205 protein-coding genes and 2 tRNA genes (2 of these 207 only partly in view) are annotated in these 228017 nt (G+C 66.1%); 90 read left to right on the plus strand and 117 right to left on the minus strand.

Going from position 1 to position 228017, the window contains the following annotated elements:
- From rpoE to J2X92_RS11750, 10 genes are all read right to left on the minus strand, one after another.
- Positions 1–2: a 2-nt sliver of an RNA polymerase sigma factor RpoE gene (rpoE, locus tag J2X92_RS11705; protein ID WP_307575866.1), read on the minus strand. Its footprint begins 673 nt before the window's first position; just 2 of its 675 coding nucleotides fall inside the window; the start codon is cut by the window's left edge — 2 of its three bases fall inside, at positions 1–2; the stop codon falls past the left edge of the window.
- A gap of 18 nt (positions 3–20) precedes the next feature.
- Positions 21–485 carry a hypothetical protein gene (locus J2X92_RS11710; protein WP_307575868.1) on the minus strand — a complete coding sequence of 155 codons (465 nt, stop codon included), beginning with the start codon at positions 483–485 and terminating at the stop codon, positions 21–23.
- A 31-nt stretch (positions 486–516) separates the two neighbouring features.
- Entirely contained in the window at positions 517–1761 is a 1245-nt protein-coding gene (gene fabF / locus J2X92_RS11715; RefSeq protein WP_307575869.1) for a beta-ketoacyl-ACP synthase II, read from the minus strand.
- A 96-nt stretch (positions 1762–1857) separates the two neighbouring features.
- Positions 1858–2097 carry an acyl carrier protein gene (gene acpP, locus J2X92_RS11720; protein ID WP_007830471.1) on the minus strand — a complete coding sequence of 80 codons (240 nt, stop codon included), beginning with the start codon at positions 2095–2097 and terminating at the stop codon, positions 1858–1860.
- A 102-nt stretch (positions 2098–2199) separates the two neighbouring features.
- Positions 2200–2943, minus strand: a complete 744-nt coding sequence (gene fabG, locus J2X92_RS11725; RefSeq protein ID WP_055804189.1) for a 3-oxoacyl-ACP reductase FabG — start codon at positions 2941–2943, stop codon at positions 2200–2202.
- Positions 2944–2968: 25 nt separating this feature from the next.
- A complete protein-coding gene (fabD, locus tag J2X92_RS11730; RefSeq protein ID WP_307575870.1) occupies positions 2969–3922 on the minus strand; it encodes an ACP S-malonyltransferase in 954 nt (317 codons plus the stop codon).
- Between the two features lie 52 nt (positions 3923–3974).
- Positions 3975–4952 (minus strand): beta-ketoacyl-ACP synthase III, encoded by a 978-nt coding sequence (locus J2X92_RS11735; protein ID WP_307575871.1) that lies wholly within the window; start codon positions 4950–4952, stop codon positions 3975–3977.
- A complete protein-coding gene (plsX, locus tag J2X92_RS11740; RefSeq protein ID WP_307575872.1) occupies positions 4952–6049 on the minus strand; it encodes a phosphate acyltransferase PlsX in 1098 nt (365 codons plus the stop codon). Before plsX ends, J2X92_RS11735 begins: the two co-directional genes overlap by 1 nt.
- Before the next feature lie 61 nt (positions 6050–6110).
- A complete protein-coding gene (rpmF, locus tag J2X92_RS11745) occupies positions 6111–6293 on the minus strand; it encodes a 50S ribosomal protein L32 (protein WP_007830466.1) in 183 nt (60 codons plus the stop codon).
- 146 nt (positions 6294–6439) lie between these two features.
- Positions 6440–6997 carry a YceD family protein gene (locus J2X92_RS11750; RefSeq protein WP_307575873.1) on the minus strand — a complete coding sequence of 186 codons (558 nt, stop codon included), beginning with the start codon at positions 6995–6997 and terminating at the stop codon, positions 6440–6442.
- An 83-nt stretch (positions 6998–7080) separates the two neighbouring features.
- Here J2X92_RS11750 and J2X92_RS11755 point away from each other — a divergent pair, with 83 nt between their 5' ends.
- Genes J2X92_RS11755 through J2X92_RS11765 form a run of 3 tightly spaced genes read left to right on the plus strand, consistent with a single transcriptional unit; the run spans position 7081 to position 9576 of the window.
- On the plus strand, positions 7081–7662 hold the full coding sequence (locus J2X92_RS11755; protein ID WP_307575875.1) for a Maf family protein: 582 nt from the start codon (positions 7081–7083) through the stop codon (positions 7660–7662).
- Complete coding sequence (locus tag J2X92_RS11760) at positions 7659–8420, plus strand: SAM-dependent methyltransferase (RefSeq protein ID WP_307575876.1); 762 nt, start codon at positions 7659–7661, stop codon at positions 8418–8420. The genes J2X92_RS11755 and J2X92_RS11760 overlap by 4 nt, the downstream gene beginning before the upstream one ends.
- Positions 8421–8424: 4 nt before the next feature.
- Complete coding sequence (locus J2X92_RS11765) at positions 8425–9576, plus strand: MFS transporter (RefSeq protein ID WP_307575878.1); 1152 nt, start codon at positions 8425–8427, stop codon at positions 9574–9576.
- Positions 9577–9590: 14 nt separating this feature from the next.
- On the opposite strand, the gene J2X92_RS11770 is transcribed toward J2X92_RS11765, so the two are convergent.
- Genes J2X92_RS11770 through J2X92_RS11785 form a run of 4 tightly spaced genes read right to left on the minus strand, consistent with a single transcriptional unit; the run spans position 9591 to position 12779 of the window.
- Entirely contained in the window at positions 9591–10634 is a 1044-nt protein-coding gene (locus J2X92_RS11770; RefSeq protein ID WP_093018806.1) for a S49 family peptidase, read from the minus strand.
- Between the two features lies 1 nt (position 10635).
- Complete coding sequence (locus tag J2X92_RS11775; RefSeq protein WP_307575881.1) at positions 10636–11007, minus strand: Rieske (2Fe-2S) protein; 372 nt, start codon at positions 11005–11007, stop codon at positions 10636–10638.
- Positions 11008–11017: 10 nt separating this feature from the next.
- Complete coding sequence (locus tag J2X92_RS11780) at positions 11018–11689, minus strand: HAD family hydrolase (RefSeq protein ID WP_307575883.1); 672 nt, start codon at positions 11687–11689, stop codon at positions 11018–11020.
- Positions 11682–12779 (minus strand): RluA family pseudouridine synthase, encoded by a 1098-nt coding sequence (locus J2X92_RS11785; RefSeq protein ID WP_307575885.1) that lies wholly within the window; start codon positions 12777–12779, stop codon positions 11682–11684. Before J2X92_RS11785 ends, J2X92_RS11780 begins: the two co-directional genes overlap by 8 nt.
- 559 nt (positions 12780–13338) lie before the next feature.
- Between J2X92_RS11785 and J2X92_RS11790 the strand changes: the two genes are divergently transcribed.
- A complete protein-coding gene (locus J2X92_RS11790) occupies positions 13339–16569 on the plus strand; it encodes an Rne/Rng family ribonuclease (RefSeq protein WP_307575886.1) in 3231 nt (1076 codons plus the stop codon).
- A 136-nt stretch (positions 16570–16705) separates the two neighbouring features.
- Here the strand turns inward: J2X92_RS11790 and J2X92_RS11795 are convergent, their stop codons facing one another.
- The 4 genes from J2X92_RS11795 to hemC form a co-directional block, all read right to left on the minus strand.
- Positions 16706–17989 carry a heme biosynthesis HemY N-terminal domain-containing protein gene (locus J2X92_RS11795; RefSeq protein ID WP_307575887.1) on the minus strand — a complete coding sequence of 428 codons (1284 nt, stop codon included), beginning with the start codon at positions 17987–17989 and terminating at the stop codon, positions 16706–16708.
- Positions 17990–18079: 90 nt separating this feature from the next.
- Positions 18080–19171, minus strand: a complete 1092-nt coding sequence (locus J2X92_RS11800; protein ID WP_307575889.1) for a uroporphyrinogen-III C-methyltransferase — start codon at positions 19169–19171, stop codon at positions 18080–18082.
- Positions 19168–19956, minus strand: coding sequence for a uroporphyrinogen-III synthase (locus tag J2X92_RS11805; protein WP_307575891.1), 789 nt, complete (start codon positions 19954–19956; stop codon positions 19168–19170). Before J2X92_RS11805 ends, J2X92_RS11800 begins: the two co-directional genes overlap by 4 nt.
- A gap of 19 nt (positions 19957–19975) precedes the next feature.
- On the minus strand, positions 19976–20902 hold the full coding sequence (hemC, locus tag J2X92_RS11810; RefSeq protein WP_307575893.1) for a hydroxymethylbilane synthase: 927 nt from the start codon (positions 20900–20902) through the stop codon (positions 19976–19978).
- A gap of 83 nt (positions 20903–20985) precedes the next feature.
- On the opposite strand from hemC, the gene ppc reads away from it, so the two are divergent.
- The 3 genes from ppc (at position 20986) to J2X92_RS11825 (ending at position 25820) form a co-directional block, all read left to right on the plus strand.
- Positions 20986–23832, plus strand: a complete 2847-nt coding sequence (gene ppc, locus J2X92_RS11815; RefSeq protein ID WP_307575895.1) for a phosphoenolpyruvate carboxylase — start codon at positions 20986–20988, stop codon at positions 23830–23832.
- A 31-nt stretch (positions 23833–23863) separates the two neighbouring features.
- Positions 23864–24394 (plus strand): hypothetical protein, encoded by a 531-nt coding sequence (locus J2X92_RS11820; RefSeq protein ID WP_307575896.1) that lies wholly within the window; start codon positions 23864–23866, stop codon positions 24392–24394.
- 172 nt (positions 24395–24566) lie between these two features.
- Positions 24567–25820 (plus strand): MFS transporter, encoded by a 1254-nt coding sequence (locus J2X92_RS11825; protein WP_307575897.1) that lies wholly within the window; start codon positions 24567–24569, stop codon positions 25818–25820.
- Positions 25821–25846: 26 nt separating this feature from the next.
- On the opposite strand, the gene J2X92_RS11830 is transcribed toward J2X92_RS11825, so the two are convergent.
- The 3 genes from J2X92_RS11830 to J2X92_RS11840 are packed head-to-tail and all read right to left on the minus strand — an operon-like array spanning position 25847 to position 28967.
- On the minus strand, positions 25847–27127 hold the full coding sequence (locus tag J2X92_RS11830) for an AI-2E family transporter (protein WP_307575898.1): 1281 nt from the start codon (positions 27125–27127) through the stop codon (positions 25847–25849).
- Positions 27124–27870, minus strand: a complete 747-nt coding sequence (locus tag J2X92_RS11835) for a LytR/AlgR family response regulator transcription factor (RefSeq protein ID WP_307575900.1) — start codon at positions 27868–27870, stop codon at positions 27124–27126. Before J2X92_RS11835 ends, J2X92_RS11830 begins: the two co-directional genes overlap by 4 nt.
- On the minus strand, positions 27867–28967 hold the full coding sequence (locus J2X92_RS11840) for a sensor histidine kinase (protein ID WP_307575902.1): 1101 nt from the start codon (positions 28965–28967) through the stop codon (positions 27867–27869). The genes J2X92_RS11835 and J2X92_RS11840 overlap by 4 nt, the downstream gene beginning before the upstream one ends.
- A 22-nt stretch (positions 28968–28989) precedes the next feature.
- On the opposite strand from J2X92_RS11840, the gene argH reads away from it, so the two are divergent.
- Together argH and J2X92_RS11850 are read left to right on the plus strand one after the other, a co-directional pair.
- Entirely contained in the window at positions 28990–30387 is a 1398-nt protein-coding gene (gene argH / locus J2X92_RS11845) for an argininosuccinate lyase (RefSeq protein WP_055804120.1), read from the plus strand.
- A 13-nt stretch (positions 30388–30400) separates the two neighbouring features.
- Positions 30401–31876: a rhomboid family intramembrane serine protease gene (locus J2X92_RS11850; RefSeq protein ID WP_307575904.1), complete on the plus strand. Its 1476-nt coding sequence runs from the start codon at positions 30401–30403 to the stop codon at positions 31874–31876.
- Positions 31877–31889: 13 nt separating this feature from the next.
- On the opposite strand, the gene J2X92_RS11855 is transcribed toward J2X92_RS11850, so the two are convergent.
- Entirely contained in the window at positions 31890–33191 is a 1302-nt protein-coding gene (locus tag J2X92_RS11855) for a tetratricopeptide repeat protein (protein ID WP_307575906.1), read from the minus strand.
- A 13-nt stretch (positions 33192–33204) separates the two neighbouring features.
- A complete protein-coding gene (locus J2X92_RS11860) occupies positions 33205–33741 on the minus strand; it encodes a hypothetical protein (RefSeq protein ID WP_307575907.1) in 537 nt (178 codons plus the stop codon).
- A gap of 355 nt (positions 33742–34096) precedes the next feature.
- Between J2X92_RS11860 and J2X92_RS11865 the strand changes: the two genes are divergently transcribed.
- Positions 34097–34897 (plus strand): SGNH/GDSL hydrolase family protein, encoded by an 801-nt coding sequence (locus J2X92_RS11865; RefSeq protein ID WP_307575909.1) that lies wholly within the window; start codon positions 34097–34099, stop codon positions 34895–34897.
- 9 nt (positions 34898–34906) lie between these two features.
- Here the strand turns inward: J2X92_RS11865 and opgC are convergent, their stop codons facing one another.
- The gene (gene opgC, locus J2X92_RS11870) at positions 34907–36049 is read right to left on the minus strand and encodes an OpgC domain-containing protein (RefSeq protein WP_307575911.1); all 1143 of its coding nucleotides are present in this window, start codon (positions 36047–36049) and stop codon (positions 34907–34909) included.
- Between the two features lie 151 nt (positions 36050–36200).
- Here opgC and J2X92_RS11875 point away from each other — a divergent pair, with 151 nt between their 5' ends.
- On the plus strand, positions 36201–42221 hold the full coding sequence (locus tag J2X92_RS11875) for an alpha-2-macroglobulin family protein (RefSeq protein ID WP_307575912.1): 6021 nt from the start codon (positions 36201–36203) through the stop codon (positions 42219–42221).
- A 21-nt stretch (positions 42222–42242) separates the two neighbouring features.
- On the opposite strand, the gene J2X92_RS11880 is transcribed toward J2X92_RS11875, so the two are convergent.
- From J2X92_RS11880 to selD, 6 genes are all read right to left on the minus strand, one after another.
- The gene (locus tag J2X92_RS11880; protein ID WP_307575914.1) at positions 42243–42764 is read right to left on the minus strand and encodes an O-acetyl-ADP-ribose deacetylase; all 522 of its coding nucleotides are present in this window, start codon (positions 42762–42764) and stop codon (positions 42243–42245) included.
- A 21-nt stretch (positions 42765–42785) separates the two neighbouring features.
- Positions 42786–44606 carry a pectate lyase gene (locus tag J2X92_RS11885; protein ID WP_307575915.1) on the minus strand — a complete coding sequence of 607 codons (1821 nt, stop codon included), beginning with the start codon at positions 44604–44606 and terminating at the stop codon, positions 42786–42788.
- Positions 44607–44819: 213 nt separating this feature from the next.
- Positions 44820–45068, minus strand: coding sequence for a DUF3297 family protein (locus tag J2X92_RS11890; protein ID WP_055804087.1), 249 nt, complete (start codon positions 45066–45068; stop codon positions 44820–44822).
- Between the two features lie 55 nt (positions 45069–45123).
- Positions 45124–45567: a ribonuclease HI family protein gene (locus tag J2X92_RS11895; RefSeq protein ID WP_307575917.1), complete on the minus strand. Its 444-nt coding sequence runs from the start codon at positions 45565–45567 to the stop codon at positions 45124–45126.
- 14 nt (positions 45568–45581) lie between these two features.
- Positions 45582–46085 (minus strand): hypothetical protein, encoded by a 504-nt coding sequence (locus J2X92_RS11900; protein WP_307575918.1) that lies wholly within the window; start codon positions 46083–46085, stop codon positions 45582–45584.
- 106 nt (positions 46086–46191) lie between these two features.
- On the minus strand, positions 46192–47280 hold the full coding sequence (selD, locus tag J2X92_RS11905; RefSeq protein WP_307575919.1) for a selenide, water dikinase SelD: 1089 nt from the start codon (positions 47278–47280) through the stop codon (positions 46192–46194).
- Positions 47281–47399: 119 nt separating this feature from the next.
- Here selD and J2X92_RS11910 point away from each other — a divergent pair, with 119 nt between their 5' ends.
- The 8 genes from J2X92_RS11910 to J2X92_RS11945 are packed head-to-tail and all read left to right on the plus strand — an operon-like array spanning position 47400 to position 53237.
- Positions 47400–48257: a putative selenate ABC transporter substrate-binding protein gene (locus tag J2X92_RS11910; RefSeq protein ID WP_307575920.1), complete on the plus strand. Its 858-nt coding sequence runs from the start codon at positions 47400–47402 to the stop codon at positions 48255–48257.
- Positions 48258–48288: 31 nt separating this feature from the next.
- Entirely contained in the window at positions 48289–49128 is an 840-nt protein-coding gene (locus tag J2X92_RS11915) for a phosphonate ABC transporter ATP-binding protein (RefSeq protein WP_307575922.1), read from the plus strand.
- Complete coding sequence (locus J2X92_RS11920) at positions 49125–49976, plus strand: PhnE/PtxC family ABC transporter permease (RefSeq protein ID WP_307575923.1); 852 nt, start codon at positions 49125–49127, stop codon at positions 49974–49976. The genes J2X92_RS11915 and J2X92_RS11920 overlap by 4 nt, the downstream gene beginning before the upstream one ends.
- Positions 49973–50776, plus strand: a complete 804-nt coding sequence (phnE, locus tag J2X92_RS11925) for a phosphonate ABC transporter, permease protein PhnE (RefSeq protein WP_373424829.1) — start codon at positions 49973–49975, stop codon at positions 50774–50776. The genes J2X92_RS11920 and phnE overlap by 4 nt, the downstream gene beginning before the upstream one ends.
- Positions 50769–51842, plus strand: coding sequence for a tRNA 2-selenouridine(34) synthase MnmH (gene mnmH / locus J2X92_RS11930; protein ID WP_307575925.1), 1074 nt, complete (start codon positions 50769–50771; stop codon positions 51840–51842). The genes phnE and mnmH overlap by 8 nt, the downstream gene beginning before the upstream one ends.
- 28 nt (positions 51843–51870) lie before the next feature.
- Positions 51871–52296: a GNAT family N-acetyltransferase gene (locus tag J2X92_RS11935; RefSeq protein ID WP_307575926.1), complete on the plus strand. Its 426-nt coding sequence runs from the start codon at positions 51871–51873 to the stop codon at positions 52294–52296.
- Positions 52297–52308: 12 nt separating this feature from the next.
- Positions 52309–52578 carry a DUF2277 domain-containing protein gene (locus tag J2X92_RS11940; protein ID WP_307575927.1) on the plus strand — a complete coding sequence of 90 codons (270 nt, stop codon included), beginning with the start codon at positions 52309–52311 and terminating at the stop codon, positions 52576–52578.
- Between the two features lie 32 nt (positions 52579–52610).
- Positions 52611–53237 carry a LysE family translocator gene (locus J2X92_RS11945; RefSeq protein ID WP_307575929.1) on the plus strand — a complete coding sequence of 209 codons (627 nt, stop codon included), beginning with the start codon at positions 52611–52613 and terminating at the stop codon, positions 53235–53237.
- A gap of 18 nt (positions 53238–53255) precedes the next feature.
- Here the strand turns inward: J2X92_RS11945 and J2X92_RS11950 are convergent, their stop codons facing one another.
- Positions 53256–53465 carry a hypothetical protein gene (locus tag J2X92_RS11950; RefSeq protein WP_175543292.1) on the minus strand — a complete coding sequence of 70 codons (210 nt, stop codon included), beginning with the start codon at positions 53463–53465 and terminating at the stop codon, positions 53256–53258.
- A gap of 277 nt (positions 53466–53742) precedes the next feature.
- Between J2X92_RS11950 and pbpC the strand changes: the two genes are divergently transcribed.
- Entirely contained in the window at positions 53743–56019 is a 2277-nt protein-coding gene (gene pbpC, locus J2X92_RS11955; protein WP_307575931.1) for a penicillin-binding protein 1C, read from the plus strand.
- A gap of 17 nt (positions 56020–56036) precedes the next feature.
- Here the strand turns inward: pbpC and J2X92_RS11960 are convergent, their stop codons facing one another.
- The 5 genes from J2X92_RS11960 to J2X92_RS11980 all read right to left on the minus strand — a co-directional run bounded on the left by J2X92_RS11960 (position 56037) and on the right by J2X92_RS11980 (position 73791).
- Positions 56037–61292, minus strand: a complete 5256-nt coding sequence (locus J2X92_RS11960; RefSeq protein WP_307575932.1) for a beta strand repeat-containing protein — start codon at positions 61290–61292, stop codon at positions 56037–56039.
- A 65-nt stretch (positions 61293–61357) separates the two neighbouring features.
- Entirely contained in the window at positions 61358–68548 is a 7191-nt protein-coding gene (locus J2X92_RS11965) for a hypothetical protein (RefSeq protein ID WP_307575934.1), read from the minus strand.
- A gap of 251 nt (positions 68549–68799) precedes the next feature.
- A complete protein-coding gene (locus J2X92_RS11970; protein ID WP_307575935.1) occupies positions 68800–71706 on the minus strand; it encodes a beta strand repeat-containing protein in 2907 nt (968 codons plus the stop codon).
- A 144-nt stretch (positions 71707–71850) separates the two neighbouring features.
- Positions 71851–72441, minus strand: coding sequence for a hypothetical protein (locus tag J2X92_RS11975; RefSeq protein WP_307575937.1), 591 nt, complete (start codon positions 72439–72441; stop codon positions 71851–71853).
- A 456-nt stretch (positions 72442–72897) separates the two neighbouring features.
- A complete protein-coding gene (locus J2X92_RS11980) occupies positions 72898–73791 on the minus strand; it encodes a LysR family transcriptional regulator (RefSeq protein ID WP_307575939.1) in 894 nt (297 codons plus the stop codon).
- Between the two features lie 319 nt (positions 73792–74110).
- On the opposite strand from J2X92_RS11980, the gene J2X92_RS11985 reads away from it, so the two are divergent.
- Positions 74111–74803, plus strand: a complete 693-nt coding sequence (locus J2X92_RS11985; protein ID WP_307575941.1) for a FadR/GntR family transcriptional regulator — start codon at positions 74111–74113, stop codon at positions 74801–74803.
- Complete coding sequence (locus tag J2X92_RS11990) at positions 74800–76083, plus strand: CynX/NimT family MFS transporter (protein ID WP_307575943.1); 1284 nt, start codon at positions 74800–74802, stop codon at positions 76081–76083. The genes J2X92_RS11985 and J2X92_RS11990 overlap by 4 nt, the downstream gene beginning before the upstream one ends.
- A 26-nt stretch (positions 76084–76109) precedes the next feature.
- Here the strand turns inward: J2X92_RS11990 and J2X92_RS11995 are convergent, their stop codons facing one another.
- On the minus strand, positions 76110–76865 hold the full coding sequence (locus J2X92_RS11995; RefSeq protein WP_307575945.1) for a hypothetical protein: 756 nt from the start codon (positions 76863–76865) through the stop codon (positions 76110–76112).
- Positions 76866–77023: 158 nt separating this feature from the next.
- Between J2X92_RS11995 and J2X92_RS12000 the strand changes: the two genes are divergently transcribed.
- Both J2X92_RS12000 and J2X92_RS12005 read left to right on the plus strand, forming a co-directional pair.
- Positions 77024–77614: an NADPH-dependent FMN reductase gene (locus tag J2X92_RS12000; RefSeq protein WP_307575946.1), complete on the plus strand. Its 591-nt coding sequence runs from the start codon at positions 77024–77026 to the stop codon at positions 77612–77614.
- 173 nt (positions 77615–77787) lie between these two features.
- Positions 77788–78537, plus strand: coding sequence for an SDR family oxidoreductase (locus tag J2X92_RS12005; protein WP_307575948.1), 750 nt, complete (start codon positions 77788–77790; stop codon positions 78535–78537).
- A 10-nt stretch (positions 78538–78547) separates the two neighbouring features.
- Here the strand turns inward: J2X92_RS12005 and cynS are convergent, their stop codons facing one another.
- Positions 78548–78991: a cyanase gene (cynS, locus tag J2X92_RS12010; RefSeq protein WP_215246153.1), complete on the minus strand. Its 444-nt coding sequence runs from the start codon at positions 78989–78991 to the stop codon at positions 78548–78550.
- 72 nt (positions 78992–79063) lie between these two features.
- Positions 79064–79486, minus strand: coding sequence for a nuclear transport factor 2 family protein (locus J2X92_RS12015; RefSeq protein WP_307575950.1), 423 nt, complete (start codon positions 79484–79486; stop codon positions 79064–79066).
- Between the two features lie 85 nt (positions 79487–79571).
- On the opposite strand from J2X92_RS12015, the gene J2X92_RS12020 reads away from it, so the two are divergent.
- From J2X92_RS12020 to J2X92_RS12030, 3 genes are all read left to right on the plus strand, one after another.
- Positions 79572–80153 (plus strand): TetR/AcrR family transcriptional regulator, encoded by a 582-nt coding sequence (locus J2X92_RS12020; protein WP_307575952.1) that lies wholly within the window; start codon positions 79572–79574, stop codon positions 80151–80153.
- Between the two features lie 47 nt (positions 80154–80200).
- Positions 80201–81085, plus strand: coding sequence for a LysR substrate-binding domain-containing protein (locus J2X92_RS12025; protein ID WP_307575954.1), 885 nt, complete (start codon positions 80201–80203; stop codon positions 81083–81085).
- A gap of 142 nt (positions 81086–81227) precedes the next feature.
- Complete coding sequence (locus tag J2X92_RS12030; RefSeq protein ID WP_307575956.1) at positions 81228–82385, plus strand: alpha-hydroxy acid oxidase; 1158 nt, start codon at positions 81228–81230, stop codon at positions 82383–82385.
- A gap of 26 nt (positions 82386–82411) precedes the next feature.
- On the opposite strand, the gene J2X92_RS12035 is transcribed toward J2X92_RS12030, so the two are convergent.
- Both J2X92_RS12035 and J2X92_RS12040 read right to left on the minus strand, forming a co-directional pair.
- Positions 82412–83767 (minus strand): hypothetical protein, encoded by a 1356-nt coding sequence (locus J2X92_RS12035; RefSeq protein WP_307575957.1) that lies wholly within the window; start codon positions 83765–83767, stop codon positions 82412–82414.
- A gap of 55 nt (positions 83768–83822) precedes the next feature.
- Positions 83823–84386: a putative glycolipid-binding domain-containing protein gene (locus J2X92_RS12040; RefSeq protein ID WP_307575959.1), complete on the minus strand. Its 564-nt coding sequence runs from the start codon at positions 84384–84386 to the stop codon at positions 83823–83825.
- 59 nt (positions 84387–84445) lie between these two features.
- On the opposite strand from J2X92_RS12040, the gene J2X92_RS12045 reads away from it, so the two are divergent.
- Both J2X92_RS12045 and J2X92_RS12050 read left to right on the plus strand, forming a co-directional pair.
- Entirely contained in the window at positions 84446–85063 is a 618-nt protein-coding gene (locus J2X92_RS12045) for a YiiX family permuted papain-like enzyme (RefSeq protein WP_307575961.1), read from the plus strand.
- Positions 85064–85167: 104 nt separating this feature from the next.
- Positions 85168–85797 carry a hypothetical protein gene (locus tag J2X92_RS12050; RefSeq protein WP_307575963.1) on the plus strand — a complete coding sequence of 210 codons (630 nt, stop codon included), beginning with the start codon at positions 85168–85170 and terminating at the stop codon, positions 85795–85797.
- Between the two features lie 21 nt (positions 85798–85818).
- Here J2X92_RS12050 and J2X92_RS12055 read toward each other — a convergent pair whose 3' ends face one another.
- Complete coding sequence (locus J2X92_RS12055) at positions 85819–86658, minus strand: RNase A-like domain-containing protein (RefSeq protein WP_307575965.1); 840 nt, start codon at positions 86656–86658, stop codon at positions 85819–85821.
- Positions 86659–86781: 123 nt separating this feature from the next.
- On the opposite strand from J2X92_RS12055, the gene J2X92_RS12060 reads away from it, so the two are divergent.
- Positions 86782–88032 carry a Y-family DNA polymerase gene (locus J2X92_RS12060; protein WP_307575967.1) on the plus strand — a complete coding sequence of 417 codons (1251 nt, stop codon included), beginning with the start codon at positions 86782–86784 and terminating at the stop codon, positions 88030–88032.
- Positions 88033–88042: 10 nt separating this feature from the next.
- Positions 88043–88723: a TIGR02117 family protein gene (locus tag J2X92_RS12065; RefSeq protein ID WP_307575968.1), complete on the plus strand. Its 681-nt coding sequence runs from the start codon at positions 88043–88045 to the stop codon at positions 88721–88723.
- A gap of 10 nt (positions 88724–88733) precedes the next feature.
- Here the strand turns inward: J2X92_RS12065 and J2X92_RS12070 are convergent, their stop codons facing one another.
- Positions 88734–90011 (minus strand): aspartate carbamoyltransferase, encoded by a 1278-nt coding sequence (locus J2X92_RS12070; RefSeq protein ID WP_307575969.1) that lies wholly within the window; start codon positions 90009–90011, stop codon positions 88734–88736.
- Between the two features lie 204 nt (positions 90012–90215).
- Here J2X92_RS12070 and J2X92_RS12075 point away from each other — a divergent pair, with 204 nt between their 5' ends.
- Entirely contained in the window at positions 90216–91490 is a 1275-nt protein-coding gene (locus J2X92_RS12075; protein WP_307575971.1) for a DNA topoisomerase IB, read from the plus strand.
- Here the strand turns inward: J2X92_RS12075 and J2X92_RS12080 are convergent.
- The 5 genes from J2X92_RS12080 to J2X92_RS12100 form a co-directional block, all read right to left on the minus strand.
- Positions 91436–92113, minus strand: coding sequence for a hypothetical protein (locus J2X92_RS12080; protein ID WP_307575972.1), 678 nt, complete (start codon positions 92111–92113; stop codon positions 91436–91438). The two genes, J2X92_RS12075 and J2X92_RS12080, sit on opposite strands and share 55 nt — an antisense overlap.
- A 233-nt stretch (positions 92114–92346) precedes the next feature.
- On the minus strand, positions 92347–92526 hold the full coding sequence (locus J2X92_RS12085; protein WP_055803992.1) for a DUF3606 domain-containing protein: 180 nt from the start codon (positions 92524–92526) through the stop codon (positions 92347–92349).
- Positions 92527–92651: 125 nt separating this feature from the next.
- Positions 92652–94148: a class I adenylate-forming enzyme family protein gene (locus J2X92_RS12090; protein WP_373424830.1), complete on the minus strand. Its 1497-nt coding sequence runs from the start codon at positions 94146–94148 to the stop codon at positions 92652–92654.
- A gap of 3 nt (positions 94149–94151) precedes the next feature.
- On the minus strand, positions 94152–95135 hold the full coding sequence (locus tag J2X92_RS12095) for a Bug family tripartite tricarboxylate transporter substrate binding protein (RefSeq protein ID WP_307575975.1): 984 nt from the start codon (positions 95133–95135) through the stop codon (positions 94152–94154).
- A 43-nt stretch (positions 95136–95178) separates the two neighbouring features.
- Positions 95179–97506: an acyl-CoA dehydrogenase gene (locus J2X92_RS12100; RefSeq protein ID WP_307575977.1), complete on the minus strand. Its 2328-nt coding sequence runs from the start codon at positions 97504–97506 to the stop codon at positions 95179–95181.
- A 106-nt stretch (positions 97507–97612) separates the two neighbouring features.
- Here J2X92_RS12100 and J2X92_RS12105 point away from each other — a divergent pair, with 106 nt between their 5' ends.
- From J2X92_RS12105 to J2X92_RS12115, 3 genes are read left to right on the plus strand one after another with little or no spacing between them, the layout of a single operon-like run.
- Positions 97613–98398, plus strand: a complete 786-nt coding sequence (locus J2X92_RS12105; protein WP_307575978.1) for a citryl-CoA lyase — start codon at positions 97613–97615, stop codon at positions 98396–98398.
- 5 nt (positions 98399–98403) lie between these two features.
- Positions 98404–99567 carry an acyl-CoA dehydrogenase family protein gene (locus tag J2X92_RS12110; RefSeq protein ID WP_055803976.1) on the plus strand — a complete coding sequence of 388 codons (1164 nt, stop codon included), beginning with the start codon at positions 98404–98406 and terminating at the stop codon, positions 99565–99567.
- A 9-nt stretch (positions 99568–99576) separates the two neighbouring features.
- Positions 99577–100938, plus strand: a complete 1362-nt coding sequence (locus J2X92_RS12115; RefSeq protein WP_307575980.1) for an MmgE/PrpD family protein — start codon at positions 99577–99579, stop codon at positions 100936–100938.
- A gap of 21 nt (positions 100939–100959) precedes the next feature.
- On the opposite strand, the gene J2X92_RS12120 is transcribed toward J2X92_RS12115, so the two are convergent.
- The 6 genes from J2X92_RS12120 to yaaA form a co-directional block, all read right to left on the minus strand.
- Positions 100960–101850 (minus strand): LysR substrate-binding domain-containing protein, encoded by an 891-nt coding sequence (locus J2X92_RS12120; RefSeq protein WP_307575981.1) that lies wholly within the window; start codon positions 101848–101850, stop codon positions 100960–100962.
- A 101-nt stretch (positions 101851–101951) separates the two neighbouring features.
- A complete protein-coding gene (locus tag J2X92_RS12125) occupies positions 101952–102857 on the minus strand; it encodes an SDR family NAD(P)-dependent oxidoreductase (RefSeq protein ID WP_307575983.1) in 906 nt (301 codons plus the stop codon).
- Positions 102858–102971: 114 nt separating this feature from the next.
- Positions 102972–103847: an NADPH-dependent 7-cyano-7-deazaguanine reductase QueF gene (queF, locus tag J2X92_RS12130; protein WP_307575985.1), complete on the minus strand. Its 876-nt coding sequence runs from the start codon at positions 103845–103847 to the stop codon at positions 102972–102974.
- Positions 103844–104743, minus strand: coding sequence for an alpha/beta fold hydrolase (locus J2X92_RS12135; protein ID WP_307575987.1), 900 nt, complete (start codon positions 104741–104743; stop codon positions 103844–103846). The genes queF and J2X92_RS12135 overlap by 4 nt, the downstream gene beginning before the upstream one ends.
- Positions 104744–104756: 13 nt before the next feature.
- Positions 104757–105599 carry a 2OG-Fe(II) oxygenase gene (locus J2X92_RS12140; protein ID WP_307575989.1) on the minus strand — a complete coding sequence of 281 codons (843 nt, stop codon included), beginning with the start codon at positions 105597–105599 and terminating at the stop codon, positions 104757–104759.
- A 1-nt stretch (position 105600) separates the two neighbouring features.
- Complete coding sequence (gene yaaA / locus J2X92_RS12145; protein WP_307575990.1) at positions 105601–106383, minus strand: peroxide stress protein YaaA; 783 nt, start codon at positions 106381–106383, stop codon at positions 105601–105603.
- 117 nt (positions 106384–106500) lie between these two features.
- On the opposite strand from yaaA, the gene J2X92_RS12150 reads away from it, so the two are divergent.
- Together J2X92_RS12150 and galU are read left to right on the plus strand one after the other, a co-directional pair.
- A complete protein-coding gene (locus J2X92_RS12150) occupies positions 106501–109398 on the plus strand; it encodes a valine--tRNA ligase (protein WP_307575991.1) in 2898 nt (965 codons plus the stop codon).
- A gap of 110 nt (positions 109399–109508) precedes the next feature.
- On the plus strand, positions 109509–110399 hold the full coding sequence (galU, locus tag J2X92_RS12155) for a UTP--glucose-1-phosphate uridylyltransferase GalU (protein ID WP_307575993.1): 891 nt from the start codon (positions 109509–109511) through the stop codon (positions 110397–110399).
- A 38-nt stretch (positions 110400–110437) separates the two neighbouring features.
- On the opposite strand, the gene J2X92_RS12160 is transcribed toward galU, so the two are convergent.
- Genes J2X92_RS12160 through cysM form a run of 3 tightly spaced genes read right to left on the minus strand, consistent with a single transcriptional unit; the run spans position 110438 to position 112151 of the window.
- Positions 110438–110665, minus strand: a complete 228-nt coding sequence (locus tag J2X92_RS12160) for a sulfurtransferase TusA family protein (protein ID WP_055803945.1) — start codon at positions 110663–110665, stop codon at positions 110438–110440.
- The gene (locus tag J2X92_RS12165; RefSeq protein ID WP_307575995.1) at positions 110655–111233 is read right to left on the minus strand and encodes an NUDIX hydrolase; all 579 of its coding nucleotides are present in this window, start codon (positions 111231–111233) and stop codon (positions 110655–110657) included. Before J2X92_RS12165 ends, J2X92_RS12160 begins: the two co-directional genes overlap by 11 nt.
- Before the next feature lie 15 nt (positions 111234–111248).
- The gene (gene cysM, locus J2X92_RS12170; protein ID WP_307575997.1) at positions 111249–112151 is read right to left on the minus strand and encodes a cysteine synthase CysM; all 903 of its coding nucleotides are present in this window, start codon (positions 112149–112151) and stop codon (positions 111249–111251) included.
- Between the two features lie 67 nt (positions 112152–112218).
- Between cysM and J2X92_RS12175 the strand changes: the two genes are divergently transcribed.
- A tRNA-Leu gene (locus J2X92_RS12175) sits at positions 112219–112303 on the plus strand.
- A gap of 128 nt (positions 112304–112431) precedes the next feature.
- On the opposite strand, the gene J2X92_RS12180 is transcribed toward J2X92_RS12175, so the two are convergent.
- The gene (locus tag J2X92_RS12180) at positions 112432–113361 is read right to left on the minus strand and encodes an SDR family oxidoreductase (protein ID WP_307575999.1); all 930 of its coding nucleotides are present in this window, start codon (positions 113359–113361) and stop codon (positions 112432–112434) included.
- 64 nt (positions 113362–113425) lie between these two features.
- On the opposite strand from J2X92_RS12180, the gene J2X92_RS12185 reads away from it, so the two are divergent.
- Positions 113426–114490, plus strand: coding sequence for a CDP-6-deoxy-delta-3,4-glucoseen reductase (locus tag J2X92_RS12185; protein WP_307576000.1), 1065 nt, complete (start codon positions 113426–113428; stop codon positions 114488–114490).
- Between the two features lie 41 nt (positions 114491–114531).
- Positions 114532–115512, plus strand: coding sequence for a Bug family tripartite tricarboxylate transporter substrate binding protein (locus tag J2X92_RS12190; protein ID WP_307576002.1), 981 nt, complete (start codon positions 114532–114534; stop codon positions 115510–115512).
- Positions 115513–115528: 16 nt separating this feature from the next.
- Here J2X92_RS12190 and J2X92_RS12195 read toward each other — a convergent pair whose 3' ends face one another.
- From J2X92_RS12195 to J2X92_RS12230, 8 genes are all read right to left on the minus strand, one after another.
- Positions 115529–116314, minus strand: a complete 786-nt coding sequence (locus J2X92_RS12195) for an ABC transporter ATP-binding protein (RefSeq protein ID WP_307576259.1) — start codon at positions 116312–116314, stop codon at positions 115529–115531.
- Positions 116315–116330: 16 nt separating this feature from the next.
- Entirely contained in the window at positions 116331–117104 is a 774-nt protein-coding gene (locus J2X92_RS12200) for an ABC transporter ATP-binding protein (RefSeq protein ID WP_307576003.1), read from the minus strand.
- 20 nt (positions 117105–117124) lie between these two features.
- A complete protein-coding gene (locus J2X92_RS12205; RefSeq protein ID WP_307576005.1) occupies positions 117125–118321 on the minus strand; it encodes an ABC transporter permease subunit in 1197 nt (398 codons plus the stop codon).
- Positions 118322–118332: 11 nt separating this feature from the next.
- Positions 118333–119262 (minus strand): branched-chain amino acid ABC transporter permease, encoded by a 930-nt coding sequence (locus tag J2X92_RS12210; RefSeq protein WP_307576007.1) that lies wholly within the window; start codon positions 119260–119262, stop codon positions 118333–118335.
- Between the two features lie 238 nt (positions 119263–119500).
- Positions 119501–120793, minus strand: coding sequence for a replication-associated recombination protein A (locus J2X92_RS12215; RefSeq protein WP_307576009.1), 1293 nt, complete (start codon positions 120791–120793; stop codon positions 119501–119503).
- A gap of 27 nt (positions 120794–120820) precedes the next feature.
- Positions 120821–121465, minus strand: coding sequence for an outer membrane lipoprotein chaperone LolA (gene lolA / locus J2X92_RS12220; protein ID WP_307576011.1), 645 nt, complete (start codon positions 121463–121465; stop codon positions 120821–120823).
- A 152-nt stretch (positions 121466–121617) separates the two neighbouring features.
- Positions 121618–124020, minus strand: coding sequence for a DNA translocase FtsK (locus tag J2X92_RS12225; protein WP_307576013.1), 2403 nt, complete (start codon positions 124018–124020; stop codon positions 121618–121620).
- Between the two features lie 89 nt (positions 124021–124109).
- Complete coding sequence (locus J2X92_RS12230; protein WP_307576015.1) at positions 124110–124784, minus strand: Crp/Fnr family transcriptional regulator; 675 nt, start codon at positions 124782–124784, stop codon at positions 124110–124112.
- A 186-nt stretch (positions 124785–124970) separates the two neighbouring features.
- On the opposite strand from J2X92_RS12230, the gene trxB reads away from it, so the two are divergent.
- The 3 genes from trxB to rpmG all read left to right on the plus strand — a co-directional run bounded on the left by trxB (position 124971) and on the right by rpmG (position 126520).
- Complete coding sequence (gene trxB, locus J2X92_RS12235; RefSeq protein ID WP_307576017.1) at positions 124971–125930, plus strand: thioredoxin-disulfide reductase; 960 nt, start codon at positions 124971–124973, stop codon at positions 125928–125930.
- Positions 125931–126101: 171 nt separating this feature from the next.
- Positions 126102–126335, plus strand: coding sequence for a 50S ribosomal protein L28 (rpmB, locus tag J2X92_RS12240; protein WP_007830293.1), 234 nt, complete (start codon positions 126102–126104; stop codon positions 126333–126335).
- An 11-nt stretch (positions 126336–126346) separates the two neighbouring features.
- A complete protein-coding gene (gene rpmG / locus J2X92_RS12245; RefSeq protein ID WP_007830291.1) occupies positions 126347–126520 on the plus strand; it encodes a 50S ribosomal protein L33 in 174 nt (57 codons plus the stop codon).
- A 210-nt stretch (positions 126521–126730) separates the two neighbouring features.
- On the opposite strand, the gene J2X92_RS12250 is transcribed toward rpmG, so the two are convergent.
- From J2X92_RS12250 to J2X92_RS12260, 3 genes are all read right to left on the minus strand, one after another.
- Positions 126731–127945, minus strand: a complete 1215-nt coding sequence (locus J2X92_RS12250; protein WP_307576019.1) for a DesA family fatty acid desaturase — start codon at positions 127943–127945, stop codon at positions 126731–126733.
- Between the two features lie 133 nt (positions 127946–128078).
- Complete coding sequence (locus tag J2X92_RS12255; protein ID WP_307576021.1) at positions 128079–129350, minus strand: RsmB/NOP family class I SAM-dependent RNA methyltransferase; 1272 nt, start codon at positions 129348–129350, stop codon at positions 128079–128081.
- Between the two features lie 28 nt (positions 129351–129378).
- Positions 129379–131232 (minus strand): M48 family metallopeptidase, encoded by a 1854-nt coding sequence (locus J2X92_RS12260; protein ID WP_307576023.1) that lies wholly within the window; start codon positions 131230–131232, stop codon positions 129379–129381.
- A 46-nt stretch (positions 131233–131278) separates the two neighbouring features.
- Between J2X92_RS12260 and J2X92_RS12265 the strand changes: the two genes are divergently transcribed.
- Positions 131279–131524, plus strand: coding sequence for a DUF1653 domain-containing protein (locus tag J2X92_RS12265; RefSeq protein WP_307576024.1), 246 nt, complete (start codon positions 131279–131281; stop codon positions 131522–131524).
- 2 nt (positions 131525–131526) lie between these two features.
- On the opposite strand, the gene J2X92_RS12270 is transcribed toward J2X92_RS12265, so the two are convergent.
- Positions 131527–131853: an I78 family peptidase inhibitor gene (locus tag J2X92_RS12270; RefSeq protein WP_307576025.1), complete on the minus strand. Its 327-nt coding sequence runs from the start codon at positions 131851–131853 to the stop codon at positions 131527–131529.
- A 34-nt stretch (positions 131854–131887) separates the two neighbouring features.
- The gene (purN, locus tag J2X92_RS12275) at positions 131888–132484 is read right to left on the minus strand and encodes a phosphoribosylglycinamide formyltransferase (RefSeq protein ID WP_307576027.1); all 597 of its coding nucleotides are present in this window, start codon (positions 132482–132484) and stop codon (positions 131888–131890) included.
- Positions 132485–132647: 163 nt separating this feature from the next.
- Here purN and J2X92_RS12280 point away from each other — a divergent pair, with 163 nt between their 5' ends.
- The 4 genes from J2X92_RS12280 to J2X92_RS12295 all read left to right on the plus strand — a co-directional run bounded on the left by J2X92_RS12280 (position 132648) and on the right by J2X92_RS12295 (position 137203).
- The gene (locus J2X92_RS12280) at positions 132648–133829 is read left to right on the plus strand and encodes an acyl-CoA dehydrogenase family protein (protein ID WP_307576028.1); all 1182 of its coding nucleotides are present in this window, start codon (positions 132648–132650) and stop codon (positions 133827–133829) included.
- Between the two features lie 12 nt (positions 133830–133841).
- Positions 133842–134957, plus strand: a complete 1116-nt coding sequence (locus J2X92_RS12285) for an acyl-CoA dehydrogenase family protein (RefSeq protein ID WP_307576030.1) — start codon at positions 133842–133844, stop codon at positions 134955–134957.
- Positions 134958–135040: 83 nt separating this feature from the next.
- Positions 135041–136393, plus strand: coding sequence for an alpha/beta fold hydrolase (locus J2X92_RS12290; RefSeq protein WP_307576031.1), 1353 nt, complete (start codon positions 135041–135043; stop codon positions 136391–136393).
- A gap of 21 nt (positions 136394–136414) precedes the next feature.
- Positions 136415–137203: an enoyl-CoA hydratase gene (locus J2X92_RS12295; RefSeq protein WP_307576032.1), complete on the plus strand. Its 789-nt coding sequence runs from the start codon at positions 136415–136417 to the stop codon at positions 137201–137203.
- A 10-nt stretch (positions 137204–137213) separates the two neighbouring features.
- Here the strand turns inward: J2X92_RS12295 and J2X92_RS12300 are convergent, their stop codons facing one another.
- On the minus strand, positions 137214–137774 hold the full coding sequence (locus J2X92_RS12300; RefSeq protein WP_258504542.1) for an HNH endonuclease: 561 nt from the start codon (positions 137772–137774) through the stop codon (positions 137214–137216).
- Between the two features lie 166 nt (positions 137775–137940).
- Here J2X92_RS12300 and J2X92_RS12305 point away from each other — a divergent pair, with 166 nt between their 5' ends.
- The 10 genes from J2X92_RS12305 (at position 137941) to J2X92_RS12350 (ending at position 150316) form a co-directional block, all read left to right on the plus strand.
- Positions 137941–138978 carry a bifunctional riboflavin kinase/FAD synthetase gene (locus J2X92_RS12305; RefSeq protein WP_307576033.1) on the plus strand — a complete coding sequence of 346 codons (1038 nt, stop codon included), beginning with the start codon at positions 137941–137943 and terminating at the stop codon, positions 138976–138978.
- Between the two features lie 121 nt (positions 138979–139099).
- The gene (ileS, locus tag J2X92_RS12310) at positions 139100–141949 is read left to right on the plus strand and encodes an isoleucine--tRNA ligase (RefSeq protein WP_307576034.1); all 2850 of its coding nucleotides are present in this window, start codon (positions 139100–139102) and stop codon (positions 141947–141949) included.
- Entirely contained in the window at positions 141949–142461 is a 513-nt protein-coding gene (gene lspA, locus J2X92_RS12315) for a signal peptidase II (protein WP_307576036.1), read from the plus strand. The genes ileS and lspA overlap by 1 nt, the downstream gene beginning before the upstream one ends.
- Positions 142462–142632: 171 nt before the next feature.
- Positions 142633–143631: a LacI family DNA-binding transcriptional regulator gene (locus tag J2X92_RS12320; protein ID WP_307576038.1), complete on the plus strand. Its 999-nt coding sequence runs from the start codon at positions 142633–142635 to the stop codon at positions 143629–143631.
- 44 nt (positions 143632–143675) lie between these two features.
- Positions 143676–144701 (plus strand): ABC transporter substrate-binding protein, encoded by a 1026-nt coding sequence (locus tag J2X92_RS12325; RefSeq protein WP_373424836.1) that lies wholly within the window; start codon positions 143676–143678, stop codon positions 144699–144701.
- Between the two features lie 345 nt (positions 144702–145046).
- Positions 145047–145868 (plus strand): ABC transporter permease, encoded by an 822-nt coding sequence (locus J2X92_RS12330; RefSeq protein ID WP_307576039.1) that lies wholly within the window; start codon positions 145047–145049, stop codon positions 145866–145868.
- A 16-nt stretch (positions 145869–145884) separates the two neighbouring features.
- On the plus strand, positions 145885–146685 hold the full coding sequence (locus J2X92_RS12335) for an ABC transporter permease (RefSeq protein ID WP_307576040.1): 801 nt from the start codon (positions 145885–145887) through the stop codon (positions 146683–146685).
- A complete protein-coding gene (locus tag J2X92_RS12340; RefSeq protein ID WP_307576041.1) occupies positions 146675–147736 on the plus strand; it encodes an ABC transporter ATP-binding protein in 1062 nt (353 codons plus the stop codon). Before J2X92_RS12335 ends, J2X92_RS12340 begins: the two co-directional genes overlap by 11 nt.
- Entirely contained in the window at positions 147733–148590 is an 858-nt protein-coding gene (locus tag J2X92_RS12345) for a phosphodiesterase (RefSeq protein WP_307576042.1), read from the plus strand. Before J2X92_RS12340 ends, J2X92_RS12345 begins: the two co-directional genes overlap by 4 nt.
- A 64-nt stretch (positions 148591–148654) precedes the next feature.
- Positions 148655–150316 carry a Na/Pi cotransporter family protein gene (locus tag J2X92_RS12350; protein WP_307576044.1) on the plus strand — a complete coding sequence of 554 codons (1662 nt, stop codon included), beginning with the start codon at positions 148655–148657 and terminating at the stop codon, positions 150314–150316.
- 45 nt (positions 150317–150361) lie between these two features.
- Here J2X92_RS12350 and J2X92_RS12355 read toward each other — a convergent pair whose 3' ends face one another.
- Together J2X92_RS12355 and J2X92_RS12360 are read right to left on the minus strand one after the other, a co-directional pair.
- Complete coding sequence (locus tag J2X92_RS12355) at positions 150362–150769, minus strand: response regulator (protein WP_307576046.1); 408 nt, start codon at positions 150767–150769, stop codon at positions 150362–150364.
- Positions 150770–150894: 125 nt separating this feature from the next.
- Entirely contained in the window at positions 150895–151878 is a 984-nt protein-coding gene (locus tag J2X92_RS12360) for a quinone oxidoreductase family protein (RefSeq protein WP_307576047.1), read from the minus strand.
- 103 nt (positions 151879–151981) lie between these two features.
- On the opposite strand from J2X92_RS12360, the gene J2X92_RS12365 reads away from it, so the two are divergent.
- A complete protein-coding gene (locus tag J2X92_RS12365; RefSeq protein ID WP_307576049.1) occupies positions 151982–152893 on the plus strand; it encodes a DMT family transporter in 912 nt (303 codons plus the stop codon).
- 38 nt (positions 152894–152931) lie between these two features.
- On the opposite strand, the gene J2X92_RS12370 is transcribed toward J2X92_RS12365, so the two are convergent.
- The 4 genes from J2X92_RS12370 to J2X92_RS12385 are packed head-to-tail and all read right to left on the minus strand — an operon-like array spanning position 152932 to position 157326.
- Complete coding sequence (locus J2X92_RS12370; protein ID WP_307576050.1) at positions 152932–153726, minus strand: SDR family oxidoreductase; 795 nt, start codon at positions 153724–153726, stop codon at positions 152932–152934.
- A gap of 27 nt (positions 153727–153753) precedes the next feature.
- Complete coding sequence (locus J2X92_RS12375) at positions 153754–154704, minus strand: DMT family transporter (RefSeq protein ID WP_307576052.1); 951 nt, start codon at positions 154702–154704, stop codon at positions 153754–153756.
- A 21-nt stretch (positions 154705–154725) separates the two neighbouring features.
- Positions 154726–156339, minus strand: a complete 1614-nt coding sequence (locus J2X92_RS12380) for a gamma-glutamyltransferase family protein (RefSeq protein WP_307576053.1) — start codon at positions 156337–156339, stop codon at positions 154726–154728.
- Positions 156340–156351: 12 nt separating this feature from the next.
- Positions 156352–157326, minus strand: coding sequence for a Bug family tripartite tricarboxylate transporter substrate binding protein (locus J2X92_RS12385; protein ID WP_307576055.1), 975 nt, complete (start codon positions 157324–157326; stop codon positions 156352–156354).
- Between the two features lie 98 nt (positions 157327–157424).
- Between J2X92_RS12385 and J2X92_RS12390 the strand changes: the two genes are divergently transcribed.
- Complete coding sequence (locus J2X92_RS12390) at positions 157425–158351, plus strand: LysR family transcriptional regulator (protein ID WP_307576057.1); 927 nt, start codon at positions 157425–157427, stop codon at positions 158349–158351.
- A 50-nt stretch (positions 158352–158401) separates the two neighbouring features.
- Here J2X92_RS12390 and J2X92_RS12395 read toward each other — a convergent pair whose 3' ends face one another.
- The 7 genes from J2X92_RS12395 to J2X92_RS12425 form a co-directional block, all read right to left on the minus strand.
- The gene (locus J2X92_RS12395; RefSeq protein ID WP_093020097.1) at positions 158402–159916 is read right to left on the minus strand and encodes a tripartite tricarboxylate transporter permease; all 1515 of its coding nucleotides are present in this window, start codon (positions 159914–159916) and stop codon (positions 158402–158404) included.
- 12 nt (positions 159917–159928) lie between these two features.
- Positions 159929–160417 (minus strand): tripartite tricarboxylate transporter TctB family protein, encoded by a 489-nt coding sequence (locus J2X92_RS12400; RefSeq protein WP_307576060.1) that lies wholly within the window; start codon positions 160415–160417, stop codon positions 159929–159931.
- 123 nt (positions 160418–160540) lie between these two features.
- The gene (locus J2X92_RS12405) at positions 160541–162337 is read right to left on the minus strand and encodes a GspE/PulE family protein (protein ID WP_307576062.1); all 1797 of its coding nucleotides are present in this window, start codon (positions 162335–162337) and stop codon (positions 160541–160543) included.
- Positions 162334–163113: a spermidine synthase gene (locus tag J2X92_RS12410; protein ID WP_307576063.1), complete on the minus strand. Its 780-nt coding sequence runs from the start codon at positions 163111–163113 to the stop codon at positions 162334–162336. The genes J2X92_RS12405 and J2X92_RS12410 overlap by 4 nt, the downstream gene beginning before the upstream one ends.
- Positions 163113–163640, minus strand: coding sequence for a DNA-deoxyinosine glycosylase (locus tag J2X92_RS12415; protein ID WP_307576064.1), 528 nt, complete (start codon positions 163638–163640; stop codon positions 163113–163115). Before J2X92_RS12415 ends, J2X92_RS12410 begins: the two co-directional genes overlap by 1 nt.
- 81 nt (positions 163641–163721) lie before the next feature.
- Positions 163722–164114, minus strand: coding sequence for a hypothetical protein (locus tag J2X92_RS12420; protein WP_307576066.1), 393 nt, complete (start codon positions 164112–164114; stop codon positions 163722–163724).
- A 131-nt stretch (positions 164115–164245) separates the two neighbouring features.
- On the minus strand, positions 164246–165106 hold the full coding sequence (locus J2X92_RS12425; protein ID WP_307576067.1) for a TatD family hydrolase: 861 nt from the start codon (positions 165104–165106) through the stop codon (positions 164246–164248).
- Positions 165107–165197: 91 nt separating this feature from the next.
- Here J2X92_RS12425 and J2X92_RS12430 point away from each other — a divergent pair, with 91 nt between their 5' ends.
- From J2X92_RS12430 to J2X92_RS12445, 4 genes are read left to right on the plus strand one after another with little or no spacing between them, the layout of a single operon-like run.
- Positions 165198–166214, plus strand: coding sequence for a S1C family serine protease (locus J2X92_RS12430; RefSeq protein WP_307576069.1), 1017 nt, complete (start codon positions 165198–165200; stop codon positions 166212–166214).
- Positions 166215–166255: 41 nt separating this feature from the next.
- Positions 166256–167269 carry an AAA family ATPase gene (locus J2X92_RS12435; RefSeq protein WP_307576070.1) on the plus strand — a complete coding sequence of 338 codons (1014 nt, stop codon included), beginning with the start codon at positions 166256–166258 and terminating at the stop codon, positions 167267–167269.
- Positions 167250–168239 carry a DUF58 domain-containing protein gene (locus tag J2X92_RS12440; RefSeq protein ID WP_307576072.1) on the plus strand — a complete coding sequence of 330 codons (990 nt, stop codon included), beginning with the start codon at positions 167250–167252 and terminating at the stop codon, positions 168237–168239. The genes J2X92_RS12435 and J2X92_RS12440 overlap by 20 nt, the downstream gene beginning before the upstream one ends.
- On the plus strand, positions 168236–169273 hold the full coding sequence (locus J2X92_RS12445; protein WP_307576074.1) for a VWA domain-containing protein: 1038 nt from the start codon (positions 168236–168238) through the stop codon (positions 169271–169273). The genes J2X92_RS12440 and J2X92_RS12445 overlap by 4 nt, the downstream gene beginning before the upstream one ends.
- Here the strand turns inward: J2X92_RS12445 and J2X92_RS12450 are convergent.
- Together J2X92_RS12450 and J2X92_RS12455 are read right to left on the minus strand one after the other, a co-directional pair.
- The gene (locus J2X92_RS12450) at positions 169257–169916 is read right to left on the minus strand and encodes a TetR/AcrR family transcriptional regulator (RefSeq protein WP_307576075.1); all 660 of its coding nucleotides are present in this window, start codon (positions 169914–169916) and stop codon (positions 169257–169259) included. The genes J2X92_RS12445 and J2X92_RS12450 overlap by 17 nt on opposite strands.
- 62 nt (positions 169917–169978) lie before the next feature.
- Complete coding sequence (locus J2X92_RS12455) at positions 169979–170581, minus strand: phenylacetic acid degradation protein PaaY (RefSeq protein WP_307576077.1); 603 nt, start codon at positions 170579–170581, stop codon at positions 169979–169981.
- A gap of 150 nt (positions 170582–170731) precedes the next feature.
- Here J2X92_RS12455 and J2X92_RS12460 point away from each other — a divergent pair, with 150 nt between their 5' ends.
- The 16 genes from J2X92_RS12460 to J2X92_RS12535 all read left to right on the plus strand — a co-directional run bounded on the left by J2X92_RS12460 (position 170732) and on the right by J2X92_RS12535 (position 186581).
- The gene (locus tag J2X92_RS12460) at positions 170732–171535 is read left to right on the plus strand and encodes an enoyl-CoA hydratase-related protein (protein ID WP_307576078.1); all 804 of its coding nucleotides are present in this window, start codon (positions 170732–170734) and stop codon (positions 171533–171535) included.
- 4 nt (positions 171536–171539) lie between these two features.
- Positions 171540–171983, plus strand: a complete 444-nt coding sequence (gene paaI, locus J2X92_RS12465) for a hydroxyphenylacetyl-CoA thioesterase PaaI (protein ID WP_307576079.1) — start codon at positions 171540–171542, stop codon at positions 171981–171983.
- Between the two features lie 13 nt (positions 171984–171996).
- The gene (gene paaK, locus J2X92_RS12470; RefSeq protein WP_307576080.1) at positions 171997–173313 is read left to right on the plus strand and encodes a phenylacetate--CoA ligase PaaK; all 1317 of its coding nucleotides are present in this window, start codon (positions 171997–171999) and stop codon (positions 173311–173313) included.
- A 43-nt stretch (positions 173314–173356) separates the two neighbouring features.
- Positions 173357–174370: a 1,2-phenylacetyl-CoA epoxidase subunit PaaA gene (gene paaA, locus J2X92_RS12475; protein WP_307576082.1), complete on the plus strand. Its 1014-nt coding sequence runs from the start codon at positions 173357–173359 to the stop codon at positions 174368–174370.
- Entirely contained in the window at positions 174367–174663 is a 297-nt protein-coding gene (gene paaB / locus J2X92_RS12480; RefSeq protein WP_307576084.1) for a 1,2-phenylacetyl-CoA epoxidase subunit PaaB, read from the plus strand. Before paaA ends, paaB begins: the two co-directional genes overlap by 4 nt.
- A 10-nt stretch (positions 174664–174673) precedes the next feature.
- Positions 174674–175453, plus strand: coding sequence for a 1,2-phenylacetyl-CoA epoxidase subunit PaaC (gene paaC / locus J2X92_RS12485; RefSeq protein ID WP_307576085.1), 780 nt, complete (start codon positions 174674–174676; stop codon positions 175451–175453).
- Positions 175450–175983, plus strand: coding sequence for a 1,2-phenylacetyl-CoA epoxidase subunit PaaD (gene paaD / locus J2X92_RS12490; RefSeq protein ID WP_307576086.1), 534 nt, complete (start codon positions 175450–175452; stop codon positions 175981–175983). Before paaC ends, paaD begins: the two co-directional genes overlap by 4 nt.
- 3 nt (positions 175984–175986) lie before the next feature.
- Positions 175987–177081, plus strand: coding sequence for a 1,2-phenylacetyl-CoA epoxidase subunit PaaE (paaE, locus tag J2X92_RS12495; protein ID WP_307576087.1), 1095 nt, complete (start codon positions 175987–175989; stop codon positions 177079–177081).
- A gap of 35 nt (positions 177082–177116) precedes the next feature.
- On the plus strand, positions 177117–178262 hold the full coding sequence (locus tag J2X92_RS12500) for an ABC transporter substrate-binding protein (protein WP_307576088.1): 1146 nt from the start codon (positions 177117–177119) through the stop codon (positions 178260–178262).
- A 199-nt stretch (positions 178263–178461) separates the two neighbouring features.
- The gene (locus J2X92_RS12505) at positions 178462–179490 is read left to right on the plus strand and encodes a branched-chain amino acid ABC transporter permease (protein ID WP_307576089.1); all 1029 of its coding nucleotides are present in this window, start codon (positions 178462–178464) and stop codon (positions 179488–179490) included.
- The gene (locus J2X92_RS12510) at positions 179487–181391 is read left to right on the plus strand and encodes a branched-chain amino acid ABC transporter ATP-binding protein/permease (protein ID WP_307576090.1); all 1905 of its coding nucleotides are present in this window, start codon (positions 179487–179489) and stop codon (positions 181389–181391) included. Before J2X92_RS12505 ends, J2X92_RS12510 begins: the two co-directional genes overlap by 4 nt.
- On the plus strand, positions 181388–182119 hold the full coding sequence (locus tag J2X92_RS12515) for an ABC transporter ATP-binding protein (protein ID WP_307576092.1): 732 nt from the start codon (positions 181388–181390) through the stop codon (positions 182117–182119). Before J2X92_RS12510 ends, J2X92_RS12515 begins: the two co-directional genes overlap by 4 nt.
- 155 nt (positions 182120–182274) lie before the next feature.
- The gene (gene paaZ / locus J2X92_RS12520) at positions 182275–184326 is read left to right on the plus strand and encodes a phenylacetic acid degradation bifunctional protein PaaZ (RefSeq protein WP_307576094.1); all 2052 of its coding nucleotides are present in this window, start codon (positions 182275–182277) and stop codon (positions 184324–184326) included.
- Positions 184326–185084: an SDR family NAD(P)-dependent oxidoreductase gene (locus J2X92_RS12525; protein ID WP_307576095.1), complete on the plus strand. Its 759-nt coding sequence runs from the start codon at positions 184326–184328 to the stop codon at positions 185082–185084. The genes paaZ and J2X92_RS12525 overlap by 1 nt, the downstream gene beginning before the upstream one ends.
- 30 nt (positions 185085–185114) lie before the next feature.
- On the plus strand, positions 185115–185675 hold the full coding sequence (locus tag J2X92_RS12530; protein WP_307576097.1) for a methyltransferase family protein: 561 nt from the start codon (positions 185115–185117) through the stop codon (positions 185673–185675).
- A 102-nt stretch (positions 185676–185777) separates the two neighbouring features.
- The gene (locus J2X92_RS12535; protein WP_307576099.1) at positions 185778–186581 is read left to right on the plus strand and encodes a CPBP family intramembrane glutamic endopeptidase; all 804 of its coding nucleotides are present in this window, start codon (positions 185778–185780) and stop codon (positions 186579–186581) included.
- A 28-nt stretch (positions 186582–186609) separates the two neighbouring features.
- Here the strand turns inward: J2X92_RS12535 and J2X92_RS12540 are convergent, their stop codons facing one another.
- The 8 genes from J2X92_RS12540 to J2X92_RS12575 all read right to left on the minus strand — a co-directional run bounded on the left by J2X92_RS12540 (position 186610) and on the right by J2X92_RS12575 (position 195881).
- Positions 186610–188085 (minus strand): N-acyl-D-amino-acid deacylase family protein, encoded by a 1476-nt coding sequence (locus J2X92_RS12540; protein ID WP_373424832.1) that lies wholly within the window; start codon positions 188083–188085, stop codon positions 186610–186612.
- Positions 188082–188993 carry a MurR/RpiR family transcriptional regulator gene (locus J2X92_RS12545; RefSeq protein ID WP_307576100.1) on the minus strand — a complete coding sequence of 304 codons (912 nt, stop codon included), beginning with the start codon at positions 188991–188993 and terminating at the stop codon, positions 188082–188084. The genes J2X92_RS12540 and J2X92_RS12545 overlap by 4 nt, the downstream gene beginning before the upstream one ends.
- Positions 188994–189003: 10 nt before the next feature.
- Positions 189004–190326: an amino acid deaminase gene (locus tag J2X92_RS12550; protein WP_373424833.1), complete on the minus strand. Its 1323-nt coding sequence runs from the start codon at positions 190324–190326 to the stop codon at positions 189004–189006.
- On the minus strand, positions 190323–191300 hold the full coding sequence (locus J2X92_RS12555) for an ABC transporter ATP-binding protein (protein WP_307576104.1): 978 nt from the start codon (positions 191298–191300) through the stop codon (positions 190323–190325). The genes J2X92_RS12550 and J2X92_RS12555 overlap by 4 nt, the downstream gene beginning before the upstream one ends.
- Before the next feature lie 148 nt (positions 191301–191448).
- Entirely contained in the window at positions 191449–192486 is a 1038-nt protein-coding gene (locus J2X92_RS12560; RefSeq protein WP_307576105.1) for an ABC transporter ATP-binding protein, read from the minus strand.
- Entirely contained in the window at positions 192486–193325 is an 840-nt protein-coding gene (locus J2X92_RS12565) for an ABC transporter permease (RefSeq protein WP_093020034.1), read from the minus strand. The genes J2X92_RS12560 and J2X92_RS12565 overlap by 1 nt, the downstream gene beginning before the upstream one ends.
- Positions 193326–193334: 9 nt before the next feature.
- Positions 193335–194276, minus strand: coding sequence for an ABC transporter permease (locus tag J2X92_RS12570; protein WP_307576109.1), 942 nt, complete (start codon positions 194274–194276; stop codon positions 193335–193337).
- A gap of 30 nt (positions 194277–194306) precedes the next feature.
- Positions 194307–195881 carry an ABC transporter substrate-binding protein gene (locus J2X92_RS12575; RefSeq protein ID WP_307576111.1) on the minus strand — a complete coding sequence of 525 codons (1575 nt, stop codon included), beginning with the start codon at positions 195879–195881 and terminating at the stop codon, positions 194307–194309.
- Positions 195882–196069: 188 nt separating this feature from the next.
- Between J2X92_RS12575 and J2X92_RS12580 the strand changes: the two genes are divergently transcribed.
- Complete coding sequence (locus tag J2X92_RS12580; protein ID WP_055803740.1) at positions 196070–196456, plus strand: RidA family protein; 387 nt, start codon at positions 196070–196072, stop codon at positions 196454–196456.
- Here J2X92_RS12580 and J2X92_RS12585 read toward each other — a convergent pair whose 3' ends face one another.
- The 3 genes from J2X92_RS12585 to J2X92_RS12595 form a co-directional block, all read right to left on the minus strand.
- On the minus strand, positions 196457–197050 hold the full coding sequence (locus tag J2X92_RS12585) for an ATP-dependent Clp protease proteolytic subunit (RefSeq protein ID WP_055804361.1): 594 nt from the start codon (positions 197048–197050) through the stop codon (positions 196457–196459).
- Positions 197051–197143: 93 nt separating this feature from the next.
- Complete coding sequence (gene lolD / locus J2X92_RS12590; protein ID WP_307576114.1) at positions 197144–197821, minus strand: lipoprotein-releasing ABC transporter ATP-binding protein LolD; 678 nt, start codon at positions 197819–197821, stop codon at positions 197144–197146.
- A complete protein-coding gene (locus J2X92_RS12595; protein WP_307576116.1) occupies positions 197814–199070 on the minus strand; it encodes a lipoprotein-releasing ABC transporter permease subunit in 1257 nt (418 codons plus the stop codon). Before J2X92_RS12595 ends, lolD begins: the two co-directional genes overlap by 8 nt.
- A gap of 134 nt (positions 199071–199204) precedes the next feature.
- On the opposite strand from J2X92_RS12595, the gene J2X92_RS12600 reads away from it, so the two are divergent.
- The gene (locus J2X92_RS12600; protein ID WP_307576118.1) at positions 199205–200173 is read left to right on the plus strand and encodes a hypothetical protein; all 969 of its coding nucleotides are present in this window, start codon (positions 199205–199207) and stop codon (positions 200171–200173) included.
- Positions 200170–201894 carry a single-stranded-DNA-specific exonuclease RecJ gene (recJ, locus tag J2X92_RS12605; RefSeq protein WP_307576120.1) on the plus strand — a complete coding sequence of 575 codons (1725 nt, stop codon included), beginning with the start codon at positions 200170–200172 and terminating at the stop codon, positions 201892–201894. The genes J2X92_RS12600 and recJ overlap by 4 nt, the downstream gene beginning before the upstream one ends.
- A 12-nt stretch (positions 201895–201906) precedes the next feature.
- On the opposite strand, the gene J2X92_RS12610 is transcribed toward recJ, so the two are convergent.
- Positions 201907–202512: a DUF1003 domain-containing protein gene (locus J2X92_RS12610; protein ID WP_307576123.1), complete on the minus strand. Its 606-nt coding sequence runs from the start codon at positions 202510–202512 to the stop codon at positions 201907–201909.
- A 192-nt stretch (positions 202513–202704) separates the two neighbouring features.
- Here J2X92_RS12610 and J2X92_RS12615 point away from each other — a divergent pair, with 192 nt between their 5' ends.
- Positions 202705–203721: an SDR family oxidoreductase gene (locus J2X92_RS12615; RefSeq protein WP_307576124.1), complete on the plus strand. Its 1017-nt coding sequence runs from the start codon at positions 202705–202707 to the stop codon at positions 203719–203721.
- Between the two features lie 42 nt (positions 203722–203763).
- On the opposite strand, the gene J2X92_RS12620 is transcribed toward J2X92_RS12615, so the two are convergent.
- Entirely contained in the window at positions 203764–204588 is an 825-nt protein-coding gene (locus J2X92_RS12620) for a YoaK family protein (protein ID WP_307576127.1), read from the minus strand.
- A 153-nt stretch (positions 204589–204741) separates the two neighbouring features.
- On the opposite strand from J2X92_RS12620, the gene J2X92_RS12625 reads away from it, so the two are divergent.
- Entirely contained in the window at positions 204742–205146 is a 405-nt protein-coding gene (locus J2X92_RS12625) for a hypothetical protein (RefSeq protein ID WP_307576128.1), read from the plus strand.
- A gap of 18 nt (positions 205147–205164) precedes the next feature.
- Here the strand turns inward: J2X92_RS12625 and J2X92_RS12630 are convergent.
- From J2X92_RS12630 to petA, 6 genes are all read right to left on the minus strand, one after another.
- Positions 205165–205240 (minus strand) — tRNA-Thr (locus J2X92_RS12630).
- 73 nt (positions 205241–205313) lie between these two features.
- Entirely contained in the window at positions 205314–205880 is a 567-nt protein-coding gene (locus tag J2X92_RS12635; protein WP_307576130.1) for a ClpXP protease specificity-enhancing factor, read from the minus strand.
- A gap of 30 nt (positions 205881–205910) precedes the next feature.
- Entirely contained in the window at positions 205911–206522 is a 612-nt protein-coding gene (locus J2X92_RS12640; RefSeq protein WP_028260168.1) for a glutathione S-transferase N-terminal domain-containing protein, read from the minus strand.
- Between the two features lie 95 nt (positions 206523–206617).
- Complete coding sequence (locus J2X92_RS12645) at positions 206618–207391, minus strand: cytochrome c1 (RefSeq protein ID WP_307576133.1); 774 nt, start codon at positions 207389–207391, stop codon at positions 206618–206620.
- Positions 207392–207420: 29 nt separating this feature from the next.
- Positions 207421–208857 carry a cytochrome b gene (locus J2X92_RS12650; RefSeq protein WP_307576135.1) on the minus strand — a complete coding sequence of 479 codons (1437 nt, stop codon included), beginning with the start codon at positions 208855–208857 and terminating at the stop codon, positions 207421–207423.
- Between the two features lie 14 nt (positions 208858–208871).
- The gene (gene petA, locus J2X92_RS12655; RefSeq protein WP_307576137.1) at positions 208872–209489 is read right to left on the minus strand and encodes a ubiquinol-cytochrome c reductase iron-sulfur subunit; all 618 of its coding nucleotides are present in this window, start codon (positions 209487–209489) and stop codon (positions 208872–208874) included.
- Between the two features lie 272 nt (positions 209490–209761).
- On the opposite strand from petA, the gene J2X92_RS12660 reads away from it, so the two are divergent.
- The 3 genes from J2X92_RS12660 to J2X92_RS12670 all read left to right on the plus strand — a co-directional run bounded on the left by J2X92_RS12660 (position 209762) and on the right by J2X92_RS12670 (position 213902).
- Complete coding sequence (locus tag J2X92_RS12660) at positions 209762–210073, plus strand: hypothetical protein (RefSeq protein ID WP_307576139.1); 312 nt, start codon at positions 209762–209764, stop codon at positions 210071–210073.
- A 134-nt stretch (positions 210074–210207) separates the two neighbouring features.
- A complete protein-coding gene (locus J2X92_RS12665) occupies positions 210208–210828 on the plus strand; it encodes a YjbF family lipoprotein (protein WP_307576141.1) in 621 nt (206 codons plus the stop codon).
- Positions 210825–213902, plus strand: coding sequence for a YjbH domain-containing protein (locus J2X92_RS12670; RefSeq protein WP_307576143.1), 3078 nt, complete (start codon positions 210825–210827; stop codon positions 213900–213902). Before J2X92_RS12665 ends, J2X92_RS12670 begins: the two co-directional genes overlap by 4 nt.
- Before the next feature lie 65 nt (positions 213903–213967).
- On the opposite strand, the gene J2X92_RS12675 is transcribed toward J2X92_RS12670, so the two are convergent.
- The 9 genes from J2X92_RS12675 to J2X92_RS12715 all read right to left on the minus strand — a co-directional run bounded on the left by J2X92_RS12675 (position 213968) and on the right by J2X92_RS12715 (position 224706).
- Complete coding sequence (locus tag J2X92_RS12675) at positions 213968–215197, minus strand: lipopolysaccharide biosynthesis protein (protein WP_307576145.1); 1230 nt, start codon at positions 215195–215197, stop codon at positions 213968–213970.
- 3 nt (positions 215198–215200) lie between these two features.
- A complete protein-coding gene (locus J2X92_RS12680; protein ID WP_307576148.1) occupies positions 215201–216478 on the minus strand; it encodes a hypothetical protein in 1278 nt (425 codons plus the stop codon).
- A 2-nt stretch (positions 216479–216480) separates the two neighbouring features.
- Positions 216481–217548: a glycosyltransferase gene (locus tag J2X92_RS12685; protein ID WP_307576150.1), complete on the minus strand. Its 1068-nt coding sequence runs from the start codon at positions 217546–217548 to the stop codon at positions 216481–216483.
- Positions 217549–217559: 11 nt separating this feature from the next.
- On the minus strand, positions 217560–218708 hold the full coding sequence (locus J2X92_RS12690; protein ID WP_307576152.1) for a polysaccharide pyruvyl transferase family protein: 1149 nt from the start codon (positions 218706–218708) through the stop codon (positions 217560–217562).
- Positions 218709–218721: 13 nt separating this feature from the next.
- Positions 218722–219435 (minus strand): sugar transferase, encoded by a 714-nt coding sequence (locus J2X92_RS12695; RefSeq protein ID WP_307576264.1) that lies wholly within the window; start codon positions 219433–219435, stop codon positions 218722–218724.
- Between the two features lie 340 nt (positions 219436–219775).
- Complete coding sequence (locus J2X92_RS12700) at positions 219776–222031, minus strand: polysaccharide biosynthesis tyrosine autokinase (RefSeq protein ID WP_307576154.1); 2256 nt, start codon at positions 222029–222031, stop codon at positions 219776–219778.
- Entirely contained in the window at positions 222028–222483 is a 456-nt protein-coding gene (locus J2X92_RS12705; RefSeq protein ID WP_307576156.1) for a low molecular weight protein-tyrosine-phosphatase, read from the minus strand. Before J2X92_RS12705 ends, J2X92_RS12700 begins: the two co-directional genes overlap by 4 nt.
- Complete coding sequence (locus J2X92_RS12710) at positions 222480–223643, minus strand: polysaccharide biosynthesis/export family protein (RefSeq protein WP_307576158.1); 1164 nt, start codon at positions 223641–223643, stop codon at positions 222480–222482. Before J2X92_RS12710 ends, J2X92_RS12705 begins: the two co-directional genes overlap by 4 nt.
- Before the next feature lie 418 nt (positions 223644–224061).
- Positions 224062–224706: a phosphatase PAP2 family protein gene (locus J2X92_RS12715; protein WP_307576159.1), complete on the minus strand. Its 645-nt coding sequence runs from the start codon at positions 224704–224706 to the stop codon at positions 224062–224064.
- A 189-nt stretch (positions 224707–224895) separates the two neighbouring features.
- On the opposite strand from J2X92_RS12715, the gene mscL reads away from it, so the two are divergent.
- Entirely contained in the window at positions 224896–225327 is a 432-nt protein-coding gene (mscL, locus tag J2X92_RS12720) for a large conductance mechanosensitive channel protein MscL (protein WP_307576160.1), read from the plus strand.
- Between the two features lie 12 nt (positions 225328–225339).
- On the opposite strand, the gene pdxA is transcribed toward mscL, so the two are convergent.
- Positions 225340–226404 (minus strand): 4-hydroxythreonine-4-phosphate dehydrogenase PdxA, encoded by a 1065-nt coding sequence (gene pdxA / locus J2X92_RS12725; protein WP_307576162.1) that lies wholly within the window; start codon positions 226402–226404, stop codon positions 225340–225342.
- The gene (locus tag J2X92_RS12730; protein WP_307576163.1) at positions 226401–227174 is read right to left on the minus strand and encodes a Nif3-like dinuclear metal center hexameric protein; all 774 of its coding nucleotides are present in this window, start codon (positions 227172–227174) and stop codon (positions 226401–226403) included. The genes pdxA and J2X92_RS12730 overlap by 4 nt, the downstream gene beginning before the upstream one ends.
- Positions 227175–227365: 191 nt before the next feature.
- On the opposite strand from J2X92_RS12730, the gene J2X92_RS12735 reads away from it, so the two are divergent.
- Positions 227366–228017: the 5' portion of a trypsin-like peptidase domain-containing protein gene (locus J2X92_RS12735; RefSeq protein ID WP_307576164.1), read on the plus strand. Its footprint extends 509 nt past the window's final position; 652 of the gene's 1161 nt are visible here — the first part of the coding sequence; its start codon is at positions 227366–227368; its stop codon lies off the right edge, out of view.

Below are 228017 nucleotides of genomic sequence, written 5' to 3' on the forward strand. Positions count from 1 at the left end.
ATTGAGTGAGTTGGGGGCGCTCAGGGCGCATCGGCAGGCGCGGTGGCTCGCCAAGGCTCGCCGGAGGGCGACGCCGACGGGGCGCGCGAATATACCGCGCGGCGCAGGTCGCGCCAGCGTTCCGGCATGGCGCGCTGCTCGATCCAGATCCAGCGGCTCGCACGGCCAGTCTGGGTCAGCCTGACCAGCAGCAGAGACTGCAGATCGAGCGCCACTGCGGCCCGCGCCGCATGGACGGCACGGCCCGGATGAGCGCCCGCGAGCGACCAGCCCAGTCCGTCGAAGTGCAGCTCACCCGCGCCGTCGCTGCGCAGCCCGAGCCCGGCCGCAAGACCAGACAACAGGACGCTCAGGATCAGCAGCAGCTGACGCCAGCCCGCACTATCGAACAGATAGCAAGAGAGACCGGCGCACCCGGCACCCAGGGCCCACGTGGCGATCAGGATCCGGGTGGCGCCGCGCGAGCGCCCCACCGGGTATGTCACCGACGGTGCGCTGTGCATGAAAGAGCAAGGCTCAAGCGCGCTTGAACACCAGCGTGCCGTTGGTGCCGCCGAAGCCGAAGTTGTTCTTGACCGCGACATCGATCTTGAGATCGCGCGCCACGTTGGCGCAGTAGTCGAGGTCGCACTCCGGATCCTGGTTGAAGATGTTGATGGTGGGCGGGCTCTTCTGGTGATGAAGTGCAAGCACCGTGAACACCGACTCGATGCCGCCGGCGCCGCCCAGCAAGTGGCCGGTCATCGACTTGGTCGAATTCACGACCAGCTTCTTCGCATGGTCGCCGAACGCCAGCTTGACCGCATTGGTCTCGTTGACGTCGCCGATCTGCGTGGAAGTGCCGTGTGCATTGAGGTACTGCACTTGGTCGGCGTTGACGCCCGCATTGGCCAGCGCCATGGCCATCGAGCGGCGGGGACCGTCGACGTCGGGTGCGGTCATGTGGTAGGCGTCGCCGGTCAGGCCGAAGCCCGCCACTTCCGCGTAGATCTTGGCACCGCGCGCCTTGGCGTGCTCGTATTCTTCGAGCACCAGCACGCCGGCGCCTTCGCCCAGCACGAAGCCGTCGCGGTCCTTGTCCCACGGGCGCGAGGCCGTGGCGGGATCGTCGTTGCGCGTGCTGAGTGCACGCGGCGCGGTGAAGCCGCCAATGCCGAGCGGAGAAATGGTCGACTCGGCGCCGCCCGCGATCATGACGTCGGCATCGCCGTACTCGATCATGCGTGCCGACGTGCCAATGGCATGCAGGCCCGTGGTGCAGGCGGTCACGACAGCGATGTTCGGGCCCTTGAAGCCGTACTTGATCGAGACGTGGCCCGAGATCATGTTGATGATGGAAGCCGGCACGAAGAACGGCGAAATGCGGCGCGGGCCGCGGCTCGCGTATTCGCCGTGCGTCTCCTCGATCATCGGCAGGCCGCCGATGCCGGAGCCGATGTTGCAGCCGATGCGCACGGCTTCTTCATAGGGCAGCGCTTCGCCGGTCGGCAGTCCGCTGTCCTGCACCGCCTGCATGGCGGCGGCAAGCCCCAGATGAATGAAGCGGTCCATGTGGCGCGCTTCCTTCTCCGAGATGTATTGGGTGATGTCGAAACCCTTCACCTCACCGGCGAACTTGCAGGCGAAGGCGCTTGCATCGAACGCGGTGATGTTCGCAATGCCCGACTTCCCGGCCAACAGGTTGGCCCAGGATTCGGTTGCGGTGTTTCCGACAGGAGCGATGCAACCGAGTCCGGTCACGACGACGCGGCGTTTGGTCATGCCGGCAAACCTTTCTGGATGCGCTGAACAACTGCGGGCGGCGCGTACGGGCTCGATGAAAAGCGCCGCCGGCCGTGGCAGTTCCAGCTGGCCCGATCAGGCCTTTTGATTCTTGGTGGCGTAGTCGACGGCGTTTTGCACCGTGGTGATCTTCTCGGCGTCTTCATCGGGAATCTCGATGCCGAATTCGTCTTCGAGTGCCATCACCAGTTCGACCGTGTCGAGCGAGTCCGCACCGAGGTCGGCCACGAAGGCCTTTTCGTTCGTTACTTGGGACTCTTCCACGCCGAGTTGCTCGGCGATGATTTTCTTGACACGTGCTTCGATATCGCTCATTTGGTTCCCTCTGAGGGTTGTAGGTAATCGGTGGATTTTAGCCGGGCGCATTGTGGCATTTGCCGTGCACCCGGTACGGGGAAAGTTTGCGCCTTGCGGCAATTACATGTGCATGCCGCCGTTGACGTGCAGTTCCTGGCCCGTCACGTACGACGCCTGGGGCGATGCAAGATACGACACGGCATGTGCGATGTCGGCCGGCTTGCCCAGGTGGCCGAGCGGAATCTGCTGGAGCAGCGCCTGCTGCTGGGCTTCGGGCAGGCTGGCCGTCATGTCGGTCTCGATGAAGCCCGGCGCAACGCAGTTGACCGTGATGTTGCGGCTGCCGAGTTCGCGGGCCAGCGCGCGGGTCATGCCCGCCACACCGGCCTTGGCCGCCGCGTAATTGGCCTGCCCGGCATTGCCGGAGGCGCCGACCACGCTCGTGATGCTGATGATGCGGCCATAGCGCTGCTTCATCATCGGGCGAATGACCGCGCGTGACAGGCGGAACACGGCCTTGAGATTGGTGTCCAGCACCGCGTCCCAGTCGTCGTCCTTCATGCGCATGGCGAGCGTGTCGCGCGTGATGCCGGCGTTGTTGACCAGCACATGGATGGCGCCGTAGGCCTGCACGATCTCGTCGATCAGCGCGTCGACGGCTGCAGCGTCGTTCACGTTGAGCGCGCGGCCGCGGCCGTCGAAGGCGCTCAGGGCCGAGGTGATCTTTGCCGCGCTGTCATCGGTGGTGCCGGTGCCGACCACCTTGAGGCCGCGCTGCGCCAGTTCGAGGGCAATGGCAGCGCCGATGCCGCGCGACGCGCCAGTGACCAGGGCGACTTGCCCTTCGAATTTGGGAATGCTCATAAAAAATATCGGGGGTCTTGGCCGTTCAGCCGGCGAGCAATTGTCGGGTGTCCGCGAGGGTTGCCGGGTCGTACACCGACGCGGCCTCGAGTTCGGGAGCGATGCGCTTGACCATGCCGGCCAGCACCTTGCCAGGCCCGCACTCGATGATGGCGGCTACACCGCGCAGTTTCAAGGCCTGCACGCTTTCAACCCAGCGAACCGGGCCGGCCGCCTGGCGCACCAGGGCGTCGCGGATGCGTTCCGGATCGGTTTCAACGGCCACGTCGATGTTGTTCAACACGGGGATCTGCGGTGCAGCGAAAGTGATCGTGGTCAGCTTCTCGCGCAGCGCCTCGGCCGCGGGCTTCATCAGGCTCGAATGGAAGGGTGCCGACACGGGCAGCAGCAGTGCGCGCTTGGCACCATTGGCCTTGAGCAGCTCGCAGGCCTTGTCGACGGCCGCCTTGCTGCCCGCGATCACGGTCTGCATCGGATCATTGAAATTCACTGCCTCGACGATCTCGGCACTGCCGGCGCCAAAGGACGCGGTCGCTTCGGCGCAGCCTGCAACCACCTTGGCGGAGTCCATGCCGAGGACGGCCGCCATGGCACCCACCCCGACCGGCACGGCCTGCTGCATGGCTCGCGCCCTGAACCGCACCAGCGGCGCGGCTTGAGCCAACGTGAGAACACCCGAGGCCACCAGCGCGGAGTATTCGCCGAGCGAATGTCCTGCGACGACGGCGGGGGCCGCACCACCTTCGGCCAACCATGCCCGCCAAGCGGCGACACCGGCCACCAGCATCACCGGCTGAGTGTTGGTGGTGAGCGCCAGTTCTTCCTTTGGGCCGTTCTTGATCAGCGCCGCGATGTCTTCGCTCAACGCCTCGGAGGCTTCGCGCAGGGTTTCGGCCACGGCCGGGTGGTCGCCCCAGGCGTCGAGCATGCCGACCGCCTGCGAGCCCTGGCCCGGAAAGACAAAAGCAAAGGATTTCATTGTTTCAAGCGTATGTCGCACTGCAGCCCCACCGCGAGGGGCATTGCAATGGCTACAGGTTCAATAGCACCGCGCCCCAGGTGAAGCCGCCGCCCACGCCTTCGAGCATGACGGTTTCGCCCTTCTTCACTTTGCCGGACCGCACGGCTTCGTCGAGCGCCAGCGGAATCGAGGCGGCCGAGGTGTTGCCGTGCTCGTTGACCGTGACGATGAGCTTCTCGCGCGGAAGCTTCAGCTTCTTGGCCGTGCCTTCCATGATGCGGATGTTGGCCTGGTGCGGAATCAGCCAGTCGATGTCGGCTTCGGTCTTGCCCGCCTTTGCAAGCGTGGCACGAGCCGCGTCTTCGAGCACGCGCACGGCCAGCTTGAACACGGCTTGGCCGTCCATGTGCAGCAGCGGCGTGCCCAGCACATTGCCGCCCGAGACGTGGCCGGGTACGCAAAGAATGCCGACGTGCTTGCCGTCCGCATGCAGGTCGCTCGCGAGGATGCCGGGCTCTTCGCTGGCCTCGAGCACCACGGCACCTGCACCGTCGCCGAACAGCACGCAGGTGGTGCGATCGTTGAAATCAAGGATGCGCGAGAACACTTCGGCGCCAATCACCAGCGCGCATCGCGCGCTGCCGGTGCGAATCATCGCGTCGGCCACGGTCAGCGCATAGACAAAGCCGCTGCAGACCGCCTGTACATCGAAGGCCGGGCAGCCGGCAATGCCGAGCTTGTTCTGAAGAATGGCGGCCGACGACGGAAACACCATGTCAGGCGTCGACGTGGCGACGATGATCAGGTCGACATCTTCGGCCTTGCGGCCCGCGGCTTCCAGCGCGTGCCGGGCGGCCTCGAGGCCGAGATCACTGCTCGTGACTTCAGGCGCCGCGAAGTGCCGCGCGTGGATGCCGGTACGTTCGACAATCCACTGGTTCGAAGTCTCGATGCCGCGTGTTGCCAATTCCTTGGCAAGATCGTCGTTGGTCACCCGGCGCGGAGGCAGATAGCTGCCTGTGCCGGTGATGCGTGAATAAGAGCTCATCAAACGTGAAGGGCCGCCGCGTCGGAAGGCACCGCCGACTCCTGCCGCGCGAGCAATGGCGCGGCGTGAGCAATACGGGCCCGCACGCGATCGAGCAGGTTGTTGCGAGCGGCATCATAAGCGCGATCCAGTGCATGGCCGAAAGCCACTTCGTCAGCCGAGCCATGGCTCTTGAAAACCAAGCCGCGCAGGCCAAGCAGGGCCGCACCGTTGTACCGACGATGGTCCAGCCGGTTTTTAAAAGCTTTTAGCACCGGATACGCAACGATCGCGGCTGCCTTAGTCAAAATGCTGCGCGAAAACTCGATTCGGATGAAGTCGCCGATCATCGAGGCAACCCCTTCGCTGGCTTTCAGCGCGACGTTACCCACGAAGCCGTCGCACACCACGATGTCGGTCGTTCCCTTGAAGATATCGTTGCCCTCCACGTTGCCGTAGAAGTTCAAATCTTTCGAGTTCGCGGCTGTACGCAGCAGTTGGCTGGCTTTTTTGATCGTTTCGCTGCCCTTGATGGCCTCTTCGCCAATGTTGAGCAAACCGACCGAAGGCGTCTCATTGCCGGTCAGCGCGGAAACGAGGGCCGATCCTAGGACGGCAAACTGGAGCAGGTCTTCCGCATCGCAATCGACATTGGCACCCAGGTCCAGCACCGTTGTCGCGCCCCCTTTGGCATTGGGGAGTTGCGGCGCGATGGCGGGACGGTCGATGCCGTCGAGTGTTTTCAGCAGATAGCGCGCAATGGCCATCAGGGCACCAGTGTTGCCGGCGGAAATAGCCGCCTGAGCCGAACCGTCCTTGACCTGCTGGATGGCAATGCGCATCGAAGAGTCTTTCTTCTTGCGCAGGGCAATTTCGATCGGATCGTCCATGCCCACCACTTCACTGGCCGCAACGATGCGAGCACGCGGATGCGCGGCAAATCCGGCCAATGCGGCGGGCGCACCAACCAGCAGCAGCGAGGCTTCGCTGTGCCGCTCGAGAAACGCGCGGCAGGCCGCGAGCGTGACGCGCGGCCCATGGTCACCTCCCATGCAATCGACGGCGAGCGTGATTGCAGAAGGCGCAGCTGTGAATTCGGGGGAAGAAGGCGTAGCCATCAAAACAAAGGCCCGACGCTACAGCAAAAGTAGCTTCGGGCCTTGGCCTTGGGATGCGAAATCAGGCTTCGGACTTGTTCTTGAGCACCTGGCGGCCACGGTAGAAACCGTTGGGGCTGATGTGGTGACGCAGATGCGTTTCGCCGGTGGTCGGTTCCACGGCGATGCCGGGCACGACCAGCGCATTGTGGGAACGGTGCATGCCGCGCTTGGAAGGCGACTTCTTGTTTTGCTGGACGGCCATGATGGCTCCTGGACTGTTAGGTGAGTGATTGGATGCGCTCTCTGGCGGTGGCAATACAGGGGCATGTATGGAATGCCTTGGTCTGTCTTGCTGCTCACGGCGGCGCGCGCGAAGCCCATGATTATAGCCTAGCCTGAGGAAAAGGGCTACTTGCCCCCGTCCGGCTTGCGCGAACGCAACGCGCCGAGCACCGCGAACGGGTTGGGCTTGGCCTCTTCAGCCGCCTGGAAGTCGTCGTCGCTCGACGAAAGCTGGATCGGCGTGGGGCAGACCTCGTGCACCGGCATGACAGGAATTTCCATCAATAGCTCGTCCTCGATCAGGGCGCGAAGGTCGAAGTCTCGGCTCACGACAAGCAGGTCTTCTTCCGATTCGTCGTCTTCGGCGTCTGCGGTGGCTTCGTCGGCCACGAAACGGAACCAGCGGTCGGATGCAACAAGCGTATCCACTGGTGCCAAGCAGCGCTGGCACACCAGCGGCACGGTCGTCTCAGCCGTCAGATGCAGCCAGGGCTCGACCTTGCCCAAGGCGCCGGTGCGCTGCTCGCCCACGGCTTCCCAGCTGACCACGGCATCGGGCGCCGGCAAAGCGAGTTCCTGCACCAGCCGGGGATAGTTGGGGACCGGGTCGTCGGCTGAAAGCGCCGCGGCTTCGGCGGCAAAGGCGGCCACGTCGAGCCGTTCGGGGACAAATTCTCTCTTCATTCCCACCAGTCTAGCGCGCCGGGCCGCGGGAATCAGCAGAGCGCTGCCAAAGGCTTTTGCGCGGCTCACGCACAATCGGCGCCATGCAACGCACCTTGATCCTTGCCTCGACATCGCGCTATCGCCGCGAGCTTTTGGCGCGCCTTCACCTGCCTTTCGACGTGCAGCCCCCGGAAGTCGACGAGACCGCCCAGATCGGAGAAACGCCGCGCGAGCTGGCCGAGCGCCTGGCGCTCGAAAAAGCTCAGGCGGTCGCCGCCCGGTTCCCCGAGGCCGTGGTGATCGGCTCCGACCAGGTGGCCGACCTCGCCGGTGAGGCGCTCGGCAAGCCAGGCGACCACGCGCGCGCCACGGCCCAGCTGCGCCGGATGCGCGGCCAGACGCTGGTGTTCCAGACCGCCGTTGCCGTCGTCTGCCAGGCCACGGGTTTCGTCCAGCGCGACCTGGCGCCGGTCCGGGTGGTGTTTCGCGAACTCAGCGATGCGGCCATCGAACACTATCTGCAAGCCGATCAACCCTACGACTGCGCGGGCAGTGCCAAGAGCGAAGGCCTCGGCATCGCGTTGCTGAGCGCGATCGACAGCGACGACCCCACCGCCCTTGTCGGCCTGCCGCTGATCCGCACCTGCCGGATGCTGCGTTCCGCCGGGGTCGATCTGCTGTGACCCGCGGCAAGCTCTACCTGGTGCCTGCGCCGCTCGACTTCGGCTGCGATATACAAGCGCCGCTGCAGGACGCCTTGCCCCTCGGTACGCTGCAGGCGGCCGCCGGTATCACCCATTGGATCTGCGAGAACGCCAAGTCGGCACGCGCCTACCTGAAGCGCATCGATGCAGTCGTTCCGCTGGCCGCACCACTTCAGGCACAAGACATTCGCGAACTGCCGCGCGAGGTGCACAAGAAAGGCGACCATGCCGGCCAGTTCGATGCGAAGCCGTTGCTGGCCTCCGCACTCGAAGGCCACGACATCGGGCTGCTCAGCGAAGCCGGCATGCCGGCGGTGGCCGACCCGGGGTCCTCGGTGGCGCGCGCCGCGCACGAGCTCGGAATTGCCGTGGTGCCGCTCACCGGGCCTGTCTCGCTGCTGCTTGCACTGGCGGCCAGCGGCCTCAACGGACAGAACTTTGCCTTCGTGGGCTACCTGCCGCAGGATTCGGGCGAGCGCCAGGTCCGCATCCGGGAGCTCGAGGCGTTGGCCCTCAAGACCGGCCAGACGCAGCTGTTCATCGAAACGCCTTACCGCAATGCCGCGCTGCTTCAGGCGCTGGTGCAAACGCTGCAGCACAACACACGGCTCGCAGTGGCGCGCGGGCTGACGCTCGCAACGGCCCAGGTGCGCAGCGAAACGGTGAAGACTTGGCGCTCCAAGGCGCAAAGCCCGGCGGACGAACGCCTGCCCGCGGTGTTCGCGATCGGGCGCTGACGCGATGGTGGTGACCGCTGGCACCCGATGGGCCTCACGCGCGCAGTTCTTTTCTTCCGGGTTCATCTTCGCTACCTGGGGCGTGCACGTTCCCACGGTCAAGGCGCACTACGGCATCGATGAGGCCGAGTTGGGGCTGGCCCTGCTCGCAGCGGGTGCCGGCGCGATGTTCGGCCTGACCAGCGCCGGGCGATGGATCGGCGGCCACGGCCCGCGGCGCATGGCCGCCCTCTGCGGCTGTATCTACGCACTGCTGCTGGCGGGGCTGATCGCGATGCCGGGCTATCTCTTCCTCTTGGCGCTGCTGGCGGCCTTCGGCCTTGTCACCAGCGTGTTCGACGTGGCCATCAACGCCGAAGCGGCGCAACTCGAGCGGTTTGGCGGAAAGCCTTTGATGAGCGGCATGCACGGCATGTTCAGCCTGGGCGGCATGGCCGGCGCGGCAAGCGGTAGCGCGGCATTGGCCGCGGGGGTAGGCGCGCAGGCGCATCTGTTGTGGGTCGCAGCCGCCATGGTGCTGATGGTGGCCGTGTCTGCGTGGCACATGCTCCCCAAGCCGCCTGCCGCCAGCGATGCATCTCCGGCCGACCACGCATTCCGGCTACCTCGCGGCGTGCTCGCGGTGCTGGGATTGCTCGCCGCGCTGGGCCTGATTGCCGAAGGCGCGATCTACGACTGGAGCGTGCTCTACATGCAGCAGGAACTTGGCAGCCCGCAAAAGCAGGCCGCTCTGGCGTATGCAAGTTTTTCGGCCGCCATGGCAGCCGCGCGTTTCGGTGGCGATGCGATGCGTGCGCGCTTCTCGCCGGCTGCACTGCTGCTCGGCAGCGGCGTGCTCGCGGCGGCGGCCATGACCCTGGTTCTGCTGACCGACCTGCCCTGGCTCGCGCTGATCGGCTTCGCGGGGGTGGGCGTGGGCTTCGCGAACGTGGTGCCGATCTTGTTCGGTGCGTCGGCCCGCGTGCCCGGCGTCGAAGCCGCAACGGGCATCGCGGCCGTCTCGGCCATCGCCTACCTGGGCTTCATGGCCGGACCCGCCGTCATCGGGCTGCTGGCCCGGGCCACTTCGCTGACGGCCGCGCTCTATGTGGTCGTGGTTTTTGCCGCGGCGCTGGCCGCATCGGCCCGTTTCACGGACAGCGGCAGCCCAAGCTGAGCCGGCCGCCGACCTCAGCGCAGCGCCGGCGTAGCGAACTGCAGCGAGCGCACGGTGGCGTCGCCCATCGCGGCGCCGAATTTCTTGGCCAGCTTTTCAGCCACGTTGTCGCGCCGCGTGTAGTCGGTCACCTCTTCCGCCTTGATCACCTCGCGTGCGACGTAGTCGACATTGCCGAGCTGGTCAGCCAGGCCGAACGCAACGGCTTGTTCGCCGCTCCAGAACAGGCCGCTGAAAAGCCCCGGGGTGTCGAGCTTGAGCCGGTCGCCGCGCCCTGCCTTCACCACGTTGATGAACTGCGTGTGGATCTGGTTCAGCATGGTCTGGGCATGGGCGCGCTGCGCGTCGCTCATCGGGCTGAACGGATCGAGGAAGCCCTTGTTCTCGCCGGCGGTGAGCAAGCGGCGTTCGACGCCGACCTTGTCCATGACGCCGGTGAAGCCGAAGCCATCCATCAGCACGCCGATGCTGCCGACGATGCTGGCCTTGTCGACGAAGATCTTGTCGGTGGCGGCGGCGATGTAATAGGCGGCCGAAGCGCAGGTTTCTTCGACCACCGCGTAGACCGGCTTCTTGTGCTTGGCCTTCAGGCGCTTGATCTCGTCGCTGATGATGCCGGCCTGCACGGGGCTGCCGCCGGGCGAGTTGATCAGCAGCACGATGCCCTTGGCGCCCTCGTCCTCGAAAGCGGTCTTCATTGCGGCCACGACGAATTCCGCGCTCGCGTCGCCGCCGTTGGCGATTTCGCCCTTGATTTCGACCACCGCGGTGTGGGCCGTGGTCTTGGCGGCGCTCGGCGCGTTGCGCGACATCGCGAGCCAAACCAGAAAGATGAAGAACGCGAGCCACGAAAGGCGCGTGAAGGTCTTCCAGCGGCGCGCGGCCCTCTGCTCGTTCAGCGAGGCGAAGGCAAGCTTCTCGAGCGTTGCGCGCTCCCACCCTGGACGTTGCGTCGGATCTTTGGCCATGTTTCTTGGTGCGCCCTGCGAGGACGCAATGGGAGTGGCCGGCTCAAAAGGATCAAAACCTTCGGGTTCCGTGCGGTTCGGGTCGGTCATTTCAAAAAGTCAAGGGATGGAGGTTCCAGGCAGTATGCCAGTGCACCACGCCGTCACGTTCGCTGAGGGCGATCTTCACGAGCCCACCGCGGCATGGGCCGCCGGCACACTCGCCGGTGTCCGGCTTGTAGACCGCGCCATGCGTGGCGCAGAGCAGCCACTGGCCGCTGTCGTCGAAGAAGCGGTCGGGCTGGAAATCGAGTTCCATCGCCACGTGGCTGCATCGGTTCAGGTAGGCATGCGGCTGACCTTCGAAGCGCACTGCAAAGGCGCGGCAGGTTTCGCCGCCGTAGACCACATCGAAAGGCACGGCGCGCCCGCCTTCAACCAGGTCCGAGGCGTTGCAAAGGGGAATTGGCTCTTCTTCGCTCATCGACCGATTTTCAGGCGTTGTCGAGAAGCCATGCCTCGAGGCTGGCCACCGAGTGGGCCACGAACAGCGGCTTCAGCACGTCGAAGCTCTCGGGCTCATGCGCGCCGTAGCTCACGCCCACGCTGGCGCAGCCGGCATTGAGCGCCAATTGCAGGTCGTGCGTGGTGTCACCGACCATCAGCGTGCGCTCGGCTGGAATGTCGAGCTCTTCCATCAACTCCAGCAGCATGCGCGGATGGGGCTTGCCGAAAGTCTCGTCGGCGGTACGCGATGCATCGAAGCGGTCGCGCAGCGCCATCGACTTCAGTGCCTCGTTGAGGCCACGGCGCGATTTGCCCGTGGCCACCGCCAGCTTGTGGCCACGCGCGCGCAAGGCATCGAGCATCTGCAGCACGCCGTCGAACAGCACGAGGTCGTCCTGGTGCTGCAGGTAGTGATAGCGGTAGCGTGCGCCGAGCTCGGCGTATTTTTCCTTCGGCACGTCGGGGGCGGCGCGCGCCAGGGCCTCGGCAAGGCCCAGGCCGATGACCCATGCGGCATCGTTCTCGCTGGGCTTGGCACCGCCCACGTCGATCACGGCCGCCTGGATGCAGCGCACGATGAGCCGCGTGGAGTCGTAGAGGGTGCCGTCCCAATCGAAGGCGATCAGGTCGAAACGCAGGGGTCTGGAGGATTCAGTCATTGGCCGTAGGAGTCGGATGTTGGGCAAGCGCCTCGAGCGCCTGGGGCGGCATCAACGCATGCAGTTCGGGCGGCAGGCCGGCCTGCAGCGCCACGCGCTCGCCGGTCGAGGGATGGTTGAACTGCAACCGCCAGGCATGCAGGAACATGCGCCGGAGGCCGAGTTTATGGAGCACACGCTGGCGTTCGAAGTCGCCGTACTTGTCGTCGCCCGCAATCGCATGGCCTGCCGATGCAAGGTGCACGCGGATCTGGTGCGTGCGGCCGGTCTTGATGGTGACCGCCAGCAGAGACAACGGCGCAGCATCGCCCGGCAGCGTGAGTCGCGCCAGCACGCGCACCAGCGTCACGGCGCGCATGGCATCGGGATGGTCCTTGGCGACCACGCGCACCCGGCGCTCGCCGGCGCCGGCACCGTCGCCAGGCAGCAGATATTTCGCGAGCGGCGCGTCGAGCACCTTCTTGTTGGCGGGCCAGGCACCTTCGACGAGTGCGAGGTAGGTCTTGCCGGTTTCGCGCTCGCGGAACTGGTCCTGCAGCGCCACCAGCGCGCTGCGCTTCTTGGCCACCAGCAGGATGCCCGACGTCTCGCGGTCGAGCCGGTGCACGAGTTCCAGGAATTTGGCGCCCGGCCGCGCTGTTCGCAGCTGCTCGATCACGCCAAAGCTAACCCCGCTGCCGCCATGCACCGCCACACCGGCGGGCTTGTCGATGGCCATCAGCGCGTCGTCTTCCAGCAGCACCGGAAATTCGCGCGCCGGCGCCGGCGCCGTGGCGCCCTCTTCGGCACGCGGCGAAATCCGTACCGGCGGCAGCCGCAGCACGTCGCCAGTCTCGATGCGGGAGTCGGCCTGCGCCCGCCCCTTGTTGATGCGCACCTCGCCCGACCGGATGATCCGGTAGACATGCGTCTTGGGCACGCCCTTCAGGTGGCGGAACAGGAAGTTGTCCAGGCGCTGCCCGGCGGACTCGGCGTCCACAGTAATGAATTTGATTGACGCATGCGGCGCTCCGGCATCCGCCGCAGCTTTTTGATCTGCGGGATTTGGAGCGGCCGCAGGGCTTTGCTTCGCACCTATAATGTTTTTCACCAGCGCGGTCGTGTAAGTGCTTGATTAGACAGAAGTTTAGATCACTGCAGTCAAACGCCCAGGACAACGCTGCGAGGTCGATGCCGCTTTGGCGCCGAGACTGCAAACCCCGCGCAATCGCGCAAAGTGGCAGACCCTGCACCCAAGTCAAGCCGACACCCACGAAACACCGATACGGAATACCCAGCCTGCAGCTTCCAAGCTGCCGGCGGATCGAAGCGAGTCCCTTGTGTTGATGCTGCTGATTCAAATGTGCCTGCGCTGGCCCACCTGGCTTCTGCCAGCGGCCTCAGGCATCGAGTCATCCGCACCGCGCGCCACCATTGCGCAACCAGCTATCAATAAGATAGCTGCTCAACACCGAATCTGGCTCGCGCCCATCCACGCGCCCCCACCCCGGCTGTCTTCTTGAGCTGACGCTCAAGAGGCCTGTTCGCGCTTGCCGCGGCAGTGACAGCAACCGGGGCCAAGCGGCAATTCCCCTCGTTTCGCGGGCGTCGTCCGTGCATCGTTGGCCCGTCATGGGCCGGTAGAACGATACATATAAGGACAACGCATCATGAAGCGGATGCTGATCAATGCCACGCAGGCCGAAGAACGCCGCCTGGCCATCGTCGACGGGCAAAAGCTCCTCGACTACGAAATCGAGATCGAAGGGCGCGAACAGCGCAAGGGCAACATCTACAAGGCCGTCGTGACTCGCGTCGAGCCTTCGCTCGAAGCCTGTTTCGTCGACTACGGTGAAGACCGCCACGGCTTCCTGCCGTTCAAGGAAATCTCCAAGCAATACTTCGCCGAAGGCGTCTCCGCCAACCAGGCACGCATCCAGGACGTCATCCGCGAAGGCCAGGAACTCGTCGTCCAGGTCGAAAAGGAAGAACGCGGCAACAAGGGCGCGGCCCTCACCACCTTCATCTCGCTGGCCGGCCGCTACGTCGTGCTGATGCCCAACAACCCGCGCGGCGGCGGCGTGAGCCGGCGCATCGAGGGCGACGACCGCGCCGAGCTCAAAGAGGCGATGGACCAGCTCGAGTACCCCAAGGGCATGAGCATCATCGCGCGCACCGCCGGCATCGGCCGCTCGGCGCCCGAACTCCAGTGGGACCTGAACTACCTGCTCAAGCTCTGGGGCGCCATCGACGGCGCCGCCAAGGGCGGCAAGGGCGCCTTCCTGATCTATCAGGAATCGTCGCTCGTCATTCGCGCCATCCGTGACTATTTCAATCACGACATCGGCGACATCCTGATCGACACCGACGACATCTACGACCAGGCGCAGCAGTTCATGGCGCACGTCATGCCCGAGCATGCCGCCCGCGTGAAGCGCTACCGCGACGACGCCGCGCTGTTCAGCCGCTTCCAGATCGAGCACCAGATCGAGTCGGCCTACGCACGCACCGTGCAGCTGCCATCGGGCGGCGCCATCGTGATCGACCACACCGAAGCACTGGTTTCGGTCGACGTGAACTCGGCCCGCGCCATCAAGGGCGGCGACATCGAAGAAACCGCCACCCGCACCAACCTCGAAGCCGCCGACGAAGTCGCCCGCCAGATGCGCCTGCGCGACCTGGGCGGCCTGATCGTCATCGACTTCATCGACATGGACGAGTCGAAGAACCGCCGCGAAGTCGAAAGCCGCCTGCGCGACGCGCTGCGCCAAGACCGCGCCCGCGTGCAGTTCGGCTCGATCAGCAAGTTCGGCCTGATGGAAATGAGCCGCCAGCGCCTGAAGCCGGCGCTGTCGGAAGGCTCGTCGATCCCCTGCCCCCGTTGCGGCGGGTCGGGCCACATCCGCGACACCGAATCGAGCGCGCTGCAGATCCTGCGCATCATTCAGGAAGAGTGCCTGAAGGACAACACGGCCGCCGTGCACGTGCAGGTGCCGGTCGAAGTGGCGTCGTTCCTGCTGAACGAAAAGCGCCCCGAGATCGCCAAGATCGAACTCAAGCAGCGCGTCACCGTGCTGATGGTGCCCAACAAGACGCTCGAAACGCCGAACTACAAGCTCGAGCGCCTGAAGCACGACGATCCGCGCCTCGACCACATCGAAGCCAGCTACAAGATGGCCGACGAGATCGAAGACCCGACCGCCGTCACCCGCCGTTCGCAGGAACCCACCAACAAGCAGACGCCGGTCATCAAGGGTGTGCTGCCCGACGCACCGGCGCCTGTGGTGCCGCCCAAGCCTGAAGCCGTGCGCGCCCCTGCGGCCACGGCTCCGGCACCGGTCGCAGCGCCCGTGGCAAGTGCCCCGGCACCGGCTGAAATGGGCTTCTTCGCCCGCCTCAAGAGCTGGTTCGGCGGCACGCCGGCACCGGCGCCCGCACCGGCCGTGATTCCCGTCGAGGCTCCGAAGCCTGCACGCCGCGATGGTGGCCGTACCGGCCGCGACGGCGAAGCACGCGGTGCACGCGATGGCGAACAGCGCCGTGGTGGCCGCGGCGGCGAAGGCCGCAGCGAAACCGGTGGCCGCTCGGGTGGACGCGACGGCGAACGCCGCGGCGGACGTGGTGGCGAGCGCCGTGGTGAAGGCCGTGGCGAAGGCCGCAGCAGCGAACTGCGCAACGAGGCCGGCCAGCCGCCTCGCGAGCAGCGCGAACCCCGTGAAGCACGCGGCCCGCGCGAAGGTGAACAACGCCGCGGCGGACGTGGCGAACGCCGCGAAGGCGAAGGCCGCGAGGCACGGCCGGTGGCTGCCGAACTCGACGGCAAGCTCGAAGCACAGCAACTGGCGCCCAACGCGCCGGCAGGCGACGAAGGCAATGCACCGACAGAACGCGCGCCCCGCGCACGCGGCGAACGCCGGGAACGCGGCGAGCGCGGCGAACGTGCTGAGCGCGGTGAACGCGGCGACCAGCGCAATGCTTCCGAAGCACCGCGCGAAGCAGCCGGTGGCGACAACGCCGCCGCCGAGGACGCCACGCAAGCCGAACGCGCACCGCGCGGCGGCCGTGAAGAGCGCGGCCCGCGTGGTGAGCGCGGCGAAGGCCGCCGCGATCGCCGCGGTGAAGGCCAGCCGCGTTTCGCCAACGGCGAAGCACCGGCAGCTGCCGACGAAGCGGGTCTCCGCGCCGCCGAGCCGGCCGACGTCGCACCTGGCAACAACGAAGGCGAGATCGGTAGCAACGAGCAGCAAGCGCCGCGCCGCGACGGCGAAGAGCGCCGCGGTCGTTCGCGCGACCGATACGGCCGCGACCGCCGTGAACGCGGCCCGCGCGACGAGAGTGAAGCCAACGCGGCTGGCGCGCCGATCGACGCGAACGAAGCGCCTGTGCGGCAGCAGCCGGAACATGCCGAAGCCCGCGCCGCAGCGTTCGAAGAAGCACCGGCTCCGCGCAGCTACTTCGACCGTCCTGCACCGGCACCGGCACAGGCACAGGCACAGGCACCCGCAATTGCACCCGCGCCGGCTCCCGTCGCTGCGGTTGCCGCAACGCCTGTCGCGGTTCCCGTCCCCGCGCCCATCGTTGTCGAAAGCAGCAGCAGCAACAAGCCGGCCGCCAACGGCCGCGCATTGCCGAAGGTCCAGCCTTTCGAACTACCGCTGAACGAACTGGCGCAGATCGCCGAGAGCTCGGGCCTGCAGTGGGTCAACTCCGACGCCGAGCGCATTGCGCAGGCTCGTGCAGCCATGGCGGCCGAGCCGAAACCGGTGCATGTGCCGCGCGAACGTCCGCCAGCCATCGTGCTCGACGCCGGTCCGCTGGTGCTGGTCGAAACCCGCCGCGAACTCGGTTCGATGACGCTGCCGTTTGAAAAGGCGCCGTCCGACGCGCAAAGCGTGAACTGAAGATGCTCGGGCCCAGGGCCCGAGGACAATGAAAAACGGCGCCCTCTTGGCGCCGTTTTTTTTGTGTAGTGGTCTGTGCGGAAGCGGGGCCGGCTGGCCTGCTGCGGTGCGGGCAGCGCCGAATGATTCGCGCCCTTCAGGCCTTCTCTGTTTGCGCCGCGCGCTTCCAGGCCTCGGCCGCGTGTTCGCCATCGCCACGCGCTTCGGCCAGTTCAGCGAGGGCGAGCCATGCACGGCGATAGAGATCGGTGTCCTGCAGGCCCAGGCCGGCCTGCATGAGCAACTGCTGTGCCTTGCCCCAAAGCTGGCGCTTCATGCAGGCCATGCCCGCAAGGTACTGCAGGTTGGGATCGCGCGGGTTGTTGCGCTGCGCCGACTCGATGCGCGCGAGCCATTCGGCGTCCACCGAATCGAGGCCCGCCTCGAGCGCACGTGCCAGCCTGACGCGCAGCATATCGCCCAGCGCCCGCGGCTGCGACACCATCCGCTCCCAAGCAGGCAGCAGCCATTCGCGCGCGAGTGCTAGGTCGCCGCGAAGGGCCACCATGCGCTGGGCGGCATGAATTGCCACCTCGGGCATTTCGCGTTCAGTGATATCGAGCTCGGTCCAGGCGCGAAGCAGTTGCGCCGGGTCGTGCGCGCCGGACAACAGCTCGGTCGCCAGGCCGCGCACGATGCTTTGCGCCGCCGCGTCCGAAAACGCGCGGTGCTTGGCAAGCAGCCGCGCCGTTTCCAGCGCTTCGAGCGTGCGTCGGTCCTGCCGTGCCGCCTTCAAGCGAATGCGCAGCGCGAGGGTTCTCCGCTGCACACCTTGGGGAAGCTCTTCGAGCCGGGCCAGCGCCGCCGCCGGATCGCGATCTTCGAGCGCCCAGCGTGCGGCGCGCAGCTGAACGCCCTCGCGCGTTTCGGGGCTGCCCAGCATGAGGCGGTCGGCGCTTTCATTCAGCGCTTGCTGCAGGTGCGCATCGCGCGCCGGCCGGTCTTGCAGCGACTGCGCGCTCTCGGCGGCCAGCAGGTGCGACAGCACGCGAACCTGCTGGGCCTGCGGCAGGCTGGCATCGAGCGCCGCCAGCGTTCTTTCCTGGACCAGCGCAGCTTGCGCGGCCTTGCGTGCGCGCGAGAAGCGCCCCGACAGCAGTTGCACCATCGAATCGAGCAAGGCCGAATGCAACGCGCGTTCCTTCTGCTGCAGCCGCCACTGGCGAGCCTGCGTCGGCAGCGAGAACAGCGCCGCCAGGCCGCGCAGTGCGAGGTGCAGCAACACGAAAGCGCCGAGCAGGATCACCAGCACCAGGTTCAGCGAAAGATCGACCCGCCACGGCGGCCAGAACACCGTGATCGTGCCCTGGTTGTTGCCGGCGAACAGAGCCACTGCCGCCGCGATGGCGAACAGTGCCAGGAGCCAGAGTGCCGCTCGCATCAGGCCTCCCGCCGGGCCGCCCCAAGGGTGGCCTGCGCCCTCTCGGGGGGCAGCGAATACACGAAATGATGAGCGTGGAGGCACATATATTCAGCGTCCCGCAGCTGCGGTTGCCAGCGCGGCCAGCGTGTCGTCGATGCGCGGAGCTTCGGAAGTCTTCACCTGGGCCTGGAGTTGCTGCAGCAGCGTTGCGGCCGCCTGGGTGCGCCGCGATGCCGGATCGAAATAACGGTTCAGCGTTGCGGACACCGTGGCGAGCTCGCTGCGCGCGACATCCACCTGCCGCGACAACAGCGAAAGGCGCGCATTGAGCAACTTGAGCTTGAGGTTCTCACGCAGAAAGAAGGTCTGGTCGGGCGCCAGCAGCACGGCTTCGGGACGGTCGATGCGGCCGACCCGCACCAGCGACCGCGCCTCGGCGCGCACCGTGAGAAGCGCCCGTTCCCACCAGGGTGCGTCGGCCGGAATGGGTTCGGGCTGCCAGGCATTGAGTCCGTTGCCGCGCATGGCCACGGCATTGAGCGGCGGCAGGTCGTCCACGCTGCGCGTCAGCTCGTCGATCTTCTGCAGCGCTTCGCCGGCGTCGACACTGGCGCTGCTGCGCAAGCGATCGGCATCGCGCTGCATGGCGCGCTGCAGGGGCGCAAGGCGGGGCTGGGCAGCGCGCGCAATGCGCTGATCGCCGGCCTTGAGGGCCGCGAGCAAAGGCTCCACGCTGCCCGTGACCTGGGCCTGCTGCAGGGCAAGGCGCACGGCGGATTCGATATCGACCACCAGGTTCTCGTCGCGCGAGCGCGAGAGGCTCTGCATCAGTTCTTCGAGTTGCGAGCGCTGGAGCGCGACCTCGGCGACGCGGGTTTCGGTGAGGGCAGCACGCGCCGCGGTGTCGCGCACGGTCTCGATGGCCTGCCGCGCCAGCGTACGCGCTTCGAGCGACTGGGCTTGCGCATCCGCGCTCTGCCGCGCCAGTTGCTCCTGCATGCCGCTTACCTTCTGCCAGAGAGAAATGGCAATCACCAGCGACGCGAGCGACACCAGGGCCAAGAGGCCGAGCCCGATGCGCGACAGCGTGGTCGCGGCGGCCGCCAGCGACTCCGGCGACTGCGATGCCGCCAGTGGGGCAGGCACCGGCGCGGTGGCGGTTGGGGGGGAGAAGTCGTCGGACGGGGACGCGGCACTCATGTAAAGGATTCTATCGACGCGATCAGAGCCTCACGCAGTGGCTTGCACACCCGCACCGCGCCGAAACCCGCGGCCCGCGCGGCTTCGCCGATGCGTGCATGGGTTGCCACGGCGCTGGCCGCATGCCATTGGGTGCCAGGCATTGCATCGCGCAGATTCGCGATGGCTTCGGAGCTGCTGAAAAGCCAGATCGCACGGCCCGCCGCGCCTTCGAGCGCCAGCGCACGCGCCGCGTCGTCGAAGGACGGCGGCAGGCGCCGATAGGCAACCACCGTGTCTCGGCAACCCTGCGCGGCCTCGATTTCATTGGCGAGCCAGTCGCGACCGCTCGCGTTGCCGGCCGCATCACCGCCACGGACGATCAGCACGCGCACACCCGCCGAGACCTGGGTTCGCACCCGCTCCCACAGCGCCTCGGAGTCGAAGCGGGCGGCATCGGGAAGAGGCGCATCGATGGCTTCCGCCGGCACGCCCGCGCGCAGCAGCGCACGCGAGGTGCCCGGACCGGTGGCCCAGAAACGCAGGTCCGCCGCGATCGCATCTTTTGCTTCAGCCTGTTGCGCGTAGAGAAAGAAATGCTCGACGGCCGTGGCGCTCACGAACATCAGCGCCGCATAGTCCGACAGGCGCTTCCAGGCTGCCTGGAGCGGCTCGATGTCGATGGCGGGCTCGATGGAAATCAACGGCAGCGCAGCCGCATCGAGCCCCGCGGCGCGAAACTCATCCACCCACTGCACGGCCTCGCGCGCCGGCCGCGTCACGATCACGGGCTTGCCGGCAGCCATGTCGATCGGGCCACTTGCCTCAATGGGCGCCGGCGGCGCGCAGCAGCGCGGCGGCATCTTCGCCGAGCACGCCGGCCTGCGCGAAGTCGGCCGCCCGGGCCTCTGCATGAACCCGCACCAGCGGCGCGTTGCCCTCGGGATCGCCCCATGCGGCATCGATGCGCAACGCACCGTCGCCCTGCCAGCGCGCATGGGCCGCGAGCGGCATTGAGCAGCTTCCGCCCATCGACCGGCTGACCGCGCGTTCGGCGGCGGTGGCCAGCCAATCGCCTCGGTGATTCAGGGACGCAAGCAGCGCGATCAGGTCGGCACGGTCGGCGCGCACCTCGATGCCGAGTGCGCCCTGCCCCGCGGCCGGCAGCATGGTGTCGGGCTCGAACGCGACGCGGATGCGCTCGTCGAGGCCCAGCCGCTTGAGCCCGGCCGCCGCTAGCACGATGGCGTCGTACTGGCCTTCGTCGAGCTTGCGCAGGCGGGTATCGAGATTGCCGCGCAGCGGTTCGATGCGAAGGTCGGGCCGCAGGGCGCGCAGCAGCACCACGCGCCGGAGGCTGGAGGTTCCGACGACGGCCCCTTTGGGCAGCTCATCGAGCGAGGCATAGCGTGGCGACACCAGTGCGTCACGCGGATCTTCGCGCTCCAGCACGCAGGCCAGCACAAATCCCTCGGGCAGATCCATCGGCACGTCCTTGAGCGAATGCACCGCGATGTCGGCGCGGCCTTCCTCGAGTGCAAGCTCGAGTTCCTTCACGAAGAGGCCCTTGCCGCCCACTTTGCTGAGCGACTTGTCCAGGATCTGGTCGCCGCGTGTGGTCATGCCAAGCAGGCTGACCGAGTGGCCTTTTTCTTGCAGCAGCGCCTGCACGTGCTCGGCCTGCCACAAGGCCAGCCGGCTTTCGCGCGTGGCGATCACGATATTGCTCAAGACCGCTCCCAAAAAGTACAAGTTTCAGACCTTTGGAATGCTAGCATGTTGCGCCGCAGCAACGCAGGCGGCGCCACCATTCAAGTCCCCAGGAATAACACCGAATGAAAGCCAGCAAGACCCCTGCCCCACCCAAGCGCCGCCAGGCCGAAGACCAGCCGCTGATCGACGACATCCGGCTTCTGGGCCGGATCCTCGGCGACGTGATCCGCGAGCAGGAGGGTGAGGAGAGCTATGCGCTGGTCGAGAAGATCCGCACACTGTCGGTGGCTTTCCGCCGCGATGCGGACCATGCGGCCGACCGCGCACTCAAGAACTTGCTCAAGGGTCTCAGCGCGGCCGAGACGGTGCGCGTGATTCGCGCCTTCACCTATTTCAGCCACCTGGCCAACCTGGCGGAAGACCGGCACGTGATCCGCCGCCGCACCGAGGCCGAGCGCGCCGGCGAAAGCGCCGATGGCGACCTTCAGACCGCCCTTGCGCGCATCCGCAAAGCCGGCGTCAAGCCCGACGAGGTGGTGGCTTCTCTCGCGCGCAGCTACGTGTCGCCAGTGCTGACCGCACACCCCACCGAAGTGCAGCGCAAGAGCATTCTCGACGCCGAGCGCGCGATTGCGCAGCTGCTCACCACGCGCGATGAAATCAAGCTGCGACAGAGCGCCTACGCTGCAGCCAAGGACGCACTCACGCCGCTCGAGTTTGCCGAGAACGAAACGCAAATGCGCATCCGCGTCACGCAGATCTGGCAGACGCGCCTCTTGCGCTTCTCCAAGCTCACGGTGGCCGACGAGATCGAGAACGCGCTGAGCTACTACGAAGCCACCTTCCTGCGCGAGATTCCGCGCGTCTATGCCGACCTCGAAAAGGCGCTGGGCCAGGGCGGCGTCGTGCCATCGGTGGCGCCCTTTCTGCGCATGGGCCAGTGGATCGGCGGCGACCGCGACGGCAATCCCAACGTCACGGCCGAAACACTCGAATACGCGCTGCGCCGCCAGGCCGAGCTGGCACTGCGCCATTACCTGACCGAAGTGCATTACCTTGGCGGCGAGCTCTCGCTCTCCGCCGCCCTCGTTGACGTCTCGGTCGAGATGCAGGCGCTGGCCGAGCGCTCGCCCGACACCAGCGAACACCGCAAGGACGAGCCTTACCGCCGCGCGCTCACGGGCGTGTATGCCCGCCTCGCGGCCACGCTGCGCGACCTCACGGGCGGCGAAGCCGCGCGCCACGCGGTGCCGCCGCAAAACCCCTACATCCGGGCCGAGGAGTTCCTGGCCGATCTCCACACCGTGGAGCAGTCGCTCGCTGAAAAGCACGGCAGTGTGCTGGCCGCGCCGCGCCTTCGGCCGCTGATCCGCGCGGTCGAGGTGTTCGGCTTCCACCTGGCCACTGTCGATCTGCGCCAGAGCTCGGACAAGCATGAGGCAGTGATCGCAGAGCTGCTGGCCACTGCGCGCATCGAGCCCGCCTACGCCTCGCTCGCCGAAGAGGACAAGCAGGCGCTGCTGCTCAAGCTGCTCGACGATGCGCGCCCACTGCGCGTGCCCGATGCCGACTACTCGCCGCTGGCACAGAGCGAACTCGCGATCTTCGCGGCGGCACGCGTCGCGCGTGCGCGATACGGCGCGGCGGCCATCCGCCACTACATCATCAGCCACACCGAAACGGTGAGCGACCTGCTCGAAGCGCTGCTGCTGCAAAAGGAAGTGGGCCTGCTGCGCGGCAAGATGGACAGCAACGCCACTTGCGACCTGATCGTGGTGCCGCTGTTCGAAACCATCGAAGACCTGCGCAACGCCGCACCCATCGTGCGGGCGTTCTATGCACTGCCGAACATCCAGGCTCTCGTCGAACGCTCGGGCGGCGAGCAGGACGTGATGCTGGGCTACAGCGACAGCAACAAGGACGGCGGCATCTTCACCAGCAACTGGGAGCTCTACCGCGCCGGCATTGCGCTGGTGTCGCTGTTCGACGAACTCAACAAGAAGAAGAAATCGAACCCGATCCGCCTGCGCATGTTCCATGGCCGCGGCGGCACAGTGGGCCGTGGCGGCGGCCCGAGCTACCAAGCGATCCTTGCACAGCCTCCGGGCACGGTTCGCGGGCAGATCCGCCTTACCGAACAGGGCGAAGTCATCGGCTCGAAGTACGCGAACCGCGAAATCGGCCGGCGCAACCTCGAGACACTGGTGGCCGCCACCCTCGAAGCCACGCTGCTGCCGCAGGCCAAGTCGGCGCCCGCCACATTCCTCTCGGCAGCCGCGGAGCTATCGACTGCGAGCATGGCGGCCTACCGCAAGCTGGTCTACGAAACCCCGGGCTTCGGCGATTACTTCTTCGGCTCCACGCCGATCCGCGAGATTGCCGAACTGAACATCGGCTCGCGTCCTGCCTCGCGCAACCCGAGCCACAAGATCGACGACCTGCGCGCGGTGCCATGGAGCTTCAGCTGGGGCCAATGCCGGCTCACCATTCCGGGCTGGTTCGGCTTTGGCTCAGGCGTGGAGCAGTTCCTGGCGTTGGCCGAAACGCCGGCCGCACGCAAGGAACGCGTCGCGCTGTTGCGCCGCATGTATGCGCAGTGGCCTTTCTTTCGCACGCTGCTGTCCAACATGGACATGGTGCTTGCCAAGAGCGACCTCGCGCTGGCCTCGCGCTACGCCGAACTCGTGACCGACCGCAAGCTGCGCCAGAAAGTCTTCTCGATGATCGACACCGAATGGCATCGCACCTCGGACGCGCTCACCCTTATCACCGGTGCCAAGCAAAGGCTGGAGGGCAATGCCGAAATGCAGCGCTCGGTGCGCCACCGCTTTCCCTACATCGATCCGCTGCATCACCTGCAGGTCGAACTGATGCGCCGCTATCGTGCGGGCGAAGGCGGCGAGCGGTTGCAGCGCGGCATCCACATCTCCATTAACGGGGTCGCGGCCGGCCTGCGCAACACGGGCTGATGCGAGTGAATCCAACGGCAAGCGCTCGTTCATGAGCACCATTCAGTCCCGCCGCAAACTCATCGTCATCATCCTGCTGTGCGTGGCGATAACGGGAGCACTCGTGCGGCACTACGCCGAGCGAGGGTCGACCACGCGGGACATCGGCACGCTGCTGATGGTGCTGTGGGTCCCCATCATCGGTAACGTCATCGGCTGGCTCATTGGCAAGATTCCGCGGCGCGCGCCGCCGGCCGAGCCGGTGAGCTTTGATGCGGCGGGCGCGTTCACGCCGCACCTTCGCATCGAACTCACGCTGCGGCCGACGGCACTGCTGTCGCACAACGTGCCGCTGTCCGCGGGCGAATACCGCTGCACGCTGGTGGTCGGCAACCAGGGCTTCTCGGCGCGGTGGTTCGTGCCGCAAGGTGCGGTGCTCGAACGGGGAGCGCCGCACGCGCTAGACGTCGAGCTGCTGACGCCCGACACGGCCAAAGCGCACTTTCCAGAGGGTGAGGTCTTTCGTGTGCTGGTAGGCGACTCGTTCATTGCGGACGGGCGGGTGCTGCAACCACGCATCTGACGCCAACGCCGAGAGGGGAGCAACGCAAAAGGGTCGATTGTTCGCCCTGGGGAAACTGACTACTGCCCGCGCGGCCCTTTGTGAAAGGCCCATCCGCTTCGACACTGGACGGCCTTTCGCAACAAGTGTTGGCCGCACGCTTTGCCGGCACGATCCCAGGACCTTTCTTCCCATGATGAATTCACCCAGCAGCAACCCCTGCGTCGACGATCTGGTGCATGACAAGCCCGCCAAGGCCACCCGCTCCACGCGATCGGCCTGGTTGGCCGTCGCCTCGATTGCGGTCGGCACCTTCGCGGTGGTGTCGACCGAGTTCATGCCCATTGGCCTGTTGACGGACATCGCGCGCGGCCTGAACGTCTCGGACGGCACGGCCGGCCTCATGATCACGATGCCCGGCGTGCTTGCCGCCTTCGCCGGGCCCGGGCTGATCGTTGCTTCGGGTCGCCTCGACCGGCGCACCGTGCTGATCGCGCTCACCACCTTGCTGATTGCCTCGAACCTGCTCGCCGCCTTTGCGCCCAACTTCGCCACCATGCTGGTCGCGCGCCTGATGCTGGGACTGTGCGTGGGTGGCTTCTGGACCTTTGCACCTGCCGCGGCCACGCAGCTGGTGCCCGATGCCTCCAAGGCGCGGGCCATGTCGCTGGTGCTGGCGGGCGTGTCCGCGGCCACCGTGCTCGGCGTGCCCGCGGGGTCGTTTCTTGGCACGCTGTTCGGCTGGCGCGCTTCCTTCGCGGTGACCGGTGCGCTCGCGGCGCTGGTGCTGGTGGTGCAGCTGTGGCTGCTGCCTGCGATACCACCGGTGCGCGCCATCGGTGCGCGCGACCTGCTCACGCCGTTGACGCGGCGCATGGCGCAGGTCGGCCTGCTCGCGGTGCTGTTCTTCATTGCCGGCCACTTCGCGGCCTACACCTACCTGAAGCCGCTGCTGCAGCAGGTGTTCGGACTGGCGCCAAACTCGGTCTCCACGCTGCTGCTGGTGTACGGCGCGGTGGGATTCATCGGCACCTTCATCGGCGGCAGCCTGGTGGCGCGCAGCGTACGCGGTACCACCCTGCTGGCGGCGCTGATGCTTGCAACGGCGCTGCTGCTCTCCACAGTGATCGGCAGCGGCTTCGTGGCTGGCGCGGTGGTGGTCTTCATCTGGGGCGTGGCCTTCGGCCTGATCCCGGTGGCGCTCACGGGCTGGATGATGGAAGCGGTGCCCGACGCACCCGAGGCCGGCCAGGCGCTGCTCGTGAGCGGCTTCCAGGTGGCGATTGCTTCGGGCGCGTTGATCGGTGGCGTCACGGTCGACAATTACGGCATCTCGAGTGCGATGGTGCTCAGCGGCGTGCTGGTGCTGATTGCCGCGCTCATCGTCGGGACGCTGGGCCGCGCGCGTGGCGGTGCAGCGGCACTGGCTGCTTTGTCGGCAAAGTAAGCGGCGCGGCTGGCGCGCCGCTTCGGCTACTCGCCCAGCAACTCGCCGATCGGCTGCAGGTCTTCGACCCGGTCGCAGATCGACTTGACCACCATGGTGATGGGGATGCCCAGCAGCAGCCCCCAGACGCCCCACAGCCAGCCCCAGAAGATCACACCAACGAACACGGCCACGGGGTTCATGCGGCTGGTGCGGCTGGTGAGCCAGGGCACCAGCAGGTTGCCGACGAGGGTGTGGATGACCAGCGAGGTGCCGGCCACCAGAAGGCCCATTTCGATGGTGTTGAACTGCACGAAGGCCACCAGCCCCGCGGCGGACATGACGATCACCGAACCGATGTACGGCATGAGATTGGTCACCGCTGCGACGATGCCCCAGACGGCGGCGTTGTCCAGCCCGATGTACCAGAACGCAAGCCCGGTCGCGACGCCGACCAGCGCGCTGGTGAGGATCTGCACCAGCAGATAGCGTTCGATGTTCTGGGTGATGTCGTCCAGCACGTGCACGGTGATCTTTTTCTTCTCCAGGCTAGGACCGGTGATTTTGATCAGCTTGCGGCGGAAGGTGTTGCCGGAACACAGTGCAAAGAAGGTGAGAAAGGCCACCAGGGTGAGCTGACCTACGGCGGCGAGCAGCCCGACGGTGCCGCTCCACAGGTACTCGCGCACGTTGAACGGCGGCCGCTCGATGATCACGCGCGCCACGCCCTTGCGCGCCGCGACGCGGGCGGAGTTCTCCTCGGCCGCGCGTTCGAGCTGTGCGGCCGCCTGCTGCACGCTGTCCAGCGGCGTGGCGGCGGCGTTCTTGTCGCTGCGCGCGGCCTGGCGCAGCTTCTGCGCGGCCACCGGCAGGGCGTCGAGAAGCTCCGAGGCGCTGCTCGACAGCGAATAGCCGGTCCAGCCCAGCCCGCCGCCCAGGCCCAGCAGGATCACCGCCGCACCGATCCAGCGCGGTACCTTCCAGCGCTCGAGCACGTCGACCAGCGGCGACAGCGCGTAGCTCAAAAGCAAGCTCAGCATCAGCGGAATGAAAACCGCTGCCGCCCACCGCAAGGCGAAGACACCGGCCAGCACGGCGAGCACCACCAGCGCTGCGCTGCGCACGTCGACCGGCATGTGCAGCAGCACACGGTCGGGCTCGGGCTTGGCCTCTGGTTTGGCTTCGGGCTTTACTTGGGGCTCCGGCGCCGCAGCTGCCGGCAGCGGCTCTGGCACGGGTTCGGGAGGCAGTTCCGGCGGAGGCTCCACGGCTTCCGGGGCCTCTTGCACCGCCGCATCCTGGCCGGCTGTCTTCTTGTCGTCGCTCATCGCGGTTCCTTCAGCACTTCGCGCACTGCAGCCAATTGCCGCCGCGACACCGCGACGGGTTCGGGGACCGCGTCGAGCCGCAAGGCCCAGCCTTCGGCGTCTTCCCCGTCGTCGTATTTCTCGAGCGCGCGAATGGCCGAGCGCGCCACCAGCGCGTTGCGGTGCACCCGCAAAAAGCGCCCCGGATACCGCTCCTCGAATTCATTCAAAGAAGCGTCCAGGATGTGGCTGCGCGAGGCGGTACGCACCGTGAGGTACTTGTACTCCGATTTCAGGTAGAGCACTTCCGACAGCGGCACCCGCTCGGCGCGGCCGCGGTCCTGGATGAGCACGCTTTCCTGCAGGGCGTTCGCCTGCAGGGCGCCCCGCTCCTTGAGAAAGCGCTCCGCCTTCTGCAGCGCCTGCTGCAGCCGCTCGGCGCGAACTGGCTTGGTCAGGTAGTCGACCGCGTCCAGGTCGAAGGCCGTGACGGCATGGGCCGCATGGGCGGTCACGAACACCACGGCCGGCGCATCGGTCCGGTCACGCAACGCGCGCGCCACCTCGATGCCATCGACGCCGGGCATGTGCACGTCGAGCAGCACCAGGTCGATCGCCAAGCTCTGCAGGTGTTGCAGTGCTTCGGCGCCCTGCGCGGCCTCGGCCACCACCTCGGCAGCGGGCGACTGGCAATCGCGCAGCAGGGTTCGCAGGCGCGAGCGGGCCAGGGCTTCGTCGTCGACGATCAGGGTCTTGAGGGTCATGGTTCGGCGGGAATGGCAATGCGTACGCGGTAGTTCTTCTGATCCATGCCGGCGCTGAACTGCATCTGCATGTCGTGCAGCAGCCGCAGCCGGTCGCGCACGTTGGCCAGCGCAATGCCATGGCCGCGCGGCAAGGGCTCGTCGGCCCAGCGCAGGGGCGGCAGGCTGTTGACCACTTCGATCACCACCACGCTGCCGCGGCGCTCGGTGCGGATGCGCAGCTTGGCACCATCGGGGCTGGGCTCCACGCCGTGCTTGATGGCGTTCTCCACCAGCGGCTGCAGCAAAAGGGGCGGCAGCCGGGCATTGCTGGCGGCGGCGTCCAGGTCCCAGCGGATGCGTAGTCGGTCGCCAAAACGCACCTGCTCGATGGCCAGGTAGCGCTCGGCCAGCGCGATCTCGTCGGCCAGCGTGCCAGATTCGCCCGGATCGGCCAGCGCCTGTCGAAACAGCTCGGCCAAGTCTTCCAGCATGGTCTCGGCCTTGGCGGGCTCCTCGCGCACCAGGGCAATGGCGCTGTTGAGGGTGTTGAACAGAAAGTGCGGCTGGATGCGCGACTGCAGCTCCTCGAGCCGCGCCGTGGTGGCGGCCGGCGTCTGGCCGCGCGCGCGCAGCACCATCGCCGCCATCACCAGCCCCGCGATGAAGGCGCCTGCCACCGCACTGGCCAGCCACGGCGCCGTGCCCATCACGCCGGTGAGCCGCAGCAGGCCGCAGCCATACAGCGATGAAACCCCGCCGAGCGCGGCACCCGCCGCGTATTGCGCCTGCCGGGGCAGCCGCCCGAGCGGCTTCTTGAGCCCGCAAGCCGCCACCAGCCACAGCAAGGTGGCCGGCAGGGCGCCCCCGGTGACGGTGGCGGTCTGCACCAGCCATTCCGCGGGCGACGACGAGACGAAGAGCGTGGCGGTCGCCACCAGCGCCTCCACGAAGAGCACCGTGCGCAGCACCACGCCGATCTGGCAGGCGTCGAACAGCCCCATGCTGCCGCGCGCAGGCAAACGCCCTCTTTCCGGCGGGGCCGAAGGCGTGGGGGTGGAGCTGGCCGATAAAATCGCCGGGTTGCGCATCACAGATACATTGGGTAACCAACCCATTATTGCCTCTCCAACGGTTCCCATGACTCAAAACCAACTCGACAAGAAATCCGAAGCCTGGTCGGCCCTGTTCTCCGAACCCATGAGCGACCTCGTGAAGCGCTACACCGCGAGCGTGTTCTTCGACAAGCGTCTGTGGCAGGCGGACATCGAGGGTTCTTTGGCGCATGCCGGCATGCTGGCCGCGCAGGGCATCATCGCCGCGCAGGACCACGCCGAGATCGAACGTGGGATGGCGCAGATCCGCAGCGAAATCGAATCGGGCGCCTTCGAGTGGAAACTCGACCTGGAAGACGTGCACCTGAACATCGAGGCCCGCCTGACCCAACTCGTGGGCGACGCCGGCAAGCGCCTGCACACCGGCCGCAGCCGCAACGACCAGGTCGCCACCGACGTGCGTCTGTGGCTGCGCGGCGAAATCGACCTGATTGCCGAACTGCTCGTCGCGCTGCAAGTCTCTTTGGTGGACATCGCCGAGAAGAACGTCGAGGTCATCCTGCCCGGCTTCACGCACCTGCAGGTGGCGCAGCCGGTGAGCTTTGGCCACCACATGCTGGCCTACGTGGAAATGTTCAGCCGCGACGCCGAGCGCCTGCAGGACGTGCGCAAACGCGTCAACCGCCTGCCGCTGGGCGCCGCCGCGCTGGCCGGCACCAGCTACCCGCTGGACCGCGAGCTGGTCGCCAAGACACTGAAGATGGACGGCGTGTGCCAGAACAGCCTGGACGCCGTGAGCGATCGCGACTTTGCCATCGAGTTCACCGCCGCGGCCAGCTTGTGCATGGTGCACATCAGCCGCATGAGCGAGGAACTCATTCTCTGGATGAGCCAGAACTTCGGCTTCATCCAGATTGCCGACCGCTTCACGACCGGCTCTTCGATCATGCCGCAGAAGAAGAACCCCGACGTGCCAGAGCTCGCGCGCGGCAAGACCGGCCGCGTGGTCGGCCACCTGATGGCGCTCATCACCTTGATGAAGGGTCAGCCACTGGCTTACAACAAGGACAACCAGGAAGACAAGGAGCCGCTGTTCGACACCGTCGACACGCTCAAGGACACGCTGCGCATCTTTGCCGAGATGATCGGCGGCATCACCGTGAAGCCCGAGGCCATGGAAGCCGCCGCCCTGCGCGGCTACGCCACCGCCACCGACCTGGCCGACTACCTCGTGAAGAAGGGCCTGCCCTTCCGCGACGCGCACGAGACCGTGGCCCATGCGGTGAAAGCGGCCACCTCGCACAAGGTCGACCTTGCGGAACTGCCGCTGGCCGTGCTGCAGCAGTTCAATCCGAAGATCGAGAAGGACGTGTACGACGTGCTGAGCCTGCGCGGATCGCTCAACGCGCGCAACATCTTGGGCGGCACCGCACCGGCGCAGGTCAAGGCGCAGATCGCGCGCCATCGCGCACGCCTCGCCTGATCGAAAGCGCCGCTTGTTCTACGCCATCCCGCTCGAGAACAAACCGAGCTGGCGCAATCCACCGTGGATGACGGTGCTGCTGATCCTTGTGAACATGATCGTGTTCTGGGGACCGCAGCGCAGCGAAGAAAAGGCCGACGAGCGTGCGGCCCACTACTACGCGCACAGCGTGCTGCCCGAGCTGGAGCTGCCGCCCTTCGTGGCCTGGCTCGAGGAAACGCGCTCGCCCCGCGCCAAGTCCGCCAGGCGGCTCTTGGCGCATGAGGAAACAGGGCTGCTGCTCGACGGCATGCAGCGCGAAGAGGCGTTCCTGCAGAAACTGCGGTCTGATGCTGTCGTCACGCCCGCCAACCCGCGCTATGCCGAGTGGAAGCGCGACCGCCAGCAGTACGAATCGATGCGGCCCGCGCCGTTCACTGAACACTGGGCGCAGGACTACACGAAGGACGCCGAATTCAAGCCTTGGACCTGGGTCACCGCGGCCTTCCTGCACGGCAGCACGGGGCACCTGCTGGGCAACATGCTGTTCCTCTTCCTGTTCGGGTTCTCGGTCGAGCTGGCGTTGGGCCGGGGCACCTACCTGAGCTTCTACATCCTGGGCGCGGTGGGCGCGTCGATGCTGGCCGACTGGGCCTATGCGGGCAAGGGCACCTACGGCCTCGGCGCCTCGGGCGCGGTGTCGGCGCTCATGGGCATGTATGCCGTGATGTACCGGCTGCGGCGCATCCGGTTCTTCTACCAGCTCTTCTTCTATTTCAACTACGTCACTGCGCCGGCCCTGCTGCTGCTGCCGGCCTGGATCGCCAACGAGCTGCTCCAGCACCTGGTGGGCGGCCAGGGCATCGCCTACATGGCCCATCTGGGCGGCCTGCTGGCGGGCGCCACGCTGATGGCCTGCGCCATGGCATTGGGACGGGTGAAGACGCCCGAGACCGTGGCCTCCGAGCAATCGGCCGACAACGGCGACTTCAACCGGCACGTGGCCGCGGCACGTCGGCTGGGCGCTGCCATGAAGTTCGAGGCAGCCACGGCCGAATGGCGCGCTGCCGCCGCACTGCGCCCCGGCGACACCGACACGCTGCGTGCCTGGTTCAACACCGCGCGGCTGCAGCCCGCAGGCGAAGATTTTCATCGGGCCGCGCGCCGCATCTTCCGGCTGCCAGGCACCGATCCGGACACCCTGGAACTGCAGCACGCCAGCTACAAGACCTACCTCGACCAGGCCAAGCCGGGCGCACGGCTCAAGCCCGACGACATGGCGCGCCTGGCACGCCGCTTCACGCGCGTGCGCCAGTTCCAGGATGCCGACAAGCTGTGCCGCGTGTTGTTGAAGACCGCGCCCGACCATCCCGAGCTGGCCGACACCCTGTCGGTCTGCGCCAATGGCCTGCTGCATGCCGGTGAGCGCGACATGGCTGTCGGCTGGCTGCCGCACCTGCTGCGGATCGCGCCCAACGACATGGTGACGCGCGCCCTCGAGCGCGCTTGATCAGCCAGGCAACCTAGGCGGTCGGCCGCAGCAGCCAGCGCACTTCCTGCGTCTGCTCGCTGTCCGGAAAGCGCGATTCAAGCGTCGTCAAGATAGGCTGCGCCATGTCGGTGCGGCCGAGGCCCTGCACCAGCACCCGGGCCGCCAGTTCATAGGCTTGCGGAATGGCCGCATGCCCGCGAAACCGCCGGTCGAAGCCCGACAGCAGCGCCAGCGCGGCATGCGCATCGCCGTTGCGCCACTCGGCCTTGGCCAGCGACATCACCGTGGGTGCATCGTCGAGGACAAAAGCCTTGTCCTTCTCGCGGCAGGCCTTGAAGACCTTGAGCGCTTCGGACGCGAGATCTCGCTGCAGCAGCAGCGGAACGTAGCGTCGCGCATGGTCGAGCAAGGTGGCCGCCTTGTCGGGCGAGAGCAGCAGCACGCGGTGGTAGCGGCGCTGCGCCGCCAGGTCGTCGGCCGGTGCCACGCGCTGCGCTTCATAGGCCACGCCCAGCGCGCCGGCAACGTCTCCGTCGGTGACCAGCTGCGCCACTTCGGCGTCGGTGCGCTGGGCGGCGATCTGCTCGGGCGTGCGGCGGTCCACCGGCGCGCCGTCGTCCACGCCGCCGCCGGGCAACAGGTCGATGCCGAAGGCGTCATGGTGCTGGAACATCACATAGCCCAGCAGGCTCGCCATCACCCAGCCGAAGTAGATGAACGCGAAATTGGCAATCGGCAGCACGATGACGCCATTGATCATCGGCAGCAGCACGCCGATCGCGATCTGCGCCCCCGTGCTCAGCAGGAACAGGAAGAAGCACAGCAGCGCGTAGGGCCAGCCGATGATGCGCATCGCATCCATCACGTGGCCAGGGTTCATGGCCTGGAAGAAGCTGGCCGACTGCACCAGCACGATCACCGCGGCCGGAAAGGTGAACGAGACCACGAACAGCGCCACGGTCCCGAGCACGGGTGAGAACCACGCCAGCCATCCGATCAGCGCGCCCTGCACCACCGAAATGGCGAACAGCTTCCACGGCAGGTTGGCCCAGTCCTCATCCAGCTCGCGCGGAAAATCGGCCGATTGCCGGATGCCGCGCGAACCGAGCGCAGTCACCTTGAAGCCATAGCGGCTTGCCGCCAGTACGATGCCCAGCTCGATCAGCAGCAGCGAGAGCCCCGGGTGCAGAAAGGGAATGACCTCGAACAGCAGGCTGCAGAACGCGAGCGCCAGGCCGTACATCAAGGGCCGCAGCTGGAACGGAAACGCGAAGAAGCTGTTGAGGCGGTGCCAGAACGGCGGCGGTGGCGGGAGCGAATCGTTGGCGGGCATGATGCGAGCCCGTTTACTTGAAGAAGTCGCTCTGGCTCATGGCGCCGCGCCCGCCAAGGCGCACCACCGTGACGTCGTCTCCGCGCACGAGCCGCATCTTGCCCAGTTCGCGCTCCAGCCGCTGCGTGAAGCTGCTCTTGAACTGCATCGCGGCCTCGCCCATCTTCAGCACGCTGGTACCTTCCACGGTGGCGCTCTTGCGGTCGCTCGCAATCTGGACGCTGTCGATGTGGTATTCGTACTCGATGGTGAGAATGCCGCCCATGGCCTCGCCCACCGTCTCGAACATCTTGAAGGTCTTGCGCACGGAATCGCAGGCCTGTTCGCGGTCGCTGGTGGTCTCCTGCGTGCGGCCCATCATGACCGTCTTGCTCTGGATGACGGCCTTCTTGCTAAGCTGCTCGCACAGCTTCTCCGCGTCGCGCGAGTAGATGGCGTGCGCCTCTTTCTCGTAGTACTGGCGCACCATGGTTTCGTCGAGCTTGCGCCCGCCGATAAAGAAATACCACGCGCCCACGCAGAGCGCGACAACGATCGCAATTTGCTTCATTCCCGCCCCGCACCTTGGTGCGCCCCGCTCCGATTTTGCGAGGCAGTATACGTTGCCGATTGTTTCCTGAGGGCGGCGGGCGGGGCTTCGCAACCGAGGAATTGAATCCGCCCGCACGGCTCGGCCGTACCTTTTTCATGCAGGCCAATGCCCAGAGCTGCAGCGACTCGTCGCCCCTTGCGGCTGCCTGCGTCAGAATCCGATGTCCACGCCGTCCCGGCCCTGGCCGTTACGCTGGAAGCCAAGGGCGGCGTGCCACCGGGCAGCGGTCCGAAGGGTCCCGTTGTGTTCAAGGGCGCCCTCATTGAGAAAACCATCTGATCTGCTTCTTGTTGTCTTCCCGATGCCGCCTTCGATGAAATCCGCGCTGCTCGCCGCCGCACTACTGACGGCAGCGCTTGCCTCGCATGCCCAGACCGCGTCGGCCGCCTTCCCTTACGAGGCGGACGGCGCCACGGCCGCAGACGCTTCCTCCGAATACCTTGCCGCAAAGGCGCGCTGGCACAACGAGCTCGCCGCCTTCGCCCGGGCCGACCAGCAGCAGTTCCCACCACCCGGCGGCGTGGTGTTCGTGGGCAGCTCCACCGTGCGCATGTGGAAGAACCTCTCGCAGGATTTCCGCCAGGTGCCCGGCATCGTCAACCGCGGCTTCGGCGGTTCGACCATGGCCGACTGCAGCCTGTTCGCGCGCGACCTGGTGGTGCGCTACAAGCCGCGGCAGGTGCTGGTGTACGCTGGCGACAACGACCTGGCCGAGGGCCGCACGCCGCTGCAGGTGCTCGAAAGCTTTGCGCGATTTGCCAATGCGGTGCGCGCCGAGTTGCCCAACACGCGCATCAGCTTCATCTCGGTCAAGCCGAGTCCCTCGCGCGAGCACCTGATGCCGCTGATCCGCGAAACCAACAACGTGATTTCCGCCTACCTCAACCGCTTGCCCGACAGCGAATACATCGACGTCTTCACGCCCATGCTCGGCGCCGACGGCCGGCCGCGGCCGGAACTGTTCCGCGGCGACCGGCTGCACCTGACCGACGAGGGCTACCGGCTGTGGCAGTCGATCATCGCGGCACGCCTGCCAGCAGCGGGCCCGGCCATTTCGTCGGTGCCGATGCCTATGCCGCTACCGATGACCTCGCCGGCGGCTCCGCCGCCCTGACGCGCCTTCTCAGGCCCGCGCCGGCTCCGTGGGCATATCGTCCGCCGGCGGCGGCAGGTCGGCCCCGCGCGTGAAGCGCGCCACTGCGTACATGCCCGCGAAGACCGTGAGCAGCAGCAGGCCGTCTCCCCACCAAGGCCGCGCCATCTGGTTGTCGCCATAGAAGGCCAGCACCAGCAGCACCGCCACCAGGTGCGCGCAAAACACCGGCAGCGAGGCCGAGCCCATGGCCTCCAGCCAGTGCAGGCGCGGGATCTTGCGCATGAACCACGGTCCGAAGCGAACCGCCAGAACGCCCAGCGCCACCAGGTTGACGATGCGCAGCGGCCCCAGCTGCCATTTGTCGAACAGCAGGTTCAGTTCCACGTCGCCACCGAACGGCGCCTGGCCGTTGATGCCGTGGTGGCGCCACCAGAACCCATAGAGCGCAATGGCCAGTGCCGGCAACCACAGCCAGGCCGGAAAGCGCAGCGGACGCGCCTCGGGCTGGTTGCGGCTGGCGCCCAGGCACAGGCCCGAAAACCACAGGAACTGCCATGCATAGGTGTTGAAGGCGCCCATTTCGTGGAATGGCACCGGCAGCCCCAGGTGGCGCTGCGCCAGCTCGTAGATCCATTCGCTCAGGCCGAACTGCGCCAGCGCCCACAGCGTCGCGCTGGCGCCCATCACCAGCATCCAGCCGTGGCGCATGGCAAAGGCCAGCACCCAGGGGCTCATCAGCATGAAGAAGATGTACATCGGCAAGATGTCGAGCAGCGGGGGCTCGTAGATGAGCAGCAGGCCGAACAGGAAGCCGGCGCGTGGCTCCGCGAGGTAGTAGGACACCAGGTTCTTCACCGCCGGCTGGTCGATGTGCAGCCCCAGCGCCGCGATCACGGTAAACAGAAACAGCAGAATCGCCGCCTGGCAGAGATACACCTTGACCACGCGCCGCCAGAACGCCTGGCGCATCGAGTCGACGCCGCGCACATGGCCGATGCGGCTGTAGACCAGCCCGGCCACGAAGGCCGACAGCAGCACGAAGCCTTCCGCGGCCGAAACAAAGCCGAAGGGCTGGCCCAGAGGGTCGGTGAGGCGTGTCGGCAAATGGGTAACGGTCATCAGCACGAGCATCAGCCCGCGCAATGCGTCTATTTCCCAGTAGCGTTTCATCGGTCGGCGGCGAGGTCTTGGTGGCGGTCCGCGCGGCGCACGCACGACGGTGCCGATTGTATGAAGTCGCGGCGAGGCATATGGCGACTGGCACAGCCGAACCGCCTTGCAAATCGGCTACGCTGCGCGTGCTTCAAGGTGGAGAAAAAAATTGAAAAGAACCATTCCAGCATTGCTTCTGGCCGGCAGTGCCTTTTTTGCCGCGCCGGGCCATGCCCTCCAGATCACCAGCCTGACGCCGCAAGGCGAAGTGGCACGCGTGCGACAGATCGTTGCCAAGTTCGACCAGCCGGCCGTCAATTTCGGTGACCCGAAGGCGCCCGCGCCGCTCGCGGTGAGCTGCTCCGACGCGCAAGCCGGCAAGGGAACGGGGCGTTGGACCGATGCGAAAGCCTGGGTCTACGACTTCGAGAACGACCTGCCGCCCGGCGTGCGCTGCACCGTCACGCGCATCCCAACCTTCAAGCCTGCTTCGGGCGGCGAGCTGACTGGACCCGATCGCTATCAGTTCAATAGCGGAGGCCCGTTCGTGCGAAATTTCATGCCGGGCAGCTACGAACGAATCGACGAACAGCAGATGTTCGTGCTCGAACTCAACGGCGCCGCCACCCTGGAAAGCGTGCGCCAGAACGTCTGGTGCGCGGCCGATGGCGTCGGCGAACGCATCCCCGTCAAACTGCTCGACGGTGAGCAGCGCGCGGGCCTTCTCAAGGCCTTCGGCCGCGACAAGGACGCCGCCAAGGACCCGCTGCGCTTCATTGCGCTGCAATGCAACCGCACGCTCACGCCCGGCAGCAAGGTGCAGATCGTCTACGGCAAAGGCGTGGCAACGCCCTCGGGTGTGGCCAACAACGTAGAGCGCCGACTGGGCTTCCAGGTGCGCGAGCCGTTCGCCGTCTCGTTCAGCTGCGAACGCGAGAACGCGCAGGCCGCCTGCCTGCCGCTGCGGCCGATGCAGCTGCAGTTCAATGCGCCCATCACGCGCAAGCTGGCCGCGCAGATCCAGCTCAAGGGCGGCAGCAAGACGTTGGCCGCCACGCTCGAGAACGACGGCAGCAAGCCCAGCGAAGACGACGTGGTCAGCTCGGCGAGCTTCCCGCCGCCGTTCGCGGAAGACACCAAGTTCACCATCGAACTGCCCGCCAAGTTCGAGGACGCATCGGGCCGGCCGCTGGCCTCGCCCGGCACCTTTCCGCTGAAGGTGGCGACCGGCGCCATGCCGCCGCTGGCCAAGTTCGCGGCCTCGCCTTTCGGTGTGGTCGAGCGGCTGGCCGAACCCGGTACCCCGGCCATGATGCCGGTGACCGTGCGCCGCGTGGAGCCCGCACTCATGGTGCAGGCGCTCACGCCCGGCAAGGTCAGCGACATGAACCCCAAGACCGATGCTGAAATCATCGCGTGGTTTCGCAAGGTGCGCCGCTACGACAACTACACCATCTCGCGCGAACAGGCGCGCAAGGACATCAACGGCACGCTGCCGCCTGTCATCGACAAGGACGACCGCACCAGCCTGCAGACCCGCATGTTGTCCCTGCTTGCAGGCCAACCCGGCGTGAAGGCGCTCGACATGCCCAAGGCCGAGAGCGGCGATCCGCGGCCCTTCGAAGTCATCGGCATTCCGCTCACGCCCGGTTTCCACGTGCTCGAGATCGCTTCGCAGAAGCTGGGCGACGCGCTGCTCGACGAGCGCTACGGCGCGAGCCGCACGATGTACGTGCGCACCACGGCGCTGGCCACCAACCTGGCGGTGCACTTCAAGCTTGGCCGCGAGAACTCGATGGCCTGGGTCACCACGCTCGACAAGGGCAAGGTGGTGCCGAACGCCGAGGTGCGCGTGTCCGGCTGCGACGGCAAGGCCGTGGCCAGCGGCACCACCGATGCCCGGGGCATCGTCACCCTGGCAGGCATCTCGCCCGAGGCGCCCAGCTGCAACGGCCCGGACGAATACAACAGCGGCGCATGGTTCGTCAGCGCCCGCGCCAAGGACGACAAGGGCGTCGAGGACCTCGCCTTCACCTGGAGCGACTGGCAGCGTGGCATCGAGCCCTGGCGCTTCAACGTGCCCACCAACCTGCAGCCCGAGCCCGACCGCGTGGCGCACACCATCTTCGACCGCACCTTGCTGCGCGCCGGCGAAACGGTGTCGATGAAGCACCTGATCCGCACCCAGACCAGCAAGGGGTTCGGCCTGCCCGAGAACCGGCCCGACACGCTGGTGGTGACCCACACCGGCAGCGGCCAGCGCTTCACGCAGCCTCTGGCCTGGCGCAAGACGCCGACTGGCGGCCTGAGCGCGGAGAACACCTTTGCCATACCGCCGGCCGCCAAGCTCGGCGTGTACGAAGTGATGCTGCGCACCGGCAAGGGCAAGGACGCCGACAGCGGCGACTCCGAAGGCGACGGCGACGAGAGCGGCCGCAATCGCAGCTTCTCCACCGGCCAGTTCCGCGTCGAGGAATTCCGCCTGCCCGTGCTCGAAGGCCGCATTGCCCCCACCGACAAGAAGCCGCTGGTGAACGTGCTCTCGGTGCCGGCCGACGTGCAGATCAACTACGTGGCCGGAGGCGGCGCCGCCAACCTGCCGGTGCGCGTGTCGGCCATGGTGCGCGGCAAGAGCCTGAGCTTTGCCGACCATGACGCCTTCAGCTTCAACCCGCCGCGCGTACAGGCCGAGGGCGCGCAGGCGGCCGCCGCTGAGACAGCAGGCGGCGAAGAAGACATCAACAGCGCCAGCGACACCCGCGTGATTGCCGATAAGCTGCCCCTCACGCTCAACAAGGACGGCGCCGGCAAGGTCACGATCGACAAGGTGCCCAAGGTCAAGGCCGCGCGCGAGCTGCTGCTCGAGGCCACCTATGCCGATCCGAACGGCGAGGTGCAGACCATCCGCAGCACGCAGACGCTGTGGCCCGCGTCGGTCATTGCAGGCATCAAGACCGAAGGCTGGGTCTCGACGAGCCAGAAGCTCAAGTACCAGGCGCTCGCGCTCGACCTTTCGGGCAAGCCCCAGGCCGGCGTCACGCTCAACGTGCGCGCCGTGGCGCGCATCACCACCACCAGCCGCAAGCGCATGGTGGGCGGTTTCTACACCTACGACAACAAGACGGAGACCAAGGACATCGGCACCGTCTGCAGCGGCAAGAGCGATGCACGCGGCCTGCTGCTGTGCGAGTCCGAGCTGAAGGAGCCCGGCGAGGTCGAGCTGGTGGCCAGCGCCACCGACAGCGAAGGCCGCGACAGCCGCGCCGCCAGCTCGGTGTACGTCACCAAGCAGGGCGAACTCTGGTTTGGCGGCGAGGACAACGACCGCATCGACGTGCTGCCCGAGAAGAAGAGCTACCAGCCCGGTGAGACGGCCAAGTTCCAGGTGCGCAGCCCGTTCCGCTTTGCCACCGCGCTGGTATCGGTCGAACGCGAAGGCATCATCGAGACCCAGGTGGTGCAGCTCGACGGCAAGGACCCGACCGTGAGCCTGCAGGTCAAGCCCGAGTGGGGACCGAACGCCTACGTGAGCGTGCTCGCGCTGCGCGGCCGCCTGCGAGAAGTGCCGTGGTACAGCTTCTTCACCTGGGGCTTCAAGGCACCGCGCGAGTGGTGGACCGCCTTCTGGTACGAAGGCAAGGAATACGTCGCGCCCACTGCAATGGTCGACCTGAGCAAGCCCGCCTACCGCCTCGGCATGGCCGAGATTCGCGTCGGCACTCGCGCGCACCAGATCGACGTGACCGTGACCAGCGACAAGCCCAGCTACCCGGTGCGCAGCAAGGCGCAGATCACCATCTCCGCCAAGCTGCCCGACGGCAAGCCTGCGGCCGGTGCCGAAGTGGCGTTGGCCGCGGTTGACCAGGCCCTGCTAGAGCTGATGCCCAACGACAGCTGGAACCTGCTCAACGCCATGCTGCAACGGCGCAGCTGGGGCGTCTCCACCTCCACCGCGCAGATGGAAATCGTCGGCCGACGCCATTACGGGCGCAAGGCCGTGCCCGCGGGCGGCGGCGGCGGCAAGGGGCAGACGCGCGAGCTGCTCGACACGCTGCTGCTGTGGAACCCGAAGGTGGTGCTCGACGCCAACGGCCAGGCCGTGGTGACGGTGCCGCTCAACGACGCGCTCACCACTTTCAAGATCGTGGCCGTGGCCGATTCGGGCACCAGCCTCTTCGGCACCGGCCAGGCCAGCATCCAGGCCACGCAAGACTTGCAGATCATCAGCGGCCTGCCGCCGCTGGTGCGCGAGGACGACCAGTTCCGCGCCCAGATCACGCTGCGCAACACCACGCAAAAACCCATGAAGGTGGAAGCCACGCCGCGCGCCACGCTGCTCACACTGGAGACGCAGACGGTGGACATCCCGGCCGGCGAAGCGCGTGAAGTCGCATGGACCGTGACCGCACCCGCGCAGCTCGCGCAGACGCGTGCCGAAGCCATCCTGTGGGAGATCGAGGCGAAAGACACGCTCGGCGGCGCACGCGATGCGCTCAAGGTGCGCCAGCGCATCGTGCCCTCGGTGCCGCTCACGGTGCAGCAGGCCACGCTGGTGCAGGTCGATGGCCCCTTCACGCTCGACGTGGCACCGCCCGCCGACGCCCTGCCCGGCCGCGGCGGCCTGAAGCTTTCTCTGCAACCCAAGCTCGCCGAAGGCCTGCCGGGCGTGCGCGACTGGTTCGCCAACTACCCCTTCGCCTGCCTCGAACAGAAGACCAGCAAGTCGGTCGGCCTGCGGGACGCGAAGATGTGGCAGGGCGTGCTGGCCCAGCTGCCGACCTACCTGGACAGCGACGGCCTGGCCAGCTACTTTCCGCCGCGCGACGGCGAGTCCAACCGCGGCAGCGACATCCTGACCTCCTACCTGCTCGCGGCAACGCATGAGGCGGCGGCGCTGAACCCGGCCTTTGCGCTGCCCGACGAAGCGCGCGCGCCAATGGAATCCGGCCTCATCGCTTTTGTCGAAGGCCGCATCCAGCGCGAGTTCTGGAGCCCGCGCAAGGACCTGGACGTGCGCAAGCTCGCCGCGCTCGAGGCCCTGTCGCGCTACGGCACGGCCAAGGGCAGCATGCTCGGCAGCATCACCATTGCGCCGAACCAGTGGCCCACCGGCGCCGTGATCGACTGGCTCAACATCCTGAAGCGCGTGCAGGACGTGCCGCAACGCCAGCAGCGGCTGGATGAAGCCAACAACGTGCTAAAGGCGCGCCTGTCGTACCAGGGCACCAAGCTGGTCTTCAGCACCGAGCAGGATGACTACTGGTGGTGGCTCATGACCAACGGCGACGTCAACACCGCGCGGCTCCTGCTCAGCGTAATGGACGATCCGGCCTGGAAGGACGATATCGGCAAGCTGGCCAACGGCTTCATCGGACGCCAGCAGAACGGCGCCTGGCACACCACCACCGCCAACCTGTGGGGCGGGCTCGCACTCGAAAAGTTCTCCAAGGTGTTCGAAAGCACGCCGGTGGCCGGCGTCACCGCCGCCACGCTGGGTGCCGTGAAGGCCCAGGTCGACTGGCGCAACGTCACGCGCGTGAAGACCACCGACGCGGCCGGTGCACCGAACCAGGCCACTTTCTATGGCGCGCCTGCTTCGCCGGGCAACCTGAAGAACAACACCATGTTCATGCCCTGGGCTGCATCACCCACCGGCGCACCGGTGCGCGACACTCTGCTTGTCACCCAGCAAGGCACCGGCAAGCCATGGCTCACGATGCAGTCGATTGCCGCAGTGCAGTTGAAGGCGCCGTTCGCTGCGGGATATGCCATCAAGAAGACCATCACGCCGGTCGAGCAGGCCACGGCGGGCAAGTACACACGCGGCGACGTGCTGCGCGTGACCGTCGAGGTGAACGCCAGCGCGGACATGACCTGGGTCGTGGTGAGCGACCCGATTCCGGGCGGCGCCACCATCCTGGGCAGCGGCCTGGGCCGCGACTCGCAGATTGCCACGCAAGGCGAAAAGAAGTCGGGCGCCGGCTGGCCGGCGTTCGAGGAGCGCAGCTTCGAGGCCTTCCGCAGCTACTACGAATACCTGCCCAAGGGTGTGGTCAAGGTCGAGTACACCGTGCGTCTGAACAACGTGGGCGACTTCGCGCTGCCGCCGAGCCGCGTCGAGGCGATGTATGCGCCGGAGATGTTCGGCGAGACGCCGAATGCGCGCGTGAAGGTGGAAGCTGCGAAGTAAGGCTTGGCGGGGGTTGCTTTTCTATGCAGCCCCCGCTGTCGCAAGCGCCCGTTGGTACACGGCAAGGTTCTCATCCGAGAAGCAGCAGAACGTGACCTCCTGCACGCTTGTGCCTGCCGCCAGCGCCGACTGAACCGTGGCCACCGCGATGGGCGCTGCGAGTTCGATCGGGTAGCCGTAGATGCCCGTGCTGATCGATGGAAACGCGACCGTCCGTGCGCCGCACTGCGCTGCGATTTCCATCGACTTCCAATAGCACGATGCGAGCATTTCGGGCTCGCCATTCGAGCCGCCGCGCCAGAACGGCCCGACGGTGTGAATGACGAACCGGGCCGGAAGCCGATAGCCCTTGGTCAGCTTGGCGTCGCCGGTCTTGCAACCCCCCAGCAGGCGGCACTCATGCACGAGCTCGGGTCCGGCCGCGCGATGGATGGCGCCATCGACGCCGCCACCGCCCAGCAGCGAAGAATTTGCCGCATTGACGATCGCATCGACCCTCAGCGTGGTGATGTCGCCGCGAATGGCACGAAGAGCTTTCTGCATGGTGTGGCCCCTAGGCACGGATCAGACCACAGGCGCGGTGAACGCGATGAGCTTGCCCATGTTGCTGACGAAGCTCGCCACCGTGATCCCCTGCGGCTGCTCCTTCTTCACGTAAGGCTCGATCAGCGGCGGGTCCGCCGGATCGTAGGGCGAGGTGTCGAATACATCGCCCACGTGCTTGCTGCGATAGGCATCGCCCGTGTACGGCGTGGTGGGCCCATCGCCCTTGTAGGGGTTGGTCACGGCCGACAGCGGCGTGAGCCAGTAGCCCTTCGGGTCGAGCTTGTCCATTACCGCCACCGCATCCGTCGCGGTCACGGTAGGGCTGGTCATCACGCGGTCGGCGAACAGGTCGGCAAAGTCCACCTCGCGTAGCGAGAAGTACTTTGGCAGCGGCCTTTGCTCTCCGTGCAGCAGCGGAGACGCCGCAACCATCTGCTGGATGGCGGCGTCGCTCATGCCGTTGAGCTGGGCGTAGGTCTGGCGCATGCCCGCGATGTCGATGCTGCGGCCCGCCGAGTAGTGGCTCGGCGTGGCGCGATGGTCATGGTCGACGTAGTAGGCGCCGTTGTGGATGTTCGAGCCGTAGCGGTGCACGAAGCGCGGCTGGTTGGTGCCGAGCTCCACGAAGGTGGGATGCGTGCGCCCCTTGAGCAGCGGGTTCTCCGCGATCATGGTGTCGGTGAGCTTGCAGCTGTCCAGCCAGTCGAGCGCCTCCGGCACGCGTGCCAGGTAGCCGCGATCGCCCGTGAGGCGGAAATAGTTGAACAGCTGCTGCACGTTGGTCTGCGTGGTGTGCGTGGCAAGCGATCTCGGCTCGTAGCTGCGCGCGCCGGCGGGCTCCCCGGCCAGGCGGCCGTTCTGGTCCGTCGCTAAGTGCTGCAAGCCCCAGCCGGCCTGCGGCCCCGGCTGCTGCATGCGGCGCAGGCAGTCCATCGCGCGGGTGATGTACGGCACCAGGCTCTGGTCGCCGAGGGCCACCACGCACATCAGCAGGAACTTGATGTTCTCGCCCGCCACGTCGTCGTTGAAGGTGACGTGGCGCGTGTAGTCGCCGTCCTCCATGCCCGCCGTGGCGCCCGCGGGAAGCTGCTGCGGATTGGGCAGGGGCATCGACGAGATCGCATCGGGCGACGGCGGATAGCGCTGCGGCCAGCCGCCTTCGGCCACTCCGCCGACGAACTGCGCCTGCGTGACGAAGCCGATGGCTTTTTGCAGCGCCGCCAAAAAGCGCTGATCTTTCTTCTCCAGATACATGCGTAGCATGAACTGCGACGACACCGCCGTGCCCGCGTCGTCGAAGGTGGCGTTGCCGTAGTAGTGCTGGAACTCTTCGAGCCGCCAGCCGTTGGCGCCCACGGTGGCGTACCAGTCGCGCAGCGACGTTTCGCCGGCAAAGTCGTGGATGTAGTTCCAGCCGCCCGAGGGGTGCTGCGCCTCGATGAGCGCGAGCCCCGTGCGCTCGGCGGCGTTGTAGAAGAGTTCGTCGCCCGTCGCGTGATACGCGTCGAGCATGCAGTGCCCCGCGGTCGGCGTGCCGGGCGGCTGGATCCAGCACATGGTGCGGCGCGCCTCCATCTCGCCCCAGATGGTCGAGAAGTCCGGCATGTAGGCCCATACGTAGCCGCCGCGGTACGACACCGTTTCGTCCATGAAGCCGGCGGCGCGGCGCATCGCCTTGCGCGCCAGCACCTCGGTGCTTGGCGGCTGTTCCGGGGCTGGAGCCGGGGCCGGCGGGGGAACGGGGAACGGGGGAAAGGTGGGGCCATCTCCGCCGCCGCCTCCGCATGCGCTCAGCGCCAGCGGAGAAAGGGTCGAGATGACGAAGTTCCTGCGTTTCATCTTTTGTCTCCAGTTGTAGAGCGGTTCAGCCGCTTTGGTACTTTTCAACTCATACGATGTCCGATGAGTCACTGGAAATTCTGCCATTTCTGGCAGATCTAGCTTCAAGTTGTACGACAACTAAAGATGCAAGATGGGCTGCTTTTTTGTATGCAAATGTTTTGTAGGAAGGAGTCCGGGGCGTGCGCCCCGGAAGGGGCAGGCCAAAGAGGCCTAGCGGTAGAACGCTTCGACCCGGCCCTTCAGCTTGATCAAGAGCGGCTTGCCCTTGCGGTCCACCGTCTTGCCCGCGGGCACCTTGATCCAGCCTTCGCTGATGCAGTATTCCTCCACGTCGAGGCGTTCCTTGTCGTTGAAACGAATGCCGACGTCGTGCTCGAAAACGGCCGCCACGTGATGCGGGCTGCGCGGGTCGCAGGAGAGGTGGTCGGGAAGAGGCGGGAGAGGAGTGGCTTCTGTCATGACGCGGATGATATGGCGTCTCTCCGAAGCCCCGGCCGACGCCCTGCGCCAGCAGCTAGCGCTTCTTCTTCGTCGTTCGGGCCGCAGGCTTCGGTGCAAAGCCCAGCGACGCGCGCGCGAGCGCATCGGCCTCTTGGTTGCGGTGCCGCGGCACCCATCGCAGGTTCGCCTCCTCGAACGAACCCAGCAGCGCACGGGCATCTTCGAACAGGCCGGCCATGCGTGCGATCGGCCTCGCCCCGGGCGCGCCGAGCTGCTCGACGAGGATGCTGTTGTCGGTATAGGCCAGCACGGCCGTCGCGCCCCTTGCCTTCAGTTCTTCGAGCGCGAGCGTCAGCGCCCTCAGTTCAGCCTCGTTGTTGCAGCCAACGGCATGGCTCGCGAGCGACAAGGTATGGCGGGTGCCGTCGGGCTCGGTGATGACCGCGCCGGCTCCCATGCGGCCGGGGTTCGGCATCGCGCTGCCGTCGCAGTACACGGTCCAGTGGCTGGGTGGCATCGGCTCCCGCGGGCTCAGCAGTTGTTGCGCTTGATACCCGCCAGGTTCTGGCAGGGCCGCTGGCCCGGCGGCGGACCCGGGTCCTCCTGCACCCGAGGGTGGCGCGGACGAACGATGGGACGGCCGCCGTCGTAGTACGGCTCCGGTCCCCAGCTGTAGACCGGCGGCGCCGCCTCAGGCGCTTGGCGCGGCTCGTCGACGTTGCGCGGAATGATGGCCGGGCCCTGCGGTGCGCTGCCGACCGCCGGCGGTGGCAATGCCGCGCGCGGTGCGGGCATGTTCGCAGGCCGCCGCGCTTCGCCGGACGATGATGCCGACGGGATCACGGTCACCGGCTCGGTGAGCGGCACCTGGCGAGAGAGCCGGCTACCCGGCGGGCAAGGGCCGTCGGTGTAGACGATGGCTCCGCCGGCATCGGTGCAGCGCACTACCTCGGCAGCCTGCGCGCCCGTGGCAACGAGCGCGGCTGCGGCGGCCATGGCAACAAGGGCCGGAATGTAGAGAACCGATTTGCGCATCATGCGACCTCCGTTGTGGACTGCCGAAGACGACGTTGTGTCTCCCCTGGATTGCATTCTGGCCCGAAGTCGCGCGCCGCGCCGGCCCGCGTGGCCGTCGCGGTCTTCACGCCGAGAAGCGCAGACGCGCAGGGCCTGTTTCCATCCGCCCGATGACGGCGGCGTGCGCGAAGCCTTCGCTCCTGAACACCTGCAGCACCGCATCGGCCGATTCGGCCGCGCAGCTCACGAGCAGCCCGCCCGATGTCTGCGGATCGCTCAGCAGTGCCTGCGCGGTGGTGGGGAGGCCGCCGGCTAAATCGATTTCCTGGCCATAGCCGGCCCAGTTGCGCCCCGAAGCGCCGGTCACGAAACCGTCCGCCACCATCTCGGCAACACCGTCCAAGAGCGGCACGCGCGACCAGTCGATGGTGGCGGTGAGCCCGGCGCCTCGCGCGAGCTCCAGCGCATGGCCGGCCAGCCCAAAGCCCGTCACGTCGGTCAACGCGTGCACGTCCGGCATCGCGGCCAGCGCTATGCCCGGGGTGTTGAGCCGCGTGGTGTTCTCGATCAGCTGGCGGTAGCCGGCAAGCGACAGCTTCTCCTTCTTGAGCGCGGCCGAGAGCACGCCCACGCCCAGCGGCTTGCCCAGCACCAGCACGTCGCCGGCGCGCGCCTCGGCGTTGCGCTTGACCTGGAACGGATCGACCAGGCCCATCACCACCAGTCCGTAGATGGGCTCGACCGAATCGATGGTGTGCCCGCCCGCAATCGGGATGCCGGCCGCGCGGCACACGTCCTGCCCGCCGCGCACGATGTCGCCGATGACCGATACCGGCAGCTGGTTGACGGGCATCGCAACGAGCGCCAGCGCCATGATCGGCTTGCCGCCCATCGCGTAGACGTCGCTGATGGCGTTGGTGGCGGCAATGCGGCCGAACTCGTAGGGGTCGTCGACGATGGGCATGAAGAAGTCGGTCGTCGCGATCAGCGCCTGCTTGTCGTTCAGGCGGTACACGGCCGCATCGTCGGCGGTTTCAATGCCCACCATCAGCTCGGGCGGAATCAGGCCGCCGCCGCTGTTCTTCAAGATTTCCGACAGCACGCCGGGCGCGATCTTGCAGCCGCATCCGCCGCCATGCGAGAAGCTGGTGAGGCGCAGCGGCGCCAGCGGGTTGAGCGGGTTGGGGGCGGAAACTGTCGGTATGTCGGTCATGGCGCAATTCAGATCGGAGGCGGTCGTCCATTATCGAAGGGGGCCAGGAATGGCGTCCGCGCGCGGGTTTCTACAATCGAGGGTTGACCGTCCTCTCTAGCGCCACCCTGCGCCATTCCATGAAACCCCTCTTCCGCATTGCCCTTGCGCTTTCGCTCTCCGTCCTCGCCCTGGGTGCCTCGGCACAAGGCAAGGTGCTGCGCGTGTCCGCCATCCCCGACGAGGCGCCCACCGAACTGCAGCGCAAGTTCACGCCTCTGGGCGACTACCTGAAGAAGGAAACCGGCATGGACGTGCAGTTCACACCCGTGACCGACTACGCGGCCGTGGTCGAGGGCCTGGCGACGAACAAGATCGACCTGGCCTGGCTCGGCGGCTTCACCTTCGTGCAGGCCCGAATCCGCACCAATGGCGGCGCGGTGCCGATCGTGCAGCGTGCCGAAGACGAGGTGTTCACCAGCAAGTTCATCGTGCCGGTCGATAGCACCGCCAAGACGCTGGCCGATCTGAAGGGCAAGACCTTCGCGTTCGGCGCGCCCTCCTCCACCTCGGGCAGCCTGATGCCGCGCTATTTCCTGATGCAGGCGGGCATCGATCCCGAGAAGGACTTCAAGACCGTCGCTTTCTCGGGTGCGCACGACGCCACCGTGGCCTTCGTGGCCGCGTCGCGGGCCGAAGCCGGCGTGCTGAATGCGTCGGTGTGGGAGAAGCTGGTCGAAAGCAGGAACCCGAACGCCGCCAAGGTGCGCGTGCTGGCCACCACCCCCACCTACTACGACTACAACTGGACGGTGCGCCCCGGCCTCGACCCGGCACTGACCAAGAAGCTCACCGAGGCTTTCCTGAGGCTCGACCCCACGGACCCGGCCATGAAGGAGATCATGAACCTGCAGCGCGCGAGCAAGTTCGTGCCCACCAAGTCGTCGAACTACGACGGCATCGAAGCCGCAGCCAAGTCGGCCGGTCTGGTCAAGTGACACGGCCTGGGCGCGCCGCCGGAGCCGCCGCGTGAGCTTTTCGCTCGACGACGCCGGGCTGGTGCACCCGAACGGCCATCGCGCGCTGCAGGACGTGTCGCTCGCCGCGCGCGATGGCGATCGGTTGGCAGTCATCGGTCCCTCGGGTGCCGGCAAGACCACGCTGCTGCGCGTGCTCGGCGCCGCGCTGCGGCCGGGCGAAGGCACGGTGCAGCTGCTCGGCGAGGCGCCATGGCGGCTGGCCGCGCCGGCGCTGCGCAAGCTGCGGTCGCGCATCGGCACCGTGCACCAGAGCCCGCCGATCGCGCCGCGCCTGCGCGTGGTCACCGCCGTGCTCTCGGGGCGGCTCGGGCAATGGACCACGATGCGCGCGCTCGGCTCGCTGCTGCGCCCGTCGGACCTCGAAGGCGCGCACGAAGTTCTGTCGCGGCTCTCGCTCGAAGACCGGTTGTTCGACAGATGCGACCGGCTCTCGGGCGGCCAGCTTCAGCGCGTGGGCATTGCACGCGTGCTCTACCAGCGGCCCGCGCTGCTGCTGGCTGATGAGCCGGTGTCCGCGCTCGACCCGACACTGGCCGACGCCACGCTGCAGCAGCTGGTGGCGCAGAGCGAAGCAACGGGCGCCACTTTCGTGGCCTCCCTGCACGCGGTGGACCTGGCGCTGCGCTGGTTTCCGCGCATCGTGGGCATGCGCAGTGGGCAAGTGGTGTTCGACGAGCCCGTCGGCAACGTGACGGAGCCCATGCTCGCGGCGCTCTATGCGAGCGAAGGCGGACTGCCGATGCAGGCACCTGGGCTGCCTCTGGACATCGCACCCAGGACATTCGCCGCCGTTTCCGCGAATTCCGTCGAGCGCCCGGATTGCCTGTGACCACCGCGCAACCGCTGCCGCCACGCACGGCGCCCGCACTGCGCGATCCGCTGGCGCGCCGGCGCCTGGTCTGGCTCCTGGCCGCATTCGTTATCGCATGGCCGATGCTGCAGCTGTCGGGCTTCGCGCCCTCTGCACTGTTCGCGCCGGGCAACCTGCAGGTCATCGGCGGCTTCCTGGCCGGCTTCATGCCGCCCGAAACCGCGCCGGAGTTTCTTGCGATGCTGGGCAAGGCCACGCTGGAGACACTGGCCATGGCCACGGCCGGCACGGCGCTGGCGTTCGCCATCGGTGCGCCGCTGGCCTTCGTGACCACGCGCGCGCTCTCGGTGTCGCGCATCGGGCCCGGCCCGGGGCGTTCGCAAGCGGCCGTGGTGCGGCAAGTCGGGCGATCCTTGCTGATGGTGCTGCGCGCCATTCCCGAAATCGTCTGGGCGCTGGTCTTCGTGCGCGCGCTCGGCCTCGGCCCCGCGGCCGGCGTGTTGGCGCTGGCCATCACCTACGGCGGCATGCTCGGCAAGGTGTACGCCGAGGTGCTCGAATCGACCGACACGCGGCCTGCCCGTGCATTGATGGAAAGCGGCAGCGGCCGCATGGCCGCGCTGGTTTACGGCCTGTTGCCGCACTGCGGGCAGGAGCTCGTCTCGTACACCGTGTATCGGTGGGAGTGCGCCGTCAGGGCCTCGGTCGTGATGGGCTTCGTGGGCGCGGGCGGTTTGGGCCAGCTCATGGACCAGTCGATGAAGATGCTCAACGGTGGCGAAGCCAGCAGCATCCTGCTGGTGTTCCTGGTGCTGGTGCTGCTCGCGGACGCGCTGAGCAATGCGTTGCGCCGGTTGCTGGCATGAAAGGGCACGTGAAGTTGGCCGGACCGCCTCGCTGCATCCGCTGCTGGGCCACATCGGCGCTGGTGCTCGCGGGCGTGGTGGCAAGCTTCGCGTACCTGGCCATCGACTACAGCGCCCTCTTCACGTCCGAATCGATCGGCTTCATGGGCAAGTTCATCGCCGAGTTCTTTCCGCCGGATCTGTCGAGCGCCTTCCTTGCCAAGACGGCATGGGGCGCGCTGCAAACGCTCGCCGTGTCGGCGCTCGGCACGTTGCTCGCGGCCGCGGGCGCCGCCATGCTCGCACTGCCAGCTTCGGGGCGGTCGGGCCTGCTGGTGCGGCAGGGCTGCCGTTTTGTCCTGAACTTTCTGCGCAGCGTGCCCGAGCTGGTGTGGGCCGCGCTCATGGTGCTGGCCGCGGGCATCGGCCCCTTTGCCGGCGCGCTGGCGCTCGCGCTGCACACCACCGGCGTGCTCGGCCGCCTGTTCGCCGAAAGCCTGGAGAACGCGCCGCGCGAACCCGAGCAGGCGCTGGCGCTGGGCGGTGCCGGCGCGGTGGCGGCCTTCGGCTACGGCAGCCTTCCGCTCGTGCTGCCGCAATGGATCGCCTATGCGCTGTATCGTTGGGAAATGAACATCCGGATGGCCGCGGTGCTGGGCTTCGTCGGCGGCGGTGGCCTGGGGCAGCTTCTCTACTTTCACTTATCGATCTTTCAACAGCAGCAGGCCATGACCGTACTGATTGCAATGTTCGGGCTGGTGGCCCTCGTCGACCTGGCGAGCGGTCGGCTGCGGCGCAACCTAGGGCACGCCCATGCGTGAGCACGACAATCCGCGCCACCAGCCCACGCGCGTGGCCGACATGCACCGGTTCGACACCGTCATCGACGCGCGCTCGCCCTCCGAGTTCGCGCTCGACCACATTCCCGGGGCCATCAACTGCCCGGTGCTCGACGACGAAGAGCGCCGCATCGTCGGCACCATCTACAAGCAGACTGGCGCCTTCGAGGCGCGGCGCGTCGGCGGCGCGATGGTGGCCGCAAATCTCGCACGGCACCTGCGCGAGCGCTTTGCCGATCAGCCCGCCAATTGGCGCCCGCTCGTCTATTGCTGGCGCGGGGGACTGCGCAGCGGGTCGATGGTGACCTGGCTGCGCCTGGTCGGGTGGGACGCGCAGCAGCTTGCCGGCGGCTACAAGAGCTTTCGCCACCACGTGCTGGCGCAGATCGAAGCCACGGTGCCCAAGCTGGAGCTTCGGGTGATCTGCGGCGCCACCGGCAGCGCGAAGACGCGCGTGCTGCAGGCGCTGGCGGCGCGCGGCGAGCAGGTGCTCGACCTGGAGCATTGCGCGAGCCACAAGGGCTCGCTGCTGGGCGCCCTGCCCGGCGTGCCGCAGCCTTCGCAAAAGCAGTTCGAGACACGCATCGCCACCTGCTTCGATGCGATCGACCCATCGCGCACGCTCTACGTCGAAGGCGAGAGCGCGCGCATCGGCCGGCTCTCGGTGCCGATTCCGCTGGTTGCGCACATGCGTGCGGCTGCGTGCATCGAAATCCAGGCCGATGCGGCCACGCGGCTCGACTACCTGCTGCGTGACTACGCCTACCTGGGCGACGACCGGGCTGCGCTCGCGGCCCAGCTCGAGAGGCTGAAGGAAATGCAGGGCAAGGCCGTGGTGCAGCGCTGGCAGGAATGGGCGCTCCAGGGCGATCTGCCGCCGCTCTTTGCGGAACTGATGGCGCTTCACTACGATCCGCACTATGAACGCTCGCAAGCGCGCCACTTCGAGAAATGGCCGCAGCGGCAGCAGGTGGCGGCACTCGCTCTCACGGACCCCGGCATCGAAGCCGTGGCGGACGCCATCCTGCGGTTGAACCCCGCCGGCTGACCGGCCACACACACAACAGGCACGCTCCATGACACTCGACTGGCGCCATTCGCTCGAAGGCATCGACTGGGAAGAACTCTCGCGGCTCTACCAGGCCGCACCGCTCGGCAACAAGCAGCCCGATGGATTGAAGCTCGTGTTTTCCAACAGCATGTTCAAGTGCTTTGCGTATGACGACAGCCGACTGGTCGGCGTCGGACGCGCAATGGCCGACGGGCTCGACTGCTCATATATCTGCGACGTCGCCGTGCATCCGAGCCACCAGGGCACCGGCCTTGGCAAAGAGATCGTCTCGCGGCTCGTGGAGCTTTCGACGGGACACCGCAAGATCATTCTCTATGCGGTGGCCGGCAAGGAGCCGTTCTATCAGAAGTTCGGCTTCAGGCGCATGAAGACCGCGATGGCGATTTTCGAGAACCAGGCGCAGGCCGCGGAGCGCGGTCTGATCGAATGAAATGGAGCTCCCATGTGCAGAAGCATCAAGACCCTCTATAACTTCGAGCCTCCCGCCACCGAGCAGGAGATCCGTGCCGCTGCGCTGCAGTTCGTTCGCAAGCTCAGCGGCTTCAGCGTGCCATCGAAGCCCAACCAGCAAGCCTTCGAGCGCGCGGTCGATGAAATGGCCGCCAGCGCAACGCGGCTCATCGATTCTCTGGTGACCACGGCCGAACCGCGCGACCGCGCCATCGAAGCCAAGCGTGCCAAGGCCAAGTCGGCCGCACGCTTCGGCACCTGAACGACACGACCACAAACTTTAGGAGACTCTTCATGCCCCTTGAACTCTGGTTCGCCTTCGTCGCCGCATCGGCCGTGCTCTTGATCATTCCCGGACCGACCATTCTCACGGTGATCAGTTATTCGATCTCGCACGGCCGCCGTGCCAACGTGCCGCTGGTGGCCGCGGTGGCGCTGGGCGATTCAACCGCGCTGGTGGTTTCGCTGCTGGGCCTGGGCGCGCTGCTTGCCGCGTCGGCGTTCTGGTTCACGGTGGTGAAGTGGGTGGGCGGCCTGTACCTGCTGTACCTTGGCATCAAGTTGCTGCGGGCAGGCATCACATCGACCGACATGGCGGCGCCAGCCGCACCCGCGTCGCGCTGGAGGCTGTTTGCCAACACCTACCTGGTGACGGCGCTGAACCCCAAGGGCATTGTTTTCTTCGTGGCGTTCCTGCCGCAGTTCCTGAGCCCGACGGCGAACGTGACGCACCAGCTGTGGGTGCTGGCGGTCACCTTCGTGGCCATGGCCTCGCTCAATGCCACGCTTTACGCCGTGTTTGCGGGATCGGCCCGCCGGCTGCTTTCGTCGCCGCGCGCGCAGCGCCGCTTCAACCTGGCGGGCGGCTCGCTGCTGAGCGCAGCAGGCGTGTGGGCGCTGCTCGCGCGCAGGCCTGCCTGAAGCGCACTCCGGCCAGCGTCAGTTGCGGTACGGATTGCCGGGGCTGCGGTCGTAGCGGTTCGGCACGCCGTCTCCATCGCGGTCGCGGTCATAGCGGTTGGGCACACCGTCGCGGTCGCGGTCCCCGTAGCCATAGTGCGCGCGCGGCGCCGGACGGTCATAGGGTGCCACCACGCAGCCGGCCAGGGCGGCCGATGCGGCAAGCAGAAGGGCCAGTGTCTTCATCATCATTTGATTTCTCCTTGGAGTTATGGAAAGACGGCTTGCCTCCGCAAGCCGGCAGCTGCATTGAAGGCCACCTCCGTCTCGGCTCCGTATCTGCGATGAGGCCGGGGCGTGAAGTTCGTTACCGGATGTGGAACGTGCTGCAAACTTTGGCGCTAAGTTCTTACGCGCGCAGGAGGCGGCGCACCCGTCTGCAAGTAGGTGCATTTCCCGTGGCCGCATGGCCGAGAATGGCGCCCCCGGGCAGCCGATTCGCGCCCCTGCCTTCACGCCGCTCCTCATGCACCGCCCGCCTTTCGCCATCAGCCGCCGTTGTCTTGCCGCAACGCTGACGGTCATCCTCTGCGCGCAGCCAGTGCTTGCATCGGCCGGCATCGTGAGCTTCGACGAGGTGAAGCGCGAGTTCCGTTCTTCCGACACCGCGGTGCTCGACCGCAACGGCGAGCTGCTGCAGCGCGTGCGCACCGACGCCACCGTGCGGCGCGGCCAATGGATTGCTTTGGCCGACGTTTCGCCCGCGCTGCGCATGGCCATGGTGATGAGCGAAGACCGGCGCTTCTACGAGCACAGCGGCATCGACTGGCGAGCGGTGTCGTCTGCCGCCTGGGGCAACCTGTGGAACACGCGCACCCGCGGCGCATCGACCATCACGATGCAGCTCTCCGGCCTGCTCGACGAAGACCTGCGCCGCGCCAACAGCGGGCGCACCTTCACGCAGAAGATTGGCCAGACGGTCGCGGCCACGCAGCTGGAACGCAGCTGGCGCAAGGACCAGATCCTGGAGGCCTACCTCAACACCGTGCCTTTCCGCGGCGAGATCGTGGGCATCGACGCGCTTTCGCGCACGCTGTTTGGCAAGGCGCCGAACGGCCTCGACGCGCGCGAGGCCAGCGTGGCCGCCGCGCTGGTGCGCGCGCCCAACGCCAAGCCCGCGCTGGTGGCGCAGCGCGCCTGCGAGGTGATGCGCGCCATGGAGCCGGGCCAGAAGATCGACTGCGATGCACTCGACATGTTCACCAGCGCGGCGGTGCAGCGGCGGGCCTTCGATGCGAACGAAGGCATTGCGCCGCACGCTGCGCGGCGTGCGCTCCGAGAGTTGCGCGACGCCGGTGAAGCGGCTGCTCTTTCCACGACGTCCGCGCGGCAGGCAGCCAACAAGGAGACGGCCGTCAGGACCACGCTGCGCGCGCCGCTGCAGCGCTTTGCGCTCGGCACGCTGCAACGCCACTTGAAGGAACTGCGCGGCCGCCACGTGGAAGACGGCGCGCTGGTGGTGCTCGACAACGCGAGTGGCGAGGTGCTCGCCTGGGTCGGCTCCTCGGGCCCGCTGAGCCAGGCGGCCGAAGTCGACGCAGTCATCGCGCTGCGCCAGCCCGGCTCCACGCTCAAGCCGCTGCTCTATGCGCAGGCGATTGCCGAGCGGCGGCTCACCGCGGCCTCGCTGATCGATGATTCATCGGCGCAGATCAACACCGCGAGCGGGCTCTACATTCCGCAAAACTACGATCGCCAGTTCAAGGGGCCGGTGTCGGCGCGCACCGCACTCGCCGCCTCGCTCAACGTGCCGGCCGTGCGCACGCTGGTGATGGTGTCACCCGAATCGTTTGCGCGGCAGCTGCGCGCGGCGGGCCTGCCGCTGCGCGAAAGCGGCGACTACTACGGCTACAGCCTCGCGCTCGGCAGCGCCGAGGTGTCGCTGTTGTCGCTCACCAACGCCTACCGCATGCTGGCCAATGGCGGGCGCTACGGACCCACCACGCTGTCCGCGCGGGCGTCCGCGCCAGCGTCCGCTGCGAAGAAGGCCGACGAACCCGCAGTGCCGATCCTCGATCCGCGCGCCGCCTTCATCGTTGGCGACATCCTGTCCGACGCGAACGCACGCACGCGCACCTTCGGCCTGGACAGCATTCTTTCCACGCGCTTCTGGACCGCGGTGAAAACCGGCACCAGCAAAGACATGCGCGACAACTGGGCCATCGGCTGGTCGCAGCGCTACACGGTCGGTGTGTGGGTCGGCAACGCGAGCGGTGCGTCGATGTGGGACGTGAGCGGCACCAGCGGCGCCGCGCCGGTATGGGCCGAGGTGATGCGCTTCCTGCACACGCGTGAACCCAGCCGCTCACCCAAGCCGCCCGCCGGTCTCGTCGAAGCGCACGTGACATTCGGGTCCGCTGCCGACGGCAACACCATCGAGGCGGCGCGCAGCGAATGGTTCCTGCAGGGCACCGAGCAGCCGCTCTTCGCGCTCGACAGCGGCGCTGCCGGAACATCGCCTGAGGCGGCGGCCGCGCGCATCACCGCGCCGGCGGACGGCACGATCATCGCGCTGGACCCCGACATTCCGCCGCTGCACCAGCGCGTGCGCTTCGAGTCCGAAGGCCGCGGCGTGCAATGGCGCATCGACGGCAAGCACTTTGCACGCGGCAACAGCGCGCAATGGCTACCCTGGCCGGGGCGCCATGTGATCGAACTGGTCGATGCCACGGGCAAGGTGGTGGACCAGCGCAAGCTCGAAGTGCGCGGCGCGGGCGTGGTCGCGAAAAGCGCGCGCCGATAGCAAGCGATCGGGGCCGTTCAATCCACCTTCACGCTGAAGAGCACCGACCCCGACCCGCCCGGTGCGAGCGAGCCGGAAAACTCCCAGCTCAGCGTGCCGGTGCCGCCGACGGTCTGCGCCACCGCGCAGGCCACCGAAGGCGCGGGGGTGGCGTTGGCAGGCGTGTTCTTCCGGCAGGCGGTCAGCGATGCGGGCGTGGTGCCGGCCTGCGCGGCGACGAAGCTGGTGTACTGCGGCGTCGTGTCGTTGATCTTCATGTCGGAGATCGGCGTCGTTCCGTTGTTGGTGTAGCTGACGCGGTACTCCAGCGTCTCGCCCGACTTGGCCTGGTTGTTCACACCGAAGCTGCCGCCCTGCGTGACGTTGCGCACTTCCTTCTTGAGCTCGAGCGCGCTGTTCGACACCGTCGTGGTGTCGAGCACCGTGTAGCTCGCGCTCAGGGCCGGGCCGGCGTTGGTGAAACTGAAGCTGGCCTGCACCGTGCTCTGGTTGTTGTTGCCGTTGGCCGCATTGGCAGGAATGAACTCCTGCATCACGATGCACACGTTCTGCCCGGCCACCACCGTGACCGGCGCCGCAGGCGGATACAGAAGCGTTGCACCGGGCTGCTGGGTGCCTGTGCAGCCGGTGTCGGCAAAAATCTTGCCGCTCCAGCCGCTGACGGCCGGCGTGTCGACCGAGTTGGAGATGGCGAAGCTCACCGTGCCGCCGGTGCGCGCAATGAAGGTGTGCGCATAGCTGACGGTGCTGCCCGGCATGCCGCTCTTGGCGCCATCGGCCGCGAAGGTGTTGCGGTCCACGTCGCCGAAGTTCAGGCCGGTGTGGCCCGTGCCGTTCCAGGTGAAGGCAATGCGGTCGGGCGTGCCGCTGCGCGTGTAGGTGTAGCTTGTGCCTCCGCTCGCCACCGCCGAGCCCGAAGGCAGCGCAACGGCACCGAACGAAGCGCCGGTCGAAAGCCGCAGCGCGGTGTTGGTTTCTTCCACGCACAGCGGTGCGTTCGCGGCGGTGGCAAAGGGCACGTCGAGCGCGTAGTTGCCGGCGCCGTCGGTGGTGGCCGTCGACAACACGGTGGCGCTGCAGTTGGTGAGCTTCACGCCCACGCCGGCGATGCCGCCCTCGCTGCCGTTGATCAACCCGTCGTTCGCGATGCCCGAGCTCGTGCCGTTGTCCAGGAACACGCGGCCCGTCACGGTGTAGCCGAAGCCGTTGACGAAGGTGCAGGTGATGTTGGCCCCGGCCACCATGTTGACCGCAGGAATGGTGAGCTCATTGCCGGCCAACGTGCCGAAGGGCACGGTGGGTGTGGCACTGGCCGCATCCAGGCAGCTCGCGCTGATCGGGTTCGCGGGCCAGCCGGCGGGCACGCTTTCCCGGATCCTCGCCAGCACGCCGGCCGTGCCGGTCAGGTTGGCGGCACCGCTCGCGGTGCCGGCACCGGTGACGGTGATGCTGTCGGTGGCGGCCGAGAGCCCGCTGAGCGCGAAGCCGAACAGATTGGCGCCGCTGCCGCCGGTGGTGGTCTTCACGATCTGTACCCGGGGGAACGGCGGCGTGAAGGTGTTGGTGAAAGTGCAGGCGATGTTGCTGCCCGCCGCGGTGGCGGCCGCATCGAGCGTCACCTTGCGGTTGGGCAGGTCGGGCGTGGCGGTGCCGCCCGAACCCAGGCCGGTGCAGCTCACGCCGGTGAGCGCGTAGTTGGCGGGCAGCGGATCTTCGGTGATGGTGGTGGCGACGCCGGGTGCGGTGAGCGTCTGGATCGCGCCCGCGACCGCGGTGCCGGCCGTCACGGTGGCGATCGTCTGCGCCGCGAGGCCGTTGCTGCCGGTGAAGCCGAAGGGGCCGACGCCGCCGTTGCTCACCTTGCTGATCGTCACCGTCGCCGAGGCCGCGTTGGTGAAAGTGCACACCAGCGGCCTGCCGTACTGCACGCTGGCGGCGGGAATTGTGTAGGTGCGCGCATCGGCGCCAGCGCCAAGGCTGCCGACGGGCGTGCCGGCATCGGTGCAGACCGCGCCCGCCAGGTTCCAGCCCGGCACTGCCGGCTCGGCGATGGTGATCGCGGCGCCCTGGACCGTGGCCGAGAAGGGCTGCGTGCCGGCCGTCGCCGTGTTGCCGTCGACCTGCACCGCCGTGCCCGCCGCCACCGTGCTGACCACGCCGTTGGTCTGGGTGGTGTTGCTCAGCGTGAAGTTGAAGGGGCCACCGGCGCCGCCGGTGGTGGTCTTCGACAGCACCACGGTCGGCGGCGTGCAGACCGCGGTGGTGGTGGCCTGCGCAAGGAAGCCTTCGGCGTTCGCCCCGCTCTTGATGTGCACCACCACGGTGTTGCTGCCGGTGCGCCAGTTGCTGGACAGCGTGGCGCTCGCCTGCTGGCCCGCCTGGTAGCCGCGGAAGTTGTAGGGATCGCTGCCTCCCTGCGGCACGCCAGGCACGGTTTGCAGCACGCCGTTGACGAACACTTCCGCCACCGAGTTGTCTGAATAGAAGTCCAGCTTCAGCGAGAAGGTCGCCGGGTTCACCGACGCCGCCATGTTGAAGGTGAAGCGGTGGTAGACGTCGACGTTGCCCGAGTGGTTCGGGTTGTAGTTGGAATTCCAGTTGGCGTTGCCGAAGGGCGAATTGACCCAGGCGCCGGGGGCCTTGTTGCCCACGTATGCACGCTGCCACGAAACCACGGTGCCGGGGCCTCCGCTGGCGGCGCCTTCGCCCGACTCCCACACCGTGTCGCGCCCGGTGCTCAGCGGCGGGCCGCTGACCCCGTTGTAGGCCGTGTTGAAGATCGCGGCGTTCGAGAGGCAGCTGACCGTCGGCGGAATGGGTGGCGATGTGGTGCCCGTGTCACCCGTGTTGGTGAAGGTGCAGACCAGGTTGGCACCCGACGCCGTGGCCGCGGCATTGAGCGTGAGCGTGCGGCCGGAGAGCGTGGCAGTGCCGCCGGAAGGCAGGCCGGTGCAGGACGCCGCCGTCAGCGTGTAGCCCGCCGGCGGCGCGGCCTGGGTGATGGTGGTGGCCGTGCTCGCGGCCGTGAGCGTTTGCACTGACGCGCTCTCGGGCGTGCCGGCTGCCGTGGTGGTGATGCTTTGCGCGGCAAGCCCGTTGCTGCCGGTGAAGTCGAAGGTGCCGACGCCGTTGAGCGAGGTCGTGCGGATGGTCACCGTCGGCAGCGACAGGAACCTGTAGGTCTGCGGGCTCGGCAGGTAGCCGTTGCCGCTGGCCGTGAAGCTGCCGCCCAATGCCACGCCGCCCAGGGTGACCGCGGTGGCGCTGTAGGTCGCGACGACAGTGCTCGTTGCCGTCACCTGGCAAAGGCTTGCGGCGGTGGTGGTGCAGCTGGCCGCCGCGCCCACGTTACCGCCGTTGAAGGCCACGTTGGGTGTGGCGCCGAAGCTCACGACCACGCCGGCGCCGACCGGGTTGCCATTCGCATCGCGCACGAAGGCCTCCAGCACGTCCTGTGCGCTGCCGTTGGCCAGTTGGCCGTCGGTGACGACGCGCAGGCCCGACTGCGCCGCGCTCGGCGTGCCGACCACGAAGCTGTAGGTCGCCGGGCTCGCGCCGTAGCTCTGGCCGTTCGTGGTGAAAACGCCGGTCAGCGTGCCGGCCGGAATGCTGACCGCGGTGCTCTTGGCACCTGGCACGGTGCTGGTCGCGTTGACCTGGCAGATGCCGTTGGCGGCGGTGGTGCACGTGCCAGCCGCGCCGACCGTGCCGCCGTTGAAGGCCACGCCGGCGGTGGCGGCAAAGGTAACCACCGTGCCCGCCACCGGGTTGTCGGCGGCATCGCGCACGATGGCTTCGAGCACGTCCTGCGCGATGCCGTTGGCCACCTGGTTGTCGGTGACGGTGCGTTCGCCCGAGCGCGCCAGGGCGGCCGCGCCGGCAACCACCGTGGTGGCGGCGCTGGCGCAACCGATCGTGGCGTTGGACACGCAGGCCGCACCGGGGTTCGTGGCGGGCGCTCCGTTGCCGACGACATTGGTGCTCCCGTAGTTGGTGAGCACGGTGCCTGCGACCGTGGTCGCCGTGGCGGTGAGCGTGAAGTTGCGCGACGCCCCGGCGGGAATGCCGCCGGCAGGCATCGTCATCGTGCAGGTCAGCAACGCGCCGGCCGCGCTCGGCAGCGCGCCGCAGCTCACGGCGTTGACGTTGGCGCCGGGCGCGACCGCCGTGGCGATCACGCCTGCTGGCAGCTGATCGCGAACGATCACCGTCGCGCCGGTGGCGACCGCGCCACTGTTGGCCACGCCGAGGGTGTAAGTGATGGCGGCACCCGACGACACTGTCGCCGGCGCAGTCTTGCTCAGCGTGATCACCGGCAGGTTGTACTGGATCACCACGAGGCCGTTGCCGCCGCTGGCATTGCCGCCGCCGCCGGTGCCGATGCCGGCCGTGTAGTGGGCGTCGCCGGTGGTGGCCGCTGCGCCGCCGACATTGTCGGACGTCGAATTCAATCCCACGGCCGTGGTCGAACCGGTCACGCCACCGACGTAGCCGGATCCCCCGCCGCCCATGCCGTTGGGCGCAGTCCCCTGGCACAGGCCGCCGCCACCGCCGAAGTAGCCGCCCCCACCGCCGCCGCCGCCTTCGTTCTGGTTCTCGTTGGTGGAGCCGCCATTGCCGCCCTGGAGCGCCGTGCCGCCCGTCGGCGCGCCGAGGTTGCAGGTGCCGCCCGTGCCCGCAGCGCCGCCCCCTGCCTGGGTGCCGGGCCGCCCGCTGGCAGCCACGTTGTCGTCGCGTCCGCTCGCACCGCCACCGCCGCCGGCGGAGGGCGTGCCCACGTCCGCGCCCGGCGACGAACCGCCGCCGCCGCCGGCAATGAGCCGCGCGTTGGCCTGGCTGTAAGTCGTAGTGGCGAACACGCCCGACAGGCCGCCGCCGCTTGCGCCGATGGCCGTGGCCTGCGCGTTGCCGCCCGCGCCGCCGCCGCCGTAGGTCGTGGAGGCGTCGTTGACGCCGCCGCCCTCGCCGACGCGAACGCCCAGCGTCGTGCCCGCCGTCACCGCCAGCGTGCCGGAAGAAAAGCCCCCGCCGCCGCCGCCCCTTTGCGTGGTGTAGTAGCTCGTATTGGGTCCGCCGCCGCCCGCACCCCATGCCTTGATGAACACCGAGCTCACGCCGGTCGGCACGGTGAACGTCTGGTTCGCGCCGGTGTACGTGATCTGGACACAGGCGTTGTAGCCCGATTGCGGCGAGCAAGGCAGTTGGTCAGCCACGGCCGGCACCGACATCAACAACGCCGGCAGCACCAGGACACACGCCCACAGGCCACGCATGTGCCGAGCAATCGAGGATGGAATGTGAGTCATCTGTTCTGCCACTGCGGCCGAATCATTTCTTGTCATTTGGCGTTCGCCGAAGCCGCAGCGCCGGCCGAGGAGAAGCCCAGCCCCGTCTCGTCGAACTTGAAGCGCAGGCGGATGTATGCGCCTTTGCTGGTGTACTCGTTGGCCGTGAGATCGCGGTCCTTGAGTCCGACGAAGTTATAGCCGGCCGCCACCCACAGGTCCTTCATGACCTGGTAGCCCACCTCGGCGCCCATCGTCTTCTGCAGAGCGCCGCCCTTGCCGTGGAGCAGGCCGGCCTGGATGCCGAAGTCCCAGTCCTTGTTGATGTCCTGCGTGTAGCGCGCCTGCAGCAGGTGGGCCCAGTAGGTGCTCTTGAGCCAGCCGTCGTCGGCGCGCGACCACTTGGCCGCATAACGCCCGTTGATCACGATGCCGGGCCGCGGGTTGTAGTTGAGGTGGGCCGAGACGATGTCGGCGCTCGTCGTGCCGGGCAGGCTGGCGTTGCCGGAGCCCGCGCCGAAAACGCTCGAACCGTCGAGCGCGCCGGTCGAGCTGCCCGTGCCCACCACGCGCTCCGAACGGCGCTCGTAGCGCATCAGCGCGTTCCAGCGGTCGGTATCGACCGGGCGGTACGCCAGGCCGACCTGGTGGCGTGCGAGATGATGCGCGTTGCCCGCGTTGGTGCCCTGCCCTTCGCTGTCGCTCATCACGCCGCGCGCGAGCAGGCTCCACGAGCGGTCGATCTTGTAGCCGAAGCCCGCGCTGAAGAGCCGCGTGTTCGCATCGTCGCCGCGCCGGCCTTCGAGCACGCCGCTTGCCTTGATGCGTTCGGCGATGTATTCGACGCCGCCGGTGATGGCGGTCGACTGGCCGAGCCCGCCCGAATAGCCCGTGCCGGTGTTGCCGCTGTTGCGCAGGCCGCCGAGCTGGCGCGTGTGCTCGATGCCGCCGGTCAGACGCCACTGGTCGTTGAGCTTGAAGGTGTTGCGCACGCCGGTGGCCGCCTGCGCGGCGCGGCCGTCGATGCTGTCGGCCAGGCGGTACTCGCTGTACACGCGCCCGCCTTCCATGTAGCTGCTCTCGACGCCGAGGATGCCGACGTTGTTCGACCCGGTCGTGCCGAGTTGGTCTTGGCTGTAGAGGCTGGAGACCAATTCGTAGCGGCCGTAGATGCGCGTCTTGTCGGTCACGGCATAGTTGCCGCCGACGGCCAGCACACGGCGGTCGGACTTGCGGATGTCCTGCTCGCCCTCGACGAACACGTTGGCCTGCGGCAGGCCCGGCACTTGGGCCGACAAGCGCGCGCGCACGGTCGTCAGGTCTTCGGCGTTCGCGCTGGCGTTCGCGCTCGCGGCGCCGCCCAGCGCGGTGACGTTGCTGGCGCCGACGCCGCTGCCGAGGTTGCCGCTGTAGGTCGATATCTGGCCGTAGTCGAAGCCCGAGCTGGTGCCCAGGCCTGCGCCGCTCTGGCCGTGCCGCAGCCCCACTTCGGCGGCCATCTGCTCACCGAATTTCTTCTGCACGCTGGCGGTGAAGCCGCGCCGGCTGCCATCCTGCAATGCGTCCTGGCTGTAGAGCGCTTCGCCGCGCACCGCGGTGGTGGCGTCGATGCGGTACTCGGCGCGCGCGGAGGCCTCGGTGCGGCCGGCCGAGAAGCTCGCGCTGGGGTTGTCGAAGCCGACGCTGGTCTTGCTGGCAAGCGCGACCACGGCGAGGTCTTCGGTCTGGTGGCGCAGCTCGGCGCGGCCGCCGCTGCCCTTGCCGTTCTTGTCGGATTCGGTGCGTACCCACTCGCCCGCCATGGTGGTGTTGTCGCCCAGGCGCGCCACCGCCGTGAGCGCGCCGAGCTTGCGGCGGTTCTCGGGGTTCTCGTCGGTGCTCGCGACCACGCCCAGCTGCAGGTTCTCGCCGACCTTCACCTGCACGTCGGTGCCGGCCACGTTGAATTTCGGCCCACCCGCGTCAATCTCGTAGGTCACGCGGATCGACTGCGGATTGAGGTTCGCATCGACCGACGAGATCGCATGCGTGAACAGGATGCGGCGCGTGAGCGGCTCGATGGTGTAGTCCACGAAGCGCGCCACCGTCGTGCGCTGCAGCACCAGGTTGGGCTGGTTGCGGTCGCGCACCACGACCTCGACCTGCTCGCTGTTGTCGACGAACTCGCCGCTCGTGGCGCTCAGGTAGTAAGGGCCCGAGGTGCCGACCGCGCGGAACTCTTCCACCTGCTGCGTCTGCGCGGTGCGCGAGAAGAAGCTGGTGGCACGCACGTTGCCATCGTCGTACACATGCTTCAGGCCGGTCAGCGCACGGTTGCTCTGGCTCAGGTTGCGCACCTCGGTGCTGCTGGCGGTCGTGAAGTCGCCGTACAGCAGGTAGGAGCGGTTCTTGTCGATGCGCACATAGAGCTTCTGCGTGCTCTGCGCGTCAAAGCCCTTGACCGACGAATCGCCGTAGACCGGGTAAAACTCGTCGGGGCGGATGTCGCGGAACAGGCGGTCGTCGCGCGTCTTGTTCGAGTCGAAGGCGGCCGTGAGCAGGTACTCGCCCTTGACGGTGCCCTTGAAGAAGAACGCGGTGCGGGCCGCGGCCCGGCGGTTGCTGTTGCTCTCGTCGGCCAGGCCGGTGAGTTCCGCCTCGAAAGCGGCGCCCGCAGGCATCGCACCGAGCGGCACGCCGCCGCGCCTGGTGAGGTCGAGCACGCCTTCGACGATGCCCACGCCGATCATCGGCCGCATCTCGGGCAAGAGCGCGAGGCGCACTTCCTTCACGAAGCTGCCTGCCGTCACACGCAGGCGCGCGTCGCCGGGTTCGCCTGGCGGCAGCAGGCGGAACTCGGCCACGCCGCCTTCCATGAACACCTGCGTGCCGGGTTCGGCGGGGTTCAGGTCTTCGTCCAGCCAGCGGCCGCGGTCGGCTTCGAGCGTGAGCTGGGTGCGTGCGGTCACGGGCACGCCGGCCGCATCGGTCAGGCGCACCTTCACGATCACGGGCGTGCGCAGATCGGCCTTCGCCGATTCGGGCACGTCGATCCGGATGGCGCCGAGCTTGTCGGGCGCGATCACGCTGATCTGCTGCGCCGTGCCGCGCGCGTTGCCGAAGGGGTCCACGCCCTCCAGCTGCAGGCGGTTGGCGCCGGGCTGCAGCACCACGCCGATGTATTCCCAGGCGCCGAGCTTCTTGCCGGCCAGCTCGGTCTTCTTGCCGACGCGGCGTTCCTCGATGGCCTTGCCGTTGACCGTGAGGCGCAGCGCCAGGCCGGCCTGGCCCTTGACGCGCACGTTGACCGACTGGCCCGGCAGCGTGTCGCCGTCCCTCAGGTCGATGAAGCCGAGCGCGTTGTCTTCGATCTGCGGCAACAGGGCTTCGAGCTCGACCGGGCTGGGCACGGCCTGCGGCAGCAGCGGTGCGGCCGCGTTCTGGCGCGGCTCGAGCATGGCGGTGTTCGTGTTGACCGGACGGCTCGCGAATGCGCCCACGCCGGTGGCGCCGCCGCCCGTGGCCGATGCGCCCTGCGCGTTGGTGGGCAGGCCGCTGAGCGCCGCGAACAGACTGCCTGCGGGCGTGGGCGCCGGTGCCGCACTGGCGCCGAGCGTGCCGCTCAAGGTGCTCGATGCGCCGTTGACGAAGCTGCTCGCGTTGGCGGGCGTCACGGGCATCGCGATCAGCGGAGCCGAGTTGGAGAGCGTCGAGCCAGCGCTGGCCGTACTGCCCGTAGCAAGCGCCTGGCCGCTGGCAGGCAGCGAGCGCGCGTCGCCCACGGGCACGATCTTGCCTTCGGGGTCGAGCCGCATGCGCACCTGCGCCTCGGCTTCGGTGTCGGGAATGGCGGCGATGGCGGCACGGCGCGCCGCCACCTCGTCCATCACCCCCGGCGTGTCGCAGTTGGCGATGACGAAGTTGGCTTTGTGGAACTCGCCCTTCTTCAAGTCAACGAAGCGGCTCTCGGGACGGCCGGCATTGCGGCTGTCGAGCGTCTCGAGCCTCGCGCCGGCGGGCAGCGTGGTCTGGTCGACGCGCAGCACATGGGTGATCGGCTTCAGGCCGTACAGGCTCCACTTGCCTTCCACGTCGGTGATGACGTGGGTGCCGTCTTCCATGTAGAGGCGCACGCCGGGCACGCCGATCTCATCGTCGCCCTCTTGCCGCCCGTCGCGCTTGCAGTCCATGTGGACCTTGCCGAACAGGAAGGCGTCGTCGGAAAACACGCCGCCTGTCACGCGCACCGTCCAGTTGGCCAGGTTCGACTGCATCGGGCCCGAACTCGCACGGGCGCGGTTGACGGCATCGCCATTGGTGGGCGCGCCCACGCCGATGCGCACGCGGTATCGCACCGTGGCCGACTGGTCGACGCCCAGCGCCAGCGCGGGATAGTCGAAGACCAGCTGCGGGCCCGCGCCGCCGGCCGGGTTGACCACGGCCGAACCGTTCAGGCGCGCGCTGCTCGCAACATAGGCAAAGCCCGGCGGCAGGCTGTCGGCCAGGCGCACGCCGGTCACCGGGAAGCCCGTCTTGTTGGTGACGACCAGCGCATAGTCCATGAAGTCGCCGAACTCGACCTGGCGCTTGCTGCCTTCCTTGCGCAGCACCAGCCCCAGCACATTGCCCGGGTCGAGCGGGATGTGGTTGTGCACCACGTCGCAGGCGGCGCCGGATGCGTCGAAGCCCGCGTTGACCGAGAAGTAGTGGGTGGTCGGGTCCGCGCCCTGCGGCGGGCCGGCATTCGGCACGATGGCGCCGCAGCTGTTGAAGGTGCCGGCCGTGACCGGAATGAGCTGCGACGGCGTCACATAGCCGCTGGCTGCGGGCGGCACCACGCCGAGCGCGTAGGTGCACGAACCGGTGACCGGCGGCGACTGCAGGAAGAACTGGTAGCCGCCGTCGGCGCCGGTGACCATGGAGACGCTGCCGTTGGCGTTGACCGTGTAGAGGCCCGACGAGCCGCCATACAGCTCTTCGGCGGTGATTGGCGTGACCGGCCCGCTGCTGCACGACTGGCGCGTGAAGGTGACGACCGCACCGGCGACGGGCTGGCGCGTGACGGCGTTGTAGACGGTGCCCTGCGGGTCGGCGAGCAGCGACTGCGCCGAGCTGGCGCTGGCCGCCACCAGCATGGCCGGCGTGACGTTGACGGTGTTCTGCTCGAAGGCCGCGGCCCAGGCCTTGTTGGTGAGCGCCATGCGGCCGCCGACGACGCCGGGCTTCTGCGTGATGCGCACGGTGAACGAGAGCTCTTCGCTCTGGCCCGGCGCGAGCGCGCGGCTGCCGTCGGTGACGCTCAGCACGGCTTCGGTCGGCAGCCTGAAGGGGTCGCTGCTGGCGAGCGCTTCGCGGTCGCAGGTGGCACGGCCGGTGAAGCCATTGGCCGCCTGGAGGATGCCGTTGCGCGCCTTCGGCGGGCCGGCCAGTTCCCAGGCGGCAACGAGGCCGTCGGGCTTGTCCATGTCGAAGGTGCAATTGAGGTTGTCGATGAGCCGCACGTTGGGCGCCGAGGCCACGCCGGTGTTGCTCACCTTGAGGCGGTAGTCGAGCTCGTACACGCCCTGCGACACGCGTCGCGGCGCCGAAGCGATCTTGGCCAGCGTGAGCGCGGGCAGCTGCGTGGACACCGGCGTCGGCGAGCTGTCGTTGTTCGGATTGCCGTCTCCGTCGGCGTCGGGGTTGCTGCCGTTGACAGAGTCGTCGAAGGCCGCCGGCGAGCCGCCTGCGGTGAGCGCGCCCTGGGCCCTCACGGTGTTGTAGAGCGTGCCGGCGCGGCCGCCGACGTTGAAGCGCACATCGAAGCGCACGGTGAACTGCGCGCCCACCGGAAGCACGGCACCGGGCGCCAGCAGGTTCTGCGCGGCGGCGGTGCCGTTGAACGCGCTGTCGGCTGCGACCACGGTACCGCCCACGCCATTGCCCTGGTTGCCTGCGATGGCCAGCGTGCCGGGCACGATGGTGTACTGGTTGGCGGCGGGGACCGCAGCCGACGTGTAGTTGCCGAACTGCGTCGCGCCGCTGCCTTCGAGCAGGTCGGTCGCCTGCACGCCGTAGAGCCACTCGGCGCCATAGTTGCGCACGTTGACGCTGAAGCTCACGGTGGCGGTGCCGTCGAGCTGGCCGTCGGTGCCGCGGTTCAGGCGCGGCGTCGAGGCCGCCTTGGCCACCCCGATGCGGCTCTGGCTGGGGGTGATGACCACGGTGTTCGAGGGCGACACCGCGGGCGCCGCGCCGTCGTTGTAATAGCCCTGCGCGGTGTTGCGGATGTCACCGCTCTGGTCGGCCTTGACCTGCACCGCGAACTGCATGGCGATCGATGCGTTGCGCGACAGCGCCGTCGGCACGCCGATGGCCACTTCGACCGACGAGGCGTCTTCGGCGGTGCGGTAGCTGAAGTCCGGATCGCCCGGCAGGCGGAACAGGCGCACCGCGCCGGCCGCTGTGCTTTGCAGGCTGCCCGCGATGTAGCGCGTGCCCGCGGGCACGAGATCGCGCACCAGCAGCAGGCTGGTGGGCGTGCCGTTCACCAACACCGGCGTTCCGGCGGGTGCGGCGGTGTTGCCGGGGCGTGCGTCGCGCGCGCCGATGTTGGTGCCCGACACGGTGAAGTCGATGCGCGTGATGCCCGGAACCACGAAGCCCGGGTAGCTCGCGGACTTGGTGATGGCCAGCACCGCTGCATCGCCCACCGTGACGGTGTCGCGGTTGACGGCACTGAGCTTCTGCAGCGCGGTGGTGGCGGTGAGCGCCACGCAGGCATTGCCGCTGGCCGCGGCAGGGATGGTGCCCTGCACCAGCAGCGCCGCAGTTTCGCCGGACCGCAGCGCAATGGCGCCGCCTGTGCCGAGCGGCAGCACCGGGTCGGCCGCATCGGCCACGCCGTTGTTGTTGGTGTCGCGCACCACGCGCAGCGCCGACAGGTCGAGCGCACCGGCCGTGCAGCCCGCGCCGTTGTTGGCGAGCCCGATGGTGTAGCTCGACGGCACATTGCCGGTGTTGGCGAGCAGGTGGCTCAGCGTGACAACGGCGGCCGGCGGACGGCTCACCGACTGGTCTTGCGTGAGCACCAGCGCCTCGACCGGCAGCACGTTGGCGCTGACGCCGTTGGAACTCGCCGTCTCGGTCTGCGAAAAACCAGCTGGCACGTAGGTGGCGGTGGCGACGTTGCGGATCACGGTGCCGCCGGACGGGGGCGCAGCGTGCGCCGCAGTTCCGGCGAGCGTGCAGCCGAGGACCGCCATCGCCACGACGGCTGCGGCCATGCCGCCTCGCCATCGTTGCGAGCGGGTGCTCAGATACGCCAGAAGAAATTGCACGCCACGAACCTTCCATCGGCCCGCGTGCAGCGCGGGCCGTCCAAAACTCAAAAAACTTTTTCCTCTGCCGCCTGCAGGACAGGCGCGGTCGCGTGCTGGGTGAAAGCGGCAAGGGAAAAAAGCGAGGCCTGCCGACAGGCGGCGCCTCGCGAAAGCCGGCGGACCCCGAGGCCCGCCAGCGACTCAAACCCTTGTCGTTACTGGTTGATCTTCACGGCGAAGGTCAGCGTGGCCGTGCCGCTCGGGGCCACGGAGTTGGCGGCGCTGCCGCAGCTCACCGCAGTGGCGGTCTGCGCGTAGACGAGTGCTGTGCCGCTCACGCCGGTCGAGGTGCATTGCGTTGCGGCCGTGGGTTGCGTGGCGCTCAGCGAGGTGTACGCAGGCACCGCATCGTTGATGGCGATGTTGGTGACCGATGCCGTGCCTTCGTTGGTGGCGACGACCTTGTAGACGATGCACTGGCCGGGCTTCAGCGACAGCGGAGCTGCCGCGAACGCGCCGTCTGCGACGCCATCGCAGGTGACGTCGGCTGCCTGCGTCTTGAGGACGCGGATCTGGCCGGTGATCACGGTACTGATGTCGGTGGCCGACGGTGCGCCGCAGCTCGCCGCGTCGGTGAAGGTCGCGGTCACGGTCGTGGTGTCGGTTGCGCCGGCGCTGGCGCCGCCCGGTGCGAAGACGCGCACCAGCAGCTTCTGCGACGCGCCCACGGCCAGCGGGCCGGCTTGCGGGCCGGTCACCAACGTGTCGCCCGCGTCGATCTGGCCGTCACCGTTGACGTCCAGGTAGATCGCGGTGGTCCAGCCGAGACTGGCGTCGGCCGCCGGCACGGTGGCCGTCAGCGTGTACGCACCGCAGCTCTGGTTGCCGGTGTTGGTCAGCGTGTGCGGGTACACCACGGTGCCGCCCGGCGCGAGCTGGCCGCTGTTGTTCGGCGAGAGCGTTGCGCTCAGCGTCTGTGCAGCGGTCACGGTTACGGCGTCGGTCTTCGTGTCGGACACGATCACACCGGTCGAAGCGACGGCGGTGGACTGTACCTGGAAGTAGACCTTCTGTGCGGTGACAGGCGACTGCGTGGCAGACGGCGTCACGCAGGCAGCGACTTGCGCTTGTGCGCCGGCGTTGACGGCCACGCTGGTGATCGCTGCCGATGCGCAAGTGCCGCCCGAGGCCACGAACTTCACCGTCCAGCCGCTCGGCAAGGTGCCGGGGAAGCTGGTCGACTGGCTGGCAGCCAGGTTGTAGGTGTTGTTGACCGAGTCGTTGTTCTTCACGAACAGCGCGAACACGGTGCCGGTGCCGGCCGCGGTCGCGTTGGTCGTGGTCGGGTTCGGGCTCGGGCCGGGACCCAAGTCGCCGCCTGCTGCCGAGCCTGTGCCCGTACCGGCGGCCGTGTTGGTCAGGTCGACCAGCGAACCGACGACGATGGTCACCGTGTCGAGCGTGGCGTCGATCTTGGTGGTGTCGCCCGCAGAGCGACCCGTCACCGTGGCCGAGAACGGACCGGCACCCACCGCCGTGGCGGAGGGCACGTTGGCCTGCACCACGATGTTGACGCTGCCGCCAGCCGCGATCGGGCCGGTGTCGGGCACGCCGTCACCGGTGGTGTCGAGCAGCGGCGTGACGCCGTCGGCCGCGAACAGCACGAAGGTCGTGCCCGCCGGGAAGGTGCCTGCCGCAATCGTGAGGTTCACGGTGTCGGTACCGGTGCCCGCGTTGAACACGGACTGCGCGAACTTGACGCTGCCGCCAGCCACGACCGAAGAACGCGTGGTCAGGTCGGCAGCGGTGCCGTTGGGCGTGCCGGCCGTCGTGTCGACAGCGGTGGCGGCGGTCGACGGGTTGGTACCCACCGCGATGCTGTAGCTCGCCACGACCGTGTAGGCCGACGGGTTGGTGCTGGAGCCAAGGGTGCCAATGGCCGCCGCGGTGGCCGTGGGCGAATCCGCCGGATTGAACTGGCCCACGTTGGTGGTGGTGGACGTGCCAATCGCGGCTGTGCTGTTCACCAGCACCACGAAGCTCACGGTCTGCGTCACGTTCTGACCCAGCGACTTGATCACGGCATTCACGGTGTTGCCGCTGGCCTGAAAGTCGATGCCAGGTTGAGTGGCGGGGATGTCGCCGTTGACCAAGCCCTTGCCAGGCAAGCTGCTCCACACCGCAGAACCCGCGACGTAGGTCATGCCGCTTGGCAGCGTGTCGGACATCGCAAATCTGCCCGCTGCGCCGCCCGTGTTGTTGAAGGTGAGCGTATAGACCGTGTACTGGCAGGTCGCGCTGGAAGCGAGGCCGGCCGACCAGGTCGTGGCGCAAGTTGTCGAGGTCGAGCGCGGACCGCCGTTGGTCGCGGTCGGCCAGGCGCCGTTGCCCGGACCGGCCACGGACGGAATGCCGATCGACTTGGTGACGTTGAACGCCGCCGCCGTCGTCAGCGTGATCTGGTCCTTGTCGGCCGCCGAGGTATTCGGCGCCGTGTACAGCGCCGCGGTACCCGGGGTGGCGGTGATGGTCGCCGTGTCGAAAGCGCCGGCGCCGCTGGTGGCCGTGCCGGGGATCGTGTAGGCCACGACGAAGCGGAACACGCCGTTGTTGCCGGCCACGCTCTGTGCAGGCACGCTGCAAACGCCTGCGGCTGCAACCGTGCACAGCGGGGTGGTGCCGTCGGGCACGCCGTCGCCGTTGGCGTCGGGGTAGACCTCGACCTTGGAGAACTTGTCGGTGTCGGCATCGACCGTCAGCGTGAAGGTGTCAGTGCCGTTACCGGTGTTGGTCAACGTGTGCGGTGCGTAGACGATGGAGCCTGCCGCGCCGATCTTGGTGTTGACGATGGCCGTCGTGACCTGGTTGACCGAGTCGAGCGTGAACGACCCCACCTGCTGAACCGTGGTCTGGACCAGGTTGGACGTGGCCAGCTGGGTGGTGCCGGCCGCGTCGGAATACGTGGCCGAAGCCTGGTTGCCAATAACGGTATTGGCTGGTGGTGCAGCGGCCAGTGCGGTCGAACTTCCGAACAGGAAGCCCAGCGTCAAGGCTGCGGCGCCGGCCCACGACGCAGACGGCCTGAGGCCGATGCTGCGCCGGGTTGGCAGGGTGGAAATCACGTGGTTTCTCCTCGGTTATCAAAAAAGGTCAGGAACAGGAAAAACCCGGCTGCCGTGTTTCGTTGCTCGAAAACGCGGCGATCGGGTTGCACTCGAAAGAATCGGATGGCACGGGTGGCACAGACGGACGGGGGAAGCGCCGGATCAGCGCGCAGCGCCGGAAGCGGCCTGCACCGCCACGGCGGGTGGCGGCACGACCACCTCGACCTTGGCGCGCGCGCTCACGGCGGTGCTGCCGTTGGCAGGCAACTGGCCCAGCGTCCAGCGCAGCGACCGGTAGTCGGCATAGGGCACTGGCTCGGCCTTGTTGCCAGCGGCCTTGCGCATCAGCGGCTCGGAGCCGAAGACGGCGTCCTTGGTCGCGGCCTGCATCAGGCCAGAGCCCGGCTTGGCGCTGCGCGGCTGGTATTCCAGGCCTTCGGGAATCGGAAGATCCGCCACGAGGCCGGTGACCGGCTTGCCGGTGTTGTTGGTGTAGGTGACCCGGTATTCGACGACATCGCCGGGCTTGACGGAGCTCGCGTCCACCAGCTGTTCCCTGCCCTGCGCGTCCCTCACGACCTTGGACTGGGTGAGAACGACGGCAACGGCCTTCTTCTGGGCGGCTTCGGAGGCGGCGGGTACGGACTGGGCCGCGGCAGCGCCGGCGAAACCGGTCAGCCCGGCGAGGACGAACGCGCACGCAACGCCGGAAATGTTGCAATTCAGGATTTGAGTCAGTTTTTTAGTGGACATGGTTGCTCCAGATTCAAGACACACAGGAGTTCACCCCGGCGCATGCCGGCAATGAATTAAGCGGCTCGGGCCGCGGAGAGGAATTGCTGGCATTGCAAGCGCCAGCATTTGGACGCGCGATCAGCGCTTTCCGATTTGCATCGTTTCGGCACTAGTCGCTGGACTGCTGCGATTTCTCTGTCGCGGTCAGTCGGATCAACTGTTAACAAATATCTAGTTTTGGTTACGAAGTGTAGACCAAAACTGATACTTTGGTACCAGCCGGAAGCGACAACTGTCCATTCGAAACAACAGTTCCGGTTACGACAACCGGAGGCCGCGGGACTATGCTTTTCCCTCGGGAGTCCATGGGAGCGGGCATGAGCCCCCCGCACGGCGTTCGCCGGGATGCAATAGAAAAATGGGAAAAAAGCCCATACCGGGCTTGGCGGTTGCGAGCCGGACGTCCTGCCCGAATCAAGAAATCTTGAAAATATTCAAGACGTAGTCGACAAAGACCTTGATCTTCGGAGAATTGCGGCGGGACGGCAAATAGACAAGATTGATTTCCTGCGGCTTCAATTTGAACGACGGCAACACGTGAACCAGAAGTCCGCTTTCTATATGCGCCTCGGCGATTGCCAGAGGGACCAGCCCGATTCCCTTGGCGGCTAACGTCAATTTCAAGATCAATTCGAGATCGTCCGATTGGAATACGCTGCCCGTGCGCACCCGATGGATTTTTCCCGCAGTCGAAAGGCTGATTTCCTTATTGCGCCCTTCGCCCTCGGTGACCAAGAAAGCGTGAGTAGCCAAATCGGACACACCCCCGATGGGGGGGTGCGCTGCGAGGTAGTCCGGGGCAGCGCACAGCACCATCGGCTCGTTCTTGAGATGGCGCGCCACCATCTCGTCGCAGCCCTCCCGTCCGCGCCGGATGGCCACATCGGCTTCGTCGCGAAACAGGTCGGCTTGGTCGTTGCCCGTTTCGACCACGACCTCGAGTTGCGGATAGGCAGCCATGAAACCGGGCAAGTGCGCGCCGAGCAGCTCCCTGCCGTAGTAATGAGGGACCGCCACGCGCAGACGCCCGCCCACCGTACCACTGTCCGAGGACAGGTTCAGCATGACGTCATCAAGGATGGTCAGCACATGCTGGGCTGCGATCAGAAACTCCCGGCCCTCCTCCGTGAGCGCGAAGCGCGTGGAGCCGCGATGCAGCAGCTGGTGCCCGACCGTTGCCTCCAGCCGCTGAAGTTGGCGCGATGCGGACGCCTTGGGCACGTTCAACACATCGGCTGCCGGAGTCAGTCCTCCGAGCTGGGCGGCTTTGGTGAAAAGCCGGACGTCCGACAAAGAAAAATCTTTCATTTCAACTTCTGGCAGCCTTGTTTATTTTCTTCATGAACGTTCCATCCATCCGCAATTAGCGCAGCGGCGTTTCGTACCTGTTCGGACGATAAAACAGGAATGGTTAACCGTTGCAACACCGTTCCACCGATCCGGGAATAGTTCACCATTCAGCAGCAATTGTGAAATCGCGCTTGCAGAAGCCCCGGGACTGAGGCTGAAAGTGAGCCTTGGCTGAACGATCAGTGCGCCCATCCCCAAACCCCTGCCGACGACTGCGACAATGCACCTGCACGAAAATTCGTCCAATGATTCAATGAATTAGGCCTTTCTTATTCATATGCTCCTCCAAGCTCCCCGCACCTCCCTGGCCGACAGTGCCGCCGACAGCATCCGCGCCGAGATCGCCGCCGGCCGGTGGACCGTCGGGTCTCGCATTCCGATCGAACCGCAACTGGCCCAGTTGCTGGGCGTGAGCCGCGGCACCGTGCGCGAAGCCGTCAAGACACTGGTGTCGCGCGGCCTGCTCGAAGTGCGGCAGGGCTCCGGCACCTACGTGCGCTCCGGCTTCGACCCCTCGCTCAGCCTGCAGAAGATGCGGCGCGCGAGCCTTCGAGACCAATTCGAGGTGCGCCGCGCACTCGAGGTCGAGGCCGCGCGGCTGGCAGCGCTGCGCCACACGGCCAAGGACCTGCGCAACCTGAAGGCGTTGCTCCAGAAACGCGGCGTGCCCGACGCCAATGACGGTGGCGCAAGCTTCATCGAGCGCGACCTGGCCTTTCACATGGCCATCGTCGACATCTCGGGAAACCTGGCGCTGGCCGAGACCTGCCGCTTCATCGCCGGCTACGTCAAGGAGACCATCGCCAGCACGATGAACGCCGGCCTGCCGGAACCCGACACGGCCGCGCACATCGCCATCGTCGAGGCCATTGCGAGCCGCAACGCCGACCGCGCCGCGGAGGCGGTGCGCGCGTTCATGTCGCCGATGATCGATGCGCTGGCGCGGGACGAAGTGGAGCCGGTCCGATGAGCGCGGTGCCCTTCCGGGCGGGCCGCGCGGCCGCTGACGAACTGCTGATCGACGCTGAGGTCGACAGCCTGCCCGCGCCGCGCGCCACGCCCGCGGGCAGCCTGGCGCGGCGCATCCTGCTGGGCGCCAGCGTGGTGCTGATCGCCTTCAACCTGCGGCCGGTGTTCGCCAGCCTGTCGGTGGTGCTGCCCGAGATCATTGCGGCCACCGGCCTGTCCGCCACCGCCGCGAGCCTTTTGACCACGCTGCCCATCGTCTGCCTGGGGGTGTTCGCGCCGCTTGCGCCGGGCCTTGGCCGGCGCTTTGGAACCGAGCGCACGCTGCTTGCCTGCATGGTGCTCATCCTGGTGGGCACGCTGCTGCGCGGCACGGGCAACATCCCGCTGCTGTTCCTGGCCTCGGCCATCGCGGGCAGCGGCATCGCGGTGTCGAACGTGCTGCTCTCCGGGTTGGTGAAGCGCGATTTCGCCAAGCAGGCGGCGCTGATGATGGGCCTGTACACCATGGCCGTCTGCGGCGGCGCGGCCAGCGCCGCGGGCGTCACCGTGCCGATCCAGCATGCGCTCGGCGGAAGCTGGACCTACGCGCTCGCCATGTGGGCGGCGCCGGCGTTGCTGGTCACGCTGATCTGGGCTCCGCAGGCGCTGCCGCTGAAGCCGGTGGCCAGCGAATCGGGCTTCACCGTGCGCGGGCTGTGGCGCGACCGGCTGGCATGGCAGGTCACGTTCTTCATGGGACTGCAATCGGCCCTGGCGTACATCGTGATGGGATGGCTCGCACCCATCCTGCGCGAGCGCGGCCTCGGCGGCGAGACGGCCGGCTACGTGGTGTCGCTGTCGGTCATGACACAGGTGGTGACCTGCCTCGTGGTGCCAGCCGTTGCAGTGAAACTGCGCAACCAGCGCGGCCTGGCGGTGGTCCTGGCCACGCTCACCGTGATTGCGATGCTGGCCATGCTGTTCGCGCCTCTGGGCGGCGTGTGGTTGTGGGCCGTGCTGCTGGGCATTGCACAGGGCGGCACCTTTGCGCTGGCGCTCACGATGATCGTGCTGCGCTCGCCCGATTCGCACGTGGCTGCGCATCTCTCGGGCATGGCTCAGGGCGTGGGTTATGTCGTGGCGGCGTTCGGGCCCCTGTTGGCCGGCCTGCTGCATGGATGGACCGGCAGCTTCCGCGCGTCGTCATGGCTTTTCATCGGGCTGGGCATCGCGCTGGTGACGGCGGGAATTGGCGCGGGGCGCACCATGCACGTGGGCGCGGTCACGGTTCCGCAGCGCTGACGAAGAGAAAGGAAGGCGGCAGACTGCTACTGCGGTCCGCCGCAGAACCCCGCGCGTTCGGTGGTCCTGGCGGCAAAGTGCAGGCGCGTGGTGGTCGCGGCGCTCGCCGGTGTGTGTGCCGGCCATTCGTTTTGCAGCCAGGTGTATTGCCAGTTGTAGGGCTCGCCGGGCGTGGCGGGTTCACCGTAGGCAATGCGCAGGCTGCCGCTGCTCTCGTCATGGCAGTGCTTCGACTGCTTGTATTCCTTTTCGCTGAAGCAGGCACGGACCATCTTCGAGCAGGAAAAGGGAATGTCTTCGTACGCAGCCTTGCTCTCGTCGAGCGGAACGAAGTCGGCCTTGGTGAACGAAGCGCCGCCGCCCGAGTACATCTCGGACACCGTCTGAAGCACCGCCACGGCCCATTGCCCTTCGGCCAACGGGTAGAGGGCCGGAGCGAGCGAAACACGCGTCTCGGGCGTGCCACCCCCTTCTTTCTTCAATACAGCGGCATAGCTGCTGAAGTCATACAGGCGCCCGAGCTGCCAGGTTCTTGAATCTGCGCCGCGCTTGATGCGCACCATCGCCATGGCCAGCGGTTCGTCGGATATCACCGCGTAGTCCCCTGAAGCAGCGCCACGCGGCCGGTACAACCCGAGGGATTGCGGATTGCAAGGCTGCGGCAGCAGCGCACACAGACGGGGGCGCCATTCAGGATCGACGGACTCCGGCTTCTTGACCGCGTCGAACGGCTGCGCGGCGGGCGCTGCGAAGACATGGCTAGCCAGCAACAGGGCGAGCATCGAGGCAGCGAAGCGAAGGGCTGGCGGTGGCTTTTTCATAAACAGGAATGGTAGCCAGACTGCTGCAAAAAAAGTGCGCCCAAATTCCCGAATGAGCGATGGCCTCGATGTTGTAGCCTTCGCTGCGTGGCCGCCCTGGCCTCTCGAACGGAGCGAAGATGGCTGACAAGATCCTGGTGTTCTATGGCTCGTATCGATCGGATCGCATGGGCATTCGCCTGGCGGACTACGTGGTAGCCGGCCTCAACGCGCGTGGCGCCGAGGCCGAATTGATCGACTCCCAGGCCGTCGGCCTGCCGATGCTCGACCGCATGTACAAGGAGTATGCCCAGGGTACCGCGCCCGCGGCGATGGAAGCGCTGGCGCAGAAGATACGCGGCGCCGACGCCTTCGTCTTCGTGACCGGCGAATACAACTGGGGCCCGCAGCCCGGCTTGAAGAACCTCACCGACCACTTCCTCGAGGAATGGTTCTGGCGTCCCGCCGCCGTCGCCAGCTATTCCGCAGGGCGTTTCTCCGGCGTGCGCTCGGGCACCTTGTGGCATTCGATCCTGTCCGAGATGGGAATGGTCGTCATCTCGAGCACGCTGGCCGTCGGGCCCATTTCGCAGACGCTGGATGCCGCAGGCAAGCCCATCGGCGGCCCGGGCGAATCGCTCGAGCGCTCGTTCGGGCGATTCGCCGATGACCTGGCCTGGTGGACCGAGGCGGCGCGCACGCAGCGGGAACGAAAGGCACCGCCCTATTGATCGGCGCCCGGCCAGCCCCCCCGGCGGCGCCCGGCCGGCCCCACGTCTGCAGGATCAGGCAAGAACCTTGCTCGATCCGGATAACGCCTGGAGCCCCATCCGCGCGAGACTTGTCTCCATGCCCGGCGCTGCGTTGCGCCATGGTTCACACCCACCCGCACGAGGAGTTTCTCATGAGCGCAATCCAGGAAAAAGTCGTCCTCATCACGGGCGCTAGCGGTGGCATCGGCGAAGCGGTCGCGCGGCTGCTGGCACGCCGCGGCGCCAAGGTAGTGCTCGGCGCACGCCGCACGGATCGGCTCGAGGCGTTGGCCAATGACATCACGGCCGCCGGCGGCACGGCGAGCTTTCAGCGGCTCGACGTCACCTTTCGGCCCGACGTGGAAGCCTTTGCCGAGTTCGCGCTCGAGACCCACGACCGCATCGACGTGCTGGTGAACGCCGCGGGCGTCATGCCGCTCTCGCCGCTGTGGACGCGCAAGGTCGAGGAGTGGGAACTGATGATCGACGTGAACCTGCGCGGCGTGCTGCTGGGCATTGCGGCAGTGCTGCCGACGATGCAGGAGCAGGGGTGGGGGCATATCGTCAACGTGGCGCCGGTGCCCGTGCATGGCGTGTCGCCGAACTCGGCGGTGTACTGCGGCACGCAGTACGCGGTCGACGCGATCTCGGAAGGGCTGCGGCAGGAGCATGCGGGCCGCGTGCGCGTGACGGTCGTGCGCCCCGACGTGAGCGAGGCAGACCGCACTCTGGCCGATCGCATCTCGGCCTGCAGCTCGTTCGAGCGCATGGTCACGCGGCGGCGCATCGCGGTGCCGGTGGAAGCTGTGGCCCGCTCGATCGCGGGCGCCATCGAGGGCAGCAGCATCTCGGCGCCGCGGCGACCGGCATGGCGTCCGCGGCCGGCCGAGCACGCGTTGTGACCGGGCCGCGTCAGTAGGTCTTGTACGGCAGGAACTTGCCCGACAGCACCACGTTGACGCGGTCGCCCTTGGGGTCGGCCTGGCGCTGGATGTCCATGCTGAAATCGATGGCGCTCATGATGCCGTCGCCGAATTCTTCGTGGATCAGTTCCTTGATGGTGGTGCCATACACGCTCACCACCTCGTACCAGCGGTAGATGAGCGGATCGGTCGGCACCGGCGTGGGCAGCGAGCCCTTGTAGGGCACCACCTGGAGCCACTTCTGCTCTTCGACCGTGAGGCCGAAGATCTTGCCGATGATCTTCGCCTGCTTGTCGTCGAGCGTCATCTGGCCGAGGCATGCGGCGGTGGTCCACTCTTTCGAGAGGCCCACCTTCTTGGCCACGTCGGCCCACTGGATGCCCTTGGACACCTTCACGGTGATGATCTTCTCGGTGACGTCGTTGCGGTTCATGCGGGCTGGCTCCTGATTGAATTGGATGGGCGAAGTGGAAGTAGGCAAGCAACAAATGTTCCTGATTGGTCCTCAGCGATCCCACCGGAACTTGCGCTCCGACTCCTCGATGGGCTGGTCGTTGATACTCGCATAGCGCCGCTGCATCAATCCGTTCTCGGCGAACTCCCAGTTCTCGTTGCCGTGACTGCGAAACCACTGACCAGCCTCGTCGTGCCATTCGTATTCGAAGCGCACCGCAATGCGGTTGTCCATGAAGGCCCAGAGCTGCTTCTTCAGACGGTAGTCGTGCTCGCGCTCCCACTTCCGGGTGAGGAACTCGACCACCTGCTCGCGTCCGTTGACGAAGTCGGCGCGGTTGCGCCATTCAGTGTCTGGCGTGTAGGCCAGGCTCACACGCACCGGGTCGCGCGTGTTCCAGGCGTCTTCGGCGGCCTGGACTTTCTTCGTTGCGCTTTCAAGCGTGAAGGGAGGCAGCGGTGGGCGGGATTCCATGGCGTTCTTTCGTCGGATGAAAAATGGCGAAGGTGCGCAATGTGCCACATGTAGACAGCTCTGTCTACCAACCTACAATAGCGCCATGGACATCTCCGCACTGCCCGCGCGCGAGCGCATCCTGCACACGGCGCACGACCTCTTCTATGCCGACGGGATCCGAGCCACCGGCATCGACCGTGTCATTGCCGAATCGGGCGTGACCAAGGTCACCTTCTATCGGCACTTCCCCTCGAAGGACGACCTGGTGCGCGAGTTCCTCGACCACCGCCACGCGCGGTGGATGGCCTGGTTCGTCGACGCACTGGGACGCCGCGGCGCGCATGACCGTGTGGGCGATGCCGGGGCCTTGCTGTTGCTCGCCGACGTGATGGCCGAATGGTTTGCCGACCCGGCGTTTCGCGGCTGCGCCTTCATCAACTCGGTGGCCGAGGTGGGCGGCAGCGTAGAGGGCGCGGCCGAACGCGCACGCGAACACAAGCGCGAAATGGTGGAGGTCATTGCCGGCTTGCTGCCCGGGGCTCCGTCTTCTCGCATGGCACTTGCACAAGCCGCAGCGCTTGGCGTGGACGGCGCCATCGTCAAGGCGCAGATGGGCGACATGGCCCTGGCACGCGAGGCCGTGGACGACCTCCGGCGCCTGCTTGCGGCACTGGCCGCGGCGTAAAGGACACCGGCAACCCGATAACATCCAGCCAGCAAATACCAACATCAATGGCATCGACCCGACTCCCCTCGACCCAGGGCCTGCAGGCCTTCGAGGCGGTGGCGCGGCTGCGCAGCGTGAACCTTGCGGCGGAAGAGCTCAGCGTGACGCCCAGTGCGGTGAGCCATCGCATCCGCCAGCTCGAGACGCTGCTTGAACTCAAGTTCTTTGCGGGCAACGACTTCAGCCTGAGCGCCGAAGGGGTGGCTTACCTGGCCCGCGTGCGCGAGGCCATTGCCGCGCTGCAGCAGGTGCCCGGCCGCGAGCCCGCATCGCAGGTGCGGCGGCTGCGCGTGGCCGTGACGCCCACTTTCTCGCGACAGATGCTGCTGCCCCGGCTGGCCGTGTTCCGCGATGCTTATCCGAACATCGAGCTGATGCTGCAGGTGACCACGCCGGTGCGCAACATGACGGCCGAGGAAGCCGACATCGAGCTGCGCTTCGGCACCGGTCCTTTTCATGACCGCGAGTTTTTCCAGCTTCTGGCCGATGAGGTCTCTCCGGTGTGCAGCCCGGCCTACCTGGAGCGGCACGGTCCTTTCGATGGCTTTGCCACCGATGCGGAAGTCTCGCGCGCCCAGCTGCTGCGCACGCCGCTGGAATCCTGGCGCACCTGGTTCAAGGCCTGCGGCATCGGCCTGCCGGAGCCAGCCACGGGCCACCAGTTCAATGACCTGGGCCTGGCGCTCGATGCGGCGGCCGAAGATTTCGGCGTGGTGCTCATGCACCTGAAGCTCGGCAGCGCGTGGCTCGACAGCGGCCGCCTCGTGCGGCTTTCGCCGCGCAGCGTGCCCTCGCCCAACGCCTACTTCATCTGCTGGCGCCCAGGTGCCATGGAGCGATGGGAGTGCGCGACCTTTGCCGAGTGGCTGCGCCAGGCGCTGCGCGATTGACCTGAATTCTTTTCAGCCGCGGACCGGGTAATTTTCAGCTGAGCCGAGGCGGCGCGAATCACACTCGGGCCGCGGCGGGCCTGCCCATCATGGTCGGCCCTGCAAACAACAAACGACAGAACACACTCCAGGAGACCGCCTCGTGCCAGACCTTTCCAAGATCACCTGCATCGAAGACCTTCGGGTGGTCGCCAAGCGGCGCGTGCCGAGAATGTTCTACGACTACGCCGATTCGGGCGCATGGACCGAAAGCACCTACCGCGCCAACGAGAGCGATTTCCACAAGATCAAGCTGCGCCAGCGCGTGGCCGTGAACATGGAGGGACGCTCGACGCGCTCCACCATGATCGGCCAGGACGTGGCCATGCCGGTGGCCATTGCGCCCACCGGCCTCACCGGCATGCAGCATGCCGACGGCGAGATTCTGGGCGCGCGTGCGGCCAAGGCCTTCGGCATTCCGTTCACGCTGTCGACCATGAGCATCTGCTCGCTCGAGGATATTGCCGAGCACACCGGCCGGCATCCGTTCTGGTTTCAGCTCTACGTCATGAAGGACCGCGACTTCATCGAGCGGCTGATCGAGCGCGCGCGCGCCGCGAACGTGTCGGCGCTGCAGCTCACGCTCGACCTGCAGATCCTCGGCCAGCGCCACAAGGACATCAAGAACGGCCTCTCGACGCCGCCCAAGCCGACCATCGCCAACATGATCAACCTGGCGACCAAGCCGCACTGGTGCATGGGCATGCTGGGCACCAAGCGCCGCACCTTTGGCAACATCGCGGGCCATGCGAAGGGCGTGAAAGACCTGTCCTCGCTGTCGTCGTGGACGGCCGAGCAGTTCGACCCGGCGCTGAGCTGGGCCGACGTCGAATGGATCAAGAAGCGCTGGGGCGGCAAGCTGATCCTCAAGGGCATCATGGACGTGGAAGACGCGCGCCTTGCCGCGTCCAGCGGCGCCGATGCGCTCGTCGTCTCCAACCACGGCGGTCGACAGCTCGATGGCGCGCCCTCCTCCATTGCCGCGCTGCCCGCCATCGTCGATGCCGTAGGAAGCGAGATCGAGGTGTGGATGGACGGCGGCATCCGCAGCGGCCAGGACGTTCTCAAGGCCCGCGCACTCGGCGCCCGCGGCACGCTCATCGGCCGCAGCTTTCTGTATGGCCTGGGCGCCTACGGCCAAGCGGGCGTGACGCGCGCGCTGCAGATCATCCACAAGGAACTCGACATCACCATGGCTTTCTGCGGCCGCACCGATATCGAGAACGTGGATTCGAGCATCCTGCTGCCGGGTACGTTCTGAGCCCTTCGGGCTCGCAGTTGAATAAATCAGGGAGCCCGCGCAGGCACGCGGGTTTCGAGCGCGGGCGCCTGCCATTCGGGCTTGATGTGGCAGCCGTTCTTGCCGTCGGTGTCGTAGCGCGGCATCAGCGCCGCGCAACGTTGCGCCAGGCTTGCGGGCGTGGGCTTCTCGCCCTTGTCGATCCAGTCCATCAATGCGTTGAAAAGCGCCGGGTATTCCGAATCGCTCAGGTAGCTGTGCTCGCGCTCGGCGCTGAAGCTCTGCACCAGCGTGTCGCCCGTTCCCGCGGCATCGCGAATGCGCCGGTAGGCGCTCTCGAGTTCAACGAAAGCCGTGGGATCGTCGATGCCGTGCAGGGCCACGGTGGGCAACGCGGTGCGGCCGGTGGGCTGGCTGTCGGCGGCAAGAGCACCCTTGGCCTGCGGATCGGCGGCATAGCGCGCCACACCGGCGTTGAGCGCCGCATCGTCCGCCGAGCCCTGGTAGACCACGCCGATGTTGCCGAAGGGATTGCTGCCATTCAAGCGCCGCTGCACCAGGTCCTGAAACAGCCAGGTAGCCCAGTTCAGGTGGCCCTGCAGCGAGCGCTCCTGGATCTTGACCACTGACAGGATGGTCTTGAGGCGCGCGGCCTGCTCGGGCGTGCGCTGCGTGGCGGGCACGCCGACACCGGTGCATTCCTTGACGCGTGCAGCCAGTTCGGCGCGCGTGAGCTTCGACTCCATGGGGAGGCCCTGCCACAACGGGTATTGCGGCTCGTCGGGCTTTGGATGGTTGCGGCACACGTACTGGTAGATCACGCGCAGTTCGAGCCGGAAATCGTAGGCGCTGTTGCCGCCGCCGAGCACGCCGCTGGTGAGCAGCAGGCCGTCGTACGGGCTCTTCGCATCGCCCAACGGCGCATAGAGTTCGACGGCCTTTGCGGCCACGCCGGCGCCGTAGCTCTGGCCATGCAGCAGCGTGCGGCGCGGTACGCCAAACCGCTGCACGAAGATGCGGCGCAGGCGCTCGGTGTCCTCGGCGGCCATGGTGACGCCGTAGCCGCCGCGGCGGTAGGTGGAGCCGGCCCACGCGTAGCCGGCCTTCACCGTCACTGCCCAGCGCTTGAGGTCTTCCTCGCTGCGTGCGAGCTTGGGCGGACCAGTTTCGGGGCCGCCATGGGCATGCATCACAAGCACGCGGTTCCACGTCTGCGGAATGGCGATCCAGTAGAACGCGCCGGCAGTGTCTTCGCCGGTATAGCAACGCGTTTGCGAAGGTACTGGCGCAGGGCACGCCGTGGGCTTGGGTTCCCAGGAGGCGGCATGGGCGGCCGCCGTGGCCATGGAGCCGAGCAGCCCAAGAGCGAAGGTGCGAAGAAGCGGTTTGCCGCTGAGCCTCATCGATGCCTTTGCTCCGATTTCCGCGGCGACGGACCGTCGCAATTCGACGACGCTGCTACGCCTCGGCAATCCAAAGGCCCGGGTAGTCGCACACGAAGCCGTCCTGCGTCACGCGCAGCGCCGCTGCATAGTCGAAGCGCTTGGCATCGTAGGCGTACGCGTCGTCCGCAGTCCGCTCATAGCGCTGGTTCAATTCGCTGAGCACGCCGCCGCCGTCCAGGTCGACCCAGGCCGCTCGCGCGTCGGCTCCTTCGCCTTTCGACAGGTTGAGCCGGCGCAGCTGCAGCAGATTGGTGGCGGGAGTGAAGCCCAGGTCGAGGTCGACGCAATGCGACAGGTCCGCCACCGCTTCGTCGTTGAGCTTCCAGTGGCCGCGCGCATCGCGGGCAATGGACAGGTCGATGGCGCTGCCACCGAGCCAGCCACGGACGGTGCCCCATTGCGTGTGCCAGTGCGTGTCGCAGCGCACGCGGTAGTGCAGTTGCGCAATGCGGTGGTCCTCCAGGCGGAACACGGCAGAGCCGTCGAGCTGCCACGCGGTTGCGTTGCGCTCGAGCCGGCAGGCGTCGTGGCCCGGTGCATCGAGCCTGCGCCACAGGATGGAAGCGACGGTTTGCATGGCGCGGATGATGACCCCAGCGGGCGCAACAGGCAAGCCTTGTCACAATGCCCCGGATCATGAAGAAGATTCACCTCCCCGTGGTCGCCCTGCTGCTGTCCGTTCTGTCGGCCGCCGCCGCACCAGCCCACGCCGCGCTGAAAGACGGCGACATCGTCTTCCATACCTCGCGCTCAGCCCAGAGCCTGGCGGTGCAGCGCGCCACCGGCTCGCGCTACAGCCACATGGGCATCGTGCTGCTGCGCGGCGGCAAGCCCTATGTGTTCGAGGCGGTGTCGACGGTGCGCTACACGCCGCTGGCGCAGTGGACGGCGCGCGGCAACGGCGGGCACTACGTGGCAAAGCGGCTGCGCAACGCGGACGCGCTGCTGACACCCGGCGCCGTGGCCCGCCTGCATGCGGGCTCCGCGGACTACGAAGGCCGCCCCTATGACCTGACTTTCGAATGGTCGGACCAGCGCATCTACTGCTCCGAACTCGTGTGGAAGCTCTACCAACGCGCACTGGGCGTGCGCATCGGCGAGCTGCAGAAGATTCGCAGCTTCAACCTGGACGACCCCGCGGTGCGCGCCAAGATGCGCGAGCGCTACGGCGACAAGGTGCCGATGGACGAGCCCGTGATCTCGCCGGTGGCGATGTTCGACTCGCCGCTATTGACGACGGTGGAGACGCGCTGAGCCCGATCTGCGGCTGGCGGCTTACGAGCTCAGTCGCAGTCGAAACATGCCGAGCCCCGACAGGGGCTAACATCGTCTGCCCGACCATTCAGAGGAGCGCGCAAGTGGAACCCTGGTTCGCCGATGCCAAGCCGATCGACTCGCTGGAGCCCGAGATCGCGTTTCATTTGTGGGACGAGTTTCATCCTGCGCCGGGTCGTCAGCCCGAGCCGCTCGCGCTGCCCGAATTCCCGCGCGCCTCGCGCTTGCTGGCGCGCACCTCGGAGGCCGTCGGGCACGAAGCTGAACTTGCCACGTACTACGGCCGGGTAGCCGCGCTGGCCCGGCGGCACGCATTGAAACTCCACCAGGTGCGCCAATACTTCTGGATGGATCTGCGGCTCGACAACGAGGAGGCGGACGTTCACCTGTCGTTCCCCTGGTACGACACCTTCGCCACCATGGACCACTTCCTCTCCGCCGTGGCGGGGAATGAGCAAGGCATGATCTTCGCCGACCAGGACCAGGGCTGGGCGGTGGAGGTCTGGGCCCGCGACGGAACGCTCTACATCCGAGAGAGTGACCCCGATTCTGACGATGATGATGAACCCGGCCAGGCCGTTGCGTTGCCTCGTGCCGGCCTGCAGGACCGGATCGCCCCGCTGCGCGAGCGCACCGCAAAGCTTGTGGCCCGTCTCGCAAAGGAACTCGGTGCCGACGTGTGGACCACGGGCGAGGCTCCTTCTTTTCCGTAGGCCTCCGCAGCGCCGCATGGCTCAGATCGGATAGGCCGTGAGGATGTAGAACACCTTGCCGTTGTAGCTTTCCATCTTGAGGATGATGCGCACGCCGGAGAGGTCATTGACGGCCGTGCTGCCGAACTGCACGCCCCGACCCACCACATAGCCCAGCACGTGTTCGAGCTCGGGCGACTTGCTGCCCGCGGCCGCTCCGCGCGACCATGCGCGCACCGCGGCCGCGTTGGCACGCAGCGTTTCGGTGATGGCGCGTTCCGCAGTGGCCAGGTCGGCAAAGGTGGACACCGCCTTGGGGCCGGCCCGGGTGGCGGTGCGAACCCTGGCCAGCAGTTGCGCGTCGGTCTGCCCGACGTGTCTTGCCATGGTGTGGCCGCCGAGCCTCGATCCGGCGGCGGCTTCATGCTCGGCCAACCGGATGCGACCGCCGCGCATGACGGCGACGATGCGGGCAGCCCCCAGCCCCGAAGCCACGACCAGCGGCACCGCCACGTCCACCGCAAGCCCGATGCCGTCGGCCGTTTCGCGCGAGGCGCCCAGCGCCTCGGCCGCGGAACTGGCAGTGACGGCGGTAGCCGTGCGCTGCGGAGTGCCGGTCCAGACCTGGCGGCTCGATGTTGCCAAGGTATCGTAGCCGTGCACGCCCAGCACCACGCATCCGGCCTTGGTCACCATGGTGGGCTCGGGCGCCAGGCAGAGCACGCCGGCACCGACCAGTTCCACCACTCCGCCCACCAGCCCGACGGTCCCCCAGAGCCGGTTGCTCAGGCTCGCGGATTCGGGCACGTCCTGCCCGCCCAGCACCGCCGCCATTTGCACCGGCGTCAGCGCGATGCTCAATCCCTCGACTTCGTCATCCATGCCCAAACCCTTTCCTTGCCATGCTTTCCCATGCCATCGGACGGTCAAAAACCGTGGTCGGGCGCATTCTGGCATGCGTGCCGCCACGGGCAGAGGCGGCCCGGCCGCGAGACAATCGCAGCCGTGAGTTCCCAGCCCGTGACCAAGCCCCCGATCCGCCGCATCGCGCACCTCGACATGGACGCCTTCTTCGCGTCGGTCGAGCTGCTCCGCTATCCGCAGCTCAAGGGGCTGCCGGTGGTGATTGGCGGCGGGCGGCGCGGCGTGGACGACGCAATCCGCCACGTACCCGAAGGCGGCACGCTGGCCGACATTCCGATCGACGCCTTTCCTCGCCTAAGAGACTACGCAGGCCGCGGCGTGATCACGACCGCCACCTACCCGGCGCGGCAGTTCGGCGTGGGCTCGGCCATGGGGCTCATGAAGGCCGCCAAGCTGTGCCCGCAGGCCATCATCCTGCCGGTGGACTTCGACGAGATCCGCAAGTATTCGCGCGCCTTCAAAGAGATCATCCGGGAGGTCGCGCCGCTCATGGAAGACCGGGGCGTGGACGAGGTGTACATCGATTTCACCGACGTACCGGGCGGCCAGCGCGATGGCGGACGCTCGCTGGCGCGGTTGATTCAAAAGGCGATCTTCGACGCGACTGGCCTCACCTGCTCGATCGGCGTGGCGCCCAACAAGCTCATCGCCAAGATGGCAAGCGAATTCAACAAGCCCAACGGCATCTCCGTGGTCTACGAGAACGACCTGGAGGCACGCATCTGGCCGCTGCCCTGCCGCAAGGTGAACGGCATCGGCCCCAAGGCCGACGAGAAGCTCAAGCGCTTCGGCATCGAGACGGTGGGCGAACTCGCGGCACGCGATCGCGACTGGCTGATCCAGAATTTCGGAAAGTCCACAGGCGCGTGGATGCACGAGGTGGCCTGGGGCCGCGACGACCGGCCGGTGGTGACCGAAAGCGAGCCCGTGTCGATGAGCCGCGAGACCACCTTCGACCGCGACCTGCATGCCGTGCGCGACCGCGCCGAGCTTGGCGCCATCTTCACCCACCTGTGCGAGAAGCTGGCCGAAGACCTGCAGCGCAAGGGCTACGTGGGCAAGACCATCGGCATCAAGCTGCGCTATGACGATTTCAAGATTGCCACGCGCGACCAGACCATCGACCGCTTCACCGCCGACGGCAAGACGATTCGACAAATCGGCGGACTGTGCCTGAAGCGCGTGCCGCTGGAGCGGCCGCTGCGCCTGCTGGGCGTGCGCGTGGGTGCGCTCGCCAAGGCGGGAAGCCCCGAGGCGCTGGCGCTCGCCGCCGGGGGCACGAGCTCGCGTGCGTCCGCGGAGGCGGCCTCGACCACGGCGTCGCTCTTCTAAAAAGGCCGTGATGAAACGCTGGCTCCGGCGGTTCGCATTCACGCTGCTGGGGTTCATGGTTGCGGCGGCGCTGTACGTGGCGGTTGCCTGTGCGCTGATGCTCTGGCCGGCCAATGCAAGAGCGCCATCCGCGCCTACCGCAGAGGTGGAGGCCTGGGTGCTGAGCAACGGCGTGCACACGGATCTGGTTTTTCCGATCCATTCGGCGGCCATCGACTGGCGTCAGCTCTTTCCGTTCGCGCACTTCAAGGCCGTGCCGCCCGATGCTGAATTCATCGCCATCGGCTGGGGCGACCGCGAGTTCTACCTGAACACGCCGACCTGGGGCGACCTGACCGCATCGCGCGCTTTCGGCGCCATGCTCGGCGGCAATCGCGCGCTGCTGCACGTGACCTACCTGCGCCGCGCGCAGCTGCGGCACGGCGCCTACGACCTGCCGCTCTCGCGGGCGCAGTACGCGCAGCTAGTGGACTACGTGCAGGCCTCGCTACCCTCGGGCCGCGCGGTGCCCATTGCGGGCGCGCACTACAGCAACGACGACGCCTTCTATGAAGCCGAAGGCGGCTATCACCTCTTCGAAACCTGCAACACCTGGACCGGCCGCGGCCTGCGGGGTGCGGGCGTCACGGTGAGCCGCTGGACACCGTTCGACTTCAACGTCGTGTGGCACCTGCAACCTGCTGCTCCCTGAGCCTTGCCAATCAGTCCAGACCGTCGAAGTCTGCATCGTCCGGCCCGATGTGGGCAGGCGAGCGCCAGCCCGCATCGCGCATCGAGCGCGCCACCTGGTGCTCCACGCCCATCAGCACCGCAAACAGCGCCATGCGCACCGGGATGCCGTTGTCCGTCTGCCGGAAAATTGCCAGCCGCGGATCATGGTTCAAGTCGATGCTCAGGTCGTTCGCGCCTGGACGCCCGTCGCGCGGCAGCGGGTGCATGAGGATGGTGTCGGGCTTGCAGAGCGTGTCCACCAGTGCCTTGCGAATCTGGAACTCGGGCGTGTAGCCCTCGATCTCCTCGCCTGCAAAGCGTTCCTTCTGGATGCGAGTGGCATAGACCACGTCCGCGCCGCGCAGCCCCTCTTCGAGCGACTGCGTCTGCTCGATCACATGGCCATTGCGCGCCACCAGGTCCAGCAGATAGGCCGGCATCTCGAGCGACGGCGGCGCGATGAGCGTGAATTTCAGCCCGCGGTAGAGCGACAGCAGCCGGATCAGCGAATGCACCGTGCGGCCGTATTTCAGGTCGCCGACCATTGCCACGTGTGTGCCGTCGACCAGCTTGCCCATGCGCGAGAACTCGCGCTGGATGGTGTACAGATCGAGGATGGCCTGGCTCGGATGCTCGCCTGGCCCATCGCCGGCATTGATGACCGGAATGTTGGTTGCACGTGCGAACTCGGCGACCGAACCCTGTTCTGGGTGCCGCACCACCAGCGCATCGACATAGCCGCTCATCACGCGGCTGGTGTCGTAGATCGACTCGCCCTTCGCCATCGAAGAGAAGGTGAATCCCGTGGTGTCGCATACCGTGCCGCCCAGCCGGCAGAAGGCCGCGCCGAAGCTCACACGGGTGCGGGTACTCGCCTCGAAGAAAAGGCTGCCGAGCACCGCGCCTTCCAGCACGCGCGTGACCTTCTGGCGCCGCGCGATAGGCTGCATGATGTCGGCGACCTGGAACAGGGCTTCCAGGCTGTCGCGATCAAACTGCGCGACCGACAAGAGGTGGGGCCGGCCCTCCGCCGCAATGCGCTGCACAAGAGGCCGATCGTCCGCGGCGGCGTTGGCCTGAGCCTCGCGCTGCAGGATTTCCGCGACGAATTTGCCCACCATTTCCGGCATGGCGCGCGACTCGCCGGAATCAGCTGGCAGCAACCAGGTGTCGAGCGCCCGCCGGCGCACACCCAGGCGTTCGGAGAATGCGTCGCGGGTGAGATTGAGGCGGCGCATTGCATCGCGCAGGGTGTCTTGTTGGCTCATTGGTCTCGAATATACGCTACGCGTTAAATTTCTGCGAGAAAATTTACTCATTGCGTATATTCATCGCCACGAGCCCGCCGGCCGGGTCCAGGTGCTGTCCAGGAAGAACAAAGAGCTCCCTTCGCACCAGGGGCGATTGCAGCGTCCTACAGGCGGCGATTGCCCGTGCGGGCACAAGCTGCGGGTACCCACCACGCAACTCACATGCCGGCTCGCTCCAATCCGCTTCCACCAGACTCGCCGCCGTCGAAGCCGACGCCGATCGCCAACGGCCTGGTCTATGTGAATCCGGACATGCCGGGCATCCGGCGCTTGAAACAGGGCGAGCGCTTTCGCTACCGCGACACAGAGGGCCGTTGGGTCCGCGATGCGGACGAGCTCTCGCGCATCCGGATGCTGGCGATTCCGCCGGCCTACACCGATGTCTGGATCTGCCCGCTGCCCAACGGCCACCTCCAGGCCACCGGCTTCGATGCGCGGGGCCGCAAGCAGTACCGCTACCACGCCGACTGGCGGCTCTTCAAGGACGAGACCAAGTTCGAGCGCCTGGAGGCCTTCGGGCTCGCGCTGCCGCGCATTCGCGCCCGCGTGGCGCGCGACCTGCAGGAAGGCACGGGCACGGCAACGGCGCCCCCCGGACGGCAGCAGGTGCTGGCAGCGCTGGTGCGACTGCTCGACACCACGCTGCTGCGCGTTGGCAACGAGGAGTACGCGAGCAGCAATGGTTCATTTGGCCTTACCACGCTGCGCAACCGGCACGCGGCGGTTCGGGGAGGGGCGCTCCGGCTGCGCTTTCGGGGCAAGAGCGGCGTGATGCACGAGGCCCTGCTCGACGATCCGCGCGTGGCGAAGGTGGTGCGACAGTGCCAGCAGCTGCCGGGCCAGGCGCTGTTCCAGTACCAGGAAGAAGACGGCCAGCTCCGCAGCGTGTCGTCCACCGACGTGAACGACTACATCGCCGGAGCTTCGCCGGGCGAGCGCTTCACCGCGAAGGATTTTCGCACCTGGCACGGCACGGTGCAGGCACTGGAACTCACGCGGCTCGCGTGTGAGCCGGGCCGTACCGCTGCCGATGGCAGCCGCTACAGCGCCAAGGAGATCCTGGCCGCGGTTGCAAAGCAGCTCGGCAACACACCCGCGGTGTGCAAGAAGGCCTACGTTCATCCGGCCGTACTGGCACTCGGCAGTGCGCTCGCGGGCGACGATGAAGATGCTTCGTCGGAGGTGCTGCGAAAAATGACGGCCCGTACCGCGGGAAGCAAGACGCGCGGACTCCACGCGGCGGAACAGCGGCTGCTCGCCTTCTTGCGGATGCATCGGCAGGCCCAGGCGCGCGAGCTAGGTGAGCTCGGCAAGGCACGCAAGGCAAGTGCCAAGCCAAGCGCAAAGCCCACGCTGCCCGATAAAAAAGAATCGCGAAAACTTCAGCCGGTGGCGAGCGGAAACCGCACGCTGTCACGCTCCAGCGCCACGGTGTAGCCGAGGTCTTCGGCCAAGCTCTGCAGCGCAATCGCATCGATGGCCAGCGCGCGCGGTGCACGGTGCGCGTCGAGCACCGGGCTCACGCCGCTGGACTCGCGCGGCAGGGCACTCAGCCGCAGCGCATCGTCGCCATCGGCCTCGATGCGGATCGCACCGGCATCGGAGGCGCCATCGTGCAGGTAGCCGAGCGCGCCCAGCAACAGGTAGCGCAGCGCGGCCCCCTGGGGGCGACGGGACTCGTTCGGCTGCGGCTCGAGCGCGGTATCGACATCGAGCGCCACGCCATGCATGTCGAAGGCCGCACGCATCAGGCCCACGCACTGCGCCACCAGTGCGCTGCGCGTGATGCCGTCGTCCACCGTGGCCAGCTCCCAGTCGCGCAGCGAGCGGATGCCCTCCACCAGCTCGGACACCTGGTTGTCGATGAGCGCGACGCGTTCCTCGCAGGCCGCGGCGTCGATGGCCGGCGCGCCTATCTGGCGCTTGAGCATCAGCAATGCCATGCGTATCACCGACACCGGCGCGGCCATGTCGTGCCGCAAGGCCGGCAAGGCGCGGGTGAGGAGTTCATGGCGCACGCCGGCGGCAATCCAGCTGCGGGCTCCGGGCGAGGCCTTCATTGCGCGGCGGGACCCGAAGGCTTTGCCTCGCGCTGTGGGCAGGCGTGCAGGCTGCCGCGGCCTGCGAATCTATGGTCGGCAATGGGCACGTTCACTTTGCGCGTCCTGAAGCGAGGGAGATGGCAAGAAGTATCGGGCCCCCCTCCATGGCCGGGTGTAGGAGCGCACCTACGGATCGAGGCCCCGAGGCCGAGCGCGGGCGTGCAGACCCGCAACCAATGGCCGCAGATGGGTCAGGGTTTACCGAGATAGACGCGCACGTCTTTTACTTGGACGCCCGCGGCTGCGACGGCCGAGCGCAGCTGCGCCTCGGTCACGCCCAGCGTCTGGGTCCAATAGCGCACCTCGTGCGGCTCGTTGACATTGATGCGGGTCTGGTCCTGCGGGCCGCGCTTGCTCAGATCGTCTGCCATGGCGTGCTTCCTGTATTTTCTGAACGATGCAGGAACGATGCGCGCCCATGCTCTTCAGAACTGGCGGACGGCGGCGCGGCTCCTTGCAGGAAATGTCCGAAACCGGCGCGAGGCGTGGTGACGCCCTACCCGCAGCGCGCCTGCAGCTCGCGCTTGAGCACCTTGCCGTTGGCGGTGGTGGGCATCGCGTCGATGATTTCGATGCGTGCAGGCCGCTTGTAGGGCGAAAGATGCTCCGCCAGGTAAGCGCGCAACGCGGCCTCGTCCAGCGCCGCACCGGGCTTCATCTCGAGAAAGGCGACGATCTGCTCGTTGCCGTCGACCTCGGGCACGCCCACCACCGCGCAAAGGTGCACGCCTGCAAAGCGGCCGATCACGGTTTCGATCTCGGCGGGATACACGTTGAAGCCCGAGCGGATGATCATTTCCTTGAGCCGCCCGACCACGAACAGCGCGCCGTCCGCGTCGAAGCGACCGAGGTCGCCGCTCGCATACCAGCCTCCCCGGCGCATAACCTGCGCGGTGGCCGCGGCATCGCGAAAGTAGCCCAGCATCAGGCCAGGCCCGCGCATCCAGATCTCGCCCGTTTCACCGGGCGCGAGATCCTTTCCATCGGGGCCCACGATGCGCGCCTCGCCGCCTTCGACCGCATAGCCCGCCGCCGTGTCCGCGCGCGGCGCCTCGACCCGCGTGAGGAACACCGAGCCGGCGTATTCCGACAGGCCGTAGCCGTAGTGCAGCGGCTGGCCGAACAGCGCCTCGACGCGCTGCTTGAGTCCCAGGTCGAGCGGCGCCGAGCCGGTATACACATAGCGAAGCGCCGGAAAGCGCGGCACGATGCGCTCCGCCTCGATGTGGGCCAGGAGGCGCGCATACATCGTGGGCGGCCCGAGGAGGTTCGACACCTCCTCGTGTTCCAGTGCGTGCAGCATGTCGGCCGGCGAGAAGCTCGCGCGCAGCACCAGCGCGGCGCCACCGGTGAGCGCGGCAACGAGCACCGTGCCAATGCCGAAGATGTGCGTCATCGGCAGAAAAGCGTAGACGCGATCGCGTTCGCCCAGCGAGCGAGCGCGGGCCGACACGCGTCCGAAATGCAGCAGCCCGTGGTGCGACACCATCACGCCCTTCGGCGTGCCTGAAGTGCCCGAGGTGAAGATGATGGCGGCCGTGTCGGCCAGCGCCGGATCGGTCTCCGGCCTGGCGTCGGCGCGTACTGCCGAGCGCATCACGCCGGGCAGTGCCGAGGGCACCGCACCGGCACGGCTCGCATGTTGGCGTGCGGCGTCCGAGGCCTCCGCCGTGAAGTAGCGCAGCCGCGCGTCGGCGCGCTCTGCAATGGCCGCGATCTCTCCGGGCGACATGCGCGCGTTGACGCCGCACGACCACGCACCGACGCGGCTGCACGCCATGAGCAGAGCAATGTGCGCGGCGCAGTTCTCGGCCACCAGCAGCACGCGATCGGTCGGCCGCACGCCGGCAGCCAGCAGGTCTTGCGTGGCCGCCTCGGCCATGGCCTGCAACCCGGCGTACGACACGGAGCCCGTCGGTTCGAAAAGAAAGACTTCCGCAGGCGTGCGCGAGGCACGCGCCTCCAGCAGTTCGTGGATTCGCATGGGTGCCATTGGCTATTCCGCCTCGATGCCCTTGGACGCCGTGGCCCAGAGCTTGCGGTCGGCCTGGCCCTTGGCCGCGAGCAGGTCCGCACCGCCGGTCCAGACCTCGTAGCCCTGTTCGCGCAGGCGGTTGGCAATGTCCTCGCGCGCCAGCGCCTTGTGTGCGGCGGCGTTGATGCGGGCCACCAGCGCCGGGTCCATGCGCGCGGGTCCGTAGAGGCCGAACCAGCCGCCCACGTCGTAGCCAGCCACGCCCGACTCGATCATGGTCGGCACATCGGGCAGCATGCGGTTGCGCTGGCGCGAGGTGACGGCCAGGGCGCGCAGCTTGCCCGACTGGATGAAGGGCCGCGAGGTGGCGATGATGTCGAACATCATGGGCACTGTGCCGCCCATCACGTCGGCCAGCGCGGGCGCGCTGCCCTTGTACGGCACGTGCGTCAGCTGCACGCCGGTCATCTTCTCGAGCAGCGCGCCGCTCAGGTGGTTCGATGCACCAATGCCGGCCGAGCCATAGAACAGTTTGCCCGGCTGTGCCTTCGCATAGGCCAGCAGTTCGGCGACGTTCTGCACGGGCAAGTCCTTGTTGACCACGAGCACGTTGGTGTAGTCGACCAGCGGCGCGATGGGGGTCAGGTCCTTCATCGGGTCGAAGGGCATCTTGCGCTGGATGTTCGGATTGATGGTGATGGTGGGACTCGCGCCGAAGAAAAGCAGGGCGCCGTCGGACGCGCCCTTGGCCACCGCATCGCCGCCCACCGAGCCGCTGGCGCCGGGGCGGTTGTCCACGATGACCTGCGTGCCGAGTTCCTGGGCGAGCGCCGGCGCGAGCAGGCGCGCGGCGCCGTCGACCGGACCACCTGCGGAGTAACCGACCACCAGCTTGATGAGTGGCGGCAGCTGCTGTGCCAGGGCGCGCGAAGGCAACGCGGCGCCGAATGCGCTGGCGGCCAGCGCGGCCATGGCATGGCGCCGTGTGAAGTTGATCGATTGCATGGGGTTGTCTCCTGTTGTGTATTTCTTCAGCCGCTCGCGTCGTTCACATCGGCAGATCGAGCACCTGCCGCGCGAGGATGTTGCGCTGTATCTCGTTGGTGCCGCCGTAGATCATTGCGGCCGTCGAGCCGATCAGCGGGGACAGCAGGTTGAAGCTCTGGCCGTCGAGCACTTGGTCGCCGGCAACGGCGCCCTGCTCTTCGCCCGCCTCGACCAGCAATGCGCCAATGCGGTGGTAGGTTTCGCTGGCCCAGATCTTCAACAGCGACACCGACGCCGGCAACGGCTTGCCCGCACGCACCATGTCGGCAAAGCCGGTGTACGCCGCCGACAGGTCGAGCACGTCGAGCCGCAGTGCGGCAAAGCGCTGCGCGAATACCGGGTCCGCAAAGAGGCGCCGCGCCTCTGCCAGCCGCGCAAGCTGGCCCAGCGCGTACTGCGACTGCTTGGGGCTGCCGAGGAAGATGCGCTCGAAGCCCAGCAGCGCCTTCGCAATGGTCCAGCCGCCGTGCAGCTGGCCCACGAGGTTCTCGGCCGGCACGCGCACGTTGTCGAAGAACACCTCGCAGAACTCGGGCTCACCCGCGAGCGTGTGGATGGGGCGCACCGTGATGCCCGGCGTGCGCAGGTCGCACAGCAGGAAGCTGATGCCCTCCTGCTTGCGCGCGGCCTTGTCGGTGCGCACGAGCATGAAGATGTGGTTGGCGTCCTGCGCGAGCGTGGTCCAGATCTTCTGGCCGTTGACGATGAAGTGATCGCCCTCGGCGTCGCGCCCGGCTATGGCCTCTGTGCGCAGCCCGGCCAGGTCGGAACCCGCGTTGGGCTCCGAATAGCCCTGGCACCACACATGCTCGCCGCGGAGGATGCGCGGCAGAAAGCGCTGCTGCTGTTCGGGCGTGCCATGCTGGATCAAGAGCGGGCCGATCATCACGATGCCCTGGTCCGGCGCGCGTGCGACACCGTACTGCTCGAGCTCCTCGATCCATGCAATGAGCTTGTCGGCGGGCAGCCCCATGCCGCCATGAGCCTGGGGCCAGGCCGGCGCGATCCAGCCTTGCCCCGACAGCGTGAGATACCACTCGCGGATTTCGCTCCAGCGCGCGCGATGCGAGAGGTAACGCAAATGCTGCGGATAGCGCTGCTGCAGAAAGGCGCGCACCATGCGCCGGAATTCGGTTTCTGGCATCGCAGCCCAGTCGACCTGGCGAGGAAACTCGCCCTCCCATGCCGCGGTGCTGGTGCGCGCTTCCGCGCCGTCGGCCAGCGCGGCATGGCGGCGCTGGTGCGCAGCGACATTGCCTAGCCACGCCGCGAGGCACAGCGTGCGCTTGTAGTACAGGCTCAGGTCGCACTCCTGCGTGTAGCCGATGGCGCCATGCAACTGGACTGCTGTGCGCGAGGCCTGCAGAGCCGCGGCAGTGCAGCGGGCATTGATGCGGCTGGCTTCGGCCTCGAGCCGTTCGGCGGTGAGCGCCTGGCCGGCCAGTGCCAACACCTCGTCGAGCGCGGCCTCTGCCACTTCGAGATGAATGAACATGTCCACGCAGCGGTGCTGCAGCGCCTGGAAGCTGCCGATGGGCTTGCCGAACTGCGAACGGGTGCGCAGATACGCCAGCGTCTGCGCGAGCATGGCCTGCCCCACGCCCAGCAGCTCGGCCGCCTGCAGGATCTGGCCGGCTGCGAGCGCTTGGCGCAATGCGTCCTGCGCGGCGGGGCTTTCGCCCAATACCGATTCCGCCGGCAGCGCCACTTGCTCGAAGCGCAGGTTCGCGGCCCAGCCACCATCCATCAGCGGCACCATCGTTTCGCTCACGCCAGCGGTGCCACGCGGCACCCACAGCAGCACCGCATCGTCGCTGCCGCGCGCCGACACCAGCCAGCCGCTCGCCGCGGCGCCGGGCAGCGCCATGAGCTTTTCGCCCTGCAGCAGCATGCCGCCAGCATGCCCCGCGCGCGGCTCGCAGCCGCAGGCCAGGGGTACGGCGCTCAGGTCGCCCGCGCTCTCCTGCCAGGCCAGCGCCGGCAGGCTGCGGCCCGCCACCAATTCCGCCAGCAGCGCGTCTGCGCGCGGCGTGCCGAGCCGTGCGAGCAACAGCGCACTGAGTCCGGCCACCGCAAGCAGCGGCTCTGGCGCGACGTGCTCGCCCGCGGCCCGGAGAATTTGTGCCGCGCCCGCGAGATCCAGGCCCAGGCCGCCCGCGGATTCGGGGGCGAGCATGCCGGTCCACCCCAGCTCGGCGATGGCGCTCCAGCCCTGCGCCTCGTCGGCATCGGGCCGCTCCATGCGCTCGCGCCGGCGCTGGACCGAACGGCTGCGAACGAAGTAGTCGAGCGCGGCATCGCGCATGGCGGAGAGTGATTCGATGTCCATCGCCGCAGCGTGACAGAACGTCTCGCCGCGCGGCATTTGCATTTGCCGAAGGGAGGGTTTCGCAAACACAGAACCGCCTCACGCGCCGGCGGCATAGATTCGGCGCATGCCTACAAAGATCAAGAAATCCCTGCACACCGAACTCGGCCACAGCACGCCCGACAAGATCACCGTGCGCGGGCGCGACCTGCCCTCCGAGATCCTCGGCCACCTCAATCTCGGTGACATGGCCTTCCTGGAGCTCACCGGCCGCATCCCGACGCCGCAGGAATCCGTCACCTTCAACGCCATCGTCGTCACGCTGGTCGAGCATGGCGTCACGCCGAGCGCGCTGGCCGCGCGCCTCACTTATGCGGGCGCGCCCGAAGCCTTGCAGGCCGCCGTGGCCGCCGGCCTGTGCGGGCTGGGCAGCGTGTTCGTGGGCAGCACCGAGGGCGCGGCGAAGATGCTCTACGAAGCCATTCCCTTCGGCGAAAAACCAACGCGGCCGCTCGCCGAGATGGCGCAGGAGATCGTCGCCGACCACCGCGCGCGCAAGCAGATCGTGCCGGGCCTCGGGCATCCGCTGCACAAGCCCATCGACCCGCGCACGCCGCGACTGTTCCAGATTGCCGAGGAGAACGGCCTTTCCGGACATTACGTCGCGCTGATGCAGGCGGTGCAGCTGGAGGCCGAGCGCGTTTCGGGCAAGTCGCTGCCCATCAATGCCACCGGCGCCATCGGCGCGATTGCCGCCGAGTTCGGCTTTTCGTGGAAGATCATTCGCGGCTTCGGCGTGATGGCGCGCGCCATCGGGCTCGTGGGCCACATCCTCGAGGAGATCGACGACCCGATGGCGATCGAGATCTGGCAACGTGTAGAGAAGGAAGCCGGCGGCCCGCGCCAGGATTGAACGAGATGAACAGCCACAACGACACCCGCTTTGCCGACATTCGCGACGCCGTGCGCGACCTGTGCGCGCAGTTCCCGAACGAATACTTCCGCAAGGTCGACGAGGCGCGCGGCTACCCCGCCGAGTTCGTCGACGCGCTCACCAAGGCCGGCTGGATGGCCGCGCTCATTCCACAGGAGTACGGCGGCTCCGGCCTGGGGCTCACCGAAGCCTCGGTGATCATGGAAGAGATCAACCGCGCGGGCGGCAACTCGGGTGCCTGCCACGGCCAGATGTACAACATGGGCACGCTGCTGCGCCACGGCAGCGAGGCGCAAAAGCGCAACTACCTGCCGCGCATTGCCACCGGCGAACTGCGCCTGCAGTCGATGGGCGTGACCGAGCCCAGCACCGGCACCGACACCACCAAGATCAAGACCACGGCCGTGAAGAAGGGCGACCGCTACGTCATCAATGGGCAGAAGGTGTGGATCTCGCGCATCCAGCATTCGGACCTGATGATCTTGCTGGCACGCACCACCCCGCTCGCGGACGTGAAGAAAAAGTCCGAAGGCATGTCGATCTTCATCGTCGACCTGCGCGAAGCCATTGGCAACGGCATGACGGTGAGGCCCATTCTGAACATGGTGAACCACGAGACCAACGAACTCTTCTTCGAGAACCTCGAGATCCCGGCCGAGAACCTGATCGGCGAAGAAGGCCAGGGCTTCAAGTACATCCTCGACGGACTCAACGCCGAGCGCACGCTGATCGCGGCGGAGTGCATCGGCGACGGCTACTGGTTCATCGACAAGGTAACGGCCTACACCAAGGAGCGCGTGGTGTTCGGCCGGCCCATCGGGCAGAACCAGGGCGTGCAGTTTCCGATTGCCGAGGCCTTCATCGAGATCGAGGCCGCGAATCTCATGCGCTACGAAGCCTGCCGCCTGTTCGATGCACGCGAGCCCTGCGGCGCGCAGGCCAACATGGCGAAATACCTCGCGGCCAAGGCCAGCTGGGAGGCGGCCAATGCCTGCCTGCAGTTCCATGGCGGCTTCGGCTTTGCGTGCGAATACGACATCGAGCGCAAGTTCCGCGAGACGCGGCTCTACCAAGTGGCGCCGATCTCGACGAACTTGATCCTCAGCTACGTCGCCGAACACATGCTCGGCCTGCCCCGTTCGTTCTGAAGGCTCCTCATGACTTCATCGAATCATCCCAGCCAGACACTGGCCACCTTCGCAGCCGAGTTGAAGATCGCGGACATTCCCGCACCCGTGCTGCGCCGCACCGAAGACCTGATGCTCGACTGGCTGGGCTCCGTGCTTGCAGCCCGCACGGCGCGGCCGGTGCGCAGCATCGAACGCTTCGCGCAGATGATGGGGCCCGTCGATGGACCGAGCGAAATACTTACCTCGCGCCGCACCAGCTCGCCGGTGTTTGCCGCGCTCGTGAACGCGGCAGCCTCGCACTACGTGGAACAGGACGACGTGCACAACGGCTCGGTCTTCCATCCCGCGGCCGTGGTCATCGCGCCTGCGCTGGCCGTAGCGCAGAGCATCGGTGCAAGCGGTGCGCAGTTGCTGACCGCGGTGGTCGCGGGCTACGAAGTCGGCATCCGCGTGGGTGAATTTCTCGGCCGCTCGCACTACAGGACCTTTCACACCACCGCGACCGCCGGCACGCTGGCTGCCGCAGCTGCGGTGGGCAGCCTGTTGAAGCTCACGCCGCAGCAGATGCTGCACGCTTTCGGTTCGGCCGGCACGCAGTCCGCCGGAGTGTGGGAGTTCTTGCGCGATGCGGCCGATTCCAAGCAGCTGCACTGCGCGCATGCGGCTGCCAGCGGACTAATGTCGGCCTATCTTGCGCAGGACGGCTTCACCGGAGCAGCCAAGGTGCTCGAAGGTGCGCAAGGCCTCGGCGTGGGTATGTCGAGCGACGCCGATCCCGCGAAGCTCGCCGACCGCCTCGGCACGCGCTGGGCGTTGGCCGAAACCTCGTTCAAGTACCACGCCTCCTGCCGACACACGCATCCCGCAGCCGACGCGCTGCTGCAGGTGATGGCGCAGAACAACCTGAAGCACGATGACGTAGCTCGCGTGACTACGCATGTGCACCAGGGTGCCATCGACGTGCTGGGCCGCGTCACCGTACCCGCGACGGTGCACCAAGGCAAGTTCTCGATGGGGACCGTGCTCGGCCTCATCGCGGTACACGGCCGCGCGGGTCTGGGCGAATTCGACCGCGACTTTCTCGCGCCCGAGGTGGCCGCGTTCCGCGACAAAGTGGCGATGGAACTCGATGCCGAGGTCGACACGGCGTACCCCGCGCGCTGGATTGGCAAGGTCAGCGTACAGACCCACGACGGCCGCACGCTGCAAGGCCGTGTCGACGAGCCCAAGGGCGACCCCGGAAACACCCTGAGCCGCGCCGAGATCGAGGACAAGATGCAGCGCCTGACGCACTACGGCGAAGGCGCCACGGCTGACGAAGCCAAGGCATTGTGCCAGCGCATCTGGCAACTGGCCGACGCACCGCGCGTCGAGCGCTGGTTGCCCTGAAGGCAGCGCGGCAAGCGCCAGCTAAGGCGCGATGAGATGGTCGAACAGCTCGCGCGCCGAGGCCGGCAGTTGTTCGCGGTCGCGCGCAATGAGCTTGAGTTCGCGCTCCGCCCACGCATCGCTGAGCGCGACAATCGAGATTCGCATCGCCATCGACAGCCGCTGCGCGGATGACGCCGGCAGCACGCCGACGCCCACGCCCGCCTCGATCATCAGGCAGATCGCCTCGAAGCTGCTGACCTGGATGCGCGGGTTGAAACCGCGGCCGGCCAGCTCGGCGCGGCGCTGCAAAAAGCGGTGAATGGCGCTGCCGTGGTGCAGGCCCACGTGCTGCTCGTCGAGCGTGTCGGCAAAGGCCACCGCGGGTGCGCCCGCAAGGTGGTGAGTGACGGGCACCACCAGCACGAGCTGGTTGCGGCCGAAGGGGCGTGCATCAAACTCGCCGGTGTGAACGTCGCCGGCCAGGATGCCGATGTCGGCCTCGCCGTCGGCCACCGCTCGCACGATTTCTTCGCTCAGGTATTCACGCAGGTCCACCTGCACGGCCGGATGCTGCGTGAGAAAGCCGGCCAGCTTCTGCGGCAGGTATTCGGTGATGGAGGTGGTGTTGGCGAACACGCGCACGTGGCCCTTGATGCCCTTGCCGAAGTCCTGCATGTCGCAACGCAGGTGCTCCATCTGCTGCATCACGCGCTTGGCGTGATAGAGCACCGCCTGGCCCGCGGCCGTGAGGCTCACGCCCTGCGCGCTGCGGTGCAGCAGCTTGCCGCCCACGGCTTCTTCCATCTGCTTGATGCGCGTGGAGGCGGCCGCTAGCGAGATGCAGGCTTTTTCGGCGCCGCGCGTGAGGCTGCGCGCCTCGGCCACGTAGACGAACAGTTTCAGGTCGAACAGGTCGAAATGCAGGTTCACCGGACAAGCGCGCCACAAGAGATAGAAGCGCACATTGTCCGGCGAATGGCGCCGGGTGCGCCGGCCTCAGGGTTTGACCTCAGCGGCCTGGCCTCAGGGCCTCAAACAGGGTCCCAGCTGAACACGTCCGCCGAGCGGTCCAGCGGATAGAAGCTCGCGCGCATGGCGGGCATGGCGTGCTCGGCAATGCTCTCGGGCGTCCAGCCCTCGGAACGGTGAATGGAGCGCACCGGCCGCGGCTGGCTGATGAGCGAAATTTCGTTGTTGCGCACCGAAAAGATCTGGCCGTTGACCGCGCTGGCCGCCTCGCTCGCCAGATACACCGCGAGCGGCGCCACCTTGGCGGGCGTCATCTGCTTGATCTTGTCGACACGGGCGCGCTGCTCGTCGGTGTCGGTAGGAATCGCGCCGATCATGCGGCTCCACGCAAAGGGCGCAATGCAGTTGGAGCGCACGTTGAACTTGAGCATGTCGAGCGCAATGGACTTCGACAGTGCCGCGATCCCGAGCTTGGCCGCCGCGTAGTTGGCCTGGCCGTAGTTGCCGATGAGACCCGAAGTCGACGTCATGTGCACCAGCGCGCCCGAGTTCTGCTCCTTGAAGTGCGTGGCCGCCGCGCGGCTCACGTAGTAGGCGCCGTAGAGGTGCACCTTGATCACGGCGTCCCATTCGTCGACCGACATCTTGTGGAAGAAGCGGTCGCGCAGGATGCCGGCGTTATTGATCACGGCGTCGATGCGGCCGAAGCTCTCGACCGCGCATTCGACGATACGCGCCGCGCTGGCCGCATCGGCCACGCTGTCGGTGTTGGGCACGGCCTGGCCGCCCGCGGCGCGGATCTCGTCGACCACCTGCTGCGCGGGGCCGGCGCTGCCGCCCTCGCCGTCGAGCGCGGCGCCGATGTCGTTCACCACCACCTTGGCGCCGTGGCTGGCCATGGCCAGCGCGATGTCGCGCCCGATGCCGCCGCCCGCGCCGGTGACGACGACTACTTTTCCTTCAACCATGTGTGTCTGCTCCGGGAAATCCGCCCGCGGTTCACGGGCGGATCCAGAATGCCACAGGCGCGCGGTTGCGAGTTTCTGAATTCCGAAGAGGGGCTTCGCCTGCGCGTGCTCTGCTTATTGCCGCGCGGTGCGGATGTTGGGCGGCAGCGCCTGCGGCCAGCTGGTGCGGAAGGGATTGATGTCGAGCCCGCCACGCCGCGTGTAGCGCGCATACACCGCGAGCTTGTTGGGCTGGCACCGGCGCCAGATGTCGGTGAACATGCGCTCGACGCAGGGTTCGTGGAACTCGTTGTGGTTGCGAAAGCTCACGATGTACGCCAGGAGGCCGGCCTGGTCGATGGCCGGGCCGCTGTAGCGGATCTGCACGCCGCCCCAGTCGGGCTGGCCGGTGACGAGGCAATTGCTCTTGAGCAGGCGGCTGGTGAGGGTTTCGTTCACCGGCGGCTGGGTGGTGTCGCTGGACAGCAGCTCGGGCGCGGGCTGGTAGTGGGTGCACTCGATGTCGAGCCGGTCGAGGTCGAGGCCGTCGAGTTCGTGCACCGGCTCGCGGTCGAACATGTCGGGCGCCAGCAGCTTCACGCCGACGCCGGCGGACTGGTCGCTGCCGCGCCAGAGCGCTTGGGACAGGTCGGTGCGCAGGCGTTCGCGCACGGCATCGAGGCTCGCGAAAGCGGTGCTGTTGAAGCTGTTGAGGTACAGCTTGAACGACTTGCTCTCGATGATGTTGGGCGTTTCGCAGGGAATGGTGAAGTGCGCGATGGCCAGTTGCGGCTTGCCGCGCAGGTTGAGCCAGCTCACCTCGAAGGCGGTCCAGAGATCGGCGCCGAAGAAGGGCAGCACAGCGCCGGTAATGCCCATGGCCTCGCGCTGGGTGGCGCGCGAAATCGGAAACAGCAGCGAGGCGTCGTACTTGTCTGCGTAGGCCGAGGCACGGCCCAGTTGCGACTGCTCGGGCGTGTTCGGGTTGTCGGGGGCGTTGTCGAGGCTCATTGCTTGTCCTTGGCGTCCACGGCATGCGCGAACGGGGCGATGTGGTTGGCGAGGATGGTGCAGACCTGGGGCGGCAGGTCGTGGCCCATGCCGGGAATTGCGATGAACTTCGAGCCCGGAATGCGCTCCGCCGAATCCTTGCCGCAGGCAATGGGCACGAGGGCGTCGGCTTCGCCGTGCAGCACCAGCGTCGGTCTCTGGATGCGCGGCAGGATCTGCGGGCGATCTTCATCGGCGCCAATGGCGAGCATCTGCCGCATCAGGCCGGCCGGACGGTACGAACGGCGCATGCTGAAGGTGAGGCGTTCGGCCAGTTCCTCGTCGGTTTGCGGATACGCCGGGCTCTGGATCAGGCGCAGAAGCTTGACGCTGTGCGCCACGAGTTCGGCCTCGCTGCGGCCCAGGGGCCTGCGCATGAGCATGGCGGTCACCTCGCGGCGCGGACCGGGCAAGCCGCGCGCGCCGCTCGAACTCATGATGCTCACGAGGCTGGCGGTGCGATGCGGCGCACTGGCGGCCAAGCGCTGCGCGATCATGCCGCCCATGGAGGCCCCGACAACGTGGGCCTTGGCGATGCCCAGCGCATCGAGCACGCCGATCGAGTCCTGCGTCATGTCCTGCAGGGTGTAGGCCGAGCGCACCTTCAGGCCGAGGCGGTGGCGAACGGTTTCCCAGACGATGTTGCCGGTACCGACATGGTCGAAGCCCTGGCTGAGGCCAATGTCGCGGTTGTCGTGGCGCACCACGCGAAAGCCCGCGTCGACCAGTTGCTGTACGAAGCCGTTCGGCCACGCGACCAGCTGCATGCCCAGGCCCATGATGAGCAGGACTACGGGGCGTCCCTCGCCGCCGGTATCGTCGACTTCGATTTGCAGCCCGTTGGCGGTGACTTTCATCGGTTCCTTGCGGCTATTTGAATTCGCGCTCGCGCAGCCACTTGGTGGCAACCCACTTCTCGCCCGCGAGCACGGGCGCGCCGCCATGCAGCGTGCGGGTGGCGGGGTCGGGCTCGTCGTAGCTGAAGAACACGCCGGTGCCGCGCACGGGTGCCACTTCCAGGCCGACGTCGGGGAAGGTGGTGGCACCGCCCTGCTCGGGCTCCTGCAGGTACATCACGAGCGTGGCCACGCGCTGGCCGCCGCGCTTGAGGATGGTGGGCGTGCCGGGCTCGCCCGGGTCGAAGTAGTCGTAGTGCGGGCGGTACTGGGCGCCGGGCGCATAGCGCAGGATCTGCAGGCCTTCGCCGAATTCGACTGGCCAGCGCAGCAATGCGGCAATGCGCTTTTCCAGGCGCGAGACGATGTCGTTCTCGCCGCGCTCGAAAAACATGCCTTCGCTGGTGCGGTCGACATTCAGCACTTCGCCGCCGGTGCGCGTTTCGACGGTGAGCGAGCGCGCCAGACGCACCCGGGCTGCGGCAATCAGGCCTTCGCATTCCTCGGGCGAGAGCAGGTTGCCGAACACCACCACGCGCGGATGCCGCATGGTGTGCAGCACCTGCACCCGTCGGTCGCCGGCATCGATGTAGAGCGGCGCGCCTTCGAGGTCGGGGCCGGGCATGTGGGTGCGCGGTGTCTTCGCAGCCACTTCCAAGTGGGGAAAGCCGGCCTCGAGCTGGGCCAGCGCGAGGTCAGTGGCCGAGTCCTGCCAGCCGGCTGCGCGCATCGACGCGCGCAGCGCGGGCACCGAATGCCCCGCCGCGAGCTGCGACACCAGCCACTCCCTCAGCTCGGGACTGATCGCCTGTGACATCTCAAGCCTTCCTCCTGAACACCAGCCTTTCGGCTGTCGATACGCTGGCATCGAAACCATAACCCTCGAGATCGAATTTTTCCAGCGCCTTGGGCGTGGCAGCCTTGTGCAGCACCGCCCAGCGCGCGAGCAGTCCGCGGGCGCGCTTGGCGTAGAAGCTCACGATCTTGTATTTCTCGCCCTTCCATTCCTCGAACACGCATTCGACCACGCGGGCCTTGAGCGCCTTCCTGTCCACCGACTTGAAGTATTCCTGCGAGGCGACATTGACCACGACGGGCGTGCGGTCTGCCGCCAGCCGCTCGTTGAGGTGCTCCGCAATGCGCGAGCCCCAAAAGGCATACAGGTCCTTGCCGTGGCGGTTGGCGAGCGGCGTGCCCATTTCGAGCCGGTAGGGCTGCAGCAGGTCCAGTGGACGCAGCAGCCCATAGAGGCCGCTCAGGATGCACACATGCTCCTGCGCCCAGGCCAGCTCCGTGGGCGTGAGCGAGCGGGCATCGAGGCCGCCGTACACGTCGCCGTCGAACGCAAAGGCCGCCTGTCTGGCGTTTTTAGGCGTGCTCTTGCCGGCCCAGGCCTGGTAGCGCGCCACGTTGAGGGCGGAGAGCTTGTCCGACAGGTGCATGAGCTCCGAAATCTGCAGCGGCGACTTCTCGCGCAGCAGCTTGATCAGTTCGACCGAAGGGCCGCGCGGGGATTCGAAATGGGGTTGGGTGGCGGGGATTTCGGCGGGAACGGGGGTGTCGTAGTCGAGCGACTTCGCAGGGGAAAGCAAGAAGAGCATCCCGGAATTATGTGGGGTGGGGCTCGCCCGGGGCCGCCCCGGTAAAATCGCCGGCTATCCCACCCTTGTCTCCACGGCTCCACCGAAGGCGCCGTTCTGCATCTCCCTGCATCTCCAATGAGCGAATCCACCACCCCTTCCGCCCAGCCTGGTCTGGACAGCCTGTCCAAATCGTTCGAACCCGCCGCCATCGAGGCGCACTGGGGCCCGGAGTGGGAGAAGCGCGGCTACGCCAAGGCCGGCTTCCGCGGCACCCAGGAGCCTAAGGAAGGCGCCGATTCGTTCGCGATTCAGTTGCCGCCGCCCAACGTGACGGGCACGCTGCACATGGGGCATGCGTTCAACCAGACCATCATGGACAGCCTCGCGCGCTACCACCGCATGAAGGGCGACAACACCCTGTGGGTGCCGGGCACCGACCATGCGGGCATCGCGACGCAGATCGTGGTGGAACGGCAGCTGCAGGAACAGAAGATCAGCCGCCACGACATGGGCCCGACGCCCGCCGAGGCACGCAAGAACTTCGTCGCCAAGGTGTGGGAGTGGAAGGAAAAGAGCGGCAACACCATCACCAGCCAGATGCGCCGCATGGGCGACACGGTCGACTGGAGCCGCGAATACTTCACCATGGACGACGACCTCTCGACGGTCGTGACGCAAACCTTCGTCTCGCTTTATGAAGAAGGCCTGATCTACCGCGGCAAGCGCCTGGGCAACTGGGACCCGGTGCTCAAGACTTCGGTGAGCGACCTCGAAGTGGAAAGCGAAGAGGAAGACGGCTCGCTCTGGCACATCGCCTATCCGCTCGAGGACGGCAGCGCCACGCTGACCGTGGCCACCACCCGTCCTGAAACCATGCTCGGCGACACGGCCGTGATGGTTCACCCCGAAGACGTGCGCTACAAGCACCTGATCGGCCAGCGCGTGAAGCTGCCGCTGGTGGACCGGCTGATCCCGATCATTGCCGACGACTACGTCGACAAGGAGTTCGGTACCGGCGTTGTCAAGGTCACGCCCGCGCACGACTACAACGACTACGCCGTCGGCCAGCGCCACAAGCTCGAAATGATCGGCATCCTCACGCTGGACGCCACCATCAACGACAACGCGCCCGAAAAATACCGCGGCATGGACCGCTTCGTCGCGCGCAAGGCCATCGTGGCCGACCTCGATGCACTCGGCCTGCTGGTCGAGGTGAAGAAGCACAAGCTGATGGTGCCGCGCTGCGCGCGCTCGGGCGCCATCGTCGAGCCGATGCTCACCGACCAGTGGTACGTGGCCATGACGCGGCCCGGCGCCGACGGCCAGTCGATCGCGCAGAAGGCCATCGACGTGGTGAAGACCGGCGAGGTGCGCTTCGTGCCCGAGAACTGGGTCAACACCTACAACCACTGGATGGAGAACATCCAGGACTGGACCATCTCGCGCCAGCTCTGGTGGGGCCATCAGATCCCGGCCTGGTATGACGACGAAGGCAACGTGTACGTTGCGCACGACGAGGCCGAGGCAAAGGCCAAGGCCCCGGGCAAGAAGCTGCGCCGCGACGAAGACGTGCTCGACACCTGGTATTCGTCGGCGCTGGTGCCCTTCTCTTCGCTCGGCTGGCCCGAGAAGACGAAGGATCTGGAGCTGTACCTGCCTTCGAGTGTACTGGTCACGGGCTACGACATCATCTTCTTCTGGGTCGCCCGGATGATCATGATGACCAAGCATTTCACTGGCAAGGTGCCATTCAAGGACGTGTACATCCACGGCCTGGTGCGCGATGCGCAAGGCAAGAAGATGAGCAAGTCCGAAGGCAACGTGCTCGACCCGGTCGACCTGATCGACGGCATCGCATTGCCCGAGCTGCTCGACAAGCGCACGCAAGGTCTGCGCAAGCCCGAGACCGCACCCGCGGTGCGCAAGAACACGCAGAAGGAATTTCCCGAAGGCATTCCGGCCTTTGGCGCCGATGCGCTGCGCTTCACGTTCGCGTCGCTCGCGTCGCTCGGCCGCAGCATCAACTTCGACAGCAAGCGCTGCGAGGGTTACCGCAACTTCTGCAACAAGCTCTGGAACGCCACGCGCTTCGTGCTGATGAATTGCGAAGGGCAGGACTGCGGCCTGCGCGAGCACACCAAGGAAGAGTGCGCGGTCGGCGGACCGGCCCACGGCTACCTCAAATTCAGCCGCGCCGACTTCTGGATTGCCTCGCAGCTGCAACGCGTCGAGGCCGAAGTGGCCAAGGGCTTCGAGGAATACCGGCTCGACAACGTGGCCAACGCCATCTACCAGTTTGCGTGGGATGAGTTCTGCGACTGGTACCTTGAGATTGCCAAGGTGCAGATCCAGACCGGCGACGATTCGCAAAAACGCGCCACGCGCCGCACGCTGATCCGCACGCTCGAAGCACTGCTGCGCCTTGCGCATCCGGTGATTCCATTCATCACGGAAGAGTTGTGGCAGAAGGTCGCGCCCGTCGCAGGACGCGAGGGCGAATCGATCATGGTGGCGGCGTACCCGAAGAGCCAGCCCGAGAAGATCGACGAAGCAGCCGAGGCCCACGTGGCGCGGCTGAAGGCGCTGGTGGATGCGTGCCGCACGCTGCGCGGCGAAATGAACGTGTCGCCTGCCGTGCGGCTGCCGCTCTACGCGGTGGCCGACGATGCCGAAGGCGCGGCGTTCCTGCGCGATGCGGCGCCGGTGCTGCAAGCGCTTGCCAAGCTCAAGGAAGTGAAAGTCTTCGACGACGAGGCGTCATGGTCGGCGGCGGCCGAAGCGGCGCCAGTGGCCGTGGTCGGCACGGCGCGCCTGTGCCTGCACATGGAGATCGACAAGGCTGCCGAGCGTGCGCGAATAGGCAAGGAAATTGCTCGCATCGAAGGCGAGATCCTGAAAGTGAACGGCAAGCTCGGCAATGAAGCCTTTGTAGCTAAGGCACCACCGGCTGTCATCGAACAGGAGCGCAAGCGCCTGGGCGATTTCAGTGCAACCTTGGAACGTCTTCGCGATCAGCTTGTGCGCCTTGGCTGACACACATGGATCGGGTCAGGGTTTAGGATGACAAAAGCGGTACTTCGGTACCGTTTCTTGACTCCTAAAACCTTCTTCTTCAACTGAACGAACAGACGCCCAAATTGTCCATGCCCATTCCCTCGACACGCATTCGCAAGGCCGTATTTCCTGTTGCAGGTTTCGGCACCCGCTTTCTGCCCGCCACCAAGGCGCAGCCAAAGGAAATGCTGCCGGTTGTCGACAAGCCACTCATCCAGTACGCGGTTGAGGAAGCCTACGCGGCGGGCATTCGCGACATGATTTTCGTAACGGGCCGAAACAAACGTGCCATCGAAGATCACTACGACACCGCCTACGAACTCGAGAGCCAGCTCGAGGCGAGCGGCAAGCACGAGTTGCTCAACATCGCGCGCTCGGTGATGCCCGACGACATGACCTGCTCTTACGTGCGCCAGCCGCGCATGCTGGGCTTGGGCCATGCAGTGCTGTGCGCCGAACACCTGGTGGGCAACGAGCCCTTCGCCGTGCTGCTGGCCGATGACCTGATGGTCGGACCCGTGGGCGGCGAACCGGTGCTCGCACAGATGACGGCCGCCTTCGGCAAGCTCGGTGCTTCAGTACTCGCGGTGCAGGAAGTGCCGCTCGAGCACGTGAAGCGCTACGGCATCGTGGCGGGCGAGTCCATCGGCGACGATCTCGTGAAGGTCGATCGCATGGTCGAGAAGCCCTCGCCGGACGAGGCGCCCTCGCGGCTCGGTGTGGCGGGCCGCTACATCCTCACGCCCGGCGTGTTCGATGAAATTCGCAACCAGCCCAAGGGCGCAGGCGGCGAGATCCAGCTCACCGACGGCATTGCGGCGCTGATGAAGAAGGAAGCGGTCTACGCCTATGCCTACAAGGGCATCCGCTACGACTGCGGCAGCAAGGAAGGCTTTCTGCAAGCCTCGGTGGAGCTTGCGCTGGCGCACCCTGAAGTGGGCGCGCAATTCCGCGAGTATCTAAAGAGCCTGGAGCTCTGAAGACAAGGGCCCCGACGGGGCCCTTTTTTTCTATGGGTTCAGCGCCTCTTCAGCACATGGATGAAGTCGCTGCCGATGGTCTGCTGCTCGACCAGCTCGTTGCCGGTCTGGCGCGCAAAGGCCTGAAAGTCGCGCACCGAGCCGGGGTCGGTTGACACCACCTTGAGCAACTGACCGCTCGCCATGTCGTTGAGCGACTTCTTCGCCTTGAGAATGGGCAGCGGACAGTTCAGCCCGCGCGTATCGATTTCGCGATCAACTTCCATGCTTGGGCTCCTCGGGCGGCAGCACGAGTCCGCGGCGCCGCGCTTCGTTTTCGGCCGCGGTGAAGAACACGGGCTCGTGGCCGCGCGTGCGCAGCCAGTCGGCCAGCGCATAGCCGGTGCCGGCGGGCCAGCACTTGAGGTCGGGCAGGTCGTAGAGGCGATAGTCCACGAGCTCGGGCGAGAGCCTGACGTCGCCATCGGCCACCACGTGGTAGGCGATGATGATCTGGTTCATGCGCTGAAAGTCGTACGCACCGACGAGCTTGGCCGCGCCCACGTCGAGGTTGGTTTCTTCCTTCACCTCGCGCGCAATGCCTTCCTCGGGCGTTTCGCCGGCCTCCATGAAGCCGGTGATCAGCGCATACATCTTGGCCGGCCATGCCGCATTGCGCGCCAGCAGCACCTGGCCGCGGTACTCGACGATGGCAGCCAGCACGGGCGTGGGATTGTTCCAATGCGTGTGGCCGCAGGAGGGGCAACGCAGCCGCTCCTTGGGGCCGCCGTCTTCCATCAGCGCGATCCATTCGAGGGGCGTGGCGCAGGCCTGGCAGAACTTGGGATGGGGCATGAGGTCGTGGCTCTGTCAGGCGGGGAACACGCCGGTCGAAAGATAGCGATCGCCGCGGTCGCACACGACGAACACGATGGTGGCGTTCTCCACGGTCTTGGCCACTTCGAGCGCGACCCAGAGTGCACCGGCCGCGGAGATGCCGCCGAAGATGCCCTCTTCGCGCGCGAGGCGCCGGCACATCTCTTCGGCGTTGTCCTGGCTCACGCTGATTTCTTCATCGACGCGGCTCGGCTCGTAGATCTTGGGCAGGTATTCGGTGGGCCATTTGCGGATGCCCGGAATGCGCGACCCTTCGGCCGGCTGCGCGCCGATGATGCGCACCGCGGGATTCTTTTCCTTCAAGAAGCGCGAGACGCCGGTGATGGTGCCGGTGGTGCCCATGGCGCTCACGAAATGCGTGATCTTGCCCTTGGTGTCGGCCCAGATCTCGGGGCCGGTGGTCTCGTAGTGGATGCGCGGGTTGTCCGCATTGGCGAACTGGTCGAGCACGCGGCCCTTGCCCTGCGCCACCATCTGCTCGGCAAGGTCGCGCGCGTATTCCATGCCACCGCTCTTTGGCGTGAGCACCAGCTCGGCGCCGAAGGCCTTCATGGTCTGTGCGCGCTCCACGGACAGGTCCTCCGGCATGATCAGCACCATGCGGTAGCCCTTGATGGCCGCGGCCATGGCCAGCGCGATGCCGGTGTTGCCAGAGGTGGCTTCGATCAGCGTGTCGCCAGGCTTGATCTCGCCGCGCTCCTCGGCGCGCTTGATCATCGAGAGCGCCGGACGGTCTTTTACCGAGCCGGCGGGATTGTTGCCTTCCAGCTTGCCGAGGATCACGTTGCCGCGCTTGGCGTTTTCGGCGGCGTCGATGCGTTGCAGTGCCACCAAGGGGGTCTTGCCGATGGCGTCTTCGATCGTCGGATAATTCATAAGTAATGAGCGTGGGGGCAAGTCATCTTCCCACTGTGCCATAATTTTGGGCTTGCTTCAGAACCCTGCCCGGGTGGTGAAATTGGTAGACGCAGGGGACTCAAAATCCCCCACCGAAAGGTGTGCCGGTTCGATTCCGGCCCCGGGCACCATACTTTGACTCGCCCCCAAGCTACGCGCACTTCGTGTCGCTTCGCCAACCCCCTACCGGGGGCGACACCAGCGGCCCGGCGAAGCCGGTTCCGCGGTATCCCTGGAAAAAGCCTCTCCCTGTCGCAGCTCAGGCCTCACGCAATCCTGTGTGCACCGTCGGGTGCGCAAGCCGCACGCGCAGTTCGCGCTTGAGCCGCGTGTTGTCGAGCCGGCGCGATTCCCCCATGAAACTCAGCAGTTGCAGCGGCAATTGGCGCTGGGCTTCGTCGCGCGCCAGGCGCGGCGGGCGGGGCATGCCGTACAAGTCGGCGGCCAGATCGATGTAGTCGCCCATGCGCAGTTCGGTGTCGTCGGCGGCATGCACGATGCGCTGCGGCCGGCCGCGGAACAGCGCCGCCACGCAGGCGCGCGCCAGGTCGTCGGCGTGAATGTGGCTGGTGAACACGTCGTCCTCGCGCCGCAGCACGGGCGTGCCGCGCTGCAGTCGCTGGCGCGGCGTGCCGCCTTCGCGGTCTGGCGCATAGATGCCTGGAATGCGCAGGATGCTCGCACGCACGCCCGCGCTGCGGCCGAGCCAGCGCACCGCGCGCTCGGCGTCCACGCGGCGATGGGCGCGGGGCGTGTCGGGCCGCACGGCCCGTGTCTCGGTCACCCGCGCGCCGCCACAGTCGCCGTAAACGCCGCTGGTGGAACCGTAGACGAATGCCAGTGGCGTGGAACGCAGCCGCAGCGCCCGCGCCAATGCGGTGGTGCGCTGGTCGCGCCACCATGAAGCGCCGCCGTCGCGCGCCGGCGGCGCCAGGTGCAGCACACGGGTGGCAACGCCGGCCAGCCGCCGCAACGTGGCCGGGTCGTCGAGATTGCCTACGAGCGGGCGGATGCCAGCGGCCCGCAGCGCCGGCACCCGGTCGGCCGACGAAGTGAGCGCCACCAGCTGCATGCGGCCCCGCAGATCGCGCGCCACGCGCTGGCCCACGTCTCCGCACCCCACGATCAGCAGGCGTTCGCGGCGAAAGCGCGCCGGCAGCGCGCCGGAAGGGCTATTGATTGAAGGCAAAATCCGGGGTCCTTTCCCTTTTTTCTCTTTTCTGCCACAGGCTGAAACAAGCCGAAGAATACCGATGACTGTTGCAGCGCCGCATGATGCGGGCTTTTCCATCACCGTTGAGCCCAGCGGGCGTCACTTCGTGGTGCATGGCGATGAAACCATTCTCGCGGCCGGCATCCGGCAAGGCATCGGGCTCCCCTATGGGTGCAAGGACGGCGCCTGCGGTTCGTGCAAGTGCAAAAAGCTCTCCGGCGAGGTCGAGCTCGGCCCGCACCAGAGCAAGGCCCTGAGCGCCGAAGAGCAGCTGGCGGGCTTCGTGCTGACCTGCTGCGCCCATGCCAAGAGCGACGTGGTGCTCGAGTCGCGCCAGGTCACCGAAGCCGGCGCCCTGCCGATCCGCAAGATGCCGGTGCGGGTGCTCGCGCTCACGCGGCTGTCGCATGACGTGATGAAGCTGCGCCTGCAATTGCCGGCCGGCGAGCCGCTGCAGTTTCATGCGGGCCAGTATGTGGAATTCATCCTGCGCGACGGTGTGCGCCGCAGTTATTCGATGGCCAATGCGCCACACACGCTGAACGAGCCGGGCACGGGCATCGAACTGCACCTGCGGCACCTGCCAGGCGGCAAGTTCACCGACCACGTGTTCGGCGTGATGAAGGAGAAGGAAATCCTTCGCATCGAAGGCCCCTACGGCAGCTTCTTTCTGCGCGAGGATTCCGACAAGCCGATGATCCTCCTGGCTTCAGGCACCGGCTTTGCGCCCATCAAGGCATTGCTCGAGCACATGAAGTTCAAGCGCATCGACCGGTCCGCCACGCTCTACTGGGGCGGCCGCCGGCCCGAAGACCTCTATATGGACGGATGGGTGCGCGAGCAGCTGAAGGAGATGCCTAACCTGCGCTACGTGCCGGTCGTTTCCAACGCGACGCCCGAAGACAACTGGACCGGCCGCACGGGCTTCGTGCACCGCGCGGTGCTGGAAGATTTTGCCGACCTCTCGGGCCACCAGGTGTACGCCTGCGGCGCGCCGATCGTGGTCGACTCGGCCAAACACGACTACGTGGCGCTGGCCAGCCTGCCCGAAGACGAGTTCTTTGCCGACGCGTTCACCACCGAGGCCGACAAAGCGCTGCCCTGAGCTCCGGATCCGATTCCCGCAAGACGACACAGAACGAAAAAATGAAAACGAGACACTTCCTCCTTGCGCTGCTCGCCAGTGCCGCGCTGATGGCCACCGGCCAGGCCACGGCCCAGCAGCAGCAACAGCGCCCGATCCGCCTCGTGGTGCCCTACGCCGCGGGCGGTCCGATCGACGTCACGGCCCGCATGCTGGCCGAACGCGTGAAGGACACGCTGGGCACCGTCATCATCGACAACAAGCCCGGTGCGGGCGGCAACATCGGCGCCGACTTCGTGGCCAAGGCCGCGCCGGACGGCCTCACCATCGGCATTGCGGCCACCGCCACACATGCGGTGAATCCGTGGCTCTACAGCAAGATGCCGTTCAACGCGGCGACCGACTTTGCGCCCATCACGCAGATGGTGCGCGTGCCCAACGTGCTGGTGATGAACGCCGAGACGGCGCAGCGCCTGAAGATCAACACCGTGGCCGACCTGATCCGCTACGCCAAGGCCAACCCGGCCAAGCTCAACTACGGCAGCGGCGGCAACGGCAGCGCCGGGCACCTGGCGGGCGAACTGTTCAAGAAGCAGGCCGGCATCTTCGCGTTGCACATTCCGTACAACGGCGGCAATCCAGCGCAACTGGCGCTGCTCTCGGGGCAGGTCGACTTCAACTTCGACAACCTTGCCACAGCGGCGCCCAACATCCGCTCGGGCAAGCTCAAGGCCATTGCCGTCACGACCTTGCAGCGCAGCAGCGCCATGCCGGACGTGCCGCCCGTGGCCGACACGCTCAAGGGCTTTTCGATCGACACGTGGTGGGGGCTGGTGGCACCGGCCGGCACGCCGCACGACGTGGTCGTGAAGCTCAACCAGGCCTTCGTCGCCGCGCTCAATGCACCGGAAACGAAGACCCGTTTTGCCACGCTCCTGGCCGAGCCGGTGGCCAGTTCGCCCGAGCAGTTCGGCGCGTTCATGAAGAGCGAGCTCTCCAAGTACGAAGCAGTCGTGAAGGCAACCGGCGCCAGGGTCGACTGACCCCGGCTCTTGCCGGCTATTCGCCCAGGTAGGCGGCGCGCACGCGCGGGTCGCGCAGCAATTCCTTGGCATCGCCGGTCATCGTGATGAGACCGGATTCCATGACGTAGCCGCGGTCGGCCAGCTGCAGCGCGCGGTTGGCGTTCTGCTCCACCAGCAGAATGGTCACGCCCTGCGAGGCCACGGTCTGCACCACCTCGAAGATCTTGTCGCACATGATGGGCGACAGGCCCATGGTGGGCTCGTCGAGCAGCAGCACCTTGGGACGCGCCATGAGTGCGCGGCCCATGGCCAGCATCTGCTGTTCGCCGCCCGACATGGTGCCGGCGAGCTGGTCCTTGCGCTCGCGCAGGCGCGGGAAGGTCACGAACACGCGCTCCATGTCGCTCGCGATCTCGGCCTTGTCCGTGCGGATGTAGGCGCCGATCTGCAGGTTCTCGGTGATGGTCATGCGCGTGAAGACGCCGCGCCCTTCGGGCACCATCACGAGGCCCTCGCCCACCAGGTCCCACGCACCGCGGCCCTTGATGTTGCGGCCCAGGAATTCGATGGTGCCCGCGCCCGCCGGCAGCGTGCCGGTGATCGCCTTCATGGTGGTGGTCTTGCCGGCGCCGTTGGAGCCGATGAGCGACACCAGTTCGCCTTCGTGAACCTCGAAGTCCACGCCTTTGACGGCCTGGATGCCGCCGTAGCCGACCTTGAGGCCGCTGACCTTGAGCAGCGTCTTGCCGGTGGCGGTGGCCGCAGTCTTGGGCGGGGTTGCAGTTGCCGTTGCTGTCGTTGTTTCTTCTGCGCTCGTCATCGTCGTCGTGGTCATTTCAGTGTCCTCCGGTGCCGAGGTAGGCCTCGATCACCTTCTCGTTCTTCTGCACGTCGTACGGTGTGCCTTCGGCAATCTGCTTGCCGTAGTCGAGCACGGTGACGCGATCGCACAGGCCCATGATGAGCTTGACGTCGTGTTCGATGATGAGAATGGTGCGGTCGTCCTTGCGGATGCGATCGATCAGCTCGCGCAGCAGCACCTTCTCGGTCGTGTTCATGCCGGCGGCGGGCTCGTCGAGCGCGATGAGCTGCGGGTCGGTGGCCAGCGCGCGCGCAATTTCGAGCCGGCGCTGGTCGCCGTATGAAAGCGTGCGCGCCTTGTAGTCGGCGAACTTCCCGATGCCCACGTAGTCCAGCAGTTCCTGGGAGCGCTCGGCAATGGCCTTTTCCTCGGCCTTGAACGAACCGGTGCGCAGCATGGCGCCGAACACGCCCGAATGGGTGCGGATGTGGCGTCCGACCATCACGTTTTCGAGCGCGGTCATTTCGGAGAACAGGCGAATGTTCTGGAAGGTGCGCGCAATGCCGGCCTTGGCCACTTCATGCACAGCCGTGGGCTGGTAAGGCTTGCCGGCAAGCTCGAAGCTGCCGCTGTCGGGCGTGTAGAGCCCGGTAATCACGTTGAAGAAGGTGGTCTTGCCGGCGCCGTTGGGGCCGATGAGGCCATAGACCTGGCCGCGCTTGATGGTGATGCCGACGTCGGAAAGGGCTTGCAGGCCGCCGAAGCGCTTGGAAATTCCGCGGACGTCGAGGATGGTGTCTGTCGTCATGTTGATTCTTCCTTCGGCGTTCAGGGATTGATCGACATGGGACGCGACGCTGCACCCGGCAGTTCATCGGCTGGCGTCTCGATGCCTGGCGCATGGGTCTGGAGCGAACCAGGCGCGACCGGCGCGCCGGGGGCGGCCCCCTTGCGCTGCAAGGTCTTGCCATGCTCGGGCGAAGGCCAGAGGCCGCGCGGACGCACCAGCATGATGACGATCATGGCAAGCGCAATGAAGAGCTGCCGCAGAATGGACGCGTCAAGGCGCCCGTCTGTCATGGCCTGCAGCGGGCCGGCCACGTAGCGCAACACTTCCGGCAGTGCCGCCAGCAGCACGGCGCCCAAGATCACGCCCGGCAGGTGGCCGATGCCACCCAACACCACCATGGCAACGATCATCACCGACTCCATGAGGCTGAACGACTCCGGCGACACGAAGCCCTGGAAGGCCGCGAACATGGCGCCCGACACGCCGCCGAAACTGGCGCCCATGCCGAAGGCCAGGAGCTTCATGTTGCGAGTGTTGATGCCCATGGCCTTGGCGGCAATTTCATCCTCGCGGATGGCCATCCAGGCGCGCCCGATGCGGGACATCTGCAGGCGGTGCGAGATGATGATCGTGGCAACCACCAGTGCAAGGAACAGGTAGTAGTAGAGAGTGACCGAGGAGATCGTGAAGCCGTCGAACTTCCATGCCTTGCCGAGGTCCAGCCCCCAGAACTTGATGGAGTCGATGGCGGTGATACCCTTCGGCCCGTTGGTGATGTTGATCGGCTGGTCGAGGTTGTTCAGGAACACTCGGATGATTTCGCCGAAGCCGAGCGTCACGATGGCCAAGTAGTCGCCGCGCAGCTTGAGCGTGGGTGCGCCGAGCATCACGCCCAGCACGCCCGCCACCGCCAGCGCCAGCGGCACCACGATGAGCAGCGAGGTGTGCAGCCCGTTCGGGAACATGGCCTTGAACCACGGGAAAGTCTCCGACAGGTGAGTCGATCCCATCAGCGCGTAGAGGTAGGCCCCGATCGCAAAGAAGGCCACATAGCCCAGGTCGAGCAGGCCGGCGTAGCCGACGACGATGTTCAGGCCGAGCGAGAGCATCACGTAGAGCAATGCGATGTCTGCGATGCGCACCCAGGCGTTGCCCTGGCTCTGCAGGAAGATGGGCAGGGCGAGCACGGCGACGACGCCGAGAACGTAGAGAGCGAGGTTCTTGCTGTTCTTCATGGTGCTGCTCCTCAAGCCCGATCCGCCACGCGTTCGCCGAGCAGGCCCGAGGGCCGCAGCGTGAGCATGACGATCAACACGATGAACGCGAAGATGTCGCTGTAGTTGCTGCCGAGCACGCCGCCGGTGATCGAACCGATGTAGCCGGAGCCGATGGCTTCGATCAACCCGAGCAGGATGCCGCCGACCACCGCGCCGGCCAGGTTGCCGATGCCGCCGAACACCGCCGCGGTGAAGGCCTTGAGACCGGGCAGGAAGCCCATCGCGTGCTGCGCGATGCCGTAATTGGAGGCGTACATGACGCCCGCGATGGCCGCGAGCACGGCCCCGATGATGAAGGTGGCCGAGATGACCATGTCGGGCCGGATGCCCATGAGCGCCGCGACGCGCGGGTTCTCGGCAGTGGCGCGCATGGCACGCCCGAGCTTGGTGTAGTTGACCAGCCACATCAGCACCACGAGCGAGAACGCCGTGACGCTCAGGATCATGACCTGCGTGGGTGAGATCACCGCGCCACCCACCTCGATGGGCGTGGTCGACAGCAGGTTGGGATACGCCTTGTTGGTCGGCTTCCAGATGATCATGGCCAGCGTCTGCAGCAGGATCGACATGCCGATGGCAGTGATGAGCGGCGCGAGCTTGGGGCTGTTGCGAAGCGGCCGGTAAGCCACCTTCTCGATCACGAAGTTGAGCGTGGCGGCCACCACGCAGGCAATGATCAACGCGATGATCAGAATCAACCAGCCGGGCGTGCCGGGCATCGATTCTTTCATGAGGCCGATGATGGTCCAGCTCGTGAGCGCCCCCACCATCAGCACTTCACCGTGCGCAAAGTTGATCAGATTGATGATGCCGTACACCATGGTGTAGCCCAAGGCTATCAAGGCATACATGCTGCCGAGGACCAGACCGTTGATGATCTGCTGCAGCAATATTTCCATAACGCGTTCCTATTTATTGCACCGTTGCGGGGTGCCGTTCACCCACCGTGGCACCGGTTGGGCACCTTGGCTTGATAAGCAAAAAACCAGCCAGCATGTGCCGCTGGCTGATTTGTGGCCGGGATTGTAAGCACCCACCAGCGCCGATTTGGTGCGCCTTCACCGGGGTTTACCCGCTCACGCCATGCTGTATGCGAGTGAAGTCATGCGGGGCGTGCCCGCACTGTGAAAAGACGTATCACTCCTCGCGCTGGCCGTTGAGCCGGCGGAGTTCACGCAGCTTTTCTGCGATGCGGATCTCGAGTCCGCGTTCGACAGGCTGATAGAAGACCTGCCCCTCGAGACCTTCTGGCAAGTAGCGCTCGCCGGCGGCAAATCCGCCCTCCTCGTCGTGCGCATAGCGGTAGCCCTTGCCGTAGTCGAGGTCCTTCATGAGCTTGGTCGGTGCGTTGCGCAGGTGCATCGGCACGGGGCGCGTGCTGTCTTGCTTGATGAGGGCGCGCACTGCGTTGTAGGCGGTGTAGACGGCGTTCGACTTGGGAGCGATGGCCAGGTAGACGACGCACTCGGCCAGCGCAAGTTCGCCCTCGGGTGTGCCCAGCCGTTCATAGACCTCGGCCGCATCCAGCGCCAGGCGTAGCGCGCGTGGATCGGCCAGGCCGATGTCTTCGCTGGCCATGCGCACCAGCCGGCGCGCCATATAGCGCGGGTCGGCGCCGCCGTCGAGCATGCGCACGAACCAGTAGAGCGCAGCGTCGGGGTCGCTGCCGCGCACGGATTTGTGCAAGGCGCTGATGGTGTCGTAGAACTGCTCGCCGCCTTTGTCGTAGCGCCGCATGCGCTCGCCGAGCACGCGCAAGAGCCATTCGTCGGTGATGTTGCCGAGCTTCTCGGCTTTGGCCGCAACGGCCAGCGTTTCGAGGGTGTTGAGCAGACGCCGCGCGTCGCCGTCGGCATAGGCGACGAGCCGGTCGATCGCCGTGCCTTCGATGGCGGGCACGGCCTGGATCGACTGCGCCTTGGCCACGATCTGTTTCAGGTCGGCCTCGGTGAGCGGCTGCAGCACGTACACCGCTGCGCGCGAAAGCAAGGCCGAGTTGACCTCGAACGAAGGGTTCTCGGTGGTGGCGCCTATGAAAGTGAACAGCCCCGATTCCACATGCGGGAGGAACGCGTCTTGCTGGCTCTTGTTGAACCGGTGCACTTCATCGACGAAAACGATGGTGCGCCGCTGTTCCAGGCCATCCCGCGCAGCCGTGGCGCGCTCGACCGCCTCGCGGATGTCCTTTACGCCACCGAGCACCGCGCTGATGCTGAGAAACTGCGCATCGAAGGCATCGGCCATCAGACGCGCAATGGTCGTCTTTCCCGTGCCGGGCGGCCCCCAGAGAATGCACGAATGCGGCTGGCCCGACTCGAAGGCGATGCGCAGCGGCATGCCCGGGCCCAGCAGGTGCTGCTGACCGATCACCTCGCCTAGCGTCTTCGGACGCAGGCGTTCGGCAAGGGGTTGATGCGAACTGGTGGCCAAGCCTGCCTGTAAAAGTTGAAGTTGCTGCTATTGCTTGATGACGTCGGCTCCGGCGGGCGCCTTGAAGTCGAACACGTTGGCAGGAAGCGCCGGATTCACTTCGACCTTGCTGAACTTGAGCACCGAGCGTTGGCCGAAGCTGTCGAGAATTTCGAGCGCCGCCAGCGCGTCGCCCTGGAAGCCGACTTGCACGTTCTGCAATTGGCCGTCCTTGCTCTTGGGCGTGGCCTTGACCCACTGCAAGCCATCGCGCTCGGGCGCGGCCTCGAGCGTGAAGTCGGCCTGCAGCGCGCGTAGGTCAGGTGCCGCGGCAATCAGCGCGGCCGGGGTCGAGCCCAACGCCTGCGACTGGGCACGCTGCGTCACCTGGTTCAGGTCGGCGTCGTAAAGCCAGAGCGTCTTGCCGTCGGCCACGATGCTCTGGGCAAACGGCTTCTGATAGTCGAACTTGAATTTGCCCGGACGCTGGAACTCGAAAGTGCCGTTCGATGTCTTGGTGCGGCCCGGCTGCCCTTCACGCGGCGGCGCGGTCACTGTCTGGGTGAATTCGGCACGGCCCGACTTGACCGTTTTCACGAAGGTTTCGAGGCTTTCGAGACCGCCGGCCCAAGCGTTGGCCGTTGAGAGAATAGATGAGAGAAGGCCGATCAACAGCCAGTGGCGAATTTTCATTTGGAACTCCTCGGCAAGCGATGCCGTCGACATGACCATACCCCGCGGCGCGTTGCGCCATGTGCCGGGCTTGATGAAGTTTTGCAACGCTAGCGCAGCTTTTGCAACCGGCTTGTCAGCGCGTAACTTCTAGGACGGCGGGTTTTGGCCGTTTATTCGGCGCGCGCCGGCACGAGAATTTCGCGCTGGCCGCTGCCGCTCATGGCACTGACGAGGCCTGCCTTCTCCATGTCCTCGACCAGCCGCGCGGCGCGGTTGTAGCCGATCTTCAGGTGGCGCTGCACGAGCGAGATGCTGGCCTTGCGGTTCTTGAGCACCACCTCCACTGCCTGATCGTACATGGGGTCTTTCTCGGCGTCGCCGCCCTCGCCCAGCATGTCGCCGTCGCCGTCGACCGTGCCGCCTTCGAGGACGCCTTCGATGTAGTCGGGCTGGCCCTGGCTCTTGAGGTAGGCCACCACGCGGTGCACTTCCTCATCGCTCACGAAGGCGCCGTGCACGCGAATGGGCAAGCCGGTGCCGCTGGGCATGTAGAGCATGTCGCCCATGCCAAGCAGTGCTTCGGCGCCCATCTGGTCGAGGATGGTGCGGCTGTCGATCTTGCTCGACACCTGGAACGCAATGCGGGTCGGAATGTTGGCCTTGATAAGGCCGGTGATCACGTCGACGCTGGGCCGCTGCGTAGCAAGAATGAGGTGGATGCCTGCGGCGCGCGCCTTCTGCGCGAGACGGGCAATGAGTTCTTCGATCTTCTTGCCGACCACCATCATCAGGTCGGCCAGCTCGTCGATCACCACCACGATGTGCGGCTCGCGCTTGAGCGGCTCGGGATCGTCGGGCGTGAGGCTGAAGGGGTTGTAGATGAACTCTTCGCGCGCCTTGGCTTCGTCGATCTTGGTGTTGTAGCCGGCCAGGTTGCGCACGCCCAGCTTGCTCATGAGCTTGTAGCGGCGTTCCATCTCGGCCACGCACCAGTTGAGGCCGTGCGCGGCCTGGCGCATGTCGGTGACCACGGGCGCCAGCAGGTGCGGAATGCCTTCGTAGACCGACATTTCGAGCATCTTCGGGTCGATCATGAGCAGGCGGACGTCGCGTGCCTCGGCCTTGTAGAGCAGCGAAAGAATCATCGCGTTGATACCGACCGACTTGCCCGAACCGGTGGTACCGGCCACCAGCACGTGCGGCATCTTCGCAAGGTCGGCCACCACGGGGTTGCCGATGATGTCCTTGCCCAGGCCCATCGTGAGGAACGATTTGCCCTCGTTGTAAACCTGCGAACCGAGAATTTCGCTGAGCTTGATCGACTGGCGCTTGGCGTTCGGCAACTCGAGCGCCATGTAGTTCTTGCCCGGAATGGTTTCGACCACCCGGATCGACACCAGAGAGAGCGAACGCGCAAGATCCTTTGCCAGGCCGACGATCTGCGACCCCTTGACGCCGGTGGCGGGCTCGATTTCGTAGCGCGTGATCACTGGGCCCGGCGAGGCAAGCACCACGCGCACCTCGACGCCGAAGTCCTTGAGCTTTTTCTCGATCATGCGCGAGGTCATCTCGAGCGTATCGGGCGACACCGTTTCCTGGCGCACCTGGGCGGCATCGAGCAGGTCGACCTGTGGCAGCTTGCTGTCGGGCAGTTCCTTGAAGAGGGGCTTCTGGCGCTCCTTGACGACGCGATCGCTCTTGGGCACCTCGGTCATCGCGGGCTCGATCTGCACCGGCGGCGACGGAGCCCGGCGCCTGGGGCGCGGGTCGATGCGCAACTCTTCGTCGCCGTCTGCGCCCATCGGCTCGCTGCCGCCGTCCGCTCCGTGCGAGAACTGCGGCTCCTCGGCCTCGGCGCGCTCGCGAGCGGCCTGTTTGCCAAGAGCGATGTCCGCCGCCATCTCGCGCTTTTCGCGGCGCGACTCGAACAGCGAATAGGCCCGCGCGCCAATGCGCTCGGCAATCTGCGTCCACGAGAAGCGGAACACCAGCGCCGAGCCGATCACGCCGGCGGCGATGGCCACCAGCGCCGAGCCTGTGAAACCCATCCAGCGCACGCTCGATGGCCCGACGAGGTAGCCGAGCGCCCCGCCACCGGAGCCCGGCAGATGGGACTCGAGCCGGTACAGGCGCGACCACTCGAGGACGGCGCTCGCGCACAGCAGCAGCACGAGCCCGAACCAGAACGCGAGGCGGCTGCGGTTGAAGCGGCCGCGCACGGGCTGCTCGGCCGGTGCGGGCTCGCCGCCGCGCAGCCAGTTGGCAAGCGACGAGAGCCAGGCGCGCAGCCCCGCCGCGAGGCACCACCACACTGAATAGCCCGCCAGGAAGTAGCTGCCGTCGGCCAGCCAGGCGCCGATGCGGCCGCCCCAGTTCTTTATTTCGCCGCCAGTGCCGGAGGTGGACCAAGCCGCATCCGAAGGCGTGAAGCTCAACATGGCCAGCAACCAGAACAACAGCCCCGCAAACCCCGCGATCAGCGTGATCTCGTGGGCAAAGCGCATGGCGCGCACGCGCACCGGCTGCCCCTCGGCGGCGGAAGAAGATTGAAGCGTATTGAGCGAATAGGTCATGAAAAACACAGCACCCAGCCTTCGAAGCGGCGGCTGGAGGCCTGAACACTACAACAAAAGACGGCCGCCAGAAGCACCCGCCCCACGGCTCAAGTCAGAGACAAGAGCCTTTCCTTGACGAGCATGGAGCCGTCGTCCTGGGTCTGGACGAATCCGCGCTCCTCGAGATCCTTCATCACGCGGCTCACCATCTCGCGCGAAGCACCCACCATTTTCGCAAGATCCTGGCGCGATATCTTGTCGCGCACCTTGAGATTGCCAGCACCGTCTTCCAACGCAAACTCGAGCAGCGAGCGCGCCACGCGGCCATAGACATCCATCAACGCCAGAGACTCGATCTTGCGGTCCGCGTGGCGCAGGCGCTGCACGAGCCCACGCATGATGTTGTAGGCCATGGAGGAATTTTCAGGCAGGCACCGTGCGAACGCGTCGCGGCCCAGCATGAGAACGTCGCACTGGACTTCAGTGCGCACCGTGGCCGAATGCGGCTCGTCGTCGATCAGGCTCATCTCGCCGATGTAGTCGCCCGTGTGCAGCGTGGCAAGGATCACCTCGCGTCCGCGGGTGTCGGCGCTGGTGACGCGCGCCCGTCCGGTAAGAATGATGTACAGCGCATTGGACTTCTTGCCTTGCTCGACAATGACCTCCGCTCGCTTGAAACGCTTTTTGATGATCGCATCCGCAATGCTTGCGGATTGCGAGGATGTCAGCGAAGCAAACAGCGGAACGCGCCGCAACAGATCAAGATTGGACAGCATCGACATTTATCAATCCCTGATACCGCACGTGCAAGTCCTCCCCATCTTTGGTTTTTCGATGGATTACTACAATCGCGCGCATTGAAAACACCGTGCACCCGGCGTTGAACCGGGCGGTGATACTCCATATATATCGGCTACCACCCTGAAAATGTACACGCTGACGCAGCGCAATTACTAGGCCTTCCAATCATGTCCGCACCCCAACACGCCAAGGTTTTGATCCTCGGCTCCGGCCCTGCCGGCTATACAGCTGCTGTTTATGCGGCACGCGCAAATCTGAAACCTTTGCTCATCACCGGCATTGCCCAAGGCGGCCAATTGATGACCACCACAGAAGTTGACAATTGGCCGGCCGACGTTCACGGCGTCCAAGGCCCAGAGTTGATGCAACGCTTTCTCGAACACGCCGAGCGTTTCAAGACGCAAATCGTTTTCGACCACATCAGCAAGGTCGACCTCGGGAAGCGCCCTTTCACCCTGACCGGTGACAGCGGCACCTACACCTGCGATTCGCTGATCATTGCCACCGGCGCTTCCGCCAAATACCTGGGCCTCGACTCGGAACAGAAGTTCATGGGCCGCGGCGTTTCGGCCTGCGCAACCTGCGACGGCTTCTTCTACCGCGAGCAAGAGGTGTGCGTGATCGGCGGCGGCAATACGGCCGTCGAGGAAGCGCTGTACCTCGCCAACATCGCCAACAAGGTCACGCTGGTCCATCGCCGCGACAAGTTCCGCGCCGAGCCGATCCTGATCGACAAGCTCAACGAGAAGGTTGCCGAAGGCAAGATCGTGCTGAAGCTCCACAAGGAACTCGACCAGGTGCTGGGCGACGACACGGGCGTGACGGGCATCCGCATCAAGAGCACGCAGAACGGCGAGACCGAGCAGATCGACCTCAAGGGTTGCTTCATCGCCATCGGCCACCACCCCAACACCGACATCTTCCAGGGGCAACTGGAGATGAAGGACAACTACATCCTGACCCGCTCGGGCCTGCAGGGCTTCGCAACGATGACCAGCATTCCAGGCGTCTTTGCCGCCGGCGACGTGCAGGACAACGTGTACCGCCAAGCCATCACGAGCGCCGGCACCGGCTGCATGGCCGCACTGGACGCCCAGCGCTTCCTCGAGCAGGACGGCACGCTCTAGACCGGGCTGCGGCCAAAAGGGCTATAATCCAAGGCTTTGCCGAAACAGCACCACTCCCCGTGGGTTCGGCAAGCCGGGGTACCGCCACCCGTTTCTGGCGAGGTCAAGCTGCAAAACACCTGCAATCTCCACGGTTGCGCCGGTGCCAGCTGTTCAAGAAAGAGTGTCCTCATGGCACGCGTATGCGACGTAACGGGCAAAGGCCCGATGGTCGGAAACAACGTTTCCCACGCCAACAACAAAACCAAGCGCCGGTTCCTGCCGAACCTGCAATATCGCCGTTTCTGGGTCGAGACTGAAAACCGCTGGGTTCGCCTGCGTGTTTCGAGCGCTGCACTGCGCCTGATCGACAAGAACGGCATCGACGCCGTGCTCGCAGACCTGCGCGCACGCGGCCAAGCTTAAGGAGCTGAATCATGGCAACGAGCAAAGGCGGACGCGAAAAGATCAAGCTGGAATCCACCGCGGGTACCGGCCACTTCTACACGACCAGCAAGAACAAGAAGACGATGCCTGAAAAGATGTCGATCATGAAGTTCGACCCCAAGGCACGCAAGCACGTCGAATACAAGGAAATCAAGCTGAAGTAATTCAGCACTGGTTTACCAAAGCAAAAAACCCCGCCGGGCTTGCCCCTGCGGGGTTTTTTGTTGCCTGCCGATCCCTGATCCCGCTTTCCCCTCCTGCTGATTCTTTTAATTGCTTCTGCCCGTCGACTCCTCCAAACAGGAAAGAGACAGGCGTAAAAAAGCCGGCACACCGGCCGGCTTTTCAGGGGGGAGCGGCGAGGGCGCTGCCTATCAGGCCCGTGCTGCGCGCAAGCGGGTCGAGAATTCGCGCAGGCCGGCAATTCCACTCGCTTCGGCACGGTGGCACCAGGCCGCCAGGTCGGCCGCCAGTTGCTCGCGCGACTGCGAGGTGTTGAGCCACAGCTGGCGCAGCTCTTCGCGCATTGTGACCATTTTGTCGATGACCGGATGGGCGGCACGCGCCTGCACGAGGTGGGTGCGGGCCGACGCCGGCACCTTGTCGTCGTCGCGATGCAGCCAGTTCTTGGCCGCCTTGAGCACCGAGATGTCGCCGCCCTTGGTCTTGAGCGCAACCAGTTCAGCCTTGGTGACACGGCGCATTTCGCGCGCATAGCCGGCCATGACTTCGTAGCGGTTGGCAATGACGGCCTCGAGCGTCTTCTCGTTGGCCACGGGCTGGATGTCGCCCATCTGCATCTTCGGCGGCACCTTCTTGACCTTGGCCCAGCCGATCTTCTGCATCATCTGGATATAGACCCAGCCGATGTCGAATTCGTACTTCTTGACCGAGAACTTGGCCGACGTGGGATACGTGTGGTGATTGTTGTGCAGCTCTTCGCCGCCGATGATCAGGCCCCAGGGCGAGACATTGCGGCTGGCGTCCTGCGCCTCGAAATTGCGGTAGCCCCAGTAGTGGCCAATGCCATTGATGATGCCGGCCGCCGTGATGGGGATCCAGAGCATCTGGACGGCCCAGACCGTGAGGCCAAGTGCGCCGAACAGCGCCAGGTTGATGACCAGCATCAGGCCGACGCCTTGCCAGCTGTAGCGGGTGTACAGGTTGCGTTCAAGCCAGTCATCGGGCGTGCCGTGGCCGTAGCGCTCCATCGTTTCCTTGTTCTTCGACTCGGCGCGATACAACTCGGCGCCGCGCCACAGGACTTCGTCGATGCCCTTGACCTGCGGGCTGTGCGGGTCGTCTACGGTTTCGCACTTGGCGTGGTGCTTACGGTGAATGGCCACCCATTCCTTGGTGACCATGCCGGTGCCCAGCCACAGCCAGAAACGGAAGAAATGCGAGGGGATCGGCCCCAGATCCATGGCGCGGTGCGTCTGCGTACGGTGCAGGAAGATAGTGACCGCGGCGATCGTGATGTGCGTGGTGACGAGCGTGTACAGCACGACTTGCCACCATGTGAGGTCCCACAAGCCGTGTCCGAGCCAGTCGATGGCCGCGCTCAAAACGGCAGAGTCAGGAATCAACATTGAATTAAGTGCTCCATGGCCACACGAAGGTGCAACCGTTCAGTTAACCTGCGATTTTAAGGGGGCCAGGCCAAAATGAGGCCTTTTGACCTTCCACAAAGCCGCAGATTTACCCTAGTTTGGAGTGCCGCGCCTATTTGCGGTTCCACACCGCCGCAAAGAAGCCGTCCGTCGCGTGGCGGTGCGGCCAGAGCCGCAGGTAGCGGCGGCCTTCCTCCCCTCCGGCGCAGAGCTTCTCGAAACCCTCCACCTTGAGGCCCTGCAGCAATTCGGCCGCGTCCTGCGGCACGAAGTCCGGGTTGGCGGCGCTGAAAGCCTCGGCAATGGCCTCGTTTTCTTCCGGCAGCACGCTGCACGTTGCATAAACCAGACGGCCGCCGGATTTCAACAGGCGTGCCGCGCTTTGCAGGATGGCGGTCTGCTTGACCGTCAGCTCCTCGACCGATTTGGGCGACTGGCGCCATTTCAGGTCCGGATTGCGCCGCAGCGTACCCAGGCCCGAACAAGGCGCGTCGACCAGAACACGGTCGATCTTGCCGGCGAGCCGCTTGATGCGATCGTCGCGCTCATGCGCAATGGCGGCCGGATGAACGTTCGAGAGCTTGCTGCGCGCAAGCCGCGGCTTGAGCGCATCGAGCCGGTGCGCCGAGGTGTCGAAGGCATAGAGTCGGCCGGTGTTGCGCATGGTGGCGCCAATCGCCAGCGTCTTGCCGCCCGCACCGGCGCAGAAATCGACCACCATTTCGCCGCGCTTGGCGTCCAGCAGCAGCGCGAGCAGTTGGGAGCCCTCGTCCTGCACCTCGACAGCGCCGCGCGCAAAAGCATCGAGCTTGGTCAGCGCCGGCTTGCCGTCGATTCGCAAGCCCCAGGGCGAAAACGGAGTTGCTTCAGATTTGATAGCAGCCTTCGCAAGCTCAGCCTTCACCTCTGCCCGCTTGTCGGTCAGGGCATTGACCCGCAGATCGAGCGGAGCGGGCTGCTGCAGGCTCTCGACCAACGGCCAAAAACCGTCGCCCAGCTGCGCCTTGAGCGGCGCGACCAGCCATTCGGGCAGGTTGTGGCGGTGGCGCTCCAGCAGGTCTTCTTGCTTGACGGCATCGCAGTTGTCGAGCCAGCGCTTTTCGGTGTCGTTAAGGGCGCTTTTCAAAAAATCGCGCGGGCCGTAAAAGCCCAAAATCGCCATGCGGCGCTCTTTCGAACCGGTGCCCGAGGGCGAGAGATGGTCGAACAGGAGCTTCTTGCGCAAGACGGTGTAAACGGTCTCGGCAAGCGTGGCTCGCTCGCGCGGACCGAACTCGCGGTGGTCGCGGAAAAAGCGCGAAACGACCTGGTCGGCCGGGTGATCGAATTTCAGGACAAGGCCGACCAGATCGGCGGTGGCCTCCAACAGGGCTTTGGGGTGCATGCCCCGATTGTCTCAGCCGGGCGGCCCCCTACGCCGTGCGCGTCCAGATCGTTCCAAAAGCCTGCCGCTCGATGTCCTCCAGCGTCGGCGAATAGCCGGCCCAGAGAACCAGCGCCGCACCCGGCAAGCTCAGGGTCTGCTCGAGCTGGCGGCAGAGCTGCCAGCGGTCGTCGTCGTCCATGCCCGGCAAGTCGACGAACACAATGTAGGCCCGGCGCCACGGAAACTCGCGCAAGGTCTTGCGCACCAGCCAGGCCCTGGAGATGGGGAGGCAGCGCGACAGGTCGGCCCGGAATTCGCCCAACTCGTGTTCGCTCAGGTCATGCCGGACGATCTGGCTGAAGAAAGGCGTTTCGGTGATCTCTTCCCAGGCCCGCGCCTCAGCTTCTTCCGCTTCCTTCAGTCGGCCGCGCCACAGCTTGAGAGCTTCCTCGTCGTGCGCTCCCGCATCGGGGTCCTCGAGCGCCGCTACCGCGTTTTTGGCGGCCCACCAGCGGCTGGCCGCGCTGCAACCATGCAAACGCTCGAGCACCGCGAGCCGCGCGTTCCGATCGCGCGGGGGCAGCATCTGGGCCACTCCCCGCAGGGCGCCGGGATGGTCGGGGGCGGTCCGCAGCACGCGTTCATAGCGATCGCGCACCGGCGCGGCCGGATCGAGCCGACGTTCGGAATCGGCCCACTCGACCATTTCGTCGGGCGTGTTGCGTTCGCCTTGTGCAGCGAGAAGCTCGATGCGTTCGCGAACGCGCGTCCGGTGCGCATGGTGCTGCTTCCAGTCGCTGGCGTGGGCGCGGCGCCATTGGTTGTCGAAATGCGCGATCCACTTCGCGCTGTCGGCAAGCATGCCCAGCGCCGGCTCGGTGGACCATGGCGGCACCACGGCTTTCTGGCCGAGCGCCTCGAGCCGGTCGCGCAGGACGGGGTGCGTGTCGTCCAGGTCGCTCACGCGGCGCATGGCTTCGCGCAGCGCCTGGCGCGCGAATTCGTTGCTGGGCGGCGTACCGGCAAGCGCCCTCAAGGCCTTGAAAGGACCGGGCGGCTGCGACTCGCGTTCGGCGCGCGCCCAATGCGAAGCCCAGAATTCATTGGCGTACCAGTTGCCCTTGATGGCTATTTCGGTCAACGCCGCCGCTGCGACGGGCGCGCCCAGGAGCCGTCCCGAAATGCGGTCGGCTTCATACTCGTCCTGCCGGGCAAGCGCGAAAGTCCGGGCCGCAAAGCGCGGAAAGTACCAACGGAAGAATGCCTGCGACACCAGCGCCATCGCACCTTCGTCGCGCTGCAGGCTCGCGTCCAGCTTGAGCCACGAGAGCCGCGTGCGGTAGATCCAGGCGCTCAGCTTGCCGTGGTTGCCGCGCAAATGCCCATACTCGTGGGCGAGCACCGACAGCAGCCGCCGCCGGTCCAGCATCATCAAAAGCGGCAGGCCGATGGAAAGGGAATTGACCGCCCCGCCGAACAGCCCGAAGCGCGGCACCTGCCGGATGCTGGCGTTGAACTCGTCGTCGATGTAGACGCGATGGACCTGCGGCCCCTTGATCTTCTTGCGTATGCGGTCGAGCGCCTCGAACAGCGCCGGCGCATCCTCGCGCGACAGCTCCTGCCCGTCGGGTTCGTCGAACCGCACCCAGAGTGCGCGCAGCGTGGCCCAGAGAAGGCCCAGGGCAAACAGCAGCAGCCATCCGCGCGAGAAACCGAAGCGCCCGCGCCCGGCCGACAATGCCACCCAGGCGATGATGCCGATCGACAAGGCCAGGCACGCCATCACCCAGAGGTAACCGAGCGCGGCAAACGCCGCCACGTTGCGCCGATAGCGCGCGCTGTCATCGGCGCTGGCATGCTCGCTCAGCCGGACAAGGTGAACAAAATCAGCGCGATCCATCCGACTTTCCTCCAACCCCGCCACACCGTGTGAAAGAACCAAGACCGTGAACGACGACGACCTGCCACCGGTGATAGAGACGCCTCCCGGCCGCTATCGCCATTACAAGGGCGGCGAGTACGAGGTGCTGGGCACCGTGCGCCACAGCGAGACGCTCGAACCTATGACGCTCTACCGCGCGCTTTATGGCGCGAAGGGGCTCTGGGTCCGCCCGGCCGCAATGTTCGGCGAAACGGTGGAGATCGAGGGAATTCGCCAACTGCGTTTCGCCCCGGTCCAGATCGCGTCGTAGCCTCAGCCGCAGCGAACGTCCGTCACCCGGCCGCGCGCATCCACGTCGAGGTTGAGGCGCCCGCCGTTGAGTTCCATCGTGACTGCTTCGCCGGGCTTCAGCGCCCGCACCGTGCCCGCCCCGGCGCGCACGCGGGCGGCGGCCTCGAGTTGCGGCGACAGCGGCTGTCCGACGGCGAAACGTGCGCCGTCGGCATTGCATTGGTACACCGGCTCGGGTGCCGCGGCGGATGCTGCGGGTGCAGCAGGGGTGGGTGCTGGGGCTGGCGCGGCGCAGGCCACCAGCAAGATGGCGCTGGCGACTACGGACAGTAGCGATTGGGTTTTCAATGAATGCTCCGAAAACCCGCGAATATAAACAAATTTAACGTATGTGACTTGATGTATCGGCAAGCCATTCGGCAATGGCGCGTGGATACAACTGATGCTCTTGCGCGAGCACCCGACTCGCGAGCGTGCTCGCCGTGTCGTCCGGCAGCACTGGCACCACCGCCTGAGCCAGGATCGGACCGTGGTCGAGTTCGGTGGTCACCTGGTGCACCGTGACTCCGGCCACCTTGCAGCCAGCATCGATCGCCCGCTGGTGCGTGTTCAGGCCCGGGAACGCGGGCAGCAGCGAAGGATGGATATTGACCAGGCGGCCCGAATAACGGCCGACAAAGGCTGGCGTCAGGATGCGCATGAAGCCCGCCAGCACCACCAGCGCGGGCGAATGCGCATCGACGGCCTTCGCCAGTGCCTCGTCGAAGGCCTCGCGGCTCGGAAAGTCCTTGTGCGGGACGACCGCGGTCGCGATGCCGTGCGACTGGGCAAGCGCAAGCCCGCCTGCTTCGGCCTTGTTGCTGACAACGGCGGCAATGCGCGCGCCGAAGCGCTCGGCCCAGCGGTCGCGCTCGGCGGCACGCACGATGGCCGCCATGTTGGAGCCGCCGCCGGAGATCAGGATCACGATGTTCTTCATGGGAGGCCGGGATTATCCGTGTCCCGGCCGGCACGTCCGAAAACGCCGGGGCTTGTCGCCGCGCGGACACCGTTCAACAGCACGACCGTGCTAAAACTCCGGACTCCGGAGACACACGCCATCGCTGCGATGGCGGCGGATCGATCAACACAGCGAGGCACGCATGGATTTGAGCTTCACGCCCGAAGAACAACAGTTCCGCGAAGAAATTCGCGCCTGGGTAAAGGACCACCTTCCCAAGGAGATTTCGCACAAGGTGCACAACGCGCTCGAACTGACGCGCGACGATATGCAAGGCTGGGCCAAGATCCTTGGCAAGAAGGGTTGGCTGGGCTACGGCTGGCCGAAGGAATTCGGCGGCCCCGGCTGGACCGCCATCCAGCGCCACCTGTTCGAGGAAGAAACCGCCCTGGCCGGGGCGCCGCGCATCATTCCGTTCGGCCCCGTGATGGTCGCCCCGGTGATCATGGCTTTCGGCAATGCCGAACAGCAGAAGCGCTTCCTCCCCGGCATCGCGAGCGGCGAAGTCTGGTGGAGTCAGGGCTACAGCGAACCGGGTTCGGGCTCCGACCTGGCGTCGGTCAAGACCAAGGCCGAGCGCAAAGGCGACAAGTACATCGTCAACGGCCAGAAGACCTGGACCACGCTGGGCCAATACGGCGACTGGATGTTCAACCTCGTGCGCACCAGCAACGAGGGCAAACCGCAGACCGGCATCAGCTTTTTGCTGCTCGACATGAAGTCGCCCGGCGTCACGGTGCGGCCCATCAAGCTGCTGGACGGCAGCCATGAAGTGAACGAGGTGTTCTTCGACAACGTCGAAGTGCCTGCCGAAAACCTGATCGGTGAAGAGAACAAGGGCTGGACCTACGCCAAGCACCTGCTCTCGCACGAGCGCACCAACATCGCCGACGTGAACCGCGCCAAGCGCGAACTCGAGCGCCTGAAGCGTATCGCCAAGAGCGAAGGCGTGTACGACGACCAGCGTTTCCGCGACGAGATCGCCAAGCTCGAAGTCGACATCGTTGCGCTCGAGATGATGGTGCTGCGCGTGCTCTCGGCCGCCACCTCGGGCAAGAACTCGCTCGACGTCGCGGGCCTGCTCAAGATCCGCGGCAGCGAAATCCAGCAGCGCTACAGCGAACTGATGATGCTTGCCGGCGGTGCCTATTCCCTGCCGCTCATCCGCGAAGCGATGGAAGCCGGCTGGCAAGGCGACTTTCCCGGCGGCAACCCGGCCCTTGCGCCGCTCGCGTCGACCTTCTTCAACATGCGCAAGACCACCATCTACGGCGGCTCGAACGAAGTGCAACGCAACATCGTTGCTCAAACCGTTCTCGGCTGAGGAGACAAGAACATGGATTTCAATTTTTCGGACGACCAGGAACAACTGCGCGACGCCGTTCGCAAGTGGGTCGACAAGGGCTATGACTTCGAACGCCGCCGCGGCATCGAAGCCAATGGCGGCTTCTCGCGCGAGGCTTGGGACGACTTGGCCGAGCTTGGCCTGGGCGGCCTCTACATCGCCGAAGAAGATGGCGGCCTGGGCATGGGCCCCGTGGCCGGCATGGTGGTGATGGAAGAACTGGGCCGCGGCATCGTGCTGGAGCCCTTCGCGCAGACGCTGATTGCCGGCGCCGTGCTGAGCGGCTACGCCGGCGAGGACATCAAGGACAACTGGCTGCCGCGCATCGCGGGCGGCCAAGCCATCGTGGTGCTGGCCTACCAGGAGCGCAAGGCGCGCTATCGGCTAGACCGGTGCGAAGCCAAGGCCGTGAAGACCGGTAATAGCTGGTCGCTGACCGGCGCCAAGAGCGTGGTGCCCGTGGGCGACGAAGCCGATGCCTACATCGTGCCCGCCAACGCCGACGGCAAGATCGCCCTCTTCCTCGTCGAGCGCAGCGCCAGCGGTGTCGAGGCCCGCGGCTACGGCACGCAAGACGGCAGCCGCGCGGCAGAGGTCGTGTTCGACAAGGCAGATGCCGCGCTGATCACCGCCGACGGACTGGCTGCACTCGAGTACGCAGTCGACGTCGGCATCGCTGCCACCTGTGCCGAGGCGGTTGGCGTCATGGACAAGACCGTGGCCCTCACGGTCGACTACATGAACCAACGCAAGCAATTCGGCGTAGTCATCTCCACCTTCCAGGCATTGCGCCATCGCGTGGCCGACATGAAGATGCAGCTCGAGCTCGCACGCTCTATGAGCTACTACGCCACGCTCAAGCTCAACGCACCGGCCGAGGAGCGACGTCAGGCCCTGTCGCGCGCCAAGTACCAGCTGGGCGTGTCGATGCGCTATGTCGCTGCCAACTCGGTACAGCTGCACGGCGGCATCGGCGTGACGGACGAATACATCGGCAGCCACTATTTCCGCAAGCTCACGCAGCTTGAGATGACCTTCGGCGACTCGCTGCACCACCTGGGCGAAGTGTCTGCCCGCATGCAGGACACCGCCGGCGTCTTCGCCTGACGATGTTTTTCCCATAGCATCCAACGCCCGCCCGCTTTGTGCCGGCGGGCGTTTTTACTTGGACTTTCAGCCAGGAACAAAACATGCCTTCACGCCGCACCCTTCTTGCCCTCGGGCTCGCCTCGACCGCCATGCTGACCGCCTGCGCCACAGCGCCCTCGCCTTCCTATAACGAGCGTCCGCCGATCGTTTTCATGCACGGCAACGGCGATTCGGCCGCGCTCTGGCAGACCATGATCTGGCGTTTCGAATCGAACGGCTGGCCGCGCAACCGGCTCTTTGCGGTCGACCAGCCCTATCCGCTGGCGCGCGACGACGACGCCGTGGCGCAGCCGGGCCGCAGCTCGACGACCGACTCGGCCGTCTTCCTGAAGGCGGAGGTAGACAAGGTGCTGAAGGCCACGGGCGCGAGCAAGGTGGTGCTGATCGGCAACTCGCGCGGTGGCAACACCATTCGCAACTACGTGCAGAACGGCGGCGGCGCGGACGTGGTGAGCCACGTGGTGCTGGGCGGCAATCCGGCGCACGGCATCTGGGTTGTGAAGGGCTTTCGCGAGAACAACGAGTTCTCGGGGCTTTCGGGTTTCATGCAGCAGCTCAATGCGCCCAAAGGTCCGAACGGCGAAGAGGTCACGCCGGGCGTCAAGTGGCTCACGCTGCGCTCCGACAACAACGACAAATATGCGCAGCCCGACGGGCTGTGGATCGGCGTGCCGGGCCAGCCGACGAACATCGGCTTTGATGGGCCAGCGCTCAAGGGAGCGACCAACGTCGTGCTGCCGCGCGTGGACCATCGCGAAACCTCGTTCTCCCCTGCGGCCTTCGCGGCGACATGGCAATTCCTGACGGGCGAGCCGCCGCGCAGCACGGCGATTGCGGCCGACGCGAACGTGGTGCTCGACGGCCGCGCGATCGGCGCCGAAAACCTGTCGCTGAATGGCGGACAGGTGACTGTCTATGCCGTCGACCCCGCCACGGGTGCACGGCGCGGCAATGCCGTGCACAACAAGAATGTCAGCGCGGATGGTCGATGGGGCCCTTTCAGCGCGCGCGGGGACACCGCCTACGAGTTCGTCTTGAGTGCTCCCAGCTATGGGACCACGCACATCTACCGCAGCTCGTTTCCGCGCAGCAGCGGTGTGGTGAACCTGCGCCCCGAGCGCCTCACGCCCGCCGATGCGAATGCCCAGGCTGTCGTCGTCTTCACGCGGCCCCGTGGATATTTCGATGCGCAGCGCGACACCATGCGCTTCGACGGACAGAGTCTTCCGGCCGGCGTGCCGCCCAAGGGTTCCGGCGTGTCGAGCTCCAGGCTGCGGGTTGCCGCGGCGGAGCCACAGCGCGCGGTGACCGGTGAATTCAACGGCGAGCGCATCACGGGCCTGACCTGGCCCGCCGGGCAGCAGCACGTGACGGTGCTGGAGCTGACTTACTGAGCGAGGCGGAGGATTGCGGCCATGAACGATGCGAACTCCCCTTTTGTACTGAAGGCGCGCGATGCGCGCGGCGTGGTCACGCTCACGCTCAACCGACCTGCCTCGTTCAACGCGCTCTCGGAGGGCATGCTCGACGCGCTCGAGCAAGCCATTGCAGAAATCGCGGCGGACGAGAACGTGCGCGCGGTCGTCATCGCGGCAGCGGGCAAGGCTTTCTGCGCGGGCCACGACCTGAAGGAAATGCGCGCGGAGCCTTCGCTCGGCTACTACCAGCGCCTCTTCGAACGCTGCGGCGCGATGATGCTGTCGATCCAGCGCCTTGCCGTGCCCGTGATTGCGCGCGTGCACGGCGTCGCGACGGCCGCGGGCTGCCAGCTGGTCGCGGTGTGCGACCTGGCGGTGGCCTCGAGCGAGGCACGCTTCGCGGTCAGCGGCGTGAACGTGGGGTTGTTCTGCGCCACGCCGAGCGTGACGCTGTCGCGCAACCTCGGGCGCAAGCAGGCTTTCGAAATGCTCGTGACCGGTGAGTTCATCAGTGCAGAGGAAGCCCGCGACAAGGGTTTGGTCAACCGGGTGGCCTCGCCTGCCGAGCTCGACGCCGAGGTCGAGGCACTGGTCGCCAGCATCGTTGCCAAGCCGCGCCAGGCGCTGGCGCTAGGCAAAGCTCTCTTCTACCGCCAGCTCGAAACCGGCATCGAAGCCGCGCTGGCCGACGCGAGCCAGACCATGGCCTGCAACATGATGGACGAGAGCGCGCTCGAGGGCGTTCAGGCGTTCATCGAAAAACGCCCACCCGACTGGAAGCGCTGAGCCCCCTAGGCTAGGTGTCGTGCAGCCGCGAGCTCTGCGGCAGGTGCGCCATCAAGAATTCCATCTGGTCCGCCAGGATGCGGCGGTTTCGCAAAATGAAATCTTCCCAGAGGCTGGGAACATAAGGCGCATACAGGAGCGGCATGTTCGCCTGCTCGGGCGTGCGGCTGCTCTTGCGGTGGTTGCAAGGCTTGCAGGCCGTGACCACGTTCATCCAGGTGTCGATGCCCTTCTGGGCAAACGGAATGATGTGCTCGCGCGTGAGCTCGTCTTCGTGGAAATGGCCGCCGCAGTAAGCGCAGACATTGCGGTCGCGCGCAAAGAGCTTGCTGTTGGTGAGCCCCGGGCGTTGCGTGAAAGGATTGATGCGCGGCACGCCCTTGGTGCCGATGATGCTGTTGATCGCGATCTGCGATTGCTCGCCCGTGATGGCGTTGTGGCCGCCACGGAACACAGCCACCTGCGCGCCCACCTCCCAGCGGACCTCGTCCGCTGCATAGTGGATGACCGCTTGTTCGAGCGATATCCATGACTGGGGCAGCCCTTGGGCCGACAGCTTCAAGACCTTCACCACACGCCTCCTCAAAAAGGGAAGAATCACGGAAAGACCAGGGACACGGAGCGCGCCGGAGACCACTTCAAGCAACGCACTGAGTCACAATATACCGGCTTTGTGACAAAACGGCCTGATTCGCCCAATTGACGGGCGCGAGGCGCTATCAAAAAGATACCCACCCATGCAGGTTTTCCGCGGCTTCCGGCACCCGGGCGTGGCTCCCGCCTGCGCCCTCACCATTGGCAATTTCGACGGCGTTCACCGTGGCCACCAGGCCATGCTGGCGCTGCTGCAGACCGAAGCGCGCCACCGCGGGTTGCCCAGTTGCGTGCTCACCTTCGAGCCGCACCCGCGCGACTATTTTGCCGCCGTCACCAAGAAACCCGACCTGGCGCCGGCGCGTATCGGCACGCTGCGCGACAAGCTGACCGAGCTCGCGGCCTGCGGCGTGGCCCAGACCATCGTGCTGCCCTTCGACGGCAGGCTGGCCTCCCAGTCGCCTGAGCAATTCATCCAGAACGTGCTGATCGAGGGGCTGGGCGCGCGCTACGTGCTGGTGGGCGACGACTTCCGCTTCGGCGCCAAACGGGCCGGCGACTACGCCATGCTCGACGCAGCTGGCGATGCGCACGGTTTCGACGTGGCGCGCATGAACAGCTACGAGGTCCATGGGCTGCGCGTTTCCAGCTCGGCCGTGCGCGACGCCCTGGCCGAAGGCCGCATGGCCGACGCCCAGCATCTGCTCGGCAGGCCCTACACGATCTCGGGCCACGTGGTCCATGGCCGCAAGCTCGGCCGCGCGCTGGGTGCCTCGGCCCCCGGCAAGGACGACGGGTTTCGCACTCTCAACATGCGCTTCAAGCACTGGAAGCCGGCCGCCAGCGGCATCTTCGCGGTGCTGGTGCACGGCCTGGCCGACCTGCCGCTGCCCGGCGTGGCCAACCTCGGCGTGCGCCCCTCGCTGGACGCCAACGACGTCAACGCGGGCCGGGTGCTGCTGGAGACGCATTGCCTGGAGTGGCCCTCGCATCTGGGAGCCGAAGGGGCCTACGGTAAAATCGTCCGCGTGGAACTCCTGCACAAACTGCACGACGAATTGCGCTACACCAGCCTCGAGGCCCTCACAGCGGGCATCTCGAAGGATGGGCGCGACGCGCGCGCGTTCTTTGCATCGACCCACGCCGAAACCCATCGCCAGACGACGCGGGATCGAATTTAGCCCTGCACGCACCGTGCTGCCGCCCTTCGACAAGCTCAGGGCGAACGGCTTTTCTTCCGCACCGACCGCTCAATGCAGTTCGGGCTGAGCCTGTCGAAGCCCCTCTGTTTCGCACCCCAACATGTCTGACGCTGCTTCCCCCACCGACTACCGTTCCACGCTGAACCTGCCCGACACCCCCTTCCCGATGCGCGGCGACCTGCCCAAGCGCGAACCGGGCTGGGTGAAGGAATGGAACGACGAAGGCCGCTACCACCGCCTTCGCGACGCCCGCCACGGCGCGCCCAAGTTCATCCTTCACGACGGCCCGCCGTACGCCAATGGGCAGATCCACATGGGTCACGCGGTGAACAAGATCCTGAAGGACATGATCACCAAGGCGCGCCAGCTCGAGGGCTACGACGCGCTTTACGTTCCGGGCTGGGACTGCCACGGCCTGCCGATCGAGAACGCCATCGAAAAGCAATACGGCCGCAACCTGAGCCGCGACGAGATGCAGGCCAAGAGCCGCGCCTACGCCACGGAGCAGATCGCGCAGCAGTTGCTCGACTTCCAGCGCCTTGGCGTGCTGGGCGAATGGGACCATCCCTACAAGACGATGGATTTTGCGAACGAAGCCGGCGAGCTGCGTGCCTTCAAGCGCGTGATCGAGCGCGGCTTCGTGTACCGCGGCCTGAAGCCGGTGTACTGGTGCTTCGACTGCGGCTCGTCGCTGGCCGAGTTCGAAATCGAATACGCCGACAAGAAGAGCCAGACCCTCGATGTGGCCTTCAAGGCGCACGAGCGCGAGAAGGTGCTCAAGGCCTTCGAGACCGACCATACGATCCTCGGCGACATCTTTGCCGTGATCTGGACCACTACCGCGTGGACCATCCCGGCCAACCAGGCGATCAACCTGAACCCGGAGATCGAGTACTCGCTGGTCGACACCGAGCGCGGCCTGCTCATCCTCGCCAACTCGCTGGTCGAGATGTGCATGACGCGCTATGCGCTCGACGGCAAGGTGCTGGCCACGGTCAAGGGCGAGAAGCTAGGGGGCCTGGAGTTCGAGCATCCGCTGTATGACGTGGATGCTGGCTACAAGCGCCTGTCGCCGGTCTACCTGGCCGACTACGCCACCGCCACCGACGGCACGGGCCTGGTCCACTCCTCGCCCGCCTACGGCGTGGACGACTTCAACTCCTGCATCGCGCACGGCGTGGCGTACGACGACATCCTGAATCCGGTGCAGGGCAACGGCAGCTATGCGCCCGACTTTCCGCTCTTCGGCGGGCAGAATATCTGGAAGGCGGTACCGGTCATCATCTCGGCGCTGCGCGATGCCAACCGCCTGCTCACCACCGAGACCATCACCCACAGCTACCCGCACTGCTGGCGCCACAAGACGCCGGTGATCTACCGCGCTGCCGCGCAGTGGTTCGTTCGCATGGACGAAGGCGAAGGCGTGTTCACCAAGGACAAGGCGCCCAAGTCGCTGCGCCAGACCGCGCTGGAAGCGATTGAGCAAACGAGCTTTTATCCGGAGAACGGCAAGGCGCGACTGCACGACATGATCGCCAACCGGCCCGACTGGTGCATCTCGCGCCAGCGCAGCTGGGGCGTGCCGATTCCGTTCTTCCTGCACAAGGATTCGGGCGAGCTGCATCCGCGCACGATGGAAATCCTCGACCAGGCCGCCGACATCGTCGAGAAGGGTGGCATCGAAGCCTGGAGCCGCGTCACGGCCGAGGAAATCCTGGGTGCCGAAGATGCGCCGCACTACACCAAGAGCACCGACATCCTCGAGGTGTGGTTCGACTCGGGCTCGACGTTCCAGCACGTGCTGCGCGGCACGCACCCCAACGTGCACCACGAGACGGGGCCTGAAGCCGACCTGTACCTCGAAGGCCACGACCAGCATCGGGGCTGGTTCCACTCGTCGCTCCTGATCGCCTGTGCGCTGGAAGACCGCGCGCCGTACCGGGGCCTGCTCACGCACGGCTTCACGGTGGATGCCAAGGGCATCAAGATGAGCAAGTCGCTCAAGAACGGCATTGACCCGCAGGAAATCAGCAGCAAGCTGGGCGCCGAGATCATCCGCCTCTGGGTGGCCGCAAGCGACTATTCGGGCGACATCGCGGGCGACGACAAGATCCTCGCGCGCGTGGTGGACTCGTACCGCCGTATCCGCAACACGCTGCGCTTTCTGCTTGCGAACACCAGTGACTTCGACATCGCGAAAGACGCGGTGCCGCTCGATCAGCTGTTCGAGATCGACCGCTATGCGCTCTCACGCGCTTCGCAGTTCCAGGCCGAGATCCTCGCGCACTACAAGGTGTACGAGTTCCATCCGGTGGTGGCCAAGCTGCAGATCTACTGCTCGGAAGACCTGGGCGGGTTCTATCTCGACATCCTGAAGGACCGCCTCTACACCACGGCACCGGGCTCGCCCGCGCGCCGCAGCGCGCAGACGGCGCTCTGGCACATCTCGCAAGCCATGCTGCGCTGGATGGCACCGTTCCTCAGCTTCACGGCCGAAGAGGCGTGGAAGTTCGTGAGCACGGGCAAGCCGGGCGAGTCGATCTTCGCAGAGACGTACAGCGAATTCGCGGCGCCCGACGAAGCGCTGCTCGCCAAGTGGAGCCGCATCCGCGAGATCCGTGACGTGGTGAACAAGGACATCGAAGCGGTGCGCGCAGAAGGCAAGGTGGGCTCGTCGCTGCAAGCAACCCTGCAGCTCAGCGCGCCCGCCGACGACTTCGCGCTGCTCGGGTCGCTGGGCGATGACCTGAAGTTCGTCTTCATCACGTCTGCCATCGAACTGGCAGCGGCCGAAGCCTTGTCCACTGTGGTAACGCCAAGCTCGGCGCAGAAATGCGATCGCTGCTGGCACTACCGCGACGACGTGGGCCACGACGCGGCGCATCCGACGATCTGCGGCCGCTGCACGAGCAACCTGTTCGGCGCCGGCGAGCCTCGGAGTTTTGCCTGATGGCGGCGGCACGCACCATGTCGGCCTCGCGTTCGCGCAGCGGCAGCATCTGGCCCTGGCTCGGGCTGGCTGCGATCATCCTGATCATCGACCAGTTCACCAAGACGCTGATCCTGGGCTACTACAAGCTCGGTGACGCGACCTACGTGACGAGCTTCTTCAACGTGGTCCGCGCGCACAACACGGGCGCCGCGTTCTCGTTCCTGGCCGACCATTCGGGATGGCAGCGCTGGCTCTTCACGGCCATTGGCGTGGCAGCTGCGGTGTTCATTGTGTGGATGCTGAAGTCGCACGCGGGGCAGAAGCTGTTCTCGTTCTCAATGGCCTGCATCCTGGGCGGCGCGATCGGCAACGTGATTGACCGGATGATGCACGGGTATGTCGTGGACTTCTTGAGCTTCCACGCGGGGAACTGGTACTTCCCGGCATTCAATGCGGCGGACAGCGCGATCACGCTGGGTGCGATCTGCTTGATCCTGGACGAGATCCGGCGGGTTCGCCGGGGGAAGTAACGCGCCCGGTGCGGGCTGGTTGAGGCGTTAAGGCCGTCGGCCCTCACCCCCGCCCTCTCCCAGAGGGAGAGGGAGCAAGACAAACGCGAGGGTTTTTCCCGGCTTTCATCGCCTGTCATAGCGGGGTCATACTGCCGCGGTGCAATGTAATCGTTTACATAGCACCGCACGATGAGCATTCAATCCGTCGCAGCCAAGGCCGGGGTTTCCGTGGCCACCGTGTCGCGGGCGTTCAACTTCCCGGACAAGGTCACGCCAGCCACGCGTGAGTTGGTGGAACGCGTGGCGCGCGAGCTCCACTACGTGCCCAACGCCAGCGCGCGCACCTTGCGCACCCAGCGCAGCCGCGCGTTGGGCGTGGTGCTTCCTACGCTGCTGAATCCGACCTTTGCCGAGTGCCTTCAAGGCATCGCAGGCGCGGCCATTGCCGGCGGCTACGCGATCATCCCCATCACCACCGGCTACCAGCTCGACGAAGAAGAACGCGCGGTCCACCTGCTGCTGGCCGGCAACGTCGACGGGCTGATCCTCGTGGTGTCCAACCCCTCCACTTCGGCCGCGCTCGACCGGCTACGCAGCACCGGCACGCCCTACGTGCTGGCCTACAACCGGCATCCCGATCATCCTTGCGTGACCGTCGATGGCGAGGCGGCCGTGGCGGATGCGGTGGCGCGGCTGGTGCTGCTCGGCCATCGGCGCATCGCGATGGTCAGCGGCACGCTGGCCGCGTCCGATCGCGCGCAGCAACGCTATCGCGGCTATCAAAAAGGCATGGTCGACGCGGGGCTCGAAGCGCCTCCACTCATCGAAGTGCCGTTTGTCGAGAGCGCAGTCGATTTGCTCGCACAGCTGCTGCAGGCCAAGGTCCGGCCGTCCGCACTGGTCTGCTCGAACGACCTGCTCGCCATTCGCAGTATCCGCGCTGCGCACCTGAGCGGCCTCGACGTACCCGGCGATCTCAGCGTCGTGGGATTCGACGGCATTGCGCTAGGCGAAGACCTCACGCCGGCGCTCACGACCATTGCGCAGCCCAACAGCGACATCGGGCGCCGCAGCGTCGAGCTGCTGCTCCAGGCGATGGCCGGCGGCGCCGCGCTGCAGGCCGAAGCAAGCCTGTTGCTGCCCTGCTTCTTTCGCGATGGCGAGTCGTGCGCGGCCGCCGCACTTTGATCTCTTTTGTCCTCCGTCACATCCAACCAAGGAGCTCTTCCATGATGTTGTCCTTCCGGTCCTTCCGCTTCTCTCGCATGGCACGCCTCGCGCTGCTCGCCACCACACTCGCCGCCGGCAGCACGGCCATGGCGCAGACCGCCATTTGCTACAACTGCCCCACCGAGTGGGCCGACTGGGGCACGCAGCTCAAGGCCATCAAGGCCAAGACCGGCATCACCGTGCCGGCCGACAACAAGAACTCGGGCCAGTCGCTAGCGCAGCTCGTGGCCGAAAAAGGCAGCCCCGTGGCCGACGTCACCTATCTGGGCGTGACCTTCGCGGTGCAGGCGCAGAAAGAAGGCGTGGTCGAGCCCTACAAGCCGGCCGCGTGGAAAGACATTCCTGATGGCCTGAAGGACCCGGCCGGCAACTGGTTCACCATCCACTCCGGCACGCTCGGCTTCATGGTCAACGTCGATGCGCTCAAAGGCAAGCCGATTCCGAAGTCGTGGGCCGACCTGCTCAAGCCCGAGTACAAGGGCCTCATCGGCTATCTCGATCCGGCCTCGGCGTTCGTCGGCTATGTGGGTGCGGTGGCGGTGAACGAGGCACGCGGCGGCACGCTCGACAACTTCGGCCCGGCCATCGACTACTTCAAGGCGCTGCAGAAAAACGAGCCGATCGTGCCCAAGCAGACCTCGTACGCGCGCGTGCTGTCGGGCGAAATTGCGATCCTGCTCGATTACGACTTCAACGCCTATCGCGCCAAGTACAAGGACAAGGCCAACGTCGCCTTCGTCATTCCGACCGAAGGCACGCTGGCCGTGCCCTACGTGATGAGCCTCGTCGCAAAGGCACCGCACGCAGCCGAGGGCAAGAAGGTGCTCGACTTCGTTCTGTCCGACGAAGGCCAGGCTATCTGGGCCAAGGCCTACCTGCGACCGGTGCGCGCGGGTGCAATGCCGAAGGACGTAGAGGCGCAGTTCCTGCCTGCTAGTGAATACGCTCGCGCGAAGAGCGTGGACTATGCGCGCATGGCTGAGGCGCAGCGGGCGTTCTCTGATCGGTATCTCAAGGAAGTGCGCTGAGTAGACCTCAGATGCAACTCCGCTCTTCGTTTCGTCGCGTTGTGCGTTTGGTGCCTTGTTCAGGGCGCGCTCCCGCCGACGGGGTACCTTGCTCCGCGAATGTCCCCCGGCCTGCGGCCTCCTCCTTTATTTCGCTGCGCAAGGCACCCCATCAGCGGGAGCGTTGCAAAGAGCGGTGCTTGATCGAGCGGAACAACCGCAGCGTCCAGTGTGCACAGGGCGCCGGGTGCTCCCCGCAGCGAAATAAAGGAGGAGGCGAAGCCGGGGGACATTCGCGGAGGGGAGTACCCGGTGGCCTTTGCACGCGTCCTGAACAGCAGCACTCCAAACACAAGCGCAGCTGAAATGAAACCCGCTAACGCCTGGAACCCACGCTGGCGCCTTCTGGCCTGCGCAGCCCCCGCAGCCGTGTTCTTCGCGGCCTTCTGGCTGCTGCCAGTGGTGCGCCTCGTCACGCTACCGGCAACCAAGGGATGGACCACTTACTTCGCAGTGCTCACCGATTCGCGCTACCTGCAGAGCATGGCCAGCACCGTGGCGCTTTCAGTCGCCGTGACACTCGCAACGCTGGTACTCGGCGCGGCCGTCGGTATATATCTGGCGCGCCATGCCTTCACAGGCAAACGCATGCTGCTGTCGCTGCTCACGCTGCCTCTCTCCTTTCCGGGCGTGATCATCGGCTTCTTCGTCATCTTGCTCGGCGGGCGGCAAGGGCTGGTGGCTGACATTGGCGACAGCCTGTTCGGTGAGCGCATCACCTTTGCGTACGGCCTGCTCGGGCTGTTCCTGGCCTACCTGTACTTCTCGCTGCCGCGCGCCATTGCCACCTATGCGGCAGCGGCCGAGGCCATGAACGTGCAGCTCGAAGAAGCCGCGCGCTCGCTCGGCGCATCGCGCCTGCGGGTAGCGCGCGACGTGTGGATGCCAGAGCTCGCGCCTACCACGCTCGCCTGCGGCGCGATCCTGTTCGCCACCTCGATGGGCGCCTTCGGCACCGCCTTCACGCTGGCCAGCAAGTTCGAGGTAATTCCGATCACCATCTACAACGAGTTCACCAATTACGCCAACTTCGCGCTCGCCGCGTCGCTGTCGATCGCGCTGGGCCTCGTGACCTGGCTGGTGCTGTTCGCGGCGCGGCGCTTCGGCGCCAATCCGGTCGCGCGCTGAAGGAAAGAAACGCTTCATGCGAAAGAACATGCAACCCAAGGCGCCCTTCCTGCTGGCCGTGACCGTGCTGGTGAGCCTCTTCATGATCGCGCCGATGCTGCTGTCGGTGATGGCGGGCCTCGTCAACAACTACAGCGCGGGCCTGAAGAGCGGGCTCACGCTGCGCTGGCTCGGCGAGGTGTGGGAGAACTACGGCGGCACCGTCGGCTGGTCGCTTGCGCTCGCGCTGGCCTGCGTGGTCGGCACTGTGCTGCTGGGCGTGCCCTGCGCCTACGCGCTGGCGCGCAGCCGCTCGCGGGCCGCGCACATCTTCGAGGAGCTGCTGACGCTGCCGGTCGCGGTGCCCGGCCTCGCGACCGCGCTGGCGCTCATCCTCGCCTACGGCCAGCTCACGGCTTTCCGCCAGAGCTTCGCCTTCATTCTCGTGGGCCACATGGTGTTCACGCTGCCGTTCATGGTGCGCACGGTGAGTTCGGCTTTCCAGCGCGACGACCTGCTCGCGCTGGAGGAAGCGGCCCGCTCGCTGGGCGCGAACTTCCGCCAGCGCTTCATGGGCATCCTGGTACCGGCCGTGTTCCCCGCCATCGTGGCCGGCAGCCTGATGGTGTTCACGCTGTCAGTGGGCGAATTCAATCTCACCTGGATGCTGCACACGCCGCTCACGCGCACCTTGCCCGTGGGGCTGGCCGACAGCTATGCGTCGATGCGCATCGAGATCGGCTCGGCCTACACGCTGGTCTTCTTCGCCGTGATCCTTCCGGTGCTGTGGGGACTGCAGTACCTTGCCAACCTGATCCAGAAACGCCATGGAACTTGAACGCATTCCCATCGACATCTCGCGCTGCGCCAAGACCTATGCGGACGGCACGCGCGGCCTGTTGCCGACCGATCTGCACGTGGAGGCCGGCGAGGTGCTCGCACTGCTCGGCCCCTCGGGCTGCGGCAAGACCACGCTGCTGCGGCTGATCGCGGGACTCGAAGCACCCGATGCCGGCAGCCGCATCGTGTTCGGCGGCCAGGACGTCACCGACCGGCCGGTGGAGCACCGCGGCGTGGGCATGGTGTTCCAGAGCTACGCGCTTTTTCCGCAGATGACGGTGGCGGCCAACATCGGCTATGGCCTGCGTATCCGCGGCGTGGCGCCGGAAGAAGAAAAGCGAGCGGTCGGCGAACTGGTCGACCTGACGCGACTCGGCGGCCTGGAGAACAAGCGCCCCGCCGAGCTTTCGGGCGGCCAGCGGCAGCGCGTGGCGCTGGCGCGCGCCGTGGCCGTGCGTCCGCGCGTGCTGCTGCTGGACGAGCCCTTGGCCGCGCTCGACGCCAAGCTCAAGGAGTCGCTGCGCGACGAGCTCGCGGAGCTGCTGCGCCGGTTGCACATCACGGCCATCCACGTCACGCACGACCAGCAGGAGGCACTGGCCATTGCCGATCGGCTGGCGGTCATGAGCGCCGGGCGCATCGTGCAGATCGGCCGCGGCGAGGAGCTCTACCGCGCGCCGGCGCACCCCTTCGTGGCGGAGTTCCTGGGCCGGGTCAACCGGCTGGAGCGCAAGGCCGATGCCATCGCGCAAGGCGTTGTCCGACTTGGCGGCAGCACCCTGCCTTGCCCGCCTGCGTGGCAGAGCCATGCGATGCTCCTGGTCCGACCCGAAGACGTTGAAGTGTGCGCGCCGCGAGCAGACTGGGGCGCCGCCACGGTCGAACGCCGCACCTTCCTCGGCGACCGCGTGCAATTGCAGTTGCGCCTGCAAGACCAGCCCTTGCTGGTGGCCGATGTGGGCCGCGACACGCCGTTCGGCCCGGGCGATCCGGTCGGGCTTCGCATCCAGCCCGACCGCCTGATGACGTCGCAGGAAACCAGCGTATGACGACAACGACTGAAGACAGCACCTTCCTGGTCCAGCTCACCGACCTGCACATCCGCGAGCCCGGCCGCTTGGCCTATGGCCGCATCGACACCGCGCCCTACCTGGAGCGCGCGGTCCAGTCGGTGCTGCGACTGCCGCAACGTCCGGACGCGGTCGTGATCACCGGTGACCTGAGCGACTTTGGCCGCGCCGCCGAATACGAGCACCTGGCGCGCCTCTTGGAGCCGCTGACGATGCCCATCTATCTGATGCCCGGCAACCACGACGACCGCGACCAGCTGCGCCGCAGCTTTCCGGGCCACACCTACCTGGCGCCGGGCGTGGGCACGGTCGGATTCGTCCAGTATTCGGTTCGCGTGGGAGTGCTGCGCCTGCTGACGCTGGACACCTGCGTTCCGGGCCAGAGCCACGGCACTCTCTGCGACGAGCGCCTGGCCTGGCTCGAGCAACAGCTCGACGCCTGCCGCGGCGAACCCGTCGTCATCGCCATGCATCACCCGCCATTCCAGACGCTGATCGGCCACATGGACGAGATCGGCCTGCTTCAAGGCGCCGAGGCACTCGAAGCGCTGGTTGCCCAGCATCGCAACGTCGAGCGCGTGATCTGCGGCCACCTGCACCGGGCGATCGACGTGCGCTTTGGCGGCACCATCGCATCGACCTCGCCCGCCCCGGCGCACCAGGTCTGCCTGGACCTGTCGCCCAAGGCGCCTTCGGCCTGGACGCTGGAGCCGCCCGGCTTCAGGGTCCACGCCTGGTCCGCACAAAGCCGAAGACTTGTGACCCATTTAGCGGCTTCCGGCACGTTCGAAGGCCCTTTTCCATTCCATGACAACGGCGCATTGATCGACTGAGCCCATACATGTGGAAAATGGGGTCGAAAACGAAGCGAAACGAAAAGGACAGAAACCGCCCCCCATGAAGCATCTCCTGAACCTGCTGGCCGCCGTTGCATTGCTGGTGTGGGGCACGCACCTCGTGCGCACGGGCGTGCTGCGCGTGTTCGGCGCCAACCTGCGCAAGATCCTGGTGCAGAGCATGCGCAACCGGTTCACGGCCGCGCTCTCGGGCATCGGCGTCACGGCCCTGGTGCAGTCGAGCACCGCTACCTCGCTGATGACATCCTCCTTCGTGGGGCAGGGGCTGGTCACGCTGCCGGCGGCGCTGGCGGTGATGCGGGGGGCCGATGTGGGCACCGCCCTCATTGCGGTGCTGTTCTCGGCCGACCTGTCCTGGCTTTCGCCGATGTTCATCTTCGTGGGCGTGGTGCTGTTCATTTCGCGCTCTGCAAGCGTGGCGGGGCGGGTGGGCCGGGTGCTCATCGGCCTGGGGCTGATGCTGCTGGCCTTGCAACTGGTGGTGGAGGCCACCGAACCCCTGTTCTCTGCGCCGGCCATGCGTACCTTGCTGGCCTCGCTCACCAGCGACGTGCTGCTCGAAATCACCATCGGCGCCGCGCTCGCGATCGCGGCGTACTCGAGCCTGGCCGTGGTGCTGCTGGTGGCGGCCATGGCCAGCTCCAACGTGGTGCCGCTGGACGTCGCGCTCGGCCTGGTGCTGGGCGCCAACCTCGGGAGCGGCCTGCTGGCGGTGCTCACCACGGCCAAGTCAGCCGTGTCGGTGCGGCAGGTCACGGTAGGCAACCTGCTTTTCAAGGCATTGGGGGTTGCCATCGTCACGCCATTCGTCGGGCTCTGGCTGCGCTATGTACAGCCGCACGTGCCGAATGCAACCCATGGGGTGGTGCTGTTCCACCTGGCGTTCAACGTGGTCATTAGCGTGGGCTTCATCGGCCTCACGCAATGGGTGGCCAAGCTGGTCACCCGGATGCTGCCGGTGCCGCTGCAGCCGGCCACGTCCACGCGGCCGCACCATCTCGATCCGTCGGCGCTCTCGACCCCGTCGCTCGCCATTTCGAACGCCGCGCGCGAGGCGCTGCACCAGGCCGACGTGGTGGAGACCATGCTCATCGGGACGCTCGACGTGATCCGCCACAACGACCTGCGCCTGTCGCAGGAGCTGCGGCAGCTCGACGACACGGTCGACGAGCTCTACTCGGCCATCAAGTACTACATGACGCGCATCTCGCGCGAGGCGTTGGGCGAGGAAGAAAGCCGGCGCTGGACCGACATCATCAGCTTCACCATCAACATGGAGCAGATTGGCGACATCATCGAGCGCGTGATCATCGACATCGAGGACAAGAAGATCAAGCCGCAGCGCAATTTCTCTGAAGCAGGCATGGCGGAAATCGTCGAACTGCATGGGCGCCTGGTCGCCAACCTGCGGCTGAGCATGAGCGTCTTCCTCAACGGCAACGTGCGCGATGCGCAAAAGCTGCTGCAAGAGAAGGCCCGCTTCCGCGACCTCGAACGGGCCTACGCCACCACCCACCTCGATCGGCTTTCCGACCGCACCACGCTCAGCATCGAGACCAGTTCGCTGCACATCGACCTGATCAGCGACCTCAAGCGGATCAATTCGCACATCTGCTCCATCGCCTACCCCATCCTCGAATCGGCGGGCGCACTGGCGCCGAGTCGGCTGCGCGAATCGCGGCTCGGGAAAATCGAAGGCTGATTCTTCCAATGGCCGCGGGCGAGGGGCCTGCGCCGCGCTCTGCCCTCAGAGCGGCGAAGGGGACGACGCCACGAACTGCTCCTGCCGGCGGAGCAGGCAGAAGTCGATCAGGTCGTCGATTTCGGTGGCCTTGTCGAATACCGCATCCGCGCCCAGCTGCATGCACTTGCGGCGCGTCTCGGGCGTCAGGTGGTTGCTGAGCACCACCATCTTCTGCGTAGGCTCGCGGTTGCGGCAGGCTTCGAGCACGCTGAAGCCCGTGCCGTCCTTCAGGAACAGGTCGACCACGGCCAGGTCCCACTGAGACAGGTTGCTGGTGAGCCAGCGTATGCCTTCGAGTTCCGATTCCGCCTGGCCTACGGGATCGACCCGACCCACTTCGCGCAATGTGCTGGCCAAGGCCTCTCGGATGGTGGGGTTGTCCTCGACGATGAAGGTTCTGACAGTGTCCATGGCGCCGGCCTTCCCGAACTTTGTTGAAGGCTACAAAGTGCGCTTTGTGCAAGACGAAGGCATGACACCCCAGCAAGGGTAGGACAAGGCTGGCCCGCCGCCGGGGCATGCCAGCCTTGCACGGCTCAGAGCGTGAGGATGGTGCAGCCGGTGGTCTTCCGCGCTTCCAGGTCGCGGTGCGCCTGTTGAACGTCGGCCAATGCATAGCGCTGGTCGATCGGTATTTTCACGGCACCGCTCTGCACCACGGCAAACAGGTCGTCGGCCATGGCCTGAGTGCTTTCGCGGGTGGCGATGTGCGTGAACAGCGTGGGCCGCGTCACATAGAGGGAGCCCTTGGAGGCCAGCGTGCCGAGGCTGATCGGCGGCACCGGGCCTGAGCCGTTTCCGAACACCGCCAGAAGGCCGAACGGGCGCAGGCACTCGATGGAGCCTTCCCAGGTGTCCTTGCCCACCGAGTCGTAGGCCACCTTCACGCCCTTGCCGCCGGTGATCTCCTTCACGCGGGCCGCGAAGTTTTCGGTGCTGTAGTTGATGGCATGCGCCGCGCCGTACTCGAGCGCGAGCTTGCACTTGGCGTCGCTGCCCGCGGTGCCGATCAGCTGCAGGCCCAGCGCCTTGGCCCATTGGCAGGCGATCAGCCCAACGCCGCCGGCGGCGGCATGAAAGAGGATGAAGTCGCCGGGCTGCAGGCCTTCCACCGGCAGCGTCTTCTTCAGCAGGTATTGCGTGGTCAGGCCCTTTAGCATCATGGCCGCGCCGGTCTCGAAGGAGATGGCGTCGGGCAGCTTGCACACATTCTTGGCCGGCATCACGCGCAGCTCGCTGTAGGCGCCGGGCGGCTGGCTGGCGTAGGCGGCGCGGTCGCCGGCCTTGAGGTGCGCCACGCCTTCGCCCACGGCCTCCACCACGCCCGAGGCCTCCATGCCCAACTGCAGCGGCATCTGGAACGGATAGAGCCCGCTGCGCTGGTAGGTGTCGATGAAATTCAGGCCCACGGCCTTGTGGCGGATGCGTATTTCGCCGGGAGCGGGCTCGCCGACCTCCACGTCGACGATCTTCAGTTCTTCGGGACCGCCGTGGCGGTCGATACGGACGGCTTGGCTCATCATCTTTGCAGTCTCCAGGCACACGGAAAAAAGAAGAAGCGCATCCTGCCACGTTTGCCCTTGCCGCGGCGGCAGGGGGGAATGCCCGGTAGAGTCGGCGCCCATGCAGACACAGCAGCAGCAGCGCCTCACACCTTCCACCGTCTTCCTGCTCACCGTGCCGCCGCTGCTGTGGGCCGGCAATGCCGTGGTCGGACGCCTGGTGCGCGACCTCGTGTCGCCACTCACGCTGAACTTCGTGCGCTGGGTGATTGCCTTCGCGCTGCTGCTGCCGCTCGCATGGCCGGTGCTGCGGCCGACCAGCCCCTTGTGGACGCACTGGAAGCGCTACGCCGTGCTGGGGCTGCTCGGTATCGGCTGCTACAACGCGTTTCAATATCTTGCGCTGCAGACCTCCACGCCGATCAACGTCACGCTGGTGGGCTCCAGCCTGCCGCTGTGGATGCTGGCCACCGGCGCCGTCTTCTTCGGTGCCCGCGTCAGCGCGCGCGAGATCGGCGGGTCGCTTCTCTCGATGCTGGGCGTGCTGCTGGTGCTGAGCCGCGGCGAATGGCGGCAACTGCTCGGCCTGCGGCTGGTGCCGGGCGACCTCTACATGATCCTGGGCACCATCGCATGGGCCTTCTACAGCTGGATACTGGCGCGCACGCGCGAGCCGCAGGACGTGCGGCAGGATTGGGCCGCGTTTTTGATGGCGCAGCTGGTGTTCGGCCTCGCGTGGTCGGGCGTGTTCGCGGCCGGCGAATGGACGCTGACCGACGCCCACATCGTGCCCGGCTGGCCGCTGTTCGCGGCGCTGGCCTTCATCGGCATCGGCCCCGCGGTGCTCGCCTACCGCTGCTGGGGCAGCGGCGTGCAGCATGCGGGGCCGCAGGCGGCGAGCTTCTTCATGAACCTCACGCCGCTGTTCGCCGCGCTCTTGTCCGCGGCCTTTCTGCGGGAACCGCCGCAGTGGTACCACGGCGCGGCCTTCGCGCTCATCGTCGGCGGGATCGTGGTGTCTTCACGGCGCTGACCAACAACGCCCCGTTTGAAGCGAAGACTGGGGCGAGCTCAGTACGTGCCTGGGTAGGCGCCGCCGTCGGCGAGCACGTTCTGCCCGGTCATGTAGCCCGCCTGAATGCTGCAGAGAAACGCGCAGATGGCGCCAAACTCGGCCGGCGTGCCGAAGCGCCTGGCGGGAATGTTCTTCTTGCGGGCTTCCCACACAGTGTCGAAATCCTGGCCGGTCTTCTGGGCCGCGCCGGCCATCGTGCCCTTGAGGCGGTCCGTGTCGAAGGAGCCAGGCAGCAGGTTGTTGATGGTCACGCCTTGCGCCGCAATGGGCGTGCGCGCCACGCCGGCCACGAAGCCGGTCAGACCGCTGCGCGCGCCGTTGGAGAGGCCGAGGATGTCGATCGGCGACTTCACCGAGCTCGACGTGATGTTGACGATGCGCCCGAAGCCCCGCTTGGCCATGCCGTCGACCGTGGCCTTGATCAGCTCGATGGGCGTGAGCATGTTGGCATCGACGGCCTTGATCCAGGCCTCGCGGTCCCAGTTGCGAAAATCGCCGGGTGGCGGACCGCCGGCGTTGGTGACGACGATGTCGAAGTCATGGCCCAGTGCGAACACCGCGGCGCGGCCGGCCTCGGTGGTGATGTCCGCGGCCACGTGCTTGACGAAAGGCGTTGGCGAACCGGCGGCCGCGGCGGCCAGCTTCTTTGCCGCCGCTTCCAGCGCCTCGGCGCCGCGCGCCACGATCACCACGTTCACGCCTTCGCGCACCAGCGCTTCGGCGCAGCCGTAGCCCAATCCCTTGCTCGCGCCGCACACCAGCGCGGTCTTGCCTGCAATGCCCAGATCCATTTTTGTTGCTCCTGATCTGCAGGGGCGCTAGCGCCCCGTGCGGGTGAAAACGAAGATGCCCGCAATCACGAGCACCGTGCCGGCCGCGATCCACGCGGTGAACGGCTCGCCAAGTATGACCACGCCCATGAGAATGGTCGACAGCGGCCCGATCATGCCGGTTTGCGCAGCCATGGCGGGACCGATGCGCTCGATGGCCATCATGACCATCAGGACAGGCACCGCCGTGCACAGCGTGGCGTTGAGCACCGACAGCCAGATGACCTCGGGCGCCACCTGCATGGCAACACTCATCGGCCGCGTGAGCACGAACTGCAGGATGCACAGCACGCAGGCCACGGTGGTGGCCAGCCCCACGAGCCGCAGCGACCCCAGGCGCTTGACGAATTCGCCGCTGTAGACGAGATAGCCCGCATAGCTCACCGCGCTCAGGAACACCAGGAACGCGCCCCAGGCTGCCGCTCCGCCGCCCTTGCCGCCGCTGCCGATCCAGAGCTCGTGTCCGAACACCAGCAGCACGCCGGCATAGCTCACGATCATGCCCAGCACCTGCGGCCGCGTGGCGCGCCGCCGGTACAGCAGCCAGCCGAACAGCAGCACCAATGTCGGGTTGAGATAGAGGATCAGCCGCTCGAAGCTGGCCGAGATGTAGGCGAGCCCCGCAAAATCGAGAAAGCTTGCAAGGTAGTAGCCCGAGAAGCCGAGCCCGACTACGCCAAGCCAGTCGCGGAAGGTGAGCGCAGGCTTGCCGCGTCCGGCCCACCACGCCATGAGCGCGAACAGCGGCAGCGCGAACAGCATGCGCAGCATGATCAGCGTGATCGCATCCACGCCATAGCGGTAGGCCAGCTTGACGATGATCGCCTTGCCGCTGAACGCGATCGCGCCCAATGAGGCGAGGACGAGGCCGGCCCCGATGCTCTTTTTTGCGCTGCTTGCGGAAAAGGGGATGCCGGTCTGCACGGCGGACTTGGTCATCCCTCGATCATCGCTCGGCCGTCAGAAGCCCGCGGCCACGCCATCGCGGCGCGGATCGCTGGCGGCGACGTAACCCTCCACCGACGGATCGCCCGCGCGCCAGATGAACTGGCCGGCGCCGAAGTCCTGGTAGGAGTCGTCGATCACATCGAGGTGATGCCCGAGCTCGCGCAGGCCTTGCACGGTACTTGGATTCATCGCTGCTTCGACGTTTATTTCGAGTCCCGCATTGAAGCGCCAGCGCGGCGCATCGCAGGCGGCCTGCGGGTTCTGCTTGTAGTCGAGCATGCGCACCAGCGTCTGCATGTGGCCTTGCGGCTGCATGTTGCCGCCCATCACGCCGAAGCTCATCACCGGTTGTCCATCCTTGGTAAGGAAGGCCGGAATGATGGTGTGGAACGGACGCTTGCCCGGCGCAACGACGTTCGGGCTCTCCGCCCTGAGGCTGAATCCGTGCCCGCGGTTCTGCAGGCTGATGCCGAATTCGGGCTCCACGCAACCCGAGCCGAAGCCCATGTAGTTGCTCTGGATGAAGCTCACCATCATGCCGCTTTCGTCGGCAGCCGTGAGATAGATGGTGCCGCCCTTCACGGGATTGCCGGCCTTGAAGTCCTGTGCCTTTTTCACGTCGATGAGTCTCGCACGCGATGCGAGGTAGGAGTCATCGAGCATTTGCGCCGGGGTCACCGTCATCGACGATGGCTCAGAGACGTAGCGGTACACGTCGGCAAAGGCAAGCTTCATGGCTTCGATCTGCAGGTGCTGCGAAGCGACCGAGTCGACCGGCAGCGAGGCGATGTCGAACTTCTCGAGAATACCGAGCGCGATCAGCGCCGCAATGCCCTGCCCGTTGGGCGGAATCTCGTGCAGCGTGTGGCCGCGGTAGTCGCGCGAGATCGGCTTGACCCATTCGGGCTGGTAGGCCGAGAGATCGGCCACCGTGAGCGAGCCGCCCTGCTCGGTCGAGAACCTGGCGAGCGCTTCGGCGATCTCGCCGTTGTAGTAGGCCTCGCCCTTGGTGCGGGCAATGGCCTTGAGCGCGCGCGCCGCTGCCGTGAAACGGAACAGCTCGCCCACCTCGGGCGCACGGCCCCAGGGCATGAACGTCTGCGCGAAGCCCGCCACCGTTTCGAGCACCGGCGTGGCCGCCGCCCATTTCTGCTGCACCACCGGCGGCACCAGGTAGCCGCGCTCGGCGATGTCGATGGCCGGCGCCAGCAGGTCGGCGAAAGGCAGCTTGCCGAAGCGGTCGGAGAGCGCTACCCAGCCGCGCACCGCGCCCGGCACCGTGACCGAGTCGATGCCGCGCATCGGCGGCGTGGTGGCGTCAGCGCCGTACTTGGCCTTGAAGTATTCGGGCGTCCAGGCCTTGGGCGCGGGACCCGACGCGTTGAGGCCGTGCAGTTCCTTGCCATCCCACAAGATGCAGAAGGCGTCGCTGCCGAGGCCGTTGCTCACGGGCTCGACCAGCGTCATGACGGCCGCCGTGGCGATGGCCGCATCGACGGCGTTGCCGCCCTGCTGAAGCATGCGCAGTCCGGCCTGCGAGGCGAGCGGGTGCGAAGTAGACACCACGTTGCGCGCAAAGATCGGAATGCGTGTGGAGAGGTAGGGGTTGCTGAAATCGAAGTTCATGGAGACGTCTCTCTATTCGTTGCTGATCTTGCGTTCGACGATGATTTTTTTCCACTTGGCCGCATCGGTAGCCACCATCTTCGCAAACTGCTCGGGGGTGCCGGGAGCGGCAGGTTCGATGCCCAGGCGCGAGAGCTTTTCCTTCACCTCGGGATCGGCCAGCGCCTCGTTAGCGGCCTTGTTGACGCGCGCCACGATGTCGGCCGGCAGCCCCTTCGGACCATAGAAGCCGAACCAAGTGTTCGACTCGAATCCGGGCAGCGTGTCGGCAATCGGAGGCAGTTCGGGCGCGAGCGCGCTGCGCTTCAGCGTGGTGACGCCGAGTGCGCGCAGCCGTCCGTCGCGCACGTGCGGCATGCCGGTAGGCAGCGAGTCGAACAGCACGTCGACCTTGCCGCTGATCAGGTCCGGAATCGCCAATGCCGTGCCTTTGTACGGAATGTGCGTCACGAACACGCCGGCCTGCGCCTTGAAGAGCTCGGCGGTGAGCTGCACGATGGTGCCGTTGCCGCTGGACGCATAGTTGAGCTTGCCGGGATTCTTCTGCGCATAGGCGATCCATTCGCGCACGGTCTTGGCAGGCGAATCGACCGGCACCAGCATGATGCTCGGCGCATCGCCGACGTGCGCGATGGGCGAGAAGTCGCGCACCGTGTCGTAGGGCAGTTTGCTGGTGATGGCGGGCCCGATGGAGTGCGTGCTGGTAGTCGCCAGCAACAGCGTGTAGCCATCGGGCGGCGCCTTGGCGACCATGTCGGAACCGATGGCACCGCCGGCGCCCGGCTTGTTGTCGACGATCAGCGTGGCGCCGAGCTTCTCGCTCATCTTCTGCCCGAGGGTGCGTGCAAAAAGATCCGTGGCGCCGGCCGCCGGGAACGGCACGATGAGCCGCACTGGCTTGTTCGGGTAGCCCTGGGCCAGGCTGGCCGTCGATGCCGCCATGCAAAGCGCAACGGCAACCCCTTGAAGGAACTGGATTCGTTTCATGGTGCTTGGATTCTGGCGCGGTGGAGAAACCTTGCATGCTATGCAGCCGATGGGCATCAAGCCAGATAATCCAGCTTATTCAACTATGAGCGCTGTTTATGGCAAGGAACGCGACGGAAGAGATCTCGCTGCAGCAGCTGCGGGCGCTGGCGGCCGTTGCCGAATCGGGCAGCTTCACGCTCGCCGCCGAAACCCTGCAGCTCACGCAGCCGGCCATCAGCCACCTGGTCAAGCGCATGGAGGAAGAGCTTGGCCAGCCGCTTGTCGTGCGGGGCCGCCGCATCCGCCTCACGAGCGCGGGCGAAGTGATGGTCGAGACCGCGGTGCGCGCGCTGAGGCTCATCGATGAATCGGTTGACGCCTGCCGTTCGCAGTCACAGCTGCGGGAGGGCCGCGTGGTGCTGGCTGTGGGCCACCTCACGGCGGGCGCCCTGCTGCCGCCCATGCTCGCCCGCTTTTCGCGCAAGCACCCCACGCTCGCCACCACGCTGCTCGACAGCACGGCGGAGCAGATGATCTCGCGCATCCTCTCGCAGGAGGCCGACCTGGGCTTTGGCTCCGACATCGGCCAGAAGCACTCCGAACTGGCGACCGAGCCTCTTTTTTCCGAACGCATGGCCCTGTTCGTGCGCGACGACCATCCGCTCGCGCAGCGCGTGGTTGTCGATGCCAGGCACCTTGAGGGATTGCCCTTCATCCACGTCAATCCCGACGCCAATGTGTGGCGCGCCGTCAGCCGACAGCTATCGAGCGTGGCCAACGTCTATCCGCGCGTGGTGCACCACGTGTCCATGCTGTCGACCGCGTTCGGGCTCATCCAGGCGGGTGCCGGCGTAGCGCTGCTGCCGCGCTATGTCGAGGTGCTGATGCCGGGCAACCTGCGCGCTGTGGGCGTGACCCGTCCCATCCTTGAATATCCGGTGGTCGCCGTCCGGCTGGCCAAGCATCCCCTCAGCCCGGCGGCGATGGCATTCCTCGCGATGGCAAGGCAGCACATGAGCCCGCCGCGAGCCGCTAAGCCCTGAAAAACAAACGGCGCCCGAAGGCGCCGCTCGTTTGCTTGGGTTCGCGAAGATCAGTCGACTTCGACGAAGGCTTCTTCCCGCTTCGATTTGACGGCAGGCAGCAGCACGATCACCAAGAGCAGCGCCGCGGCGGCCAGCAGGCTGGCGGAGATCGGGCGCGTGACGAACACGCTCCAGTCGCCACGCGACAGCAGCAACGAACGGCGCAGGTTCTCTTCCATCATCGGTCCGAGGATGAAGCCCAAAAGCAGCGGCGCAGGCTCGCATCCCAGCTTGAAGAAGGAGTAGCCCACCAGGCCGAAGATGCCCACCATCCAGATGTCGAAGGTGTTGTTGTTGGTCGAGTACACGCCAATGGCGCAGAACAGCACGATGGCCGGGAACAGGTACTTGTAGGGCACGGACAGGAGCTTGATCCACATGCCGATGAGCGGCAGGTTCAGGATGATCAGCATTGCGTTGCCCAGCCACATCGAGGCGATCAGGCCCCAGAACAGCTCGGGGTTGCTGGTCATCACCTGCGGACCGGGCTGGATGTTGTGGATGGTCATCGCGCCGACCATCAGCGCCATCACGGCGTTGGGCGGAATGCCCAGCGTCAGCAGCGGGATGAAGGAGGTCTGGGCACCGGCGTTGTTGGCCGATTCGGGAGCCGCCACACCGCGGATGTTGCCCTTGCCGAAGGGCACTTCGCCCGGCTGCAGCTTGGTCTTCTTCTCGATGGTGTAGGCCGCAAAGGCCGCCAGCAGCGCACCGCCGCCGGGCAGGATGCCCAGGGCCGAGCCCAGCGCCGTGCCGCGCAGCACCGCGGGGATCATGCGCTTGAAGTCGTCCTTGGTCGGGAACAGGCCCGAGACCTTGGCGGTGAACACTTCGCGCTCGTCATCGGGGCGCGAGAGGTTGGCAATGATTTCGCCGTAGCCGAACACGCCCATGGCAATCGCCACGAAGCCGATGCCGTCGGTGAGTTCAGGAATGTCGAAGCTGTAACGCGCCACGCCCGAGTTCACGTCGGTGCCGACCAGGCCCATCAGGAGTCCCAGCACGATCATGCCGATGGCCTTGAGCAGCGAGCCCGAAGCCAGCACCACGGCGCCGATCAGACCCAGGATCATCAGCGAGAAATACTCCGCAGGGCCGAACTTGAAGGCCAACTCGGTCAGCGGCGGCGCAAAGGCAGCCAGGATCAGCGTACCCACGCAGCCTGCGAAGAACGAGCCCAGGCCCGCCGCGGCGAGCGCGGGACCCGCACGGCCCTTGCGCGCCATCTGGTAGCCGTCGATCACGGTCACCACCGAGGACGATTCGCCCGGCAGGTTGACCAGAATCGCGGTGGTGGAGCCGCCGTACTGCGCGCCATAGTAGATGCCGGCCAGCATGATCAGCGCCGACACGGGCGGCAGCGCGTACGTGGCGGGCAGCAGCATTGCGATAGTTGCGACGGGGCCGATGCCAGGCAGCACGCCGATCAGCGTGCCCAAAATACAGCCGACCAGGCAATACAGCAGGTTCGTGAAGGTAAAGGCAACGCCAAAACCCATCGAGAGGTGTTCAAACAGTTCCATTTGCGCGCTTTCTCAACCGGTGATGAAGGTCGGCCAGACCTGGATCTGCAGCTTGAGCGCCCAGATGAAGGCCACATAGCTGCCGATGGCGAGCACGGTGGCCAGGACCAGCACGCTTGGCAGCTTGAACTCGTGGCCCGCAAGGCTCGAAATGATCACGAGCGCGTAGATCGCGATGATCATTCCCATGGCCGGCACGCCGATGCTTGGCAGGCCGCCCAGCAAGATGCCGAATGCGAGGTTGGCGCCCAGAATGAACACCACCTGCTTCCAGGCCCACTTGCCGATTTTTTCGCCGTCGGCGGTTTCGACGGTCAGGCCGCTGAACATGATCCCGAGGCCAATGATGGCCATCAGAATGCCCAGCATCAACGGGAAGTAGCCCGGCCCCATGCGGGCGCCGCTGCCTACGCTGTAGGTGGTGGCGCCCCATGCGAACGCCGTTCCTACGACCGTAAACATCAGGCCCGAGAAAAAGTCTTTCTGACTCTTGATTTTCACGAACAGTCTCCTCGAACAAATTTCGATGCGAGATTGTCGAGTCAGCTGGTGGTCAGCCCGATGTGGATTCCACTAACCGAAAGGCTAGGGATAACCCCGGGGCCCGGGCCATGGGCCCTTCCCTTACTCGAGCGGAGGTGTGGCGCTCAGCACTTCTTCGATGGTGGTGACGCCTTCGGCCACGCGCAGCGCGCCCGCCAGGCGCAGCGGCCGCATGCCGTCGATCACGGCCTGACGGCGCAGCCCTGCGAGGTTGGGCTCCTTGGTGACCTGGCCCTTGAATTCCTCGGTGATGCTGAGCAACTCGTACAAGCCCATGCGGCCCATGTACCCCGTCATGCGGCAATCGACACAGCCCACCGGCTTGTAAGCGCGCACCGAACCGGTGATCTGCCATGGCTTGACGATGGTCTCGAGCTTCTCGCGCGTGACCGTGTCGTCGGGCTGCTTGCAGTTGGGGCACAGCGTACGCACCAGCCGCTGGGCCAGCACGCCGAGCATCACGGCGTTGATGAGGTACGAGGGGACGCCCAGTTCCATCAACCGCGTGATGGCGCTCGGCGCGTCGTTGGTGTGCAGCGTGCTGAACACGAGGTGGCCGGTGAGCGCAGCCTGCACCGCCATCTCGGCGGTGGCGAGGTCGCGGATTTCGCCGACCATGATGATGTCCGGGTCCTGCCGCATCAGCGCGCGCAGGCCCTCGGTGAAGCCGAAGTCGAGTTGCGGCTGCACCTGCGTCTGGTTGAACGAGGGCTCGATCATTTCGATCGGGTCTTCGACCGTGCTCACGTTGACCTCTTCGGTCGCCACGCGCTTGAGCGTGGAGTACAGCGTGGTGGTCTTGCCCGAGCCCGTCGGCCCCGTCACCAGGATGATGCCGTTGGGCCGCGTGACGAGTTGCTCCCAGCGCTGCGCATCGTGCTGCGCGAAGCCGAGCGCATCGAGGTCCTTCACGGCGGTGTCGGGGTCGAAGATCCGCATCACCATCTTCTCGCCGAAGGCCGTCGGCAAGGTGGACAGGCGCATTTCGACTTCGTCGCCGCGCATGTTGCGGGTCTTGATGCGGCCGTCGAGCGGACGGCGCTTCTCGACCACGTCCATGCGGCCGAGCAGCTTGATGCGCGACACCATCGCGTTCATCACGCCCATGGGCATCTGGTAGGCCGGATGCAGGATGCCGTCGATGCGGAAGCGGATCACACCTTGCTCGCGGCGCGGTTCCAGGTGGATGTCGCTCGCGCGCTGGTCGAAGGCGTATTGCCAGAGCCAGTCGACCACCTGCACCACGCTCTGGTCGTTCGCGTCGAGCTGCTTGGTGCTCTTGCCCAGTTCGACCAGCTGCTCGAAGCTCGCGCCGCCGGTGTTGCCGCCGGCTTTTTGCGCGGCGCGCACCGACTTGGCGAGCGCAAAGAACTCGGCCGTGTAGCGCTGGATGTCGGCCGGGTTGGCGACCACGCGGCGCACGGTGCGGCGCGACTGGCGCTCCACCTCGGCGATCCAGTCGGTAAGAAAGGGTTCGGCCGTGGCCACCACCACTTCATTGGGCAGCACCTGCACCGGCAGCACCTTGTGGCGCTCTGCATAGGCCGCGCTCATGGTGTCGGCCACCTTGCCCACGTCGACCTTGAGCGGATCAATGCGCAGGTAAGCGAGGCCCGCGCGGACGGCTAGCCATTGCGTGAGCATTTCAAGGTCGAGCGGCTTGCCGTCGCTTTCGCGCGTCATCGCCACGTTGGCGAGCCGCACCAGCGGCGCCTGCCGGCTCTCGGCCTGGGCGCAGCGCGCGATGGTGCGCTTGGCCTCCACCGGCGAGATCACGCCGTCGGTGGCGAGCCATTCGATGAGACGCCGCAGGTCGAGCGGCCCTTCGTGGCGGGCGGCCAGCGGGGCGGGGGCGGAAACGGCGGGGACAGCGCTCATGGGCCGGGTCGGGTGAGAGTGGGATTCAGCGGTTTGAACACACGCAGCCATTTAGGCGCGGGCAGGCCCCATCGAGTCTGGATCGTTTGGGCGCGCTCGGCAAGGGCTTCGCGCTTTGGGCGGCTCGGCGTGCGCTGTGCCAGCACCACCGTGTTGCCTTCGCGCGTCGGCTTGAAGGCCCAGACCGCATCGGGGCCGAATGCGCCGGCGATTTTCTCCAGGCTGCGCTCGTAGCTCGACGAGCGGCCGAAGAGGTTAACCGTCATGCTGCCGTCTTCGGTGAGCAATGCGCGGCAATCGGCGTAGAAGTCTTCGCTGTCGAGCACCGGCGCGGCCGCTTCATGGTCGTAGAGGTCGACCTGCAGCGCATCGACCGTGCCGTGCCATTCGGGCTTGCGAATCTCAAGCGCCGCATCGGCGATGACCACGCGCAGCTTCGGATCATCGGCCGGCAGCTTGAACCAGCCGCGGCAGGCCGACACCACCTGCGGGTTGAGCTCTACGGCCGTGGTGCGCATGCGCAGGGTCTTGCGGCAGAACTTGGTGAGCGTGGCCGCGCCAAGGCCGAGCTGCATCGCATGGCGGTTTGCCACGCTCTTGGGATCGGCGAACAGCAGCCAGGCCATCATGCGCTGAACGTATTCGAGTTCGATCTCGAAAGGCGCATCGAGCTTCATGGAGCCCTGGACCCATTCGGTGCCCAGGTGCAGATAACGGATGTCGCCCCAGTCGGAAAAATTGACTTCGGGGAGAACGGGAGTTTTGCTCGTGGCCATCAAAGGAGGTGGTGGGCGTCAAAGACCTCGCGCCAGGCTGCGAGCTTGCGCTCGAAGCTCCACGACGCGTTGGCGGGGCTGGTGGAAGGCAGCTGGTAGACCGGCACACCCAGGGTGCGCGTGTGGCGCGCATGCTTGAAGCTCTCGCCGCCGTTGTGCGCAATGGCGGCCAGCCGCGGCAGGTGCAGCCCCGCAATGTCGTTGGCCACAGGTGCGCGAATGGCGGAATCGAGGCTGCCTTCGCGCTCGCAGGCGGCATACACGTCCCACACGCCCAGGCCTCGGTCGAGCAGCCACTTTTTCTTTTGGAGGTAGCTGTCCGCGCCCATGGGGAGCGGGTGGTGGGGCCAGACGGCTTGCAAGATTTTCCAGAACTGATTTTGCGGATGCGCATAGTACTGCTGCAGCTCGAGCGAGCGGACGCCCGGGAAGCTGCCGAGGATCAGTACGACGGTCGCGGGCGAGACGACGGGGGCAAGGCCCGTCAGCACTGCGTTGCCGGGGTCGGATGCGGCTGGTGGTTTCATGATGGATACGCGCTATCTTGCACTGTCGATCGCCCATGAAAAAACCCGCCGAAGCGGGTTTGTGCTGAAGGCGAAGGCCGATTATTTCTTGGCGGCTTCATTTTCGGCGGTGCCGGGCACCTTTTCGCCGATGGCCTTGCCGGTGCTGCGCATGCCGTCGGCGGTCTTGTGGCCGGCGGTTTCGACGGCGTCGCCCGTCTTGACGGCCACGTTCTTGGTGGCGTGGGTGGCCTTCTTGGTGGTGCGCTTGGTCGCGTCCCAGGCCTTCTTGCTGCCGCGTTCCGTGGCGGCCACGGCCTTCTTTGTCGTGGTCTTGGTCGCATCGACCGCGTCCTTGCCGGCTTCCTTCACCTTTTCGGTGGTGGTGGGTTCGGCAGTGGCCGGAGTGGCGGTCTGCGCCACGGCGGACATTCCGATGGAGGCGAGCGCAAGAGCAAGAACGGCAGGCACGGTGCGAACGAAAGATGTGTTCATCTGAAGACTCCTTTTTGGATGAAATGTCGGAGTGGCGGACTTGCCACTGAACAAGCAACGGCACTTCGAACACCAAGGATGACAGCAAAAATGCAGGCCCCGCCTGGGCAAGCGCAAGACGGGACCTCGGCCTACGCGGGGTGCGGCCGGCCTGCCGACAGCGAGAGAAGACTTTCGAGCCTCGGCAGGGCTTCAAGCGCATTCCGGGTCGTTGCCGCGGCCAGTTCATCGAGACTGATGCCGCGCAATTGCGCCACCACTTCGGCGATGCGCGGCAGTTCGCCGGGTTCATTGCGGCCTTGCGGCTGGCCGGCCGCGCGCTGTGCCTGCGTGCGGTAGATCCAGTGCGGCTGGATGTCGGGTGCATCGGTTTCCATCACCATCGATTCGAGCGGCAGCGTGGCGGCCAGCCGCCGCAGCTGCAACGCACGTTCGAAGGTCACGGCGCCGCCGAAGCCCAGCTTCAGGCCGATGTCGATGCAGGCCTTGGCCTGCTGCTCGCTGCCGTTGAAAGCATGGGCAATGCCACGCCATGGGCGGCCGGCCGCGGTCTGACGCAGATGCTTGAGCACCTTGTCGACCGAGCGGCGCACGTGGATGAGCACCGGCAAATCGTGCTTGCGCGCGAGTTGCAACTGTGTGTGAAAAAAGTGCTCTTGCTTGGCGCCGTCCAGCCCGGTGACGAAGTAGTCGAGCCCGATCTCGCCGACCGCAACCAGCCGTTCATCGCCGCGGCGGGCGGAGAGTTCGGCATCCAGCGTTTCCAGATCCGACTCTTGCGCGTTGCCGGTACACAGCGGATGGATTCCAAGTGCGTACGCATCGCTTTGCACCCGCGCCAGTTCGCGCACCGTGGCAAAGTTGAAGACGGCCACGGCAGGAATGACACACAGTGCCACGCCCCGCTCGGCGGCCCGTGCACGAATGGCCGGCATCTCCGCACCGAATTCGGGCGCATCGAGGTGGCAATGGGTATCGACGAATACAGCCATGGCGAGATGATGCCCGAAGGGATGCAAGGCAGAAGAAAGCGTGCTACTGTGACTCCCTGATCACCCGTCATCCCTTGCCGGAGGTGCCCCGATGCGCAGGCCCGCTTTGTACAGCCGTTCGCCCGGCACGCAGCCGCAAGCGGCCGACTCCACGGCCGACCCGGCTTCCGTGCCAACGCCCCAGGGCGAAGGCAACGGCGCGCCGCCCGCCGCCTCAGACTCCCCCATTTCCGCAAAACCCGCCAAGGCCGGCTGGCAGCCGGGCCGGCGCAGTTTTGCGTTTTCGGTAGTGCTCAGCGCCGCGCTCGCTGCTGGCGGTGCCACCTGGTGGCCGCGGCATCATGCCAAGGCGCTCACGCAGAAGGACATCGACGCGGCCGTGCTGCGCACGCTGCAGACCAACACGCTCCCCTCTCCGGCCGCCAAGGCCGCCGAAATTGTGCGGCCCTCTGTGGTGCGCGTGGTCGGCTACGGCACAGAAAAAGCCACGCCCGAGGCCAAGACCCAGAAGCGCGGCCGCAATCTTGCCAACGGCAAGCCGCCCGAAGCCGATGCGCCGCCGGGCGAGGTCGAACGCGGCGTGGGCACTGGCGTGGTCATCGTCGACAAAGGCGTGATCCTCACCAACCTGCACGTGGTGGCCGGCGCCGAGACCATCAAGGTGACCTTCTCCGACGGCCTCGAAGCCGTGGCGACCATCACCGGCGTGCAGCCCGAGAACGACCTCGCGGTGCTGCAGGCCCAGAAGATTCCCGACGACCTCATTCCCGCCGTGATGCGATCAACAGGAGACCTGCAGCCCGGCGACCAGGTGGCGGCGGTCGGCTTTCCATTCGGCATCGGACCTTCGGTATCGGCGGGCGTGGTGTCTGGCCTGAAGCGCTCGTTCCGCTCGCCCGAGGGCAAGCAGGAGCTTGGCAACCTGATCCAGTTCGACGCGGCGGCCAATCCCGGCAATTCGGGCGGGCCCCTCATCAACATGGACGGCGAGGTGCTCGGCATCGTCACCGCCATCCTGAACCCGACGCAGCAGCGCACCTTCATTGGCATCGGATTTGCAGTGCCGATAGAGAACGCGGCTTCGGCCGCCGGTTCGCCGCCGTTCTGAACCCGCCCGCCCTTCGATCGTTTATCAAGAGAGACCATCGCATGAGCACCGAGAACCCTTTTTCCACGTCTTCCGCCACGGCCGAGCTGATGGAGCAGATCCTCTACGAGGTCAAGCGGGTGGTGGTGGGCCAGGACCGCTTCCTGGAGCGCGTGATGGTCGCCATGCTTGCGGGCGGCCACCTGCTGGTCGAAGGCGTGCCGGGCCTTGCGAAAACGCTCACCGTCAAGACGCTGGCCGATACCGTTCGCGGCCAGTTCAAGCGCATTCAGTTCACGCCCGACCTGGTGCCGGCCGACCTGGTGGGTACGCGCATCTACAACCAGAAGACCGGCGAGTTCAGCACATCGCTCGGGCCGGTGTTCGCCAACCTGCTGCTGGCCGACGAAATCAACCGCGCGCCCGCCAAGGTGCAGAGCGCGTTGCTCGAGGTGATGCAAGAGCGCCAGGTCACCATTGCCGGCGAAACGCACCGGGTGCCGCGGCCGTTCCTGGTCATGGCCACGCAGAACCCCATCGAGACTGAGGGTACCTATCCCCTGCCCGAAGCGCAGGTCGACCGCTTCATGATGAAAGTGCTGGTCGACTACCCGAGCGACGAGGAAGAGTTCGTCATCGTCCAGCGCGTGATCGGACCGCAGGTCATGGCCAGCCCGGTCGCGACCACCGAGCAGCTTGCTGAACTGCAGGCGGAGGCGCGGCGCGTGTACGTCGACCCTTCGCTCATTCAATACGCCGTGAAACTGGTTTCCGCCACGCGCACGCCCGACAAGCACGGCCTGAAGGACATGCGCCGCTTCATCACTTTCGGCGCCAGCCCGCGCGCGAGCATCAGCCTCACCGAAGGCGCGCGCGCGCTCGCGTTGTTGCGCGGCCGCAGCTATGCGCTGCCCGAGGACATGACCGCCCTGGTGCCCGACGTGCTGCGCCATCGCGTGACGCTCTCCTACGAAGGTTTGTCCGAGGGGCTCACCCCCGACAGCCTGATCGAGAAGATCATGAAAGCCGTTCCCGCTCCACCCAAACCTTTGGAACATGAAAAGCTGGTGGCGTAAGGCCCCTGCGGCCGCTAACGACGAACGGCTCAATGCTGAAGCCGGCGGGGCGGAACGCGCGCTGCGGCGTCTCGAATGGACGGTGATCCGCCGCCTCGACGGTCTGCTGCAGGGCGACTACCGAACATTGATGCGCGGCACCGGGCTCGACCTGGCCGACCTGCGCGAATACCAGCACCACGACGACGTGCGCCACATCGACTGGAACGTCACCGCGCGGCTGCAGACGCCGCACGTGCGCGTCTTCACCGAAGACCGCGAGATGTCCGCGTGGTTCGTGCTCGACCTGAGCCGCTCGGTCGATTTCGGTTCCGGCAAGAAAGCCAAGCGCGAGATCTCGGCCGGCTTCGTCGGCGTGCTCGCGCGCCTGCTCACGCGCCACGGCAACCGGGTCGGCGCGCTGGTGTACGGCACCGACCTCGAAGCAGTGATTCCACCGCGCAGCGGCCGCCGGCATGTGCTGCATCTGCTGCACGCCATGGAGCGCCGGGCCGACAAGATCGAGACCGCGCCCGCGCAAAAAGGCATGACCCGGCTGGCCGACCTGTTGAAGTCCGCCGCCACGCTGATGCCGCGGCGTTCCACCGTCTTCGTGGTGTCCGACTTTCTGAGCGAGCCCGGCTGGGAACGCCCGCTCGGCCAGCTGGTGCAGCGGCATGAGGTCATTGCCGTGCGCCTGTTCGATCCGCTCGAACTCGAGCTGCCCGACCTCGGCCTGGTGCCCCTGCGCGACGCCGAAACCGGCGAGCAGCTCTGGGTCGACACCCACGATGCGGGCTTTCGGAAGCGCTTTGCGCGCTTGGCGGCCGAGCGCGAAGCAACGCTGCGCGCTTCGCTCGCCAGGGCGGGCGTCGACGCGCTCGAGCTTTCGACCAGTGACGACCTGGTGGAAGCCATCGTTCGTTTTGCCGACATGCGCAAGCGCCGCACGCGCATCGGCAGCAGCGGAGTGAAGGCGGTGGCAGCATGACTTTTCTCTGGCCTCAATTTCTTTGGCTGCTGGCGGCATTGCCGCTGCTGGTGTTGCTTTACGTCTGGCTGATCCGCCGCAAGAAGAAGCTGGCGGTGCGCTACGCCAGCCTCTCGATCGTGCGCGAGGCCATGGGCGCCGGCCAGAGCATCCGCCGGCACATCCCGCCCTTCCTTTTCCTCCTGGCGATGGCCGCCATGCTGGTGGCTGCCGCGCGGCCCATGGCCGTGGTGATGCTGCCTTCGAATCAGCAAACCATCATCCTGGCAATGGACGTGTCCGGCAGCATGCGCGCGGCCGACGTGCTCCCCAATCGGCTGGTCGCGGCGCAGGAGGCGGCCAAGACCTTCATCAAGGACCTGCCGCGGCACGTGAAGGTGGGCATCGTCGCCTTCGCGGGCAGCGCGCAGGTGGCGCAGCTGCCCACCACCAACCACGACGACCTGGTGACCGCCATCGACAGCTTCCAGCTGCAGCGCGCCACGGCCACGGGCAATGCGATCGTGGTTTCGCTCGCCACCTTGTTCCCCGACGCGGGCATCGACGTCTCACAGTTCAGCGCACCGAGCCGCCAGCGCGGCGCGCCCATCGACCAGACCGAGAAGCAGGCCAAGGAATTCACACCGGTGGCGCCGGGCTCCTACACCTCTGCCGCCATCATCATGCTGACCGACGGCCAGCGCACCACCGGCGTCGATCCGCTCGATGCCGCCAAGGCCGCGGCGGACCGCGGCGTGCGCATCTACACGGTGGGCGTGGGCACGGTGGACGGCGAGACCATCGGCTTCGAAGGCTGGTCGATGCGCGTGCGGCTGGACGAGGAAACGCTCAAGGCTGTGGCCAACAAGACGCAGGCCGAATATTTCTACGCCGGCACCGCCGCCGACCTGAAGAAGGTGTACGAGACGCTGAGCTCGCGCCTCACGGTCGAGAAGAAGGAAACCGAGATCTCGGCGCTCTTTGCGCTTGGCGCGGCCATTCTCACGCTACTGTCGGCGGGGCTTTCGCTGCTCTGGTTCAACCGGATTCTTTGACCGCATTCGGCTGGTTTGCCGGCGCCGGCGCGTCGGTGCGGGACGCAGGTGCCTTCACCGCGCCAATGCCGCCCAGGAACAGGTCGGCCACGATCGGCGCAATCGACTTGTGGTCGAGCGGACCTCCGGGCTTCATCCACGTGAACATCCAGTTGATCATGCCGAACAGCAGCATGGTCAGTGGCTTGGCGAGATCGTCGCTCGGCGCGCCGGGACGCAGGGCCGACACCGCGCGCGCAAAGCCCGCGACCACCTGGCGCTCCTGGTCGAGCACGCGCTCGCGGTCGGCGTCTTCCAGAAAGCGCACGTCGTCGGTCAGCACGCGGTGCGCGTCCTGCGCGCCCGCATATTCCTCGACGATGCGGTAGATGAAGCGGCGCAGCCGCTCTTCGTCGGTGTGGGTCGAGGCCTCTTCCTCGGCCACCAGCGCGGCCAGCCGCGAGACGTGCGTCTCGGCAATGCTGATGAGGAGACTGCTCTTGTCGCGGTAGTAGTGGTAGAGCGTGGCCTTCGAGAGGTTGCAGGCCTCGGCCACCTGGTTCATCGAGGTGGCCGGATAGCCGCGGCGTGCGAACAGCTGCGCGGCCTGCGCAAGGATCAGTTCGCGCTGGTCGTCGTAGGTGGCGGATCTTCCACGCGGCATCGGGTCTTCTTTCCTTGTTCAGGCGTTGAGGGCAACCCTCGATCTTGCACGAAGCGCGCCGACTAACCGCGCCGGGTCGCAATCAGCGAGCGCACGTCCGTGGCGGGCAGGCGCGGGCGACCCGGCTCCATCTGCGCCAGCGGCGCCACTTCGCGCAGGCTTGCCAGGCTGCGCACGGTCAGCGCCTGGTAGGTCTGGGTGCCTTCGAGCTTCCAGGCAATTTCTTCGTCGCTGAGCATCTTCTTCACCTTGGCGGGAATGCCGGCCACCAACGAGCGCGCCGGCACCTTCATGCCGGCAGGCACGAAGGCGCAGGCCGCGACGATGGCCTGCTCGCCGATCTCGGCTTCGTCCATCACCACCGCATTCATGCCTACCAGGGCGTCGCGCCGCACGACGCAGCTGTGCAGGATCGCGCCGTGGCCGATGTGGCCGTTGACCTCGACCACCGTGTCCTGGTCGGGAAAACCGTGGATGCAGCAATGGTCCTGCACGTTGGAGCCCTCCTTCAGCACGATGCGGCCGAAGTCGCCGCGAAGGCTCGCGCAAGGGCCCACGTAACAGCCGGGGCCGACGATCACGTCGCCGATCAAGACGGCGCTGGGATGCACGTAAGCGGTCGGGTCGACGACGGGAATCACCCCATCGATGGAGTAGCTGGGCATTCGGTCGGTCTCCTTTGAATGCGGGCTCAGGGTTTGCCCCGAGTCAACCCGCTTGTGCCGTCATGGAAGACGATCTTAAAATCTACCGGACGGTCGGTCAATAGTGTTTACGGGCCGATTCACCCCTCTTCAAGGATGAGAGTCAAGCCCATGCCCGAACCTTTAGTTCTGACTAGCAATGCCGGCGCGGTGCGCACGCTGAGCCTCAATCGCCCCGCGGCGCTCAACAGCTTCACGACGGAATTGCACGCGGAGTTGATGGCCGCACTCGACCTTGCGGCGCATGACGAGAGCGTGCGCTGCGTCGTGCTCACGGGCTCCGGCCGCGGTTTTTGCGCCGGGCAGGACTTGGCCGACCCTGCGGTTGCTCCCGACCTCACCCCCGGCGCCGCGCCCAAGGACCTGGGCCACGTCATCTCCACTTACTACGCCCCGCTGGTGGCGCGCCTGCGCTCGATGCCGGTACCCGTGATCGCAGCCGTCAACGGCGTTGCCGCCGGAGCGGGCGCCAACATCGCGCTGTGTTGCGACCTGGTGGTCGCCGCGCGTTCGGCCAGCTTCATCCAGGCCTTCACCAAGATCGGCCTCGTGCCCGACACCGGTGGCACGTGGCTGTTGCCGCGGCTCGTGGGCTCGGCGCGCGCGCTGGGCATTGCGATGCTGGGCGACAAGTTGCCGGCCGAAGAAGCCGCGCGGATCGGCTTGATCTGGCAGTGCGTCGATGACGCTGCGCTGGCCGAGACGGCCGCTGCGCTCGCGCAGAAGTTGGCCGGCATGCCGACGCGCGCCCTCGTCGCCACGCGGCGCGCCATGGCCGCGGCGCAGGACTCGGACCTTGAAACGGCACTCGCCGAAGAAGCCCGCATCCAGCGCGACCTGGGCAACGCCAACGACTACCGCGAAGGCGTCGAGGCCTTCCGCGCCAAGCGCGCGCCGGTGTTCAAGGACCGCTGACGCTATGAACGACATGACCCGCACACCCCAGCAAACCGCGGAATACGTTCGAGACGGCATGTTCGCGAGCGACAACGCGAGCAAGGGCCTCGGCATGCGCATCGTCGAGATCGCACCGGGCGAGGCCACGCTCGAGATGCGCGTGCGCACCGACATGCTCAACGGCCACGCCATGTGCCACGGCGGCTTCATGGCCACGCTGGCCGACTCCACCTTTGCCTTCGCCTGCAACTCGTACAACGAACTCACGGTGGCCTCTGGCTTCTCGATCGACTTCATCGCGCCGGCGCGCGAAGGCGATGTGCTCACCGCGCGCTGCTTCGAGGTTTCGAAGGCCGGCCGCACCGGTGTGTACGACGCCGAAATTACCAACCAGCGCGGCGAGCGCATTGCGATTTTCCGCGGCCGCTCCTACACCGCCAAGGGCCGCCCCGCCGTTGCCGCCTGAGGAGACACGCCCTATGACAGCCAGACACCCCGCACCCGGCGAGCTCGAGCCCATTGAAACCGCTAGCCGCGATGAAATCACGGCGCTCCAGATCCGGCGCCTGCGTGCCACGCTGCAGCGCGCCTACGACAACGTGCCGCACTACCGCAAGGCCTTCGATGCCAAGGGCGTGCATCCGAACGATCTGAAGTCGCTTGCCGATCTTTCGAAGTTTCCGTTCACGGTGAAAAGCGACCTCCGCGACAACTACCCCTTCGGCATGTTCGCCGTGCCGCGCACGCAGGTGGCGCGCATCCATGCGTCGTCAGGCACCACCGGCAAGCCCACCGTGGTGGGCTACACGCTGAAGGACATCGATACCTGGGCCAATCTCGTCGCGCGCTCGATCCGGGCAGCAGGTGGCCGCGCCGGCGACATGGTCCACGTGGCCTATGGCTACGGCCTCTTCACCGGCGGCCTTGGTGCGCACTACGGTGCCGAGCGCGCGGGCTGCACGGTCATCCCGATGTCGGGCGGCCAGACCGAGAAGCAGGTGCAGCTGATCCAGGACTTCAAGCCCGACATCATCATGGTCACGCCCAGCTACATGCAGGTGATCATCGAACAGTTCGAACGCCAGGGCCTCGATGTGAAAGACAGCTCGCTCAAGATCGGCATCTTCGGCGCCGAGCCCTGGACCGAAGCCATGCGCCGCGACATCGAGGGCAAGGCCGGCATCGATGCGGTCGACATCTACGGCCTTTCCGAAGTGATGGGCCCCGGCGTGGCCAGCGAATGCGTCGAGAGCAAGGACGGCCCGGTGATCTGGGAAGACCATTTCTACCCCGAGATCATCGACCCCGACACCGGCGAGTTGAAGGCCGACGGCGAAGAAGGCGAACTGGTCTTCACCTCGCTCAGCAAGGAAGCCATGCCCATCGTGCGCTACCGCACGCGGGACCTCACGCGCCTCTTGCCGCCGACCTCGCGCGCCTTCCGCCGCATGGGCAAGATCGTCGGACGCAGCGACGACATGATGATCATCCGCGGCGTCAACGTCTTTCCCACGCAGGTGGAAGAAATCGTGCTCGCGCACGAGCGCCTCTCGGGCATCTACCAGGTGCACGTGCGCCGCGACGGCCTGCTCGACGAGGCCGAGGTTCACTGCGAACTCGACCACCGCAACGCCGCCATCGATGAAGCCGAACGCAAGGCCATCGCCGCCTGGGTGCAGGACCGCGTGAAGACGCTGGTCGGCGTCTCGACCACGGTGCGCGTGTTCGACCCCGATTCCATCGAACGCACGCAGACGGGCAAGGCCCGCCGCGTGATCGACACGCGACCGCGCTGAGCGCCGCGCGCCGCTCATCCACCCTTTTGCAAAGGACACGCACATGTACACCCAAGCAATGGACACCGCGGGCAAAGACGCCGGCGAAGACGGCAAGAAGAAAGCCGTGCGCTCGGCCGAAGAAATGCGGCTCGAAGAGCGCTTTGACGCGCACATCGACGCCGGCGATTTCATCGAGGCCAAAGATTGGATGCCCGAGCACTACCGCAAGACGCTGGTTCGCCAGATCAGCCAGCACGCGCATTCCGAGATCGTCGGCATGCTGCCCGAGGGCAACTGGATCGGCCGCGCGCCCACGCTCAAGCGCAAGGCCATCCTGCTGGCCAAGGTGCAGGACGAAGGCGGCCACGGGCTTTACCTGTATGCCGCCGCCGAGACGCTGGGCACCTCGCGCGACCAGATGTTCGACGCGCTGCACACCGGCAAGGCCAAATACAGCTCGATCTTCAACTACCCGACGCTGACCTGGGCCGACATGGGCACCATTGGCTGGCTCGTGGACGGCGCGGCCATCATGAACCAGGTGCCGATCTGCCGCTGTTCGTATGCGCCGTATGCGCGGGCCATGATCCGCATCTGCCGTGAGGAGAGTTTTCACCAGCGCCAGGGCTATGAAGCGCTGCTGACGATGATGACCCGCGGCACCGACGCGCAGAAGGCGATGGTGCAGGACGCGGTCAACCGCTGGTGGTGGCCCTCGATCATGATGTTCGGCCCGCCGGACGACCAGTCGCCCAACTCGGCGCAGTCGATGCGCTGGGGCATCAAGCGCTTCAGCAACGACGAATTGCGACAGAAGTTCATCGACGCCGCCGTGGAGCAGGCGCGCATCCTCGGCGTCACGCTGCCCGACCCCGAACTGAAGTGGAACGAAGAGCGCCAGGCGCACGACTTCGGCACCATCGACTGGAGCGAGTTCTGGCGCGTGATCGGCGGCGACGGCCCTTGCAACCGCGAGCGCCTGCAAGCCCGCGTCGATGCATGGGAAGAAGGCGCGTGGGTGCGCGAAGCCGCGATGGCCCACGCCAACAAGCAACCAATGAAGGAGGCCGCATGAGCGCCGACATCCAGCAAGAGTGGCCCCTGTGGGAAGTGTTTGTGCGCAGCAAGGCCGGACTCGACCACAAGCATTGCGGCAGCCTGCATGCGGCCGATCCGAAGATGGCGATTCAGATGGCGCGCGACGTGTACACGCGCCGCCAGGAAGGCAGCAGCATCTGGGTGGTGCGCTCCGATCAGATCGTGGCGAGCGATCCGGGAGACAAGGACATGTTCTTCGATCCGGCGGAGGACAAGGTGTATCGCCACCCGACCTTCTACGCGCTTCCCAAGTCCGTGGACCACATGTAAGCGGCACGCCATGCAAGCCTCTATCGAACTGAACCGCACCCCCACAGTGCAATACCTGCTGCGCATAGGCGACACCTGCCTGGTGCTCGCGCAGCGCCTCGGCGAATGGTGCGGCCACGCGCCCGTGCTGGAAGAAGACATCGCGATGGCCAACATCGCGCTCGACCTCGTCGGACAGGCGCGCGCGCTGCTCACGCATGCCGGCAAGCTCGAAGGCAGCGGCCGCGAACATGACGAAGACCAGCTCGCCTACCTTCGCGACGAGCGCGACTACTTCAACCTCACGCTCGTCGAACTGCCGCGCGGCGACTTCGCCTTTGCCGTGGTGCGCAACACCATGGTCGCCACGCTGCTCAAGCTGCTGTGGCAACGCCTCGCGGCGTCGAGCGATGCCGAAGTGGCCGCCATTGCTGGCAAGGCCGTGAAGGAAGCGCGCTACCACCAGCAGCACTCAGGCGACTGGGTGGTGCGGCTTGGCGACGGCACCGATGAGTCGCGCCGCCGCACCGAACGTGCGTTGAGGCAGCTCTGGCTCTACGTGCCGGAACTGTTCGAAAGCGATGCAGTCGATGCGGAGGCCAGCGCAAGCGGCCTCGGCCCCGCGTGGAGCGAACTGCGCGAACCCTGGTTCGCGGAGATGCAGCAGGTGCTCGACGCCGCCAATCTCGAGATGCCGAAGGAGGCCGCCTTCCGCAGCACCGGAAAGCAAGGCATCCACACCGAATACATGGGCTACATCCTGGCCGAGATGCAGCACCTGCAGCGTTCCTACCCCGGAGGCGTGTGGTGAACAACGCCGTCGCATCCCGCGTCGACGCGGCCTGGACCGTGCTGCACACCGTGCTCGACCCCGAAGTGCCGGCCGTGTCGGTCTGCGACCTTGGCATCGTGCGCGAGGTGATCGAACATGACGACGGGTTGGAGATCGTTCTCACGCCGACCTACTCGGGTTGCCCTGCAACCGAAGCCATCGAGCAAGACGTGCTGGCCGCCATCGAGAACGCCGGCCTCGGCCGCGCACGCGCCACATTGCGCCGCGCGCCGGCGTGGAGCAGCGACTGGATCAGCGAGGAAGGCCGCGCCAAGCTCAAGGCCTACGGCATCGCGCCGCCGGCCCATCTGACGCCCGAAGCGGCCGCCGGCACCGCGATGCCCATCCGCCTGTTCGGCCGCATTGCCGGCGTGAAAGAAAGCATCGCCTGCCCGCGCTGCGCGAGCGAGCGCACCGAACGCCTTTCCGCTTTCGGCTCCACCGCCTGCAAGGCGCTCTACCGCTGCATGGCGTGCCGCGAGCCCTTCGAACATTTCAAGCCGATTTAGATGATGAGCACCCTCTTCCACCCGCTGCGCGTGAAGGCTGTCGAACCAGACACCTCGGAGGCCGTCATCGTCTCGTTCGAAGTGCCGCCCGAGCTGCGCGAGGTCTTCGGCTTCACGCAGGGCCAGTACCTCACCTTGCGCGGCGACATCGACGGGCAGGACCTGCGCCGGTCGTACTCGATTTGCGCGGGCCTCGATGACGGCGAGCTGCGCGTGGGCGTGCGCAAGGTGCAGGGCGGCGTGTTTTCCAACTGGATCAACGCGAATCTGCAGCCCGGCGACACGGTGCAGGTCATGGCGCCGCAGGGCCGCTTCTTCGTTCCGATCGAGCCGGGTTCCGCGCGCCACCACGTCGGCATTGCCGGCGGCAGCGGCATCACGCCCATTCTCTCGATCATGAAGACGGTGCTGGCGCGCGAACCGAGAAGCCGCTTCACGCTCATCTATGGCAACCGCCAACTTCAGTCCACGATGTTCAAGGAAGAGATCGAGGACCTGAAGAACCGCTACATGACACGACTCGTGCTGCTGCATGTGTTCTCCGACGAGCACACCGATTCGCCGCTGGGCTTCGGCGTGATGAACCGCGAGAAGATCGGCGAGTTCCTGGGCACGCTGGTGCCGGCGGCGAGCATCGACCATGCATACATCTGCGGCCCGTTCCAGATGAACGACGAAGCCGAGGCCGCCTTGCTCGCGGCGGGCGTGCCCGAAGAGCGCATCCACATCGAACGCTTCGGCGTTGCGCTGCCTTCCGGAGCCACGGCCGGCGAGGTTGGCGCGGTGGTGCACCAGGCCCTTCCGGGCGACGCCAAGCAGGCGCGCATCACCATCGTGCGCGACGGCCTGCAGCGCGAGATCACATTCACCGAAGGACAGCCGAGCATCCTCGATGCGGCTTCGGCCGCCGGGCTCGAGGTGCCGTTCTCTTGCACCTCCGGCGTGTGCGGCACCTGCCGCGCCAAGCTGGTGGAGGGGGAAGTCCGCATGGAAAGAAACTTCGCGCTCGACAAGAATGAAGTGGCCGCGGGCTTTGTGCTGACCTGCCAGTCGCACCCCATCACCGAACGCGTGATCCTGTCTTTCGACGAGCGCTGACCCCATAACAATTTTTCAACCGGAGACAAACCAAAATGAAATTCTTCAAGCCCCTGCTGATTGCAGTGCTGTGCGCCACCGCCGTGGCCGCATGGGCCGACATCAACGTCGGCGTGACGCTCTCGGCCACCGGTCCGGCTGCCTCGCTCGGCATTCCCGAGAAGAACACCATTGCGCTGATGCCCAAGACCATTGCCGGCCAGAAGATCAACTACATCGTGCTGGACGATGCCTCCGACACCACGGCGGCCGTGGCCAACACGCGCAAGCTCATTGCCGAGAACAAGGTCGACATCGTGCTGGGTTCGACCACCACCCCCAACTCGCTCGCGATGATCGACGTGGCCAGCGAAGCCAAGACGCCGATGATCTCCATCGCCGCCTCGGCCCGCATCGTGGAGCCGATGGACGCCAAGAAGCAGTGGGTCTTCAAGACGCCGCAGAACGACATCATGATGTCTCTCGCCATTGCCGAGCACATGGCCGCCAACGGCGTGAAGACGGTGGCCTTCATCGGCTTCTCCGACGCGTATGGCGAAGGCTGGTCGCAGGAATTCGCCAAGGCGGCGGAACTGAAGAAGCTCAAGATCGTGGCCAACGAGCGCTATGCGCGCACCGACACCTCGGTGACCGGCCAGGCCCTGAAGATCATGGCCGCCAAGGCCGACGCGGTGCTGGTCGCGGGTTCGGGCACGCCGGCCGCACTGCCCCAAAAGACGCTCAAGGAGCGCGGCTACACCGGCAAGATGTACCAGACCCACGGCGTGGCCAACGCCGACTTCCTGCGCGTCGGCGGCAAGGACGTGGAAGGCACCTTCCTGCCCGCAGGCCCAGTGCTGGTGGCCGAGCAGCTGCCCGCAAGCCATCCGGTGAAGAAGTCCGCCATGGCCTACGTCACTGCGTACGAGGGTGCGAACGGCAAGAACACGGTGTCGACCTTCGGCGCGCACGCATGGGACGCGGGTCTCTTGATGACCTCGGCCGTGCCGGTCGCGCTCAAGAAGGCGCAGCCGGGCACGCCCGAATTCCGCGCCGCGCTGCGTGACGCGCTCGAACAAGTCAAGGACGTGTCTGGCGCCCACGGCGTATTCAACATGACGGCCAACGACCACCTGGGCCTGGACCAGCGCGCGCGGGTCATGGTCAAGATCGAAAACGGCGCCTGGAAATTCCAACCCTGAACGCGTCTTCGCCTTGCTCCCTCCCCCTCTGGGGGAGGGCTGGGGTGGGGGCAGGGCGGCATCGACGTTCGTGCAGCCGTGAGCGCTGGGGCTGCCCCCACCCCAACCTTCCCCCAGAGGGGGAAGGAGCAATGCGGCTTGCTATAGGCGTTTGCGGCAGTCACTGATTCGATACAAGGGCCGAGCCCGAAGGTTTTTTATGGATCTGCAGATCGCCCTTTTGCTGGGGCAGGACGGCATCGTAAACGGTGCCGTCTATGGACTGATGGCGCTCGCACTGGTGCTGGTGTTCTCCGTCACGCGCGTCATCTTCATTCCGCAGGGCGAGTTCGTTGCGTTCGGCGCTCTGTCCATGGCCATGCTGCAGACCGGCCGCGTGCCGGCCACGCTGTGGCTGCTGGTCGCGCTCGCGGCCATGGTGCTGGTGGTTGAAGCTTGGCGCTGGAAGCGCGGCACGGTGGTGGACTGGGGCTCGGCGCTCACCTGGTGCGTGGCGCTGCCGGGGCTGGCCTCTGCACTCGTGCTTGGACTCAAGCCGACCTCGATGGCGGCGCAGTCGTTCACCACGCTGGTGCTCATCGCACCGCTCGGCCCGTTGCTCTATCGGCTCGCCTACCGGCCGCTGGCCGATGCCAGCGTGCTGATGCTGCTGATCGTCTCGGTCGCACTGCACGGCGTGCTGGTGGGGCTGGGCCTGCTCTTCTTCGGCGCCGAGGGCTACCGCACCACCTCGTTCTCCGAAGAGCGCTTCGACGTCGGCGGCATTCCGGTCAGCGGACAGTCTCTGGTGGTGGTCGGCATCACGCTGGCGCTGGTGATTGCGATGTTCTTTTTCTTTGGCCGTTCGATGGTCGGCAAGGCGCTGCGCGCCACCGCCATCAACCGCGTGGGCGCGCGGCTGTCGGGCATTCCAACAGAGCTGTCGGGCGACCTGAGCTTTGCGCTTGCAGCACTCATCGGTGCGGTCTCGGGCCTCTTGATCGCGCCGCTCACCACGGTGTATTACGACACCGGATTTCTGATCGGCCTGAAGGGCTTCGTCGCCGCCATCGTGGGTGGGCTTGCGAGCTATCCGCTGGCGCTGGCCGGCGCGCTGCTGGTCGGGCAGCTCGAAGCCTTTGCCTCGTTCTGGGCCAGTCCGTTCAAGGAGGTGCTGGTCTTCACGCTGATCATCCCGGTGCTGTGGTGGCGCTCGCTGCACAGCCACCATGTGGAGGACGAGGAATGAGCGCGCCTTCGAAGCCCATCTCCGCCCACCTTCCGCCCGCGGGCAAACCGCTGGTCTCCTCGCGCCAACTCACGCTGGTGCTCGTCGTCCTGCTGGCGCTGGCCTGGCGATTTTTGCCCGAGTTCACGGTGTCCGTGCTCAGCAACATCGGCCTCTATGCGCTGGTCGCGGCCGGGCTGGTCATGCTGACTGGCGTGGGCGGCATGACTTCTTTCGGCCAGGCCGCATTCGTCGGCGTGGGCTCCTATGCCACCGCATGGATCTGCACATCGCCCACCGCGACGGCGTGGATAGGCGGCTTCGTGGCGCCCGCGTTGCTGCCATGGGCGGGGCTGCTGCTCGGGCTGGTGCTGACCTTCGCGCTCGCATGGGCGCTGGGCGCGGTCACGCTCAAGCTGCAGGGCCACTACCTGCCGCTGTGCACCATCGCCTGGGGCCTGAGCCTGTACTACCTGTTCGGCAACATGGACTTCCTCGGCGGGCAGACGGGCATCACAGGCGTGCCGCCGCTGGTGATCGCGGGCTTCTCGCTGGCCACGCCGCGCGCACTCGGCGTCGTGATCTGGGCCGTGCTGCTGCTCGCGCTCTGGGCCCTGCACAACCTGCTCGATTCGCGCGAAGGCCGTGCCATCCGCGCGCTCAAGGGCGGCCGGCTCATGGCCGAGTCGATGGGCGTGGACACGGCGCGCCACCGCGTGAAGCTCTTCGTGCTCGCGGCCCTGCTGGCGGCCGTGTCGGGCTGGCTCTACGCGCACCTCCAGCGCTTCGTGAACCCGACGCCGTTCAACTTGAACATCGGCATCGAGCTGCTGTTCATGGCGGTGGTAGGCGGCGCGGGCCACTTGTGGGGGGCTGTTCTGGGGGCAGCGCTCATCACGCTGCTGAAGGAAAAACTGCAGGACGTTCTGCCTTCGCTGCTCGGCAGCAGCGGCAACTTCGAAGTGATCGTGTTCGGGCTGCTCATGCTTTTCGTGCTGCAGCGTTTTGCGGAGGGACTCTGGCCCACGCTGGCGCGCATTGCGGGCCGCTGGGTCCGACCGCATCCAGCGGCTGCGCCCGATGCCACGCGGCCTGCCGCCTCCACCATGCAACTCGCGCAGCGCAATCTTCCCGCCAAGGGCGAGGTGTTGCTCCAGGCCACTGCCGTCAGCAAGCGCTTCGGCGGGCTGGTGGCCAACAACGACATCTCGATGACGCTGAAGGCCGGCGAGATCCACGCGCTCATCGGACCGAATGGCGCGGGCAAGAGCACCTTCTTCAACATGATCTCAGGGGTGGACGATCCGAGCGCCGGCGAAGTGCGGCTTGCGGGCCAGACGATGACTGCAAAGCCGTCGCGCGTGTTCGCCGCGCTGGGATTGGGCCGCACCTTCCAGCACGTGCGCCTGCTCGGCCAGCGCAGCGTAGTCGAGAACGTGGCGCTCGGCGCTCATCTGCGCGCGAAACGTGGCTGGCTCGCCGCCATGCTCAGGCTGGACCGCGCCGAAGAAGCGGCACTGATGGCTGAAGCTCGCCGGCAGATCGAGCGCTGCGGCCTCGGCCCCCACGCCGACACGCCGGCCGCATCGCTCTCGTTGGGCCAGCAGCGCGTGGTGGAGATCGCGCGCGCCCTGGCCGGCCAGCCCTCGGTGCTGCTGCTCGACGAACCCGCAGCGGGCCTCCGGCACCTGGAGAAGCGCGCGCTCTCCGTGCTGCTGGGTCAGCTGCGCGCCGAAGGCCTGGGCATTCTCGTGGTGGAACACGACATGGAATTTGTGATGAACCTCGCCGACCGCATCACAGTACTCGAATTCGGCACCGTCATTGCGACAGGAACGCCGGCTGAAGTGCAGGCCAACCCGCGCGTGCTCGAGGCCTACCTGGGCGGCGCGGACGACGAACTGCTGGAAGACGCAAGATGAGCAAGGCCATTCTTCAGCTCGACGGTTTCTGCGTTGCCTATCGCACCGTCGAAGCGGTGCACAGCGTGCAGCTGCATGTGAACGAAGGCGAGATCGTCACCGTCATCGGCCCCAATGGCGCCGGCAAGACCACGCTGCTGTGCGCGGCAATGGGCCTGCTGCCTTCCACCGGCAGCCTTGCGCTGCATGGCGAACGCATCGCACGCCCCGGTGTCGAGACCATGGTGGCGCGCGGTGTGGCGCTGGTGCCCGAAAGGCGCGAGCTGTTCGGCGACATGTCGGTCGAAGACAACCTGCTGCTCGGCGGCTTCTACCAATGGCGCAAGGGCACACGCGACCAGCGCGCGCGCATGGACGAGGTGTTCGAGATCTTTCCGCGCCTGCGCGAGCGGCGCCCGCAATTGGCGTCGACGCTTTCCGGCGGCGAGCGCCAGATGCTCGCCATCGGCCGCGCGCTGATGGCGCGTCCGCGGCTCCTGATGCTCGACGAGCCCTCGCTCGGCCTCGCGCCGCTGGTGGTGCGCGAGGTGCTGCGCGTGGTGTCGCATCTGCGCAGCCATGGCGTCTCGGTGCTGCTGGTGGAGCAGAACGCGCGCGCCGCATTGCAGGTGGCAGACCGCGCCTACGTGCTCGAAATGGGCGCCGTAGCGCTCCAGGGCAATGCGCGCGAATTGATGCACGACCAGAGAATCATCGATACCTACCTGGGCATCGGGAAGAAGGAATGACCCGGATTTTTTCTCCCTCCCCTTCCGGGGGAGGGTCGGGGTGGGGGCATCACGGCGTTCGATAGAGCACTGCGCCGAATGAACGCCGCCTGCCCCCATCCCAGCCTTCCCCCGGAAGGGGAAGGAGCAATACCAAGACAGCGAAAGGACACTCCATGAACACCCTTCAAAGCTACATCGCCGGCCGCTGGATCGGCCAGGAGCGCGCGCAGCAATTGCGCAGCGCCATCAACGGGCAAGGCGTGGCCAGCACGCATGCCGAAGCCATTGACTTCGCCGAAGCGCTCCACCACGCGCGCCGCGTCGGCCTGCCCGCGCTGATGGCGCTCGATTTCCAGCAACGCTCGGAACGCCTGAAGGCCCTCGCCAAGTTTCTGGCCGCGAACAAGGAAACGCTCTACGCCATCTCGGCCCACACGGGCGCGACCCGCACCGACAGTTGGATCGACATTGAAGGCGGCGCCGGCACGCTCAGCGCTTATGCCGGCATCGGCACCAACGAGCTGCCCTCGGGCAACCTGGTGCACGAAGGCCCGGCCTTTCCGCTGGGCAAGAAGGGCGGCTTCGCGGGTACGCACATCCTGGTGCCGCGCGGCGGCGTGGCGGTGCACATCAACGCCTTCAACTTTCCAGTGTGGGGCCTCTTGGAGAAGTTCGCGCCCAGCTTCCTCGCGGGCATGCCCTGTATCGGCAAACCGGCCACGGCCACCAGCTACCTCACCGAAGCGCTGGTGCGGCTCATCGTGCAGTCGGGCATCCTGCCCGAGGGCAGCCTGCAACTGGTGATCGGCGGCACGGGCGACCTGCTCGACCGGCTCGAGGGTGCCGACGTGGTCACCTTCACCGGCTCAGCCGACACGGCCGCCAAGCTGCGCGTGCATCCGAACCTGGTGCGCCAGTCGATCCCCTTCAATGCCGAGGCCGACTCGCTGAACTGCGCGATCCTTGCGCCAGACGTCACGCCCGACGACGAGGAGTTCGATCTCTTCGTGAAGGAGGTGGCGCGCGAGATGACCATCAAGGCCGGCCAGAAGTGCACCGCCATCCGCCGCGCCATCGTGCCGCGCCAGCATCTCGATGCGGTGGCGGATCGCCTGCGCGCGCGGCTCGCCAAGATGGTCATCGGCGATCCGTCGCGCGAAGAGGTGCGCATGGGCGCCCTCGCCTCGCATGCGCAGCAGGCCGACGTGGCCGAGCGCGTGGCCACGCTTCTGCAAGGGGCGGAGCTGGTGTATGGCGAACGCGACGGCTTCTCGCCCCTGGGCGACGGCGTGGCCCAAGGCGCCTTCTTCGCGCCCACGCTGCTCTTGAGCCGCAAGCCGCTCGAACACGATGCCGCGCACGACGTCGAAGCCTTCGGTCCCGTCAGCACGCTGATGCCTTATGACGGCATCGACGAAGCCCTTGCGCTCGCTGCCCGCGGCCGCGGCAGCCTCGTCGGCACGCTGGTCACGCGCGACCCTGCGATCGCAGCCAAGGCCATTCCGGTGGCAGCCGCATGGCATGGCCGCCTGCTGGTGCTCGACCGCGAAGCCGCAGCCGAATCGACCGGCCACGGCTCGCCGCTGCCGCAGCTCAAGCATGGCGGCCCGGGCCGCGCGGGTGGTGGCGAAGAGCTGGGCGGCGTGCGCGCGGTGAAGCACTACCTGCAGCGCGCCGCTGTGCAGGGCTCGCCCACCATGCTTGCCGCGATCACCGGCGAGCACGTGCGCGGCGCGGCCGTGCGCGAAAGCGAGGTGCATCCGTTCCGCCGCTACTTCGAAGACCTGCGGATCGGCGACTCGCTGCTCACGCACCGCCGCACCGTCGGCGAAGCCGACATCGTCGCCTTCGGCGGCATCTCGGGCGACTATTTCTACATGCACTTCGACGAAGTGGCCGCGAAGGAGTCGCCCTTTGGCAAGCGCATCGCGCATGGGTACTTCGTGCTGTCGGCCGCGGCGGGCCTGTTCGTCTCGCCCGCGCCAGGGCCGGTGCTGGCCAACTACGGCCTGGACACGCTGCGCTTCGTCAAGCCCGTGGGCATTGGCGACACCATCCGGGCGCGCCTGACCTGCAAGCGCAAGACCGACCGCAACAAGAAGGACGCAAGCGGCCACGGCCAGGGTGTGGTGGCATGGGACGTGGAGGTGACCAACCAGGACGGAGAGCTGGTCGCGAGCTACGATATCCTGACCCTCGTTTCCAAGAAACCTCACACCTCCTGATGTTCGATCTCAAAGGAAAAACAGCACTCGTCACCGGCGGCAATGGCGGCATCGGCCTTGGCATGGCACAGGGCCTCGCCACGGCCGGCGCGCGCGTCATCGTTGCGGCGCGCAACGCGCAAAAATCGGCCGCCGCGGTCGAAACCCTCCGGGCCCTGGGCAGCGACAGCTTCGCACTCGAAGTCGACGTCAGCAACGAAGCTTCGGTGCAAAAGGCCTTCGACGAAGCGGCCGCGCGCTGCGGCCGGCTCGACATCCTCGTCAACAACGCCGGCACCACGGTGCGCAAGCCCGTGGACCAGCTCGCGTTGGACGAATGGCACCAGGTGATGGACACCAACCTCACCAGTGCCTTCCTCTGCAGCCGAGCCGCGCATCCCCACTTGAAGAAAGCGGGCGGCGGCAAGATCATCAACATCGGATCGATGATGTCGATCTTCGGTGCGCCCTACGCACCGGCCTATGCCGCAAGCAAGGCAGGCATCGTGCAGCTCACCAAGTCGACTGCGCTTTCGTGGGCGGCCGACAACATCCAGGTCAATGCCATCCTCCCGGGCTGGTTCGAGACCGAGCTGACCGATGGCGCACGCAGCCAGATTCCGGGCTTGTATGAGCGCGTGGTGGCGCGCGCCGCTGCAGGCCGCTGGGGCAGGCCGGCCGATATTGCCGGCACCGCGGTGTTTCTTGCGAGCGCTGCCTCCGACTACGTGACCGGCACCGCCATTCCGGTGGACGGCGGGTTTTCTATCTCTGGCTGAAGCCGGGCGGCCCGTGTAAATTCGGCCGCCATGCTTCTCTGGTTCCAGATCTTCCTTTTCGTCGCCGGCTCGGCCGCGCTGCTGTACGTCTCGCGTGGGCCATTGAGCCAGCCCGGCTCGCATGGCTTCTACCGCTTCTTCGCCTGGGAATGCATGTTGGTGCTGATCATCGTCAACCTGCCGATGTGGCACCTGGACCCGCTGTCGTTCACGCAACTGCTTTCCTGCGCGTTCCTCGCGCTGTCGATCTGGCTGCCGATCCACGCGGTCAAGCGGCTCAAGGCAGAAGGCAAACCGACGGAAGCGCGCAACGACGACCCGGCACTTTACGGCTTCGAAAAAACCTCGTCCATCGTCAGCACCGGCGCCTTCCACTACATTCGCCACCCCATGTACACGGCGTTGATGCTGCTGGCCTGGGGTGCGTTCTTGAAGCAGTTCACCTGGCTCACGCTGGCGCTTGTGCTGGCTGCGACGGTGCTGCTGTTCCTGACCGCGCTGCGCGACGAGCAGGAGTGCATCGCGCATTTCGGCGACGCCTACCGCGAGTACATGCGCCGCACGCGGCGCTTCATTCCGTTCCTGCTGTAGCTGGCTGGAGCCGGCTTTATTGGTGGCCGAAGTGCCACTTTGGGCCCTCCAGGCGCGCTCAACGGTAATATGCGCCTCACCGTTCGGCGCCCGACGACTCCCATGCCCTCCCCCAAAAGCACGGCCTTTCCCTCCGCCACGCAGGCCGCGTTGCTGTTCCTGGCGGTGTTTCTCTCGGAATTCGTCATTGGCATTGCCCTGCGCGATGCCAACCGCTGGCTCGGCCTGAACGAAATGCAGCTGGGCGTGCTGTCCGCGGTGCTGGGCAACGGCTGCGTGTTCGCAGTGGTCATGCACTACCAGAAGCTCACCTACCGCGAACTCTTCCACGAGTCGCCGGCTTCGGCAAGGGCAACCCTGATGCTGGTCGTGCCGCCGGTGCTGCTGCTGGTGCCGGGGCTGATGGTGGTGATGGCGGCCGTGCTCAACCTGCTGGTGTACGTCGCGCCACTCTCGGCCTGGGAAGAATCGATGTTCAGCCGCATGGCCGATGGCAGCGTCGCGGCCACGTTGGCGGTGTGCCTGATGGCGCCGCTTCTCGAAGAGATGCTGTTTCGCGGCATCGTGCTGCGCGGGTTTCTGCAACGATATCCGCGGTGGCAGGCCATCGTGGGGTCGGCGCTGCTCTTTGGCGCCGCACACCTGAACATCTACCAGTTCGTCGTCGGCCTGGTGATGGGCACGGTGCTCGGCTGGCTCTATGAGCGGACCCGCTCTCTCATTCCGTGCATCGCGCTGCATGCGGCTTACAACAGCGGCACGATCTTCATTGGCGACTGGCCGTATTCCGCCTCGACGGCGGACACGGCCTGGGCCTTGCTGCTGGTGTTGCTGGCCGGTGCGTGCGGCGTGCTGGCGTTGCGCCGCATGCTGGTGGTGCCGGTGGCGCGCAGGCCCGTTCCCTGACGCGGGACCCGGCCATGGGAGAGCAAGGCTACACGCCCGCGCGCGTCAGCATCCGCCCCGCGCGCGCGAGCACGTTGGCTTCGCCTCCCTGCCCGCCGCAATACGCCAGCACACCGTTCACGAACACCCGCTCCACGCCCAGGCTCACGCCGTGCGGCTTGTCGTAGGTGGCGGTGTCGGCGATGGTCTCGGGATCGAACACCACCACGTCGGCCATGGCGCCCGCGCGCAGCAGGCCGCGGTCGGCAATGCGCAGGTTGCGCGCGGTCATGCCGGTCATCTTGTGCACGGCCTGCTCGAGCGTGAACAGCCGGCGCTGGCGCCAGTAGCGCGCGAACACGCGCGGAAAGGCGCCCCACAAGCGCGGATGCGGATGCCGGTCATGCGGCAGGCCGTCGCTGCCGATCATGGTGAGCGGGTGCGCGATGACGCGCTCCACGTCTTCTTCCTGCATCTGGAAATAGCAGGCACCGCCAGGCTTCAGGCGCAGGCAGGCCTCCTGCTCGGTGGTGCCCCATTCGCGGGCGATGTCGGAGATCAGGCGTCCCGTCATTTCCGGGTGCGGGTCGGACCAGGTCAGAAGCACGTCGATGACGCCATCGACCAGGTCTTCGCGCAGCACGGTGGAGCCGGCCACGTAGGGGTACACGTCCATCGAGATTTTCTGCCGCTCGGCAAGCGCCTCGATCAGCGGCAGTGTTTCCTTCGTGCGGCCCCAGTTGGCGGGGCCGGCGCACTTGTGGTGCGAGATGACGAGCGGCACGCCGGCGCTGAAGGCCGTGTCGCCCGCTTCGTGCAGCGCCTCGATGATCTGCTGCATCTCGCTGCGCAGGTGCGTGGCGTAGATGCCGCCGTGCCTGGCCACGATGCGCGCAAGCGCGGTCACTTCTTCGGCCGGGGCGGCAAATGCTTCCTCGTAGAACAGCCCCGACGACAGGCCATGCGCGCCTTCGGCCATGCAGCTGTCGAGCAGCGCCGCCATGCGCGCGAGCTCGTCGCTACTCGCGGGCCGGTCGAGCGCCTCCATGGCCGCGAAGCGCAAGGTGGTGTGGCCCACCAGAGCCGCGACGTTGAGCGCCGGCTGCGCAGCGTCCACGGCCGCGCGGTACTCGGCCATGGTGGCGTGCTTGAACGACTCCGCGCCCAGCAGCGTGAGCGGCGGCTTGGACTGCGGCGTGCGGTAAGGCGCGAGCGAGATGCCGCAGTTGCCCGTCACCACCGTGGTGATGCCTTGCGACACCTTGGGCAGGCACAGCGGGTCGCGCAGCACGATGGCGTCGTCGTGCGTGTGCGCGTCGATAAAGCCGGGTGCGATCACCTTCGTGCGGCAATCGACGATCTCGATGTCGGCGAGTGAGAGGCCTTCGGGCAAGCGATCGCGCAGCCCTTCGCCAAGCGCGACGATGCGGTCGCCCTGCAGCAGCACGTCGCCCGGCCACGAAGGCCCGCCCGAACCATCGACCACGAGGCCGGCTTCGAGCAAGATGGCTTTGGCGCCGCTCACGATGCGCGGCCTTTGCTGTTGATACCGCCGCCGTCCCAGCTTTGCAGCGGATGCGTGGAAGCGTCGATGCCGTGGCGCTGGAAGGCCTCGCGGGCGCGCTGCAGGCGCTGCACCGCGGGCTCGCCGCGGCGCTGGGCCACCAGCACCGTGAGAATCTCGATGGCAGTGAGATGCGTCAGGTAGGCGTCGATGCCCACGTGCATCACGGCATCGTCTGGCACCGAGAGGCCCAGCAGAAAGTCGGCCTTGGCTGCCAGCGCGGTGCCCGGCCGCGTGAGCGCGACCACCTTGGCGCCTTGCGCGCGTGCGATGTCCACTGCATCGAGCAGCGAAGGCATGCCGCCCACGTGCGAGATGGCAATGACCACCCCGCCCGGACGCTGCGCCGCGCCCGCCACCTGCTGCAGGTGATAGTCGGTCCAGGCGTTGGCCGAGAGGCCAAGCCTGAAGAGCCGCGCCTGCAGGTCGTTGGCCATGAACCACGAGGTGGCGCCGGCACCGTACAGGTCCACGTGCGGCGCGGCGGCGATGGCGGCGACCGCGCCTTCGAGCACCTGCATGTCGAGTTGCCCGCGCACGCCAGACACCGAGGCCGCGGCGCTGCGCGCGATCTTGCCGACCACTTCATCGGCCGCATCCTCGATGTTCACACGCCGATGCAGGGGCGAACCCCCTAGCGCGAGCTCTTGTGCCAGCGCGAGCTTGAATTCGCGCAGCCCCGCAAAGCCCAGGTCGCGGCAGGTGCGCATGATGGTGGGCACCGAGCTGCGCGAGCGCTCGGCCAGCTGCTCGAAACTCTCTTCCAGCGCGCGGTCGGGGTCTTCGAGGATCAGATCGAGAATTGCGCGCCGCGTGGAGGGCGCGCTGTTGCGGAGCTCGGCGATCTTCTGAAGCAATGAGGGAGTCATTGGCTCGCGTTCAAAAATGCATGGCGACGGCGTCGCTCACGCGGTAGTTCTCTTCGACCACCGGCATCCAGTGCCATTTGTCGAAGGTGGTGCAAGGGTGCGAAATGCCGAGGCCGACGCGGTCGCCGACCACCGGAGCCTGCGCTTCTTCGGACGCATCCCAGCGGAGGTAGGCGTGCTGGTCGTTGAGCGCGGTGATCTTCCAGCCGGCGGGCACAGCCTCTGCTTCAAGCATGCCGCGCGCCGCGCGCGCGATCGGCACCGGCATCGAGAGGTCGAAGGAGATGTCGCGCTTGCCGACGGCCAGGATGGCGAGGCCCGGTTCGGGCCGCGACTGCACCGTGGCCCACACTTCCATCGCAGGGCGCAGGCTCTCGCCGCAATCGCAGCCCAGTCGTTCGTCCACCGCGCTCACCATGCGCTTGTAGAAGCCATGGTCGTGCGTGACATAGCAGCCCGAGCGCAGCAGGCCGCGCACCGGCGAATTGAGCGCGGGCTTCAGGCGGCCGGCCACGAGATCGAAGATGGCCGAGCCGCCGGCCGAGACCAGCACCTCATCGGTCTCGAACAGCTGCTGCGTGTCGCAATGGCGAGCAATGGCTTCCACGCGGTCCATCAGCGTGTTGGCGTAGTTGGTGTCGGCTTCGCTGGAACCTGTGGCGCCCTGCCCTTCATAGGTTTCGATGCCCACCAGCTTGACCGCATCGCTGGCGCGCAGGCGCGTGGCAAGCGCCACGGCCTCGTCATGCGTACGGCAGCCGGTGCGTGCGCCCTCGACGCCGATCTCGAGCATCACCTCGAAGGGCACGCTCTCGGAATGGCGCTTCGACCAGTCTTCGATCAGCGCGAGCTGCGCGAGCGAATCGACCAGGAACACCACGCGAAGGTCGGCGTGCGCCTGCAACAGCAGCTGTATGCCGGCCAAGTCTTCGTCGCTGACGACCTGGTTGGCGATGAGCGTGCGGCGCGCACCGGCCGCGACGCCCACAGCGAGCTGCGTCACCGTGGCGAAGGTCAGGCCCCAGGCGCCGGCATCGAGTTGGCGCTGGAAGAGCTGCGGCGACATGGTGGTCTTGCCGTGCGGCGCGAGGTCAATGCCCCACTCGCGCACGCGCGATTGCATCCACGCCAGGTTGTGCTCCAGCGCCTCGCGCTTGAGCACGGCCAGCGGCAGCGGCAGGTCACCGGCCAACACGTTCCAGCCCGCGGCGCCGACCTCGCTGCGACGGCGCGGCGGCTGTGTGCGCGGGTAGCCCTTGAAGTTGCTGCCCAGCAGCGGGTCGTTGAAATCCTGGTCGGCGGGGGCAGCAGCGGTGGTGTCGGTCATGGTCATGCGGCAATGTTGGAGAGCAGCTCTTTTCGAATGCAGGCGCTGTAGTGTCCGGGAGAAATCTCGTCGAGCGGCGGCACGGTCTGCGCGCAAGCCTCGATGGCGTGCGGGCAGCGGGTGCGGAACACGCAGCCCGATGGCGGCGAGATCGGGCTTGGAATGTCGCCCTTGAGCGCAATGCGCTCGGTGGCAAGCGTGGGGTCCGGCTTCGGGCTCGCGGCCAACAGCGCCTGGGTGTATGGATGCGAAGGCCGCGCGAACAGCTCGTCGGTCTCGGCCACTTCCATCACCTTGCCAAGATACAGCACCACCACGCGGTCGCACAGGTACTCGACCACGTCGAGGTCATGCGAGATGAAGAGCATGGTGAGGCCCAGCCGCTCGCGCAAGTCGGCCAAGAGGTTGATGACCTGCGATTGGATCGACACGTCGAGTGCCGACAACGGCTCGTCGGCCACGATGAACTCGGGCTCGACTGCGAGCGCGCGCGCCACGCCGATGCGCTGGCGCTGCCCGCCCGAGAACTCGTGCGGAAAGCGGCTCGCATGCTCGGCACGCAGGCCCACGGTTTCCAGCAGCTCGGCAATGCGTTTGTCTCGCGCCACGGCACCCTTGTGCAGGCCATGCGTGGAGAGCGCTTCGCCGAGAATGGCGCTGATGCGCATCTTCGGGTTCAGGCTCGCATACGGGTCCTGGAAAATGATCTGCAGCTTGCTGCGCAGCTTGCGCATGCGCTCGCCCGAGAGCGCGCCGATGTCGTCGCCCCGGTAGAGCACCTGGCCGGCGGTGCGCTCGACAAGGCGCAGCACGGTGCGGCCGATGGTGCTCTTGCCGGAACCCGATTCGCCGACGAGGCCCAGCGTTTCGCCGGGTTGGATGGCGAACGACACATCGTCGACCGCGCGCACCGGGCGGTCGCTGCTGCCGAAGTACTTCTTGAGTCCGCGGACTTCGATGAGGGGAGCGGCGGTGGTCATCGTGGGCTTTCTCCCTCCCCTTCCGGGGGAGGGTTGGGGTGGGGGCTCTGGGCGGTGGAGACCGTCACAACAACGGAACGGCCGAGTGCCCCCACCCCCGCCCTCCCCCGGAAGGGGAGGGAGCAAGACGGGGACAACAGTGCGCGGGTCATGCGGCTTTTGCGAGGGTTGCGTCCGGCTGCACGCGGATGCATCGCGCCTGGCGGTCCTGACGGATGTCGATGAGCGGCGGAATCGCCTCCTTGCAACCCGGCAGCGCATGGTCGCAGCGCGGCTCGAAAGCACAACCCGGCGGCGGCGCGAGCGGGCTCGACACCTGGCCGCGAATCGCGAACAGGCGCTTCGGCTTGGGCTGCCCCGGCAGGCGCGCCTTGCCCGGCAGGCACGCCAAGAGGCCCTGCGTGTACGGATGCTCGGGCTGCGCGAACAGCGGCCGCACGGGCGCGCTCTCGACCACGCGGCCTGCATAGAGCACCACCACGTCATCCGCATGGTGCGCGACCACGCCGAGGTTGTGGGTGATGAACAGGATGCTCATGCCGGTCTCGGCCTGCAGCCGGCGCATGAGCTCGAGGATCTGCGCCTGGATGGTCACGTCGAGCGCGGTGGTGGGCTCGTCGGCAATCAGCAGCGTCGGGTCGCAGGCCATGGCCAGCGCAATCATCACGCGCTGGCGCATGCCGCCCGAAAGCTGGTGCGGGTACTCGTGAATGCGCTGCGCCGCGGCCGGAATCTCGACCAGCTCCAGCATGCGCAGCGCATGGGCCATGGCCGCCTTGCGGTCGAGGCCCTTGTGCAGCCGCACGCTCTCGGCAATCTGTTCGCCGATGGTGAAGACCGGGTTCAGGCTGGTCATCGGCTCCTGGAAGATCATCGACAGCTGGTTGCCGCGCAGACTGCGCATCTCGCGCTCGCCGATCTGCAGCAGGTCGAGCGTCTTGCCTTCGCGCGTCACGAAGGAAGCCGAGCCGCTGACTTGCGCATTCGCGGTCTTGGGCAACAGGCGCATCAGCGTGAGGCTGGTCACCGATTTGCCCGAGCCCGATTCGCCGACCAGCGCCGTGGTCTTGCCGGGCTGGATCGAAAAGCTCACGTCGGCCACCGAACGGATCAGGCCGTCTTCGGTGGGGAAGCTGGTGCTCAGGTTGCTGACCTGGAGACGCGGTGTGTTCATAGCGTTCGTCATCACAGCGTCTTCTTCAGCTTGGGGTCGAGCAGGTCGCGCACGCCGTCGCCCAGCAGCTGCAGCGACAGCGCGGTGAAGATGATCGCGAGCCCCGGGAACAGCACCACCCAGAAGGCCTGGTGCGCATACTGCTGGCTGCCCGCGACCATGGTGCCCCACGTTGGAATTTCAGGCGGCACGCCGACGCCGAGGAACGAGAGCCCCGCCTCGGCCAGGATGGCGTAGGCGAAGATGAACGACACCTGCACGAGGATGGGCGACATCAGGTTCGGCAATATGTGCCGCCACAGGATGCGCGAGGTGCGCACGCCCAGGGCGCGAACAGCCTCCACGAACAGCAGCTCGCGCACCACCAGCGTCGAGGCCCGCACCACGCGCGCCACGCGCGGCGTGTACACCAGCACCAGTGCAAGCACGGTGTTGATGAGCGAAGGCCCCAGGATGGCGACGAGCGCAATGGCCAGCAGGATGTCGGGGAAGGACATCATCGCGTCGACCACGCGCATCAGCGGCGTGTCGAGCCGGCGGAAGAAGCCGGCCATGAGGCCCAGCACCGTGCCGGCGATCACCGAACCCAGCGCGGTGAGCGCGGCAATGGCGAGCGAGTAACGCGCGCCGTGCACGATGCGCGAGTACATATCGCGGCCGAGTTCGTCAGTGCCCAGCAGGTGCTCGGCACTCGGCCCTTTCAGGCGTTGCAGCACGGCCGTGTCGTTGGGGTCGATGGAGGCGAACAGCGGCGCGCCGATGGCGAGCACCGCAATCACCAGCAGCACCAGCGCGGAGACCATCACGATGCGACGGTGCATCAGCTGGCGGAGCATTCGGGGCATTTGCATGGTGTTCTCTCAGACCTTCACGCGCGGATCGACGACGGCGTACAACAGGTCGATCGAGAAATTGATCAGCACGTAGATCGCCGCGATCACGAGCAGCGCGCCCTGGATCACCGGATAGTCGCGCCGCAGCACCGCGCTCACGACCAGGTTGCCCACGCCTGGCAGGCCGAACACGGTCTCGGTGATGACGGCGCCGCCAATCATCAGCGCGACCGTGAGGCCGATCACCGTGACGATCGGCACCAGCGCGTTGCGCAGCGCGTGCTTGAGCACCACCGTGCTTTCGCTCAGGCCCTTGGAGCGCGCGGTGCGCACATAGTCTTCGCCCAGCACGTCGAGCATCGAAGCCCGCGTGAAGCGGATGATGAGCGCCGAGTTCAGCAAGCCCAGCACCGTGGCCGGCAGCACCAGCGCATGCAGCCGCTCGGCGAACGGCGCATCGGGCGCACCGTAGCCCGACACCGGAAACCACCCGAACGACACCGCAAAAATCTGGATCAGCACGATGCCGAGCCAGAAGCTCGGAATGCTGGCGCCGAGCATCGCGATGCCGGTGAAGAGCTGGTCGACCAGGCGACCGCGGAACACGGCCGAGACGATGCCGCAGGGCACGCCGATCAACGCCGCGATGGCCACGGCCATCAGCGCGAGCAGCGTGGTCGGTTCGGCGCGTTCCCACAGCGCTTGCGTCACCGGCCGCTGCAGGAAGATGGAGGTGCCGAGGTTGCCCTGCAGAACTTCGCGCAGCCAGTAGCCAAACTGCACCGGCAGCGGCTTATCCAGGCCGTACTCTTTCTGCACTCGGGCGATGTCGACCGCGGTGGCCTGGTCGCCCAGCAGCACCGAGACCGGATCGCCCGAGGCCGCGCGCGTGAGCACGAAAACGAGCACCGCCACGATGGCGAGCACGACGAGCATGCCGGCGGCGCGCGAAGTGAGATAGCGAAACATGAGTGGTTGGCTCCGTGGCGACCCGGGGGCCTACTTGATTCTTGCGTTCCAGAAGAACGGCCACGTCGCGGGCTGGTAGTTGTCCAGCGCCGGGCTCTTGGCCGAGAGGCCGTTGAACTTGCCGACGTTGATGTACGGCACTTCTTCATAGACCACCTGCTGCACCTTGCCCCACAGCGCGCCGCGCTTGGCCGGGTCGCTCTCGACATTGAAGGCCTGCAGCGCCGACTTCTTGGCGGGCGAATCCCACCAGCCGGGCGCGCCGTCGCCGAGTTGGGGCGGCGAGAGCATCGGCTCGGGGAACTGGCCGGAGTGGGTCACGTAGATGTCCCACAGCTTCGGGTCGTTGCGGCGCTGCACCAGCGTGGCCCAGTCGACCACGTTCAGGTCGACCTTGAAGCCCGCGCGCTTCAGCTGCTCGGCCATCAGCAGCGACATGTTGTAGTGAAAGTCGTACTGGCGGCTGGTGAGCACGCGGATCGGCTCGCCCTTGTAGCCCGCCTTGGCCGCGGCCTCCTTGGCCTTGGCAGCGTTGCGCTCGTTGTAGAGCGTGGTGCCGGCGGTCGAATAGAACGGCGAGCCTTTGGGGAAGTGGTTGCCTTCGGCCACGAAGAAGCGTGTGTCGCCGAAGCCGGCCGCGAGCATCTCGCCTTCGCCGAGCGCCGACTGGATCGCCTGGCGCAGGGCCTGGTTGGCAGCCACGCCTTCCTTGGTGTTGAGCACGAGATACGGAAAACCGAACGACGGCGTCATGATCGGCACGGTCTTGCCGCCGGACTTTTCAAGGCGCGGCAGGGCCTCGACCGGCAGCAGGTCGGCAAAGTCGTACTGGCCGGCCAAGGCGCCTTCGACGCGCGTGCTGGCATTGGGCACCGGCACGAAGCGCAGCTCTTCGATGGCGGCTTCGCGCTTGCCGCCGTAGCCGCTTGCCGGCTCCTTGCGCGCCGCGTACTTGTCGAAGCGCGTGAGCAGCACGAACTGGTCGGGGCGGCGCTCCTTGAACTTGTAGGGGCCGGTGCCGACGAAATCCTTGAGCGGCGAAGCGATCGAGTCCTTCGCCATGATGGCCGCCATGCCGCTGGGCAGCGCCAGCTGAGAAAGCAGCGGCGCATACGGCGCCTTCAGCACGATCTCCACGCCCAGCGGGCCCTTGGCCTTGAGGCTCTCGATCTCCTTGCCCACGGCCTTGCCGCGCGGCGACTGGTCCATCCAGCGCTGCAGGCTGGCCACCACGTCGTCGGCATTGAGTTCGCGGCCGTTGTGCAGCATCACGCCCTTGCGCAGGGTGATGGCGTAGCTCTTGCCGTCGGTAGAGATCTTGGGCATCGTCTCGGCCAGCATCGGCACCACGTTCCACTTGGCGTCGAAGGTGTAGAGCGTCTCGTATACGTGCTGCATGATGGTTCCGACCAGGTCGGCCGTGGAGGCCATCGGATCGAGCGTCTGCGGTTCGGCAACCATGGCCAGCGTGGCGAAGTTGCGCGCCCCCTGGGCATGCGCTTGCTGGTGAGGCAGCGCGGCACACAGTATCGCGAGCAGGGAAGCGCCCAGCAGGCTGCGCTTCGACAGCTTCGGCAGGCGCTGGACAAGACCGGCGTGGGACATGGGGACTCCTTCGTGGGGCAGGCAGTTTGTGAAAGAAATTTTCTCTTCGGCCTGCACTTTGAAGCACTATCCATGCCAAATCATCCGTGTAAACCCTTGGTTGAGGGCTATTCTGAAATAGATTTTCAGATTGGGCCGATACTTGCGATCCCTCTCTTCTTCCTTGTCCTCACTTCAGGAGTCCTCTCATGCCGCTCGAATACCTCGGCGCCCCGCCCGTCGCCTCTGACCGCCAGGCACGTCCTTTCTCCCCGGCCGTGCGCGCCGGCGATTTCATCTACGTGTCGGGCCAGGTGCCTGCCAATGCCGAAGGCGAGATCGTGGTGGGCGGCATCGAGGCGCAGACGCGCCAAGTGATGGAAAACCTGAAAAAGGTGCTCGCGCTGGCCGGCGCCACGCTCGACGACGTCTGCAAGAGCACCGTCTGGCTGCAAGATGCACGCGACTTTGGTGCCTTCAACCGCATCTACATGAGCTACTTCGGTGAAAACAAGCCAGCGCGCTCGACCACCGAAGCGCGGCTGATGGTCGACGCCAAGGTCGAGATCGACGTGGTGGCCTACAAGCCCAAGTAACTACAGCAGCTCGGTCTTGCGCTGGATGATGCGCGAGACCAACCCGTATTCGACCGCCTCCGCCGCCGAGAGCCAGCGGTCGCGCTCGATGTCGGCCAGCACCACGTCGATCGGCTTGCCGGTCTCGCGCGCGATCTCATGCGCGATGCGATGCCGCGCCTTGATGATCTCCTGCGCCTGGATCGCGATGTCGGTCGCCTGCCCGCCCGCGCCGCCGCTGGGCTGGTGAATCAAGAAGCGCGTGTTGGGCAGGCACACGCGCCGCTCGCGGGGCACCGACAGGTACAGGTGCGTGGCGGCGCTGCCGACCCAGCCGGTACCGATCATGTTCACCGGTGCGCTGATGAAACGCACGATGTCGTGGATGGCATCGCCCGACTCCAGGTGGCCGCCGGGCGAGCTCACGAGGATGTCGATGGGTTTTTCGGGGCTGTCGGCGTCCAGCGCGATGAGTCGGCGCGTCACGTCGGCGGCCACTGCGTCGGTGATGCTGCCGAAGATCAGCAGCGTGCGCGACTTGAAGGCTTTTTCTTCCAGGTAGGAATTGCGCGGCTCGGCCGTGGCCGCGGGTGGGGTGTCGTCGTCTGTTTGCATGTGAAGAAGCGCTCCTCTGATTGAACGGCATCTTGCCGATCGGACGTACAGTTTCGCGACATTGCGGGGGCCGTGGCAAGCGGCAGCTGCAACTCAGCCGGCGAGCCGCCCTGCCACCAGCTGCAGCACGCGATCGCAGCGCTTGGCAAGCTCCTGATCGTGCGTGACCATCACGAAGGCCGTGCGGTGCTTGTGCGCGAGTTCGATCATCAGCGCAAACACGGTGTCGGCCGTGTTGCGGTCTAGGTTGCCCGTGGGCTCGTCGGCCAGCACGCAAGCCGGCTGCGTGACCAGCGCACGCGCAATGGCCACGCGCTGGCGCTCGCCGCCCGAGAGTTCGGCCGGCCGGTGGTGCAGGCGCTCGCCCAGGCCCACGCTTTCCAGGATCTTGGTGGCAGCAGCCGCCGCCTGCGCGGGTGCCATGCGCCGGATCTTGAGGGGCATCGCCACGTTGTCGAGCGCGCTGAACTCGGGCAGCAGGTGATGAAACTGGTAAACGAAACCCAGGTGCTCGTTGCGAAGCCGCCCCTGCTCGGCCGCGTCGGCATGCGCGATGTCCTTGCCGAGCAGCTCGACCCGGCCTGCGGTGGGGCCGTCGAGCCCGCCCATCAAGTGCAGCAGCGTGCTCTTGCCGGAGCCCGAGGCACCGACGATAGCCAGCGTTTCGCCGGCGCGCACATCCAGGTCGACGCCGTGCAGCACGGTGAGGTCGATGCGCCCTTCATGGAAGCGCTTGGTGAGGCCGCGGGCCTTGAGAACGACATCACTCATAGCGCAGCGCCTCGGCGGGATTGACGCGGCTGGCGCGCCAGCTCGGATACAGCGTGGCCAGGAAAGCCAGCACAAGGGAAATGATGGCAATCGGCATGATGTCGCTTCGCTGCGGATCGCTTGGCATCTTGCTGATCAGGTAGATGTCCTTCGGCAAAAAGCTGGCATGGAAGAGCCGCTCGAGCGCCGGCACGATCACGTCGATGTTGTAGGCAATGCCCAGCCCCAGCAGCAGCCCGGCCACGGTGCCAATCACGCCGACCATCGCGCCCTGCACCACGAAAATGCCCATGATGCTGCGCGGCGAACTGCCCAGCGTGCGCAGGATGGCGATGTCGGCGCGCTTGTCGGTCACGGTCATCACGAGCGTGGACACCAGGTTGAAGGCCGCCACCGCCACGATGAGCGTGAGGATGATGAACATCATTCGCTTCTCGACCTGCACTGCCGCAAACCAGGTCTTGTTCTGGCGCGTCCAATCGCGAATGAGGAACTGGCCAGGCAGCGTGACGGCCATCTGGTCGGCCACATCGCGCGCCTCGTTCAGGTCCTTGAGCTTGATGCGGATGCCGGTGGGCCCGTCGAGCCGGAACACGCGCTGCGCATCTTCCTCGTGAATCATGGCCAGTGCCGAGTCATACTCATAGTGGCCCGAATCGAAGGTGCCTACTACGGTGAACTGCTTGAGCCGCGGCACCACGCCCGCAGGCGTGACCTGCCCGCCCGGCGCCACCAGCGTGACCTGGTCGCCCGGCTGCACGAACAGCGAACGCGCCAGCTCGCCGCCGAGCACGATGCCGAACTGGCCCGGCACCAGCTTGTCGAGCGTGCCCTTCTGCGCCGTGGAGTCGATGTCGGTCACCTCGGGTTCGAGCTTGGGCACGATGCCGCGCACCAGCGTGCCCTTCATGTCTTCGCCGCGCGCAATGAGCGCCTGCGTGGCGATGAAGGGCGCGGCGCCGATCACCTCGGGGTTCTTGCGCGCGGCCGCCGTGATGGCGTCGATGTCGGGCAGTGCCTGGCCGTCGCGCGAAAGAATCTCGATGTGCGACACCACGCCGAGCATGCGATCGCGCACCTCTTTCTGGAAGCCGTTCATTACGCTGAGCACGATGATCAGCGCCGCCACCCCCAATGCGATGCCGAGCATCGATACGCCGGAGATGAAGGAGATGAAGCCGTTGCGCCGCGTCGCGCGGCCTGCGCGGGTATAGCGCCAGCCGAGCTGCAGTTCGTAAGGAAGTCGCATATTTTCAGTGTGAGCTCAGCCAGGTGCACCCGCGGATCCGGCTTTGCCGGGCTGCCAAGTACGCCCCCCAATGAAGAGATGCGCCAAAGGCGCTGCGAGGGGCTTTTCATCCTAGCATCCCGGACAATAGGGAAATGGCCGAACCTCTCCCCCGTCATCTGTTGATTCCCTTTGCCGGCCGCGGTTCCCCGGCATGCCGCGCGACATGGCCCTCCCTCCGGCTGCCCAACCTCGAGGCCCTGCTCTCCCGCCTCTCACTGGCGGAGACCGACACGCAGGACGAAAGCACGCGCTCACCGCCCCATGAACGGGCGCTCGCCAAGGCGCTGGGCATCTCGGCGGCCGACGGCTGCATTCCGTGGGCCGCGCTGGAAGCCAGGCAGGCCGGCATCGCCGAAGCGGGCGATCAAGAAGGCTGGGGCCTGGTCTCGCTGTGCAACTGGCAGGTGGGCATCGACGACGTGGTGCTGGGCGACCCGTCCGCGATCGAAATCGATGCCGCCGAATCGGCCGCGCTGCTGGCCGCCGCGCATCCTTTCTTCGAGGAAGACGGCATTGCCCTGCACCCCTCCGCGACGCCCGGCCGATGGTTGGCGCGCGCACCCATCTTCAACGGACTGGCCACGGCGTCCATCGACCGCGCGGTGGGCCATCCCATTTCGCAGTGGTCGCCTCTGGCCGAAGCGGCACGGCCGCTGCGCCGCCTCCAGAACGAAATGCAGATGCTGCTCTATACCCAGCGGGTGAACGATGACCGCGCCGCCCGCGGCGTGCCGCCGATCAATTCTTTCTGGCTCAGCGGCACCGGCGCGCTTCCGGCGGACATTCCCCCGGCCGACACGGCGCCGCCGACCGTGAGCGATGCGCTGCGCGTGGCCGCTTTGCGCGACGATGGCGCCGGCTGGGCCGAAGCGTGGCAGGCGCTCGATGCGAGCGCCATTGCCAGCCTGCTGGCCGACTACACGGCCGGCGCCGACATCACGCTCACGCTGTGCGGCGACCGCGCGGCGCAGTGCTATGCGGTGCAGCAGCGCGGACTGGTAGGCTGGGCCCGGAGCCTGTTCGACCGGCCGCGTGCCGCCAGCGTGCTCGAGGCCCTATGAAGATCATCGCCAGGGAAATTCCGCCGCGAACGGTCTGGGCGCTGGAGCAGGCCGGCGTGCATCCTTTGCTGGCCCGCCTCTTCGCGGCGCGCGGCGTACTTGCCAAGGACGAACTCGACGACGGCCTGGCGCGGCTGCTGCCGCCTGACACGCTGCATGGCGCGCGCGAGGCGGCGGTGCTGCTGGCCGACGCGATGGCGCAGGACAAGCGCCTTTGCATCGTCGCCGACTACGACTGCGACGGCGCCACCGCCTGTGCTGTCGCGGTGCGAGGCCTGCGCCTGCTCGGCGCAAAGAACGTGAGCTACCTGGTGCCCGACCGCGTGGTCGATGGCTACGGCCTCACGCCGCCCATTGCCGAGCGCGTCGCCGACAGCGGCGCCGACATGCTGATCACCGTCGACAACGGCATTGCCAGCGTCGATGGCGTGGCTGCCGCCAAGGCGCGCGGCCTGCAGGTGCTGGTGACCGACCATCACCTGCCCGGCCCCGAACTGCCGGCCGCTGACGTGCTGGTGAATCCCAACCAGCCCGGCTGCGGCTTCGAGAGCAAGAGCATCGCCGGCGTGGGTGTGATGTTCTACGTGCTGCTGGCACTGAGATCCGAACTGCGCGCGCGCGGCGTCTTTACCGCGGCCACGCAACCCAAGCTGGACGTGCTGCTTCCGCTGGTGGCGCTCGGCACGGTGGCCGACGTGGTGAAGCTCGACGCCAACAACCGCCGCCTGGTGGCGCAGGGCCTCCGGCGCATTCGTGCGGGCGCGCTGCCCGCAGGCATTGCGGCGCTGTTCAAGGCGGCCGGACGCAATGCCGCGGTGGCCACCACCTTCGACTTCGGCTTTGCACTGGGGCCCCGCATCAATGCGGCCGGCCGCCTGGCCGACATGACGTTGGGCATCGAGTGCCTCTTGACCGACGACGCGGGCCGCGCCGACGAGCTCGCGCGCATGCTCGACGGCATCAACCGCGAGCGCCGCGACATCGAGGGCGGCATGCGCGATCAGGCGCTGCTGCTGGCCGAGTCGCTGTTCGGCCCCACCGCGGACGGCGGCGAGTCGCCTCCCGCGGCCATCAGCGTGTTCGATGCCGACTTTCACGAGGGCGTGGTTGGCATCGTGGCTTCGCGCCTCAAGGACCGCTTCCACCGTCCGGCCTTCGTGTTCGCTGCAAGCGGCGCAGTGGGCAAGGCGCACGAGCTCAAGGGCTCCGGCCGCTCGATCCCGGGCTTTCACTTGCGCGATGCGCTCGACCTGGTGGCCAAGCGCTATCCGGGCGTGCTGCTGCGCTTTGGCGGCCATGCAATGGCGGCCGGCTGCACCGTGGCGCGCGAGAAGTTCGAGGTGTTCGAGCAGGCGCTGGCCGAGGTGGCGCATGAATGGCTCGACGCGGCCACGCTGACACGCCGGCTCGACACCGACGGGCCGCTGGCGCGCGAGTACATGCGCATCGACCTCGTCGACACGCTGCACCGCGAGGTGTGGGGCCAGGGCTTCGCGCCGCCCACCTTCAGCGAGGAAGTGGAGGTGGTGTCGCAGCGCCTGGTGGGCGAGAAGCACCTTGCGCTCAAGCTGAGGCACCAGGGGCAGCCGGTGGACGGCATCTGGTTCGGCCATACCGATCCGCTGCCCGCGCGCGTGAAGCTGGCCTTCAGGCTCGATGCCGACGAATGGCAGGGTGTGCGGCGCGTGCGCTTCCTGGTCGAAGGCGCAGAGCTGCCCTAGCGGCCGCGCTCCTCAACGGCGCTCCTCGTGCGAGGCCTCGGCCTCCACGATCTGATGCAGCACCTTGCCGGGGTCGGTGCGCTCGGCCAGCGCCCTGACCTCGCTGTGCGACTCCTGCGGCACTTCCATCTTTTCCGCCATGCGGGTGGCGAGGCGCAACAACGCGGTCATCTCACGCTCGTTCAGCAGGTTGATCTGCAGGTCCAGGTGGTGCCGGCGTTCGCTCTCTTCGGCTGACATGTTCTGGCTGATCAGGATCATGATCGCCAGCACGATCGCCTCGATGGAGACCAGGAAAAGCAGAAAGGTGAAGGGGTAAGGATCGATGTGCCACACAAACTGGTTGAGCAGGATCCAGACGGCAAAAAATCCCAGGTTCCACCAGAGGAAGGCCACCGTGCCGCAAAAACGCGAGATGCGGGACACCAGCCTGTAGAGCATCGGCTTGGCGCGCCGGTTTTCTTCTTCCAGCTCCAGAATCGACTCGATGTTCCGGTGCGTCAATGCCTGCAGCGAAGGATGCTTGCGGCGCGGGCGGTTTGCCTTGCCATTTCCATTGCTGCCGTTGCCGTTGCCTTTGCGTTTGCCGGCTTCCTTCGTTTCCTTTTCAGGCTGCATCGCCCGTCCTCCAGTGTCGGGAAGCCATGAAGATGCGCAAGGCGCCAGGACCGGGGCGTAGGCGTGCGTCGTTACTCTTTGCAAGCGAAGCGGAAATCGCGCGACACGGCGGGCGCGCTTTCGGGCTGCATTCCTACGCAGGCGAGGCACCAGAGTTTTACGGTGGACGTTCACATGAGGAGCCCAAGCACCATGAAATCGACCACCGCAAGCCCCGCGAAGTCAGCCAAATCCCGGGGAGGAACTGCCCACACAGCCTCCAGGCAACGGGCAGTCCAGCGCGAGCAGGACGCGAAGGACAACGCAAAGCCGGCCGCCAAGAAATCCAGCCAGCCGGCGCAAGCAGGGCCGCGGTCCCAGCCGGTCAATCCGATGCCGGCGCAGCATTTGAGCAAGCCGGGTTTGGAAGCGGAAATGGCACTGCGCCCCCGCTTCGAGGCGCCGGATTACAAGGGCAGCGGCAAGCTGGAGGGCATGGCGGCGCTGGTGACGGGCGGCGATTCAGGCATCGGCCGCGCCGTGGCGGTGCTCTACGCCCGTGAAGGCGCCGACGTCGCCATCGTCTATCTGGAAGAAGACGAGGATGCCGAGGAAACACGGCGCCACGTCGAGGACGAAGGCGCGCGCTGCATCATGATCAAGGGCGATGTGTGCGAACCTGCGTTCTGCCGCGACGCCATCGACAAGACGCTCCAAGCCTTCGGCAAGCTCGACATCCTCGTGAACAACGCGGCGTTCCAGTTGCATGCGGCCTCGATCGAGGACATCACCGACGAGCGATTCGACCTCACCCTCAAGACCAACGTCTTCGGCTACTTCCAGATGGCGCGCGCCGCAGTGCCGCATCTGGGCCAGGGCGCGTCGATCATCAACACCGGCTCGGTCACCGGCCTGGAAGGAAGCGCGCACCTGCTCGACTACTCGACCACCAAGGGCGCCATTCATGCGTTCACCAAGTCGCTGGCCAGCAACCTGCTGCCCAAGGGCATTCGCGTGAACGCGGTGGCGCCCGGGCCCGTGTGGACGCCGTTGAACCCGGCGGACAGCCCGCCCGAAAAGGTGAAGGACTTCGGCAAGAAGACCGACCTGCAGCGGCCGGCGCAACCCGAGGAGCTGTCTCCGGCCTACGTCTTTCTCGCCGCGCCAAGCTGCGCCAGCTACATCACGGGAATCGTGCTGCCGATCACGGGCAGCGTGGGTGCGATCTGAAGCCGCGCGCGACAGCACGTAGCGGCTCTCCTCACGGGCCGGTCAGCGTTCGGGCGATGAATCGGCGCCCGCGGGCCGCTGCCGGCCGGGCGACTTCACGCCGATGGCGGCAAGAAGCTTCTGCAGCGTCCGGGAGCGCGGTATGTCGCGCGTGAGCGGCGGCACCGAGACGGCCAACAGCAAGGCCGCGAGCGGCACCACGAAGACGAAGCCCAGATAGCTGAAGCCGAGCGCGCCGACGATACCGCCCAGCACGAACATGCCGATCAGCCCGCCCGCCATTCGAATCCTGCGGCGATCATGGCGAACCATGGCGTGTGCCGGCGTGGCATGCCCGTTCCAATAGATCAGCTTGCCCAACTCCATGCCCACGTCGGTGATGTTGCCCGTCATGTGGGTGGTGCGCACGCTGCCGCCGGAGGTCTTGGAGCCAACGGCGTTCTGCAGGCCCATGATGAAGGAGAGCAGCAGCACGGTGAGCGGCACGGCAAACGGCGTTGACCAGGTCAGGGTGATGGCGCCCATCAGGCCGAACGGAAACATGAGCACCGCCTCGAGAAGCAGCGGCACCGCATAGACACTGCGCAAGCGATGCTGGCGACCCCAGTTCACCAGGATCGCGCACACGGCCGCGCCCAACAGGAACGCAAGGATGGCGCCCAGCGCGTTCAAGAGCAGCTTCGTGTTGCCGAGCACCAGGCCGTCCGCAAACTGCGAAGCGAAGCCCGTCATGTGCGAGGTGTACATGTGCAGCACCAGGAAGCCCCCCGCGTTCACCGCGCCGGCATTGAAAGCCAGCAGAAGGCCGAGCACCCGGTTGGTGGAGGGGGCGCGGTGGCGGTGGGTGAGGAAGCGTAGTCTGCGCATCGGCGTACTGCGTTGGCTTGGACTCTAGCACCTGAAGGAATGGCCGCGCGCTTGCGTACCACGGTTCAGCGGCCCGGGGCCCTAAGGAATGTTCTGATTACACTTTGCGCCGGGCTGCGTTGTGCATGCGTGTTCTCAACTTCAAGGGTTTCAATGAAAGTCTCCACTCTCCTCGCAGTCGTCGCGCTGGCCGCGTCTGCCCTGCCCGCCGCGGCACAGGTTTCGGTCAATATCAATGTGCCTGGCTTGATCCAGGTGGCGCCTCCGGCGCCGCGCTACGAGCCGATGCCAGGACCGCGCGCAGGCCAGGTGTGGGTGCCCGGCCGCTGGCAATGGAATGAACGCGCCTACGTCTGGCATGCGGGCTTCTGGCAGGCGGCACGTCCTGACTACGCGTACGCGCCGGGCCGCTGGGTTCAGGCCGACGGTGGCTGGCGATGGATGGAAGGCAACTGGCGGCGCGCGGAACAACAACCGCATCACGCGGAGCGCGAAGGCCACGGTGGCGGCGGTGGAGGCCACTGCCCACCCGGACAGGCCAAGAAGGGACGTTGCTGATCCCCTGTGGGGAGATGGTGGTGCCGCTTGTCGGAATCGAACTGACGACCTTCCGCTTACAAGGCGGGTGCTCTACCAACTGAGCTAAAGCGGCACGAATTTTTTTTTGGATTTTAGCGGTGCGGCGAAAGCCACCCGCCCAGATCCAGCCTGCTGTTCTTCTTCTGTTACTTCACGCGCTTGAGGGACGGGCGGCTGCCGCCACCGGCCGGCGGGCGCGGCGGCTCATCGTCGGGGTCGACGGGCGAGCCGACGTGGTCGTTGCCGCCGTCGGCCGCGTCGTCCGGCACAAGGTGCACGATCTTGCCGGCATCGCCCTCATTGCCGCGCGACGCATCGCGCAGCGGCATGCGGGCCGGCCCCTGGGGCGATGATGCAGCACCATTCCCATCGGCATTGCTGCCTGCGGGTACGGGAGCGGGAAAAGCCATGCCTTGCCCGTTCTCGCGGGCGTAGATCGCAATCACCCGGCCCACGGGCACGACGATTTCGCGCGCACTGCCCGCAAAGCGGGCCTTGAACTCGATGAAGTCATTGCCGAGCTTGAGCGAACTGGTGGCATCGAAGCTGATGTTCAGCACGATCTCGCCATTTTTCACGTACTCGCGCGGCACCTGGACGGTGTCGTCCACCTGCACCGCTACATAGGGCGTAAACCCGTTGTCGGTGCACCATTCGTACAGCGCCCGAATGAGGTACGGGCGGGTGGAGGACGACTCGAGCGCGTTGATCATGAAAGCAGCAGAGAACGGTTGGGCGCAAAGTTACTTGCGCATGACCTTTTCGGACGGGGTGAGCGCTTCGATGTACGCGGGGCGCGAGAAGATGCGCTCGGCGTACTTCAGGAGCGGCGCCGCATTCTTGCTGAGGTCGATGCCGTAGTAGTCGAGGCGCCAGAGCAGCGGCGCAATGGCCACGTCGAGCATCGAGAAATTGTCGCCCAGCATGTACTTGTTCTTGAGGAACACGGGGGCAAGCTGCGTCAGGCGGTCGCGGATGTGCGCGCGGGCCTTTTCGAGCGCCTTCTCATTGCCCTTGGCGGTGCGGTTCTCCAGCGTGGCCACGTGCACGAACAATTCCTTCTCGAAGTTGAGCAGGAACAGGCGCACGCGCGCGCGGTCGACCGGGTCGCCGGGCATCAGCTGCGGATGCGGGAAGCGCTCGTCGATGTACTCGTTGATGATGTTCGACTCGTACAGGATCAGGTCGCGCTCGACCAGGATCGGCACTTGGCCGTACGGGTTCATCACGCCGATGTCTTCGGGCTTGTTGTAGAGGTCGACGTCGCGAATTTCGAAGTCCATGCCCTTCTCGAACAACACGAAGCGGCAGCGGTGGGAAAAGGGACAGGTCGTTCCTGAATACAAGACCATCATGGCGAGAGACTCCTAAAAATCAAAAAGAGTGGGTCGCGTTGGCAACCCACTCTGTGGGACCGGGTGCGCGCAGCGCCCGGTCGAGGTGGACGGAACTACTTGACGTCTTTCCAGTACGAGGCGTTCAGCCGCCACACGAAAACCAACGACACGAGCAGGAACAGCAGCACCCACACGCCGATGCGAATGCGCGTGTTCTGCGCCGGTTCGGCCATCCATTGCAGGTAGCTCACCAGATCGCCGACCGCGCTGTCGAACTGCAGCGGCGTCATGGTGCCGGGAGTGACTTGCTCCCATCCCTTGAACACTTCGGTGGCGTGACCGTGCTGCTCGACCTTGGTGTAGACCGGGCGGCGCTCGCCTTGCAGTTCCCACAGGGGATTGGGCATGGCGACGCTCGGGAACACGAGGTTGTTCCAGCCGGTGGCCTTGGTGTCGTCGCGGTAGTAGGTGCGAAGGTAGGTGTACAGGTAATCGGCACCGGTGCCGCCGTGGCCGGCGCGTGAACGTGCCACCAGCGTCAGGTCGGGCGGCGTCGTGCCGAACCAATCCTTGGCCTGGCGCGCGTCGATGTTGGCCTTCATGGTCTCGCCGACCTTGTCGGTCGCGAACAGAAGGTTGTCCTTGATCTGCTGCTCGGTGATGCCGATGTCCTGCAGGCGGTTGTAGCGCATGAAGGCCGCCGAATGGCAGTTCAGGCAGTAGTTGACGAACAGCTTGGCGCCGTTCTGCAGCGAGGCCACGTCGGTGGTCTTGTTGGGCGCCTTGTCCCAGGCAAGGCCGCCGGATTCGGCCGATGCGGCTGCGGAGAAGGTCAGGCCCAATGCCAGGCTCACGAGCGCGAGCCAGCCGGAAATGCTTTTCTTCATCGTGTTTCTCTCAAGCTCTCTTGGGCTTTTCAATGGGCGGCGAAGGTCACGCGGTCGGGCACGGTCTTGAACTCGCCCTTGCTGCTCCACCAGGGCATGAGCAGGAAGAAACCGAAGTAGAACAGCGTGCCGATCTGCGAGATGGTCTGCGCGATGTCCAGCACGAACGAACCGATGACCAGGTTGCCCCAGACGCCAGGCGCCTGGATGCCCAGGTAGCCCAGGATCAGGAAGAAGAACACGAAGACGCCGTAGACATACTTATGCCAGCTCGGGCGATAGCGGATCGACTTGACTTCGCTCTTGTCCAGCCACGGCAGGAAGAACAGGATGATGACCGAGCCGCCCATCACCAGCACGCCCCAGAACTTGGCGTCGAAGGCCTTGAGCAGGAAGATGGCGACCGCCGCGACCACGACGAGCGCGATCTTCAGTGCCGTGCTCGACCTGCCCTTGACGAAGTTGAACACCGCGGCCAGCGCGATGATCAGCGCGAACACGTTCACCATGTCGTCGGTGGTTGCACGCAGCATCGAATAGAACGGCGTGAAGTACCAGACCGGCGCGATGTGGTTCGGCGTCTTGAGCGAATCGGCCGGAATGAAGTTGTTGTATTCGAGGAAGTACCCACCCGCTTCCGGCGCGAAGAAGATCACGGCCGAGAAGATCGTGAGGAATACCACCACGCCAAAGATGTCGTGCACCGTGTAGTACGGGTGCGACGGAATGCCGTCGAGCGGATGGCCGTCGGGACCGCGGTTGGCCTTGATCTCGATGCCGTCGGGGTTGTTGGAACCCACTTCGTGCAGCGCGATCAGGTGAGCCACCACGAGGCCGAGCAATACGAGCGGCACGGCAATGACGTGGAAGCTGAAGAAGCGGTTGAGCGTGGCATCGCTCACCACGTAGTCGCCGCGAATCAGAAGCGCCAGGTCAGGACCGACGAACGGAATGGCGGCGAACAGGTTCACGATCACCTGGGCGCCCCAGTAGCTCATCTGGCCCCAGGGCAGCAGGTAGCCCATGAAAGCCTCGGCCATCAGGCACAGGAAGATCGCGCAGCCGAAGACCCAGATCAGCTCGCGGGGCTTCCGGTAGCTGCCGTACATGAGGCCGCGGAACATGTGCAGGTACACCACGATGAAGAACGCAGAGGCGCCCGTCGAGTGGATGTAGCGGATGAGCCAGCCCCAAGGCACGTCGCGCATGATGTACTCGACCGAAGCGAACGCCTGGTTCGCATCGGGCTTGTAGTGCATCACGAGGAAGATGCCGGTCACGATCTGGATCACGAGGACCAGCATCGCGAGCGAGCCGAAGATGTACCAGAAGTTGAAGTTCTTCGGCGCGTAGTACTTGCCCCACTGGTCGTTCCAGAGCTTGGTCAGCGGGAAGCGGTTGTCGACCCAGTTGAGAAGCTTTTCGCCCGCGGGCGCGTTGGGGGAAATTTCGTGGAATTCAGCCATGTTCTTCTTCTGCCTCAGGCCTTCTTGGAGTCTTCGCCGATCAGGAGCTTGGTTTCCGACAGGTACATGTGCGGGGGCACAGGCAGGTTGTCGGGCGCGGGCTTGTTCTTGAAGACGCGGCCGGCCAGGTCGAACGTGGAACCGTGGCAAGGGCACAGGAAGCCGCCTTCCCAGTCGTTGGGCAGCGAAGGCTGCGGCCCGGCCTGGAAGCGGTCGATCGGAGAGCAGCCGAGATGGGTGCAGATGCCCACCACCACCAGCACGTCGGGCTTGATCGAACGATGTCCGTTCTGCGCGTACTTGGGGGTGAATTCATCCGGGTGCCGCTTGGAAAGCGGATCGGCCAGCTGACCATCGAGCTTGGCCAGTTCGGCGACCTGCTCAGGCGTGCGCTTGAGGATCCATACCGGCTTGCCGCGCCATTCGACGGTGATCTTCTCGCCGACCTTGAGGCCGCCGATGTCCACTTCGACCGCGGCGCCTGCGGCTTTGGCCTTCTCGGAAGGCTGGAACGTACTCACGAAGGGAATCGCGGTGGCCACGCCTCCCGCTACGCCGGCACAGCTGGATGCGATCAACCACGTCCGCTTGCTTGTGTCGATCCGGGCGGAGCCGGAGGTCATGTCACTCATGGGGATCCTCTAAGTCTTCTTCGCTGGAGCAGGGTCAACCGGCGATTGTAGCTGGCTGTTGCGCGCATATTCAACGGCGCCGGCCGGGGCGTGTGCGAATGCGCCCTCGGCCTCTCTCCAAAGGTCAATTAAGAACAATGAATTAATTTCGATTTAAAAGACATTTCGACACAAGGAATTGCACGCGCACCGGTTGTAAAAAAGGCTAACTTAGTTGCGGCACACTTCGCTAGCTGCTAATCTTGATCCATTGTCAATTGCTAAATACGAGGATGTCCGCCATGAAAATTAAGCCATTGGTTTCAGCAGCTTTTATTGCCACCGTGGGTATTTCTTCTGCGCTGGCTCAAAATCCGCCCCAGAATCCGCCCCCCGTTCAAACGCCGGGTCCGCAGCCGGCCAGTGCGACCGGTGCAGCCAATTCCTCGTTCGGCCGCATCACGGCCAATCAAGCCGGCGGCGTCGCCGCGAGCGTCGGGCTGGCAGCTGCCATTGGGAGCGGCAACGGCGGAAACAGCGGCGGCGGCAGCGGTACGGGTGGCACGAGCGGCACTGGCGGCACGGGCACCACCGGCACGAATTAATCGTGCGGGCCCTCCTCCCGGGAGGGCATTCGCTGAAAGCTCCGCGCGTTGGTCTCGCCACGCGACTTATTGAATGCTGTCTTTTGTCGGCATTTCTTTTGGGCGTTGGCGGTTGTTCTTCCGGGTCTTCAGCCATGCTGGCTACGGCGCGTCATATCTATGGCGGCGGCGCAGCAACACCCGAACCTGTATTCAATTCGAATTACCGTTACCTGCGTGTAATCGTCGGCGGCCAGACCGTCTACATGGTCCTCGGCTATATCGACAAGCGCCCTGAAGGCGCTGTCGAGGTCTGGTACAGCAATGCCGGCGAAGTCGTCAGGCTGCTCGACGGGCGCATTGTCGGAACGACCGGCCTCACTACCGACTGGCGCGAAGTGCGCTTTTCAAGGCTGCCGGCGTGGTCCGAGGCCGTGAACGCCTCACAACCGAAGACCTTCGAGCGCGAGCGCGACATGATGCCGGGCTACCGGTTCGGCATTCGAGACGAGATCGTCCAGACGCCCATTGCCGCGCCGCAGCAAGCCGCCGTGGCGGGCACGGCTGCCGCGTCCTTGCGCTGGTACGAGGAACGCAGCGTTTCGCGCCCTTCGAGCGCCTCGCTGCCTCCCGCGCGCTTCGGCGTTTCGCAGGCCGGCGGCACGCCCCGGGTCGTTTATTCAGAGCAATGTATTTCCAATGACCTGTGTATGAGCTTCGAGCAGTGGACGACTTCCCCCCCAGCACCCGTCGCAGCGGCGAGCGCTGGTACATGAGCAGTTTGCTTCCCCGTGGCTTTCGCAGACATCCCTGGCCTCTTCGCGCAGCGGTGGCCTGCGCGCTGGCCGCGAGTTGCGCCGCCGGGGCCCAGCCCCTCGGCAGCAGCCCCGTCGACAACAAGACACCGGCCAACGACGCCGACATCCGTCCCGGCGAGCGGCTCAGCGCCTGGCTGCTGCGCCAACCGGCCGAGACTGCGGCGCCCGGCCTCGCATGGCGCGTTCCGCAGGAGCGCCTGGCACAGCAATTTCTGAAGAACCAGCTGCTGCTGAGGCTCGACGCCGCCAGCCGACGCGCGCGCCGCGAGCAACAGGGCCAGCGCCAGCAGCTGATCAAATGGCTGCAAGGCCTTCCCGTGACCGGCCGGGTCGCGCTCGGCATCGTGGACCCGCGCTGGCTCGAAGCGCACCCGGAAGAAGATCCGGTGCTGAAAGCCGGCCAGCAATTGGTCGCGCCTCCGCCCGTGCTGAAGACGATTTCGGTCGTGCAGCCCGACGGCCGACTGTGCCAGGTGGTCCACGAAGCGGGGCGCACGGCATGGGACTACGTGGCAGCCTGCGATCCCGAAGGCAACCACGACTGGGCCTGGGTCGCGCAGCCCGACGGTCGCATCGCCCGCGTGGGTGTCGCGGGATGGACCGCACACCCCTCCGACGAGCCGGCCCCGGGCGCATGGGTCTGGGCAGCGCCCCGAGGCATGGATGACCTGAACGCGATTTCCGAGGGCTTGATCAAGTTTCTGGCGACGCAAGGGCCGTCGCCACAAGGCGGCACCGCAATCGCGGGAGCGCCCGTTGCGGCCGCACCCGTTGCCGTCCCTGCGGCCATCGCCGCAGCCCCTTCGCCCGACATCCCGCCCACGCTCCCGCCACCAGCCGATGCCTTCGCGCCAACCGCCATCTCGGTGCGTCCCGAGGCGGCGCCGCAATACCGCGCGCTCCAGTCCAGCGGCAACGATTGGGGCGAGACCGGCTTGCTGCAGACGCCCACTGCCCGCATGGGCCAGGCGGGAGACATGCGCACTTCCCTCACGCATGTCTCGCCCTACACACGGCTGAACGTGATGTTCCAGCCGCTCGATTGGCTCGAGGCCGGATTCCGCTACACCTCCGTCAGCAACCGGATCTACGGCATCGGCCTCAGCAACCAAGGCTACAAGGACAAGAGCATCGACCTCAAGGCGCGGCTGTGGAAAGAGTCGGCCTACCTTCCTGAAGTGGCCCTGGGCTTTCGCGACATCGGTGGTACCGGCCTCTTTTCCTCCGAGTACCTGGTGGCAAGCAAGCGCCACGGCGACCTGGATTTCAGCCTCGGCATTGGCTGGGGCTACATGGGAAGCAGCGGGAACATCGGCAACCCCTTCAACGCGCTGAGCAGTCGCTTCAAGACGCGCGTCAGCGAGACCACGTGGGGCGGCGCCAACTTCGGCCGGCTCTTTCGCGGACCGGCCGCGCTCTTTGGCGGAGTGCAATGGCGCACACCATGGGACCCGCTGACGCTGAAGCTCGAGTACGAAGGCAACGACTACAAGAACGAGCCGCTCAACAACAGCCAGCCGCAGCGCACGCCCTTCAACATCGGCCTGGAGTACCGCTACGCCCCGGGCGTGACCTTCTCGGCCGGCTTCGAGCGCGGAAACAAGGTAATGGTCGGCCTCACGCTGCAGACCAACCTTGCCACGATGCAGATGCCCAAGACGGCAGATGCGCCGATGCCGCGCTTTTCGCCGACGCCTCCCGCCACGTCGCCGGGCTGGGCGGCAACCGCCGCCGATATCGAAAGCCGCACCGACTGGACCGTTCAGCGCATTGCGCCGCAGGGCCCGATGCTGCATGTGTGGATCACCGAAAGCGCCACCGTTTACCGGACGGCCCGCGTCGAGCAGATCATTGCCGTGCTGCATCGCGATGCGCCGGCTTCGATCAAGAATTTTGTTCTGCACTATTCGGAGCGGGGCCTGGCGCTGCACGCGCAGGTGGTCGACCGGAACGAATGGGTCACGGCGCACTACCAGGCACAGGCACCAAGCGAAGCGCGCGCCGCCAGCCAGCGCGACTACGCGCCCCCGCCGCTCGGAGCCGACGATCCAGTCCTCCAGGTTGCGAAAGGCGGAAGCGGCACTTCAGCTGCCAAGGATGCCGCGCCGGTCGACAAAGCCCTGGCGCCATGGGAGCGCCAAGTCCAGAAGTTCACCTTTGGCCTCACGCCGAGCCTCGGGCAGATCCTTGGCGGCCCCAACTCGTTCCTGCTTTACCAGATCGGCGTGCAAGCGGTTGCCGAATACCGCTTCACACCAAGCACCTGGGTCAACGGTGCGTTGAACCTGCGCCTCGTCGACAACTTCGACAAGTTCACCTACACGGCGCCGAGCAATCTGCCGCGCGTGCGAACCTATCAGCGCGAGTACGTCACCTCGAAGCGGCTGACCATGCCGGTGCTGCAGCTGACCCACGTCGGCCGGCTGACGGACAACCAGTACTACAGCGTGTACGGCGGTGCACTGGAGAGCATGTATGCAGGCGTCGGCGCGGAATGGCTCTATCGCCCGTGGCGCAGCCGAATGGCGATTGGCGTCGACTTCAACCACGTGCGGCAACGCGACTTCGAACAGGACTTTGGCCTGCGCGACTACAAGGTCAATACCGGCCACGCAACGCTTTACTGGGACACCGGCTGGAACGGTGTGCTGGCCAAGATCAGCGCGGGACAGTACCTAGCGGGCGATCGCGGGGTCACCATCGACATCAGCCGCCGCTTCGACAATGGCGTGGTGCTCGGTGCCTATGTGACCAAGACGAATGTGTCGGCCAGGCAGTTCGGCGAAGGCAGCTTCGACAAGGGCATCTATCTTTCCGTGCCCTTCGACGCACTGCTGCCGCGCTCGAACAAGTTCACCGCCAACTTTGCATGGGCGCCTCTGGTGCGCGACGGCGGCGCGCGGCTGGCCCGTATTCACCCGCTCTACGAGATGACGTCGGCGCGCGACCCGAGCGCGTACAAGTTCGAGCCGCCCCCCAGCGGCAGCCCGAGGGCGGGAGACAACATCCTGAACTTCGAAGGCCCACGCTGATCTTGAACGATTGCGCCCGGGTCGCCGGCACGCAATCGCTCAAAGCGAAAGCTCGCGAAGGATGCTCAGCGCGCCTGCGCGGCGGCGGCATTGGCGCCGCGCATGATGACGAACAGCCAGCCGATCATCACCGCCGCCATGCAGGCAAAGCCCAGCGTCATGGCGTTGATGGTCTGGATGTAGGAGATCGGCGGCTTGGCCACCAGCATGCAGGCTGTAAACACCAGCGCGCCAAGCATCGAGCACCACAGCAGAGCCCCAGGCCGCGCAGCCGCCCTGAAACCCGTTCGGAGGCACATCGTGAGGCCGAAGATCGCAGGCGCGTAGAAGAACGGCGAAAAATCCATCCCGCCGTAGTTCTTGCCAAACGCCAGCACCACCAGGTAAGGCCCGAGCAGGCCCAGCAGCACGCCGCCGATCTCGGCCACCACAAAGCCGAAGATCACGAACTTGATGAAGAGGCGAAATGCATCTTTCCGTCCCTCGGAGTTCCAGCCGGCCGCCAGCTTCGGCAAGATGTAGTAGCCCAGCGCAAGCAGTACGTACTGCATCGGCAGCAGGAAGGTGATGTAGATCTTCAGCAGGCCGCCTTGCACGGAGTCTGCCGAGGACCCCAGCAGCAAGATCGCGCCTCCCGTCATGATCCAGCTCATGAGCTGCGAAAGACTGGCCTTCCAGCCGTAGCTGGCGGCTTCCCTCACGGTCAGTGCCTCGGCACCGGCAGGCGCCGGCAGCGGCGCGATCACGCTTTTCAGTGTCTTGGCGACCAACAAGGCAAAAGGCAGCTGGAGCAGCGAGATCCACAACAGCGCCTGCGTCCACGTGGCCGGCTTCGCCCCGATCAGGACCGCCACGTAGCCGATGCTGATCAAGACGCCGGAAATGCAGAGGACCAGGTATCGGCGCCCCACGAGCAGGACGCTGCGGGAGATCCAGAAGATTTCGTAGCCCAGGATGAGCGCAACGCCGGCCCAGCGCAGCGGCCCGGGGAAGCTCGTGAACTGCCAGGCCGCAAAGCCCGCCAATGAGACGGCAAGCACCAAGGCCCAACTCCACCAGGCGGCGGACCGATCGGCGTAGTGGCGCTTGATCAGCAGCGGCTCATGGACCACCGCGGTATGCAGGATGTACTGGAAGCTGGCAATCGCCAAAAACGCAGACGCAATTCCGAAATCGGAAGGCGACAGCGCCCGCGCGAGCGCAAAGCTCAGCAGCAGCTGGCTCGCGCTATAGATGCATTGGTCTGCAACGGCATAGATCGGACCACCGAGGCGTTTACGAATGCCGGATGCCATCCCCTAGTCCGCGACGGAAAACAGCACCGGATAGGAAGACGCCTTGGCAGCGACGCCTCCCTCCACCGGATTGCCGCAGCTCCCGTGATGCAGCTGCGGAAAGAAGTCGACCCGCGTGCACTTCTTGCCCTTGGCTGCAGGAATCACCACGTTCTGATCGGAGTTTTGCGTCCACACCACGTGCAGCAAGGTCGTTCCGCGGCTCAGCACCAGCTTGTTCAGGCTCCCGTTGCTGTCGTATGAAACCTTCTTCGAAGTCCGTGCGATCTTGAGGAATTCGGTCAGGCTCGAAAAGGCTTCCTTCTTCTCACCGGCCTTCGACTTGAGCCCGAAGTTGTCTTCTCGGGAAACGACAGAGGTTCCCCGGTCCTTCCAGGCATAGAGATTCAAGAGCTTGATGCCCGCGGCCACGTTGGTCAGGTACTCACGCAGGACGAGCGCTGCCTGGGTGTTGCGGTCCCTGACCGGCAGGTACGACGCATAGCCCCATTCCGAGGCAACGATGCCGACCTTGCCGAGCTGCAGTTGATCCAGCTTGGCGCGCAGTTTTCCGTAGTCGGCGATGGCCGTTTCCGGAACCGAGCGGTAGGGGTGGATCGATATGTCCGTCAGGCAATTGGCCTTGGCTCCGGACACGAAGGCATTCTCGAGTTGCGGCGGCACTTGCCCCTGGTTGAAAGGAAGCTTCGCAAAGCCGAACCCCATGACGATCTTCGGCGGGTTCTTCAGTTGCGCGATGCTGTTGCAAAACTCCGCGGTCGCGGTTTCGAAGTTCGAAAAAAGCGCCGGATTCAGAAAGGTCTTGTAGTCGGGCTCGTTCCACAGTTCCCACACCGCCACGTCGGCGGTGTGCGCGTTCATGAATTCGGCGGCAAAGTTGGCGAACAGCTTTTCCCTTTGGCCTCCGCCTAGGTCCGAGGGCTCGTGGCCCCAGATCTCCCGCCCGCCGAACAACGTCACGATGGCATCGAGCCTCGCATTGCGCACGCGCCGGATCAGCTTGGAGTAGTCGATCTGCCCGGGGTTGACGCTCTTAAGCGGCGGCCGCACGCCGAATCGGACGAACTCGAAGCCCGCCGCCCGGATTTCGTTCAGGTCTTCGTCCGAGATGTCGCTCGGATCGATCTGCACGCTCAGCGCCGTCGGGTAGTCGGTGTTCAGCTCGCTGATGCCGCGCGCCTGAGCCGCGCAGGAAAGAGCCGCGAGGGCCGAGGCAGCGCAGAGCAGCTTGCAAGCACCCAACATGCGCTTCGAGGCAGGGGCGAGGGATGAAAACTTCATCATCAAAGAACTGACTCCTTGTACAAATCGACGATGGCGGAGTTCATCCGGTCGGCGGTGTATTTCTTCTCGAAGATCTCGCGGCCGGCGCGCCCCATCCGGACCATGTCTGCATCGGAGATCTGGTCGATCTCGCGCAGCATTTCGTCCAGGCGAGCAAGCGGAAACAGCCGTCCGCTGCGGGTGTCTTCGACGATGTCGATGAGACCGCCCACCGCAGATGCAAACACCGGCTTGCTCCGCGCCATGGCTTCGACGGCGACGAGGCCGAAGCCCTCCCATCTGGAGGGAACGATGATCGCGTCGCAAGACCTGTAGGCGGCGTCGAGTTCGTCCTTCTCGAGCCATCCCTTGAACTCGATGTCCTCGGATTGGACGAGAGAGAGATCGTTTCGAACGGCGCCGCCGACGACGACCAGTTTGAAATTGGGCCGAACCCGTGCATACGACTCGAGCAGTGCGTCGATGCCTTTTTGCCGGTCCAGCCGACCCACGAACAAGATTCGCCGGGTGTGCGGCAGATGCCTGGGAACGGCGCCCTGCTCTAGCAGAGCCGCCGCCGGAGTGATCCCGTTCGGAATGCACCTGCAGCGCTTGATGCCGAACTTTTCCGCAATGCGCAGCTCATGGTCGCTGATGCAGATGATGGCGTCGCTCCAATACGAAAGGAGCCATTCGACCCATCGATAGATCGACTTCTTGTACGAAGGGCCGATCTGGTCGAAAGCCCATCCGTGGGAGCAATAGACGATCTTCGTCTCTTGCGGCACCTGGCCGAGCAGCGCCATTGCGCGCACGATGCCGCCCGCGATCGAGCTGTGCAGATGAAGCACCGAAGGACGTTCCGTCCGGATGATCTTTCGTACTTCGGCCGCATAGGTCGCGAGGGCCAGCGGACTGCGCGCCGTGGGGACCACGTGGGTGTCCTGCGAGCTCAGCCAATCCACCGGCCCGGGAAGAATGAACTTCGCCTGGCTGATCACCGGAGAGTTCTGCTGGAAACCGGAGACCATCCGAAGATAGGTTTCCAGCCCGCCCTTGAGTGTTTCGGCAATGTGCAAGATTTTCACGGCCCGCTCCCTCAAATCAAGGCATGAATTCCGGCAACTACTTCGCCTCTCAGAAGGTCGAGTGTTTGCCGGTCCGGAGTTTTTTCGTTCAACACGCCCAGCACCGACGCTTCGAGTTTTTCGACGTGGGGCGACAAATCGAACAGGTAGCGCTTTCGCTTGGTCAATTCGAAGAACGATTCGACCTTTTTGTCCCAGTTCATCCCTATGGATGGAATGTTCAGGCTGTAGGCAACGATGTTTGCGTGGAGCCGGTGGGCCACGATGCAGGAACAGGCGCTGATCAACGAAACGAGTTCATCGGGGTGCCGAGGCACGAGAAAACCTGATTTCAGTGCCCCGGCTTCGGAAGAAATCTCGCTCAACACCTTGTTGTCTTCAGATGCGCCGTTGGTGAAATAGAGCACCCGCTTTCCCTGTGCGTGCAGGGATGCGGCCAGTGTCGAAAAAAACCGGGCTGACTGGGTCGAATTGGAGTTGGCGTATTCGGAATTCATGACAAGGGCATCGAGGCTGCTGACGCAAATGCCGATGTCCCAGCTTTTTTCCGGCGAGAGCTCTTCAGAGAACGCGTCGGCGCAAACAAGGGCAGGATCGGGAACGACCCGTATGCTGCCTCTCGGAATTCTGAAATGCGTGTGCAGGTTGCTTGCCGAATCCTTGTCGCGCGTCGCGTAGAAAACGGGCCTCGCATTCTTGAGGAAACGCTTGATGAGGAAACGGCCCCAAAAGGACCACTTGGCCGTGACCCCGACCGAAACGATCACCACGCGCTTGCCGCGCAGCAACCTGCTCAAGAAATACAGCTTGGCCGGAAAGTTGAGGGCCACGTCGCAAAAGAGTTGGCCGCCGCCAATAACGATCAGATCCGCGTCGCTGACGGCGGCCTTCCAGTTTTTCCGCCACGCAAGAAAGTAGCCCTTGAGGCAATACAGAAAGACGATCAGCGACCGCAGCACCGACGGCAGCTTTGCAAAAACCTCGAATGCGCCCCCGCCGCGCAAGTTTTCTTCCTGAAAGCCGACGCGGCCGGCAATGTCCAGGAATTCGATGTTGGCTTGCGGATATTTCAGGGCGGCAATATGGGCCAGGGATGCGGCAATGACCCCGTCGCCGAGGTTGTCGCTGAAGGGCACTGCGCAGATCAGGATCTTTTTCATCGCTGACCTGGCTTCACCGTGAACCATGGCCGACGGCCACTACCCAGATGGTTCTGATGAAGATGCCGATATCCCCGCCCACGGACAGCGTCTCCACGTAGCTGACATCCAAAGCCACGCGTTTCTTGTAGCTGAGCTGGTTGCGTCCGCTTACCTGCCAGAGCCCGGTGATCCCGGGCCGCACGGCGCAATAGAACGACCAATCGGCGCCATACAAGCCCTTCTGATCCAGCATGCAGGGCCGGGGGCCCACAAGGCTCATGTCGCCCACGAGCACGTTCCAGAACTGCGGCAGTTCGTCCAGGCTGGTCTTGCGGATGAACTTGCCGAAGCGCGTGATGCGCGGGTCGTTCTCGAGCTTTTGATAATCGTCCCACTGCTGGCGCGCCACGGGGTCGTTCTTGAGGTGCTCCTCGAGGATCTCGGCCGAGTTCGGCAGCATCGAGCGGAACTTGTAGAACTTGAACACGCGGCCGCCCCGCCCGAAGCGCGGCTGCGAATACAAGACCGGTGCGCCGGAACTGATGAATACGCCGACGGCGATCACCACGTAAAGCCAGCCGAAAACGAAGAAAAAGAACAACGACGCACTGATGTCGACGGCTCTTTTCCCGGCTCGCAGCATGGCCGGATGACGAACTCTGACCCATTCCAGTTCATCCGCGATTCCGCTTCGAGCCTCTTCGCCCCCTGGAACCATGGACTCCTCGCGAGAGAAATTGGTCATATGCACGCCCCGTTTTCGCATTTGTAGCGAAGGCGAATTTCTAGGTTGAGAACTCTCATTGCAGGAGTACCTTTCGTCTTACAAGCAGCGCTTGCCCCATTCAGGGTTCCGTGGCACGTGACAACCCATGCCAAACCTGAAAGCGGTTTGGCAAACGGAGCCTTGAAGGTTGCAGCGCGGTATATCAGCGCGCCAGCGGAGCGATTGAAATACCTAATACAAAAGAATGACGCACTGTGTCGTAGACCTTTTTTATTAGCATTTAATCGAGCACCGAATTAGTGCGGCGCGTGACAATTATCACAAACTGACTGAATTTTCTCAGAATCCCGGCTACAGCCTAGGTGGTATCCCTGTTGTTTTTATATTTATAGTGTGTGTAACGGTAACCACCGTATTTATAGCCATTGCTCCCCGCATGTCGCCGCGATAAGTCCATAGCATTCAAAATTACGCCATTTGCCGTACAACCTGCGTGCGCCAATCGCCTGACGCTCTCATTCAATTCGCCGAGCTGGGTCTTTTCTGCTCGGGCTACGAGAAGCAAGGAACTCGCCAGCGGCGCTACCGATGCGGTGTCCGCAGCCACCAGCACCGGCGCAGTGTCGATAATCACAAGGTCGTAATCTGGCGAAAGTTTTTGCAAGATCTGGGCGAAGGAATCGCTTAGTAGCAATTCCGCCGGATTGGGTGGGAGCATTCCGGTCGTGATGACGTCCAGATTCGGCAAGACCGATGGGCGAACGGCCTTTTCGTAGCTCAGCGTGCCCGCAATCAACTCCGAGAGACCCGATGAACGCGACATTGAGAAAAATTGATTAACCCGCCCCTTACGCAAATCGGCGTCAATCAAAAGTACCTTTTTGCCTGCCGCAGCGGTGATTGCCGCGAAATTGACGGAGACAAAAGTTTTCCCGACCCCCGGTGTCGCACCTGAAATGAGCAGGCGATTGTTGGCCGCTTCCAGCATGGCGAATTGCAGAGCCGTACGCAGGCTGCGCAAGCTTTCGACCGCCGGGTCTTCCGAATGCTGGAGCGCGAGGATGTGCACGCCCGCCGCCCTGTTTTCGATGTTCCTGTCGATCGTGCGTTGCGCGGGGCTCAGCGGAACGCTGCTGTAGACGTTGAGCCCCGTGTGCATTTCGATTTCGCTCGGATTGCGGATGCCGCCGAAGAGCGAGTTCTTGGCAATCGCGGCGGCGGCACCCGCCATGAGCCCCAGGAGCAGCGCCACGGCAATGATCAGCGGTCTCTTGGGCCACACGGGCTCCTCGGGAACGATGGCTTCGTCAAGCAGGCGCACGTTGCCAACCTTGCCTTCCTTGGCCAGCCGCATCTGCAGTGAGCTGTTGAGCAGCGACACGTAGAGGTCGGTGTTGACCTTGATGTCGCGCTGCATCTGCACGGTGTTCTGCTGCAGCAGCGGCATTTTCCGGATGCGTGAATCGACCGAAGCGATTTCGCCCTTCCAGGCGGAGATCTGCGTGTCCAGCGTGAGGATGGCGGGATGCTTGTCCGTGAAGCGCGCCGAGAGTTCGCGACGCTTCTGTTGCGCCTCCAGCAGCTTGGACTGCAGGTCGACGGTCTGGGTCAGCGCGTTCTTGGCTTCGTCGTCCAGGCTGACCGTGCCGTTCTCGTTTCTGTAGCGGTTGTACAAGTCCTCCGATTGCTCGAGCTGCTTCTTGAACTGGGGCAGCGCGGTGTCGAGGAAGCCCAGGGTCTTCTCGGCCTCGGCAGCCTTGCGCTCGATGTTCTGGCGCACGTAGAGGCGCCCGATCTCGTTGAGGAGTTGCGTCAGCTTTTCAGGGCTCGGGCTCTTCCAGCCCACGTCGAGCACGCCCGACTGCTTGCCTTTCTCGACGACCTTGAGGTTGTCCTGAAGCGTCAGGAGCGTCAGTTGCTTCGAATAGCGCACGAGTTGGAACTGCGCGCCCGGCTTGGCGCTGATGGCGCTCACCAGCAGCCGGAGATTGCCGCTCGGCAAGTTAGCGAGCAGCGGGGTTCCCACGGTGCCCTTGAGCGGTGCCTTGAGTTCGGGGTTGGCCAGCTCGTAGCGGTTGTCGGGCCCGACAGTCAGGGTGAATTGCTTTTCCTCGAAGTCGGCCGGCACGTCGAACTGGGGAACCATGATCTTCTCGGTTCCGGTCACGTAACCTGCAAGGCCCATGAAGCCGGGTTCCGACAGATCGGTGGCGCGCCGGGCCAGCCAGCTGCCCACGACAGGCGCATAGCGGGGCACGGCGCTGATGTACAGCTTGGTGTTCTCCACCGCCTGGCCAAGGATGGCGCGCGACTTGATGATCTCGATTTCACCCGCTGCCGGCGTCTTCACGCTCAGCAGCGACGATGCAGCGTCGCCCAGGAAACTGCCGGCCGAATTGCCGGAGTCCTCGACCTGCACGGCCACGTTGGTTTCGTACATGGGTTTGCCGAAGAAGGCATAGGCCACACCCAGCAACAGCATCACGCCAACCACGATGGCAATGAGCCAGCGGTTGTCGATCAGGATGTCCAGGTACTCGACGAGGCTGAATTTTTTTTCGCTTTCGTCTTCCAGCGCGGGCATCGGCAGGGCGGCTTGCTGGGATGCGTTCATGTGGGTTGCTGCTCAGGTTTCGTAATTTTCAGAATGCGGTCGATCCATGTCCCGGCGCCCACGTCGATGAGCGATAAGGCATGCGCGAAAGCCGCCTCGTCTTGCCGATAGGGATCGGGCACGTCCTGCTTGGCGGCCTCGGCAATGCGAAAGACCTTGCCGCGCACAAATGGGTAGGTCGACTCCAGGTGGCGGCGCTGCTCCATGTCCATGACCAGGATCAGGTCCGCTTGCCGGCACAACAACTGGCTGACCTGCTGCGCGACGTGGCCCGAAATGTCGATGCCGCGCGCCCGCATGAGCTTTTGCGCCATGGCATCGGCCGGCTTGCCCACGAGCGCGCCGGTTCCAGCGGACACCACGCGAAGATGCGGCAGGCCCGCGGCCAAGATGCCCTCCGCCATAGGGCTTCGGCAGATGTTGCCAATGCAGACTGTCAGGATCGTTTTCATCTGTGGCGGCTCCAGACTTCGTCGCCCGCATTGATGACCTGGGCGGCCGGCAGGATCAGGCTTGCCAGGCGGTTCCAGGTGACGAGCGGCACGGAATCGATGTAGACCACGTCGCGCGGCTGCAGCGGAAAGCGCTCCGCCAGCCCCAGTGCGGCCGGATTCCTGGCGTTCAGGTGGAAGATGGCCGGCAAGCCCCTGCCGTTGTTGCGGATGACGTAGATCTGGCCCGTGTGGGCCGAATTCAGGTTGGGGCCGCCCGCCTCACCCAGCGCCTCGTTGAGGGTGAGCCGTCCGTTGTGCATGAGCAGCGCCGAGGGCCGCGCGATTTCGCCCATCACGAATACCTTGCTCTCATCGCGGTGCCGCACCTGGATCATGTCGCCATTGCGCAGCGGAATGCGGCTGGCGTCGGCCCCCAATTCCTGGAGGTTGGGCAGGTTGATGAGCGTGGTCTTGTCACCGCGCGTCAGCGTAACGAAAGAGCGGTCCCCGTTGGCGGTGATGCCGCCCGCGCGGCTGATGGCCTCTGCCAGCGTCATCGGCACGTCGGTGAAGATCTGCAGCCCGGGGTTGCGCACCTCGCCTTCGACGAACGCGCGCCGACTTCTGAAGGACTGGATGCGGACCGTCACCTGCGGGTCCTTGATGTACGCGGCAATGCGGCGCGCGATGAGGTCGGAGGCCTCGATTTCGGTCAGGCCCTGGAGCTTGACGCGGCCGATATAGGGAAAGGTGATCTGCCCGTCCGCACCGACGATGAAGCCGGGCGCCACGCTGATGCCGGTCGGGTCGGCCTGTTGCGTGATCACCGCGCCCGCGTTGGGCAGCAGTTCCGGATGGTCGTAGACGATCACGCCCACCACGTCACTGGGCCCGATGGTGTAGACCGGCGCTTCGCCGAAGAGCGACTTCACTTCCGGCGAAACGGAGGCCGGCTGCGCCTCTGCCATCGCACGGATGAGCGCAGGCGAAATGGAGGTGATGACCCCATCCGGTGCGCCATCGGCAGGCAGGTACTGGAACTCCGGTGGCAGGCTTTGGTCTGCCTCATAGGCACCCACAGAACTGAAGCCCGGGGCGCAGCCCTGCAGCAATAGCGCGCCCATTAGGGCAAAACCCCACCCCATCGGGTACACGAAGCGTGTCAAATTGATCCCCATTGCACTTATTGGTTTTCGGCAACCGCGATTTCATATGCAAGGCCCGAGCCCACTTCGTATATGGGCTGAACCTTTTTGCCGCGGTTCGTCAAAGCAAGCCTGCACATGAACGGCAGACGGGCTCGACCGAATTGTCGCTGCCGCCGCCGTGCCCGCTTTCAGTGCAATAGATGCAAAAAATGTTTCTGTTTGACAATCAACCCTGCAAGGCAAATGGTTATGTCAAAGTTCAATAGTCGCACCCTCTTTTTCATTGAGGACGGAAGCTTTGATTGCACCGGCAACGGCAGGCGCACCGATTTGCAAATGTGAACTATTAATTGACAGTCCAATTTAGCCGATTGTGGCGCTGAAGCTACATAAGAGGATCGCAAACTACTTTGCGAAAAGGCTCGCTCTTTTGTAAGTACTTGTGTATTCAGTTCGGTGCGCGAGCCGGCTCGCGGGCCTGAAGCAGGTCAGACCGGGTAAACGGCCGCTCGATGCCGGCCATCCAGACCGCAAGTCTTTCCATCGCGTACTGTGTAGGTGCAGGGCGCCCCACTATGAAAAACAATAGCGGCAACACCAAACCCAGGGCGAGCCAACGCGGAGTGCGCACTTTCAGGTGACGGTGCCACTGTAGCCTCAGGAAGCTCGTGCTTGCCAAGGTTCCTAGCGCGGCACCTGCGGCAACTTCCGCCGTGGAGTGGACTTCGAGCGCCAGGCGCGAGGCACCGATAAACACGGCCCATACCCATCCGAATGCGGCGGCAGACACGCGCACGAATGGTGCGCAGCGCAACGCCACAAGCCAGAAAACGACGGGCCAGACACTGGTCGCCAATGCGGTATGCCCGCTGAAGCCAGTGAAATCGAAACGGGCGCTGCCAATTCCCCAACCCATGAACGCGAGCTTGGACAGCATCACGACAAGGCCACACGCGCCAAATAGCAGCACCCAATGCACCGCCGCCGGGCGTGTGCCGCGATCGATTGCAAGCCAAATTGCTACACCAAATGCGGCTGGCAAAAGAAAGCCGCTGTCACCAAAGCCGGTGGCAATTAACCAGAAACTATTCATTTACTTGAAAGAGATTGCACGCCTTTATTGGTGCGCGGGCGCCGATTGATCAGGTCCTATTAAAAGGAGAGCATCGGCAAAAGAAAGCTTTCGCATTACGCAGCAGCAGTTTACAGTCGCTGGGTCCGCGGATTCCGCAGGCATACTGGCGGCAGTTCAACACGCCTACTCTTGGAGCCTATTGAAATCATGAGCATCTTCAGCGAGTTCAAGGAATTTGCCGTCAAGGGCAACGTAATCGATCTCGCGGTGGGCGTGATCATTGGCGCGGCCTTCGGGAAGATCGTCGACTCCCTGGTGGCCGACATCATCATGCCGGTCGTCGGCCTGGTGTTCGGCAAGCTCGATTTCTCGAACCTCTTCGTGGTTCTGGGCAGCGTGCCGGCCGGGGTTCCGGGCACTTTGGCCGACCTCAAGAAGGCTGGGGTTCCGGTGCTCGCCTATGGCAACTTCATTACCATCGCGGTCAATTTCATCATCCTTGCCTTCATCATCTTCATGATGGTCAAGCAGATCAACAAGCTGCGCAAACACCAGGCGGACGCCCCCGCGGCACCGGTGGCGCCGCCGGAGGACATCGCCCTGCTGCGCGAGATCCGCGACAGCCTGAAGCGGCCCTGAAAGCCTCTCTTTTCAGGCGCCCGACAGCTTTCGGGCCATGCGCAGGGCCTCTATAAGGCTCGAGGCGTCGGCCCGGCCGGTGCCTGCGATGTCGAAGGCAGTGCCGTGATCGGGGCTGGTGCGCACCAGTGGCAGGCCCAGCGTCACGTTCACGCCCTTTTCCACGCCAAGGTACTTGACCGGGATCAGGCCCTGGTCGTGGTACATCGCGATCACCACGTCGAACTCACCGCTCCCCGGTATGCCGGCCTTGTCTCGCGCGCGCATGAAAACGGTGTCGGGCGCGTGCGGCCCGTCGGCGTCGATGCCCTCGCCGCGGGCTGCCGCAATGGCCGGCGCGATGATGTCGCGCTCTTCAAACCCGAAGAGACCGCCCTCGCCCGCGTGCGGATTGAGGCCGGCCACACCGATACGCGGTGTCCGCCCAAGCACGCGGTGCAAGGCACTGTGTGTGATGCGCAGTGTCTCCAGCACGCCGGCGAAGCTCACGGCGGTGATCGCGTCGCGCAAGGACATGTGGATGCTCACCAGCACGGTGCGCAACTCGTCGTTGGCCAGCATCATGCGCACGGGCATGCCGTCCACCGCAAGGCCCGCATGCGCGGCGGCTTCGGCCTGCAGCAGCTCGGTATGCCCGGGGTATGGAAAGCCGGCAGCCGCCAGCGCTTCCTTGTGAAGCGGCGCGGTCACGATCGCGGCGATATCGCCTCGCAGGGCAGCCCGCGCGGCCCAGACCACGCAATTGCCAGCCATGCGACCGGCTTCGGCGCTGATCTGGCCGGCCACGATGGCCTTGGGCGGCGCCACCACCTGCAGCACGGGGATGCAGCCCGGCGGCACGGCGGCCGCTTCGGCGATGTGCTCGATTTCGGCCACCGGCCAGGCAGGCAGTCCGGGTTGCGCCAAGGCTTGCGACGCGCGGCGCATGGTTGCCACGTCGCCGGCCACGAAGGTGCCGCGTGTGGCGTCGGGCGCCTGGCGGAAGGCCTTGGCAATGATTTCAGGCCCGATGCCCGCCGGATCGCCCGGCGTGATGACGACAGGAGCGGCGGAAGCGATGGAAGCCTGCCCGTTCATGCGGGGTTGTCGATGTCGATGAACTCATGCTTCAGGCCGAGCTGCGCCGCCACGTGCCCGGCCACGGCCTGCGCGCCATAGCGCTCGGTGGCATGGTGCCCGCAGGCCAGGAAAGCGACACCCATCTCGCGCGCGTAGTGGGCTTGCGGCTCGGAGATCTCCCCGGTAATGAAGGCGTCGGCGCCGGCGGCAATGGCGGCCTCGAAATAGCCTTGGGCGCCGCCCGTGCACCATGCGATGTTCTTGAGGGGCCGGTGCGCCGTGTCCACGAGGGTGACGGGCCGCTTCAGGATCTTTTCCGCATGTGCGGCGAGCTCCTTGGCACTGGCAAAGGCTTCTCCGTTGTCGCGGCCGCCGAGAAAGCCGAGCTCCTGCTCGCCGAAGCGCCCGGTTGAGCCGGCATGGGCGAGCAATCCCAGCTGCAGCCCGAGCTGCGCGTTGTTGCCGAGCTCGGGGTGCGCATCGAGCGGCAGGTGGTACGCGAACAAATTGACGTCGTCGCCCAGCAGCAAGCCCAGGCGCTGCTTCATCCAGCCGGTGACGCAGCCGTCCTGGCCGCGCCAGAACAGGCCATGATGGACAAAGATGGCGTCGGCCTCGGCATGAATTGCGGCCTCGATCAGCGCGCGGCTCGCGGTGACGCCGGAAACGATCTTCCGCACCACGGTGCGGCCCTCGACCTGCAGGCCATTCGGTCCATAGTCCTTGAAGCGCGAAGGCGCAAGAAGCAGGTCGAAAGCGTGCAGCAATTCGTGGCGGGTGGTGCTCATCGCGACATTGTCGCGCTCCGATCCACGTTGCGCACGCATGGCCGCGTGCCGCGACTGGCAACGGACCAGCCGACGACGCCAGGGTAGCCAATCTCGACAGCGCCGCGCGGTTTATGCCAAAAGGGGCTTGAGGGACAATGGGCGCAAGGCGCCGCGTGGGCGGCGCGTTTTCTTCGCTCAATCAAAGTTTCATGAAACGCACCTGGCTGCTCTTTGCCCAAGCCGTGACCGTCCTCTTGGCGGCCTACTTCGTCGTTGCGACGCTCAAGCCCGAATGGATCAACCGTCGGTCCACGTCACTGGGCGGCGTGGTGTCGATTGTCGAGGCACCGGCCGGCGCTCCGTCCGTGCCGGTCGCGGGCAGCCTGAGCGCAGCGGCCAAGAAAGCCTCGCCGGCCGTGGTGAGCATCAACACCAGCAAGGCCGCACAGCGCCATCCGCGCAGCAACGACCCGTGGTTCCGGTTCTTCTTCGGCGACCAAGGCGACCAGCCCCAGGTCGGCCTGGGCAGCGGCGTGATCGTGAGCTCGGAGGGCTACGTGCTCACCAACAACCACGTGGTCGAAGGCGCGGACGAGATCGAGGTCACGCTGAACGACAGCCGCCACACGCGCGGCAAGGTGATCGGCACCGACCCGGACACCGACCTGGCCGTTCTCAAGATCGAAATGGACAAGCTGCCAGCGATCGTGCTGGGCAACTCCGACGAACTCCAGGTGGGCGATCAGGTGCTGGCCATCGGCAACCCGTTCGGCGTGGGCCAGACGGTCACCAGCGGCATCGTCTCGGCGCTGGGGCGCAATCAGCTCGGCATCAACAATTTCGAGAACTTCATCCAGACCG

It is taken from the genome of Variovorax paradoxus (assembly GCF_030811855.1).
GTDB lineage: Bacteria > Pseudomonadota > Gammaproteobacteria > Burkholderiales > Burkholderiaceae_C > Variovorax > Variovorax paradoxus_L.

Coding starts and splice junctions, on each gene's coding strand:
- J2X92_RS12580 (WP_055803740.1), top strand. CDS start 196,070: ATGCCGCTCGAATACCTCGGCGCCCCGCCCGTCGCCTCTGACCGCCAG.
- J2X92_RS12125 (WP_307575983.1), bottom strand. CDS start 102,857: ATGGTTGAAGGAAAAGTAGTCGTCGTCACCGGCGCGGGCGGCGGCATC.
- J2X92_RS11765 (WP_307575878.1), top strand. CDS start 8,425: ATGGTGGTGACCGCTGGCACCCGATGGGCCTCACGCGCGCAGTTCTTT.
- purN (WP_307576027.1), bottom strand. CDS start 132,484: ATGAAGAACATCGTGATCCTGATCTCCGGCGGCGGCTCCAACATGGCG.
- J2X92_RS12565 (WP_093020034.1), bottom strand. CDS start 193,325: ATGCAAATGCCCCGAATGCTCCGCCAGCTGATGCACCGTCGCATCGTG.
- J2X92_RS12380 (WP_307576053.1), bottom strand. CDS start 156,339: ATGAACTTCGATTTCAGCAACCCCTACCTCTCCACACGCATTCCGATC.
- cynS (WP_215246153.1), bottom strand. CDS start 78,991: ATGAACCGCAACGACGTCACCGAGAAGATCATCACCGTGAAGGTGTCC.
- J2X92_RS12260 (WP_307576023.1), bottom strand. CDS start 131,232: ATGGATCGCGCTGATTTTGTTCACCTTGTCCGGCTGAGCGAGCATGCC.
- J2X92_RS12620 (WP_307576127.1), bottom strand. CDS start 204,588: ATGCGCAGACTACGCTTCCTCACCCACCGCCACCGCGCCCCCTCCACC.
- J2X92_RS12065 (WP_307575968.1), top strand. CDS start 88,043: ATGAAACGCTGGCTCCGGCGGTTCGCATTCACGCTGCTGGGGTTCATG.
- J2X92_RS11940 (WP_307575927.1), top strand. CDS start 52,309: ATGTGCAGAAGCATCAAGACCCTCTATAACTTCGAGCCTCCCGCCACC.
- trxB (WP_307576017.1), top strand. CDS start 124,971: ATGTCCGCACCCCAACACGCCAAGGTTTTGATCCTCGGCTCCGGCCCT.
- J2X92_RS12200 (WP_307576003.1), bottom strand. CDS start 117,104: ATGACGACAGACACCATCCTCGACGTCCGCGGAATTTCCAAGCGCTTC.
- J2X92_RS12360 (WP_307576047.1), bottom strand. CDS start 151,878: ATGAGCCAAGCCGTCCGTATCGACCGCCACGGCGGTCCCGAAGAACTG.
- J2X92_RS12390 (WP_307576057.1), top strand. CDS start 157,425: ATGGCAAGGAACGCGACGGAAGAGATCTCGCTGCAGCAGCTGCGGGCG.
- J2X92_RS12115 (WP_307575980.1), top strand. CDS start 99,577: ATGACTTCATCGAATCATCCCAGCCAGACACTGGCCACCTTCGCAGCC.
- lspA (WP_307576036.1), top strand. CDS start 141,949: ATGGCGGCGGCACGCACCATGTCGGCCTCGCGTTCGCGCAGCGGCAGC.
- J2X92_RS11895 (WP_307575917.1), bottom strand. CDS start 45,567: ATGCCACCCAGCCACTGGACCGTGTACTGCGACGGCAGCGCGATGCCG.
- J2X92_RS12350 (WP_307576044.1), top strand. CDS start 148,655: ATGAAGCATCTCCTGAACCTGCTGGCCGCCGTTGCATTGCTGGTGTGG.
- J2X92_RS12615 (WP_307576124.1), top strand. CDS start 202,705: ATGAAATCGACCACCGCAAGCCCCGCGAAGTCAGCCAAATCCCGGGGA.
- J2X92_RS12440 (WP_307576072.1), top strand. CDS start 167,250: ATGAAAAGCTGGTGGCGTAAGGCCCCTGCGGCCGCTAACGACGAACGG.
- J2X92_RS12700 (WP_307576154.1), bottom strand. CDS start 222,031: ATGAACGCATCCCAGCAAGCCGCCCTGCCGATGCCCGCGCTGGAAGAC.
- J2X92_RS12095 (WP_307575975.1), bottom strand. CDS start 95,135: ATGCAATCGATCAACTTCACACGGCGCCATGCCATGGCCGCGCTGGCC.
- J2X92_RS11980 (WP_307575939.1), bottom strand. CDS start 73,791: ATGAAAGATTTTTCTTTGTCGGACGTCCGGCTTTTCACCAAAGCCGCC.
- J2X92_RS12715 (WP_307576159.1), bottom strand. CDS start 224,706: ATGAATAGTTTCTGGTTAATTGCCACCGGCTTTGGTGACAGCGGCTTT.
- J2X92_RS12325 (WP_373424836.1), top strand. CDS start 143,676: ATGTTGTCCTTCCGGTCCTTCCGCTTCTCTCGCATGGCACGCCTCGCG.
- J2X92_RS12505 (WP_307576089.1), top strand. CDS start 178,462: ATGGATCTGCAGATCGCCCTTTTGCTGGGGCAGGACGGCATCGTAAAC.
- J2X92_RS12000 (WP_307575946.1), top strand. CDS start 77,024: ATGGCTGACAAGATCCTGGTGTTCTATGGCTCGTATCGATCGGATCGC.
- J2X92_RS11805 (WP_307575891.1), bottom strand. CDS start 19,956: ATGGCTGCCGGCAAGCCCGTGATCGTGACGCGGCCGGCGCGCGAGGCC.
- J2X92_RS12675 (WP_307576145.1), bottom strand. CDS start 215,197: ATGGCATCCGGCATTCGTAAACGCCTCGGTGGTCCGATCTATGCCGTT.
- J2X92_RS12460 (WP_307576078.1), top strand. CDS start 170,732: ATGCCCGAACCTTTAGTTCTGACTAGCAATGCCGGCGCGGTGCGCACG.
- J2X92_RS12405 (WP_307576062.1), bottom strand. CDS start 162,337: ATGAGCGCTGTCCCCGCCGTTTCCGCCCCCGCCCCGCTGGCCGCCCGC.
- J2X92_RS12135 (WP_307575987.1), bottom strand. CDS start 104,743: ATGAAAGTCACCGCCAACGGGCTGCAAATCGAAGTCGACGATACCGGC.
- J2X92_RS12005 (WP_307575948.1), top strand. CDS start 77,788: ATGAGCGCAATCCAGGAAAAAGTCGTCCTCATCACGGGCGCTAGCGGT.
- J2X92_RS12070 (WP_307575969.1), bottom strand. CDS start 90,011: ATGAGCCAACAAGACACCCTGCGCGATGCAATGCGCCGCCTCAATCTC.
- J2X92_RS11935 (WP_307575926.1), top strand. CDS start 51,871: ATGACACTCGACTGGCGCCATTCGCTCGAAGGCATCGACTGGGAAGAA.
- J2X92_RS11825 (WP_307575897.1), top strand. CDS start 24,567: ATGATGAATTCACCCAGCAGCAACCCCTGCGTCGACGATCTGGTGCAT.
- argH (WP_055804120.1), top strand. CDS start 28,990: ATGACTCAAAACCAACTCGACAAGAAATCCGAAGCCTGGTCGGCCCTG.
- J2X92_RS12690 (WP_307576152.1), bottom strand. CDS start 218,708: ATGAAAAAGATCCTGATCTGCGCAGTGCCCTTCAGCGACAACCTCGGC.
- J2X92_RS12560 (WP_307576105.1), bottom strand. CDS start 192,486: ATGACGAACGCTATGAACACACCGCGTCTCCAGGTCAGCAACCTGAGC.
- J2X92_RS12660 (WP_307576139.1), top strand. CDS start 209,762: ATGTCCGCCATGAAAATTAAGCCATTGGTTTCAGCAGCTTTTATTGCC.
- J2X92_RS12375 (WP_307576052.1), bottom strand. CDS start 154,704: ATGACCAAGTCCGCCGTGCAGACCGGCATCCCCTTTTCCGCAAGCAGC.
- J2X92_RS12650 (WP_307576135.1), bottom strand. CDS start 208,857: ATGGCTGAATTCCACGAAATTTCCCCCAACGCGCCCGCGGGCGAAAAG.
- J2X92_RS12285 (WP_307576030.1), top strand. CDS start 133,842: ATGGATTTCAATTTTTCGGACGACCAGGAACAACTGCGCGACGCCGTT.
- pdxA (WP_307576162.1), bottom strand. CDS start 226,404: ATGAACGGGCAGGCTTCCATCGCTTCCGCCGCTCCTGTCGTCATCACG.
- paaI (WP_307576079.1), top strand. CDS start 171,540: ATGAACGACATGACCCGCACACCCCAGCAAACCGCGGAATACGTTCGA.
- rpmB (WP_007830293.1), top strand. CDS start 126,102: ATGGCACGCGTATGCGACGTAACGGGCAAAGGCCCGATGGTCGGAAAC.
- J2X92_RS12160 (WP_055803945.1), bottom strand. CDS start 110,665: ATGGAAGTTGATCGCGAAATCGATACGCGCGGGCTGAACTGTCCGCTG.
- J2X92_RS12425 (WP_307576067.1), bottom strand. CDS start 165,106: ATGGCTGTATTCGTCGATACCCATTGCCACCTCGATGCGCCCGAATTC.
- J2X92_RS11865 (WP_307575909.1), top strand. CDS start 34,097: ATGAAATCCGCGCTGCTCGCCGCCGCACTACTGACGGCAGCGCTTGCC.
- J2X92_RS12045 (WP_307575961.1), top strand. CDS start 84,446: ATGAAGAAGATTCACCTCCCCGTGGTCGCCCTGCTGCTGTCCGTTCTG.
- J2X92_RS12710 (WP_307576158.1), bottom strand. CDS start 223,643: ATGGGGATCAATTTGACACGCTTCGTGTACCCGATGGGGTGGGGTTTT.
- J2X92_RS12320 (WP_307576038.1), top strand. CDS start 142,633: ATGAGCATTCAATCCGTCGCAGCCAAGGCCGGGGTTTCCGTGGCCACC.
- J2X92_RS11950 (WP_175543292.1), bottom strand. CDS start 53,465: ATGATGAAGACACTGGCCCTTCTGCTTGCCGCATCGGCCGCCCTGGCC.
- J2X92_RS11800 (WP_307575889.1), bottom strand. CDS start 19,171: ATGAGTGCCGCGTCCCCGTCCGACGACTTCTCCCCCCCAACCGCCACC.
- J2X92_RS11775 (WP_307575881.1), bottom strand. CDS start 11,007: ATGAGCGAAGAAGAGCCAATTCCCCTTTGCAACGCCTCGGACCTGGTT.
- J2X92_RS11965 (WP_307575934.1), bottom strand. CDS start 68,548: ATGGCCGCAGCCGTCGTGGCGATGGCGGTCCTCGGCTGCACGCTCGCC.
- J2X92_RS11960 (WP_307575932.1), bottom strand. CDS start 61,292: ATGCGTGGCCTGTGGGCGTGTGTCCTGGTGCTGCCGGCGTTGTTGATG.
- J2X92_RS12055 (WP_307575965.1), bottom strand. CDS start 86,658: ATGGATGACGAAGTCGAGGGATTGAGCATCGCGCTGACGCCGGTGCAA.
- paaC (WP_307576085.1), top strand. CDS start 174,674: ATGCAAGCCTCTATCGAACTGAACCGCACCCCCACAGTGCAATACCTG.
- J2X92_RS12445 (WP_307576074.1), top strand. CDS start 168,236: ATGACTTTTCTCTGGCCTCAATTTCTTTGGCTGCTGGCGGCATTGCCG.
- J2X92_RS12585 (WP_055804361.1), bottom strand. CDS start 197,050: ATGCAAACAGACGACGACACCCCACCCGCGGCCACGGCCGAGCCGCGC.
- plsX (WP_307575872.1), bottom strand. CDS start 6,049: ATGGCTACGCCTTCTTCCCCCGAATTCACAGCTGCGCCTTCTGCAATC.
- J2X92_RS12075 (WP_307575971.1), top strand. CDS start 90,216: ATGCCGGCTCGCTCCAATCCGCTTCCACCAGACTCGCCGCCGTCGAAG.
- J2X92_RS11890 (WP_055804087.1), bottom strand. CDS start 45,068: ATGACAGAAGCCACTCCTCTCCCGCCTCTTCCCGACCACCTCTCCTGC.
- J2X92_RS11780 (WP_307575883.1), bottom strand. CDS start 11,689: ATGACTGAATCCTCCAGACCCCTGCGTTTCGACCTGATCGCCTTCGAT.
- J2X92_RS12225 (WP_307576013.1), bottom strand. CDS start 124,020: ATGACCTATTCGCTCAATACGCTTCAATCTTCTTCCGCCGCCGAGGGG.
- J2X92_RS12195 (WP_307576259.1), bottom strand. CDS start 116,314: ATGACGAGCGCAGAAGAAACAACGACAGCAACGGCAACTGCAACCCCG.
- yaaA (WP_307575990.1), bottom strand. CDS start 106,383: ATGCTCTTCTTGCTTTCCCCTGCGAAGTCGCTCGACTACGACACCCCC.
- J2X92_RS12395 (WP_093020097.1), bottom strand. CDS start 159,916: ATGGAACTGTTTGAACACCTCTCGATGGGTTTTGGCGTTGCCTTTACC.
- J2X92_RS12595 (WP_307576116.1), bottom strand. CDS start 199,070: ATGCGACTTCCTTACGAACTGCAGCTCGGCTGGCGCTATACCCGCGCA.
- J2X92_RS11860 (WP_307575907.1), bottom strand. CDS start 33,741: ATGAAGCAAATTGCGATCGTTGTCGCGCTCTGCGTGGGCGCGTGGTAT.
- J2X92_RS12080 (WP_307575972.1), bottom strand. CDS start 92,113: ATGAAGGCCTCGCCCGGAGCCCGCAGCTGGATTGCCGCCGGCGTGCGC.
- J2X92_RS12020 (WP_307575952.1), top strand. CDS start 79,572: ATGGACATCTCCGCACTGCCCGCGCGCGAGCGCATCCTGCACACGGCG.
- J2X92_RS12500 (WP_307576088.1), top strand. CDS start 177,117: ATGAAATTCTTCAAGCCCCTGCTGATTGCAGTGCTGTGCGCCACCGCC.
- petA (WP_307576137.1), bottom strand. CDS start 209,489: ATGAGTGACATGACCTCCGGCTCCGCCCGGATCGACACAAGCAAGCGG.
- selD (WP_307575919.1), bottom strand. CDS start 47,280: ATGACCGACATACCGACAGTTTCCGCCCCCAACCCGCTCAACCCGCTG.
- J2X92_RS12450 (WP_307576075.1), bottom strand. CDS start 169,916: ATGCCGCGTGGAAGATCCGCCACCTACGACGACCAGCGCGAACTGATC.
- J2X92_RS12140 (WP_307575989.1), bottom strand. CDS start 105,599: ATGTCACAGGCGATCAGTCCCGAGCTGAGGGAGTGGCTGGTGTCGCAG.
- J2X92_RS12385 (WP_307576055.1), bottom strand. CDS start 157,326: ATGAAACGAATCCAGTTCCTTCAAGGGGTTGCCGTTGCGCTTTGCATG.
- J2X92_RS11820 (WP_307575896.1), top strand. CDS start 23,864: ATGAGCACCATTCAGTCCCGCCGCAAACTCATCGTCATCATCCTGCTG.
- J2X92_RS12535 (WP_307576099.1), top strand. CDS start 185,778: ATGCCCTCCCCCAAAAGCACGGCCTTTCCCTCCGCCACGCAGGCCGCG.
- J2X92_RS12370 (WP_307576050.1), bottom strand. CDS start 153,726: ATGGATCTGGGCATTGCAGGCAAGACCGCGCTGGTGTGCGGCGCGAGC.
- J2X92_RS12430 (WP_307576069.1), top strand. CDS start 165,198: ATGCGCAGGCCCGCTTTGTACAGCCGTTCGCCCGGCACGCAGCCGCAA.
- galU (WP_307575993.1), top strand. CDS start 109,509: ATGCCCATTCCCTCGACACGCATTCGCAAGGCCGTATTTCCTGTTGCA.
- J2X92_RS12040 (WP_307575959.1), bottom strand. CDS start 84,386: ATGCAAACCGTCGCTTCCATCCTGTGGCGCAGGCTCGATGCACCGGGC.
- J2X92_RS12610 (WP_307576123.1), bottom strand. CDS start 202,512: ATGCAGCCTGAAAAGGAAACGAAGGAAGCCGGCAAACGCAAAGGCAAC.
- J2X92_RS12335 (WP_307576040.1), top strand. CDS start 145,885: ATGCGAAAGAACATGCAACCCAAGGCGCCCTTCCTGCTGGCCGTGACC.
- rpmG (WP_007830291.1), top strand. CDS start 126,347: ATGGCAACGAGCAAAGGCGGACGCGAAAAGATCAAGCTGGAATCCACC.
- J2X92_RS11910 (WP_307575920.1), top strand. CDS start 47,400: ATGAAACCCCTCTTCCGCATTGCCCTTGCGCTTTCGCTCTCCGTCCTC.
- J2X92_RS12150 (WP_307575991.1), top strand. CDS start 106,501: ATGAGCGAATCCACCACCCCTTCCGCCCAGCCTGGTCTGGACAGCCTG.
- phnE (WP_373424829.1), top strand. CDS start 49,973: ATGAAAGGGCACGTGAAGTTGGCCGGACCGCCTCGCTGCATCCGCTGC.
- J2X92_RS11855 (WP_307575906.1), bottom strand. CDS start 33,191: ATGCCCGCCAACGATTCGCTCCCGCCACCGCCGCCGTTCTGGCACCGC.
- J2X92_RS12695 (WP_307576264.1), bottom strand. CDS start 219,435: ATGACCAATTTCTCTCGCGAGGAGTCCATGGTTCCAGGGGGCGAAGAG.
- cysM (WP_307575997.1), bottom strand. CDS start 112,151: ATGAATTATCCGACGATCGAAGACGCCATCGGCAAGACCCCCTTGGTG.
- J2X92_RS11750 (WP_307575873.1), bottom strand. CDS start 6,997: ATGAAGAGAGAATTTGTCCCCGAACGGCTCGACGTGGCCGCCTTTGCC.
- J2X92_RS12575 (WP_307576111.1), bottom strand. CDS start 195,881: ATGTCCCACGCCGGTCTTGTCCAGCGCCTGCCGAAGCTGTCGAAGCGC.
- paaK (WP_307576080.1), top strand. CDS start 171,997: ATGACAGCCAGACACCCCGCACCCGGCGAGCTCGAGCCCATTGAAACC.
- recJ (WP_307576120.1), top strand. CDS start 200,170: ATGAAGATCATCGCCAGGGAAATTCCGCCGCGAACGGTCTGGGCGCTG.
- J2X92_RS11840 (WP_307575902.1), bottom strand. CDS start 28,967: ATGGGTTGGTTACCCAATGTATCTGTGATGCGCAACCCGGCGATTTTA.
- fabF (WP_307575869.1), bottom strand. CDS start 1,761: ATGACCAAACGCCGCGTCGTCGTGACCGGACTCGGTTGCATCGCTCCT.
- J2X92_RS12640 (WP_028260168.1), bottom strand. CDS start 206,522: ATGATGGTCTTGTATTCAGGAACGACCTGTCCCTTTTCCCACCGCTGC.
- J2X92_RS11900 (WP_307575918.1), bottom strand. CDS start 46,085: ATGCGCAAATCGGTTCTCTACATTCCGGCCCTTGTTGCCATGGCCGCC.
- J2X92_RS12255 (WP_307576021.1), bottom strand. CDS start 129,350: ATGCACCCCAAAGCCCTGTTGGAGGCCACCGCCGATCTGGTCGGCCTT.
- ppc (WP_307575895.1), top strand. CDS start 20,986: ATGAAAGCCAGCAAGACCCCTGCCCCACCCAAGCGCCGCCAGGCCGAA.
- rpmF (WP_007830466.1), bottom strand. CDS start 6,293: ATGGCCGTCCAGCAAAACAAGAAGTCGCCTTCCAAGCGCGGCATGCAC.
- paaA (WP_307576082.1), top strand. CDS start 173,357: ATGTACACCCAAGCAATGGACACCGCGGGCAAAGACGCCGGCGAAGAC.
- J2X92_RS12625 (WP_307576128.1), top strand. CDS start 204,742: ATGAAAGTCTCCACTCTCCTCGCAGTCGTCGCGCTGGCCGCGTCTGCC.
- J2X92_RS12550 (WP_373424833.1), bottom strand. CDS start 190,326: ATGACCATGACCGACACCACCGCTGCTGCCCCCGCCGACCAGGATTTC.
- J2X92_RS12435 (WP_307576070.1), top strand. CDS start 166,256: ATGAGCACCGAGAACCCTTTTTCCACGTCTTCCGCCACGGCCGAGCTG.
- J2X92_RS12210 (WP_307576007.1), bottom strand. CDS start 119,262: ATGGAAATATTGCTGCAGCAGATCATCAACGGTCTGGTCCTCGGCAGC.
- J2X92_RS11990 (WP_307575943.1), top strand. CDS start 74,800: ATGAGCGCGGTGCCCTTCCGGGCGGGCCGCGCGGCCGCTGACGAACTG.
- opgC (WP_307575911.1), bottom strand. CDS start 36,049: ATGAAACGCTACTGGGAAATAGACGCATTGCGCGGGCTGATGCTCGTG.
- J2X92_RS12190 (WP_307576002.1), top strand. CDS start 114,532: ATGAAAACGAGACACTTCCTCCTTGCGCTGCTCGCCAGTGCCGCGCTG.
- J2X92_RS11995 (WP_307575945.1), bottom strand. CDS start 76,865: ATGCTCGCCCTGTTGCTGGCTAGCCATGTCTTCGCAGCGCCCGCCGCG.
- J2X92_RS12665 (WP_307576141.1), top strand. CDS start 210,208: ATGCTGGCTACGGCGCGTCATATCTATGGCGGCGGCGCAGCAACACCC.
- J2X92_RS12280 (WP_307576028.1), top strand. CDS start 132,648: ATGGATTTGAGCTTCACGCCCGAAGAACAACAGTTCCGCGAAGAAATT.
- J2X92_RS12165 (WP_307575995.1), bottom strand. CDS start 111,233: ATGCCCCATCCCAAGTTCTGCCAGGCCTGCGCCACGCCCCTCGAATGG.
- J2X92_RS12185 (WP_307576000.1), top strand. CDS start 113,426: ATGACTGTTGCAGCGCCGCATGATGCGGGCTTTTCCATCACCGTTGAG.
- fabD (WP_307575870.1), bottom strand. CDS start 3,922: ATGAAATCCTTTGCTTTTGTCTTTCCGGGCCAGGGCTCGCAGGCGGTC.
- J2X92_RS12415 (WP_307576064.1), bottom strand. CDS start 163,640: ATGAAACCACCAGCCGCATCCGACCCCGGCAACGCAGTGCTGACGGGC.
- J2X92_RS12250 (WP_307576019.1), bottom strand. CDS start 127,945: ATGTTGATTCCTGACTCTGCCGTTTTGAGCGCGGCCATCGACTGGCTC.
- J2X92_RS11790 (WP_307575886.1), top strand. CDS start 13,339: ATGAAGCGGATGCTGATCAATGCCACGCAGGCCGAAGAACGCCGCCTG.
- J2X92_RS12340 (WP_307576041.1), top strand. CDS start 146,675: ATGGAACTTGAACGCATTCCCATCGACATCTCGCGCTGCGCCAAGACC.
- J2X92_RS12290 (WP_307576031.1), top strand. CDS start 135,041: ATGCCTTCACGCCGCACCCTTCTTGCCCTCGGGCTCGCCTCGACCGCC.
- queF (WP_307575985.1), bottom strand. CDS start 103,847: ATGAGCCTCGACAACGCCCCCGACAACCCGAACACGCCCGAGCAGTCG.
- J2X92_RS11945 (WP_307575929.1), top strand. CDS start 52,611: ATGCCCCTTGAACTCTGGTTCGCCTTCGTCGCCGCATCGGCCGTGCTC.
- J2X92_RS12570 (WP_307576109.1), bottom strand. CDS start 194,276: ATGTTTCGCTATCTCACTTCGCGCGCCGCCGGCATGCTCGTCGTGCTC.
- J2X92_RS12355 (WP_307576046.1), bottom strand. CDS start 150,769: ATGGACACTGTCAGAACCTTCATCGTCGAGGACAACCCCACCATCCGA.
- acpP (WP_007830471.1), bottom strand. CDS start 2,097: ATGAGCGATATCGAAGCACGTGTCAAGAAAATCATCGCCGAGCAACTC.
- mnmH (WP_307575925.1), top strand. CDS start 50,769: ATGCGTGAGCACGACAATCCGCGCCACCAGCCCACGCGCGTGGCCGAC.
- lolD (WP_307576114.1), bottom strand. CDS start 197,821: ATGAGTGATGTCGTTCTCAAGGCCCGCGGCCTCACCAAGCGCTTCCAT.
- J2X92_RS11880 (WP_307575914.1), bottom strand. CDS start 42,764: ATGCAGAAAGCTCTTCGTGCCATTCGCGGCGACATCACCACGCTGAGG.
- J2X92_RS12100 (WP_307575977.1), bottom strand. CDS start 97,506: ATGGACATCGAATCACTCTCCGCCATGCGCGATGCCGCGCTCGACTAC.
- J2X92_RS12635 (WP_307576130.1), bottom strand. CDS start 205,880: ATGATCAACGCGCTCGAGTCGTCCTCCACCCGCCCGTACCTCATTCGG.
- J2X92_RS12345 (WP_307576042.1), top strand. CDS start 147,733: ATGACGACAACGACTGAAGACAGCACCTTCCTGGTCCAGCTCACCGAC.
- lolA (WP_307576011.1), bottom strand. CDS start 121,465: ATGAAAATTCGCCACTGGCTGTTGATCGGCCTTCTCTCATCTATTCTC.
- pbpC (WP_307575931.1), top strand. CDS start 53,743: ATGCACCGCCCGCCTTTCGCCATCAGCCGCCGTTGTCTTGCCGCAACG.
- J2X92_RS11735 (WP_307575871.1), bottom strand. CDS start 4,952: ATGAGCTCTTATTCACGCATCACCGGCACAGGCAGCTATCTGCCTCCG.
- J2X92_RS12600 (WP_307576118.1), top strand. CDS start 199,205: ATGGCCGAACCTCTCCCCCGTCATCTGTTGATTCCCTTTGCCGGCCGC.
- J2X92_RS12365 (WP_307576049.1), top strand. CDS start 151,982: ATGCAGACACAGCAGCAGCAGCGCCTCACACCTTCCACCGTCTTCCTG.
- J2X92_RS11795 (WP_307575887.1), bottom strand. CDS start 17,989: ATGCGAGCGGCACTCTGGCTCCTGGCACTGTTCGCCATCGCGGCGGCA.
- J2X92_RS12410 (WP_307576063.1), bottom strand. CDS start 163,113: ATGGCCACGAGCAAAACTCCCGTTCTCCCCGAAGTCAATTTTTCCGAC.
- J2X92_RS12555 (WP_307576104.1), bottom strand. CDS start 191,300: ATGACCACCGCCGCTCCCCTCATCGAAGTCCGCGGACTCAAGAAGTAC.
- J2X92_RS12295 (WP_307576032.1), top strand. CDS start 136,415: ATGAACGATGCGAACTCCCCTTTTGTACTGAAGGCGCGCGATGCGCGC.
- J2X92_RS12705 (WP_307576156.1), bottom strand. CDS start 222,483: ATGAAAACGATCCTGACAGTCTGCATTGGCAACATCTGCCGAAGCCCT.
- J2X92_RS12035 (WP_307575957.1), bottom strand. CDS start 83,767: ATGAGGCTCAGCGGCAAACCGCTTCTTCGCACCTTCGCTCTTGGGCTG.
- J2X92_RS11835 (WP_307575900.1), bottom strand. CDS start 27,870: ATGACCCTCAAGACCCTGATCGTCGACGACGAAGCCCTGGCCCGCTCG.
- J2X92_RS12680 (WP_307576148.1), bottom strand. CDS start 216,478: ATGAAGTTTTCATCCCTCGCCCCTGCCTCGAAGCGCATGTTGGGTGCT.
- J2X92_RS12420 (WP_307576066.1), bottom strand. CDS start 164,114: ATGAACACATCTTTCGTTCGCACCGTGCCTGCCGTTCTTGCTCTTGCG.
- J2X92_RS12730 (WP_307576163.1), bottom strand. CDS start 227,174: ATGAGCACCACCCGCCACGAATTGCTGCACGCTTTCGACCTGCTTCTT.
- J2X92_RS11770 (WP_093018806.1), bottom strand. CDS start 10,634: ATGACCGACCCGAACCGCACGGAACCCGAAGGTTTTGATCCTTTTGAG.
- J2X92_RS12105 (WP_307575978.1), top strand. CDS start 97,613: ATGCCTACAAAGATCAAGAAATCCCTGCACACCGAACTCGGCCACAGC.
- J2X92_RS12510 (WP_307576090.1), top strand. CDS start 179,487: ATGAGCGCGCCTTCGAAGCCCATCTCCGCCCACCTTCCGCCCGCGGGC.
- J2X92_RS11830 (WP_307575898.1), bottom strand. CDS start 27,127: ATGAGCGACGACAAGAAGACAGCCGGCCAGGATGCGGCGGTGCAAGAG.
- fabG (WP_055804189.1), bottom strand. CDS start 2,943: ATGAGCATTCCCAAATTCGAAGGGCAAGTCGCCCTGGTCACTGGCGCG.
- paaE (WP_307576087.1), top strand. CDS start 175,987: ATGAGCACCCTCTTCCACCCGCTGCGCGTGAAGGCTGTCGAACCAGAC.
- J2X92_RS12085 (WP_055803992.1), bottom strand. CDS start 92,526: ATGGCAGACGATCTGAGCAAGCGCGGCCCGCAGGACCAGACCCGCATC.
- J2X92_RS12545 (WP_307576100.1), bottom strand. CDS start 188,993: ATGACTCCCTCATTGCTTCAGAAGATCGCCGAGCTCCGCAACAGCGCG.
- J2X92_RS12015 (WP_307575950.1), bottom strand. CDS start 79,486: ATGGAATCCCGCCCACCGCTGCCTCCCTTCACGCTTGAAAGCGCAACG.
- ileS (WP_307576034.1), top strand. CDS start 139,100: ATGTCTGACGCTGCTTCCCCCACCGACTACCGTTCCACGCTGAACCTG.
- J2X92_RS11985 (WP_307575941.1), top strand. CDS start 74,111: ATGCTCCTCCAAGCTCCCCGCACCTCCCTGGCCGACAGTGCCGCCGAC.
- J2X92_RS12090 (WP_373424830.1), bottom strand. CDS start 94,148: ATGGCACCCATGCGAATCCACGAACTGCTGGAGGCGCGTGCCTCGCGC.
- J2X92_RS12530 (WP_307576097.1), top strand. CDS start 185,115: ATGCTTCTCTGGTTCCAGATCTTCCTTTTCGTCGCCGGCTCGGCCGCG.
- J2X92_RS12305 (WP_307576033.1), top strand. CDS start 137,941: ATGCAGGTTTTCCGCGGCTTCCGGCACCCGGGCGTGGCTCCCGCCTGC.
- J2X92_RS12110 (WP_055803976.1), top strand. CDS start 98,404: ATGAACAGCCACAACGACACCCGCTTTGCCGACATTCGCGACGCCGTG.
- J2X92_RS12645 (WP_307576133.1), bottom strand. CDS start 207,391: ATGAAGAAAAGCATTTCCGGCTGGCTCGCGCTCGTGAGCCTGGCATTG.
- paaZ (WP_307576094.1), top strand. CDS start 182,275: ATGAACACCCTTCAAAGCTACATCGCCGGCCGCTGGATCGGCCAGGAG.
- J2X92_RS11885 (WP_307575915.1), bottom strand. CDS start 44,606: ATGAAACGCAGGAACTTCGTCATCTCGACCCTTTCTCCGCTGGCGCTG.
- paaB (WP_307576084.1), top strand. CDS start 174,367: ATGAGCGCCGACATCCAGCAAGAGTGGCCCCTGTGGGAAGTGTTTGTG.
- mscL (WP_307576160.1), top strand. CDS start 224,896: ATGAGCATCTTCAGCGAGTTCAAGGAATTTGCCGTCAAGGGCAACGTA.
- J2X92_RS12525 (WP_307576095.1), top strand. CDS start 184,326: ATGTTCGATCTCAAAGGAAAAACAGCACTCGTCACCGGCGGCAATGGC.
- J2X92_RS11755 (WP_307575875.1), top strand. CDS start 7,081: ATGCAACGCACCTTGATCCTTGCCTCGACATCGCGCTATCGCCGCGAG.
- J2X92_RS12230 (WP_307576015.1), bottom strand. CDS start 124,784: ATGTCGATGCTGTCCAATCTTGATCTGTTGCGGCGCGTTCCGCTGTTT.
- J2X92_RS12025 (WP_307575954.1), top strand. CDS start 80,201: ATGGCATCGACCCGACTCCCCTCGACCCAGGGCCTGCAGGCCTTCGAG.
- J2X92_RS12455 (WP_307576077.1), bottom strand. CDS start 170,581: ATGCCCAGCTACTCCATCGATGGGGTGATTCCCGTCGTCGACCCGACC.
- J2X92_RS12205 (WP_307576005.1), bottom strand. CDS start 118,321: ATGAAGAACAGCAAGAACCTCGCTCTCTACGTTCTCGGCGTCGTCGCC.
- J2X92_RS11975 (WP_307575937.1), bottom strand. CDS start 72,441: ATGTCCACTAAAAAACTGACTCAAATCCTGAATTGCAACATTTCCGGC.
- J2X92_RS12670 (WP_307576143.1), top strand. CDS start 210,825: ATGAGCAGTTTGCTTCCCCGTGGCTTTCGCAGACATCCCTGGCCTCTT.
- J2X92_RS12330 (WP_307576039.1), top strand. CDS start 145,047: ATGAAACCCGCTAACGCCTGGAACCCACGCTGGCGCCTTCTGGCCTGC.
- J2X92_RS12515 (WP_307576092.1), top strand. CDS start 181,388: ATGAGCAAGGCCATTCTTCAGCTCGACGGTTTCTGCGTTGCCTATCGC.